This is a genomic window from Microbacterium festucae, assembly GCF_025421715.1.
Classification (GTDB): Bacteria; Actinomycetota; Actinomycetes; order Actinomycetales; family Microbacteriaceae; genus Microbacterium; species Microbacterium festucae.
In genome coordinates, this window is the sequence record NZ_JAOEFC010000002.1 from 682,661 (window position 1) to 903,830 (window position 221,170).

The window sequence follows — 221,170 nt, forward strand, 5'->3', positions numbered from 1 at the left end:
CCGCGGCAGGGCGAGCTGCCGGCGGCCTACCGCGACGCGAGCGAAGCCGAGCTCGACGCCCGCATCCGCGCGGCCAAGGCGGTCCTCGGCGACCGCGTCGTCGTGATGGGCCACCACTACCAGCGCGAAGAGATCATCGTCCACGCCGACCACACCGGCGACTCCTTCCAGCTGGCGGGCTTCGCGCAGCAGCATCCGGATGCCGAGGCGATCGTCTTCTGCGGCGTGCACTTCATGGCCGAGACCGCCGACCTGCTCTCGCGACCCGACCAGGCCGTCATCCTCCCCAACCTCGCCGCGGGCTGCTCCATGGCCGACATGGCATCCATCGACGAGGTCGAGGAGTGCTGGGAGCAGCTGGCCGACGTGTACGGCGACATGGATTCCGTCGACGCCGACGGCCTCGTACCCGTCATCCCCGTGACCTACATGAACTCGTCGGCGGCGATCAAGGGCTTCGTGGGGCGCCACGGCGGCATCGTGTGCACCTCCTCGAACGCGCGCACCGTGCTGGAGTGGGCGTTTGCGCGCGGCCGGCGGGTGCTGTTCTTCCCCGATCAGCACCTCGGGCGCAACACCGCCAAGGCGATGGGGGTGCCGCTCGCGCAGATGCCGATGTGGAACCCGCGCAAGCCCCTCGGCGGCTCCGACGAAGACCAGCTCGCCGACGCGCGCGTCATCCTGTGGCACGGGTTCTGCTCGGTGCACCGCCGCTTCACCGTCGACCAGATCGCCGCCGCGCGCGCAGAGCACCCGGGCGTGCGGGTGATCGTGCACCCCGAGTGCCCGATGGACGTCGTCGACGCCGCCGACGAGGCAGGATCGACCGACTACATCCGCAAGGCGATCGCCGCGGCGACCGAGCCGACCGTGTTCGCCGTGGGCACCGAGGTGAACCTCGTGCAGCGCCTGGCCGCCGAGCACCCGCAGCACACGATCTTCTGCCTCGACCCGGTCGTCTGCCCCTGCTCCACGATGTACCGCATCCACCCCGGCTACCTCGCCTGGGTGCTCGAGGGGCTCGTCGACGGCGAGGTGCGCAACCGCGTGACGGTGCCCGCCGACGTCGCCGACCCGGCCCGCGTCGCCCTCGAGCGGATGCTGGCGGCACGGCCATGACCACCCCGCACGTGGTGGTCGTCGGCTCCGGCATCGCCGGGCTCACCGCCGCGCACCATGCCGCCGCCGCGGGGGCGCGCGTGACGATCGTCACGAAGGCCGAGCTCGCCGAGTCGAACACGCGCTACGCGCAGGGCGGCATCGCGGCGGTCATGTTCGCCGACGACCGCGTCGACGACCACATCCACGACACCCTCGTGGCCGGCGCGGGCCTGGCCGACCCGGACGCCGTGCGTGTGCTGGCCGCCGAGGGGCCGGAGCTCATCCGCGAGCTCGTCGACGCCGGCGTCGCCTTCGACCGCGACGCCGCCGGCGACTTCGTGCAGGGCCTGGAGGCCGCCCACTCCTTCCCGCGGGTGCTGCATGCCGGCGGCGATGCGACCGGCGCGGTGATCGAGGCGGGGCTCGTCGCCCGCGCCCGCCGCGACGCCGCCGAGGTCGTCGAGCACGCCTTCCTCGTCGACCTGGTGATGGCGGGCGGCCGCTGCGTCGGCGTCGACCTGCTCGTCGCGGGAGCGCCCCGCCGCATCGCCGCGGACGCCGTGATCCTCGCCACCGGCGGCGCCGGGCAGCTCTACGCCCACACCACCAACCCGGCCATCGCCACCGGTGACGGAGTCGCGGCGGCGCTGCGGGCGGGAGCGACGGCATCCGATCTGGAGTTCGTGCAGTTCCACCCGACGGTGCTGGCCGTCGGCGCGGCGTTCCTCGTGTCCGAGGCCGTGCGCGGCGAGGGCGCCGTGCTTCGCGACGCGCACGGGGTGCGCTTCATGCCCGACGTGCACCCCGACGCCGAGCTCGCGCCCCGCGACGTCGTGGCCCGCACGATCGCCGAGGTCATGGCGCGGCAGGGCGGCAGCCCGGTGCTGCTGGACGCCACAGGCCTGCGCGAGACGCCCGCCGCGACGGCATCCTTCCTCGCCGCGCGCTTCCCGACGATCGACGCCGCCGTCCGCGCCCGCGGCCTCGACTGGGCCCGGCAGCCGGTGCCCGTCACCCCGGCCGCGCACTACGTGATGGGCGGCGTGGTCACCGACCTCGACGGCCGCACCGACGTGCCCGGACTCTTCGCCGCCGGAGAGGTCGCCCGCACCGGTGTGCACGGCGCCAACCGCCTGGCGTCGAACTCGCTGCTCGAGGGCGCCGTCTTCGGCGCCCGCGCCGGCCGCGCCGCCGCAGCCGCGCGCGGGCTCTCAGGCTCCGAGCGCCCCGCACGCGTCGCCCCTTCCGCCGAGCGTCCAGAACACGCGGCATCCGCGCCGTCGATGCCGCGCGTCTTGGACACTCGGCCGCCGTTCACGCGCGCGGCGCTGCAGGCGTTGATGTGGGAGTTCGTCGGGGTCGAGCGCGACGCGGCGGGGCTCGCGCACGCGGCGGCGGTGCTCGGCGCGTGGGGCGAGGCGCCCGGCGCGGGGGCCGAGGCGCTCGGCGCGTGGGCCGAGGCGCCCGGCGCGGGGGCGCCCGGCGCGTGGGCGGGGGCGCCCGGCGCGTGGGCGGGGGCGCCCGGCAGCGCCGAGACCGTCGCCGAACGCGAGGACGCGAACCTTCTGCAGGTCGCCCGGGCCGTGATCGCCGCCGCCCTCGCGCGCCCGGCATCGGTCGGTGCGCACCTCCGTCGCGACGCGCGCCGCGACCAAACTCCTCCAATCCACGCCGGGAATGCGCGATCTGCTGCGGCCACCGCGCCCGCGGGCACGAAATGGAGGAGTTTCGCGGGGGCTCCGCCCGCACGCACCCCGCAGCTCGTCCCGGCGGGGCGCCCCGCCGCCTCCCCCACCCCCAGAACCGAAGAGGTCGCCTGATGCTCAGCCGCAGCCACATCGAACGCGTCGTGCAGGCCGCTCTCGACGAAGACGCGCCCTGGGGCGACCTGACGAGTGCCTACCTGATCCCCGCGGATGCCGTCGCCACGGCCGACCTCGTCGCCCGTGAGCCCGGCGTCTTCAGCGGGGGCGAGGTGTTCGCCGCGGCGTTCACGCTCAGCGACCCGGCGATCCGCGTGAGCGTGCCCGTCGCCGAGGGCGCGGCGTTCGCGGTGGGCGATGTGCTGGCCACGGTCACCGGGCCCGCCCGGGGCGTGCTCACCGGCGAGCGGGTCGCGCTGAACTTCGCGCAGCGCATGTCGGGCATCGCCACGCTGACCTCGCGCTACGTCGAGCAGGTCGCCCACACCGGCGCCCGCATCGCCGACACCCGCAAGACCACGCCGGGCCTGCGCGCGTTCGAGCGGCACGCGGTGCGCTGCGGCGGCGGTCACAATCACCGCTTCTCGCTCTCGGATGCCGTGATGGCCAAGGACAATCACCTCGCGGTGCTGACGGCGGGCGGCGCCTCGCTGACACAGGCCCTGCAGGCCGCGATCGCACGGCTGCCGCACACGGCGCACCTCGAGGTCGAGGTCGACCGCCTCGACCAGATCGAGCCGGTGCTCGCGGCGGGCGTCGACACAATCATGCTCGACAACTTCGGCCTCGACCACCTGCGGGCCGGGGTGGAGCGGGTGGCCGGGCGCGCGCAGATCGAGGCGTCGGGCGGGGTCGACCTCGACACCGTGCGCGCGATCGCCGAGACCGGCGTCGACGTCATCTCGGTCGGCGCGCTGACCCATTCGGCGCCGTCGCTCGACCTCGGCCTGGACGTGCGCATCGAGGCGTGATGCTCTACCTCGACCACGCCGCCACGACCCCGGTGCGCCCCGAGGTACTGCAGGCGATGCTCCCCCACCTCACCGAGGGGTTCGGCAATCCGTCGAGCCACCACACCGTCGGCGAGCGGGCGGCGCAGGCCCTGGCCGACGCGCGCGCCCGGGTGGCGGCGGTGGTCGGCATGCGTGCGGGCGACATCGTGTTCACCTCGGGCGGCACCGAGGCCGACAACCTCGCCGTGAAGGGCATCGCCCTGGCGGCGGCGCTGCGCGCGGGCGCCCCGGCCCACGTGATCACCTCCCCCATCGAGCACGAGGCGATCCTCGCCTCATGCGACTTCCTCGAGCGGGTGCACGGGTTCGCCGTCACACGGGTGCCGGTCTCGGCGACGGGGCGGATCGATCCGGATGCCGTCGCCGCCGCGCTCCGACCCGAGACGGCTCTCGTGTCGATCGGCTACGCGAACAACGAGATCGGCACCGTGCAGGACGTCGCCGGGATCGCCGCGCGCGTGGGCCGGGTGCCCCTGCACCTGGATGCCGTGCAGGCGGCCGGCTGGCTGCCGCTGGCGGGCACCGGCGCCGCGGCCCTGTCGATCGCCGGCCACAAGATCGGCGCTCCGGCGGGAACGGGCGTGCTCGCGGTGCGCGGCCGCATCCCCCTCGAGCCCCTGCTGCACGGCGGCGGCCAGGAGCGGGGGCGCCGCAGCGGCACGGAGAGCGTCGCCGGTGCCGTGGCGTTAGCGACCGCGCTCGAACTGGCCGAGGCCGAGCGCGCCGCCGCGGCCGCGCGGGTCGGCGCGCAGACCGACGCGTTCATCGCGGCGGTGCTGTCGGCCCGCCCCGAGGCGCGCCTGACCGGCGATCCCGTGCACCGGCTGCCGGGGTCTGCGAGCTTCACGTTCGCCGGCACGAGCGGCGAGGCGGTGCTGCTCGAGCTCGAGCGGCGGGGCATCGTCTCGTCGAGCGGGTCGGCGTGCGCGGCGGGCGACACCGAGCCCTCGCACGTTCTGCTCGCGTGCGGCATCGCCCCCGAGGTGGCCCACACCGCGGTGCGCTTCACGTTCGCCCACGGCGCCCCCGCCTCCTCGATCGACCCGCTGGCACTGGCGGCGGCGGTGGGCGCCGCGGTGGCGGCAGTACGATCGGGCGAGTGAGCACGCCGGTCGTCACCGTCATCGTCCCGGGGCGCGATGTCGCCGACTTCGCCGCCGAGGCCCTTGCTTCCCTGCAGGCGCAGACGCTGACTCGGTGGCGGGCGATCCTCGTCGACGACGGCTCGGTCGATGCCACCGGAGAGGTCTTCGCCGCGGCATCCGCCGCCGACGACCGGTTCGAACTCGTGCGGCACGACGTGCCCCGCGGCCTCGGCGCGGCGCGCAACGTGGCCCTCGACCGGGTGACGACCCCGTTCGTCGCGTTCCTCGACGCCGACGACGTGATGACCCCGGCGGCCCTGTCGACGCTCGTCGGCGCGCTCACGGCATCCGGCAGCGACATCGTCGCCGGCGCCTACGTGCGGCTGCGACCGGATGCCGACGGCTACCGCCCCGGCATCGTGCAGCCGTGGGTGGCCGCGGCCACCGACCCGGCGCGCACCGGCACGACGCTGGCCGAGCACCCCGAGGTGTCGGGCAACATCGTCGCGTGGTCGAAGGTGAGCCGCATCGAGCTCTGGCGCCGCAACGATCTGCGCTTCCCCGAGGGCCGCCTCTACGAAGACCAGAGCGTCGCGCAGCGGCTCTATGTGCATGCCCGCGGCATCGACGTGGTGCCCGACGTCGTCGTGCACTGGCGCGAGCGCGCCGACGGCTCGTCGATCACCCAGCACCGAGACGCCCTGCCGGTGCTGCACGACTACCTCGAGGCCATGCGGGCGGGCATCGCGGTGCTCGACGCCGCCGGGCAGCGCCGCGCCGCGCAGGCGCGCGTGCGCCTGATCCTCGACATGGACGTGCCGCCGCTCGTGCGCATCGCCCAGACCCACCCGGATGCCGCGTACCGCCGCGCGCTCGGCGGCTTCGTGCGGGAGCTCGCCGAACGCGCCGAGGCCGACGGCCTCGCCCTCGACGGCGCCGTCGCCGACCTGCGCGCCGCGGCGCGCCTGTGGTGACGGCACCGGCGCCGTCGTCGGCGCCCGCCGTGGCACCCGCGGGGCCGGACGGCACGGCTTATGCTGACGGCATGAGCGACACGTCCGAGACGCCCCTGCCCGCGACCCCGACCGGCCCCGACCTCGAGGAGCTCCGCGAGGAGATCGACGAGCTCAAGGACCAGACCACGGAGGAGCTCGTCTCGCCCACCCCCGTCGACCTCGCCGACCGCGAGCCGCAGCCCGAGCCCACCGACGCGATCGGCTCGGAGGACTGGGGCGACAAGCGCTGACCCCCGCGGGCTGAGCGGCCCTCGAGCCGAGCAGCACGCCTGACCGCGCCCGCGCCGCAAAGCCGCACACCCGCGCCCGCGTCACCCCTGCTCGGCGCGCGCGTCGAACTCCTCGATGCGCGCCGCCGCGAGCTGCTCGATCGCCAGCTGGGCGTAGAGGCCGCCGCCCGCCAGCAGCTCGGCGTGGGTGCCCGACTCGACGATGCGGCCCGCTTCCACGACGTGGATGACGTCGGCGCCGACCACCGTCGACAGCCGGTGCGCGATCGACAGCGTCGTGCGCCCGCGCGCGGCGGCGTCGAGGGCGTCTTGCACCACCCGCTCCGACACGGTGTCGAGCGCGCTCGTGGCCTCGTCCAGCAGCAGCACCGGCGGGTCTTTCAGCAGCACGCGGGCGATGGCGATGCGCTGCTTCTCCCCGCCCGACAGCCGGTACCCGCGCTCCCCCACCACGGTGTCGTAGCCCAGCGCGAACGACGTGATCACGTGGTGGATGTTGGCCGCCGTGCAGGCCGCCTCGATCTCGGCATCCGTCGCGTCGGGTTTCGCATAGCGCAGGTTCTCGCGGATCGTCGCGTGGAACAGGTAGGTCTCCTGCGACACGATGCCCACGTGGTCGATGATCGACTCCTGGGTGAGTGCGCGCACGTCCGCCCCCGCGAACAGCACCTCGCCACCGGAGGCCTCGTACATGCGCGGCGCGAGGTAGAGCACCGTGGTCTTGCCGGCGCCCGACGGGCCGACGAAGGCGATGTGCTCGCCCGGCTCGGCCACGAACGAGACGCCGTCCAGCGACGGGCGGCTGTCGGGCGCGGCATCCGGGTAGCGGAAGACGACGTCGCGGAACTCGATGCGTCCCACCGGGCCCGGCGCCTGCGCCACGGTGACCGCACCCGGCTGGTCGGAGATCGCCGGCGTCAGGTCGAGGTACTCGAAGATGCGGGCGAAGATGGCCGCCGAGGTCTGCAGGTCGAGCGAGACGCGCAGCAGGCCCATGAGCGGCTGCAGCAACCGGGCCTGCACCGTGGTGAACGCGACGATGGTGCCGGCGGTGATCGTGTCGGTTCCCGCGCCGATGAGCCAGCCCGAAACCAGGTAGATGATGGCGGGGACGGATGCCATGATCACCTGCACCACGGCGAAGAAGCCCTGCCCGCTCATGGCCCGCTTGATCTGCAGGCTCACCTGGTTGCGGTTCTCATCCTGGTAGCGGGCCGATTCGGCGGCCTGCCGGTTGAACGACTTCGACAGCAGCACGCCCGACACGCTCAGGGTCTCCTGCGTGATGGAGGTGAGCTCCGACAGCGACTCCTGCGTCTGTCCCGCGATGCGGGCGCGCACCTGCCCCACCCGCCGCTGCACGAGCACGAGGATGGGCATGATCGCCACCGAGATGAGGGTCAGTCGCCAGTCGATGATGATCATCGCCACCAGCGCCGAGATGACGGTGACGGTGTTGCCGAGGATGCTGGTGAGCGTGTTGCTGAGCACGCCCGACACCGCGCCGACGTCGTTCTGCAGGCGCGACTGGATGACCCCGGTCTTGGTGCGGGTGAAGAAGGCCAGCTCCATCGCCTGCAGGTGCTCGAACAGGCGCACCCGCAGGTCGCCGGTGACGCTGTTGCCCACCGTCGAGGTGAGCCAGGTCTGCACGACGCCGACGGCGGCGGACAGCAGGTAGAGACCGATCGTGACGGCCACCAGCTGGGCCAGCAGGGTGAGGTCGGGGCCGCCGCCGGCCACCGGGAAGAGCGCCTCGTCGAAGATGCGCTGCACGATCAGCGGCGGCACGACGGCGATCGCGGCGCCGGCGACCACGAGGATGCCGGTGACGATGAGCCGCGCGAGATACGGGCGGAACAGGGCCACGACCCGCTGTCCGAGGTGCGGCACCTCGGGCGCCTCGGCGTTGAGCCGGCGCTGGGCCTTCTCGTCCACACCCCGGAAGCCGGGGCGTCCGCCCGGGTGCCCGCCGCCCCCGCCCGGCCCGCCCATGCTCATCGCAGGCCCGCCACGAGGTTGACGACGGCGGCGAGGATCACGGCGCCGAACAGGTAGCCCAGCAGCGTCTGGGCGACCACGACGCGGCGGATGGCGCCCGAGCGCACGTTGGTGTCGGACACCTGGTAGGCCAGCCCCAGCCCGATCGCGAAGTAGGCGAAATCGGAGTACATCGGAGGCTCCTCCTGGTTGAAGTCGATGCCGCCGGCGGCGGGGCCGTCGCCGTAGTACATGCGGGCGTAGTGCAGCAGGTAGTCGACCTGGATGAGCGCCCACGAGGCGACCACGGCGACCACCGCGACGCCCGCCAGCTCGAACGCGCGCGCCGGCGCGGCATCCCGCGACAGCACCAGCATGACGATGACGGCGGCCAGGCTCGCACTGCTGCCGGCCAGCGCGATCAGCCGGGCGACCGGGCGTGCGACGTCTTCGCGGGCGGCGTGCGCGCGGGTGCGCCCGGCATCCATCGGCCACACCACCAGCAGCACCCACGCGACGTTGACCGCGGCAAGCACCGCCCAGCCGGCCAGCACCGCCGGGGCCGCCCCGAGCAGCGGGGTGAGCACCACCGCGGCGACCACTCCGGCCGCGAGGGCGCACAGTCCGCGCAGGGCGACGCCGGAACCACGCAGAGTCACGGTCATCCGCAAATCGTGTCACGGATCGGGAATGCCGGGGTCGGGCGCACCGTTGCAGTCAGCGTTCGTCCCGGATCTCGGGTACGACTTCCCGCGCCTTCACGAGGAGTCCCCGGCTTGTCCACGACCACTACCGGCACCATCCGCACGCCCGCACCGACGGCCACCGTCGGCGCGAAGGAGAACCGCGTCATCTGGCTGCTGCTGGCGGCCGCCTTCGTCGCGATCCTCAACGAGACCACGATGGGCGTCGCGATCCCGCACCTCATCGGCGACCTCGGCATCACCGCCGTCGCCGCGCAGTGGCTCACCACCGCGTTCATGCTCACGATGGCCGTCGTCATCCCGACCACCGGCTTCCTGCTGCGCCGCTACACGACCCGGCAGATGTTCGCCACGGCCATGGGGCTGTTCTCGGTGGGCACGCTGATCGCGCTGGTCGCCCCCGGGTTCGAGGTGCTGCTCGTCGGCCGCGTCGTGCAGGCCTCCGGCACGGCGATCATGATGCCACTGCTGATGACGACGCTCATGACCGTCGTCCCGCCGCACCTGCGCGGGCGCATGATGGGCCGCGTCAGCGTGGTCATCTCCCTCGCCCCGGCCATCGGCCCCACCATGGCGGGGATCGTGCTCGACACCCTCAGCTGGCGGTGGATCTTCGCGATCGTGCTGCCCATCGCCGTCATCGCCCTCGCGGTGGGTGTGCGCTGGATCCAGAACCTCGGCGAGCAGACGCGCGCACCGCTGGACGTCATCTCGGTCATCCTCTCCGCGCTCGGCTTCGGCGGGCTCGTGTTCGGCCTCAGCCAGATCGGCGGAGGCGGCCACGGCGATGCCACGGCGGCCGCCGCCGCGGCATCCGACATGGCCACCGTCACCCTCGTCGTCTCGCTCGCGGTCGGCGTGGTGGGCCTCGGCCTGTTCGTGTGGCGCCAGATCGTGCTGCAGAAGGTCGACGACGCCCTGCTCGACCTGCGCATCTTCCGCTCGGGCAACTTCTCGCTGTCGGTGGCGCACTTCGCGGTCATGTCGCTCGCGTTCTTCGGCACGATCACCGCACTCCCCCTCTACATGCAGGGCACGCTCGGCATGTCGGCCACCGAGTCGGGCCTGGTCGTGCTGCCCGGGGCCCTGGCCATGGGCTTCCTCGGACCGGTGATCGGCCGCATCTACGACCGCTGGGGCACCCGCGTGCTGCTGCTGCCGGGCACGATCGTCGTGCTGGTGATCCTCTGGTGGTTCACCACCCTCACCGAGTCGACCCCGGTGTGGGCGCTGGTGGTCACCCAGACGCTGCTGTCGATCGGCCTGGCGATGTCGTTCACCCCGCTGTTCACGGCCTCGCTCGGCTCGCTCGAGCCGCGCTTCTACTCCTACGGCAGCGCGACGGTGTCCACCGTGCAGCAGGTGGCCGGTGCCGCCGGCATCGCCCTGCTCATCACGATCATGTCGTCGGTCAGCGCCTCCGCCGCAGCATCCGGAGCCTCCGAGGCCGCCGCCGGCGCCGCCGGCGCCCGCGCCGCGTTCCTGCTCGCCGCGATCATCGGCACCCCGCTGCTGATCAGCGCGTTCTTCATCCGCAAGCCCGCCGACGCCCCCGAGGGCGTCCCCGCCGGACACTGACCCCACCGCCCCCGCACAACCGCGGGAGCGAGAACACGACACGCCGAGCCCCGGCATCCGGGCTCGGCGTGTCGCGTGTGCGGTCATGCTGTTGTGCGGGCCACGACGGGCGGATGCCGTGGGCCGCGGTGCGGGCCGTTAGGCCAGGCCGGCGATCAGGGTCGGCAGGTCGGCGACCGAGTCGGCGATGGCGTCGTGGTCGGCCCCTTCCAGCGCGGCGCGCGGGGTGAGGCCGGTGAGCACGCCCACCGCGTAGGCGCCGGCGTTGCGGGCGGCCTGCAGGTCGACGACCGTGTCACCGGCCGCCAGCACCGTGCGCACATCGTGCACCCCCGTCGCCGCCATCGCCCGGTGGATCATGTACGGTGCCGGACGCCCGGCGGGCACATCGGAGGTCGTGACGACGGCATCCAGGTGCTGCGGCACCGTCCAGCCGACCGAGGCCAGCAGCGGCTCGACGACGTCATCCGAGAAGCCCGTCGTCAAGGCCACCTTCACGCCGTCGCCGCGCAGCCGTGCGATCGCCTCGGCGACGCCCGGGATGATCTGCGGCGGATGCGTGGCGTACGACTCGGCCAGCACGACGCGGAAGCGCTCGAACGCGGCCGCCACGGTGGCCTCATCGGGCTCGAGACCGCCCAGCCGCATGAGGGCGCTGATGGCGGTGACCTTGTCGGTGCCCATCCAGGTCTGCAGGTCTTCGGCGGCGACGCTCGCGCCGGTCTCCTCCACCGCGGTGCGCAGCGCGTCGTAGACCGCGCCGTGGTCGTCGATGGTCGTCCCGGCGATGTCGAGGGCGATGAGGTGGAACATGAGAGGACGATTCTTCGTGGTGGAGACGATCACAGGGTGCCGGTGGCGGTGTTCCAGGACTGGACGTACTCGTCGAGGTTCTCGGAGATGTCCATCCAGTCCGGGTAGAGCACCGTCACGCCCGACATGATCTCCGCGAGTGCATCAGCGGCCTCGCCGGTGGGGGTGATGTCGTCCCGGGCCGGGAACCCGCCGCCGGCGGTCGTGGCGAGCTCCTGCGCCTCGGGCGTGTACAGGTAGTCGAGCAGCTTCTTGGCGGCGTCCTCGTGCGGAGCGCCGGCCACCAGGCCCGCGTAGTACGGAACCGACAGCGTCGTGGGGGTGCCGTCGGTGCCCTCGAGGAAGAAGATGCCGAGGTTCGGCATCGCCCGCGACTGCGCGTAGTTCATCTGCACGTCGCCGTTGGCGATGAGCAGCTCGCCCTTGTCGACCTTCGCCGCCAGCTGACCGGTCGAATCCGACGGACCGACGTTGTTCACCTGCAGCTTCTCGAAGTACTCGGTGCTCTCCTGGTCACCGAGCACCTCACGCGCCAGCATCAGCATCGCGGTGCCGTCACCGGCGATACCCGGGGTCGAGTACTGCAGCAGGCCCTGGTAGGCGGGGTCGAGCAGGTCGTCCCAGGTGCGGGGAGCCTCGTCGAGCTCGGCGGTGTTGCGGATGAAGCCGATGTAGTTCGACAGCAGCGCGGTGTAGGCGCCGTCGGCATCCTTCGCGTCGGCCGGCACGGTCTGGCTCCCCTCGGGCACGTAGTCCACGAGCAGGCCGTCTTCGTCGGCGCTCTGGATGAACGGCGGCAGGGTGACGAGGATGTCGGCCTGGGTGTTCGACTTCTCTTGGGCCACGCGCTGCAGCACCTCGCCGGATCCGCCCTCCACGACCTGCACCTCGATGCCCGTCTCGGCGGTGAAGGCGGCGAAGACCTGCTGGTAGTACGACTCGTCACCGTCGTTGAGGCCGTCGGCGGTGTAGACGGTGACGGTCGACGAGGAGGCGCCGGAGGGTTCGGTCGCGTCGCTGGCGGTGGGGGCGCACCCGGCGGTGACCAGGGCGGCGACGGCGAGGACGCCGAGGGTTCCGGCGGTGCGGAGGGAGGGAGCGTGGGTCATGATCATCCGTTTCTGTGGATCGTTGTGAGATGGCGAGCAGGTGGTGCGGATGGTGCGGGCGGAGCGGAGGGAGAAGGTGCGGGGTCAGCGGTGCCGGCGCGTCAGCGTGGCGCGCTGCAGCACGAGGAGGCAGACGAGGGTGATGAGCATCAGCACGACGGCGAGGGCCGCGCCCTCGTAGAGGCGGATGCCGCGGCTGGTGAACGAGAAGATCTGCAGCGGCATGGTGCGCCAGGTGGGCGGGGCGACCATCATCGTCGCGGTGAGCTCCCCCATCGACATGGCGATGCACAGCGCCGCAGCCCCCGCCAGTGCGGGACGGAGGGCGGGGAGGGTCACGGTGCGCAGCACCCGCAGTCGCCCGGCGCCCAGGGCGGCCGCCGCCTCTTCGAACGACGGCTCGAGGCGGGTCACCGCGGCCGAGATCGGCTGGTAGGCCAGCGCGAGCACGAGCACCGTGTGTGCGATGAGCACGATCACCACGGTGCCGTTGACGGTGAACGGCGGCGCCGAGAACGCCATGAGCACGGCCAGACCGACCGCCACCGAGGGCACCGCGACCGGCAGCAGGAACAGGGTGTCCACGACCCGACGCATCCGCGGTGCCGAGCGCGTCGACAGCGCCGCGACGGTCGCGACGACCAGCGCGATCAGCGTCGAGACGCCGGCGGAGATGACGGAGGCGATGATCGCGCCGACCGTCGCGGACTCGGTGAACACGGCCTGGAAGTTGCCGAGCGTGATGCCGCTGGGCACGACGCCCGACCAGGAGGTGCTGAACGCGCCCATCACGAGGATCGCGAACGGCAGGGCGAACACCATCACGGCGATGACGGCGAGGATCGAGTGGACGACGAGTCGTCCCATCCGCGACCTAACGAGCATGGCGGGCACCTCCGATGGCGCGGGCGGCGACGCCGCGGTAGACGACGTACAGGGCGAGGGAGAGCACGATGTTCACGAGTGCGGCGATGGCGGCCACGTCGTAGTTGCCGCGGGCGATCGCCTGCCCGTAGACGAGGGTGGGGAGGGTCGTCACGCCCTTGGCGCCGGTGAACATCACGATGCCGAACTCGTTCATGGTGCGCATGAGGACGAGCGATCCCCCGGCCAGCAGTGCGGGGAGAACCTCCGGCAGGATGATGGTGCCGACGATGCGCCAGCCGCCCGCCCCGAGCGACTCGGCGACCTCCACGTGGGCGCGGTCCATCACCTGCAGCGCGGCGAGCACGGGCCGCACGACGAACGGGGTGAAGTAGGTGACTTCGGCGAGGATGACGCCCCACTGGGTCTCCAGCAGCCGCACCGGCCCGAGCGCCCCGCCGGAGACGGCATCCAGCGCGCCGTTGACGATGCCGACGTTGCCCCAGATGAACACGAGCGCCAGGGTGATGAGGAACGACGGGAACGACAGGTAGACGTCGAGGGCGCTGGTGAGCAGCGCGGAGCCTCGGAACGGCACGTAGCTGATGACGATCGCGACGAACGTTCCCAGCACGAGGGCGATCGCGGTGGAGATCGCCGCGATGCGCAGTGTCGTCCAGATCGTGTCGGTGAACACCGGGTTGGCGAACAGCACGCCCCACATGTCCACCGAGAAGCCGCCGTCCTCACCCTCGAACGCGTGCACGACGACCAGCAGCAGCGGGTAGACCACGAGCACGACCAGCAGGGTGATGGGGATCATCGCGACCACGGCCGCCAAGGGGCGACGCGGCGCCCGACGGCGGGCCGGCGGCGTCTGGGTCGCCTCCTCGAGCAGCGTCACGCGCGGGCCCCCGACACTTCCAGGGCGGCCGTCACCGGCTCGGCGGCGATCGCGGCCAGCTTCGCCTGCAGCGGTTCGGGCTCCTCGTAGCGCAGCAGGATCGCGTCGGCGGCGTCGAAGCCGACCCGCACCGACGATCCGAGGGCGGGAAGCTCGCGCAGCTCCAGAGACTCCACCGCGAACGGCACGCCGTTGACCGTGCCGGCGACCAGGTGGGTGGCGCCGCGCCACTGGATGTCGCCCACGACCATCGAGATGACGTTGTCGGCGCTCTCGCCCGGCTCGAGCAGTCGCACCCGGTGGGGGCGCACCGAGAAGTGCACGCGGAGCCCGGCGGGTTGCACGGTGGGGGCCACGGTGAGCACGCTGCCGGCGCCGCCCAGCAGCCGCACGCTCGTGCGCGACACGATCTCGGCGGCGAGCACGTTCGACGAGCCGAGGAAGCGCGCGGTGAACTCGAACTCGGGGTCGCGGTAGAGCTTCGCGGCGGAGCCGAACTCGACCAGGCGGGAGTTGGCCATCACGGCGATGCGGTCGGCGAGGGTGAGTGCCTCGTTCTGGCCGTGGGTGACGTAGAGCATCGACATGTCGGGCAGCTCACGGTGCAGTCGCGCCAGCTCGGCCATCATGTCCTGTCGCAGCTGCTGGTCGAGGGCGGAGAGCGGCTCGTCGAGCAGCAGCACCTCGGGCGACGGCGCGAGGGCCCGCGCGATCGCGACCCGCTGCTGCTGACCGCCCGAGAGCGAGCGCGGCATGCGGTCGGCGAACGCGCCCATCCCCACCATCTCGAGCGCCTCGTGCACGCGGCTGCGCAGCTGCGCCCGCGGGGTGCGCTGGATGCGCAGGCCGTAGGCCACGTTGTCGGCGACCGACATGTGCGGGAACAGCGCATAGCTCTGCACCACCATGCCCAGCCCTCGCCGTCGCGGCGGCAGGTGGGTCACGTCGCGGCCGCCGAGGAGGATCTGCCCCGACGCCACCGGAGCGAAACCGGCGACCGCGCGCAACGCCGTGGTCTTGCCCGCCCCGGAGGGGCCGAGCAGTGCGACGACCTCGCCGCGTTCGACGGTGAGCGAGAGGTCGTCGAGGATGACGGCGTCGCCGTTGCCGGTGATGGAGACGCCCCGGAACTCGATGCCGGGGGCGGATGCGGTTGCTCTCATGGTCTCTTCCTGCGGTCTTCCTGCGGTCGGGCGGTGGCGGGTCGGTGCGTCAGAGTGCGGGAACGCCCGCGAGCACCTGCGGGGCGATGCCGAGGGCGGTGGTCATGCCGATTCCCGTGGTCACCACGACCACCGTCACTCCCGGCATCGGGTCGTGGATGAGGAACTCGCGGCCGGGGGCGGTGGCGTAGACGCCCTGCCAACGTTCGACGACCTCGATCTGCGCGGCGCCGAACAGGCGGCGGGTCTGATCGATGACGAGGTCGAAGCCCGCTTCGCTCTGGAAGGGGATGTCGGCGATCCCCCGTTCGTGGGTGTCGCCGATCAGCAGGCTGCCGTCGCGCTGCGGGGTGAACATGAGGTTGAGGTCGTACTCGATGCCCTGCGGCAGCTCGCGGGCGAGCTGTGCGCGCAGCTCGTCCGCTGCGGGCATGGTGGCGAAGCCCGAGTAGCGCAGCAGCGACCACCCGGTGAACAGCGGCCGGGTCAGCGGGAAGGCGAGCCCCACGCGGGCGCGCAGCATGTGCAGTCGGCAGCGGGCGGTGCCGGTGGCGGTCGCAAGCTCCGGGAACAGCTCGTCGACGTCGTGGTTGACCGCGACGATCACGCGCTCGGCGCGGATCACGCCGCGGGAGGTGCCCACCCGGCCCGTCTCGATCAGGTGGGCGCTCGTACGCCAGTGCAGCTGCACGCCGCGGGCCTCGAGCCACGCCGCGATGGCACCCACCGCCTCGCGGGGGTCGACCTGCAGGTCGGCGGGGAGCACCGCGCCGGCCACGGCGCCGGTGACGGGAACTTCGGCGGCGGCGGTGGCGGCATCCCACAGGCGGATGCCGTCGTAGGCGGCGGCGTACTGCTCGAGGAGCGCCGCCTCGGGGGCGCTGCGGGCCACGACGGCTGTGCCCGACTCGCGCGCCCAGAAGCCGGCCGCCTCGCTCAGCTCGAGCCACCGCCGCCGGGCCTCTGCGGCGAACTCCGCGGCCTCGCCGCTCTGCGGAGTGACGCAAGCGTGCCCGAAGTTGCGCACCGAGGCGCCTGCGGCCGCCGAGCGCCGGTCGACGACGGCCACGCGCAGACCCTGTCGCCAGCCCTCGTAGGCATGTGCCAGTCCGACGATGCCGGCGCCGATCACGACGAGGTCGACGTCGGCCAGCAAGGGGCCGGATGCGAAGTCTGCAGTGCTGCTCATGTGCCCAGGTTCACACAGTCGGTCGTTACCTAGGTACCCACCTGCCACCTCTTAACGGAGCTGAAACATGTTGTATATCTACGTGTCGCTACATGAACGGGAGGTTTCTTCTGGCTCCGCAGAACAATGCGGCGATCGGCGCCCGCTAGTATTCCCAGGTGGCCGACATCCTGTACCGGCAGATAGCCGACGACCTGCGATCGCAGATCATCTCCGGCCGTCTCGCACCGGGCGACGACCTTCCGTCCGAAAGCGAGCTGGGCCAGCGCTGGAGCACCTCGCGCGGTCCCATCCGCAACGCGCTGGCGCTGCTGCGCGCCGAAGGCCTGGTCGAGACGCGCAAGGGCCGCCCGGGTCGCGTGCGCTCCCAGCAGGCCGGCCAGGCCGTGGACATGTACGTGCCCTTCACCACGTGGGCACGCGGGTTCGGCCGCACCCCGGGTGCCCACACCGAGCATCTCGCCCTGCGCCGCGCCGACCAGCGCCAGTCGCAGGCCCTCGGCGTCGAGGTCGACGCGATCGTCGTCGAGCTCGTGCGCCTGCGCCTGCTCGACGGCATCCCGGCGATGCTCGAGCGCACCACTTTCGTCGAGCACGTGGGCCGGCTGCTGTTCGCCGCCGATCTCGAATCGGGCTCGATCACCGAGTACCTCGCCGAGCGCGGGCACCGCTTCGCACGGGTCACGCACGAGATCGACGCCGTCGCCGCCGACGAACTCGACGCGCGGCTGCTGCGCGTGCCCCAGGACTCCCCCGTGCTCCGGCTGCAGCGCACCTCCTACGACGCGCAGGGCGCCCCGTTCGAGTTCTCCGACGATCGGTATCGCTCCGACGTGGTGCGCTTCACCGTCGAGGCGGGCGGGCGTCAATCCGATGGCTCGCACCTCATGCAGCCCGCCGTGCGCGACTAGCGCCCCGCACAACCGCGGGAGCGAGAACACGACACGCCGAGCCCCGGCATCCGGGCTCGGCGTGTCGCGTTGGCGGTCATGCTGTTGTGCGGCCACGACCGGCGGATGCCGTGGGCCGGTGCGCGGGCCGCGGGGCCGGCGTCAGTCGGTGCCGCTGGGCGGCGGGGCGCCGAGCGCGTCGACGGCGGCGAAGAACTCCGCCGGCACGTCGGCGGTGACGAGGCCGTCGAGGGCTGCGAGGCGTGCGGTGCTGGTGATGCCGACGACGGTCGCGTCGACGAGGGGGCTCGTGAGCGAGAAGTGCAGCGCCGCGGCGGCGAGGTCGACACCGTGCTCGTCGGCCAGGGCGCGCACCCGCTGCAGGTGGGCGGCGAAGTCGGCGGGCATCTCGCGATAGCCGTAGTTACCCGAGCCGTTCGCGAGGGTGCCGCCGCCGAAAGGCGCCGCGTTGATCACGGTCATGCCGAGCTCACGCGCCAGCGCGAAGGTCGCGTGCGCGCTGCGGTCGACGAGGGTGTAGCGGTTGTGCGAGAGCACCGCGTCGAAGGCGCCGGTCTGCACGTAGCCGTGCACCTGCGCCATCGTTCCCGAGGCGATGCCGATCGCGCCGATCACGCCGTCGTCGCGGGCGCGGATGAGCGCCTCGACGGCACCGCCGCGACCCATGGCCTCGTCGTGGGTGATCGTGTACGGATCGTGCAGGTGGTAGAGCGGCAGCCGGTCGACGCCGAGACGGGTCAGCGACTCGTCGAGCGAGCGCCGCACCCGGTCGCCGTCGAAGCGGCCCGACTCGTCGGCATCCGCCTTCGAGTACACCAGAGTGCCGGCGGGAAGGCCCCCCGCACGCCGGATGGCCTCGCCGAGGCGGGCCTCGCTGCGCCCGCCGGCGTAGGCGTTCGACGTGTCGACACCGCCGAGCGGCGAGTGGATCAGGGCGTCGGCGAGTTCGTCCGCGCCGTCGCGGGAACCGAGCGACGAAGCGCCCAGAAGGATCGGGGTCAGAGGGATGGCGTGCATGCCGACCACGCTAGCGGTCGGCGCCGCTCCCCCGGCCGGCGCGGGTCAGTCAGTGCTGCAGCAGCCGCCGCCGCAGCAGGAGGCACCCTCTTCGGCCACGACGATCAGGTTCTTCTCGTCGGCGATGGGCTGCAGCGTGGGCGTGGGCAGGTTCGAGGTAGCCATGCGCTCCATGCTAGACCGCCCCGGCCGCGCGAAGGCCGGGGAAATGCCGCCCGGGTGCCGCGCCGCTCACGCGGGGCGGTACGAGGCGACGACCGGGCAGTCGAACGGGTCGCGCGCGGCGAGTCCGACGCGGTTGAGGTAGGCGATGACGATGCCGTAGGAGCGCCACAGCGACGTCTCGGCGTAGGGCACCTTCAGCGTCTCGCACTGCTCGATGACGATGGCACGGGCCTTCGCCAGGTGCGGGCGGGGCATGTTCGGGAACAGGTGGTGCTCGATCTGGTAGTTGAGCCCGCCCATGAGCCAGGTCGCCCACCAGCCGCCGCGGATGTTGCGCGAGGTGCGCACCTGCTTGCTGAAGAAGTCGAGCTTGGCGCCCGGGGCGATCACCGGCATGCCCTTGTGGTTGGGCGCGAACGAGGCGCCCATGTACACGCCGAAGACGGCCAGCTGCACACCCAGGAAGGCGAAGGCCATCCCCAGCGGCAGGAAGACGAACACCGGCACGACGAAGATCGAGAAGCGCAGGGCGATGAGGCCGAGCTCGGTCCAGCGGCCCTTGACGGGCTCGCGGCTGAGCAGGTGGCGGATGCCGATGGCGTGGAGGTTCAGACCCTCCAGCGTCAGCAGAGGGAAGAACAGCCACCCCTGCTTGCGGGTGATCAGCCGCACCAGACCGCGCGAGCGCGCGGCATCCTCGTCGAGGAACGAGATCGTGTCGATCTCGATGTCGGGGTCTTTGCCGACGCGGTTGGGGTTGGCGTGGTGACGGGTGTGCTTGGTGGTCCACCACGAGTAGCTCATGCCGACGACGCCGTTGGCGAGCACCCGGGCGAGACGGTCGTTGGCCGGGCCCGAGGTGAGGATCTGGCGGTGCGCGGCCTCGTGACCGAGGAAGGCGACCTGCGTGAAGAGGATGCCGAGGGCGGCGGCGATCAGCAGCTGGAACCAGCTGTGGCCGAACAGCACGAACCCGGTGATGCAGCCGCCGAAGCCGAGGGCGACGACGGTGGCGACGAAAGTGTAGAACCAGGGGGTGCGTCGCAGCAGCCCCGTCTCACGCACGACGGCGGAGACATCGGTGAAAGCGCGTGTCAGCGGCGGGAACTCGTCGGTGCCGGCGTAGGTCTGCCGAACGGGGCCGAGACGGGCTTCGAGAAGTGTGGCGATGAGAGCACCTGCTCTGGGATCGGGACCGCGGAGGCCGTAAAGCCAAAGGCGGGTGCCGATCGCTAAGGCCCACACTACGCGCGGCCACATGGCCGTAGCGGTATGCGCCGATACTCCCAGCATGCCGTCAGCCGGGGGCCGCGAAACGCGACCCCCGGCTGACGAGGAAACTTCAGAGCGGGCGGATGTTCGCAGCCTGCATGCCCTTGGGGCCCTGCTCAGCGTCGAACTCGACCTTCTGGTTCTCGTTGAGTTCCTTGTAGCCGCTGCCGGTGATCGCGCTGAAGTGCGCGAACACGTCGGCAGAGCCGTCGTCGGGAGCGATGAAGCCGAAGCCCTTCTCGGAGTTGAACCATTTCACGGTGCCAGTGGCCATCGTGTCTTTCCTTCTGTTGTTCGGACCGCCGAAGCGGCCATGTGTGCCACGTCGACGTGTGCGACGTGGACGGTGCCTACCGGCGGTTGCCGGAAGTGTGAGGGGCGCGTGCGATGCGTCGACGGCGCCTTGCGCCGCATCGACGGTCGCGTGGCGGCCGAGCGGGGCGCCGAGTGCGCTGTGCGCTTCGAACGCTTCGCCGTCGCCGGCGACGAAGCCGGCGTACTCGCCGTCGACCGACGCGACGAAGACGTCGTGGTCGGCCTGTCGCCAGACGAGGGGCGCACTCGTGAGCAGTGCGGAGGGGAACATGGGAAACCTTTGAAGATGAGCGCTGCAGAACGCGCGCTCTGAGAATGGGGGCGCATCGAGCAAACCATCATCAACCCGCCTGCATCTCGTCGATGAGGCCGAGGATCGGGGACAAACCGGATCGAAGCACCAATGAATCACTGTATCACGAAAAGGGGGCACGATGTGCGCCGGTCGAGCGTAGGGTGCGCGTGTGACCTTCTATCTGATCTCCTTCCCCAGCCCTGCCATGCAGATCCCCGCGGGCGAGTTCGCCCAGGTGGTCGCCGACTCCCACGCCGTCATCGACGAGGCCAAGGCCGCGGGGGTCTTCGTCTTCGGCGGCGGCATCGCCGACGTGCCGCCCGTGATGGTCTCCGGTCACGGCATCGTCACCGAGGGCACCTACCCGCAGACCCGCGAGATCGAGGGCGGCTACACGATCCTCGACCTCCCCTCGCGCGATGCCGCGATCGACTGGGCGGCCAAGATCGCCGCCGCCTGCCGCTGTGCGCAGGAGCTGCGCGAGTTCCACCCCGACGCGGCATCCTGACCCTGGTCCTCCCGCGACGCCCAGGCGCACGGCGGGGTGTCAACCCCCGTTCGGTCGGCGCGCTGGGCACGTAGCCTCGGTGCTCCGAGCGCCTGTCCCCGCCGGACGGGCGGCACCGACACCCGGTGCGACGGGACGAGGAGAGGACTGCGAGATGAGCGACAACGACGACGACCAGCGCACCGGCACGGACAGCGGCCACGACGGCGGAACCCGCAAGCCCGGCGGCCTCGGCCCCGACGGCACGATCCCGCCGAGCGACGACGGCGTGGCCGCCGTACACACCGGCGTGGCCTCCACCTTCGAGCCCGAAGAAGACGAAGCGGCTCCCGGCGACGAGCAGGCTGGGGCGGACGGGCAGGGATGACGCGGCGCCGCGCGCGCCGACGACATCCCCCGACACCCGGCGCCCCCGCGGTCACCGTGTCGGTCGTCATCCCCGTGAAAGACGACGCCGTCGCCCTGCGCAGGTGTCTGCGTGCACTGCAGCTCCAGACGCGACAGCCCGATGAGGTGATCGTCGTCGACAATGCGTCGACGGATGCCTCGGCGGCGGTCGCCCACGACGCGGGCGCGGTGGTGACCTTCTGCGGGGCGCCCGGCATCCCCGCCGCCGCCGCGCACGGCTACGATCGCGCCGGCGGCGACCTCGTGCTGCGGCTCGACGCGGACTGCGTGCCGGCGGCCTCGTGGGCGGCGGAGGTGGTCGCTGCGTTCGAGCGTCGGCGCGACGTGTCGGCGTTCACGGGCGGCGCGCGCTTCATCGACGGGCCGCGCGCCCTCCGGCGGCCGCTGGCCGCCGCCTATCTCACCGCATACGCGGTGGCCGCCGCCCCCGCCCTCGGGCACCTGCCGCTGTTCGGCTCGAACCTCGCCTTCCGCCGCTCCGCCTGGACCGATGTGCGCCACCGGGCGCATCGGCACGACCCCGAACTCCACGACGACCTCGACCTGTCGTTCCACCTGGGCGAACGCCACCGCATCCGCTTCGCCCGCCACACGGCGATGGGCATGTCGATGCGGCCGTTCACCGACGCGCGCGGATTCGTCCGCCGCGTCGCCCGCGGCGCCCGCACGGTCACGGCGCACTGGCCGCAGGACTTCCCGCCCCTGCGCTGGACGCGGCTGCTGCTGCGGCGGGTGCTGGCGCGCCTCGCCGTCCCGACGCCGGCGCGGGTGCGCTCGTGAGCGCCCTGGTGGGCGCGGTGCCGCCCCCGCACCTGCACGTGATGACCTTCAACGTGCGACGCCCCTTGCCCGTGACGGCGCGGCCGGCCGACCGGTGGCGTCGCCGCGAGCCCGCGCTGCTGCGACTGCTCGCCACCGAGCGCCCGTCGCTGCTGGCTGCGCAGGAGGTGCTGCCCCTGCCGGCGCGGGCGATCGCCGCGGCGCTGGGGCCCGGCTATCGCAGGATCGGGCACGGCCGGCAGCCCGGGCCGCGGGGCGAGGGTACCCCCCTTTTCTACGACAGCGCACGGCTCGAGCTGCTCGAGGGCGCGCAGTGGGCGCTGTCGGATCATCCCGACCGGCCCGGATCGACGGGGTGGGGCAGCCCCACTCCCCGCGTCGCCGTCGAGGCGGTGCTGCGCGACCGGGCGACCGGCGCGGTGTTCCTCACGATCGGCACGCACCTCGATGTCTTCTCGGTCCGCGCGCGCCGCTTGTCGGCGGCCGCCATCGGCGCCCGGGTCGCGGCGCGCGCCCTGCCGACGATCGTGCTGGGCGATATGAACGCGGGGCCGCACTCGGCGCCGCTGTCGATCCTCACCGCGAGCGGGCTGGGCGACGCCTGGCTCGTCGCCGAGCGCCACCTCACGCCGGAGTGGGGCACGCTCGCCGGCTATCGCACCCCGCGCGCGCACGGCCGACGCATCGACGCCGTGCTGGTCAGCGGCGACATCGGTGTGGCGCGCATCGGCATCCACGGCACGCCCACCGACGGCGTCTGGCCGTCGGATCACCTGCCCGTGCAGGCCGTGCTGCGACTGCCCGGGGGCCGCGTGTGATCGAGAACTTCCTGCGACCGCCGCGCGGCTTCGTCGAGCTGCTCGCCGACGGCATCCGACTGGTGGGGCTGGTCAGCGTCATCGCCGCGACGATCTGGTGGCAGCCGACGGATGCCGGCATCCTCGCCCTCGCCCTGCCCGCGCTGCTGCTCCCCCGGTTCCTCGGCGTGCGCGCCGGCCTCGACGTCGTCTACGGCGTCGTCGTGCTGGCGGCGACGTGGAGCAACGTGATCGACCTCTACACGCGCGTGCCGTGGTGGGACGTGCCGATGCACGTGGCGGGCACCGGCGCCCTGACGCTCGTCGGCTACCTCGGCCTGGCACGGCTGGGTGCGGTGCCCCCGCCCCGCCGCCGCGGCGCTGCGCCGACCGGCGCGGATGACGGCAGGGCGCTGGGCCGGGTGCTCGTGGCCACCGCGATCGGGCTCGCCCTGAGCGCCCTGTGGGAGATGGTCGAGTGGCTCGGGTGGCGGTTCGTCTCCGACGAGATCTTCGTGGCCTATCAGGACACCATCGGCGACATGGCCGTGGGCGGTGTCGGCGCAGCCGCCACCGGGTGGATGCTCGCGACGATGCCGGTGCTGCGCAGCGACGCCCGCTGATGCCGGGAGGCCGCGTGCGGCGTTGCTACGTTGGGGGCAACGAGCGAGGAGGCTGTGCGTGGACGAGCGCGACCGTGACCTGATGCTGGCCGTCGGCCGATACCTGCGACGCGTGAACGAGGTGGCCGAGCAGGAGTCGCGGGCCACGCGCACGCCGCTGGGCGACCTGATCAGCGAACACCTCGGTGCCGATGCCGCCGACGTGGCCGTGGTGCACGAGCAGATTCTCGACCATCGCCTCGTCGATGCCGACATCGCCCTCGAAGTGCTCGCCGACGGCGGGCGATTGATCGGCGTCTCGGGCGGAGAGCAGCGCCACCAACAGGGCCTCACCGAGCTCATCAGCAATCCCTACGTGCGCTACACCCCGGGCCCCGTCGACTACGTCGAACGCGCCACCGGCCCCCAGGCGAACCGGCAGGTCGTCTCGCTCGGGCTGCGGCTGTTCCGCTTCGAGGGGGCGCCGCTGGCGGTCGCGCAGCGCGCCGCGATGCCCCACTACGGGCGTGAGACCGCGCTCGTCGAGGTGCTCGGCGCTGACGCCGCCGTCGTCACGCGGTTCCTCGACGCCCTGCGGGCCGCGATGATCGAGCACAGCGTGCTGCGCGGGCAGGTGCTGTCGTTCGAGCCCACCGAGTACGGCCGCGGCGCCGGCGCGACCTTCCTCCCCCGCCCCGCCGTCGATGAGGACGACATCGTGCTGCCCGCCGGCGTGCTCGAAGAGACGATCGAGCACGTGGTGTCGATCGGCACGCACCGCGACGAGCTCATCCGCGCCGGGCAGCACCTCAAGCGCGGCGTCCTGCTCTACGGCCCGCCCGGAACCGGCAAGACGCTCACAGTGCGCCACCTGCTCACCATCACGCCCGGCACCACCGCGATCGTGCTCACCGGCTCCAGCATCCGGTTCATCTCGGCCGCCGCCGAGATCGCCCGCACGTTCACACCCGCCATCGTCGTGCTCGAAGACATCGACCTGGTCGCGATGGAGCGTCACTCGTCGCCGCAGCCGCTGCTGTTCGAGGTGCTCGACGCGCTCGACGGCCTCGACGGCGACGCCGACGTCGCGTTCATCATGACGACCAACCGCGTCGAGGTGCTCGAACGCGCCCTCGCCGAGCGGCCCGGCCGTGTCGACCTCGCCGTCGAGGTGCCGCTGCCCGCGCTCGACGAACGCCGGCGCCTCTTCCGCCGGTATGCGCACGCCCTCGATCTGTCGGATGCTGCGCTCGATGCGGCTGCCGAGAAGGCCGACGGGGTGACGGGGTCGTTCGCCAAGGAGCTGATGCGGCGCACCGTGCTGCGCGCGAGCCGGCGCGGCGACGCCCCCGTCGACGACGATCTCGCCGCCGAGCTGGGCCGCCTGCTCAGCGCGCGCGAGCAGCTCACCCGATCGATGCTGGGGGCCGGCGGCGACGACCGGGTCCAGACGCCGCCCGAGCAGTACACCGCCGAGTTCGGGTGGATGGCGTAGGAGTCACTGCGGGCATCGTCTGCCGTGCTGTTGACGGCGCCCCACCGCATCCTTATCGTTGATCGATAACATCGTTTATCGTTAAGGACCCCATGTTCGCTGGACTCTTCGGTTGGCACGTGCTGATCCCCCTCGCCATCCTCGTCGTGCCGATCGTGCTGATCGTGATCTTCGTGCGCCGTGCGCGCCGTGCGCGCACCACCGGTGACACGTCGCCCGTCGTGAGCCTGACGCTGTCGCTCGCGGCCATCTGGGCGGCCGTCTCGCTCATCGGTGCGGCGATCGCATTCGTGGTCGCCCTCGCCGGCACCCCGACGATCACCATCCCCGTGAACCAGTACTGGCCCACCGTTCCCGGGCTCACCGTCGACAGCGGGCCAACCGCCTCGTACGTGTCGGGCGGCTTCACCCAGGCCGAGGTGACGGTCGAGGGACTCAGCCCTCAGACGCGGTGGACGTGGGCCGCCGGTCAGCTGCTGACCGGGCTCGTGCCCGTGGCGATCGCCGGCATGATCGCCGTGGCGTGCTTCCAGCTGCTGGCCGGACGTGCGTTCGCTCCGGCGGTGGCGCGGCTGTCGCTGGTCACCGGCATCGTGGTGGCCGTCGCCGGCTGCGCCGGCGAGCTGTTGTCGGGCATCGGCGGGTCGATGGCCGCGAACGAGCTGCTCAACGTCGTCTCGGCGCACGGCACCGTGATCCCGGGTATCGACGACCCGCTCTCGCTGCTGCCGACGACCTCGCTCGACTGGTCGCTGCCGTTGTGGCCGATCGCCGCGGGGCTCGCCTTCGCCGCCCTCGCGGCCATCTTCCGCTACGGGTCGGTGCTCCAGCGCGACACGCAGGGCCTGGTCTGACCCGGATGAGTCCCGCCGACGACGACGAGCCCACCGGCATCCACTGCCGACTCGACGAGCTGCTCGCCGAGCGAGGGATGACGCTCACCCGACTCTCCGAACTCGTCGGGGTGTCGATCGTGAACCTCTCGATCCTCAAGAACGACCGCGCCCGCGCGATCCGCTACTCGACCCTCTCGGCGATCTGCCGCGCGCTCGACTGCGAGGTCGGCGACCTGCTGGTGCGCGCCGACTGACCGCCGGTCGGTCAGCTGCTGCGCGGGAGCGCCTCGGCCCCCTCGCGCCGACCGCGCTCGTGCGCCTCGGCGACGAGACGCCGCACGTGGTCGCCGCGGCGGCGGCGCCCCTGCGCGATGCCGACCACGAGCAGCGCGATGCCGACCAGCACCAGCAGCTGCGGCCACGGCAGCGCCCAGACACCCGCCGCGTGCGTCACGCTGTCGAGGTCGCGCGTCGTTCCGTCGGGGAGCACGAGCGCCTGGTCGACGACCACCGGCAGTGTCTGCCACCCCAGCGGCCAGACGTCGGCGACGCGCATCTCGAACGTACGGGTGTCGCCGGGCAGCAGCTCGACGCTGCGGTCACCGGGCGCGTCGGCATCCGGGCTCTCGTCGGCGGCAGCCAGCGCGGGTCCGGCCCCGGCGACGTGCGGGGCGACCATGAGCCGCACGTTCCCGGTGTTACGGGCGATGAGGGTGACCACCGCCGAGCCGGGGCGCAGCGGATTCCACGACGTCTCGGCGACGGCGGCGCTCGACACGTCGAGGCCGGGTGCGACCTCGCCGGCGACCCGCACCATCACGCGGAAGCCCACCCTGCTCTCGACCGCGACTGCTGTCCCTCCCGCCGCACTCGACGACGGCACCGACACCGCGACGCCCGCGGCGTGGTCGCCAGGGGTGGCGCCCGCGGGAACGGTGATCGTGAAGGGCACGATCGCCGTCGCGCCGGGGTCGACCGTCACCGCGGGCGGGGCCGAGATCCACTGCCCCGCCCCCGTCGATGCCGTTCCGCCCGGAAGCATGCTGAAGCGCCCGGCATCCGTGAAGTAGCCGTCGGCGGCGTTCACCTCGAACGACACCGGCGCGTCACCCAGATTCGTGACGGCGAGGTGTTCGGTCGCCGACGCACCGGGGTCGAGCTCGCGTTCCACCCACCGGCGGCCGTCGGGCCCGGATGCGTCGGCGGGGCGCACCGCCCACACCACCGCTGCATCGGCACCGGGGTCGCCGGGCGCGGGCGCCGCCGCGGCGGGCGCCGCGCCGACGAGGGGTGTCAGCACCGCGAGCGCGAGGGCGACGGATGCGAAGACGATTCTGGTCACGAGGCAGACCTTTCCCGGGCACGTCCGTCGGGGCCCGGGGGGGTGGGGCCGGGCCCGCCGGCGGCGCTCATTCGAACAGCGACAGCGTGATGGTGCCGGAGTAGTCTCCCGGCGCCACATCGGCGGGGGTGCGCAGCGTGAGATCGGCGTTGACCGACCACTGCCCCTCCGAGGCGATGTCGCCCGACCGGTTGGTGAAGGCGAGCAGCTCCTGGTCGACGAGACCGAACGGGGCCGGGGCGTCGCCGTCGAGCACGGTCTGCACCGGCTCACCCTCGGCCACGAGGCCCGACTCGCCCCCGTCGATCAGGTGCGGCGCCCACCCGAGGTGGCCCGCGCCGATGGCGGGCTGCCCCGCGTCGCCGGTCAGGTCGGTGGCGGTGCCGAGCACGTACCACCCGGCGCCGGCGGGGATGTCCTCGGGCGCGCGCGTGTCGGCGACCGTGACCGTCGGCAGCGTTCCCGTGAACTGGCGCACGAGCTCATCCGACCCGTCCTCCGCGAGCGTCGCCGTCGTGCCGGCCACACTCATCGCGAGCACGCCCGGCTCCTCGATCTCGGCGATGGCCACCTGCACCTCGACCGCCTCATCCCCGTACTGCTCATCGGCGGCCGCGGCGCCGGCAACGCCGACGAGCACCGCCACACCCCCCGCTACGATCGCGCCCCGCACGATGCTCCCCATCGCCCGCATGTCGCTTCCTTTCGCTTGCGTCCCAGTCGTTGTCGGCCGACACCGGCGGCGTCGGGCGCGTTGAGCCTATTGAGTTGTCTAGCTTCATCGCGGGCGGTGAGCGAACCGTTCACCCAGTCGCCCCCAACCTGTCATCTCTCCTCTCCCGCGCGGTGCGCGCATCGATACCTACGCTGACGTTCGGGGCCGAGCTGACGGCATCCGACCGCGGCTTCTGACGCAGAAGTCACGCTCGAACGGCACATAGGCACCTACCTTTGACGACGCAGGACACCCACCGAGGAGAGACCGATGACACGCAGGACCGTTGACGAGCCCCGTTCGGGAGGGTTCTCGACCAGCCGACGAGGCTTTCTCGGAGGCGCTGCGACCGCCGCGGCGGCGGCACTGCTGGCCCAGCAGGCATCGCCGGCGATGGCCGCCGACGGCACGCCCCTGCGCGCGGCCGTGCTCGAGCACCGCGACCAGTGGACGGGCGGCACGGGCCTCGCGCAGCTGCTGACCAAGGCCGGCTTCACCGTCACCACGCTCGACACGACCAAGGATGCCGCAGCTCAAGACGCGCACGTCATCGCGTTCGGCGGCTTCACGAACAACGCGCCCGCCTACGGGCAGTACATCACCGCGCAGGCCCCCTCGCTGCAGGCGTTCGCCGCGGCGGGCGGGGTGATCCTCGATATGGCGCAGTCCGACCAGTTCCACTCGTCGGTCTCGTACCTGCCGGCGGGCATGACCGCCACCCGCAACGACTCCGACTACAACACGATCTATCCGGTCGCCACCGGGCACCCGCTGGTCTCGCACCTGCGGGTGGTCGACGGCAAGGTGTTCACCGGGCGTTCGACGCAGATCCAGGTGAGCTGGGAGTCGCTGCTGAGCTGGACCAACATGCGCGTGCTGCTGGCGTGCCAGAGCTCGGGACGGCCGCCGGCGATGCTCGAGGGCGCGCACGGCAAGGGTCGCATCGTGCTGACGAGCCTCACCATCGACAAGGTGTACAACGCCACCGGCGGCACGATCCAGCCCGCCGAGGCGGTGGCAGACAGCGAGATGTTCTTCACTGCGTTCGCCGCCTATGTGCGCATGGTGCAGGACGGCACCGCGCCCGAGGTTCCCGTAACGCTGCAGCCGGTGGCCGGGCCCCTGGTGGGCGACACCGGCACGACGCACTCGCGGGTGCTGGTGCGCCCCGGCAGCGACCTGCACCACCACACGACCTGGCGACTGGAGTACGGCGAGCAGGGCGGCATCCGTCGCGCCGTCACGGCCGACATCTCGCCGGCCAACGACCACACGGTGCTCTTCGACATCGCGGGGCTCACGGCGGCCACGGCCTACACGTACTCGATCGCCCCGGCGGGGGCCGCGGTGACGGGGCTCGACATCTCGGGCTCGTTCGCCACGGCGACCGAACCCGACGCGCCGACCACGCTCACGATGGGTTTCGGTTCGTGCGTGTGGACCGAGCAGAACCACATCTGGGACACCATCCGCGCCGAGGGATGCGACGCGTTCGTGATGATGGGCGACACGCCCTACATCGACAGCACCAACCTGCAGACCGCGCGCGACAAGCACCGGGCCTTCCTGCAGCAGGCGCAGGTGCGCGAGGTGACCCGGTCGATGCCGATCTGGGGCACGTGGGACGACCACGACTTCGGCGGCAACGACGTGCACGGCGACATGCCCGGCAAGCGCAACAACCGCACCGCGTTCGTCGACTACCGCGCCCACAATCGTTACGGACACACTGCCGACGGCGCGGCGCTGACCGACCGCACCCAGGCCGGCGAGGGCATCTACACGTCGTTCCGGCGCGGGCCGCTCGAGGTGTTCCTGCTCGACCCGCGGTGGTTCAGCCGCACCGAGGACAGCTGGGCGGATGCCACCCGGCGCACGGCCATCGGGCGGGTGCAGTGGGAGTGGCTGCAAGAGAAGCTGCTGGCCAGCACCGCCACGTTCAAGTGCATCGCCACCGGCATGATCTGGGACGACAAGATGAACGGCGAGTCCGACGACTGGGGCACCTACGCCCACGAGCGCGACGCGATCTACGACTTCGTGCAGCAGCACCGCATCGGCGGGGTGTTCGTGATGGGCGGCGACATCCACGTCTCGCGCGCCCTCAACTACGGACCGCGCGTCGGCTACGACCTGTGGCAGTTCATCGTGAGCCCCATGCACAGCTCGGTGATCCCGAGCCTCAACGTGGCCCACCCCGCGCTCGTGCACAGCGCAGTCGAGCCGCACGTGTTCCTCAAGCTCGAGATGGACACGACCGTCACCCCGGCCACCATGGTGGCCACGTGGATCAACCGCGACGGTGAGCGCATCTTCGAGGTGAAGACGGATGCCGACGCGCTCACACCCCAGCCGGTGCTGGTGCAGTTCCCGTCGGCGGCGACCGAGATCCTCGCCGGCGAGACGACCACCCTCACCACCAGCGTGCTCAACCAGTCGGGTGCCGAGCTCGACCGGGCCGACGTGACGCTGGAGGGGCCCGCCGGCTGGCAGGTGACCCCGGCGACGGCGACCGAGTTCACCGACCTGGGCGACGCCGAGAGCGCCGAGACCAACTGGGCGGTCGAGCCCCCGGTGGGCACGGCGGCGGGCGCCTACGTGCTCACCGCACGCTCGCGGTTCCGCCCCGCGGGCGACGTCGCGGAGGTGAGCCGCCAGGTGGTCGTCACCGTCATCCCGCCGGGGACCGTGCCGCGCTCCCGGGTGTCGGTCGCCGGATTCAGCAGCCAGCAGGCGGGCGACCTCGCCGCCCACGCGGTGGACGGCAACCCCGCCAGCATCTGGCACAGCCGCTACTCCCCCGACGCCGCGCCCTTCCCGCACTGGATCGCGCTCGACGTGGCATCCGAGCACGTGCTCGACGGCGTCGGATACCTGCCGCGCCCGACGGGCACCAACGGCGACATCAAGAACTACGAGATCTACGTGTCGTCGGATGGCGCGTCGTGGGGCGCCCCCGTCGCCACCGGAGCCTTCCCCGAGGGCAAGGCGCTCACCCGGGTCGACTTCGCGCCGGTGACCGGCCGCTACGTGAAGCTCGTGGCCCTCAGCTCGCAGAACGGGCTGCAGTTCGCCGCCGCCGGCGAAGTGACCCCCTACGGTCGCGCGGCGGGCGTCGACCGGCCGGCGGTGACGGTGGACGTGTCGCCGCGCGTGATGGCCGGCAAGGTGGTGCTCTCGGTGACGGTGACCAACACCGAGCAGGCACCCGTCGATGTGAAGATCACGACCGACTACGGCACCAAGACCTTCACCGGCGTGCTGCCGGGGCGGAGCGCCGTGCACGGCTTCGCGACCCGCAAGACGACCATCCCGGACGGGCTCGCGACGGTCGACGTCACCGGCCGCGTGGCGGGAGTCGTGGCGAAGAACACGGTGGGGGTCCTGTACCCGGGGGTGTGACCGCGGTCCCGCCGGCCCCGCCGCGGCTTCGGCCGTGTGCGGGGCGGTGGGGCGCCCGTGGGCCGCGCGTCAGCGGCCCGTCAGACGCGCGTCAGACGTTGAAGCGGAACTCCACGACGTCGCCGTCCTGCATCACGTAGTCCTTGCCCTCGAGGCGCGCCTTGCCCTTGGCGCGGGCCTCGGCGACCGAGCCGGTCTCGACCAGGTCGGCGAACGAGATGACCTCGGCCTTGATGAAGCCCTTCTCGAAGTCGGTGTGGATGACCCCCGCGGCCTGCGGCGCCTTCCACCCCTTCCCGATGGTCCACGCGCGCGACTCCTTGGGGCCGGCGGTGAGGTAGGTCTGCAGGCCCAGCGTGTCGAACCCGATGCGGGCGAGCTGGTCGAGGCCCGACTCGTCCTGACCCGTCGACGCCAGCAGCTCCGCGGCGTCTTCGGGGTCGAGGTCGATGAGCTCCGACTCGATCTTCGCGTCGAGGAACACCGCCTGCGCGGGCGCCACGAGGGCGGCCAGCTCCGCCTTGCGCGCGGCATCCGTCAGCACCGCCTCGTCGACGTTGAAGACGAAGATGAAGGGCTTGGCGGTCAGCAGACCGAGCTCCTTGATGGGCGCGAGGTCGATCTTCGAGGCCGACAGCAGGATGCCGCGCTCGAGGGCGTCCTTGGCGGCGGCTGCCGTCTCGAGCACCGACGGATCGAGCTTCTTGCCGCGCACCTCCTTCTCGAAGCGCGTGATCGCCTTCTCGAGGGTCTGCAGGTCGGCCAGCTGCAGCTCGGCGTTGATCGTCTCCATGTCGTTCTGCGGGTTCACCGCACCCTCGACGTGCACGACGTCGTCGTCGGCGAAGCCGCGCACGACCTGCGCGATGGCGTCGGCCTCTCGGATGTTCGCGAGGAACTGGTTGCCCAGCCCCTCTCCTTCACTGGCGCCGCGCACGATGCCGGCGATGTCGACGAACGACACCGCGGCGGGCAGGATCCGCTCGGAGTGGAAGATGTCGGCCAGCGTCTGCAGACGCGGGTCGGGAAGGTTCACCACACCCACGTTCGGCTCGATCGTCGCGAACGGGTAGTTCGCCGCGAGCACCTGGTTCTTGGTCAGGGCGTTGAAGAGGGTCGACTTGCCGACGTTCGGGAGTCCGACGATTCCGATGGTGAGAGCCACGGGATACCAGTCTACGTGGCGCGCCCCCTCGCGCCGACGGGCACCTGTCCCGCCGAGGCCGACGGGAAGAGTTTCGGCCGCCCTCGGCGCGTCCGACCGCCCGAGGTCGGACCCTCGCGCGAAAGTGGAGTCGTGCCCCTGGACTTCACCGCGATCGACTTCGAGACGGCGAACTCCTCCAGCGCCTCCGCCTGCGCCGTGGGACTCGCCCGCGTCCGCGACGGACGGGTGGTCGCCTCGCAGGGCTGGCTCATCCAGCCGCCTCCCGGCCACGACCGCTTCTTCGAGCTGAACGTCGGCATCCACGGCATCCAGGAAAGCGACGTCCTCGACGCGCTCGGGTGGAGCGCGCAGCTGCCCGAGCTCACCGCGTTCCTCGGCGACGACGTGCTCGTCGCCCACAACGCCGGCTTCGACATGCGGGTGCTGCGGGCGGCATGCGAGGCCACCGGCGACCTGTGCCCGCCCTACCGCTACGTGTGCAGCCTGCAGGTGGCGCGCAAGACCTACGACCTCGCCTCGTACCGGCTGCCGATCGCCGCCGCCGCGGCCGGGCACCTCGACTTCGCGCACCACGAGGCCACCGCCGACGCGCTGGCCTGCGCGCAGATCATGATCGACGCCGCCGCCCGCGCGGGCGCCACCGACATCGTCGAGCTCGCGATGCTGCTGGGGCTGCGCGTGCCGCAGATCCCCGCGCCGGTCGCCGCGCCGCTGGCCGCCACCGCCTGACGCCGCGCCGCGGCATCCGGGCGCGTCGCCGCGCCATGTCGGAGGCCCTCGGCATGCTGTTCACATGGATGCCGTCACCACCGCCAGCCTGGCCGTCGCCTTTCTGCTCGTCGGCCTGCTCGCCGGCTGGTTCGCCGGCTCTGCCCGCGCGGCCGCTCGCGCCGCCGACGCCCGCACGGGGCTGACCGCGCGCCTCGCCGCGGCTGAGGCCGGCGCCGATGCGCTCACCGCCCAGCTCGAGCAGCAGCGCGTGCTCACCCGCGAGCTCGGGGCCCAGGCGCGCGCCGACCAGATCGCCCAGCACGAGCGCGAACGGCGCGAGCAGCAGGTGCTGCGGGCCCTCGCGCCGGTGCACGAGTCGCTGCAGGCGATGCAGCAGAAGGTCGACGAGCTCGAGCGCGACCGGCACACCCAGTACGGGTCGCTGGCCGAGCAGCTGCGCCGCTCGCACGAGTCGGGTGAGGCCCTGCGCGCCACCACCGAGTCGCTGGCGGGGGCCCTGCGGTCCACGTCGGCGCGCGGGATGTGGGGCGAGACCCAGCTGCGCCGCATCGTCGAGTCGGCGGGGCTCACCCGCTACGTCGACTTCGAGACGCAGACGGCCATCTCATCGGATGCCGGGGCGGGCCGCCCCGACCTCATCGTGCGCCTCCCCGGCGACAAGGCCCTCGCGGTCGACGCGAAGGTGCCGCTGGATGCCTACCTCGAGGCCGCCGAGATCCCGCTCACCGCGCAGGGCGCCGAGGCCGCGCGCCGCCGCCACCTCCTCGACAAGCACGTCAAGGCCGTGCGCGCGCACGTGGACGCGCTCGCCAAGAAGGCCTACTGGGCGGGGCTGTCGTCGAGCCCCGAGTTCGTCGTCTGCTTCATCCCGAGCGAGTCGCTGCTGGCCGCCGCGCTCGAAGAAGACCCGGCGCTGCTCGACTACGCCTTCGGCCGCAGGGTGGCGCTGGCCTCCCCCGTCAACCTCTGGGCGGTGCTCAAGACCGTGGCCTACACCTGGACCCAGCAGGACGTCAGCGATGAGGCCCGGCGCCTGTTCGACCTGGGCAACGAGCTCTACCAGCGGCTGGGCACGCTCGCCTCGCACACCGACGACCTGCGGCGTGCGATCGAGCGCACCGTCGACAGCTACAACCGGTTCGCGGGAGCCCTGGAGTCGCGCGTTCTCGTCAGTGCGCGCAAGTTCCCCGGCATCGACGAGACCAAGCTCGACGCCACGGCCACCCCGGCCGCGATCGACAAGACGCCGCGACGGTTGACGGCGCCCGAGCTGACCGAGGCGCTGGTGACCGACGACGACCTGCGCGCCGACGTGGGCGAGCTGCGCGGGCGTCTCGAACCCTGACGGGCCGATCGACTCCCGCGCACGTGCGGCGTCAGAACGGGCGCGGCCTCAGAACGGGAAGAGGTTCAGCAGGCCGATGACGCCCACCGAGATGACGAGGAACGAGCCGATCATCCACCACGGGCTCATGCGGTGACCATCCGGCATCCGGCGTCGCAGCAGCACGTCGGGACGGCGCGCCGGGTCGATCGGGACGGTGATCTTGCCGGTGGCGGGACGGGCGCCGCCGGCGCCTTGCGATGCTGTGGACATAACTCCCCCGGGTCGTTGAACGGCGATCGTGTCGCCGGTGACACCGGGGCCTATTGTGCCAGAGCCCACCTGTGAGGCGCCCTCCCGACCCGCCGGGCGGCCCTCAACCGATGATCACAGCCACTTCGACGTGAGGTGCTCCGAGGTGATGCGCCGGAGCGTTCCCGAGGCGCCGCGCAGCACGACGCTCTCGGTGATGAGGTAGTCGGGGCCCATGCGGCGCACCCCGCCGACGAGCTCGCCGTTGGTGACGCCGGTGGCCACGAAGATCGTGTTCTTCCCCTTGACCAGGTCGTCGGCCTCGTAGACGTAGTCGTCGAGGCGGAGGCCGGCATCGACGCCCTTCTGCTTCTCGTCGTCGTCGCGGGGCCACAGGCGCCCCTGGATGTGCCCGCCGAGCGCCTTGATGGCGCACGCGGTGACGATGCCTTCCGGGCTGCCGCCGATGCCGATGCACATGTCGGTGCGGGCGTTGTAGCGGGCCGCGTTGATGCCGCCGGCGACGTCGCCGTCGCTCATGAGGCGGGTGCCGGCGCCGGCTTCGCGGATCTCCTCGATGAGCCGTGCGTGCCGCGGACGGTTCAGCACCGAGACGACCAGCTCGTCGACGGGCTTGTCGAGCGCCTTCGCGAGCCGGCGGATGTTCTCGCCGACGGGCAGGCGGATGTCGACGACGCCCACCCCGGCGGGGCCCGTGACGATCTTGTCCATGTAGAACACGCTCGACGCGTCGAGCATCGTGCCGCGGTCCGACACCGCGAGCACCGACAGGGCGTTGTTGCGTCCCTCGGCGGTGAGGGTCGTGCCGTCGATCGGGTCGACGGCGATGTCGCACTGCGGGCCGCGCCCGGTGCCGACGTGCTCGCCGTTGAACAGCATCGGCGCGTTGTCCTTCTCGCCCTCGCCGATCACGATCACGCCGTCGAACGCGACGGTCGACAGGAAGGCGCGCATCGCGTCGACGGCGGCGCCGTCGGCGAGCTCTTTCTGGCCGCGCCCGATGAACGGCACCGAGCGGATCGCGGCCGCCTCGGTCGCCCGCACCAGCTCGAGGGCGAGGTTGCGGTCGGGGTGGAGGGGGCTCATGTCGGCAGTCAGACTCACCATGCTCCCGAGACTACGGCGAACCCGGCAGGCATCCGCGGTTTTCTCGCGCGGCGCCGGCGAAGGAATCCGATTTCTTTCGGTGCGGGTAAGTCACCGCAGGATGCCGCGGCGCCGCGCCTCGGAGACGGCGGCGGTGCGCGAGCTGACGCCGAGCTTGGTGAAGATGTGCGCGAGGTGCGACTTGACCGTGGTCTCACTGACGAACAGGTCGGCCGCCGCCTCGGTGTTGGACCGGCCGGTGGCCACGAGGTCGAGCACCTCGATCTCGCGGGCGCTGAGGCTCGCCTGCGGGGCGCGCATGCGGTCGAGCAGTCGCGAGGCGATCACCGGGGCCAGCGCACTCTCCCCCGCCGCCGCCGCACGGACGGCCGCGATGAGCTCGTGGGGCGGGGCGTCCTTCAGCAGATAGCCGCTGGCGCCGGCCTCGACGGCGCCGAGGATGTCGGCATCCGAGTCGTAGTTCGTGAGGATCAGCACGTAGGGGGCGGCATCGAGCGCACGGATGCGCCGCGTCGCCTCGGCGCCGCCGATCACGGCACTGCCGAACTGCAGGTCCATCAGCACGACGTCGGGGTTCTCGCGGCGGGTGGCCGTGAGCGCGTCGTCGGGCGTGGCCGCCTCGGCCACCACCTCGATGTCCGGTTCCGGCGCGAACAGCGCGGCGATACCGGCCCGGACGATGGGGTGGTCGTCGGCGACGATGAGCCGGATCATACGAGCGCCACCGCCTCGAGGTCGATGCGCAGGGTCGTGCCGCGCCCCGGCGCGGAGACGACGGTCATCACCCCGCCGAGCTGGGCCACGCGCTCGCGTGCCGCCTGCAGGCCGAAGGAGTCCGACGTGTCGCGCGCCACCAGGGCATCCGGGTCGAAGCCGACGCCGTCGTCGCCGATGGTGAACTCCAGCCCCCCGTCGCCGACGGCGAGCGTGATCGTCGCCGTCGTCGCGTGGGCGTGCTGGATGACGTTCGCCACCGCCCCCTGCGCGATGCGCAGCAGGGCGGTCTGCACGTGCATCGGCAGATCCACGGCATCCGACACCCGCACGGCGACCTCCAGTCCCTGCGCCCGCCACTGCCCGCCCGCAAGGCGCCGCAGCGCCCCGCCGAGCCCGCGGTCTTCGAGGTCGGGCGGCGTCAGCTCGCGGATGAACCGCCGCGCGTCGGCGAGGTTCGCCGCGGCCGTCTCCCGAGCGAGGCGGATGTGCTCGATGCCCGGCCGGTCGGGGTCGGCGCGCTCGGCGGCGTGCAGCAGCATCTGGATGCTCGACAGCCCCTGCGCCACCGTGTCGTGGATCTCGCGGGCCAGCCGGGCGCGCTCGGCGAGCACACCCGACTCGTGCTCGGTCGCGGCGAGCCTGTCGCGGGTGGCGAGCAGCTCCTGCATGAGGGCCTCGCGCGCCTGCGCCTCGCGGGACAGCGCCTGGTATCCGAGCCCGATGAGAAGGGCGACCCCCGCCCCCACGACAGGTCCGACGACGCCGCCGACCGTCCAGCCGGCGTGCACGCCGAGCGCGACCACCGCGATCGCCGTGGCGACGACGATCGCGATCGGCCCGCCCACGCGGCCGAGCAGATGCAGATAGAGGAAGAAGAGCGGGAAGACGAGGTAGGCCGCGTCGGGGGTGAGCCAGACGAGCACGACCCACTCGAGGCTGAGCACCGCGAGCCACAGATACACCCACCCGTGACTCACCCGCCGGTCGCCGCCGGCGCCCTCTCGCCGCCCGCTCGCCCCGGGCACGGCGGCGCCCGCGCCGTAGGTGGCCAGCAGCAGCACCGCCACCACGATCACGGCGGCGCTCGACGGGGTCGGCACGATGATCGCGCGCACGATCACAAGGATCGTCAGGGCGACCAGCACCGCGTGCAGCCCGGTGCGCAGGCCCACGAAGACGGGCGTGAGCGGGGTGTGGGCCATGGCCTGAATCGTACGCGCCGAGGTGGCGCTGTCATCGTCCGAAAGGACGACTCGAGGCCCCTCCTCGCGGTCGCCCGCGGCCGTGCCCGCGGCCGATGTCGCGGGCGGCGCCGCGCGGAAGAGTGAAGAGGGTCACCACTGCGGTGACGGGAAAGGACATCCATGTTCGTCGCTGTGCGCGACCTGCGCTTCGCCCGAGGTCGCTTCATCCTCATCGGATCGGTCGTCGCGCTGATCACGGTTCTCGTCGGCTTCCTCAGCGGCCTCACCGGCGGCCTCGCCACGCAGAACGTGTCGGGTGTGCTGGCCCTGCCCGGCGACCGGCTGGTGTTCTCGGAGCCCACCACGGGCACCGGGGTGAGCTTCGCCGACTCGGCCCTCACCCCGGCGCAGGAATCGGCCTGGCAGGATGCCAGCGGCGTCACCGCGGTGCAGCCGATCGGCATCAGCCAGACCCGCGCCGAGGCCGGCGACACCCGCATCGCCATCGCGATCTTCGGGATGCAGCCGGGCGCCGACGCCGACGCGCCCGTCGCCGACGGCTCGCTGACGCTGTCCACCCCCGCGGCATCCGACCTCGGCGTCGGCCTCGGCGACACCGTGCGCATCGCGGGCACCGACTACACCGTGGCGGGGATCGCCGGCGACGACTGGTACAGCCACACTCCCGTTGTGCGGATGACCCTCGCCGACTGGCAGTCGTACTCGGCCGCCACCGGCTCGCCCGACGCGTTCGCCACGGTGCTCGCCGTCTCGGGCGCGCCCGACTGGGCCGGCGCCGACGATGCGGCGCAGACCGTCTCGCAGACCCCGCTCGGCTCACTCACCGCGCTCAGCGCCTTCCGCTCCGAGATCGGCTCGCTGCTGCTGATGGTCGCCCTGCTGTTCGGCATCTCGGGCCTCGTGATCGGCGCGTTCTTCACGGTGTGGACCATGCAGCGCAAGGGCGATGTCGCGGTGCTGAAGGCCCTCGGCGCGAGCACCCGCTCGCTTGTTCGCGACGCACTCGGGCAGGCGCTGATCGTCCTCGCCGCCGGCATCGGGGCGGGACTGGTCGTCGTCGTCGTCCTCGGCGCCCTCGCCGGCTCGGCGCTGCCCTTCCTGCTGAGCCCCCTCACCACCCTTCTGCCGGGCGCGATCATGGTCGCGCTGGGCCTGGCCGGAGCGGCCTTCGCGCTGCGCTCCGTCACCTCCGCCGACCCCCTCACCGCCCTCGGGAGCAACCGATGATCCGCCTCGAACACCTCACCCTCACCTTCCCCGACGGCGACCGTCGCCTGACGGCCGTCGACGACGTCTCGCTCACGGCGCATGCGGGCACCGTCACCGGCATCACCGGCCCGAGCGGCTCGGGCAAATCGAGCCTGCTCGCCGTGGCCGCCACCCTCATCCGCCCCGACGCGGGGCGCGTCATGATCGACGACACCGACGTGACCGCACTGTCGGCGACCGAGGCCGCCCGGCTCCGGCGCGACGAGATCGGCATCGTCTTCCAGCAGCCGAATCTGCTGCCCGCCCTGACCGCCCGCGAGCAGCTGAGCGTCATGAACGAACTCGGCGCGAAGGGCAGCCGCGGCCGGCGCCGCGCCACCGCCGCCCGCGCCGACGAACTGCTGGATGCCGTGGGGCTCGCCGGCCACGGCGACAAGCGCCCCCACCAGCTGTCGGGCGGGCAGCGTCAGCGCGTCAACATCGCCCGGGCCCTCATGAACGACCCCAGTGTGCTGCTGGTCGACGAGCCGACGAGTGCGCTCGACCAGGAACGCGGGGCCCGCATCATCGAGCTCATCCTCCGACTCACGGCCGAGCTCGACACCGCCACGCTTCTCGTGACCCACGACCTCGTCCACCTGCCGCGCATGCATGCCGTCGTCACCCTCGTCGACGGCGCCCTGTCCGAGCGCGCACTCGCGGCGGCCCCGGCGTGAGCAGACCGGCGAGCGGCGGCATCCGGTCGTTTTGCCCGGTGGCCGTCCCTCGCCGGCACAGCGCCCTTCGCTAGAGTGGCCGGTGGAGACATCCGCAGACCTGAGGAGTGGAAATGCCCGTCGCAACCCCTGAGCAGTACGCCGAGATGCTGGACAAGGCGAAGGCGGGCGGGTACGCGTTCCCCGCCATCAACGCCGCCAGCTCGCAGTCGATCAACTCGATCCTGCAGGGCCTCACCGAAGCCGGCTCGGACGGCATCATCCAGGTCACCACCGGTGGCGCCGACTATTTCGCCGGCCACACGGTCAAGGGCCGCGCCACCGGCGCCATCGCCTTCGCGAAGTTCGCCACCGAGGTCGCCAAGAACTACCCGATCACGGTCGCCCTCCACACCGACCACTGCCCCAAGCCCGCCCTCGACGACTTCGTGCTGCCGCTCATCGCGGCATCCGAGGAAGAGGTCAAGGCCGGCCGCAACCCGCTGTTCAACTCGCACATGTGGGACGGCTCGGCCGTGCCGCTCGACGAGAACATCGAGATCGCCAAGGAGCTCCTCCCCCGCATCAAGAACATCAACGCGATCCTCGAGGTCGAGATCGGTGTCGTCGGCGGCGAGGAGGACGGCGTCAAGCACGAGGGCTCGAACGAGGCGCTCTACACCACGACCGCCGACGTCTCGAAGTTCGTCGACGCCCTCGGCCTCGGTGAGAACGGCCGCTACATCGCCGCCCTCACCTTCGGCAACGTGCACGGCGTGTACAAGCCCGGCAACGTGAAGCTGCGCCCCGAGCTGCTCGGCGAGATCCAGGCCGGCATCGCCGAGAAGTTCGGCACCGACGCGAAGCCGCTCGACCTCGTCTTCCACGGCGGCAGCGGCTCGACCTCGGAAGAGATCGCGCTGGCCGTGAAGAACGGCGTCGTCAAGATGAACATCGACACCGACACCCAGTACGCCTTCACGCGTTCGGTCGCCGGCTTCATGTTCGCCAACTACGACGGCGTGCTGAAGGTCGACGGCGAGGTGGGCAACAAGAAGGCCTACGACCCGCGCGCCTGGGGCAAGGTCGCCGAGACCGCCATGGCCGCCCGCGTCGTCGAGGCGACGCAGCAGCTCGGCTCGACGGGCCACTCGATCAGCATCTGATCCGATACTCCCCGCGAACGCCCCGGCCCCGTGCCGGGGCGTTCGTGCGTCCGGCCCCGGGCCGCGCCGGCTCGGCTCGGGGCGGCCACCGGCGCATAATGCAGGCAGAATCGGGTCGGCGGGGAGCCGCAGGGCCTCCGGCCGCCGGATCTGCCTGAGTTATGCGACTTGGCCGCGTGTGTCGAGGTCGACACCCGACGGACGGCGAGGTCGCAGCGGCTCGCGCCGCGAGCCCGGAGGGGGCGACCCGCGCGGCGGCCACCGGCGCATAACTCAGGCGGAACCCGCCCCACGGGCCGCTGCGCGGCACCGGAGGGCGCAAACAGCCTGAGTTATGCGACCTGGCCCGTCCCGAGCGCAGCGAGTCCGGCGGGGGTCAGGCGGGGGCGCGGTAGACGTCGAGGATCGTCGGGGCGTCGTCGGCACGGTGGGTGACGACGATCTCGTCGCCGGCGGCGATACGGCCGGTCTGCACGACGCGCAGGTACGGTCCGAGGCGGCGGGCGTCGGAGAAGCGCCGCACCCATCCGCGCTGCTCGTCGCCCCCGACCCAGCGGGCGAAGGTCTGGCACGGGGTGCGGGGCATGGTGACCTCGACCTCGACGCGGTCGCCGATGCGCCACCGCTCGCCGATGCGGGCGGCGTTGACGTCGATGCCCTCGGTGCGCAGGTTCTCTCCGAAGAAGCCCGGCTGCAGGCTGCGGCCCAGCTCGCCCTCCCAGAAGCGGGCGTCTTCGTCGGCGTAGGCGTAGAGGGCCTTGTCGAGGCCGCCGTGGTGCTTGCGGTCGGCCTGCACGTCGGCGTAGACGCCGTAGGCGCCGACCTTCACGGCGCCGTCGACAGCGCGCTTGTCGATCGCGGTGATGCCGACGGTGCCGGCATCGGGCAGCAGCTGACGCACCGCGCACACGGCCAACAGGCGCGCCATCACCGGCCCATGATCCCGGCGACGAGGGCGGGGTCGCCCATGATCGGCACCGTGAGGCAGAGGCTCACGAGCAGGAACGACAGCACGGCGCCGACCAGCGGTATCCACCAGGCACGGTGGCCGCGCGAGATCACGCGCCAGCAGATGAGCGTGGTGAGCAGCCACCCGACGGCGAAGACGAACGCCGCGATGCGGCCCCAGAGCACGCCCTGGTCGTAGTTGGTGAACTCCGCGTCGATGCCCGCCATCTGCATCCAGGTGTCGGCGAAGCCGGCGACGTCGAGCAGCTGCGGAATGGTCGTGACGACGGTCCACAGGCCGTAGACGAGCAGCGCGATGGTGACGAAACGGTCGGTGCGGCGCACGGTGGCGGCGCGCACGGCAGGATCCACCGGAGCGCCCGGCACCCGCGGCGCACCCGCACCACCCGCACCACCCGCACCGCGTCCGCCGACCCCGCTCGGCGCGGTGGGCGGCGGGGCGCCGACCGGGACCGGCGCCGAGGTGACCACGGGCGCGGCCTCGGCCGCGGGCTCCGGTTCGGGCAGCGTGCCGCCGCCGCGCAGGATGCTCTCCCGCTGCTGCTCCGGCGTCGCGTACTCGCCGTACTGCGGCGCCGGGCGCGGCCCCGCACCGGACGTCGAAGCGGCCGCCGAACCCGAAGAAGTCCCGGGCTCCGCAGCCCCCGACCCCGCCGGCGTGCTCACGGGCGCCCGCTCACGCGGCCGCCGAGGGCGCGCTCGTCGCGGCGACCGCCGGCATCCTGACGCAGTTCCTTCGGCAACGAGAACATGAGGTCCTCCTCGGCGGTGCGCACCTGCTGCACGTCGGCGTAACCGGCGCCGGCGAGCTCGTCGAGCACCTCCTGCACGAGCACCTCGGGCACCGAGGCGCCGCTGGTGACACCGATGGTCGCCGCACCCGCGATCCACTCCTGCTGGATCTCGTGGGCGTAGTCGATGCGGTAGGCGCGCTCCGCGCCGTATTCGAGGGCGACCTCGACCAGGCGCACGCTGTTGGACGAGTTCGCCGAGCCCACGACGATCACCACGTCGGCGTCAGCGGCGACCTTCTTGATGGCGACCTGCCGGTTCTGCGTCGCGTAGCAGATGTCATCGGACGGCGGATCGTTGAGCTGGGGGAAGCGCTCGCGCAGCCGGCGCACCGTCTCCATGGTCTCGTCGACCGACAGGGTGGTCTGCGAGAGCCACACCACCTTCGAGGGGTCCTTCACCACGACGCGGTCGGCGTCGTCGGGCGAGTTGACCACTGTCACGTGGTCGGGAGCCTCACCGGCGGTGCCTTCGACCTCTTCGTGGCCGTCGTGCCCGATCAGCAGGATCTCGAAGTCATCGCGGGCGAAGCGCACCGCCTCGCGGTGCACCTTGGTCACCAGCGGGCAGGTCGCGTCGATCGCGTGCAGGCCGCGGTCGGATGCCGCGGTGACGACGGCCGGCGACACCCCGTGCGCGCTGAAGACGACGTGCGCGCCCTCGGGCACCTCGTCGACCTCGTCGACGAAGATCGCTCCGGCACGCTCGAGTTCGGTGACGACGTGGATGTTGTGCACGATCTGCTTGCGCACGTAGACGGGGGCGCCGTAGCGCTCGAGCGCCTTCTCGACCGCGATGACGGCCCGGTCGACGCCGGCGCAGTAGCCCCGGGGGGCTGCCAGCAGCACGCGCTTGGGTCCCGAGACCGGGATATCCTGTAGCCGCCCGCGCGGCCCCGGAACATGGGGCACGGGAAGACGGACGGCGGTTGCACTCACGCCTCGAGTCTACGAGCACGGCCTGGATGCGGGCCGGAAGGGACGCATGACTTCGTTCGAGCCTGCACCGGGCCAGACGCCGCCGCCGGATGCCGTGCACCCGCGCGACTCGTCGCCGGAGGCCCCCACCTCGGTGTCCCGTCTGAACGAGACGATCCGCGATTTCATCCAGCGCTGGAACAGCGTGTGGGTCGACGGCGAGATCACCGCGTGGAACCTGCGCGGCGGTCACGTGTTCGGACGCCTGAAAGACGCGGACGGCGCCGCCTCGCTGAGCTTCAAGCTGTGGGCCTCGACGCTGCAGCGCCTGCCCGAGCCGCTCAAGGTCGGCGACCGCGTGGTCGCGTGCATCAAGGCCGACTTCTTCGTCAAGACCGGCGAGTTCTCGTTCACGGCATCCGCCATGCGCCCCACCGGCATCGGCGACCAGCTGGAGCGCCTGGAGCGCCTGCGGGCGACGCTGCGCGCCGAGGGGCTGTTCGACGCGTCGCGCAAGAAGCCGATCCCGTTCCTGCCGCACGTGGTGGGCCTCATCACCGGTGAGCGCAGCGACGCCGAGAAGGATGTGCACCGCAACGCCGAGCTGCGCTGGCCCGAGGTGCGCTTCCGCACCGTGCACGCGGCCGTGCAGGGTGAGCGCTGCGTGCCCGAGACGCTCGCGGCGCTGGCCGCCCTCGACGCCGACCCCGAGGTCGACGTCATCGTCATCGCCCGCGGCGGCGGCGACCCGCAGACCCTCCTGGGCTTCTCGGACGAGCGGCTCGTGCGCGCGGTGGCCGCCGCGACCACGCCGATCGTCTCGGCCATCGGTCATGAGAACGACCACCCGCTGCTCGACGACGTGGCCGACCTGCGCGCGTCGACCCCGACCGATGCCGCCAAGAAGGTCGTGCCCGACGTGGCCGAACAGCGCGCCCTCGTGCAGCAGCTGCGCAGCCGTGCCCGCACCCGCATGACCCAGCGCGTGTCGACCGAGCTGCACCACCTCGAGCAGGTGCGCTCGCGCCCGGTGCTGCGCGACCCGGAGTCGCTGCTGACCGGCCGTGCCCAAGAGGTCTGGACCCTCGCCTCGCGCGGCCGCGAGGTGATGACCCGCCGCCTGGATGCCGCGGGCCGCACCACCGCCGAGCTGCGGGCCTCGCTGCGTGCGCTCTCCCCCGGCGCGACCCTCGCCCGCGGCTACGCGATCGCCCACATCGGCGACGGCGTGATCGTGCGCGACGCCGCCCAGGCACCCGCCGGCACCCCGCTCACGGTGACCGTGGCCCGCGGCTCGATCGCCGCTCTTTCGGAGGGGGAGGTCGCGGAAGCCGAGTGAGCGCCGCACCTAGGATGGATGACATGACCAGCGACGCCGATCCCGACGTCCAGACCCTGTCGTTCGAGCAGGCCCGCGACGAGCTGATGCGCGTCGTCGCCGAACTCGAGCAGGGCGCACCGACCCTCGAGCACTCGCTCGAGCTGTGGACGCGCGGCGAGGCCCTCGCGGCCCGCTGCGAGCAGTGGCTGCTCGGCGCCAAGCGCCGCCTCGACGACGCGCGCCCCGGCGCCGCGGAGGCGTGATGTCCGCCAAGGAACCCCGCATCGTCGCCGAGCTCGGCCGCCCCGAGACCCCCGACGAGACCGCGGCGCGCAAGGCCGAGTCGTCGCGGGTGCACCGCGCGAGCCAGAACACGCGCAACCTCATCGCCGCCCTGCTGGTGACCGTCGCCGTCGTCGCCGTCATCTACTTCGGCGTCCCCCGCGGCACCCCGCCCGAGCCCGAGCCCGTCGACGTGTCATCCTCGGCCGCCGCCGCGGAGGACTCGCTCGGCCGCACCGTGATCGTCCCCGAGGCGCCGGCCGAGTGGCGGGCCAACTCTGCCCGCGTCGAAGACGGCGTGTGGCGGGTCGTATACGCCCCGGCATCCGGATTCGTGCGCATCGCGCAGGGCTTCGACGAGGCCGACACCTGGGTCAGCGGCGAGCTCGGCGGCCTCGCGCCCACCGACTCGACCACGATCGACGGCATCACGTGGGACGTCTACGACATGACCCGCTCGTCGCGCGACGACAACCTCACCTACGCCCTGGCCACGACCGCCGGCGATGACACCGTGCTCATCTACGGCGACCTGACCGCCGAGACCGCCGAGAAGGCAGCCACCGGTCTGACCGACCAGATCCGAGCCCTGCAGGAGGAGCAGCAATGACCGACACCCTGACGCCGCAGCAGGTCTGGGACGAGATGCGCGCCGGCAACGAGCGCTTCATCACCGGAGCCCCGCAGCACCCGCACCAGGACGTCGACCGTCGCCACGAGCTCGCCTCCGGACAGACCCCGCACACCGCGCTGTTCGGCTGCGCCGATTCGCGTCTGGCGGCCGAGATCATCTTCGACCAGGGCCTGGGCGACCTGTTCGTCGTGCGCAACGCCGGGCAGGTCAACTCCGACTCGGTCGTGGGCAGCCTCGAGTACGCCGTCGCCGTGCTGGGCGTGCCGCTGATCGTCGTGCTCGGTCACGACGCCTGCGGCGCCGTCGCCGCGGCGATCGACTCGACCTCGCTCGACGCGCCCACCCTGCCCCCGCACATCTGGCACCAGATCGCCCCGATCGTGCCCGCCGTGCGCCGCGTGCTGCGCGCCACCCCCGGCGCCACCGCCGAAGACGTCGACGCCGAGCGCGTCGGCCGCGAGCACCTGCGCGACACCGTCGCCGAGCTCGTGCACTCGTCGGAGGTCATCAGCCAGGCCATCGCCGAAGGCCGGCTGGCCATCGTCGGCGCGAACTACCGACTCGCCGAGGGCGCCGCGGTGCCCGACGTGGTCGTCGGCGACGTGACCCTCTGAACTCCGGCGCGCTGACGCACCGGCATCCGCACCCCCACCCATCACGAGGAAACAAGGACGTGACCCTATGACCGACGCCGAATACCGCATCGAGCACGACACGATGGGCGAGGTGCGCGTTCCGAAGGACGCGCTGTACGCCGCGCAGACCCAGCGCGCCGTCGAGAACTTCCCGATCTCGGGCTCGGGGCTGGAGTCGACGCAGATAGCCGCCCTCGCGCGCATCAAGAAGGCCGCCGCGCTGGCCAACAAGCAGCTCGGCACCCTCGACGGCGCCATCGCGGATGCCATCGCCGCCGCCGCCGATGACGTGATCACCGGCGCCTACGACGCGCACTTCCCGGTCGACACCTACCAGACCGGCTCGGGCACCAGCTCGAACATGAACATGAACGAGGTGCTCGCCGCCCTCGCCACGCGCAAGCTGGGCGCGCCGGTGCACCCCAACGACCACGTCAACGCGTCGCAGTCGTCGAACGACGTGTTCCCGACGTCGGTGCACATCGCCGTCACCCAGGCGCTCATCGACGACCTCATCCCCGCCCTCGACCACCTGGCCGTCGCCCTCGAGGCCAAAGCCGAGCTGTGGAAGGACGCGGTCAAGTCGGGTCGCACGCACCTCATGGATGCCACGCCCGTCACCCTCGGCCAGGAGTTCGGCGGCTACGCGCGCCAGATCCGCCTCGGCGTCGAGCGCGTGCAGGCCGTGCTCCCCCGCGTCGGCGAGGTGCCGCTGGGCGGCACGGCCGTCGGCACCGGCATCAACACCCCGCTCGGCTTCCCGCAGAAGGTCATCGAGATCCTGCAGGCCGAGACCGAGCTGCCGATCACCGAGGCCAAGGACCACTTCGAGGCCCAGGCCAACCGCGACGGTCTCGTCGAGACGTCGGGGGCACTGCGCACCATCGCCGTCTCCCTCACCAAGATCAACAACGACATCCGCTGGATGGGATCGGGACCCAACACGGGGCTCGGCGAACTGCACATTCCCGACCTGCAGCCGGGCTCGTCGATCATGCCGGGCAAGGTCAACCCGGTCGTGCCCGAAGCGACCCTCATGGTCTGCGCACGCGTGATCGGCAACGACGCGACCGTCGCATGGGCCGGCGCCTCGGGCTCGTTCGAGCTCAACGTCGCCATCCCGGTGATGGGCACGGCCCTGCTCGAGTCGATCCGCCTCCTCTCCAACGCGATGCGGGTGCTCGCCGACAAGACGATCGACGGCCTCGAGGCCAACCTCGAGCGCACCGCCGCCTACGCCGGCATGTCGCCGTCGATCGTGACGCCGCTGAACAAGCTGATCGGCTACGAGGCGGCCGCCAAGATCGCCAAGCACTCGGTCGCCAAGGGCATCACGGTGCGCGAGGCGGTCATCGATCTGGGCTACATCGAGCGAGGCGAGCTGACCGAGCAGCAGCTCGACGAGAAACTCGATCTCCTGTCGATGACCCACGCGGGTTGATAATCGGAGCGTGAACCGCTCGTCGCCGTCCCGATCGCGCCGCGCCCGCACCCTGGCGCTGCTCGTCGCGGTCGCGGCGATCGGGTTCGCCGTGGCGGCGCTCGGCGTGCTGCTGGTGCACGTGCTCACCGACCAGCCGCTGCCCTGGGTGGCGGTCGTCGTCTACGCGGTGGTCGCGGTCGTCACGGTGGCCGTGATCGCCGTCGCGGGGTGGGCGGTGCTGCCGCCGGATCCCATGGAGGGGCTCCCCGCCGACTCGGCCGAGACCGCGTTCGATGTGCAGCGGCGCCTGCTCGACGACGTGCGGCACGAGCTGAAGACCCCGATCACGATCGTGCGCGGACACCTCGAGGTCATGGACCCCCACGACCCCGAAGACGCCGCCGCGATCCGTGACATCGGCCTGGCCGAGCTCGACCGCATGACGCGGCTCATCGGCGACATCGACCTGCTCGCCGCCGTCGAGACCGACAAGTTCAGCTTCGCCGAGGTCGACCTGGCCGGCCTCACCCAGCGGGTCGGCGAGCTCGTCGCCGTCATCCCCGGGCACGAGTGGAGCATCGAGCACACCGCGGATGCCGTTGTGCGCGGCGACGCGGACCGCCTGCTGCAGGCGTGGCTCCAGCTCGCCGACAACGCCGCCAAGTACACCCCCGCCGGTTCCCCCATCCAGCTCGGCAGCGCCGTGCACGCCGCGGGCGCGCAGCTGTGGGTGCGCGATCACGGTCCCGGCATCCCTCCCGCCATGCGCCACCGCATCTTCCGTCGCTTCGACCGCGGCGCCGGCAAGCGCACCGTGGGCGGCTCGGGGCTGGGGCTGGCGATCGTCGACACCATCGCCAAAGCCCACCGCGGGCACTGCGCCATCGGCGACACCCCGGGAGGCGGGGCCACGTTCACCATTGAGATCCCCATCGGCACGCGCGCGGAGCTTCCCTCCCCGGTGCGCGCCGGCGACGTGCTGTTGCAGCGAGAGGCCACCGGATGACCCGCATACTCGTCGTCGACGACGAACCCCACATCGTCTCCCTCGTCACCCGAGGACTCCACTCCGAGGGCTACGAGACCGCGGTCGCCGAAGACGGCGCCGAGGCCCTCGAGCGCGGTCTGGAAGACGACATCGACCTGATCGTGCTCGATGTGGGACTGCCCAGCATGGACGGCTTCGAGGTGCTGCGCACTTTGCGCGCCCGCGGCAGCGCGGTGCCGGTGATCATGCTCACCGCCCGCAGCGGCACCACCGACACCATCGAGGGCCTCGACGCCGGCGCGAGCGACTACATGCCCAAGCCGTTCGCCGTCGCCGAGCTCCTCGCCCGGGTGCGCTCGCGGCTGCGCGAGCGGGGCGCCGCGCCGGTCACCCTCACCCGCGGACCGGTCAGCCTCGACGTGCTCGGGCGCCGCGCCAGCGTCGACGGCCGCGACGTCGACCTCTCGGCCCGTGAGTTCGCCCTCGCCGAGCAGTTCCTCCGCCACCCCGGACAGGTGCTCACCCGCGACGTGCTCCTCAGCCGCGTGTGGGGCCTCGACTTCGACCCCGGCTCCAACGTCGTCGACGTCTACGTGCGCTACCTGCGCGCCAAGCTCGGCGCCGACAACATCACCACCGTCCGGGGCGAGGGCTACCGCTGGGAGTAGGCGGGGCCGGGCGACGGCGTTTGAGGGTCTGCCTCTCGGTCCGTGTGGCGCTCGCGGGTGCCGGGCTGGCGGTATCTGGGGGTCGGTCGCCTGGGTCGTGTGATCGTCGCGGGCGCCGGCGGGCGGCATCCGGGGGTCCGAGCCTTGGTCGTGTGATCGTCGCGGGCGCCGGCGGGCGGCATCCGGGGGTCCGAGCCTTGGTCGTGTGATCGCCGCGGGCGTTGGCGGGCGGCATCCGGGGGTCGGCAGCTCAGTCGTGCGACGCGCGGGGGCGCCGGCGGGCGGCATCCGGGGGTCTGCCGCCGACTCTCAAAGCACCGCGGGCGGATGGCGAGTCCCGCAATCGGCGGGTGGGACGGCTGGTCTCCCGCACTTCGGGGGACCCCAGCGCGCACCATGTCCCGCAAACCGCGGGTGCGGCGCGCAATACCCGCAGATAGCGGGACGCGCTCGGCGGTGGCGTCCCATATTCGGCGAGTTCCGACTCCCGCACCCGCCAGGTGCGGGACATGGTCCCGGGCCCGTCCCGCGAACGGCGGATGCCATCGCTCGGGCATCACCCGGAGCCCGCGCGCACATTCCGTAACGCACCTCGCGACCGTGTTCCGCAATCGGCGACTCTTGGCCGCGGCATCCGCAGACTGCGGGACGCATCCCGCCAGCAGGTCCCGCAATCTGCGGGTGCGGAGACTCCCACCCGCACTCTGCGCGACGCGCCCCGACACCACGTCCCGCATTCGGCGGGTGCAGGCTCCCACACCCGCACATCGCGGGACATGCTCCGGAGGCAGGTCGCGCAATCAGCAAGCAAGAGACCCCACTCACACATCACGGGACGCGCCCCGAAGCCGGGTCCCATAACTGGCCAGTACGGAGCCTCCCCCGCACACATTGCGGGACGCACCCCGAGTGCAGGTCTCGCATTCAGCGGGTGCAAGACCCACCACCCACACATCACGGGACACCACCCGAGTGCAGGTCTCGCATTCAGCGGGTCCACACCCCACCACCCACGCATCGCGGGACGCACCCCCACCGCACGTCCCGCAACCACCGGGCGCCCGCCCCACCACCCGCACACTGCGGGACACGGCACGAGCCCGCGTCACACGACGCGCGCGGATGCCGTCGGCCGCACACCGCGCACGCCCGCGCGGCGGGGACACCGACCACCGGCATCCCCGCCGCGCAAGCAACCCCAAGCGCGCCCCGACTAGCTGAGTTCGCCGGCCTCCAGGAGTTCGGTGACGAGGGCGGCGATGGCCGAGCGCTCCGAGCGCTGGAGGGTCACGTGGCCGAAGAGGCCGTGCCCCTTCAGCGTCTCGATCACCGAGGCGACGCCGTCGTGGCGGCCGACGCGCAGGTTGTCGCGCTGGCCGACGTCGTGGGTGAGCACGACGCGCGAGTTCTGTCCCATGCGGCTGAGCACCGTGAGCAGCACGTTGCGCTCCAGCGACTGCGCCTCGTCGACGATCACGAAGGCGTCGTGCAGCGAACGTCCGCGGATGTGGGTGAGCGGCAGCACCTCGAGCATGCCGCGGGCGACGACCTCTTCGAGGACGTTGCCCGAGACCACCGATCCGAGGGTGTCGAAGACCGCCTGGCCCCAGGGGCCCATCTTCTCGGACTGGTCACCGGGAAGGTAGCCGAGCTCCTGCCCGCCGACGGCGAACAGTGGGCGGAAGACGATGATCTTCTTCTGCTGCTGTCGTTCGAGCACCGCTTCCAGTCCCGCGCACAGGGCGAGGGCCGACTTGCCGGTGCCCGCGCGTCCGCCCAGCGACACGATGCCCACCTCGGGGTCGAGCAGCAGGTCGATGGCGATGCGCTGCTCGGCGGAGCGTCCGTGCAGGCCGAACACGTCGCGGTCGCCGCGCACGAGGCGGTACGCGCCGTCGCCGGTGACCCGGCCGAGCGCCGAGCCCCGCTCGGAGTGGATGACCAGCCCGGTGTTGACCGGCAGTCCGCGCACGGGCTCGCCGGTGGCGACCTCGCTCTCGTACAGGTCGCTGATCTCGTCGCCCGACACGTGGATATCGGCGATGCCGGTCCAGCCGCTGTCGACGGCCTGCTCGGCGAGGTACTCCTCCGCCGGGATGCCGAGGGAGGCTGCCTTCACGCGCATGGGCAGGTCCTTGGAGACGACCGTCACCTCCTGGCCCTCCTGGGCCAGGTGCATCGCGACCGACAGGATGCGGGTGTCGTTGTCGCCCAGCCGCATGCCGGCCGGCAGCACGCTCGGGTCGGTGTTGGTGAGTTCGACGCGCAGGGTACCGCCCTCCCCCACCGGGACGGGGAAGTCGAGGCGACCGTGCTCGACGCGGAGCTCGTCGAGGTGGCGCAGGGCCTGGCGGGCGAAGTAGCCGATCTCCGGGTCGTGACGCTTCCCCTCGAGCTCGGTGATCACCACCACGGGGACGACGACCGAGTGCTCGGCGAACCGGAAGAACGCCCGCGGATCGCTCAGCAGGACCGAGGTGTCCAGCACGTAGGTGCGGAGGTCCTGGTCGAGGTGCTGCAGATCCGCGGCGGCCTGGCCGTCCGCTCCGACGTGACGCTGGTGCTGTGCTGCTCGTGTGGTCACAACCCACTCCCGCCCCGGGTGGGAACCCACCCGGCAGTCTCGAGTCGACCGTGGGCCACGAGTCAGTGGACGGCCGACTCGACCGGGCGCTTTGCCCGATGGGGCCAAGCTACGACTCCGGGGCGTCGGCATTCGCAATCGACACGCCGCGAGACGTGTCGGACGCGTTAACTCTCGATGACCCCGCGGGGCTCGTCGGCCGGTCCCGTCTCGATGATGGTCGGGCCGTCACCGGCCGCACCGCCGTCGAAGATCGATCCGCCGTCGAAGATCGAGGCGCCGTCGCCGGTGGCCTCCACCGCACCGACCGGCTCGCCCAGGGCCCGGGCGCCGGCCGCCTCGGCGAGGGCGTCGCCCAGCAGGTGCAGGGTGTCGGCGGCGGTGCCCGCGTGCGCGCTCAGGCGGATGACGCCGCCGCGCGCGGTGGCGGTGACGCCGTGGTTGGCCAGGGCCGCGGCGATCACGCCGGCATCCTGCGCCGACGGCAGCAGCGAGACGATGCCGGCGTGGGCATCGCGCGGGGTCAGCACCGGCACGTCGTACCGGTCGGCGAGGGCGAAGATGTGGCGGGCGCGGTCGGCTACCTCGGCCGCGACGGCGGGCACACCCACGTCGCGCAGCTCCTGCAGCGACGAGGCCAGGCGCGCGACGGCCAGGGTGTCTTCACCGGTGACGACGAACGCCTCGGCGCCGGGGTGGGCGGGGCCCACGCCGGTGGATCCCGGCTCGGCCAGGGCGCCGCGGAAGCCCGACAGCACGGGGCGCAGCCGCTCGCGCGCGGCGGCCGAGAAGCGGGCGAAGCCGGTGCCGCGGCCCGACCGCAGCCACTTGTAGCCGTTGCCGCAGACGACATCGGCCGCGTCGTAGTCGGCGTCGACGACGCCGAAGCCCTGCACGGCGTCGACGATGAGCAGGCGGTCGCCGATGACGTCGCGGATCGCGCCGAGGTCGGCGAGGTAGCCGGTGCGGTAGTCGACGAGGCTCAGCGCGACGGCGGTCGTCTCGTCGGTGAGCTGGTCGCGGACGGCATCCGGGGTCACGAAGCCGAGCCCGTCGGCGGTCTCGAGTTGGCACACCCGCATGGTGCCCAACGCCTCTTGCGCCCGGTGGGCGGCCACGGTGAGGGCGGGGAACTCCAGCGGCGAGAGCAGCAGCTCGCCGCTGAGGCCGTAGACGGCCTGCATCAGCCCGTAGGTGGTGGACGGCTGGAAGGTGACCTCGTCGGTCGGGCAGTCCAGCAGCTCGGCGAGCAGCCCGCGGGCCTCGTCGCTGTGGCCGGCGACCAGGTCGATGCCCGATCCGCGGCCCGAACCCAGAAGCTCGGCGTCGGCGTGCACCTCGTCGCGCACCGCCGGGGAGAGCGGACCGAAGGCCGCCCAGTCGAGATAGCCGGGTTCGGCGTCGAATGAATCGAGGTACGACTCCAGTGCGCTCACGTACTCCATTGTCTCACGCGCCTCGGCAGCAGCCTCCGGCGATACCTCCGTCGAAAACCCCGGGCGCCGCGCGGCGGGTCAGCTGCCGTAGCGCCGGTCGCGCGTGGCGTAGTCGCGGATCGCCCGCAGGAAGTCGACCTCGCGCAGGTCGGGTCCGAGCGCCTCGACGAAGTAGAACTCGCTGTGCGCCGACTGCCAGAGCAGGAAGTCGCTGAGCCGCTGCTCGCCCGAGGTGCGGATGACGAGGTCGGGGTCGGCCTGTCCGCCGGTGTAGAGGTGCTCGCCGATCTGCTCGGGGGTGAGGCTGGCGGCGAGGTCTTCGAGCGAATTCCCCTGCCCCTGATGCTGGGCGATGATGCTGCGCACGGCGTCGACGATCTCGCCGCGGCCGCCGTAGCCGACAGCCAGGTTCACGTGCAGCCCGGTGTTGCCGGCGGTGCGCTCCTCGGCGGTGCGCAGCACGCGGGCGAGCTCCGGCGGAAGCAGTTCGGCGCGGCCGACGTGCTTCACCCGCCAGCCCGGCTCGTGCGACAGAGCCTCGGCCAGCTCGGCGATGATCTCGATGAGGTCGGCGAGCTCTTCGCTGTCGCGCTTGGTGAGGTTGTCGGTGGACAGCAGATACAGCGACACCACGGCGATGCCGAGCTCGTCGCACCACCGCAGGAACTCGCGCATCTTGGCCGCGCCGGCGCGGTGTCCCTCGGCCACCGACGGGTACCCCGCCTGCCGGGCCCAGCGGCGGTTGCCGTCGATCATCATGGCCACGTGGTGCGGCACGGTCTCGGGCGTCAGGCGCCTCTTGAGCCGCGAACTGTAGAGACGATAGAGAACGCCCCTGCCTTCGGCGGATCCGCGCGCTGTCACTCCCCTACGCTATCGCGCCGCCCGCTCACGCGTATGTGTGCGGGCGCATACCCGAGCGCCTAGGCTCGTCCCGTGACCCCTGCTGCGGCCGATGACGGCGCCGAGATGCCCCAGCTCCCCCTCCTGGATGCGGCGGCCGTCAGCGCCCATGTGGAGCTGCGCCCGAGCTGGCGAGGCTGGATCCACGCGGGCACCTTCCCCGTGGCGATCGCCGCCGGTGTGGTGCTCATCGCGCTGGCCTACGACTCGGCTCCCGCCAAGTGGGCCTGCGCCGTGTTCATGGCCACATCGCTGCTGCTGTTCGGCAACTCGGCGCTCTACCACCGGTTCGACTGGGGTCCCAAGACCAAAGCGGTGCTCAAGCGCATCGACCACGCCAACATCCTGCTGCTGATCGCCGGGACCTACACGCCCATCGCGGTGCTGGCCCTGCCGCCCGGCAAGGGCGCGCTGCTGCTGACCCTCGTGTGGAGCGGGGCGCTGCTGGGCATCCTCTTCCGCGTCTTCTGGATCCACGCGCCGCGCTGGCTCTACGTCGCGCTCTACCTGCTGCTGGGGTGGGCGGCGGTCATGTACATGGGCGATCTGCTGGTGGCCAACCTCGCCATGATGATCCTGGTGATCGTCGGCGGGCTGCTCTACACCGGCGGCGCCGTGGTCTACGCGCTCAAGCGCCCCAACCCGTGGCCCGGCCACTTCGGCTTCCACGAGATCTTCCACGTCTGCACGGTGCTCGCCTTCCTCTGCCACTGGACGGCGTGCCTGCTGATCGCCCTCGAGCCGCTCAGCCCTTCGCTGGGGGTGCCTGCGTAGGAGGCTCGTCGGCGGGGCGCTGCGGGGCCTCGGCCTCGGCCGCTGCGGCGGCCTGCTCTTCGGCATCCAGCTCTTCGACGATGTCGGCGCGGTACCCGGCGCGGCGGATGCGACGGAGCATGTCGACCAGCAGGAACACCACGACGACGGCGAGGAACGCGATGCCGACGAAACCGATGAAGCCGGGACTCACCACCTGCGGATCGACCGTCATCGACGGCGTCGGAAGCGGTGTCGCGTCGGCGAGCAGCCACATCGGCAGATGCATGATTCCCCGTTCTGCGCGCGAGCGCATAGCCTGGAGTTCCAGCCTATGTCCTCCCCCACAACGCCCATGACCTCGCCCACCGCCCAGCAGCGCCTCGACGACCGCTACGGTCGCACCCGGCGCCGCCGCCTGCCGTGGGTGGTGTTCATCGCCGTCGTCGTGGGCCTCGTGGGCTGGTACGGCTGGTCGACGATCACCACGTCGATGGACACGCTCGACACGGATGCCACCGGCTACGAGGTGATCGAGGGGCAGCGCAGCGTGGTCGTGAACTTCCAGACCACCGGGCGCGCCGACGTGCCGATCGCCTGCGCGCTGGAAGCGCAGGACGTCGAGCACGGCGTCGTCGGCTGGCGCATCGTGCAGTACGAGCCGGCACCTGCGACGACGCGCAGCTTCAGCGAGACGATCCCCACCACCGCCGAGGCCACCACGGGTTTGGTGACCTCCTGCTGGATCCCGTAGGCTGACCGACACACATCCGCGCCCCGGCACGTCGCCGGGGCGTTCGGTTTAGCCCCCGGCATCCGCAGCCCCCGGCGCGGCCCTGCCCGGCAGAGACACCCCAGGAGACGACGTGTCCGACCGCACTGACACCTTCCTCACCCAGGAGGCGTACGACCGCCTCGCCAACGAGCTCGAGCACCTGTCCACGACGGGGCGCGAAGAGATCGCTAAGCGCATCGAGGCCGCCCGCGAAGAGGGCGACCTGAAGGAGAACGGCGGCTACCACGCCGCCAAGGACGAGCAGGGCAAGCAGGAGGCGCGCATCCGCACGCTGCAGGCGCTGCTGAAGGACGCCAAGGTGGGCGAAGCGCCCGAGTCGGACGGCACCGTGCTCTCGGGCACCGTCGTGACGGCCATCGTCGCCGGCGGCGAAGAGGTCTTCCTGCTCGGCAACCGCGAGATCGCGGCCAACTCCGAGCTCGACGTCTACAGCGAGGCCTCGCCCCTGGGCGCGGCCATCCTGGGCCTCGCCGAGGGTGCGAAGACGTCGTACACCGCCCCCAACGGCCGCGAGATCAGCGTCGAGATCGTGAAGGTCGAGACCTACGCGGGCCAGTGACCCGCGCCGCGCCGCGCGCTGCCGGGGTCAGTCCTCGAGCAGCCGCGGCGCGAAACCGGCCCGGTCGAGGGCGTCGATCACGAGCCGACGGTGGTCTTCGCCGCGCGTCTCGACACTCAGCTGCAGGATGACCTCGCTGATCTGCAGGCCCTGGCCGTGCCGGGTGTGCAGCACCTCGATGACGTTGGCGCCCACCGAGGCGAGCAGCTCCGACACGCGCGCCAGCTGACCGGGACGGTCGGGCAACGGGATCTGCAGGGTCATGTAGCGACCGGATGCCGCGAGCCCGTGCGACACGACGCGCTGCAGCAGCAGAGGGTCGATGTTCCCGCCCGACAGCACCGACACGGTCGGGCCGCTGGCACGCACCTTGCCGGCGAGGATCGCGGCGACCCCGACGGCACCGGCCGGCTCCACCACCTGCTTGGCACGCTCGAGCAGCACCAGCAGGGCGCGGGCGATGTCGTCGTCGCTGACGGTGACGACCTCGTCGACCAGCTCGCTGATCACCTCGAAGGGGAAATCGCCGGGTCGGGCCACCGCGATGCCGTCGGCGATCGTCGGAGTGGTCGGCACGGTGAGCGGCGCGTGGGCGGCGAGGGAGGCCGGGTAGGCGGCGGAGTTCTCGGCCTGCACGCCGATGACGCGCACGGTGCGCCCCGCCGCGGCGGCGCGGGCCTTGACGGCCGCGGCGATGCCGGCGATGAGCCCGCCCCCGCCGATGCCGACGATGACGGTGTCGAGGTCGGGAACGGCGTCCCAGAGCTCGAGGCCGAGCGTCCCCTGTCCGATGACGATGTCGCGGTGGTCGAACGGATGGATGAGCACGGCGCCGGTGCGCTCGGCGAACTCGGCCGCCAGTCGCAGCGGCGTCTCGACGGTGGCGCCCTCGAGGATGACCTCGGCACCGTAGCCGCGGGTGGCGAGGAGCTTGGGCACCGGCACGCCGAGCGGCATGAAGATCGTCGCCGCGATCCCCAGCTTCTGCGCGGCCAGGGCCACGCCCTGCGCGTGGTTGCCGGCGGAAGCGGCGACCACGCCGCGGGCGCGCTCCTCGGCGCTGAGGCGCGAGAGGCGATAGGCGGCGCCGCGGATCTTGAACGAGCCGGTGCGCTGCAGGTTCTCGAACTTGAGGTGCACGGGGGCGCCCAGCACGTCGCTGAGGTGCTCGGACACGTCGAACGGCGTCTTGGTGATGACGGCGTCGAGGAAGGCGGCGGCGTCTTCGAACTCCGCCAGGGTGGGTATGCTCACGCGGGGCTCCTCCGGGTGCGGGGCACCGTGCTCCAGATCAGGTCTTCGGGTTCGGGTCTGTCGCCGGTCTTCCACTGCCGCCGGGACAGGTAGACCGCGACGACGTTGATGAACGCGGCCAGCGGCACGGCGAACAGCGCGCCGGGGATGCCGGCGATCATCGCGCCGCCGGCGACGACGAGCACGACCGCCAGGGGATGCACCTTGACCGCCGAGCCCATGAGCAGGGGCTGGAGCACGTGGCCCTCCAGCTGCTGCACGGCGAGCACGGCCACGAGCATCCACAGCGCGATCCACGGCCCGTTGTAGACGAGGGCGAGGAAGACCGCGAGGGCTCCGGTGACGACGGCGCCCACGAACGGGATGAACGCGCCGAGGAACACCAGGACGGCGACGGGGATGGCCAGCGGCACACCCAGGAAGAACGCGGCGGCGCCGATGCCGATCGCGTCGATGGTGGCCACGAGCAGCTGCGTGCGCGCGTAGTTGATGACGGTGACCCAGCCGGCGCGGCCCGCCCCGTCGACGGCGGCCCGGGCGTCGGACGGGAACAGCCGCACCACCCAGCGCCAGATGCCGCCGCCGTCGGCGAGGGTGCACAGCAGGATGAAGACGGTCAGCAGGGTGCCGGTGGCGACGTGGCCGACGGTGGAGCCGATGGCGAGGGCGCCCGACAGCAGCAGCTCGACCTGCTGCTGCGCGAAGCTCCATGCCTGCTCGAGCATGTCGTCGATCTGGACGGCCGTGAGGTGGAGCGGGCCGTCGATAAGGTACTGCCGGAACTGCTCGATGGCGGCGCCGGTGCGGTCGCGCACCGACCCCCACTGGCGGGTGATCTGCCAGATCGCGAGGTAGAGCAGGCCGCCGACCACGGCGATCGTGCCGAAGAGGCTGAGCACGATCCCCAGCCACCGCGGCACCCGGTGGCGCAGGAGGAAGGTGAACCCCGGCCACAGCAGCGCGGTCAGCAGCAGCGCGACGAGGAAGGGGATGACGAGGAGCTTCAGCTGGATGACGATCCAGATCGCCACGCCGATGGCGGCGGCGATGACCACGAACCGCCACGCGTAGGCGGTGGCCACCCGCAGCCCGTGCGGCAGCGACTGACCGATCTCGGTGGAGACGGTCTTGCTGCGCAGGGCGTCGAGGAACGTGCCGCGCGGCCGCTGGTCGTTGCCGCTCATGCGTGCCGCCTCAGAACTGGATGCGCGGCGGCTCGGAGATGGCCGCGCCGTCGACGACCTCGAAGAACTCGCGCTCGGTGAAACCGAGGCGGCGGGCGAAGAGGTTGTTGGGGAACACCTTGATCTTGGTGTTCAGCTCGCGCACGCCGCCGTTGTAGAAGCGACGCGATGCCTGGATCTTGTCCTCGGTGTCGACGATCGACTGCTGCAGCTGCAGGAAGTTCTGGCTGGCCTGCAGCTGCGGGTAGGCCTCGGCCACCGCGAACAGCGACCGCAGCGCCTGCTGCATGTGCCCTTCGGCAACACCGGCGTCGGCGGGCGAACCGGCGGCGAGCGTCTCGGCACGCGCACGGGTGACGTTCTCGAAGACGGCCTTCTCGTGGGCCGCGTAGCCCTTGACCGTCTCGATGAGGTTCGGCAGCAGGTCGGCACGGCGCTTGAGCTGCACCGTGATGTCGCTCCACGCCTCCTCGACCCGCACATTCAGTGCGACCAGCGAGTTGTACGTCGCCCACAGGTAGACGCCCACGGCGACGATGAGGGCGACGACGAGCAGGATGGGGATCAGCAACTGCCATTCCATGGGTTCTCCTCGAGATCCTGCCCATCCTATCGGCGTCGCCGGGATGCTCCCGGGCCCCGGCGGTCACTCCCAGCCGATGCCCATCGACCGGCGCCGCCGCGGCGGCCGGCGCTCAGTCGCCGAGCACCCGACCGAGGTACGGATTGCGGAAGACCCGCTGCGGGTCGAGCCGGTCGCGCAGCGCCACGAAGTCGTCGAAGTGCGGGTAGCGGGGCCGCAGCGCATCGGCATCCAGGGTGTGCATCTTGCCCCAGTGCGGACGCCCCTCGTGGGCGAGCATCACCTCTTCCACCGCGGCGAAGTAGACGTGCGGATCGGCGCGCCAGTAGCGGTGCACGGCGATGTAGCCGGTCGCGCGGCCGTGGGCGGTCGACATCCACAGGTCGTCGCCGGCTGCCATGCGCACCTCGACGGGGAACTCGATGCGCCAGTCGTGCTCGTCGATGACGCGCTGCATGTCGCGGAAGGCATCCGCGAGTCGCTCGACGGGCACCGCGTACTCCATCTCGCGGAAGCGCACGCCGCGGCTGGTGGCGAACACGCGGTGCGACGCGTCGGAGAACGTGCGGTCGCCCCACACCTTCGCCGACAGCCGGTTGACGGTCGGCACCAGCGGCGGCACCGCGCGGCCCAGGCTGCAGACGGCCTGGTGCACGCCGTTGCCGATGACCACGTCGTCGACGAGTCGGCGACCGGGCGAGAGCGGCGCGGTCGCGGCATCCGCCGGCAGCCGCGCGTTGGTCTTGGTGAGGGCGACGTCGGTGTGGGGGAACCAGTAGAACTCGAAGTGGTCGGCGGCGGCCGCGCGCGCGGGCAGGTCGCCGATGATCTCGTCGAGCGGCTCGGGGCGCTCCAGCGCCGAAAGCACGAAGGCGGGCACGCACTGCAGGGTGACCTCGACGAGGATGCCGAGCGCGCCGAGCCCGACGGCCACCGCCGGCAGCAGCTCGGGGTTCTCGTCGGCGCAGATGCGCAGCAGCTCGCCATCGGCGGTGACCAGCACCGCACCGACGAGCTGGGTGGCGATGCCGCCGAAGCGCTCCCCCGTGCCGTGCGTGCCGGTGGACACGGCGCCCGAGATCGACTGCCGGTCGATGTCGCCGAGGTTCTGCATCGCGAGGCCGTAGGGGGCCAGGAGCGCCGGGATGCGGTGCAGGCGCGTGCCGGCGAGCAGCCGCACCTGCGCCCGCTCGCGGTCGACCGCGATGAGGCCGGACAGGTCGGCGAGCTCGAGCAGCACGCCCGGCGCCACCGCGATGCCGGTGAAGCTGTGCCCGGCTCCGACGGCCTTCACCGCGAGGCCGCGGGCCGCCGCGGCGCGCACCGACCGGCGCACCGCCTCGATGGTCGCGGGGTACTCCACCCGCTGCGGGCGCACCTGCTCGGTGCGGGCCCAGTTCTGCCAGGTGCCGCCGATGCGGGTCACAGGAAGCTCTTCCCTTCGCCGCGGTAGGTGGCGCTCTCGCCCACGAGCCGGTCGCCGCTGGTGAGGTGATACCGGTCGACGCGCTCGGCGAGCTCGCCGCTCTTGGCGTGCCGGAACCACACCCGGTCGCCGATCGACAGGGCACGCGCTGCGTCGCCCTGCAGCGGGGTCTGCACCTCGCCGGCGCCCTCACGGGCGAGGGTGTGCAGGCCCGCGGGCCACACCGGCGCGGGTTGGCGCGAGGCCACGGGCGGGCCCGAGGCGATCCAGCCGCCGCCGAGCACCGTGACGATGTCGGGTGTCGGGCGGCGCACGACCTCGAGGGCGAACGCGGCCGCGGGGGCCGGTGAGAAGGCGCGGTACCCGTCGAACAGGTGCCCGGCCAGCAGACCGCTGCCGGCGGTGGTCTCGGTGACCGCGTCGTCGGCGGAGGTGTATTCGAGCGAGCCGGTGCCGCCGCCGTTGACGAACTCCAGTTCGGCGACCTCGCGCAGCGCGGCGACGATGGCGCCGCGCCGCTCGCGCAGCTCGTCACCCGACTTGCGCTGCATCCAGCGCACGACGGCGTCGCCGGAGCCGGTGTCGTCGGGCTGGCCGGCGATCTGGGCCTCGTACATCATGAGTCCCACCAGCGCGAAGCCGGGCCGCGCGGCGATCGCGCGCCCGAGGGCGGCGACCTCGGCGGCGTCGTGCACGGGCGAGCGCCGCACGCCCAGGTGGCCGAGCACCGGGGCCCGCCACGACGCGTCGGCGTCGATGGCGACGCGGATGCGGGGGCGCGAGGCCGCGGGCGCGACGGCGTCGACGAGGTCGAGCTGGGCCAGGTCGTCGACCATGAGCGTGATGCGCTCGGCCGCCCGCGGATCGGCGGCCAGGGCGGCCAGGGCGGCGCGGTCGGCGGTCGGATAGCCGAGCACGATGTCGTCGTGGGTCTCGGCGAGCCACAGCGCCTCGGGCAGGGTGAAGGCGAGGATCCCGCGGTAGCCGGGCAGGGCGAGGGCGGCGTCGAGCACCTCGCGCACCCGGATCGACTTGCTGGCCACCCGGATGGGCACGCCGCCCGAGCGCACGACGAGGTCGAGCGCGTTGTGGCGCAGGGCGTCGACGTCGATCGTGGCCACCGGACCCGACAGGCCCGCGATGGCGGCGGTGCGCTCCCGCCAGGAGGCGGCGGGCGACGGATCGGCGGCGCGCGCGGGGGCCGGGGCGGCGAGCAGGTCGATGCTCATGGGCACACTCCTTCGGGACGGAGGCGGGGTCTTCAGCCTAGGGCCGCGGGGGCGCGGAATGACACCGCGTCGCACGGCGTGTGCGACGCGAGTTCAGCGCGGTCAGGAGCGGCCGGTGACGCGGCCGTCGTGCAGTTCGACGACGCGGTCGGCGCGCTGCACGACGAGCGGGTCGTGGGTGGCGACGACGGCGGCCAGTCCCTCGCCGTGCACGAGGTCGCCGACCAGGTCGATGACGGCGGCGGCGGTGCGCGAGTCGAGCTGCGCGGTGGGCTCGTCGGCGATGAGCACGCGGGGGCGGCCGACGATGGCGCGGGCGATCCCGACGCGCTGCTGCTGCCCGCCCGACAGCTCGCCCGGGCGCTGGGCGGCGTGGTCGGCCAGGCCCACCAGCCGCAGGGCGTCGGCCACGCGGGCATCGCGCTCGGCCGCCGGGGTGCCGGCGATCCGCAGCGGCAGCTCCACGTTCTCGGCGGCGGAGAGGATGGGGATGAGCCCGAACGACTGGAACACGAAGCCGAGCCGCTCGCGCCGCAGCGCCGCCAGCGCATCCTCCCCCTGCGCGGTCGCGTCGATGTCGTCGAACCACACCGTGCCGGTGGTGGGCCGGTCGAGCCCGCCGAGCAGGTTAAGCAGCGTCGTCTTGCCGGCGCCCGACGCACCGCGCACGACCACCAGCTCCCCCTCCGACACCTCGATGTCGACGTCGGTGCAGGCGTGCACCTCGCCCGCGCCCGACGCGTAGACCCGTCCGAGTCCGACGCCGCGCAGTGCCGCGCTCACGAGGCATCCTCGCTCTCACCGGTCGCGACCCCGGGCGCATCGGCTCCGCGGCCGGGGCGCACCTGCACGTGGTCGGGTTCGAGCGAGAGGCGCACCCGGTCGCGCAGGTCGAGGGCGGCGACGAACTCGTCGGGCAGCTGCAGGCGGCCGACGCGATCGAGCACCGCGTACTCCTCGGCCACGTGCTGCTCGGCGCCGTGCTCGTCGGTGCGGGTGGAGCGCAGCACCTCGGTGGAGGTGCGGCCGTCGCGGATCTGCACGGTGCGGGCGACGTGCTCCGAGACGCCGGGGTCGTGCGTGACGATGAGGGTCGTCACCCCCAGCTCGCGGTTGACGCCCCGCAGCGCCTCCAGCACGTGCGCGCTCGTCGTGTCGTCGAGCTCACCGGTGGGCTCGTCGGCCAGCAGCACGCGCGGGGCGTTGGCGATGGCGACCGCGATGGCGGTGCGCTGCTGCTCACCGCCCGACATCTCGCCGGGCGTGCGCTCGGCGCAGTGCCCCACCTCGAGCAGGTCGAGGAGCTCCCGCACCCTCGTGCGGCGTGCCGCGGTGCCGCTGACGGTGCCGGCGACGGCCAGCGCGGCGGCGACGTTCTCGGCGGCCGAGAGGTAGGGCAGCAGGTTGCGGGAGGTCTGCTGCCAGACGAAGCCGACGCTGTGGCGGCGGAACGAGACCCGCTCCTTCTCCTTCATGGTGAGCAGGTCGTGGCCGGCGACCCACGCCACCCCGGCGGTGGGCCGGTCGAGGCTCGACAGGATCGACAGCAGCGTCGACTTGCCCGAGCCCGAGGCGCCGACGACGGCGACGAGCTCGCCGGGGTCGATGCGCAGGTTCAGCCCCTGCAGCGCCTGCACCTCGACGTCGGGACCGCTTCCGGTCACGACGCGGAAGATCCGCACCAAGTCGGTGCAGAGGATGTCGGCGTCGGGTGAGGTCACAGCCATGGTCCTATCCTTCCTCCACGGTGCGCAGCGCCCCGGCGGCGCGCACCCGACGGGAGACGAGCAGCGACAGCGCCGTGCTCACCGCCGCCATCAGAACGAAGCCGCCGAGGGTGAGCGCGACCACGAGCGGGTCGATGCGGTAGGCGGGCGCGAGCGACGAGCCGGTGAAGGCCCGCAGGTCGACGGCCGCCATCATCACCAGGGGCACCAGGGCACCGAACACGGTGCCGGTCACCAGCGCCGCCAGCACCGGGGGTCCCACCTCCCACAGCGCCAGCCGGCCCGCGGAGCGGCGCGGAGCCCCCAGGATGCGCAGCAGCGCCGCAGTGCGGGCACGCGGGCCCGCCGCGAGCGTCAGCGTCATCGCCAGGGCCAGCGCGCCGAGCACCGCGGCCAGGGCCGTCGAGGCCAGCAGCACCGTGCGCACGCCCTGAGCAGCGGGCCCCTCGGCGAGCCGCTCGCGCACGGCATCGGCGGTGTCGATGCGCACGGTGTCGCCGAGCAGGTCGCGCAGCTGCGCCGTGACAGCGGCGGGATCGGCGTCGTCGTCGACGCGCACGAGCAGCACACGGTCGCTCGGGTCGCGCCCGAGGATCCCGTCGGCGACGGACTGGTCGACGAGCACCCAGTCGGCGCGGGCGCCGATGGGCACGGGCCCGCGCGTGATGCCCGCCACCGTCACGTCGACGCCCTCGAGGCGCAGATCGGCTTCGCCGTCGACGGTGTCGGCGACCGCGCCCGAGACGATGATGGCGGCGGGGTCCGAGCCTGCGACGGTGCCCTCCGGCGGCAGCAGGCCCGGGCCGTCGCCCTGCACGTCGCGCAGGACCGCGCCGTCGACGACGAACACCGAGGTCGCGCTGCGCACCCCGCTCACGTCGAGGGTCGCCGGCACCAGCCCCGAGACGCCGGCGGCGGCGGCCACGCCGGGCACGGACCGCACCTCGTCGAGCTGCGTCGGCGAGAACGACGCCCCGGTGACGCGCAGGTCGGCGCCCACCTCGGCGCGCGCCGCCTCGGCGGTGCCGAACTGCAGCACCGACAGCAGCACGCCGGCGGTGACGGCCACCGAGACGCCGACGGTGAGGGCGAGCACGGGGGTGAGTCCGATGGCGGGCTCGCGCAGGGCGCGCGCGGCGCCGAGGAACGTGTCGAGACCGGATGCCGCGCGGCCGCGGCGCCAGATCGCCCGCAGCGGCAGCGGGTACAGCCGCAGGGTGAGCAGGCACGCCGTGAGGGCCACGAGCAGCGGGGTCGCCGCCAGCAACAGGTCGACGCCGCCGCTGTAGCCGCGGACGAACAGCAGCGCGACGGCCACGGCGGTGACCACGCACAGGGCGACCTCGGCGATCACCCGCGCTCTGCCGGCAGCCCGTCCGAGGTCGGCCCGGGGGCGTCGCTCGGCCGCGCCCGGCGCGAGGAGGACGAGGATCACAAGCGGGGCCACCGCGAGCAGCACCACCGGCACCAGGCCCGCCGCCAGCGCTGCGGCCGTCGGCATCCCGCCCGCCCACACCGCCCCCAGCACCAGGCCCGCGATGCCGCCGAGCACGGCCGGCACCACCCCGACGATCACCGCTTCCACCGCCAGCAGTCCGCGCAGTTGCCCGAGCGACGCTCCACGCGCCGACAGCAGGCGCAGCGCGGGGCGACGGCTCTCGAGCACGAGCCGGCAGCCGAGCACGAGCACGGCGGCGGCAACGCCCACGGGGCCCGACACGAGCATCGCCAGCAGCGCGGTGGTGGCCGCCTGCTGGGCCAGGGCGACGTCGATCGGGCCGGTGATGTCGGCTTCGAAACGCACCCCGAGGATGCCGTACCCGGAGGAGGAGGTGCCGACGGTGTGCGACACGGCGGTCAGTTCGCGCAGACCCGCGGCCACGGCGGCCGCGTCGGCGGCGGTGATGGCGCCGGCATCGAGGGGGTACCAGGCGTCGGTCAACTGCGTGCTCGAGCGGGAGGCCAGCACCAGTGAGTCGGGGTGCGCGAACGCCGTCGCGATCACCCCGCGCGGGCGGTTGCCGTCGTCGTCGATCTGCGGCGTGAGCACCGACGGCACGTGCTGCCAGTAGTCGTCGTCGGGGTCGGCGGCGACGAACGTTCCGGTGAGCACGTAGGTGACCGCCCCGCCTATGCCGGGACCCGGCGACCAGGTCTCACCGACCGCCCATCCGAACTCCTGCGCCGACTTCTCCGACAGCGCGACCTCGACGAGCACGGGGTCCTCGTAGAAGCCCGTCCAGTCGCTGATCGCAGCGAGGGGCTCGGGGGCCCGACCGGCCGTGAAGCGGACCTGCTCGTCGTAACCCGGCGCGAAGGCCAGCGACATCTTGCGCGTGCCGAAAGCGGGCTCGACGCCGGTGCGGGTGATCGCCTGCGGGTCGCCCAGCAGCTCGGGAACGCCCGCGGCGGCATCGTCGCGGATGCCCTCGAGCGTGCTGAGGAACCGGGGCCACGAGTCATCGAGAGCGTCCGACAGCTGCGGCATCCCGGTCGAGGTCGACAGCACGTCGCGCTCGGTGGCGGGAAGGCCCGCGAGCCGGTCACGCAGCGACGCGTCCGCCAGCACGCCGAGGGCGAGCGGCGCCAGCGCGCCGATGAGCGAGAGCACCGCCACGAGCGCCGCGACGACGGCCACCGCGCCCGTGCGCGAACGCAGGTGATGGGCCACGAGGGCACGGGTCGACACGCGCACGCTCATCGGGCCTCCTCCCCCACGGTCGCCGCGGCGGCGCCTCGCCGCACGGCTGCACCCGCCGCCACCGCGACGACGGCCAGTGCCAGCGCGAGGGCGACCAGCGCGATCAGCAGCGTGGCCGCGTCGACGACGGGCGTGGCGGTGTCGGGCAGGATGCCGGGGGTCACCGCGACCACCAGAGCCGGCACGACGACGACAGCCGCCGCGAGCCCGGCAGCGGCGCCCACCACGAGGGCCGCGCCGAACAGCGACGTGAGCTCGGCGACCCGCATCCGCGCCTGACGGCGCGCCGTCACCCCGAGGGCGCGCAGCACGCCGAGGTCGCGGCGGCGCGCGAGGGCGAGGGTCTGCACGATCGCGATCGCGGCGATGAGGGTGAGCAGCACCGCACCCGCGGTGGCCACCCCCCACGCGGGCACGAGGGCGCCGACGACCTGAGCCGTGACGCCGGGCGTGCCGGTCGCGACGGGACGGTCGCCCAGGGCCTCGCTGAGGGCGGGTGCGGCGCCGGCGGGGCCGTCGGCCCACACCGAGGTCGCCGGCACGATGGTGGTGTCGCGCTGCAGCTGCGATGCGAGCAGCGCATCGAGCGCGGTGGCGACGGCGAGCGGCTGCGACGCGCCGGGGACGGCCTCGACGACGCCGGTGACGATGACCGCGCCGCGCCGCCCGGTGCCCTCGTAACGGAACTCGAACACGTCGCCGACGCCGATGCCCAGGCGTGCGGCCAGGGCGCGGGAGATCTGTCCGCCGACGGGGGCCGGATCGGATGCGGCGGTGTCGGGCACGCCGAGCCACAGCACGGCGGCGTCGCCGTCGGCGCCGCCGAGCGCCGCGGCACCGGAGACCGGCAGCGCTGCCCCTCCCCCCGCGTCGACGCTCACGAGCGAGACGTCGACCGCGCGTGAGACGACGCCGGGCACAAGCTCGGCGGTCACCGCGAGCAGGCGCCACGGGGCGGCGCCGCGCGGCAGCGGCGTGTCGGTGGTCATGACGGCGGTGCCGGTGGTGTCGGTGCCGGTGGCGGCGACCGGTGCTTGGGCGGTGACGGTCACCGCGGCGCCGGTGGCATCCAGCAGCACGAGGCCCAGGCGCACCTCGGCGAGCACCGGCAAGGCGCCGGCCGGGGCGGCGAGGGAGAGGGCGACGCGGATGCCGGTGGCGTCGGCACCGAGGTCGAGCGGGGCCGCGCGCAGCCCGGTGGCGGCAGGGGCGGCGGGGGCGGCAGGATCGGCAGGGTCGGAGGGGACGGACCCGGTCGCGACCAGCTCGGCGTCGGTCTGCCCGATCTCGGTCTGCGCGATGAGGGCCGGTCGTGCGCGGGTGATGTCGGGCACCGCGGCGGCGTCGGCCACCTCGGCCGGACGCGCCGACTGCGGGGGCAGGTCCACGCGCAGGTCGGCGCCCGTGCGCAGGGCGGCCGACGTGGTCGCGGCGCTCTGCCAGGTCTGGGCGTACACGGCGGCGAAGGCGATCTGCGCCGAGGCGGCCGCCACCAGTAGCACCGCCACCGCGGTCACCGTGAGGCGGCGGGCGACCTGGCGGGCCGGGAACGAGGGGGTCAGGCCGGGCCGGCGCCCGGCGAGACGGGCGATGAGTGCGGTCAGCGCGCCGCACACCGCGAGCGAGACGAGAGCCGCCGCGGCGAGCACCACGGCGGGGGCGACCGCGACGATCGGGTCGCCGGCGCCGGGCCGGGCCGACGGCAGCTGCCAGGCGACGAGCCCCGCGCCGGCGAGCACCGCGAGCACGCTCACGGCGGCGGTGGCCCGCACGCCGCGCGTTGCCGCGTCGGCGCGGGCCGACAGGCGCAGCGCCACGAGGAAGATGAGGGCCAGCACGATCGCGACCGCCGGCGCCACGGGCCACAGCGCCAGGGCATCGCCGGCGCCGGCGCCCACGAGGGGCGCCGCGGCGAGGGCCACCGGCACGCCCACGACCAGTCCGGCGAGCGCGATGAGCGCCGCCTCGACGGCATCCGCGGCCCACGCCTGGCGGGAGGAGCGGCCGCGGGCGCGGAGCGTGGCGGTCTCGTGCTCGCGCTGCACGGCGAGCAGGCGTGCGAGCTGGGCGACGGCGGTGCCGGCGACCAGGGCGATCAGCAGGCCCAGCGCGGGCGCGGCCGCCGTCAGCGCGGCGACGCCGGCCCCGATGCGCGCGTCGAGTTCGTCGGCGTCGATGCCCGGCGGGGCGGGGACTCCCGCGGTGGCCACCCCCCGCGCGAGGACCGCGGCGACGAGGATCGCGGTCGCGATGGCGACGGCGACGGTGGCCGCCGCGCCGCCGAGAAGACCTGCCCGCACCCGGGAGTGCCGCCACGAGAGGGCTACGACGCTCACCGAGGGCATCGGGCGGTCGGGCATGCGCTGATCCTCCGCGCGGACTCGTCGGGCGGGCGCCGTGCCCGTCACGCCAGCATAGGGGCCGCACGCGCACACGCCCGCGAGCCGCGGCAGCAGGACGGGGCGCCGGCCGGTCGTGGCGGGGCGCCGGCCGGTCGTGGCGGGGCGTCGCTCGCCCCCCCTTGACGAAGCACTTGCATTTTGCAAGTATCGCGACATGAGCCTCTTCATCACCTGCCCGGTCGAGAGCGTCGAACGCGCGACCGCCTTCTACACCTCACTCGGCTGGACCCTCAACGCGGAGATGTCCGATCACAACGTGTCGTGCTTCGCGATCGCCCCCGAGCAGTACGTCATGCTCGGCAGCCGCGAGATGTACGCGAGCGTCGGCGGCGTCGAAGACCTGATCGGCGGCCCCGACACCCCCTCCAAGGTCACCGTCTCGTTCGACCTCGGCAGCCGCGAGGCCGTCGACGACCTCGTCGCGCGCGCCGCCGCCGCCGGAGGGCGCGTCGGCGACACCGACGATTACCCGTTCATGTACCAGCGGCAGTTCGACGACCCCGACGGCTACCACTACTCGCCGTTCTGGATGAAGCCGGACGACGAACCGGTCGCGTGAGCGACCTCTCCGCAGCTCTCGACGTGGTCGGTGCGCGGTGGGCGCTGCTCATCGTGGAGCGCCTGCTCGAGGGGCCGCAGCGCTACGGCGACCTGCAGCGCGATCTCGGCGTGCCGACGAACATGCTCGCCACCCGCCTGCGCGAACTGGAGGCGGCCGGTGTGCTCACCCGCCTGCCCCTCCGCCACAACACCCGCGCCTACGCGCTGACAGACCGCGGCCTGGCCCTGCGCGAGACGATCGACGCCCTCGCGCGCTGGGGCGGGGAAGGCTAGGGGCGGGCGCCGTCCCCCACCGCATCCAGTCGCCGCAGGCGCAGGCGCGCCATGTCGTGTGCGCGCGGTCCGGCACCGAGCCCGCGCTGGGCGATGTGCAGCACGAGGCGGGTGGCAGTGACCACCGGCAGCCACGAGCGGCGCACGCCGAGCAGGCGACGGTACTCCCGCGGGATGGTCGCCACAGCCCCTTCGAACAGGATGCGGTAGCCGAAGCGCAGCGCGCCCTCGACCGGCACTCGCCGTAGGAACCGCACGACGTCGTCGACCCGCTCGCCCCCGCGCAGCGTGCCGTCCACGAGCAGTCGGTGCATGCGCTCGTGCAGGTCGGCCTCCGTGACCGGCGGTGCGGCGACGCCCATGAGTCGCCCGGCGGTCGCCCAGTCCGCCACATACGCGTCGGGGCCGCCGGGAATCGCGCCGCCCCAACGTTCGTGGGCGGTGAGGAAGGCGTCGGTGAACGCGAGGTGCACCCATTCGACGAGATCCGCGTCATCAGCGCTGTACCGGCGCGTGGTGCCACCGGCATCCGCGTATTCGCCCTGCACCGTGGCGTGGAACCGGCCGACGCGGCCGAGCTCGGCGTCGACCTGCTCCTGGGAGCCGAACGTGAGCGAGATGACCCAGCGCACGGTTCCCGACAGCCGCCCGAGGGGATCCTCACGGTAGCGCGACCAGTCGTGCACGCCTGCCATGGCGCCGGGGTGCAGCGCCTGCAGCAGCAGCGCACGGACGCCGGCGACGAGCGTGGGGACGCCGGCGTGAACCGTCCAGGCCGCGCCGTCTTCGGCGAACAGGCCTCGGTCGTCTCCCCGCTCGAGGCGCAGCACCCACGGCGGGGTGCCGTTCGGATCGCCCGAGAGCGGCACCAGCAGGCGCGCGCGAAGACCTCGTCGACCTCGCTGCACGCTCACGACTCCATCCTCCCCCGGCCCACCGACACACGATGCGGGCGGGGCGCCGAATCCCATCGACGCCCCGCCCGCATCACGGACGCGGTCCGGTCAGTACTTGGCCGACTGCCCGCCGTCGATCGGGATGACCGCAGCATTGACGTACGAGGAGTCGTCAGCCAGCAGGAACGCCACCACCGCGGCGATCTCGGGAGCCTCGCCGTAGCGCTTGGTGGGATTGGCCTGGATGAACTGCTCGGCCGCCTGGCGCGGGTTGTCGGGGTCGAGCTGCTTCATCGAGTTCTCGACCATCGGCGTCCAGATGGCACCCGGAGCCACGGCGTTCACGCGCACACCGAACTCGCCGTACTCCACGGCGGAGTTGCGGGTGAGGCCCACGACGCCGTGCTTGGCGGCGGCATAGCCCGACTGGTTGCCGACACCGCGGATGCCGCCGACGCTGGCCGTGTTGACCACCGATCCCCCGCCCTGCTCGCGCATGACCTTCAGGACCTTCTCGAGTCCGAGGAAGACGCCGCGCAGGTTGATCGAGACGACGCGGTCGAACTCCGCCGCAGTGAAGTTCTCGGTGAGGTTCTGTCGCCCCTCGATGCCGGCGTTGTTGAAGAAGCCGTCGATGCGACCGAACTTCGCGACGGTCTCGTCGACATAGCTCTGGGTCTCGTCGTCGCTCGACACGTCGGCCGTGATGGTCAGCACCTCGGCATCGGCCGCGGCCTCACGCACGGCATCCGCCGTTGCGGCCAGCCCCTCTTCCGAGACGTCTACGAGCGAGAGCTTCGCGCCCTCCGATGCCAGTCGCACCGCCGACGCTCGCCCCAGCCCGGAGCCTGCGCCCGTGATGAGGATGGTGCGGTCGGTGAATCGGTCGGTCATGTTCCTTGCCTTTCGTACCGAGGCGCGTCACATGTGAGTACGCGCCTCATCATCTGTTCATCGACGACAACGATCTGCGCCCGTGCGGCATTCCGTCGCACGGCCCGGTCGTGCGTGCCGGATGCCGTGCGGCGCCGCGCACGCGCTGTGGACAACTCGCCGGAGTGTCGTAGGTATGTTCTAGTCTTCTGGCATGGACGAGAACCTGCTCAGCGGCATCGCGACAGCGCTCGACGCGCTCGCGGCGGCCGGTGGGCGGCGGGCGCCGGAGGCGCTGTCGCCTGGTGAGCTGATCGCGGTGAACCAGGCGTTCGGCGCCCTCAAGCGCCATGTCGAGGCCGCGTTCGCCCCGGTGGCCGCCGAGATCGCGCGGCAGTCGCGCGTCGAGCTCGGCAAGGACTCCCTCGCCAAGAAGCAGGGCTTTCGCTCCCCTGTGGCACTCATCCAAGCCACCACCGGGTCGAGCGTCGGCGATGCGGTGAAGCTCGTGCAGGTCGGCGAGGCGACGGCGCCCCGCCTGTCGCTCACGGGAGAGAAGCTGCCGGCCAAGCACCCGCACGTCGCCGCCGCGACGCGGGCGGGCACCCTCAGCGTCACGGCCGCCTCGGGCATCGTCAGCATGCTCGACCGCATCGCCCTGCGCGTCGAGATCGGGCGGCTGCAGGCGGCCGAGCGCCAGCTCGTCGCGATGGCGCCCGGGCTGCGCGCCGACGAGCTCGCCCGGCTGCTCGCCCGGGCCGAGGCCACGCTCGACCCCGACGGACTCGAGCCGCGGCACGAGCAGGCACGGGCAGAGCGTTCGCTCGAGATCCACGAGCGCGACGGGCGGCTGCGCATCACGGGAGAACTCGACATCGAGACCGGCGCTCCCATCAAGACCGTCATCGACGCGATGGTCACCCACGCCCTCCGCGCCAACCACGAGGCCGACGACGCCACCCGCGACCAGCGCACCCCACGTCAGATGCGCGCCGACGCCCTGGCCGCGATCTGCCGGCACGCGATCGGATGCGATGAGCTGCCGACCGGCCCCTCGACGACCGTCATCGTGCGGATGACCCTCGACGAGCTGCAGACCGGCACCGGCGCCGCCGTCATCGACGGCATCGACCAGCCGCTGCCCGCCGCAGCCGCGCGGCGGCTCGCGTGCGACCTGCAGGTGATCCCCTGGGTGATGGGCGGCGACAGCGAGATCCTCGACTGGGGGCGCGACAAGCGGGGCTACACCCGGGCGCAGAAGCTCGCCCTGGCCATGCGCGACGGCGGGTGCGCGTGCTGCGCGGCCCCGGTCGCCTGGACCGAGGTGCACCACATCGACTGGTGGAGCCGCGGCGGCCCAACCGACCTCTCCAACGGCATCCTGCTGTGCACGGCATGCCACCACCGCATCCACGACGACGGCTGGCAGATCCGCATAGACGGCGTCGGAGTCGACGCCATGGTGTGGTTCATCCCGCCACCCTGGATAGACCGCGCGCAGACCCCGCGCCCCGGCGGGCGACGCAGGTACACGCTCACCGCGTAGAGCGCCGGTGGAGAGCGCCGACGAACGGCTCAGCCGTACCCCCGGTGGGACTCGAACCCACACTGAAGCGAATTTGAATCAGATCTGGCGAACCCTGCGTAAGCGGTGCCCATTTAACCCTGACCGGGTCTTTACCGCTACTCATTAGCCCGTGAGCCGCCGGCTTGCCCCGCTGTCAGAATGCTGTCAATGCGTCCGGCGGAGGGTACGAAGGCGCGCACTGCTGTCATGCCGCTGTCAACGACGCTTGTGAACACGCCCAGATCGTAGCTTGAGGCCGACTCGCTTTCGGAAGGCATGTGTCGTCGCAGTCACAGGCGCGGCGTGCTCACCGGGCCTGCCTCGGGCACCTGACCAAGTCGGCCGGTCGAGCGACTGTTCTATGGGGATCTGATCGAGTCAGTTCGGTGGGGACTGGCCCGCGGGGATCCGGACGATAACGCTGGACAGAAAAGGTGAATCGCTCGCCGAGCTCGATGCACGACGCGACAGCACTGCGCGCGACGTTCTCAATTAGCGCATCGCCCCCGAAAGGCACCAACTGGCGCGGTTAGCATCTCGACATGGTAGTGACACGGCGTGACTCAAACGACGAAACCATTCAGCGTCATCAGGATCCCGATGGACTACATATCGCCTGGCGCGACCGTACAACCAGCGAGACATACGGAGCCATCCTCCGCGGTGAGGCCGCGACCGAGGCGCTGGTCGCTGAGGGTATTGACCCGGATGAGTTCTGGCCGGAGGTCAACCGCCCGTAGTCGCCTGCGAGCACCTGCGATCGCGCGGACGAGGCTTAGGCGTTCCCGAAGCCAAGTGTGGAGTGTGACAGCCCGTCGAGCTCGGCAACGACAAGGCATAGGCGACTCGCCCGCGGACCAAGGCAAGTGTGACCGCAGCGCGCCGCCGCCGATCCACCGGAGGTTGTCCCGTAGCCACCGGCGGGAACATAGGGTCGATTACTGCCCACACCTCATCGGAGACCACATCGCGAAGCACGGTTACAACGCTCGCCCATAGCAGCCTCAGAATGGGTCCAGCGGCGCCCCCTAGTCGTAGTCCTGGAGGCGCACCGCGAAACGCCTGATCGACGCGGGACTCCAGCGCCGAGGCTTCACCGTCTAGTCCGCGCCGACGGTTGGCGTGGCGCGTGATTCGCACTTGACGATCCGACACACTCGGAGGATGAACGAACGCATGACCGTGACCCTTCTCAACAGTCCTACCGGCGTCACGGAGACCGACGTGGAGGTCGTCGCCGAGGGGACGCCCGCATACGTATGGCACAGCCCATTCAAAGCGGAGACGTTCCACCTTGAAGGGGCGACGCTGAACACCGGACGCCCCGTCTACGCGTTCGTCGGTTTCCACGAATCGACGATCCCGCTCCCGGGATATCCGGGCGCGTGACCGGCGCTCTCCCGCCGCCCGCCGGAATCGACACGGTACGGAAGGCGATCGCGGACCTCGACCGTCTCTGGGATCGCGCCGTCGGCACCTCCGGCGCACCCTTCAGGCCCGACCTTGATCTTCGTCGCGCGATCGGCGTCCATACCCACGCGCACAACGCCGTGCAGCTCGCGCGGGCCCTTCTTGTCCTGGACGCGGGCGACGCCCAATTTGCTTTGGTCCCGACCGTCCGCGCGATCTTCGAGATGGGGGTTACCGCCGCCTGGCTTCTCCTCACCCCCGGTTCCGGTGACTCTCTCGTGAAGCGAGGAGTCGCCCAACGGAAGGTCGCTCAGACCGAGCTGATCGCCTACGGAGTCGACGCGACGGAGGCCCTCGACAGTTCGGTCGCCGCCCTCGCCGAGTTGGAGGACGTGCCCGGCGGAAACTTCCGGTCGACATGTCTGGCACTCGCCGACGGTCCAGGCCTCTACCTCACGTATCGCGCCCTCTCGACGGAGTCCCACGCCGGTCTTGGGATCGCCGACGCCTACTTCGTCGAAACGACCGAACACGAACTCGGAATCGCGTTCAAGCCCGACGCGGTGATCGAACCGAGAGACGCCTATCTCGGGATCGCCGCCGCCATGCTGTTCCTCGCCGTCAACGCCGACGAAACCGCCCGCGCCAAACCTCACCACTCGACCCAGCTCCGGAAGATCGCGAATCGACTAGGGGTTTCAACGGAAGTTGTCCGCGCCGACGGAACTACCCTCGGCCCACGTCCGGCCCGGTAGCACCCCACGACGCGACCGCCGCGCCCCCTGGACCGAGACTCCGTAGCCAGCCGCCGTGCGCGCGGTGGAGGGCGAGGGCGAGGGTCAAGCCGTAGCCGATCACCTCGCCGCGCACCTCGGTCCGGTACCGGATCCCGTCCGAGGTGCGGACAATTGTCACGACCGCGTAGGGCGTCGACTCGTACTGAGCCGTCAGAGTCCAGGTTCCAGGCGGCGCCTCGACGGCGGACAGGAAGGGGTGCCACGTAGGAGAAGTCATGCGGGGCCGGGTTCCTTCCTCCGGCCTGAGGATGCCGACGCTACGCCACGCCGCCGACATGCGTAATCCGCACGCAGCCGCTGGATAGTGTCCTCGGCATGGGAGTTTTCGACTCGGCAGACGTGAAGGCGCGGAAGCGAAAAGAACGGTACTCGATGCAAGCGCAGGAGCGCTGGGACGCCGGAGACCGCTACTTCGCACCATCAATGGTTAATCCCGGTCTCCCCGACATGGGTGGCGGGAGTGTCATGAACAACACAGTCTGGGTCGAGGCGCTCGAAGCGATCGAGTCCGTCGGCTGGGTCCTTCACACTTGGTCGACCGCGGTCGTCCGCCCCGCGTTGGGGCCGACCAGCATCCCGGCGTCGATCGCACAGCCCTTATTCGTCCGCCACGCCGTAGAACGCCGCGACTGAGTCTGCGACGCCCTCACTCGCCTACGCTCGGTTTATTAACCGCCTAGTTCGGGCGCGCCGCATTCTCGAACGGGCTCCCCAGCCCGCATCCAGGGCAGATGAACGCGCCGCCGCGGTTCCCATGAGGACATCATCCACGGCGACCGAGCCCGGGCGCCGTCGCCGAGAACTTCGTCGGAGATCGTGGCTCTATGGTCGTTGCTTTTGTAAGCCGACTGGCGTAAGTGACTTCGCGATGCCACTCATGATCGATAAGGGCCCCGGTCCGCACTTACTGAACGACCGTTGCGGACACCAACTGCAGGAAGCCGCCGCTCGTGTCGCCATTGATCGTCTTCTTAACGTTCTCGACAACCATCTGCACTCGGGTGCCGTCGGTCCATCCGGCAGCGTCCGCCTGATCGGCTAGGTACACCTGAAGGTCGTTCGCGCCGCCAGAGCCGAGAGGTTGACCGCGTAGTCGCCGGTCACCGTGGTCATCCAGTACTGGCTTCCAATGAGCTCGCCTGTGAATCGGAACCGCTCCCCGATCTGGATCCCACCCAGGTCAGCGGAGTTCAGCCGGTTCAGCAGGTCATCAACCGTCGCGTCCGTGACGCTGGCGGTGTCGGTCGGCGCCGACTCGGAAGGTGTCGGCGACGGCGTTGCGTCGTCGGTGGGCTCATCGCCGCCGCACTCGCGGTCGACGACTAGGCGTGGGTTCGCCACATCCTTGCCGGCAGCGGGCTCCTGCTCGCAGACCATCCAATTGGAGTCGTTGACGACACCGAACAGGCCGCCGCCGACGACCTCAACGTCGCCCCCGAACCCGGCGCGCTCGATGTCGCTCTTCGCGACATCCAGCTGCTTGCCGACAACATCTGGCATGGCGGACGGCTCCCCCGAACCGCACGCGCTCAACGCGAGCACCATCACGCCGGCAAAGGCTGCGGTCTGCACAGCACGGAACATCTTCAATCCGAACCTCCCCAGGTCAATCTGGTTCAGCATATGGCGCCCGGCGTTAGCAACCTCGTTTTGAAGACGAGCGCGCCGCTGAGCCAGTCGTCGCCCGGCGCAAGCGCACCTCGGGAATGTCTCCACGCGATGAGAATGGACAATCCACATGGAGCCTGGAGGTCTAACGCGACGCGGACCCTGTAGCGCACCACCGCCGTCGCGCCGTTTGCATAGCTTTCGACTGCACCTACCCAAATCCACCTATCTCGAAACGAATACGATCGGGGTCGATCTCCTCTCGAAGAATCCGCCCCTCTACTTCTTCGTACTCGGGGCCCAGCTCGCTGGCGGAACATGGATGATTGCTAGCAGGACGCTGCTTTGCCGGGAGCAGCGAACCAGTGTCGTCGAGCTCGATGCCATAGGGAAACTCAGCTCCGTACCCACGTCAGACTGTAAGCAGGTCCGCCTCACCGGAGGCACATCTCAATGGAAGATTCCGCGGAGTCCATCGGCCGTCGTGTAATGCCAAACCGGACTTCTGACGTCATCTCCCCCTCGTCAAAGGCACCGATACCTCGGGGCTGACCCACAAGACTCCGACCTCACCACCGTCAATTATCAGTAGTGCCTCAAGATATAGGCCCAGGCCGAGTCGAGTGGTTCACCGGTGAGTGGCAGCTTGTACCTGCGGAACAGTTGGCGAAGCTGCCGGCGGATCTCCTTCTTGGACGCATCCTTCGACGTCCAGTTCGGGTGCACGGCCTGCTTCACGAGGGCGTCCACTTCGGCGACGACTTGGGAGACGAGGGCGGTCATCCCTTCCGGGCGATGCGCTTCGAAGATGCGCGTGAGCATGCCGACGTTCGGGTCGGGCAGGTCAGCAAGGACGGTGCCGTCGTCCTCCGCTTCGGTGGTCTTCAGGTCGGCTTGAGTAGATAGAGCAGGCGTGCCTTGTCAGCCCGGAACCGCGGGCTGTCGTCGCCCCAGACCTCGAGGGCTGCCCAGACCGCACGAAACCCATCTGCTGTGAGCGCGTGCACGTCTCTCGAGCGTGGCAGGTCCCTTGCCGAAATCGCACCCGTCGCGGGGTTGGTCGGGATGGCCTCATGGATGGCGGCGGTCCGGAGAATCGCCCGAAGCGTCGCGTGCGTCTCGGTAGCCGCCGCGTTGCCGTGCTCTTGACGCGTGCGGAGGACTTCCCGACGCACCCAGCCCAAAGTCACCTTCTTGAGTGGCATCGCGCCGACACCGCCCTCGCGATTGATGACGGCGCGGCCGTCGCGCTCACCACGCCCGTCCGTAACATTGAGCGCACGGTTGCGGTACCCCGCGAGACTCGCCTCGGAGACTGTCGACTCGCTGAGCCAGACGGCTGCCGCATCCCTTATCGTGGAGTGCTTCGTGAGCGAGTGCCCCGAGGCAACGGTGGTCGCCTTCCACTCTCGTCGCAAAGCCTTCTTGGCCTCCTTCTCAGTGTCGCCCGTCGCGTAGACGGTGCGCTTAAACCCGGCGAGGTCCCGACCGTTCGCCTGCGCAGTCCATCTTTCGCCGCGCATCCGCAGAGTGATGGTGCCCAGCTCGCCCGGTGCGATGCGGACGCTCATCGAGCGTTCTCACGGGTGCGCATCCAGGCCACGATGTCATCCATCCGATACCGGACGCCCTTGGTGGCGGTGAGCCGTACGTAGCCCGGGCCGATGCCGCGGGCGCGCCAACCCTCCAGTGTGCGTGCGGAGACATCGAGGTAGACAGCGACGACGGCGGGAGTGAGGAGTCCGACTGTGAGCGGCGATGAATTAGTGCGGGTCATGGAGGCCCTATGCACCGGCCTCGGAACATTGTCCCGGCCGTAAGCCGAGGCCAACTGTCGCGTTGCCGCTACCGATTCGTCACCAACCGGAGCGCGCGTTGGCGAAAAGCGCCAGGGATGAGCGCTTTTGGGCCGCACCACTGTCACACCGCTGTCAAACGCGGCACTCGCTAAGGGACTACGGGCTGGAAAACCGCATGATTGTGTACCCCCGGTGGGACTCGAACCCACACTGAAGCGATTTTAAGTCGCCTGCCTCTGCCATTGGGCTACGGGGGCGTGCGCCCAGGCTAACCCGCGCACGGGCGCAGCCGGGAACGCACGAACCCCCACCCGGGCAAACGGATGGGGGTTCGCGATGCAGTCGTCAGGCCTCGGTCGCCGCCGCGGCGCGGGCCTTCTCGGCGGGCGCCGGAGCACCGGCATCCGGAGCCGTCGTCGTGTCGGCGCTCTTGCCGGCCTTCTCGGCGGCCACCGACTTCGGGTCGATCGCCGGCGCGGCGGGCGCCGCCTCGGGGGCTGCCGGACGCGGACGCGCGGCGAACTCCTCGAAGACGTAGCGCGGGTTCTGCACCGCCTGCAGCGACACGTTGTCGCGGCTCAGCCAGAAGTTGTGCCACCAGTCGCCGATCACGCGCCACTTGCGCTCCCACGACGGCATCGCCAGGCCGTGGTAGCCGCGGTGCGCGACCCAGGCGACGAAGCCCTTGAGCGCGATCTTGCCCGACTGGAAGACACCGTTGTAGAGGCCGAGACCGGCCACCGCACCGAGGTTGTGGTGCACGTACTCGCGGGGCAGCTCGTCGCGCAGCACGGCGACGAGGTTCTTCGCGAGCAGCTTGGCCTGACGCACGGCGTGCTGGGCGTTGGGCACGCAGTACCCGCCGACACCGGCACCGGTCAGGTCGGGAACGGCCGACACGTCACCGGCGGCCCAGGCGCCCTCGACGACCTCTTCGGCCGAGCCGACGCGCAGGTCGGGGCGGGTGCGGATGCGGCCGCGCTCTTCGACGGGCAGGTCGCTGCCGCGCACCACGGTGGGGTTGGCCATGACACCGGCGGTCCACACGATGAGGTCGGTGGGGATGGTCTCCCCCGTCGACAGCTCGACGTTGCCGTCGACGGCGCCCTTGACCTGCGTGTCGAGGTGCACGTAGGCACCGCGCTTGGCGAGGCTCTTCAGCACCCACTCGCTCGTCTTCAGCGACACCTCGGGCATGATGCGCCCCATCGCCTCGATGAGGTGGAAGTGGGTGTCGTCGAAGGTGAGCTGCGGGTAGTCCTTCAGCAGCGACGAGGCCATCGCGCGCATCTCGGCGAACACCTCGATGCCGGCGAAGCCACCGCCGACGACGACGACCGTCAGCAGGCGGTCGCGCTCGGGGCCGGCCGGCAGGTTGGCGGCGCGGTCGAAGTTGGTGAGGATGCGGTCGCGGATGGCGACGGCCTCTTCGATGGTCTTCAGTCCGATCGCGTTCTCGGCGATGCCGGGGATCGGGAAGGTGCGGGAGACGGCGCCGGCGGTGACGACGATCTGGTCGTAGCTCTCCTGCCACGGGCCGCCGTCGGTGGGGGTGATCGTCGCGGTGCGCGAGGCGTGGTCGATGCCGGTGACCTTGGCGGTGACGACCTTGGTGCGCTTGAGGTGGCGACGCAGACCCACGATCGCGTGGCGCGCTTCGATCTCACCGGCGGCGACCTCGGGCAGGAACGGCTGGTAGGTCATGTAGGGCAGCGGGTCGACGATCGTGACCTCGGCCTCGCCCTTGCGCAGGTGCTTCTCGAGCTTCCAGGCGGTGTAGAAACCGGCGTAGCCACCGCCGACGATGAGGATCTTGGGCACGGCCGTGCCGGTCGCGGTGTCAGTCACAGGGGAGGAGCTCCTTGATTCAACGACTCGACGCGCGGGGTGCGCGCGTCGATCTGATACGCCGGGCAGCTGCGGTGACGCCGAGCGCAATCATTATAGCCGCCACCGTGCCGCCCACGAGCGGCACCGTTCCGTAGATAAGGGTGTCGCGGGTCGGCAGCAGGGGCGACTGCGGCTTGGTGGGCGGTGCCGCGTCGGGCAGCTGCGGGATGACCACGGGCGTCGCGGTCGGCTGCGGAGCCGACGGCGCCTGGGCCCGGCGGTAGAGCCGCACCCAGTCCTCCAGGCTTCCCATCGGATTGGCCGACACGCTCGACACCGAGCCGTTCACGGCCGCCGCGGCATCGATCAGTCCGTAGCCGTAGAGCGGCCCCGGCACCGCCGTCTGGCCGGGCGCCGGCCGGGCGGTGCGGATGATGCGGTTGATGACGTTCGCGGCATCCAGCTCGGGATGGGCCGAGCGCACGAGGGCGGCGATGCCCGCCACGAGCGGCGCGGCACCGCTGGTTCCCTCCCAGATCACCAGCTGGCCGTCGGCCGACACGCCGAGCAGCTCTTCGCTGGGCGCGCTGACGCCGATGGTGATGCCCTGCGTCGACGCCTCGACGCTGGCCTGCCCGCTGCGGTCGACGCCGGCGACGGTGAGCACGCCGGGGATGGTGGCGGGAGCTCCCACCTCGTCGGTGCCACTCCCCTTGTTGCCGGCGGCGACGACCACCACGACGTCGTGCTGGTAGGCGTAGAGGAACGCGTCGTCCCAGCTGGAGTCCCATGTGAGCGTGTTGGTGGTGAACGACAGGTTGATGACGTCGGCGCCGTTGTCGACCGCCCAGCGCATGGCCTGCGCCACCTGCTCGACGAACGGCACGGATGCCGCGGCGCCGAACCCGATCGACGCCGACAGCAGGCTCGCCTCGGGCGCGACGCCGATCATGCCGGTGTCGGCGCCGGTGCCGCGCGAGGCGGCGAGGGATGCCACCCAGCTGCCGTGGTTGGAGTCCACCGCGCCGACGGGCTTGCGGCCGTCGGAAGACCCGGTGCCGGAGAAGTCCTTGCCGCCCACGACGGCGCCGTTGAACTCGACCGGCCCGCGGGCGATGCCGGTGTCGATGACGGCGATGGTGGCGCCGGCTCCGCGGGTGGTCTGCCACGCGGTGCGCACCCCGTAGTCGTCGAGCCAGTACTCGGCGGCGCGCGCCGGGTCGGGCGGGGTGACCTCGTGCGGGACGACGTCGACCGGCGCGGCGACCGCCGCCGGCGCCGACAGCGCCGTGACGAGCAGCACCGTCACGCCGGCGACGATGGCCGAGACGCGGGCACCCGCCCGCCTCATACGCTCTCCCGCGGCTGCGCGCACGTGCAGCGCTCGGGCGACCAGGTGCCGCGGGCCAGGGCGAGGTCGCCGATGGGGTTCACGCCGGGACCGGCGGCCAGGGCGTGGCCGGCCAGCGCGTGCAGGCACTTGACGCGGGTGGGCATGCCCCCGGCCGAGACGCCGTCGATCTCGTCGACCTGCCCGTAGACGGCGCGGTCGGCGAGGTAGCTGCGGTGGGCCGCCTGGTAGGCGGCGGCGATGTCGTCGTCTTCGTCGAGGAGGGCCGCCAGCTCCGGCATCACGTGACCGGCCTCGAGCGCCGACATGGCGGCGGTGGCCCCGGGGTGGGTCAGGTAGTAGAACGTCGGGAACGGGGTGCCGTCGGGCAGCCGCGGCTCGGTGGCCACGACCGTCGGGTTGCCGCACACGCAGCGCGCGGCGATGCCGATGACACCGCGCATGGGGCGACCGAGCTGGTCGCGCATGACGGCGAGGTCGTCGTCGGTGGCGGGGGTGAGGCTGACCGTGGACACCACACCAGGGTACCGGGCACGCCTGGCGGACTGCTGGAGCCGGTCAGCCGCCGTCGGTGGCGGTGCGGGCCAGGCCCGCTGCGGTGAGCGAGCGCACGAACTGCGACATCCAGTCGTTGCGGGTCTCTTCGACCTCGTCGCTGACCGCCGTCTGCTCGGGCGGCACGGCCGAGGCGGGCAGGTCGTCGTCGACGAGGTAGACCACCTCGCCGGGGCGCACGTAGTACAGCCGCTCACGGGCCTGCGAGGTGACGTAGGCGGGGTCGGCCCAGCGGTCGCGCTGCGCCTCGAGGCGGGCGACGTCGTCGGTGCTGACGGCCACCGACTGCTCGAGCGCGGCGATCTGCTGGCGCTGCCCCAGGTAGGTGCCGAAGGTGGGCACCAGCACGAAGGCGGCCAGCACCACCAGGCCGAGCATGATGCCGGTGAACGCGGTGAAGCGCAGTCCGCCGACCCAGTCGCGCACGTCGACGCGCGCCTCACGGGCCTCGCGACGGGGCGCGGTGGAACGGGAAAGGGGACCCGTCGATCTCGGCACGGGTCCCCTTCCTGTCAGGCGTCGGTGCGCCGTCAGCCCTGGTAGCGGGGGAAGGCCTTGCGACCGATGAATTCCGCCGCGTCACCGAGCTCTTCTTCGATGCGCAGAAGCTGATTGTACTTCGCGACACGCTCGCTGCGAGCGGGCGCGCCGCTCTTGATCTGGCCCGAGTTGACCGCGACGACGAGGTCGGCGATGGTCGTGTCCTCGGTCTCGCCGGAGCGGTGCGAGAACATCGTGGTGTAGCCCGAGCGGTGCGCGAGCTCGACGGCGTCGAGGGTCTCGGACAGCGTGCCGATCTGGTTCACCTTGACCAGCAGCGAGTTGGCGACGCCGAGCTCGATGCCCTTGGCCAGGCGGGCGGGGTTGGTGACGAACAGGTCGTCGCCGACCAGCTGCACCTTCTTGCCGATCTTGTCGGTGAGGGCCTTCCACGCGTCCCAGTCGTCCTCGGCGAGGGCGTCCTCGATGGTGACGATCGGGAAGTCGTTGACGAGGTTCGCGAAGTAGTCGGTGAGCTGCTCGGCCGACCACGGCTTGCCCTCGACGGTGTACACGCCGTCCTTGAAGAACTCGGTCGCGGCGACGTCCAGGCCCACGGCGACGTCCTTGCCGGGGGTGAAGCCGGCCTTCTCGATCGCCTTGACGAGGAAGTCGAGGCCCTCGCGGTTGCTGGGCAGGTCGGGGGCGAAGCCGCCCTCGTCGCCGAGGCCGGTGGCGTAGCCCGCGGCCTTCAGCTCGCCCTTGAGCACGTGGTACACCTCGGTGCCCCAGCGCAGCGACTCGGAGAACGACTCGGCACCCAGCGGCGCGAGGAAGAACTCCTGGAAGTCGATGCCGTTGTCGGCGTGCTCGCCACCGTTGATCACGTTGAACAGCGGCACGGGCAGCACGTGCGCGTTGGGTCCGCCGAGGTAGCGGAACAGCGGCAGGTCGGCCGCGTCGGCGGCGGCCTTGGCCACGGCCAGCGAGACGCCGAGGATGGCGTTGGCACCGCAGCGCGACTTGTTGTCGGTGCCGTCGGTGGAGATGAGGATGTCGTCGATGAGACGCTGCTCGCCCGGGTCGATGCCCTCGATGGCGGGGCCGAGCTCGTCGATGACGGCGTCGACGGCCTTCAGCACGCCCTTGCCGCTGTAGCGCGACTTGTCGCCGTCACGCAGTTCGTATGCCTCGAACGCGCCGGTCGATGCGCCGGAGGGGACTGCTGCTCGCTGGACGATGCCGTCGTCGAGCAGCACCTCCACCTCGACGGTCGGGTTGCCGCGCGAGTCGAGGATCTCGCGTGCGCCTACTGCCTCGATAAGTGCCACTGGGGACTCCTTGCTTGGTGGAGGTTGGTTCAGGGAACATCGTCGGTCCGTCTTCGAGCATAGTGACCGGGCCCTCCCGCCCGCAGGGTCGTGACCAGATCAAACAGCCCCGTCAGACCACGAGCGCCACGGCGATGCCGTCCCACCCCTTGGCATCCAGCGTCTGCAGCGCAGTCGCCTCGAAGCGGGGGTCGGATGCCAGCAGCTCCAGGGCCCGACGGGTCCCCTCCACCTGCGCGGAGGTGTCGCCCGGGTCTGCCACGCGGCCGGCGCGACCCACGTTGTCGACGACGACCACGGTGCCGGGGTGTCCGAGTCGGGCCGCCCAGTCGAGGTAGAGCGCGCCCGACTCCTTGTCGGCGTCGATGAAGACGAGGTCGAACGGCTCCTCCCCCGCCAGGGTCGGCAGCACGTGCTCGCCCCGGCCCACGCGGATGTCGACGAGGGCCCCCACGCCGGCGCGGTCGATGCTGGCGCGGGCGACGGCCGCGTTGGCGGGCTCGGCCTCGATCGTGACCACACGGCCGCCCTCCGGCAGCGCGCGGGCGAGCCAGATGGTCGAGTAGCCGCCGAGCGTGCCGATCTCGAGCACTCGGCGCGCACCGGCGATGCGGGCCAGCAGGTGCAGGAACTTGCCGTTGACCGGCGCGACCTCGATGGCGGGCATCCCGGCGTCGGCCTGGTCGCGCACGGCCTGGTCGAGTCCGGGCTCGGCGCCCACGAGGGTGTCGGTGAAGTAGCGATCGAGTGCGCGCCAGCCGTCGGGCGTCGGATCGCTCACGAGCGCACCCCCTCGACGATCGCCCGGATGCGTCGCTCCCGCGTCTCGGCGCGCTTGGCCTCGGCGACCGAGCGCGCGCGCTCTTTGCGCTGCGAGGGCGGGAGGGCGTCGAAGGCCGCGCGCAGCCCCGGCTCCGCCGCGAGGGCGGCGGCGAGGTCTTCGGGCACCTCCACGACACGCTCGGCGGTGTCGAGAGCGACTTCGACGTCCACGGTGTCGCCGACATCGACTCCGAGCTCTGCGCGTGCGGCCTTCGACAGGCCGATCACGTTGCGCCCGTCCATGACGCCCAGGCGCAGCCGCGCGCGGCGATCGCCGATCGTGACGGTGACGGCGGCGCGCTTGCCCCCGCCCAGCTCGGCGACCTCGTCGTCGGTGAGTTCGATGGCCGCGGCGGGCCCGAACGGTGTCAGCTCCGTGCGCAGTTGCAGGCTCATGCCCCGATCATGCCGTGGGCGGCGGGGTGGGCGCACCCCCCTCGGGCGCGTTGGCGATACCGGACAAACGTGGCCCGCGTGCGCCGCGAGGTCTACATCCGCGAGAAGCGCCGGGTCAGCGGCGCCGCGCTCTGACGCCCCCCGCTCACCGGGCGGCGAGCGCGGTGAGCGCCGCCGGCACCAGGGCCTCGGCGGTGCGCCGATAGCCCACCGCGCTGGGGTGGAACCGGTCGATCGAGAACATCTCGTCGGGCTGGGCCAGGAAGAACGGGCCCACCGTGCGCCGCAGCGACACCGGGTGGGCCCCGTGGGCCAGGGCGACCTCGGTCTGCACGGCGGCCAGCCGCCGCGACAGCCGCGAGACCAGGGCGCGCAGGGGCTGCGGCACGGCGCGGAGGGCCCCGAGGTCGGGGCAGGTCCCCACCACCACCGCCGCCCCGCCCCGCCGCAGCCGTGCGATGGCGTCGGCCAGCTGTGCCGCCGAGCGCGCGGGAGGGATGCGGTGGGTGACGTCGTTGCCGCCGACGACGATGACCGCGAGCTCGGGCGCGTAGTCGCGGGGCAGAGCGTCGAGCTGCCCGGCCAGCGCCGAGGTCTCCGAGCCCACCACCGCCGCCGTCCGCAGCCTCACGGGCCGTCCGAGTCGGCGGGCGAGACCTTTGGCCACACGCGCACCGAGGGTCTCTTTGCGGTGCGCCGCGCCCAGGCCCGCAGCGATCGAGTCGCCCAGCACCAGCAGGTCGATCGGCTCACCGGAGAGCCGGGGACGCCACACCCGGTCGGCGACCAGCGCCTCCTCGCCCAGCGGCTTGCCGATGCGGCGCCGGGCGATGCGCGCCTGGTGGCGCAGCGCCGCGCCCGACAGCGCGACGGCCCCGCCGGCCGCGGCGAGCGCCGCGGTGGCCGTCAGCAGGCCCCGGCGCGAGCGCACGGGGCCGCGTGTCGTCGTGCCCACCCCTCGATCGCACACGGCCCGCGTGAACGGCGGGTGAATCCGGGCGCCGGTCTCAGCCCAGCGGCTTGATCTCCAGCGCATCGGCGGGCGTCCCGGCCGACAGGAGCGCGAACGCCGTGTAGCCGTCGGCACCGGCGCGCTCGAGCAGCGCCTTGAGGTTCTTGGTGCGCTGCTCCAGCCGCACCCGCGCCCCACCGGCGATGAGCGCGGTCTTCACGGCGACAAGCTCCGCGACCGGCACGTCGCGGTCGTGCACGAGCACGATCGCCGTCGCCCCGGCATCCTCGTGGGCGGCGACGAGGTCGACGATGCGCTCGAAGCCGATCGAGAAGCCGACGGCGGGCACCTGCTGACCCAGGAAGCGGCCGATCATGCCGTCGTAGCGGCCGCCGCCGCCGAGCGAGTAGTCGACGCTCGGGTGGGCCAGCTCGAAGATCGTGCCGGTGTAGTACCCCATGCCGCGCACCAGGAAGGGGTCGAACACCAGCGGCACCTCTCCCCCGCCGCGGGCGGCGGCCACCGCGTCGCCGATGCCGACGAGGTGGGCGATGAGCTCGGGGTCGATGCCCTCGGGCAGCGCCTTGCGGATCTGCGCGTCGCCGAACGGCAGGTACTCGCGGGTCTGCGGGCGACGCAGGAACGCCTCGAACGCGGCGACGGCGGGGGCACTGGCCCCCCGGGCGGTGAGTTCGGCGACGACGCCGTCGGGTCCGACCTTGTCGAGCTTGTCGATGGTGATGAGCACCCCGGGGCGCTCGTCTGCGGTGAACCCGAACGCGTCGAGCATGCCGTCGAGCACACGGCGGTCGTTGATGCGGATCGAGCCGCCCTCCAGCCCCAGCGCGTCGAGGGTGTCGAGGCTGGCGACCACCAGCTCGGCCTCGGCGCGGGCGGTGGCGTCGCCGATGATGTCGATGTCGCACTGCACGAACTGGCGGTAGCGCCCCTTCTGCGGACGCTCCGCCCGCCACACCGGTGCGATCTGGATCGAACGGAACACGGTGGGCAGCTCGGCGCGGTGGCTGGCGTAGAAGCGCGCCAGCGGCACGGTGAGGTCGTAGCGCAGGCCGAGGTCGGACAGGTCTGCCGGGGTCTCGGCGGCGGCGCGGATGCCGTCGGCGTCGAGACCGCGCTTGAGCACCGCGAAGGCCAGCTTCTCGTTGTCGCCGCCGATGCCGGCGTGCAGCCGGTCGTAGTCCTCGACGACGGGGGTCTCGATCTCGTCGAACCCGTGCGCCCGGTAGCGCTCGCGGATGACGGCGAGCACACGCTCGCGGCGGGCCTTGTCGGCGGGGAGGAAGTCGCGCATGCCGCGCGGCGGGTTCACGGTGGGCACCGCACCATTGTTCCAGGTCCGCCTCCCCGGTCGTGGCCGCCGCCTCTCCCCGGCGGGCGTCACCGTCCGGCGGCGCGCCCCTCGGCATCCCGCACGTCGCCCTCGAGCGTGCGCAACCGTCCGCGCAGCGCCCGCTCGGCGTCCCAGCCCTGCGCCCGGGCGGTGGCCACCAGCGCCAGCAGCGCGTCGCCGAGGTCCTCCTCCGAGGCGAGCTCGCCGGCGGCCGTCGGCGACACCGGCGGAAGGGCGGGCACCTGCGCGGCGCGCGAGAGCAGCTTCTGCGCGAGGGCGAGGGAGGGCATGTGCGGCGAGACGCCGTCGAGCACGCTCGTGCGGGTGCGCTTCTCTGCCGCCTTGGCCGCGTTCCAGTGCACCAGCACCTCGGCGGGCGTGCGGGCGACGGCGCCCGCGAACACGTGCGGATGCCGGCGCACCATCTTCTCGACCAGGGCGGATGCCACGTCGTCGATGTCGAACGGGTCGTCGGGGTCGCCCGCGGCGATCTCGGCGTGGAAGAGCACCTGCCACAGCAGGTCGCCGAGCTCTTCGCGCAGGTCGGCCCGGGAGCCCACCTCGACGGCGTCGATCAGCTCGGCCGACTCCTCCACCAGGTAGGGCACCAGGGCGGCATGGTCGATCTGCTGCGACCACACGCAGCGCTCCCGCACCGCGCGCATCGTCTCGGCCGCCGCGCGCAGCGGATCGGTCAGGTCGGGGTGTTCGCCGCGGTCGTCGCCGCGAGGCGCCGGTGATGCCATGCCCGCCACGATACGAGAATCCCCGACAGCACGAGCGCGACGACCGATCCGGCGAGCACGCCGAGGGTCGCCTGGTCGCGGATGCCGGGCGCGCCGTCGAAGGCGAGCTCGCTGAGCAGCAGCGAGACGGTGAATCCGATGCCCCCCAGCGCCCCGGCGGCGAGCAGGTCGCCGAGCGCCAGCGCGGGGGCGGCGCCGCGCGGACCGACCCGCTGCGAGATCCACCCCGCGACGGTGATGCCGACGATCTTCCCCAGCGGGAGGGCGACCAGCACACCCCAGAACGCGGGCGAGAGTTCGCCGGCGCCCACCTGCGGGATCACCACGAGGGCCGCCGAGAACGCGAACAGCGGCAGCACGAGCCCGTTCACCCACGGTTCCAGCGCGTGTCGGGTGCGCAGGGCCGGGCTCTGCGGCATCACGAGTCCGAGGGCGACACCGGCGATCGTCGCGTGCACCCCCGACTCGTGCACGAAGAACCAGGTGGCGGCGGCCACGACGATCAGCAGGCCCACGACCACGGGGCGGCCCCGCGTGTCGAGCAGGCCGGTGAGGAAACGGAAGACGATGAGGCAGACCAGCGCGACTCCCAGCATCCCCAGTTGCACGTCGTCGGTGAACAGCACCGCGATCAGCACGATGCCCACGATGTCGTCGAGGATCGCCAGCGCGAGCAGGAAGATGCGCAGCCCCGACGGCAGGCCGCGGCCGAAGACGGCCAGCACGCCCAGCGCGAAGGCGATGTCGGTGGCGGTGGGGATGGGCCAGCCCGACGCGGCATCCGACCCGCCGGTGACGACCAGGTACACCGCGATCGGCACGAGCACACCGCCGGCGGCGGCGATCGCCGGCTGCAGGGCCTTGCGCGGCGAGTTCAGTTCGCCGTTGGTGAGCTCGAACTGCAGCTCGACGGCGACGACGAAGAAGAACACCGCCAGCAGGCCGTCCTTGATCCAGTGACCGACCGACAGTTCGATCAGGCCCGGCACGCCCACGACGGTGTGCTGCAGGTCGGCGGCCTGCGGGCCGAGGGCGGAGTTGGCGACGATCAGCCCCGCGGCGGCGGCGGCCAGCAGCACGAAAGCGGGGAAACGGTCGGAGCGGAGCAGCTTCATGTGCGCCTTTCGGGTACACGGCACAGGACTGCCGACCAGACTTCCCGGCTCACCGGGGCTCACCTTACCGCGTGTTACCGCGTGACGAAGCGGTAACAACGGGCCGGTAGCGTGGAGGGATGCGTGAAATGACCCCCACCGAGGCGATCGACCTCGTCGGTCGCGGCGAGGCCGAGCAGGAGCTGCCCGAGCGGATGCGCGCCGATGTGCGCCTGCTCGGCTCGCTGCTGGGCCGCGTGCTGCGCGAGAGCGGCTCCCCCGGCCTGTACGACGACGTCGAGCGGCTGCGCCAGGCCACCATCGCCGCCTACACGTTCGAGTCGGTCGAGGCCTTCGAGCGCGCCGAGCAGATCGCCGAGTCGTTCTCGGTGCAGCGCGCCGACGAGGTCGCCCGCGCCTTCACCGTGTACTTCCACCTCGTGAACCTCGCCGAGGAGTACCAGCGCGTGCGCGTGCTGCGCGAGCGCGACGGGCGCCCCGAGAAGGAGGACGTCACCGATTCGGTGGCCGCCGCCTTCGTGAGCCTGGCCGCCGAGGTGGGAGACGACACCGCCCTGGCGCGCCTGCAGGCGATGCGCTTCCACCCGGTGTTCACCGCCCACCCCACCGAGGCACGGCGCCGGGCCGTGTCATCGAGCATCCGTCGCCTGGCGCGCCTGCTCTCCGAGCACGACGAGGCCCTGCGCGGCGGCGCCGACGAACGCCGCGCCGAGCGCCGCATGATCGAGGAGATCGACACGCTGTGGCGCACCGCGCCGCTGCGCGCCGAGAAGCCCACCCCCGTCGACGAGGTGCGCGCCATCATGGCCGTCTTCGACGAGACGCTCTACACCGCCGTGCCCCACGTGTACCGCCGGGTCGACGACGCACTCCAGGGCCCCGCCGCCGGCGGCCGCGCCCCCGTCGTCAAGCCCTTCGTGCGCCTGGGCACCTGGGTCGGCGGCGACCGCGACGGCAACCCGTTCGTGACCGCGTCGATCACCAAGAAGGCCGCCGCCATCGGCGCCGAGCACATCCTGCTGGGGCTCGAGCACTCGGCCGAGCGCATCGCCCGCGGCCTCACCCTCTCGGGCGAGACCACCCCGCCCAACGAGCACACGCGCGCCCTCATCGTGCGCCTGGCCGCCGCCGACGAGGACGGCGCCGCCGATGCCGCCAAGCGCGCCGCCGGCGAGCCGCACAAGCACGCGCTGCTGCTCATCGCCCGACGCGTCTCGGCGACCCGCAAGCGCGACGCCGACCTGGCCTACCTCGACCCCGAGCATCTGCTGGCCGACCTGCGCACCGTGCAGACCTCGCTGGCCGAGGCCGGCGCCGCGCGCCAGGCCTACGGCCACCTGCAGCAGCTCATCTGGCAGGTCGAGACCTTCGGGTTCCACCTCGCCGAGCTCGAGGTGCGACAGCACTCCGCGGTGCACGCGAAGGTGCTCGACGAGATCGCGTCCGGCGAGCCGCTCAGCACGCAGGCCGAAGAGGTGCTCGAGGTCTTCCGCACCATCGCGCAGATCCAGAAGCGCTACGGCCCGCGCGCCGCGGGGCGCTACATCGTCTCGTTCACGCAGTCGGCCGGCGACCTCGCCGCCGTGCACACCCTCGCCCGGCACGCCGTCGGCGCCGGCGGCACCCTGCCGGTGCTCGACGTCATCCCGCTGTTCGAGACGTTCGCCGACCTGCAGGCGGCCCCGGCGATCATGGCCGAGATCGTCGACCACCCCGCCTTCGCGCAGCGCCTGGCCGAGACCGACCGCCGCCTGGAGGTCATGCTCGGCTACTCCGACTCCTCGAAGGACGTCGGACCGGTCGCCGCCAACCTCGCCCTCTACGAGGCGCAGGCGCTCATCGCCGCCTGGGCGCAGGAGTCGGGCATCGAGCTCACCCTCTTCCACGGCCGCGGCGGCGCCCTCGGGCGCGGCGGCGGACCGGCCAACTCGGCCATCCTCGCCCAGCCGCCGCACTCGGTCGACGGCCGCTTCAAGCTCACCGAGCAGGGCGAGGTGATCTTCGCCCGCTACGGCGATCCCGCCATCGCGATGCGCCACATCGACCAGGTCGCCGCCGCCGTGCTGCTGGCCTCGGCGCCGTCGATCGAGAAGCGCAACCGCGCCGCGGCCGACCGCTACGCCGATGTCGCCGCCACGATGGACTCCGCCAGCCGCGAGCGCTTCTTCTCGCTCGTGAAGGCCCCCGGCTTCGCCGCCTGGTTCGCGACGGTCACCCCGATGGAGGAGATCGGCCTGCTGGCCCTCGGCTCGCGCCCCGCGCGCCGCGGCCTGTCGGTGGAGTCGCTCGAAGACCTCCGCGCCATCCCGTGGGTGTTCGCGTGGTCGCAGGCGCGCATCAACCTCGCCGGCTGGTTCGGACTGGGCAGCGCTCTGGATGCCGTCGGCGACGTCGACCTGCTCCGCAGCGCCTACGAGCAGTGGCCGCTGCTGCGCACCGTGATCGACAACGTCGGCATGAGCCTGGCCAAGGCCGACCCCCGCATCGCACGGCGCTACCTCGACCTGGGCGACCGCGACGACCTGGCCGCGCTCGTCATGGACGAGCTGATGCTCACCCGCGAGTGGGTGGTGCGCATCACCGGCGGCGAGGAGCTGCTGTCCAACAAGCCGGTGCTCCAGCGCGCGGTCAAGATGCGCGACCCGTACGTCGACGCCCTGTCGCTGCTGCAGCTGCGCGCGCTGCGGGCGCTGCGCACCGCCGACGAGGGCGACGACCTCACCGGCTGGCAGCGACTGCTGCTGCTGAGTGTGTCGGGCGTCGCCGCCGGTCTGCAGAACACCGGCTGATCGGCATCCGCTTCGTCCGGCGCGCCCCGTCTCTCGCTGCGAGAGGCGGGGTGCGCCCGTTTCAGTCGACGCGGCGGTCGTGGGCGTGGCGGGCGAGCGAGGCCGTGTAGCGCTCGGTGAGCTGCACCATGAGATCGGGGGTGTCACGGTCGAGGCCGAACACGTATCCCGGGAAGTCGAGCTCCTGCTGCAGCTCCCAGATGCGCTCGTGCCGGTCGGGCGAGAGGATCTCGGCGGGGTCGCCCACCGCGATCCACCCGATCGGCACGACGCTGCCGGCGGGCAGCACGGTGCGCAGGTGCACGACCGCGTTGATGCGCACCTCGCTGCGCTCGCCGATGCGCGCGCCGTTGAAGACACGGGTGCCGGTGGCCAGGAACACCTCGTCGGCGATGACGGCACCGGCCACCGACGTCATCGGCCCGACCAGCACGTGCGAGCCGATGTGCACGGGGTGCACGGAGCTTGCCCGCACGAGCGCGTTCTCCATGACCACGACGTTCTCCCCCAGCGTGATGGGGCCGCCCTCGGCGGTGATGACCGCCCCGTGCAGCACCTGGCAGCCGTCGCCGATCGTGACGTCGCCGGAGATGACGGCGGTGGGGGCGATGACCGCCCCCGGGTGGATGCGGGGCGCTGCCCCGAGATGCTCGAACTGCATGGTGGCCTCCTGCCGCCACAGTAGTTGCGGCCTCCGAGCCGCGTCGAGGGCGGGGGCGCGGTTAGAGTGGGACCCCGTGACTGACGACCGCGCCACGGCCTCCCCCACGAAAGTCTCGACCCTCACCCTGTCGACCTTCGTCGTGGGGTCGATGGTGGGCGCCGGGGTCTTCTCCCTTCCCGGCACGTTCGCCGAACAGACCGGCGTCGCGGGCTCGGCCATCGCGTGGGCCGTGGCCGGCGGCGGGATGCTGATGCTCGCGCTCGTGTTCCATCAGCTGGCCCAGCGCCGCCCGCAGCTGGACGCCGGCGTCTATTCGTATGCGCGCGCCGGCTTCGGCCGTTACCTCGGCTTCCTCTCCGCCTTCGGCTACTGGGCCAGCGCCTGCGCGGGGAACGTCTTCTACTGGGTGTTCATCATGTCGACCCTCGGCGCGGTGATCCCCGGGCTCGGCGAGGGCAACACGCCGCTGGCGGTCGCGCTGTCGTCGGCCGGACTGTGGGTGTTCTTCCTGCTCATCCGCCGCGGCACGCGTGAGGCGGCGGCGGTCAACCGCATCGTCAGCGTCGCCAAGGTGCTGCCGATCGTGGTGTTCATCGCGCTGTGCCTGTTCGCCTTCGACCCGGCCGTGTTCGCCGCGAACCTCTCGGGCGGGGCCGACCTGCCGCTGTTCGACCAGGTGCGCGGCACACTGCTGGTGACCGTGTTCGCCTTCATCGGGGTCGAGGGCGCGAGCGCCTACTCCCGCCACGCGCGCCGTCGCCAGGACGTGGGCCGGGCGACCGTGCTCGGGTTCCTCAGCGTGCTCGCGATCTTCATGTCGGTGACGATCGTGTCGTTCGGCATCCTGCCGCGCGAGCAGATCGCCGCACTGCAGCAGCCGTCGATGGCGGGCGTGCTCGAAGCGGTCGTGGGGCCCTGGGGCGCCGGGTTCATCGGAGCGGCGCTCATCGTGGCGGTGCTGGGCGCCTACCTGTCGTGGACGCTCATGGCCGCCGAGGTGCTGCTGGTCGCCGCCCGCGACGGCGACCTGCCACCGGTGTTCGCCCGCACCAACGCCAAGGACGTGCCGGTGGGCGCCCTCACGATGTCGACGGTGCTCGTGCAGGTGCTGATGATCGTCGTGCTGTTCTCCTCCGACGCGTTCGATGTCGCCCTGAACCTCACCAGCGCCCTGGCCCTCATCCCCTACTTCCTCACCGCCGCCTTCGGGCTGCGGGTCGCCTTCGCCGACCGTCGCGGGCCCGGGACGGTGGGCTTGTGGGTGGTGGCGGCGCTGGCGACGGTGTACACCGCGTTCCTGCTCTACGCCGCGGGCGGGCAGTACGTGCTCATCGCGCTGCTCATCCTCGTGCCCGGGACGATCCTGTTCGCCCTCGCCCGTCGGCGGCAGGGTCAGCGGGTGTTCACCCCGTGGGAGTGGGTGGTGTTCGCGCTCGCCTTCGCCGGCGCCGTGGTGGCGATCGTGTTCATCGCCACCGGCGTCATCACCGTCTGAGCTCAGCCCTTCGCCACGGCATCCGTCGCGGCGGCACCCTTCTCGGCATCCTTCTCGGCATCCGGGGCGACCGGCAGCGGGAAGATCTGGTCGAGCAGCTGCGCCGTCCACGTCATGAGGTCGCCGTCGGTGAGCGGCTCGCCGCCGGCGGTCGGCAGCGGCACGATCATCGCGTCGCCCCCGGCGAGAACCTTCGCCTTGGGGTGCAGGCGCTGCAGGCGCACCCGCAGCGAGTCGGGCAGCTTCGCCGGCGCGATGCGCAGGTTCGGGCCCATCGCGACGACATCCGACAGCTGCGAGCGGGCGGCACGGCGGCGCAGGCGCGCAATGGCGAACAGCCCATCGACCTCGCGCGGCGGCTCGCCGTAGCGGTCGCGCAGCTCGTCGACGACGAGATCGATGGCGTCGTCCTTCGCGGTGGCCGAGGCGGCCGCCGAGAGCTTCTGGTAGGCCTCCAGGCGCAGCCGCTCGCTGTCGATGTACGACTCGGGGATGCGGGCGTCGACGGGCAGCTCCAGCCGCAGTTCGGTGGCGCCCTCGACGTCATCGCCGCGGAAGGTCGCCACAGCCTCGCCGATCATGCGCAGGTACAGGTCGAAGCCGACCCCGGCGATGTGTCCGGCCTGCTCGGCGCCCAGCAGGTTGCCGGCGCCGCGCAGCTCGAGGTCTTTCAGCGCCACCTGCATGCCCGAACCGAGGTCGTTGTTGACGGCGATGGTCTCGAGGCGGTCGGCGGCCGTCTCGCTCAGCGGCTTCATCTCGTCGTAGAGGAAGTAGGCGTAGGCGCGCTCACGGCCGCGGCCGACGCGTCCGCGCAGCTGGTGCAGCTGGCTGAGCCCGTACTTGTCGGCACGGTCGATGAGGATCGTGTTGGCGTTGGAGATGTCGAGGCCGGTCTCGATGATGGTCGTCGACACGAGCACGTCGGCGCGGCGCTCCCAGAAGTCGTCGACGACCTGCTCGAGCGCGTGCTCGCCCATCTGGCCGTGCGCGACGACGATGCGCGCTTCGGGCACGAGCTCGGCCAGCTGGGCGGCGACCCGCTGGATCGACTGCACCCGGTTGTGCACGTAGAAGACCTGGCCCTCGCGCAGCAGCTCACGGCGGATGGCGGCGGCGATCTGCTTGTCGTTGCGCGGACCGACGTACGACAGGATCGGGTGGCGGTCTTCCGGAGGGGTCTGCAGGGTCGACATCTCGCGGATGCCGGTGACCGCCATCTCCAGCGTGCGCGGGATGGGCGTCGCGCTCATCGCCAGGATGTCGACGTTGGTCTTGAGCTTCTTCAGGGCGTCCTTGTGCTCGACGCCGAAGCGCTGCTCCTCGTCGATAATCATCAGACCGAGGTCTTTGAACAGCACCTTCTCGGTGAGGATGCGGTGGGTGCCGATGACCATGTCGACGGTGCCGTCGGTGATGCCGGCGAGCGTGTCGCGGGCCTCTTTGTCGCTCTGGAAGCGCGACAGCGGGCGCACCTTCACGGGGAAGCCGGCGAAGCGCTCCTGGAAGGTCTCGAGGTGCTGCTTGACGAGCAGCGTCGTCGGCACGAGCATCGCGACCTGCTTGCCGTCCTGGATCGCCTTGAAGGCGGCGCGCACGGCCACCTCGGTCTTGCCGAAGCCGACGTCGCCCGACAGCAGGCGGTCCATCGGGATCGGACGCTCCATGTCGGCCTTGATCTCGTCGATCGTCTGCAGCTGGTCGACGGTCTCGGCGAACGGGAACGCCTCCTCCAGCTCACGCTGCCAGGGCGTGTCGGGCCCGAACGCGTGGCCCTTGGCCGCCATGCGCGCCGAGTAGAGCTTCACGAGCTCGACGGCGATGTCGCGCACGGCCTTGCGGGCCCGGCCCTTCGCCGCGGCCCAGTCGCTGCCGCCCATCTTCGACAGGACTGGGGCTTCGCCGCCGACGTACTTCGAGAGCAGGTCGAGCTGGTCGGTGGGCACGTACAGCTTGTCGCCGGGGTGCCCGCGCTTGGACGGCGCGTATTCGAGCACGAGGTATTCGCGCGTGCTCTTGACCGCCTTGCGGCCGCCCGATGAGACCTCGCGCTGCACCAGCTCGACGAACCGCCCGATGCCGTGGGTGGAGTGCACGACGTGGTCGCCGGCCTTCAGCTGCAGCGGGTCGACGACGTTGCGGCGCCGCGAGGCGAGCTTCTTGACGATGCGGGAGTCGGCGCCGATGGTGCGCCCGTAGAACTCGCTCTCGGTGAAGACGGCCAGGCGGGCCTCGGCCGACTGGAAGCCGGCCTCGAGGCGGGCGAGCACGGCGATGGCCACCCCCGGCTCAGGGGGCCCCGACAGCTGGGAGTCGGTGCGCGCGGCGATGCCGCGGTCGGCCAGCACGTCGCGCGCGCGGTCGACGAGTCCGGTGCCGGAGGCGGCGATGACCACCCGCCAGCCGTCGGCGACGAGGGCGCCGATGTGGGCCGTGGCCCCGTCGACGTTGCCCTGGAACGAGGGCACCGCGGTGCCCGGCATCCGCACGATGCCGCTGAGGTCGGCGACCGGGACGAGGCCTTCGGCTTCGGCGTCGGCGGCGCCGGAGTCGAAGCCGCTGAGCGTCCACCACACGCCGCCGCGCTCGTGCACGGCCTCGCGCAGCTGCGGCAGGGTGAGGAAGTCGCCCGCGCCGAGATCGACAGGGCTCGCGGCGCCGGCCGTGGCGGCGTTCCACGCCGCCTCGAGGAACTCGCGGTTGGTCTCGCCCAGGGTCAGCGCGCGGGTCACCGAGCGCTCGGGGTCGACGACGGCGGTCGCGGTGCCGGCGGGCAGATAGTCCACGAGCGGCACGACCGAGGTGAGGGCCGGCAGCAGCGACTCCATGCCCTCGACGGGGATGCCCTGACTCATCTTCTCGAGCATGCCGACCAGGCCCGGGTAGCTCTCGTGCAGCCCCGCGGCGCGCTCGCGCACATCGGGGGTGAGAAGCAGCTCGCGGGCGGGGATGAGGGTGGTCGTTCCCACCTCGCCCGGCAGCGACCGCTGGTCGGCGACCGAGAACGCGCGGATCTGGTCGATCTCATCGCCGAAGAACTCGACGCGCACCGGGTGGTCGGCCGTCGGCGGGAAGACGTCGAGGATGCCGCCGCGCACCGCGAACTCGCCGCGTCGCGACACCATGTCGACACGGTGGTAGGCCAGTTCGATCAGGCGTCGCACGACCGCGTCGAGCTCCTGGCCGCGCGCACCGACCGTGAGCTCGATGGCGCCGGCATCCGTCAGGCCGTCGGCGACGGGCTGCAGCGCGCTGCGCACCGAGGCGGTGACCACGAGCGGCACGGTGCCGTCCCACGCGGCGATGGTGCGCAGCACCTCGAGGCGGCGCCCGACGGTCTCGGCGGAGGGGCTCAACCGCTCGTGCGGAAGCGTCTCCCACGCGGGGAAATGCAGCACGCGCACCCCGGGCAGCAGGCTCTCGAGGGCGGCCCCGAGCGCTTCGGCCCGGCGGCCGATGGGCGCGATGGCCAGCAGCGCGGCGGGGCGCCCCGCGGCGCGACGCCGCTCGAGCAAGCCCGCCAGCAGCGGCGCATCGAGGCCCGCGACGGCGGAGAAGTCGGCATCTGCGACGGCGGAATCCAGCGCCGCCGCCACCTCATCGGCCTGTTCGAGGGCGCGCACGATCCCGGAAACTGTCACCCGACAAGCCTAGGCCCGGCCAGGGACATCGGCGGCTCGGTGGTGTGGGGGGGGTGCGGGGTGGCGGGTGCGGCCGGGGCCGGTTCGAGGCGCGATCTAGGATGGCGGCATGACCGACCCGCAGCAGCCGCCCCTCCCCGACGAAACCCGCGCGGGTGCGGGTGCGGGTGCGGGTTCGGGTTCGGCGGGTGCGGGTTCGGGTTCGGCGGGTGCGGGTTCGGGTTCGGCGGGTGCGGGTGCGGGTGTTCCGGCGCCCGGGACTGCGGCATCCGGACCTCTGGCGCCCGGGACTGCGGCATCCGGACCTGCGGCGCCGGGGTTCACCGCCCCGGCATCCGGGTTCACCGCCCCGGCCGGCTACGCTCCCCCGCCGGGAGTGCTGCCCGCCGCCGGATTCGGCCGCCCGCCCGTCGCCGCGCGCACGCGCACGCTCGGAGTGGTCGCCCTGGTGCTCGCCGTGGTCGCCACGGTCGGCGCGACGATCGTCGGCGCGATCGCCGGGTTCCAGATCCGCGCGGGCGCCGATCTCGACCCGCTGATGAACGGATCGGCGGATCTCGCCGCCCTCAGCCCGGTGCGCGCGTGGGTGCTCACCGGCGAACTCGCCTTCTGGATCGGCACCGCCCTCGGCGTGCTCGGCCTCGTCCTCGGCGTCATCGCCATCGCCACGCGCCGCGGCATCGGATGGGGCATCGGCGCCGTCGTCGCCGCCGCCCTCGGCCCCGTGCTGTTCTTCGCCCTGCTCACCGTCGCCCTGTCCGCCGCGGCATAGCGCGACGCCGCGGGGCCATCGGCGCCGGGGCGTCGATGGACGGCATCCGCCCGCTGTTGCCGGGCATGTGACCACGGCATCCGCCCGCTGTTGCCGGGGATGTGCCCACGGCATCCGCCCGCCCCATGTCCCGCTTTTGGTGGGTCCCCGCGGTCTGCACCCGCCATTCGTGGGACGCGCCGCGAAGCAAGGTCCCGCAAACAGCGGCTACCGGGTCTCCCAGCCACCATTCGCGGAACAAGTCCCGAAGGCAGGTCCCGCGAACTGCGGATCCCGAGATCCACACCCACCATTCGCGGGACGCGCCCCCAAGACAGGTCCCGCAAACTGCGGATGCCGAGTGCTGTCTATGTGCCGCGTGATCTGCGGGTTCCCCAGCCTCACCCGCAGACCGCGGGACGCGCGCCACGGGCAGGTCACGCAAACTGCGGATGCCGGGGCTTCGACCCGCCATTACGGGGACACGACCCGCCGCCCTGTCCCACTACCTGCGGGTCACCGGTCTCCGCACCCACAGATTGCGGGACATGCCCGCGTGTGGAGGCCACCAGCGGCGCATGCGGCGTCGTGAGCAGAGCATCCTCCCGATCGAGTACCCGGGCTCTCACCCGCCAGCCCCGGGACGCCCACCACGGTCCGGTCCCGCATTCTGCGGGTTCAGCCCTCGCAACCCGCCGATCCAGGGACATGCCCCTTGCACGCGTCCCGCAAACCGCGGATGCCGGGGCTCCTACCCGCCAGACCCGGGACGCGCCCCAGGGTGAGGTCCCGCAAACTGCGGGTGCCAGCCCGCGTACCCGCCAGCTGCGGGACACCCCGCCAGCCCGCGTCCCGCACACTGCGGCCCCGGGCGAAGCCCCCTCACGCCCGCGGGGCGTGGTGCTTCTGCTGGGCGGCGAGGAGGCCCTCGCCGACGAGGAGCTCGACGGCGTCGGCGGCGTCGCCGATGAGGAGCGGGAGCTGGGTGCGCTCGGTGGCGCCGAAGGGGTCGAGCACCCAGTCGGCGGGGTCCTGCCGTCCGGGCGGGCGGCCGATGCCGACGCGCACGCGCGGGAAGTCGGCGGTGCCGAGCGCCTTGGCGATATCGCGCACGCCGTTGTGACCGCCGTGACCGCCGCCGGTCTTGAGCTTGATCGTGTCGAACGGGATGTCGAGCTCGTCGTGCACGACGACCACGCGCTCGGCGGGGATGTCGTAGAACTTCGCGAGCCCGGCGACCGGACCGCCCGAGACGTTCATGAACGAGTTGGGCTTGGCGAGCACCAGCTTCGGCCCGCCGGGGCGCAGCCAGCTCTCGGCGACGCGGGCGTTGGCCTTGTGCGCGCGCAGCGTCTCGCGTCGACGGGCGGCGAGCTCGTCGACGACCATCTGCCCGATGTTGTGCCGGGTCGCCTCGTAGCGCGGCCCCGGGTTGCCGAGCCCGATGACGAGCCACGTGTCTGCCATGGGATTCCCTTCCCCAACCGAACAGAGCCCGCCACCGCGATGATCGGCGGTGACGGGCTCCGGATGTGCCGGTGAGTGTTACTCGGCGGCCTCTTCGGACTGCTCCTCGGCGACGGCCTCGTCGGCCTCTTCGATGGCGTCGGCCTCGGCGGCGCTGGAGGGCACCGCGATGGCGACGATCAGCGTCTCGGGGTCGGCGATGAGCGACGCGCCCTTGGGGAGCTTGAGGTCGGCGGCGGTGACGTGCGTGCCGTCCTCGAGGCCCTCGACGTCGACCTCGACGTTCTGGGGGATGTGGGTGGCCTCGACCTCGAGCGCGACCGAGGTGGCGTCGAGGTTCGCGATGGTGCCGGGGGCGGGCTCGCCGACGACGACGACGGGCACGTCGACCTGGATCTTCTCGCCCTTCTTCACCACGAGCAGGTCGATGTGCTCGATGATCTGGTGCACCGGGTCCTTCTGGACGTCCTTGACCAGCGTCAGCTGCTGCTTGCCGGCGACCTCGAGCTCGAGCACCGCGTTGGCGCGGCGGATGAGAAGCGAAACCTGGTGGCCCGGCAGCGCGACGTGCACCGGGTCGGTGCCGTGGCCGTAGATGACGGCGGGGATCTGGCCGGCGGCGCGCAGGCGGCGGGCGTAGCCCTTGCCGAAGTTCTCGCGGACCTCGGCGGTGACCTTGGTGTCGGTCTCGGTCGACATGATGATTCTCCTTCGGGCACGGTGGCCCTTGATGTGGGGTCTGTGGATTCGACTCGAACGCACGCGCGTGAGGAGGCCACGTGAACGGAGCCACAAGGCGATCACCGCGTCGATCACGGATGCCGCCGGAGCACATCCCTCGCCGAAGTCGTCCTCAGTCTACCAGCGCCGCCGCTACGATGAGGACGAAGCCCCACCCGCACGGAGGAGACCCATGGACTACGGCTGGATGTCGCACGCGCTGCTGTGGCTGATCGGACTCATGTCGGCCTGCGCCGCCCTCGGTGCGGTCGGCGCGCTCGTCGCGCTGGGACGCTCGAACTACCGCCGCGATTGACCGGCTTCCCGCGGCTGCAACAGGGCCGCGATGCGCGAGACGACCGACTCCAGGTCGGCGTCGTTGGCCACGCGCACGCCCACCTCGTCGGTGGCCAGCGGCTCCAGCAGCGACAGCTGTGAGGACAGCAGGCTGGGCGGCATGAAGTGCTCGCGCCGTCGCATCCGGGTGCGCAGCTGCGCTTCGGCGACGACCAGCTCGACGAAGATGACGCCTCCCACCCCGGCGCGGATGCTGTCGCGGTAGCGCCGACGCAGCGCCGAGCACGCCACGACCATCGAGGTCTCGCGGGCGAGGGTGGCGGCCACGGCGGCCAGCCACGGCGCACGGTCGTCGTCGGTGAGCGGCGTGCCGGCCGACATCTTGGCGACGTTGGCGCGCGGATGCAGGTCGTCGCCGTCGACGAACGGCGACCGCAGCCGGGCGGCGAGGGCGGCCCCCACCAGAGACTTCCCCGATCCACTGGGCCCCATGACGACGATGCGCATGACGGCATCCTGCCACGGCGCACCCGTCACACCCCGACACGCACGCCGGGCCGCCGCTAGGCTGGAGGCGACCCCATCGCAGACAGTCCAGGAGTTCTTTCATGCCCGAATCCGGATCCGTGCAGCCCACCGCGAACATCGGCGTCGTCGGATTGGCGGTGATGGGCTCGAACCTGGCCCGCAACCTCGCCAGCCGCGAAGGGAACACGGTCGCGGTGTTCAACCGCAGCCGTTCCAAGACCGACGAACTCGTCGCCACGCACCCCGAGGCCGAGTTCGTGCCGGCGTTCTCGTACGAGGAGTTCGCCGCGTCGCTGCAGACCCCCCGCACGGCGATCATCATGGTCAAGGCCGGATTCCCCACGGATGCCGTCATCGACGAGCTCATGAACGTGTTCGAGCCCGGTGACATCATCATCGACGGCGGCAACAGCCTGTTCACCGACACGATCCGCCGCGAGAAGGCCGTGCGCGAGCGCGGCTTCAACTTCGTCGGCATGGGCGTCTCGGGTGGCGAGGAGGGCGCACTGCTCGGCCCGTCGCTGATGCCCGGCGGCCCCGACGAGGCGTGGGTCACCCTCGGTCCGATCCTGAAGTCGATCGCCGCGGTCGCCGAGGGCGAGCCCTGCGTCACCCACATCGGGCACGACGGCGCCGGCCACTTCGTGAAGATGGTGCACAACGGCATCGAGTACGCCGACATGCAGCTCATCGCCGAGGCCTACGACCTCATCCGTCGCGGCACGGGCAAGTCCCCCGCCGAGATCGCCGACATCTTCGCCGAGTGGAACCGCGGCGAGCTGGAGAGCTACCTGATCGAGATCACCGCAGAGGTGCTGCGTCAGACGGATGCCGACACCGGCAAGCCGCTGGTCGACGTCATCCTCGACTCGGCCGGCGCCAAGGGCACCGGCGCGTGGACGGTGCAGACCGCCCTCGACCTGGGTGTGCCCGTGTCGGGCATCGCCGAAGCCACCTTCGCGCGGTCGCTGTCGAGCCACCGCGAGCAGCGCGCCGTGTCGGGCGCCCTCCCCGGCCCGTCCGACGACAGCTTCACCGTCGACGACGCCGACGCGTTCATCGAGCAGGTGCGCCTGGCGCTGTACGCGTCGAAGATCGTCGCCTACTCGCAGGGCTTCGACGAGATCCGCGCCGGTGCCGCCCAGTACGGCTGGAACATCGACCTGGGCGCCGTGTCGAAGATCTGGCGCGGCGGCTGCATCATCCGTGCCCAGTTCCTCAACCGCATCGCCGACGCCTACGCCGCCGAGCCCGAGCTGCCGGTGCTGCTGACCGCGCCGTACTTCGTCGAGGCGCTCGGCCGGGCGCAGGACTCGTGGCGCCAGATCGTGCAGACCTCTGCCGGTGCCGGCATCCCCGCCCCCGCCTTCAGCTCGTCGCTGGCCTACTACGACGGTCTGCGTGCCGAACGTCTGCCGGCCGCGCTCATCCAGGGGCAGCGCGACTTCTTCGGTGCGCACACCTACAAGCGCATCGACAAGGACGGCACCTTCCACACGCTGTGGTCGGGCGACCGCACCGAGATCGAGGCCGAAGACACGCATTGAGCGCATCCGGTCCACCGATCCGTGGCCGCGCCGGGCGCCTCGCGCTCGCCGCGGCCACGGTCGTCTATCTGGTGCTGCTGGCCTCGCAGACCCTCGGCCCGCAGCCCGAGGCCGCCGGCGGCGTGCTGAGCGCCCTGACCGCCCTGATGGCCACGTCCTCGGTGACGGCGTGGATCACCTACCCGGTGCTCGAGTTCGTCGCGAACATCGTGCTGTTCGTGCCGCTGGGCGTGCTGTGGGTGGGGTGGGCGGGGCGGCGCCGCTGGTGGTGGGCCGCCGCGGCCGGACTGCTCGTGAGCGCCGCCATCGAGGCCACGCAGGGCCTTCTCCTGCCCGACCGGTTCGCCGACGTGCGCGACCTCGTCTCCAACACGCTGGGCGCACTGCTGGGCGCGGCCGCTGTCGCTGCGGTCACGCGCCCTCGCCTGCGACGCTGACAGCCGCGCGCGCCGACCCCGGCGGGGAGGTCGACGCGCGCGGAGCGGTCAGCGGGTGATGTCGCGGATGCTGCCCCGGTCCAGGCGCAGGCGCCGACGCGCCCGCCGGGCGACGGCGGAGTCGTGGGTGACCACCACGAGGGTGAGTCCCTCCGCGCCCAGCTGCTCGAGCACCCCGAGGATCTCGTCGCGCATGTGCTCGTCGAGGTTCCCGGTGGGCTCGTCGGCCAGCAGCACGCGGGGCCGCTTGGCGATCGCGCGGGCGATCGCCACCCGCTGCTGCTGACCGCCCGACAGCTCGCCCGGCCGGTGGTCGGCGCGGTCGGCGAGCCCCACCCGCTCCAGCGCGTCCCGCACCCGCTCGGCGCGCTCGGTCGCTTCCAGGCCCGCCGGCTCGAGTCCCATGTCGACGTTCTCGGCGGCGGTGAGCGTGGGGATCAGGTTGAACCCCTGGAACACGAACCCGATCTCGGTGGCCCGCACCCGCTCGAGCTGGCCGGCCGACGCGGTCGCCAGGTCGGTGTCGCCGATGACGACGTGCCCGGCGGTGGGGCGCTCGAGCGCGCCGAGCAGCTGCAGCAGCGTCGACTTGCCGCCGCCGGTCGGCCCCTGGATCGTGACGAAATCGCCCTGGGCGATCTCGACGTCGATGCCGGTGAGCGCCTTCACGATGCGCCCCTTCTGCTGATAGGTCTTCACCACCCCCGTGAGCCGGTAGGCGGCGGGGGCGGGCGCCGCAACGGCATCCGCGGTGGCGGGGTCGACGACGGTCACGGGGTTCTCCTTCGGGGTGCGGCGTGGGGTCGGTGCCGGGGTAGAGGTAGAGGTAGAGGTAGAGGTAGAGGTCGAGGTCGGGTCGGGGGTGGGGATGCCGCCGCTCATGCGACCGCTCGCAGGGCCTCGGCGGGGCTGAGGCGCGACGCGCGCCAGCCTCCGAACGCGCCCGCGACCAGTCCGGCGGCGACGGCGAGCACGAGCGCGACGACGATGATCCACAGCGACAGCGGCGCCTGCAGCACGATGTCGGCCGCGGTCTGCCCGATCGCGCCGAAGCCGCCACCGCCCGGGCCGCCCTGTCCCCCGGGCCCGCCCTGGCCGACCTGGTCGGTCATCGCTGCGGCCGGCGCGGACGAGATCGTCGGGGCGACGAGGTTGATCACCCCCACGGCGATCACGCCGACGATCACGCCGAGCACGCCGCCGATGAGCGCCTGCACGACCGACTCGCCGGCGACCTGACCGACCACCCGGCGGTTCGACCAGCCGATGGCCTTCAGCGTTCCCAGCTCGCGGGTGCGGCGCGAGATGCCCGAGATGGTGAACAGCACCGCGAGGGCCACGGCCACGGCCAGCACCAGCACCGACAGCCAGGTGCCGAGGCTCGTGATGAGCGAGCCCGCGCTGGCGAGCGACCCCGACACGGTCGCGGCGAGGTCGGACTGCGAGCTCACGGTCGCCTCGGGAAGGGCCGCCTCGAGATCGTCCTGCACGGCGGCGATGGCATCCGACGACGACGCCTGCACGTACACGGTCGACACCACGTCGCCGGCGCCGGAGATGTCTTGGGCGACGTCGAGCGGGAGGTACACGTTGGCTGCGGTGTCGGCATCCGACGAGGTGGACGCGACGATGCCGATGACCTCGACGTCCTCGCCGCCGACGTCGATCGTGTCACCGACGGCGACCTCGGCGCCGGCCGCATACGAGGCGTCGAGAACGGCGACGAAGGCGCCCGCGTCGCTCGCCTGCAGCGCACGGCCGTCGGTCACCTCGACCGCCGACAGGGGCCCGACCGCGCTCTCAGCGGGATCGACGCCGAGCACCGTGAACGAGTCGACGTCGAACGAGCCGCCGCCGAAGCCCTGCCCGCCGCCGTCCGGCGGGGTGCCGGGCATGGCTCCCTCGCCCTCGGTGGTGGTGCCGTCGGTGGTGCCGGTGTCGTCGGGGCGCTGGGGCAGCTCGCCGTCGAAGGTGGTGTTGGTGAGGGCCAGCGCACCGGATGCCGCCGCAACGCCGTCGACGCCGGTCACGGTGTCGACGGTCGAGGCCTCGAGCGTGCCGCGCCGGACGTCGGTCATCAGCCGGGACTGGCTGATCGTGGTGGTGCCGTCGTCGGAGGTCTCGCCGCCGTCCTGGTCGAACTCGAACTGCGGTCCCCCGCCCTGCCCGGGCTCGGCCTGCGCACCCGTCACGGTGAGGTCGGTGCCGACGCCGTACACGGACGCCAGCGCCTCGGACTGCGCGTCGCGCACCCCCGCCGACAGTGCGTTGACGACGATGACGAGCGCGATCGCGATGGCGAGCCCCGCCGCGACGATCACCGTCTGCTTCTTGCGCCCCGACAGCTCTCGGCGCAGATATGTCCAGTACATGGGTTCGTGGGTCTCCTTCTCGGGCGCATCCGGCGCCGCATCGAGAGGGACGCTACGAAGCGATCCGATGCGGGAGCGAAGACCCGGTTGTGCGCCGGTTATGAGACGGGCCGGCGGGGCGGCGGCGCAGCGATCGGCCGGTGGTCGGGGCGGTTCACAGGCGCGCGCCGCCTTCCCCATAGGCGACGCATAGGAAACTGCGCAGAATAGGAACCATGGCCAGCCCCGCTCCCCTGCATCGCCCCGACGGCACCCCCCTCCGCGTCCTCGTGGTGGACGACGAGCAGATGCTCACCGACCTGCTGTCGATGGCGCTGCGCATGGAGGGCTGGGAGGTGCGCACCGCGGGGTCGGGCTTCGAAGCGCTCAGCGTCACGCGCGACTTCGACCCCGACGCGCTCGTGCTCGACATCATGATGCCCGACCTCGACGGGATGGCCGTGCTGCAGCGGCTGCGCCAGACCGGCAACGACGTGCCGGTGCTCTTCCTCACCGCGAAGGATGCCGTCGCCGACCGCGTTGCCGGACTCACTGCCGGGGGCGACGACTACGTCACCAAGCCGTTCAGCCTCGAAGAGGTCGTCGCGCGACTGCGGGGACTCATGCGGCGCGCGGGCACGGCGACCGCCGGCGGCGCCGACCCCATTCTGCGGGTGGGCGAGCTGACCCTCAACGAGGACTCCCACGAGGTGGAGCGCGCCGGCGACGAGATCGAGCTCACGGCCACCGAGTTCGAGCTGCTGCGCTTCCTCATGCGCAACCAGCGGCGCGTGGTCTCGAAGGCGCAGATCCTCGACCGCGTCTGGAACTACGACTTCGGCGGGCGCTCGAGCGTCGTGGAGCTCTACATCTCCTACCTGCGCAAGAAGATCGATGCCGGCCGCGACCCGCTCATCCACACCGTGCGGGGCGTCGGCTACATGATCAAAGCGCCGCAGTGATGGCGGGCACCGCCATCTCTCCCCCGCGCCGCGGGCACCGCTGGAGCCTGCAGACCCGGCTGATGACCGCGATCATCGGCATGGTCGCGCTCATCCTGGCGGGCGCCGCCTTCGCCACGAGCGCCATCCTCGGCGGCATCCTGCAGCAAGACCTCGACAACTCGGTGCGCGAGTCGACCTCGCAGGCCGCCAAAGAGCTCACCGACCCGTTCCCGCCGTCGCCGGTCACGCCCTCGGCGACCCAGGTGCTCAACCTCACCCGCACCGAGCCGGGCTTCCTCTTCGTCTTCCGCGGCGACCAGGGACTCGACGGCGCCTACGTCGACGCGCAGGGCTCGGTGCACGCCCTCACCGACGACCAGCTCGACCAGCTCGGCGCGCTCACGACCCAGCAGCCGTTCCTCACCGTGCCGATCGAGGGACTGGGCACCTACCGCCTGGGCATCGGCACGATGAGCAACGGCGCACCCGTCGCCGGCGGCCTGCCCCTCACCCAGGTCAACGCGACGATCACCCAGATCATCTCGACGACGCTGATGGTCACCCTCGTGGGCCTCGTCGCCCTCGCCGGGGCCATCGCGCTCATCGTGCGCCGCTCGCTGCGGCCGCTGCGCGCCGTCGCCGACACCGCGACGCGCGTGGCATCCCTCCCCCTGTCCGAGGGCGAGGTCTCCATCACCGAGCGGGTGCCCGACGACGACACCGACGAGCACACCGAGATCGGCCGGGTCGGGCTCGCTCTGAACACCCTGCTCGACCACGTCGACACGTCGCTGAGCGAACGTCAGCGCAACGAGGAGCGCATGCGCGCGTTCGTCGCCGACGCCAGCCACGAGCTGCGCACCCCGCTCGCCTCGATCCGCGGGTATTCCGAGCTGTCGCTGCGCGGCATCCACCAGCAGCGCGAGCGGGAGGGCGTCGACGCGCCCGCCGACCTGCTCACCCAGACCACCGAAGCCTCGCTGGAGCGCATCCAGGCGCAGTCGCTGCGGATGACGCGGCTCGTCGAAGACCTGCTGCTGCTGGCGCGCCTCGACGAGGGCACCGAGCTCGTCTACGGCGCCGTCGACCTCACCCGCATCGCCGTCGACGCCGTCGCCGACGCGCAGGCCCTCGGCACCGACCACGCCTGGACGCTCGACGTGGGCGATGACCCCGTCATCGTCGCCGGCGACGCGGGACGCCTGCAGCAGGTCGCGGTGAACCTGCTCGCCAACGCGCGCGTGCACACCCCCGCGGGCACCCACGTGACCGCCACCGTGACCACCGAAGACGGCACCGCCGTGCTGCGCGTGCACGACGACGGCCCGGGCATCGATCCGGCGGTCACCGACGTGCTGTTCGAACGCTTCGCGCGCGCCGACGCCTCGCGCGCCCGCAAGACCGGCGGCACCGGCCTCGGCCTGTCGATCGTGAAGGCCATCGTCACCGCGCACCACGGCACCATCGAGGTCGACAGCGCCCCCGGGTCCACCACCTTCACCGTGCGCCTCCCCGCCCGCCCCGCCGCCCCTGGCGAGTGAGGTGGGGTGGGGTGTTGTGCCCCTGTCTCCCGCTGGGCATTCGGGGTCTCGAGCGACCACCTCACCCGGGCTGAGCCGGTCGGTGGCGACCCCGAGCTGCGGCGGGGCATCGACGCCGCGGGCTTCCTCACCAGCCGCGCCGGAAGGGACGGCATCCACAGATCGGGTGAGGTGATCGCCGCGGGCGCGCGGGGGCGCGCACGATGAGCGGATGCCGACGCCACCGCATCCCCTCGCACCGGGGTTGGGCGACGCATTCACCGTCGCGCAGGCGCTCGCCGTAGGCCACACCGCGAGCCGGCTGCGGGCGCGCGATCTCGACAAGCCGTACCGCGGCGCGCGGCGCGTCGTCACCCCGCCCGCCCCGGCCGCGCCCCATGACGCCCCGCTCGCGCGCGACCGCGCCGAACGCGAGCGGGTGGTGCGCGCGGCGCGCGCCTATCGACCGGTCATGCCGCCGGGCGCCGTCTTCGTCGGGCGCACGGCGGCGGTGCTGTGGGGCCTGCCGTGTGCGCACGGCGACGAGCTGCACGTGGGGGTGTTCGCGCCCCGGCACGGGGTGCGGCGTCCCGGCATCCGGGGCGTCAAGCTCTCGCCGCGCCTCGTGGGCACGTGCACGCTCGAGCGGATGCCGGTGGCCGACCCGGCATCGACCTGGGCGATGCTGGGAGCCGAGCTGTCGGTGCGCCAGCTCATCGTGCTGGGCGACGCCGTCGTGCGCATCCCGCGCGACCAGCGGGGCCACCCGCAGCCCGCGCAGCAGTTGTGCACCGTCGCGGGGCTGCGCGCGGCGGCCGAGGCCCCGCGGCGCCGGCACCGCGACCGGCTCAGCACCGCACTGGACGGCATCCGCGTCGGGGCGATGTCGCCGCTGGAGACCGACTTCCGCCTCGTCACCGTCGCCGCGGGGCTGCCGGAGCCCGATCTCGACGTCGAGATCCGCGACGAGCGGGGCTACCTCATCGGCATCGCGGATGCCGTCTACCCTCGCGAGCGCGTGATCGTCGAGGTCGAGGGCGACCACCATCGCGTGAGCCGCACGCAGTGGCAGCGCGACATCGAGAAGCACGCGGCCTACGGCGCCGCGGGCTGGCGGGTGGTGCGCCTGACCTCCGCGCACATCAGCGGACCGCATCCGCTCGCCCCCGCCCTCCTGCGCGCCGCCCTCGGCGCCTGATCCAGCCCTGGTTCGGGGTCGCATGCGACCACCTCACGCGCCCCGGGCCCGTCGCACGGGACCCCGAATCACTTGGGGGTGGGCAGGGAGGGACCTGGCCCACACGATTCGGGGTCGCATCAGACCACCTCACGCGCGCCGGGCCCGTCGCACGGGACCCCGATTCGCGCGGTAGTGCTCAGGACCACCTGCCTCGCACGATTCGGGGTCGCATCAGACCACCTCACGCGGCCCGGGCCCGTCGCACGCGACCCCGAATCACTCAGTAGGGCGCGGGGAGCCCTGGCCCAGGCCATTCGGGGTCGCATCAGACCACCTCACGAGGCCCGAGCTCGTCGCACGGGACCCCGAATCACTTAGTGGGGCGCGGGGAGCCCCCGGCCCACGCGGATCGGGGTCGCATCAGACCACCTCACGCCCCCGGAGCCCGTCGCACGGGACCCCGAATCGCCGGGCCCCACGCCGCTCAGTAGCCCGAGAAGGCGTCGGTGGTGAGCGAGCGGGCCTTCTCGAGGGCGGGGGCGAGGTCGGCGATGAGTCCGGGCGGGCCCGAGATGTAGGCGTGCCGCGAGGCGATGTCGGGCACGACCTGCAGCAGGCCCTCGGCGTCCAGCCGCACGCCCTGGGCCCACTGCCATCCGCGGGGCAGGGCGGCGGGAGCGTTGCGGGTGAAGACGATGACCGGGATGCCGGCGGCTTCGAGGTCGTCGCGGAAGGCGAGCTCCTCGGCGTCTCCCGCGACGTAGATGAAGACCACGTCGCGCTCCTGCCCGGCCAGGCGCAGGTGCCGCAGCTGCGAGACGAACGGCGTCACGCCGATGCCGGCGGCGACCATGAGCACGGGGGCGCCCGGCGAGGCGGGGAGCACGAAGTCGCCCCATACTCCCGTCACCGACAGCCGCTGGCCGGGCTCGACCAGCGCGAGCGCCTTCTTGTAGCTGGACTGCGACCCCTCGCGCAGCGCGATCTTCACGACCGGCAGCTCTTCGGGGGCCGACACGATGCTGAACTCGCGGCGGGTGCCGCGGGCGTCGGGGTGCGGGTGGGGCACCTCGAGCTCGAGGTACTGACCGGCCGTGAAGCGGAAGCCGCGCTCGGCGCGGAAGACGAGCTCGCGCACCGTCGGGGTGAGCACCAGCCGGTCGTCGAAGCGCAGGCGCACGGCGGTGCGCACGGTGAACGCGAAGGCGACGAGGTTGCCGATCAGCAGGGCGCGCTCCTGGCCGAGGCTGACCGCACCCAGGTCGATCGGCCAGCCGGCGAGCACGCCGACGACCGCGGCGACCGTGAACTGCTGCCACCGGCGGGGCGGCAGGGTCAGCGGCTCCGAGAGCATGAAGGCGCCGAGGAACAGGAACGGCGACGACCACAGGATCTGCCAGAACACCATGCCCGAGTCCAGCTCGATGCCGGCCCCCTGCGCCTGCACCGAGGTGCGCACGAACGACACGGCCACGGCGATCACGAGGAACACCGCGATCACCCGCACCTTCTCGGTGCGCATCAGCACGATCAGGCCGGTGATGATCACCGGTGCCGCCAGCGCGGGCGCGCCCACCCACCAGGCCGAGTAGCCGAGGTCGGGCAGCCAGATGCCGAGGATCGTCACGGCGGCGGCGCCCACGGCGGCGGGGTTGAAGATGTGACGCCCCTGCCAGGCGAGCAGATACTTCGACGCCGAGGCGATCACCCCGCCCAGCGCCGCACCCAGCAGACCGCCGAGCTCGACGGTGGGGCGCAGCACGAACAGCAGGATCAGCACCGTGATGAGGCTCGACTCCCAGCGCCACTGCCGACCCAGGATGCGGTGGGCGACGGCATCCGTCGCCGCACACGCGGCTGCGAGCACCGCCCCCGTGGCGATGATTTCGAGCGGCGTCGGCGTCACGAGGCCCGCCAGCGACAGCAGCAGCGCCACCACCGCCAGCGCGGCCAGCGCGAACACCACGAGCCGGTACATCGAGAAGCGGCCGAGCACCGCATAGACGCGGTTCCACACCGCAGTGAGAGCAGTCATCACCCCTCCACGCTAGTTGCGCACGAACAGGTCGGCGTCGCACCCGGGCGACCAGTCGACGCGGCCGTCGGTGGTCATGCGCACCCACGCGACGTTCCAGCGGGCCGCCAGCTCGGGGCCGCCGTCGAAGAAGAGCGCGGTGGCCACGGCATCCGCGGTCATCGCATCGGCCGCACGTGCCCACGTCGCCGCGATGGTGCGCACCGGCTCGCCCGTGCGCGCATCGAGCACGTGGTGCAGCCCGTCGCCCCAGGCCCGGCGGTCGATCGCCGACGCGCACAGGGCGCCGCCGGCGACCTCCCACACCCCGATGGCGCGGGCGTGGTCGAACGGATGCTGCAGCGCGATGCGCTCCGCCGCATCAGGCTCCGCACCCCCGCGCACGGCGATGTCGCCACCGGCATCCACGACGATCCCGCCGGGGACGGCGGCGGCGAGCACCGCGAGCACGCGGTCGACGAGGCGTCCCTTGCCGAGCGCGCCGACGTCGATGACGGCCGGGGCTGACAGGGCGAGCCCGTCGTCCCAGGTGAGCAGCTGCCGCCAACGCTCAGGAGCGGGCTCGGCGCCGCGGTCGACGAGGCTGTAGCCGGCGTCGTAGCCGCGACGGGCGAGCGCTGCCCCGACGAGCGGGTTGACGGCGCCCGCGGTGCCCTCGGACAGGGCGACGTACGCCTCGAGCATCGGCTCGGCGTCAGGCGGCAGCGGCGCGCGGCCGCCGCCCGCCAGGGCCGACACGACCGAGTCGGACCGGAAGCGCGACCAGGTCGCGTCGAACGCGTCGATCTCGGCGGTGACGGCAGCGACGACGCCGGCGGGAAGCGGCGCGGATGTCTGCACCTGCCACCGGGTGCCGATCGCGTCGAACTCCCAGCGGGCGCTCACCTCAGGCGGCCGCCTCGGACTTGATCTCGTCGAGCGCGGCGTTGAAGCCGCCGCTGGTCAGCGACGAGCCGGCCACGCGCGAGACCGAGATGTCGTCGAGGTTCTTGCCCACGACCTCGTCGGAGATGCCGCCGATGAACTGGCTCTGGTACTGCTCCGACTCGCGCTTGGTGGGGTCGCCGGTCACCTCGACGTCGGTGACGACGTCACCGGCGAGGGTGATGGTCACGCTGATCGTCTCGACCGATTCGGGGGTCTGGTACGAGCCCTCGGCGGTGTAGGTGCCGTCGGTGTAGGCGCCGCCGGTGGTGCCGGCTTCGGCTGACCCGGTCGACGGGGTCTCGGCGGCGGGGGTCTCGGCGAGGGTGGTGTCGGCGGGTGCGGCGGTGCCTCCGGCGGCGCAGCCGGCGAAGGCGGCGATGCCGATTACGGATGCCGCGGCGACGCCGGCGCGGACGGGACGGGGTACGGCGTGGGTGCGGATCATGACGGTCCTCCTGTTGTCGTGCCCACCCGGAGCGGGGGCTGAGACCACGCTAACCCGCCGGAAGAGGGCGACTTCTCGGGAGAACCTATGCGTTCACATTGAATCCGGCGACCCGGCGCGACGCCGGACGGCTTTGATCGCCTCGACGACGAGGAAGATCGCCACCGACAGCCCCACCGGCAGCAGCCAGTCCTGCGCGGCCAGCGGACGCGAGTCGAACAGCGTGTTCATGAACGGCACGTACGTGTAGACGAGCTGCAGCACGAGCAGCGCGCCGATCGACCACCAGATCACCCGGTTGCCGCGCAGCACGTCGAGGGTGAGGCTCGAGCGCGACTGGAATCGGCAGTTCAGCAGGAACGCGGTCTGGCCGAGGGCGAGCATGGCGACCGCCTCGGTGCGGGCGTAGTCGACGTCGTGACCGGCGGCCACCACTCCCCCGAACACGCCCAGGGTCGCCCCGCCGATCAGCACCGAGACGATGAGCACGTAGCCCAGCTCCCGCAGCGAGATGATCGAGCCGCCGGTGCGGCGCGGCGGGCGCTGCATGATGCCCGGCTCGGCGGGCTCGTAGGCCAGGGCCAGCGACAGGGTGACGGCGGTGACCATGTTGACCCACAGCACCTGCACCGGGGTGAGCGGCAGGGTGAGGCCGAACACGATCGCCACGAGGATCACCAGCGACTGGGCGCCGTTGGTGGGCAGCAGGAAGACCACCGACTTGCGCAGGTTGTCGTAGATGCGGCGTCCCTCGCGGATGGCGCTGCGGATGGTGGCGAAGTTGTCGTCGGCCAGGACGATCTCGGCGGCCTCCTTGGTGGCCTCGGTGCCCTTGATGCCCATCGCGACCCCGACGTCGGCGCGGGTGAGCGCCGGGGCGTCGTTCACGCCGTCGCCGGTCATGGCGACGACCTCGTCGTGGGCCTGCAGGGCGCGCACGATGCGGATCTTGTGCTCGGGGCTCGTGCGGGCGTACACGTCGACCTGCTGCACGTGGGTCTTCAGCTGCTCCTGGCTCATCGCCTCGAGCTCGGCCCCGGTGAGCACCCGTGGGTCGGCGCCGACGATGCCCATCTCCCGGGCGATCGCCACGGCCGTGCCGGCGTGGTCGCCGGTGATCATCTTCACCCGGATGCCGGCGGTGTGGCAGTCGGCGATCGCCTCGATGGCCTCGGGGCGGGGCGGGTCGACGATGCCCCACAGCCCGAGGAACTCGAGGTCGACGAGGTCGGCCTCGTCGACGGTGTCGGCGCGGGTGGGCTTGCGGGCCGCGGCGAGCACCCGCAGGCCCTCGGCGCTCAGCTCGTCGATCGCCGCCTCCCAGAAGGCACGGTCGACGGGTTCGGCCCCGGCGGCGCCGCGCTGGGTGAGGGCGCGCTCGAGCAGCCGGTCGGGTGCGCCCTTGACGAGGATCGCCCGCGAGCCGTCGCCGGCCTCGTCGAGGGTCGCCATGAACTTGTTCGCCGAGTCGAAGGGCACGACCCCGATGCGGGTGGCCGCCTGCCCGGCGGCGCCGCCCTTCATCGCGACGACCTTCAGCGCGCCCTCGGTGGGCTCGCCCACGAGCATCCAGCGCCCCGTGCCGGGCTCGGTCACGATGTCGGCGTCGTTGCAGAGGTCGGCCACGGCCAGCAGGGCTGCCACGTCGCCGCCGCCGGTGGGGCTGATGGCGCCGGCGGGGTCGTAGCCGAGGCCCTCGACCTCGTAGCGGGCGACCGGGGTCACCAGGCGCCGCACGGTCATCTCGTTCTTGGTGAGGGTGCCGGTCTTGTCGGAGCAGACGGTCGTGACCGAGCCGAGGGTCTCGACGGCGGTGAGCTTGCGGGTGATGGCCCGGCGCTTGGCCATCTGCTGCACGCCGATGGCGAGCGTGATCGTCACCAGGGCGGGAAGGCCCTCGGGGATGGCGGCGACGGCGAAGCCGATGGTCGCCGAGATCAGGTCGGCGAACGGCATCCCGTGCAGGTAGCGCCCGACCAGCAGCATCACCAGCGCCATCCCGAGGATCACGAGGGTGAGCACCTTGCCGAACGCGTCGAGCTGCCGCGTCAGCGGGGTCTGCAGGCCGCCGGCGTCGCCGACGAGGGTCTGGATGCGGCCGATCTCGGTGCGCGCGCCGGTGGCGGTGACGATGCCCACCGCCTGCCCCGCCGACACGATCGTGCCCGAGAACGCCATCGAGGTGCGGTCGCCGACGCCGGCATCCGCGGCCACGGCGGCGACCTGCTTGGACGAGGGCACCGATTCGCCGGTGAGCGCCGCCTCGTCGATGCGCAGCTGGTGGGCATCGATCAGCCGCACGTCGGCGGGCACCTTGTCGCCGGGCATGAGGCGCACGCGGTCGCCGGGCACGAGGTCGGCGGCCGGGATGGTCGCCCACGCGCCGCCGCGACGCGCGTGCGCGTCGGAGGAGAGCATCCCGCGGATGCCGGCGAGGGCCTTCTCGGCCCGCCCCTCCTGCACGTAGCCGATGACGGCGTTGATGATCGTCACCGAGATGATCACCCAGAAGTCGAGCCAGTCGGCCATCACCGCTTTGATGACGGCGCTGGCGAGGAGGATGAAGATGAGGGTGTCGTTGAAGTGCGACAGGAAGCGCAGCCACGCGGGGGTGCGCTTCGCCTCGGGGAGCAGATTGGGTCCGACGGCGGCGAGCCGCGAGGCGGCCTCGTCCTCGGTCAGTCCGTCGGCGCCGACGCGCAGGGCGTCTGCGACCTCGTCGGCCGGGCGCGCGAACGGCCGCTCGAGTTCGAGGGGGACGTCGGTGGGGGGCGCAGACGCAGACATGCCCCGATCGTAGCGATCGGGGCATGTGCGCGTGGCCGTCGCCGGCCGGGGAAGCACGCGGGTCAGTCGACCTCGTCGGGGTGCGCGCTGACCCGGCCCGAGCCGTCGCCCGGGTCGAGGGCGTCGATCGCCGACATCTCGGCATCCGTCAGCGTGACGTCGAAGATGTCGAGGTTCTCCTCGAGGCGCTCGCGGCGCACCGACTTGGGGAAGATGATGTTGCCGTGCTGCAGGTGCCAGGCGAGCACGATCTGCGCGGGGGTCTTGTCGTGCGCGGTGGCCGCGGCGGCCACCGGCTCGGCGCCGAACAGGTCGTACTTGCCCTGGCCGAGCGGGCCCCAGGCCTCGATGCGGATGCCCTGCGCGGCGGCGAAGTCGGTGACCTCGCGCTGCTGGTAGGCGGGGTGCAGCTCGATCTGGTCGACGGCCGGCACCACGCCGGTGGCCGAGATGATGCGTTCGAGGTGCGGCACGAGGAAGTTCGAGACGCCGATCGAACGGGTGAGGCCGCGCTCGCGGATGCCGATGAGCTTCTCCCACGCGTGGAGGAAGTTGTCGGCCTTCGGGGTGGGCCAGTGCACGAGGTAGAGGTCGACCTGGTCGAGGCCGAGCTTGCCGAGGCTCTCGGCGATGGCCGCGTCGGGCTCGTCGCCGTCGTGGCGGTCGTTCCAGAGCTTGGTGGTCACGAACAGGTCGCCGCGGGCGATGCCCGAGGCGGCGATCGCCGCGCCGACGCCCTCTTCGTTGCCGTAGATGGCGGCGGTGTCGATGTGGCGGTAGCCGACCTCGAGCGCCTCCTCGACGGCGCGCTGGGTGTCTGCCGGCGGCACCTTGAACACGCCGTAGCCGAGCTGCGGGATCTGGATGCCGTCGTTCAGGGAGATGGTGGGGATGTCAGCCATCCCCCCAGCCTAGGCCTGGTGCACGCCGCGCGGCCCGGGGTTGCGGGCCGGCGATCGGGGCGTGAAAGACCGGGTTCCGGGGTCGCCAGGTGCGGGCTCAGCAGCATCCAGGTGGTGGGTGGAGACCCCGAACTTCTGGATGCCACGCGCACAGCCCTCACAGCAGAGCCCCACAGGGAATCGGGGTCGCCGACCACCGGCTCAGCAGCAGCCGAGGGGCAGGTGGCGACCCGGGAAGCTCGGGTCAGGCGGCGCCGTCGAACATGCTGGTGACCGAGCCGTCCTCGAAGACCTCGTGGATGGCACGGGCCAGCAGGGGCGCGATCGGCAGCACCGTGAGGCCGGGGAAGCGCTTGTCGGCGGGCAGCGGGATCGTGTCGGTGACGACGACCTCGTCGATGGCCGCATCCTGCAGGCGCTCGACGGCCGGGTCGCTGAACACGGCGTGCGTGGCGGCCACGATGACCCGCTCGGCGCCGCTGGCCTTGAGCGCCTGGGCGGCCTTGACGATGGTGCCGCCGGTGTCGATCATGTCGTCGACGAGCAGGCACACGCGGCCGTCGACGTGACCGACGATCTCGTTGACGGTGACCTGGTTGGCGACGTTCGGGTCGCGGCGCTTGTGGATGATCGCCAGCGGCGCGCCCAGGCTGTCCGACCACTGGTCGGCCACGCGCACGCGGCCGGTGTCGGGCGACACGACGGTGAGCTTGGCACGGTCGTCGGGCGACAGCGTGTCCTGGAAGTGCTGCAGCAGCACCGGCTTGGCGAACAGGTGGTCGACGGGGCCGTCGAAGAAGCCCTGGATCTGCGCGGCGTGCAGGTCGACGCTCATGACGCGGTCGGCGCCGGCGGTCTTGAACAGGTCGGCGACCAGGCGGGCGCTGATCGGCTCGCGACCGCGGCCCTTCTTGTCCTGCCGGGAGTACGGGTAGTACGGGGCCACCACGGTGATGCGCTTGGCCGAGGCGCGCTTGGCGGCGTCGAGCATGATGAGCATCTCCATCATCCACTCGTTGACCGGGGGGCCGAACGACTGGATGAGGAAGATGTCACCGCCGCGCACCGAGATCTCGAACCGGGTGAGGATCTCCCCCGACGCGAAGGTGCGGTGCTCGGTGGGTGCCAGCTCGGTGCCGAGCTCGTGGGCGACCGCCGCGGCGAGCTCGGGGTGGGAGCTGCCGGCGGCCACGATCAGCCGCTTCTTGGTCTTGACGACGAGGCCGGGGGCGACGCTGTCGTGCTCGTGGTCAGCCTTCTTCTTGCGACCCATCGTCCGCTTTCTGTCCGGACCGCACCCGTGCCGCGGCTTCCGCCGCCGCCGTGCCCGGTCGGTTCTTCTCGACCCACCCCTCGACATTGCGCTGAGGGGCGACGCTGAGGGCGAGCGCACCGGCCGGGACATCCTTGCGGATGACCGCACCGGCACCCGTCTTGGCGCCATCTCCGATCCTAACCGGCGCGACGAAGACGTTGTGCGAGCCGGAGTGCACCTCGTCGCCGATCTCGGTGCGGTGCTTGGCGACGTCGTCGTAGTTCGCGGTGATCGCCCCGGCGCCGAGGTTCACGCCGCGACCGATCGTGGTGTCGCCGATGTAGGAGAGGTGGGGCACCTTGCTGCCCTCGCCGATCTGCGCGTTCTTCGTCTCGACGAACGTGCCGATCTTGCCGCCGGCGGCCAGGTCGGTGCCCGGGCGCAGGTAGGCGAAGGGGCCGACGGTGGCCCCCGCGCCGATGACGGCGAGGGTGGCGTCGGTGCGGCGCACGGTCGCACCCTCCCCCACCTCGCAGTCCACGAGCGACGTGTCGGGGCCGATGATCGCGCCGGTGTCGACGACGGTGGCCCGCAGGATGTGGGTGTTGGGGAGCACGGTGACGTCGGGGGCCAGGCGCGCGGTCACGTCGATCCATGTGGTCGCCGGATCCTGGATGCTGGCGCCGGCCAGCTGCCAGCGGCGCACGGTGCGCTGGTTGAGCAGGCGGCCCGCCTCGGCCAGCTGGGCGCGGTCGTTGACCCCCAGGGTCACCGTGATGTCGGCGGCGACGGATGCCGCGACGGTGAGCGCGTCGGCACGCAGCAGGCCGACGACGTCGGTGAGGTACTTCTCGCCCTGCGCGTTGTCGGTGCCGATGCGGGCCAGGCGCTCGCGCAGCGGCGCCGCCTGGAACACGTAGACGCCCGCGTTGATCTCGGTGACGGCGGCCTCGGCGGCGGTGGCGTCCTTCTGCTCGACGATGCGCGAGACGGTGCCGTCGGACTCGCGCAGCACGCGGCCGTAGCCGGTGGGGTCGTCGACCACCGCGCTCAGCAGGCTCGCGGCGGCACGGGCGGTGCGGTGGGAGGCGATGAGGCCCGTCAGGGTGTCGGCATCCAGCAGCGGCACATCGCCGCTGAGCACCAGCACGTCGCCGTCGAAGCCCGCGAGCCGGTCGAGGGCGACCTCGACGGCGCGACCGGTGCCGGGGATCTCGTCCTGGTCGACGACGACCACCTCGGGCGAGACGCCGAGCACGGCGTCGGCGACCTGGTCGCGCTCGTGGCGCACGACGACGAGCACGTGGGCGGGGCCCAGGTCGCGCGCCGTGTCGAGCACGTGCCCGACCAGCGGACGCCCGCCGATGCGGTGCAGCACCTTGGGCAGCGCCGACTTCATGCGGGTGCCGGCTCCGGCGGCGAGGATGACGACGGCCAGCGAGGTGTCCGAGGCGTCGGGGCGCACGTGCGTGTTCTCTGACATGCTCCGCCGCCAGGACTCGAACCTGAACCTCACAGCTCCAAAGGCTGTCGTGCTGCCATTACACCACGGCGGACCGCACGCCCGGACGGGTCCGCACGCGCCCGTCCAGTCTGCCACGACGGGGGTGCGCGGACCGGCCGCTGGTGGCGGGGCGTCGGAGGTTCGGGCCGCTCCGACGCCCCGCCGGCTTCACTTCGTGACGGCGACGATGAGGGGCGCGCTGGTGGTCGCCCCCGCCGCGTTCACGAATTCGACCCGGTAGACGTGCGAGCCCTTGGCAAGGCCCGTCACCGGCAGCACGGCGCGCTGCGCCTGCGGGGTGCGCGGCGTGAGCGCGCCCTCGGCCACGAGCGCGCCGTCCTGGTAGAAGCGGTACGCGGTGGCGTTCGTGCCCCACCACATGTCGGCGGTGACGGTGAAGGTGCCGTCGCGGTCGCCGTTGTCGTGGCTGAGCACGGGCGCTCCCGGGTTGGCGGCGGTCACCGTGACGGTGAGGGGCGTCAGCGCCGTCTCGCCCCGGGTGTTGGCCAGCACCGCGGTGTAGCGGTAGGTGCCGTTGACCTTGCCGGTGACGGGCACCGTCACGTGCTGCGCCTTCGACCCGTCGTAGGTCAGCGGCGTGGTGGCGATGAGCACGCCGTTCTCGTAGAGCCGCAGCGACGAGGCGTTCTGCCCCCACCACAGGTTCATGCGCACGTTGTAGGCGCCGTCGTGCAGCCCGGTGTCCCACCCGTTGTCGTGGGAGAGCACCCCGGCGGCGGGCGCCGCGGTGGCCGCGTCGGCGCCGACGGCCACCAGGCCCGCGGTCGCCTCGGCGAGGGCGGCGGTGGCGGCCTCGACCTGGGATGCCGCCGGCCAGTCGGCCGCGACGATCACCCGTGCCCGTTCGACGGCGCGCACCACGCGCTCGTACGACCACGCGGTGTAGGCGGCGGGGTCGAGCCCTGCGGCGGCGTCGGCGGCCGCGGCCAGCGCGTCGGTGGAGACGCGGTCGCCGGCGCGGACGAGGGTGAACGCGTCGAGCGTGCCCCACGCCCCGGCGGCCAGGCGCCCGGCCACCGCGACGGTGAGCGCGCCGTCGGCGCCGACCGTGAACACCGGGGTCGTGCCGGTGCTCCATGCGCGCCAGCCGTCGAGCCCCAGCGCGGCGCTGACCGCACCGGTGGAGGTGGTCGCGACGACGGCGAGGCTGTCGCCGGCGGCCTCGCCGTCGCCCTGCGCGGTCGCGGCCAGGGTGTAGGTGCCGGGGGTGACGCCGGTGAGGCGCTGGGTCACCTGGAAGGCGTAGGCGGCGTCCGACCAGAAGCTCACCGCGCGGGCACCGGCGGCCGCGTCGGCGGTGGCGCCGATGGAGGCGCCGGTGCCGGTGACCTGCCACATCGTGGTGTCGGCGTCTTCGAACCCGGGGTTGACGATCCACTGCCGCGCCGTGACGGTGACCGTCGCGCTGGCGGCCAGGCCTGCCGCGGTGGTGCCGGGGATCGGGTAGGTGCCGGGGCCGGCGATGTCGCCGACGGCGGCCGACCAGGTGACCTGCTGGGTGTCGACCGCGCCGTTCCAGCGCCGCACCGACACGGTGTCGGGCAGCACGACACGCTCCCCCTCGGCCACGGTGAGGCTCACCGGCACGACCGTCGGCGCAGGCTCGGGGCCGACCGGTTCGAGGGCGGCCAGGGCCGCCTGCACCCGGGCGAGGGCACCGGCGACGACGTCGGCCGCGGGGGCCGACGAGGCGAGCACGACGTCGGCGATCTCGAGGGCGGCATCGAGGCCTTCCAGCGAGGCGGGGGTCACCGCGGCGCGGTCGAGGCCGCGGGCGGTGGCGACGGCATCCTGCAGCGCCGTCGTGTCGGCGCCGGTGATCGCGCGGGTGAGCACGAGATCGTCGAGCGTGCCCCACGCCCCGGCGGGGAGCGTCGCGGTGACCGTCACGGTCGCCGAGCCGCCGGTGCCGACGGTGATCGCGTCGGTGGTGGGCACCGACCAGTTGCGCCAGCCGGTGAGGGCGAACGGCGCCGATGCGCGCTGGTCGCCCGAGGTCACCGTGAGCTGCACGGTGCCGGCGTCGCCCTCGCCGTCGCCCTGCAGCGCGCCGGATGCGGTGTAGCGGCCGGCGGCGAGCCCGGTGACGGTCTGGCTGAGCGTGTAGGTGTAGGCCGCGCCGGAGTAGAAGTGCGCCGACCGCGTGCCGGTGCGCGGGTCGTCGGTGGCGCGCAGGGTGAGCGCGGCGCCGGTGCGGGACCACATCGAGACGTCGGCGGTCTCGAACGATGCGTTGCGCAGCAGGTTCACGGCGGCGACGGTGACCGTCACGGTGGTGGCGTGCCCGGATGCCGTCACGCCGGCGATGCGGTAGGTGCCCGGCCCCGAGATGTAGTCGCCCGCCTCCGACCAGGTGACCGCCTCGTCGGCGGTGGTGTCGTCGTTGTAGGTGACGGCCACGGTGGCGGGCAGTGCCACCGGGTCGCCCGCGGTGACGGTGAGCGTCGGCTGGGCGACGGAGACGACCTCGCGCGGCGCGACGGCGCCGGTGCGGGCAAAGGAGAAGACGTTCAGCGATTCGAGGGGCGTGCCGTCGAAGGCGAACAGGGCCTGGTTGTCCCAGGCGGAGCCGCCGTACCAGTGGCCGGCGTCTTCGGGGTCGTATTCGGCCGAGAAGCTCGAGGCCCATCCCGAGCCGTCGCGCTCCCACAGCACCTTGTTCTGCTCGAGCCGGCTGGGCGGTCCCACCGGCAGCCAGGCCGGCTCCCAGTAGAAGACGCCGATGCCCCCGGCATCCGCGGTGGCCTGGATGACGTCGCGCACCGCGGTGGCCTGACCCTGCACGCTCACCGGGTACTGCGTGGCCTCGGCGGGCAGGTCGATCGTGTTGCCGTGGCCGTCGCCGTCGTCGAAGGTGTGGGCCCAGCTGGTCTCGGCGACCATGACGTCTTTGCCGTACGACTCCCGCACGTTCTTCAGCACGCTGGTGAGGTTGCCGAGGCTGCCGTGCCAGTAGGGGTAGTACGACGAGGCGAACACGTCGTAGTCGACGCCGTAGGTCTGCAGGTTCGCGGCGTAGCCGGCGTAGCGGCCCGAGGTCTCGGGGTTGGTGAAGTGCACCGCGACCTGCGCCTCGGGGAAGACGGCGCGCACGGCCGCCGACCCGGCGCTGAAGATCTGCGCCATGTTCGCCCAGCCGGTGACCCCGGCGACGGCGTTGTTGGTCTCGTTGCCGACCTGCACCATCTCGACGTCGACGCCGGCGGCGGCGAACCGCCCCAGCGCGTCGGCGGTGTAGGCCTGCACGGCCTGCGCCTTGGCGGGCACGTCCAGCGCCGCCCACGCCTTGGGCGCCTTCTGCTTGGCGGGGTCTGCCCAGAAGTCGGAGTAGTGGAAGTCGACGAGCACGCCCAGGCCTGCGGCGGTGGCGCGCTGACCGATCTCGACGGCGCGGTCGACATCGACGTCGCCGCCGCCGTAGCCGTTGCCCGCCGCGTCGTAGGGGTCGTTCCACACGCGCACCCGCACGTCGGTGATGCCGTGGGCGGCGAGCACGTCGAACAGGTCGGCGGCGGCGCCGCTGTCGTCGCGGAAGACGACGCCCGACTCCTCGAGCGAGAGCACCGACGACACGTCGACGCCGTTGATGAAGTCGGCCGGCAGGTTCTCGACCTTCTTGACGACGATGCCGGCCTCGACGGGTCCGTCCGCGGCGGCCGCGGGTGCGGCGACGCCCGTGACGGCCAGGGCGACACCGGTGAGGATGCCGGCCGCGCGGGCGGCGAGCGATCGGGGTACGGATGACATGACGCGTGATCTCCTTCGATCAGTGGAGCGCGGGCCCGATCGCGCGAGGTGCAGACGGTGGATGCTGTGACCGGTCACAGACCGGTGTCACGATTGTGACCGGTGACAGGCGGCGCGCGGAACCCGCGGCCGGGAGCCGTTACCCAACCGTTACCGCCGCTCCCCCGCCCCGCGGACCCGCCACAATGGAGCCATGACCGCCGAGCATGACGAAGTCGATCGCATCGTCGAAGCGTGGGGCACGCAGCGACCGGATCTCGACTTCTCCCCGCTCGAGGTGCTCTCCCGCGTCGACCGCCTCTCGCGCCACCTCGACCGCGCCCGACGCGAGGCGTTCCGCCGCAGCGACCTCGAGGCGTGGGAGTGGGACGTGCTCTCGGCACTGCGTCGCGCGGGCGAGCCCTATCAGCTCAGCCCGAAGCAGCTGCTGCAGCAGACCCTCGTTTCCAGCGGCACCATGACCAACCGCATCGACCGGCTCGTCGGACGCCGCCTGGTGCGCCGCGAGTCCGACCCCGCCGACGGGCGCAGCGTGCTGGTCACCCTCACCACCGACGGCCGCATCCGCGTGGATGCCGCCATCACCCGCCTGGTCGACGCCGAGGCGATCCTGCTGTCGACGCTGTCGCGCTCCGACCGCGACCGCCTCGCCGCCCTGCTGCGCAAGCTGAGCCTCGGCTTCGACGCCTGACGGCGGGGCGGGGCGGGGCTTCGGGCCGGGCCTTCGGGGTCGCGGGCGGCGCGGCGGCTGTCGGGTCAGGCTTCGAGCTGCTCGCCGAGTTCGAGCCAGCGCAGCTCGAGGGCGTCGCGCTCGGCCTCGAGCTCGCCGATCTCGCGCATGCGCTCGCCGAGGCCCTGGTAGTCGGCCTGGTCGTGGTCGGCCAGCGCCACCCGGTCGGCGTCGATGCGCCGGGTGAGCTTCTCCAGGCGCCGGTCCAGCGCGGTGAGCTCCTTCTCGGCGGCGCGGCGGTCGGCCCCCACCAGCGCGGGCGTCGCGGGCGCGGCGGCCGAGGCCGCGGCATCCGATGCCGGTGACGACGCGGCGCCGCGGGCGGCGGCATCCGCTCGCCCCACCCCGGCGGCGCGCAGCCGCAGGTACTCGTCGATGCCGCCGGGCAGGTGCCGGAGGTGCCCGTCGAGCACGGCGTACTGGTTGTCGGTCACGCGCTCCATGAAGTAGCGGTCGTGGCTGACCACCAGCAGCGTGCCCGCCCACGCGTCGAGGAGATCCTCGATGGCGGCGAGCATGTCGGTGTCGAGGTCGTTGGTGGGCTCGTCGAGGATGAGCACGTTGGGCTGGTCGAGGAGGATCAGCAGGAGCTGCAGTCGGCGCTGCTGACCGCCGGAAAGGTCTTTCACGGGGGTCGACAGCTGCGCCGACGAGAAGCCCATGCGCTCCAGCAGCTGGCCGGGGGTGAGCTCGGTCGCCTTCGACCCGGTGCCGAACTCGTAGGTGGTGCGCAGGCGCCCGACGACCACCCGCACCGGCTCGTGGAGGTGCGGGTCGAGCTCGTCCATGCGCTGGGTGAGGGTCGCGACCTTCACCGTCTTGCCGCGCTTGACCCGGCCCGAGGTGGGGGTGACGGTGCCGGCGACCAGGCCCAGCAGGGTGGACTTGCCGGCGCCGTTGACGCCCAGGATGCCGGTGCGCTCCCCCGGCGCGATGCGCCACTCGACGCCCCGCAGCACCTGCTTGTCGTCGTAGGCGACGCCGGCGTCGAGCAGGTCGACGACGTCTTTGCCCAGGCGCGAGACGGCGAGCGACTGCAGCTGCACCTTGTCGCGGATCTCGGGCTCGTCGGCGATGAGCACATTGGCCGCGTCGATGCGGAACTTGGGCTTGGCCGTGCGCGCGGGCGCGCCGCGGCGCAGCCACGCGAGCTCTTTGCGGGCGAGGTTCTGACGTCGCTGCTCGATGACCGCCGCCTGCCGGTCGCGCTCGACGCGCTGCAGGATGTAGGCGGCGTATCCCCCCTCGAAGGGCTCGACGATGCGGTCGTGCACCTCCCACGTGGCGGTGCACACCTCGTCGAGGAACCAGCGGTCGTGGGTGACGACCAGCAGCGCCCCCGAGGAGGCCGCCCAGCGGCGCTTGAGGTGCGCGGCGAGCCACGCGATCGCCTCGACGTCGAGGTGGTTGGTCGGCTCGTCGAGGGCGAGCACATCCCAGTCGCCCACCAGCAGGCGCGCCAGGGCGACGCGGCGGCGCTGACCTCCCGAGAGCGCCTCGAGCGCGCCGTGCCAGTCGAGGTCGCCGACCAGGCCCGCGATCACATCGCGCACCTGCGGGTCCCCGGCCCACTCGTGCTCGGGCCGGTCGCCCACCACCGCCTCGGCCACCGTGAGGTCGTCGGCGAGCACATCGGCCTGGTCGAGCATGCCGACCGTCACCCCGCCGCGGAACGTCACCCGCCCGGCATCCGGCTCGCGCCGCCCCGCGAGCATCGCGAGCAGGCTCGACTTGCCGTCGCCGTTGCGACCGACGATCCCGATGCGGTCGCCCTCGTCGACGCCGAGCGAGACGCGGTCGAAGACGACCTTGGTCGGGTATTCCAGGTGGAGCGCCTCGGCGCCGAGCAGATGAGCCATCGCCTTCCAGGCTAGGTGGTCGCGGCGGGGGGCGGGTGCCGGGGGGGTGGGTGGGGTGGGTGGGGTGGGTGGGGTGGGTGGGGTGTGTGGGGGGTCTGGTGCGCGGAGTGCGGGACTTGGTGCGTGAGCGGGTCCCGCAAACGGTGGGTGTTGGCGCGGGCACCCGCAGGATGCGGGACATGGCGTTGACCGGGGTCCCGGAAACCGCGAGTTGCGGCGGCTGCACCCGCAGGATGCAGGACCTGGTGTGGGCGCGAGTCCCGGAAACCGTGGGTTGCGGCGGCTGCACCCGCAGGATGCGGGACCTGGATGCGAAGGAGGTCCCGCGGACGGTGGCTTGCGGGGGCTGCACCCGCAGGATGCGGGACCTGGTGTGGGCGCGAGTCCCGGAAACCGTGGGTTGCGGCGGCTGCACCCGCAGGATGCGGGACCTGGATGCTAAGGAGCTCCCGCGGACGGTGGCTTGCGGGGGCTGCACCCGCAGGATGCAGGACGCCGTCGCCGAGGAGGTCACGCATACGGCGGCTCGCCGGTCGGCATCCGCAGATCACGGAACGGCGCGGAGTGCGTCCCGCAGATGGCGGGTCGCCAGGAGCCGCACCTGCCGATTGTGGGACATGGTTGCCAGTGAGGTCACACGAACGGCGGGCTCTGGCGCTCACACCCGCCGATTGTGGGACATGGATGCCAGTGAGGCCACACGAAGGGCGGGCTCTGGCGCTCACACCCGCCGGTTGCGGGACAGGGATCGAGAGCGGGTCCCGCAACCGGTGGGTTGCGGGCGGCATCCGCTGAATGCGTGACCCGGATGCCGTGACATCCCGCAAACGGGGCGTCGCGGCGCGCACACCCCACCGATCGCGGGACGCGGGCTCGGGATGGGTCTCCCAATCCGCGAGCTGCCGAACCCACACCCGCACACAACGGGACACGGGTGCCGGCGCGGTCACACATTCGGCGGGTCACCCCACCCGCCCCGCCGCACCCCGCCCCGCCGCACCCCGCCCGACCCCGCCGCACCGCGGCCCGGGGCTCAGTACCAGAAGCTCAGGCGCGGGGCGGCGGGGGCGGCGAACAGGCGCGCGAGGCGCTCGGGGTCGTCGGCCTGCAGCCGGCCGGCGCGGGCCAGCGTCACCGGCGAGACGCCGCCGAGCAGGAGCGCCGACAGCTCCGCGACGCCGAGACGCACCGACGGGATGCCGGGCGGCGGGGCGTCGACGGCGTCGACCTCGGCGCGGCCGTCGTCGTCGACGGTGAGCACGAACGCGCCGCCGGCGATGTCGAGCGGGTCGTCGACCTCGAGGGCGACGGCGTCGGCGACGTCGTAGCGGCGGGCGGCGAGGGCGGCGGGAACATCCAGCACCCGCAGGTACTGGTGGTCGCGCACGGTGATCTTCGCGGCGCGCTGGTCGGAGATCATCCACCACAGCGGCTCGTCGACCGCCAGCTCGCCGGCGCGGATCGTGCCGATGAGGTCCATCGAGAGGAAGAAGCGCCACAGCGCCGCGTAGGCGTCGTCGGTCGCGGCGAGCAGCATCGAGATGTCGACCGTGGATGCCGCGTAGTCGTCGTGGTTCTCAGAGACGCTGTAGACGGCGAGGCCGTCGATGTCGTCGCCCTCGGCCGACCGGTACTGCACGACGCGCAGCCGCTCGGGCTTGTCGGCGTCGGGGCGGGTGCCGAAGGCGCGGTCCCAATGGCCGCCGGGCATGTCGATCTCGCCGGGCGAGGCCAGACGGGTGCGCTCGTGCAGGCCGGGGGCCAGGGCGCGGCCGGTCTCGCGGGAGACGAAGTCGATGCGCCCCGCGGGGGTGGGGCCGATCCACCGGGCGCGGCGCACCGCGATCTCCCAGTGGGCGGCGGCGGCCGCCGGCGCGAAGCCGAACCGGCCGTAGATGCCCGACTCGCTGACGGTGAGGGCGGCCAGCGGGAAGCCCTGACTGACGGCGGTGCGCAGCTCCCCCGCCATGACCGCGCTCAGCAGCCCGCGGCGGCGATGGGTGGGGGCGACGGTGACCGAACTGATCGCGCACGCGGGCACGGTGCCGCCGGGCACGGTGAGCTGCGACTCCCACGAGGCGAAGGTCGCCACCGGGAGCGCGGGCTCGGCGCCGGCGGCGTCGTACACGCCGATCTTGCGGCGGTAGGCGGTGCGGTCGAAGAAGGCCTCGCGCTGCGTGTCGTTGCGCTCGCTGTCGAGGAACCCGCGACCGACGGCATCCAGCCACGGGTCGGTCTCGGCGCGCACGGCGTCGTCGACGCGGCGCACCTCGAGGCCCTGCCCGGTGATCGCGGCGGTGAGCTGCTCGTCGAGCGGCGCGCTGTGGAAGCCGGCGATGCCGGCGTTCTCGCTCTGGGACACGGTGTCCTCCAAGGGTGAGGGGTGGAACGGGGAGGGAAGAGGTCAGTCGACAGAGACGATGCGGGTGCCCGCGACCGCGCCATGGACGGCCAGGGCGGCGCGTCCGCGGTCGGCGAAGGCGGCGACCAGGCCGTCGGCGGCGGCCGCATCGGCGCACAGCAGCGCCACGGTGGGTCCGGAGCCCGAGACGATGCCGGCCAGCGCGCCGAGCGACACGCCCTCGTCGATGAGCGCGCCCAGCTCGGGGCGGCGGCGCACCGCCGCCACCTGCAGGTCGTTGGAGACGACGTCGGCCAGCGCGACGGCATCCGACCGGCGCAGCGCCTGCAGCACGCGCGGGTCGACCGACGGGATGCGACGGACCGGGCCGATGTCGGCGGCGGCGCGCAGGTCGTCGAGCGTGCCGTAGATCTCGGGGGTCGACAGGCCCTCGCCGCTGGGCACGAGCACCCAGTCGAGCCGGCCGCGCACCAGGGCCGGGGCGAGCTCGTCGCCGCGTCCGGTTCCCACGGCGGTGCCGCCCAGCAGCGCGAACGGCACGTCGGCCCCCAGCTGCGCGCCGAGCTCCTGCAGCTGTGCCGCGGTGAGCCCCCCGCCCAGCAGCTCGTTGACGGCCACCAGGGCGGCCGCGGCGTCGGCGGAGCCCCCGCCCATGCCGCCGGCGACCGGAACGCCCTTGTGCACGTCGAGGTGCACGCCGCCGTCCCAGCCGATCTCGGTGGCGAGCAGCCGCGCGGCCCGCACGGCCAGGTTGGTGTCATCCAGCGGCACGCCGTCGACGTCGACGTCACCGGTGACGGTGATCGTGAAGTCGTCGGATGCCGTGGCCCACACGTCTTCGTGGAGCGAGACGGCCTGATAGACCGAGGCCACCTTGTGGTAGCCGTCGGGCTCGACCGGGCCGACCTCGAAGAAGACGTTGATCTTGCCGGGCGCACGTGCGTGCACCCGGCGGGGAGGCTGCGAGGCCAGCGTCACTCGGCGTCCGAACCGGCCCAGTGGTCGCCGCCGGCGGCATCCACGAGCGCGTCGATCTGCTCGAGCTCTTCGATGTCGAGCGCGGGACCCTCGAGCGCCTTCAGGTTCTCGTCGAGCTGCGCCGGGCGGGAGGCGCCGATGAGCGCCGATGTGACGACCTCGTCGCGCAGCACCCACTGCAGCGCCAGCTGCGCCAGGGTCTGGCCGCGCTCCTTGGCGATCACGTCGAGGCCCCGCAGCATGGTGAGGCCCTTCTCGCTCACTCGCCGCGCGGGCACCGACCAGCGCTGCTGGGCGCGGTCGGCCTCGCCCCCGCCGAGGTACTTGTCGGTGAGCAGGCCCTGGGCGAGCGGGACGAACGCGATCGCCCCCATCCCCTCGCCGCGCAGCACGCCGGTGAGGCCGTCTTCGATCCAGCGGTCGAGCATCGAGTACGACGGCTGGTGGATGACCAGCGGCGTGCCGAGGTCGCGGGCGATGGCGTTGGCGCGGGCGGTCTGCTCGGCGGAGTACGACGAGATGCCGACGTACAGCGCCTTGCCCTGCCGCACCAGCGTGTCGAGCGCGCCGATCGTCTCTTCCAGCGGGGTGACCGGGTCGAAGCGGTGCGAGTAGAAGATGTCGACGTAGTCGACGTTCATGCGGGTGAGCGACTGCTCGGCGCTGGCGAGCAGGTACTTGCGCGAGCCCCACTGCCCGTAGGGGCCCTCCCACATGTCGTAGCCGGCCTTCGACGACAGGATGAGCTCGTCGCGGTAGGGCGCGAAGTCCTCGCGCATCATGCGACCGAAGTTCGTCTCGGCCGAGCCGTAGGGCGGGCCGTAGTTGTTGGCCAGGTCGAAGTGGGTGATGCCCCGGTCGAAGGCGTGGCGCAGCAGCGCGCGCTGGTTGTCGAAGGGGATGTTGTCGCCGAAGTTCCACCACAGCCCCAGCGAGATCGCGGGCAGGTAGAGACCGCTGGTGCCGGTCTGGCGGTAGGAGCCCCCGACGTACCGGTCGGCGGAGGCGGCGTAGGGGCGGTGGAGGTCGCCACCGCGGGAAGGGGAGATGCGCTCGTCGGTCACGTGTCCAGGCTAGCGAGCACCGGCGACGTGCGGGCCCCGATCAGCCGCGCGCGGCGGCGATCCGCGCGAAGTCGTCGATCGTGAGCTGTTCGGCGCGGGTGGTCGGGTCGACCCCGGCGGCGGTGAGCAGCTCGGAGGCGACGGCCGACGAGCCGCCGAGCACCTCCGACAGCGACTGGCGCAGCATCTTGCGGCGCTGCCCGAACGCGGCGTCGACGATCTGGAACACCGCGCGGCGCTGCGCGTCGGTGCCGCGGGGCACGGCATCCCGCTCGAACGCCACCAGCACGCTGTCGACGTTGGGCACGGGCCAGAACACCTGGCGCGACACGGTGCCGGCCAGCCGCCACGCGCCGTACCAGGCCGCCTTCACGCTGGGAGCCCCGTAGATCTTCGACCCGGGACCGGCCGCCAGACGCTCGCCGACCTCGGCCTGCACCATGACCACCCCGCGCTCGAGACCCTCGAAGGTCTCGAGGAAGTGCAGCAGCACCGGCACGCTCACGTTGTAGGGCAGGTTCGCCACGAGCACGTTCGGCGCGCCCGGCAGCTCGGTGACCCGCAGCGCGTCGGCGTCGACGACGGTGAGGGCCTCGGCGGGGACACCGTGCGCGGCGGCGGTGGCCGGCAGCCGCTCGGCGAGGCGGTGGTCGATCTCGACGGCGGTCACCGGCGCGCCGGTCTCGAGGATCGCGAGGGTGAGCGATCCGAGGCCCGGACCGATCTCCACCACGCGGTCGGCTGCGCTCACGCGGGCGACGTGGACGATCTTTCGCACCGTGTTGGCGTCGACGACGAAGTTCTGACCGAGCTTCTTGGTCGGGGTCACGTCGAGGTCGGCGGCGAGCGCGCGGATCTCGGCGGCTCCGAGCAGGGTCACGGTCATGCGCTCCAGCCTACTGAGCGCCGCTGCGCAGCCCCGCCGCACCGCCACGCAGCCCCGCCGCACCGCTCCCCCACCCGCCCCTCCCGCACCCCGGCCGACCGAGCCACGGCATCCAGCGGATCGTCACACGCTGTTCACACCGGCGGAATGCGGTCGTCGTGCGGGAAGGCGCATGCTGAGACCTCACAGCGTCAACGTCGCCGCGGAACGAAATCGACAGCCATTCCGGGGGGAAACATGGCCAGATCGACTGAGTCCGGCGTGGGGCGGACCAGACCAGACCGAGGGACCGAGCGCAGCCCGAGTCCCGTGATGATCCTGTTGGTGCTGATCGCGACGATCGGCATCCTCGCGTACGCGGGGTTCCTGCTGGACCCCGCCCACCGCGGCGACTGGCTGCCGTACTCGATGGTCATCGTCGCCGAGACGATCCTCGTGGCCCAGGCGCTGCTGGCGATGTGGACGATCCTGTCGGCGGGCACCGACCCGCGCGACTTCGCCTACCACGATGCGGCGGCGCGCCTGCTGCCGCTGGTCACCGACGGCGACGACACGATGCACCTGCGGGCACGTCCCGTGCTCGTCGACGTGTTCGTCACCGTCTACGGCGAGGAGATCGAGACGGTGCGCCGCACGGTGCGCGCTGCCGTCGGCATGCGCGGCGCGCACCGCACCTGGGTGCTCGACGACGGGCGGTCGGATGCCGTGAAGCTCATGGCATCCGAGGAGGGCGCCTGGTACCTGCGCCGGCTGAGCTCGCACGGGGCGAAGGCCGGCAACATCAACCACGCGCTGTCGATCGCGAAAGGTGAGTACTTCGTCATCCTCGACGCCGACTTCGTGCCCAAGCCGCACATGCTCGTGGAGATGCTGCCGGTGTTCGTGCACGAGCACGTGGCGTTCGTGCAGACCCCGCAGGCCTACGGCAACCTGCACACCGTGGTCGCCCGCGGCGCCGCCTACATGCAGACGGTGTTCTACCGGTTCATCCAGCCGGGTCGCAACCGCTTCAACGCCGCCTTCTGCGTGGGCACCAACGTCATGTTCCGTCGCACCGCCATCGACGACATCGGCGGCATGTGCACCGACTCGAAGTCGGAGGACGTGTGGACCTCGCTGCACCTGCACGAGCGCGGCTGGCGCTCGGTGTTCCTGCCCGACGTGCTCGCCGTGGGCGAGGCGCCCGAGACCATCGAGGCCTACAGCAAGCAGCAGCTGCGCTGGGCGACCGGCGGGTTCGAGATCCTGCTGCAGCACAACCCGCTGTCGCCGCGGCGGCAGCTGACCACCGATCAGCGCATCCAGTACCTGGTGACGGCGACGTTCTACCTCACCGGCATCTGCCCGCTGCTGCTGCTGCTCGTGCCGCCGCTGGAGATCTACTTCGACCTGCGGCCGATGACCCTCGACGTCACGGTGTTCACGTGGCTGCTGTACTACGCGGGGTTCTACGTCATGCAGATCGTGCTGGCCTGGTTCGCGGTGGGCTCGTTCCGCTGGGAGACGCTCACCCTCGCGTCGGTGTCGTTCCCCATCTACGCCAAGGCGCTGTGGAACGTGATGACCGGGAAGGATGTCGGCTGGCACGTCACCGGGTCGGCGTCGCGGCGCTCGCCGTTCGAGTTCATCATCCCGCAGGTGCTGTTCTTCCTGTTCCTCGCCCTCACCACCGTCGTGGGGGTGTGGCGCGACGTCGGCATCGGCGAGGTGACCCTGGCGACCATGTGGAACGCGACCAACACGGTGATCCTGGGCGCGTTCGTGGTGACCGCCGCCCGCGAGGCGCACGTGCTCGCCCACCCGCGCGCCGTGCCGGTCGCCGCCGCGCCGGTCGCGCCGGCCGCGCCGATCACGATCGTGGCCCGGCCGGTGCGGGAGCCGGAGCCGGCGACCGTGGCGATCGCGGTGGCCGCCGCAGCCCCGGCGGCACGTCGCCGCCGCACGCAGCTCACCGAGACGGGAGTGCGCTCATGACGTGGCGGTCGCGGATGCGGCTGTTCGTCGGGCTCGTCGCGACGCTCGCGGTGGTGGCCGCCTGCACGCTGCTGTTCACGCAGCGGCAGAACTCGGTGCGCAGCGACAGCGCCGCCATCGTCGCCCAGGAGTACCCGGTGGGCACCGACTACGGCGGCATCGTGACGGCGCAGTTCGCCCACGAGGGCGATGCCGTCACCGCCGGCGAGGTGCTCTTCGAGGTGCACAGTCCGCAGCTGCAGCGGGACGTCGCGCTCGGCGTCGTGGCAGGCGGGGCGGATGCCGCGGCGGGGACGACCGCGGTGACGGCGAGCGTCGACGGCATCCTCGCCGACATCCGGGTGCCGCAGGGCGGGTTCGCGCAGGCGGGGAGCGAGCTGGCGACCATCTCGCGTGACGCGTCGCTGAGTGTGGAGGGCGAGTTCGTGCTCACCCCGCGCGACTACGCGCGGATCACGGCGGGCACGACCGCCGAGATCGAGCTGCCCAACCGCTCGGTGCTGACCGGGCGGGTCACCACGATCGACGTCGCCACCGTCGACGGGCAGGCCGCCGCGACGGTCGCCCTCGACAGCGACGCGCTGGCGGTGGCCACGGCCGACTGGCTGTTCCAGCCCGGCACCCCCGTGGCCGTGACGCTGCGGCTGCGCGACGAGGGCCCGTTCGCCGGGGTGCACGAGGCGATCGCCGACCTGCTCGGGAAGATCGGACTGTGACCCGGCGGCGGTGGGCGGCGGTGGCAGTCGTGGTGGCGGCCGCGCTGACGGGGTGCGCGCCGCAGGCGGTCGCGATCACTCCCCCGACCGCCCCGCCCGCCGTCGGCGAGGCAGCGGTCGCCGTGCCCGACCTGGCCGACCTCCCGGTCGAGCCGATCGCGGCGCCGCCGGCCCTGCGGGTGGCGACGGACGTGATCCCGCCCACGAACCGCTGGTACTCGGGGCTGGCGTTCGCGGCCGACGACGTGCCGGTCTACCCCTTCCCGCTGGCCGTGCTGCCCACCGACACCGGACTCACGATGGGCGTGCCGCCGGTGCGCGCCGGGGAGGCGACCGTCGGCGCGGCCTTCGCCGGCGGCCTGGCCGTCGACCTCGGCGGTCGGGCGCCGCTCGCGCGCGAGATCGTGCGCGCCGACGAGGTGTCGGTGACGCTCGAGTACCGCGACGACGACGGCGCGGTGGCCCGCGTGACCCTGGCCGAGGGGTCGCCGCTCGTGTCGGTCGTGGCCGCCCGGCCGGCCACGCTCACGCTGCCCGTCGCACCGCGCGCGGTCGGGGATGCCGCCGTGGTCGAGACCACGGTCGACGGCGCGGCCGCCGCGTTCCTGGTCGCCGCCCCCGCCGGCGCGGTGCAGGGCGCCGCGGTGACCCTCGCTGCCGGTGAGGCCGTGCAGCTGGCGGCACTGCCGAACGGCGCGGATGCCGCGGCGTGGGCCGACGCGGTGGGCGCACCGGTGACGGGGGTGTCGACCACCGCGGCCGTCGGCGCGGAGGCGACGACCACGCTGCGCTACGACGGCACCGACACGACGGTGCTCGTGCCCTTCCCCGGCGCGACCGCCGGCGGGGCGGATGAGGCCACGTGCGATCTCGGCGGCTACGAGACGCCGTACGGCCCGGTGGCGGCGTGCGCGGCCACGACGCTCACCCGCACCGTGCCGGTGCTCACCCCGACCTCCCGCTACCCGCTCGACGGCCTGGGCGCTGATGCGCGCGGCGCCCTCGCCGCCCAGGTGGCCACCGACCTCGACAGCACCGCGCCGCTGCCGGCCGACACCTACTTCGGCGGCAAGGCGCTGGCGCGCCTGGCGGCCCTGCACGAGGTGGCCGCCGCCCTCGGCGACGACGCGCTCGCCGCGCGGATCGCCGACCGGCTCGCCGCGGAGCTCGATCCCTGGCTCGACGTCGACGGCTGCCGGCAGCGCTCCGAACGCTGCTTCGTGTACGACGATCGGCTGCGACTGGTCGTCGGCAAGACCGTCTCGTTCGGCTCGGAGGAGGGCAACGACCACCACTTCCACTACGGCTACTTCCTCTCCGCCGCCGCGGTGCTCGCCACCGCCCGCCCCGACCTCGTCGAGCGGATGCGCCCCGTGATGACGGTGCTGGCCGCCGACATCGTCACGGGCGCCGCCGACGGGGCGCTGCCGGCGCTGCGCACCTTCGACCCGTACCGCGGCCACTCGTGGGCGTCGGGGTTCTCGCCCTTCGCCGACGGCAACAACCAGGAATCCAGCTCCGAGGCGGTCGCCGCCTGGAACGGGGTCGCGCTGTGGGCCGCAGCCGCCGGCGACACGGCGCTGGCCGCCCGTGCGACGTGGCTGCTGTCGACCGAGGCCGATGCGGCGCGGCGCCTGTGGCTCGAACCCGACGCCCTGCCCGCCCCGTACGCGCACGGCATCGTCTCGCTCACCTGGAGCGCCAAGCGCGACTACGCCACCTGGTTCAGCCCCGAGCCCTCGGCGATCCTCGGCATCCAGCTGCTGCCGCTGGGCCCGGTGAGTCTGCAGTACCTCGGCGACGATCCGCAGCGCGTCGCCGCCACCGTCGCCGAGGCCGGCGACGCGGCCTTCACCGGTCCGCTCGGCGACTATGTGAACGGGTACGCCGCCCTCGCCGGGCCCGCCGCGCTCGCCGACGCCGAAGCGCGCCTGGCCGCCCGCACCGAGGTCGACGACGGCTGGTCGCCGGCCCTCGCCCGGGCGTGGCTGGCCGCCGTCGCCCTGCGCGGCGGGTGAGAGCCGCGCCTCAGCCGGCGGCGGCCGCCGCGGCGGCGGGGAGCGCCGCGAACACCTCGTCGAGCACGGCCGCGTCGTGCGCGGCGGTGACGAACCAGGCCTCGTAGGCCGACGGCGGCAGCGAGACCCCGGCGTCGAGCATCGCGTGGAAGAAGCGGCGGTACGCCTCGGCATCCTGCCGCTGCGCGGTGGCGTAGTCGGGCACGCCGCCGGTGACGGCCTCGCCGAAGAAGACGCTGAACAGGGTGCCCGCGCGCTGCACGACGTGGGGCACGCCCGCCGCGCGCAGCGCCGCGCCGACCGCGGCCGAGAGCGCGTCGGATGCCGTCGCCAGACGCGCGTAGACGTCGGCGTCGGCGCAGCGCAGCGTCGCCAGGCCCGCGGCGACGGCCACCGGGTTCCCGCTGAGGGTGCCGGCCTGGTAGACCGGCCCGGTCGGGGCGAGCAGGTCCATGACATCGGCGCGACCGCCCACCGCGGCCACCGGCATCCCGCCGCCGATGACCTTGCCGAAGGTGACGAGGTCGGCCACGACGGGCTCGCCCGCGTCGCGCAGCACCTGCGCGTAACCGCCTTCGGCGGCGCGGAAGCCGGTGAGCACCTCGTCGCTGATCAGCAGCGCCCCCTCACGGCGGCACACCTCCGCCAGCAGCGCCGAGAACCCGGGCGCCGGCGGCACGACCCCCATGTTGGCGGCGGCGGCCTCGGTGATGACGGCGGCGATGCGGCCCGGGTGGGCGGCGAAGACCGCTTCGAGGGCGGCGGTGTCGTTGTAGGGGACGACGAGGGTCTGCGCGGCGATCGCCTCGGGCACCCCCGCAGATCCCGGCAGCGCGAACGTCGCCAGGCCCGAGCCGGCCGCGGCCAGCAGCCCGTCGGAGTGGCCGTGGTAGTGCCCGGCGAACTTCACGAGCAGGTCGCGGCCGGTGGCGCCGCGCGCCAGGCGGATGGCGGTCATCGTGGCCTCGGTGCCGGTGGAGACCAGGCGCACCTTCTCCACGCCGGGCACGCGCGCGGCGATGAGCTCGGCCAGCTCGGCCTCGGCCGGCGTCGGCGCGCCGAACGAGAGCCCGCGGCGGGCGGCGGCGACGACCGCCTCGACCACCTCGGGGTGGGCGTGGCCGAGCAGGGCCGGGCCCCAGCTGGCGACGAGGTCGACATAGCGGCGCCCGTCGGCGTCGACGACGTGGGCGCCGGCGGCCGACGTGATGAACCGGGGCGTGCCGCCCACCGAGCCGTAGGCGCGCACGGGCGAGTCGACCCCTCCGGGGATCACGGCCTGCGCGCGGGCGAAGAGGCGGTCGTTGGCACTGGTCATGCGAGGCTCCTGCCGTCGTTCAGCCACCCGGCGACCTCGATCGCCCAGTAGGTGAGGATCGCTTCGGCCCCGGCCCGGCGGATGCCCACGAGGCTCTCGCCGATGGCGCGCTCACGGTCGATGAGCCCCGCCGCCGCGGCGGTCTCGATGAGGGCGTACTCCCCCGACACCTGGTAGGCCCACACCGGCACGGTGGCCGCGTCGGCCACGCGGGCCAGCACGTCGAGGTAGGGCCCGGCGGGCTTGACCATGACGACGTCGGCGCCCTCGTCGATGTCGGCGAGGGCCTCGGCCACCCCCTCCCGCCCGTTGGCGGGATCGAGCTGGTAGGTGCGCCGGTCGCCCTGCAGGGTCGACTCGACGGCGTCGCGGAAGGGGCCGTAGAACGCCGAGGCGTACTTGGCGGAGTAGGCGAGGATCACCACGTCGCTGCGACCGGCGGCATCCAGCGCCTGCCGGCAGGCGGCCACCTGGCCGTCCATCATGCCCGACAGGCCCAGCACATCGGCGCCGGCGGCGGCCTGGGCCACCGCCATCCGCGCGTACACCTCGAGGGTGGCGTCGTTGTCGACGCTGCCGTCGGCGGCGAGCACACCGCAGTGGCCGTGGTCGGTGAACTCGTCCAGGCACAGGTCGGCCTGCACGGTGAGGCGACCGGCGGCGGCGGTGACGGCGACCGCGATGGCGCGGTTGAGGATGCCGTCCGGGTCGACGGCGCCCGAGCCGACGGCATCCCGGGTGGCGGGCACCCCGAACAGCATGATGCCGCCCAGGCCCGCCGCGGCGGCCTGTTCGACGACGGCGGGGAGGGCCTCGAGCGGATGCTGCGAGACTCCGGGCATGCTCGCGATGGGCTGCGCGGCGTCGATCCCCTCTTTCACGAAGACGGGCAGCACCAGCTCGCTCGGGTGCAGGTGATGCTCGGCGGCGAGACGGCGCAGCGCCGGGGTGGCGCGCAGCCGCCGCAGGCGGCGGGTGGGGAACGAGGTCATCGGAGGTCCTCCGGGTGGGGCGTGGAGCCGGGGTGACGGTCGGTGTCGTCGAGTTCGGCGACGAGGGCGTCGATCGACTGGGTCGCCGCGGTGTATCCCACGGTATAGCCGAGGGCGGTGGCGTCGGCGGTGGTGCCGGGGCCGATCGAGGCGATGAGGGTGCCGGCGGGCAGGCCCGGCACCTGACGGCGCAGCTCGCGCCCCACGCTGAGCGAGGTGAGCAGCACGACGTCGATGTCGCCGGCGGCGAGCGCGTGCTGCACGGCGGGGTCGAGGTCGACCCCCACGGTGCGGTAGCCGATGCAGACGTCGACGGCGAAGCCGCGCATCTCGAGCTCGTCGCTGATGTGGGCGGTGGCGAGGTCGGAGCGCAGCACGAGGCAGCGGCCCGTCGTGGCGGGGCTGCGTCCGGTGCGCCACTGCGCGATGAGGGCCGCGGCCGACGAGGTGCCCACCGGCACGAACGAGACCTCTCCCCCGGCGTCGGCGACGGCGCGGGCGGTGGCCCGGCCGACGGCGGCCACCTGGGTGCGGGCGGGCAGGCGGATGCCGGCGGCGACGAGCTGCTCGACGGCGGCGGCGCTGGTGACGAACAGCCATGCGTAGGCGCCGTCGGCGAGCGCGGCGAACGCACGGTCGCGGGCGGCGAGGTCGCGGGGCGGGGCGGAGGCGATGAGCGGGGCGACGACGCCCTCGGCGCCGCGGCGGGCGAGGTCGGCGGCCACGCGCGCGCCCCAGTCGCCGCCGCGCGGGATCAGTACCCGGGCGCCGTGCAGCCGGCCGGTCGGCCCGCTCACACCGTCGTCCCGGCGAGGTCGGCGAGCTCTCCCGCGCCGCGCTCGAGCAGTTCGTCGACGATCGCGGCGGCGAGCTGTTCGCGCCCGGTCACCGCCCCGCCGCGCGGCACGGTGCGCTCCACGCGCACGCTGCGTGCGCCGTCGAGCGCGTACACCTCGGCCACGGCGTGCACATCGTCGCCGGAGATGCGGGCGGCGATGCCGACGGGCGCGGCGCAGCCCGCTTCCAGCAGTCGCAGCACGGCGCGCTCCAGGAGGCTCGTGGCCTCGGCGTCGGCGTCGGTGATGCGGGACACGAGTGCGATGGTCGCCGCGTCGTCGGTGCGCACCTCGACCGCCAGCGCCCCCTGCCCGGCCGACGAGGGCCAGGCCTCGTCGTCGAAGGTGTCGGTGACGGCGCCGGTGCGACCGATGCGGGTGAGCCCGGCGCGCGCCAGCACGATCGCGTCGTACTCGCCGTCGGCGACCTTGCGCAGCCGCGTGTCGACGTTGCCGCGGATGCCGCGCACCTGCAGGTCGGGGCGGCGGTGCAGCAGCTGGGCCACCCGCCGCGGCGACCCCGATCCGACGACCGCGCCGGGGGGCAGGGCGTCGAGGGTGAGCCCGTCGCGGGCGCACAGCACGTCGCCCTGCGGCGCGCGCGGCGGCACCGCGGCGATCACCAGACCCGGCACCGGGGCGGTGGGCAGGTCTTTCATCGAGTGCACGACGAGGTCGCACTCGCCGCGCAGCAGCGCCTCGCGCAGCGCCGCGACGAACACGCCGGTGCCGCCGAGCTGGGTGAGCGGCCCGGTGAGCACGTCACCGGCGGTGGTGATGGGGACGAGCTCCACCTCGCGGCCGGTGGCGGCGCGCAGCGCATCGGCCACGTGGCCCGACTGGGTCGTGGCCAGCAGGCTCGCGCGCGTGCCGAGCCGCAGCGGCGCGGTGGCGTCGGTCACGGGGCGATCCCTGCCAGCGCCGGCTGGAAGCCGAGACGCTTGTTCTCGCAGCATCCGGGTCTGCAGACGTCGTACCACGGCCCGAGGTCGGTCAGGTGCGGGCGGTCGGCGGCGGCGTCGCCGCGCAGCCGCTCCTCGACGAGGTCGACCAGGCCCGCCACATAGGCGGGGTGCGTGCCGGGGGTCGCGGTGCGCAGCGCCACCAGTCCCAGCTCGCCGGCGGTCTCGAGCGCCTCGGTGTCGAGGTCCCAGAGCACCTCCATGTGGTCGCTGACGAACCCGAGCGGCACGATCAGCACCGCCGTGCGGCCCCGGCCGGGCAGCTCCTGCAGCGCGTCGTTGATGTCGGGCTCGAGCCACGGCACCTGCGGCGGGCCGGAACGGCTCTGGTAGACCAGCTGCCACGGCAGGTCGCGCCCCAGCTGGGCGATGATCTGCTCGGCGACGGCGGTGTGCTGGGCGACGTAGGCGCCGCCGGGCCCGAACCCGCGCTCGGCGGGACCCGACCGGTCGGCGTCGGAGGTGGGGATCGAGTGGGTGGAGAAGAGCACCTCGACGTCGTTCTCGAGGTCGGTGATGCCGCGGGCCTCGAGCTCGGCGATCGCGGTGCGCAGCCCGTCGACGAACGGCGTCACGAAGCCGGGGTGGTCGAAGAACTGCCGCACCTTGTCGACCTCGACAAGGCCCGTCAGCCCGGTCGCCTCGACGGCGTCGGCGAGGTCTTCGCGGTACTGCCGGCACGACGAGTAGGAGCTGTAGGCGCTCGTGGCGATCGCGAGCAGTCGGGTGCGCCCGGCGTCGTGCGCGTCCTGCAGCGCGTCGGCGACGTAGGGCATCCAGTTGCGGTTGCCCCAGTGCACCGGCAGGTCGAGGCCGCGCGCGGCCAGCTCGGCCGTCAGCGCCGCCTTCAGCTCGCGGTTGTGCTCGTTGATGGGCGAGACGCCGCCGAAGTGCCGGTAGTGGTGGGCGACCTCTTCGAGCCGCTCGTCGGGGATGCCGCGGCCGGCGGTGACATTGCGCAGGAACGGGATGACGTCGTCCTGGCCCTCGGGTCCGCCGAAGCCGAGCAGCAGGATGCCGTCGTAGGCGACCGGCTCGGTGGCGTGCGGCTCGCCGGCGCAGGTGGCGGCAGTGGCGGCCGGCACCCGGCATCCGTCGCCGCAGACCGGCGCCGCGGTGGCGCGCGGGGGCTTCGGGCGGAAGCCGGTGTCGATGTTCTCGGCCATCAGGCCAGCACCTCCTCGAGATCGGCCACGCTGACGCGACGGCCGGTGTAGAACGGCACCTCTTCGCGCACGTGGCGGCGGGCGCCGGTGGCGCGCAGGTCGCGCATCATGTCGACGAGGTGGATCGGGTCGTCGCTCTCGAGCGGCAGCAGCCACTCGTAGTCGCTGAGCCCGAAGGTCGACACGGTGTTGGCCACCACGTCGGTGAACTTCGCGCCCTTGCGGCCGTGCTCGGCGAGCATGCCCGAGCGCTCGTCGTCGGGCAGCAGGTACCACTCGTAGCTGCGCACGAACGGGTACAGGCACAGCCACTGGCGGGCGTGCTCGCCGCGAAGGTAGCCGGGCACGTGCCGCTTGTTGAACTCGGCCTCGCGGTGCACGCCCATGGCGCTCCACTCGCACGCGAACGCGCTGAGCACGGGGGTGCGCCGCAGCTGCCGCAGCGCGCGCTGCAGCGCCGCGGGGTCTTCGCCGTGCAGCCACACCATCAGGTCGGCGTCGCCGCGCATGCCGGTGACGTCGTACAGGCCCCGCAGGGTCACCTCCGCCTCCGGCAGCGCGTCGATCGCGCGCTGCAGCTCGGCGCGCGCGGCGGCGCGCGGCGCGACGCGGGGGCGCGGGCCGGTGAGGATCGCGAAGAGCGTGTAGCCGACGAGGTTCTCGGCGGCGGTGTCGTGCTCGCGGGTCATGGGCGTGCTCCGATCGTGGGGGTCAGCGAACTGGTCAGGGTGGCCGCCAGCGCCCGCGCGTGCGGGACGACCGAGGCCAGGCCCGTGCCGGCGACGGCGGCGCCGGCGACGTGGATGCCGCGGGCGGCGAGTGCGGCGAGGCGGTCGGGGGCGGCCGGGGCGACGGCGACGGCGTCGTCCCAGACCGCGGCGGCGGTGGCGACGACATCGGCGGCGGTGAGGGGGACGCCGGTGAGCAGGGCGATCTCGGCGGCGAGCTGCGCGGGGGTGTCGAGGCCGGGGGCGGCGGCATCGCGCGCCGACAGCCGCACGAGGTGCCCGCTGTCGCCGCGCGCCCACGCCCACTTGGCGCTCACGTGCGTGAGGGCCTTGGCCGCCGACGGCACGTCGGGCGCGACGATCACGCCGGTGCCGACGGGGTGGGCATCCAGCGCCGCGCTGCGCACGAGCGCGGCGATCACGCGCACCGGCGCCGACGGGGGTGCAGTCTCGCCGCCCAGCAGCGTCACGGCCGCGCGCGACCCGGTCGACACGACGACGTGGCGGGCGCGCAGCTCGCCGCCGCTCCACACGACGGTCGCGTCGCCGTCGCCGTCGGTGCGGATGCCGTGCACCGCGGCGCCGGTGTGCACGCGGGCGCCGTGCGCCTCGGCGGCGGCTCGCAGCGCCGCCGGCAGGCGCCACATGCCGCCCGCGATGCCGGCGACGGCCGACCCGGTCTGGGTGGCGGCGGCCACGGTGTCGGCAGCGGTCAGCAGCGACCCGGTGCGCTGCACCTCGCGCCACATCGTCGGATGCAGCCGCGACAGACGCGCGCTCGCGGCGGGCAGGGAGTAGACGCTGCGGCACAGCGGGTCGACGAGGCGCCGGGTGAGCTCGGGGCCGCACCGCGCGGTCACGAGGTCGGCGAGGCTCGGCTCGGGGTCGGTACCGCCGGCATCCCACGCGGGCAGGTCGCGTTCGGCGGCGGCGCGGGCGGCCGCGGCGGAGCCGAGGATGCGCACCACGTCCTCTGCCTGCGGATCGGCGGGGATGCCGAGCACGGTGCGGCGCGGCAGCGGCGCGCGCACGATGCCGTCGGGGGTCTGCGCGGCCAGGTGCGCGCCGCCGGGCTCGGGGGCGACGATCTCGAGGTCGAGGGCGGCGTCGGCGATGAGGTCGGCGACCCCGGTGGTGCGGGTCGCGAACGACTCGGCGCCGAGGTCGAACGCGCGCCCGGCCAGCTCGCCGCGTCGCAGCAGCCCGCCGACCTCGTCACCGGACTCCAGCAGCACCACCCGGCCGCCGGCGCGCGCCACGCCGTGGGCGACCACGAGCCCCGCCACGCCGCCGCCGATCACGACGACGTCGACGTCGGGCGCGGCGGTGACGGGCATGTCGCCGGCTGCGCTCATCCCGCCCGCCAGGCGTGCACGGTGCGCACGACGGCGCCGATCGCATCGGGGTCGGCGTCCATGGGCACGCCGTGGCCGAGGTTGAAGATGTGGGCGCGCGCGGCCGTGCCGGCTCGCAGCACCTCTTCGACGGCGGCGGTGCGGGTGGCCTCGGGGGCGAACAGGAACGCGGGGTCGAGGTTGCCCTGCACGGTCACGTCGCGGCCGATGCGGCGCACCGCCTCGTCCAGCGGCACGCGGTGGTCGACGCCGACGCCCTCGACGTCGGTGTCGGCCATGTCGGCCAGCAGCTCGCCGGTGCCGACGCCGAAGTGGATGAAGCCGAAGCGGTCGACGCCCTCGGGCACGGCGGCGCGGCGGGCGGCGGCCAGGGTGGCGCGGGAGGCGGGCAGCACCTGCGCGCGGTAGACGTCGGGGGCGAGCGAGCCCACCCACGAGTCGAAGAGCTGACCGACGCTGGCCCCGGCCTCCAGCTGCAGGGCGAGGAAGGTGCCGGCGACCTCGGCCAGCCACGCGGTGAGGTCGGCCCAGGCGGCGGGGTCTTCGAGCATGAGCCGGCGCGCGGCGAGGTGGTCCTTGGACGGTCCGCCCTCGACGAGGTAGGCGGCCAGGGTGAACGGGGCGCCCGCGAAGCCGATGAGCGGCAGCGGCTCGCCGCGGCGCTCACCCTCTTCGGCGAGCATCACGGTGGTGCGGGCCACGGCGTCGGCCACCGCGTCGCCGCGCTCGAAGATGCGCGCCGGGTCGACGGCGACCGCGGCGGAGATGTCGGCGGCGGTGCGCAGCGGGTGGGCGAAGACCGGACCGCGCCCGGGGGCGATCTCGACGTCGATGCCCATGAGGTGCAGCGGCACGATGATGTCGCTGAAGAACACGGCCGCATCCACCCCGTGGCGGCGCACCGGCTGCATCGTGATCTCCGATGCCATCGCCGGGTCGAGGCAGGCCTCGAGCATCGTGCCCGAGGTGCGCAGCGCCCGGTACTCGGGCAGCGACCGGCCCGCCTGCCGCATGAACCACACCGGGGTCACCTCGGGGCGCTCGCCGTGCAGGGCGCGCACCAGGCGCGACCGGCCGGTGTCGTGGGCGATGAGGGGATGCGCGGATGCCGAGATGACGGGCTCCTCTGGTCGGGACAGCGGGCGGAACGGGAACAGGGACGCACGGTCGATGACGGGATCGCACCGGGAGTTAATCGTTATACTAATCGCATCCGCGCTCGGCGCCCGCGCCCCGCACCCCGACCCCCTGCATCCGAAGGTCCCGCATCGTGCTCGTCTGCCTCACCGCCCACCAGCGCACGACGCCGCTCGAGTCGCTCGAGCGGCTGTCGCTGATCGGCGACGGGATCGCACCGCAGCTCAAGGCCGCCCACGACGGCATCCGCGGTGCGGTGGTGGTGTCCACGTGCAACCGGTTCGAGGCCTACTTCGATCTCGTCGACGGCTCGCCGGTGCCGGCGATGGATGCCGCGATGCAGCAGGTCGCCGACCTCGCCGGGCTGCCGTTTCGCACCGTGCGCGACACCGTCGACTTCGCACAGGGCAACCGCGTCGCGCGGCACCTGTTCGCCGTGGCCGCCGGGCTCGACTCGGTCGCCGTCGGCGAAGACGAGATCGCCGGGCAGGTGCGCCGCGCCCTCGAGGCCGCCCGCAAGGACGGCCTGACCACCGCGCCCCTCGAGCACCTCTTCCAGCGCGCCACCGAGACCAGCCGCGCCGTGAAGAACGCCACCCGACTGGGCGAGTCGGGCCGGTCGCTGGTGCGCCTGGCCGTCGAGCTGGCGGGCTCGCGGGTCGAGGACTGGGCGACGGTGCGCGTGCTCATGGTCGGATCGGGCCGCTACGCCGCAGCCTCGCTCGCGGCGCTGCGGGCTGTGGGCGCCCAGGACATCCGCGTGCACTCGCGCTCGGGCCGGCGCCGCTTCGCCGACCGCGAGCACCTCATCACCGTCGCCGCCGAGGACTACGCCGAAGAGGCCGCCTTCGCCGACGTGGTCGTCACGTGCACCTCCACGACATCCGAGTACGCCCTCACCGCCGAAGGCCACGGCGCCGCACGCTCGGGGGTGACCGCCCCGCAGGTGATCATCGACCTCGGCATGCCGCGCAACGTCGACCCCGGGGTGCGGGCCCTGCCCGGCATCGAGCTGCTCGACCTCGAGACCATCCGCGTGCACGCCCCCATCGACGAGTTCGCCACGCTCGACCAGGCGCACGAGATCGTCGGCGCCGCCGCCCGGCGCCACGCCATGGCGCGGCGCGTGCACGAGGTGGCCCCCGCCGTGGTCGACCTGCGCGCCCACGTGGTGAAGCTGCTGGCCGACGAGGTCGCCCGCCACGACTCCCCCGAGATCGAGGCGGCGCTGCGTCACTTCTCCGGTGTGCTGCTGCACGGCCTCATCGCCCGCGGTCACACCCTCGCCGCCGGCGGCGACGGGGCGGCATGGGCGGATGCCGTGCGCACGGTGCTCCCCGCCGACGAGGCCGCCGACGACGCCGCCCACGAGGCCGAGACCGGCACCGACGGGACCGCCCGGTGAGCCGGGTCACGCTGCGCGAGGTCGCCGAGCGGGCGGGCGTGTCGACGGCGGCGACCAGCCAGGCCCTCAACGGGCGCGGCAACCTCCGCCCCGAGACGCGGGAGCGCATCAAGGCCATCGCCGTCGAGCTCGGCTACATCCCCAACAAGCACGCCGCGGCCCTGCGCAGCGGCCGCACCATGTCGGTCGGCTTCGTGATGGCCGACAGCACCACCGGCGACGGGCGCCGGGCGCTGCAGCGCGCCCATCAGCTCAACGCCCTGGTGCGCGCCTGCGCCGCGCACGGGTTCACCGTCACGGTGCTGCCCGACAGCCGGCCCGACCTGCTGCCCGGCGCCGAGATCGACGTGCTCTACTTCCCCGACCCGGCCGACGACCGCAGCGTGCTGCGTGCGGCCGCGGCCCGCGGCATCCCGGTCGTGGCCAACGACCTCTACATCGCCGGGGCGTCGGGTCTGAGCGTGCGCACCGGCTACGACGCCGCGGTGCGCGCGGGCCTGGCCCACCTCGAGGCCACCGGCGCCGAGCGCATCGGCTTCCTCGTCGACGAGAGCGAGGTGCCCCGCGACCAGATCGGCGAGAGCGCCTACCTCGCGTGGTGCGCCGTGCGCGGGCGCACGCCGCTGGTGGCCCGCGTCGACGCCGGCCGTCGGCGCCTGGCCCGTGAGGTGCGCGACCTGCTCGAGCGCGGCGCCGACGCGATCTTCGCCTTCTGCGAGGAGGGGCCCGAGATCTACCTGCAGCTCGAGGTCACCCAGGCCGTGATCCCGCGCGACCTGCAGCTGATCGCGCTGTGCACCAACGACTGCGCCCTCAACACGCGCCTGGGCGTCACCCACGTGTGCGTGCACCCCGACCTCGCCGCGCAGGCGATGTTCGACGCGCTCGGCGGCGTGGTCGCCGGTGACGGCCCGCAGGTCATCGACCTGCCCTGGGAGCTCGTCGCCGGCTCCAGCACCCGCTCGCCGGCGGTGGTGGCCGCTCAGTCCTCGAAGGTGCCGTAGACCTCGAGCGTGTTCGCGGCCACCCGGGCGGCGAACTCGTCGACGTCGACCCCGAGCTCGGCGGCCAGGAAGCGCAGCGTCACCGGGATGAGGTAGGGGGCGTTGGGCCTTCCCCGGTGCGGCACCGGGGTGAGAAACGGCGCGTCGGTCTCGACCAGGATGCGCTCCGGCGGGGTGACGGCGAGGGCGTCGCGCAGGTTCTGCGCGTTCTTGAACGTGACGTTGCCGGCGAAGCTCAGCCAGTAGCCGCGGTCGGCGGCGATCTTCGCCATCTCGGCATCGCCCGAGAAGCAGTGGAACACGGTGCGCTCGGGCGCGCCCACCCGGGCGAGGGTCTCCAGCACGGCGTCGTGCGCGTCGCGGTCGTGGATCTGTATCGCGATGCCGTGCGTCTTGGCCAGCGCGATGTGCGCCTCGAAGCTCTCGAACTGCGCGGGGCGCCCGTCGTCGTCGGTGCGGAAGAAGTCGAGGCCGGTCTCGCCGATCGCCCGCACGCGCGGCTGCGCGGCGAGCTCGTCGATGACGGCGATGGCCTCGTCGAGGCGTCCCGCCGCGGCGTACAGCGGCGCCTCGTTGGGGTGGATCGCCACGGCCGCCAGCACCCGCGGGTGCGCCGTGGCCGCCCATGCCGACCAGCGGCTCGAGTCGATGTCGCCGCCGGCCTGCACGACGCCGGCGACCCCGACCGCGAGGGCGCGGTCGAGCTGCTCGTCGAGCGAGAGGCCCACGCCGTCCTCGATCTCGAGGTGCGCGTGGTTGTCGTACACCGGCACCGCCAGCGGTTCGGGCGCGGCGGGGTAGGTCACATCGCGCGTGCCCTTCTCCCGCGTGCGCACGTAGGCCGAGGGGTCGGCGCCGCCGTCCGGGTAGGGCACCGGAGGGTGGGTCATCGGGTCAGGCCTGCTCGACGCGCGGGAACAGCGGCGAGAGCCCGTTCACGTTCGTGCCGGGGCGCAGCACCCCCCACGCTCCCGCCTCGCGCAGCGGCTGGTCCTGCAGACGCCCGAGCGACTCGGCGGCGCCGAGGGCGACCCAGAGCTTCTCGGTGGCCACCGGCATGACCGGCGACAGCAGCACCGTGAGGGCGCGCAGGCCCTCTGCGGCGGTGTAGAGCACGGTGCCCAGGCGCTCGCGCTGGGCGTCGTCCTTGGCCAGCGCCCACGGCTCGTTGACGGTGATGTAGCCGTTGAGCTCGTCGACGATGCGCCAGATCGCGCCGATCGCCTCGTCGATGCGGAAGCGCTCCATCTCGGCATCCGCGTCGGCGGCGGCCTGGGCGACCACGGTCTGCACGGCACGGTCGACATCGGTGAGCTCGTGACCGGCGGGCGGCACGATGCCCTCGAAGTAGCGCTCGATCATCGCGATCGTGCGCGAGGCGAGGTTGCCGAAGCCGTTGGCGAGCTCGGCCTGGTAGCGGGCCGAGAGGTCCTCCCAGGAGAACGAGCCGTCCTGGCCGAACGCGATCGCCGACAGGAAGTAGAAGCGGTAGGCATCCGAGCCGAACACGTCGGTGATCTCGTTGGGGGCGATGCCGGTGAGCTTCGACTTCGACATCTTCTCGCCGCCGACCAGCAGCCAGCCGTGCGCGAACACGCCCCGGGGCACGTCGAGCCCGGCGGCCATCAGCATGGCGGGCCAGATGACGGCGTGGAAGCGCAGGATGTCCTTGCCGACCACGTGGTAGGCCGGCCACCGGCGCGCGAACTGCTCGGGGTCGGTGCCGTAGCCCACCGCGGTGGCGTAGTTCAGCAGCGCGTCGACCCACACGTAGATGACGTGCGAGTCGTCCCACGGCACGCGGATGCCCCAGTCGAACGCGGAACGCGAGATCGAGAGGTCTTTCAGACCCGACTTCACGAACGAGACGACCTCGTTGCGCGCCGAGTCGGGGCGCACGAAATCGGGCACGGTCTTGTAGAGCTCGAGCAGGCGATCGCCGAACTCGCTCAGCTTGAAGAAGTAGTTCTTCTCCTGCAGCAGCTCCAGCGGCTTGGAGTGGATCGCGCAGACCTTGAGGCCCTCGAACGCGCCGGTGCCGTCGACGATCTCGGCTTCGGGCTTGAACTCCTCGCAGCCCACGCAGTAGAGCGCCTCGTACTCGCCGGCGTAGATGTAGCCGCGGTCGAACAGGGCCTGCACGAACTGCTGCACGCGCTCCTCGTGGCGGGCCTGCGTGGTGCGGATGAAGTCGTCGTTGGCCACCCCGAGGGTGTCCAGCAGCGGGAACCACGACTGGGTGACGAGCTTGTCCACCCACTCCTGCGGGGTCACACCGTTGGCGGCGGCGGCGCGCAGCATCTTCTGCCCGTGCTCGTCGGTGCCGGTGAGCATCCAGGTGTCATCGCCCGCCTGGCGGTGCCAGCGCGCGAGCGTGTCGACCGCGACCGACGTGTAGCCGTGCCCGATGTGGGGCAGGTCACTCGGGTAGTAGATCGGGGTCGTGATGTAGAAGGAACGGCCGTTGCTCACCCGATGATTCTAGGCGGGGCATGCGCCGCCGCCGCGCGTGTGACGGCGCGGCCGCCGCGTCACGCCGTTTCGCGCACGACGAGGCTCGTCGGCAGCACGACGGGCTCGCGCGGGGTGCCGCCGATGACGTCGAGCAGCATGTCGACCATCTCGTGGCTGATCTGCGACCAGGGCTGGCGCACGGTCGTCAGCGGCGGGTCGTGGGTCTCCGCGAGCCCCGAGTCGTCGAAGCCGGCGACGGCGACATCGCCGGGCACCGACTTGCCCGCCTTGCGCAGGGCGGTGATGGCGCCGACGGCGATGACATCGGATGCCGCGAAGACGGCGTCGATGTCGGGGGCGCGCTCGAGCAGGCGCATCATCGCCTCTTCACCGGCGACGGCCTCGTAGCGCACCTGCTCGACGAGATCGGGGTCGAACCGCTCCCCCATCTCGCCCCGGAAGCCGACGAGCCGGAACCGGCCGCCGGGGGTGTCGTCGGGGCCGGTGATGACCCCGATGCGACGGTGCCCCTGGTCGAGCAGGTAGCGGGTCATCATGGCCGCCGAGGCGGCTTCATCGACCGACACGTTCGGCACGCTCGCCCCGCGCCCGAGCGGGATGCCGGTGCAGACGGTGGGCACCCCGGCGGCCACGAGCGAGGCCAGCAGCGAGTCGGACTCGTGCGAGGAGACCAGCAGCACGCCGTCGACGTGCCCGGCGCGCACGTACCGCTCGATCTCGGCCTGCTCCTTCGCGCCGTCGGCGATGAGGAGGACGAGGGTCATGGAGCGGGAGGCGAGGGCCTCGGTGGCCCCGCGCAGCAGCAGTGCGAACGTCGGGTCGGAGAAGAGCAGGTGCTGCGGCTCGGTGAGCAGGAAGGCGAGGGAGTTGGAGCGCCCCGTCGCGAGGCTGCGCGCCGCGTGGTTGGCGGTGTAGCCGGTGGAGCTGATGGCCGCCTCGACGGCGGTGCGCGCCTCGGGCGAGACCCAGTGCCCGCCGTTGATGACCCTCGAGACCGTGCCGTACGACACGCCGGCGACGGCCGCGACGTCGCGGATCGTCGGTTTGCGTGTGCTGTCGATGGAACCCACGCGCCGACTCTACCCCCGCCGGGGCAGCCGCTTCACGTCCTGATACTGTGGTCTGACCACATACCCTGTAACCGATCACAGTTGGGTAACACCGCGTGACAACATCGCGACCCCCGGTTACGATTCAGGAAGTCACTGTGACCGGTTACAGCCGACCGGTCCCCGACGAAGACGACGCCCGACACGACGATGAAGACGAGCACGATGACGACGCAGCACTGGCCCTCCCTCCCCGGCATCGCCTACGGCGGTGACTACACCCCGGAGCAGTGGTCGCCCGAGACCTGGCGCGAAGACGTCACCCTCATGCGCGAGGCCGGCGTCAACATGGTCAGCATCGGCATCTTCGCGTGGGGCCTCATCGAGGTGCGCGAGGGCGAGTTCGACTTCACCTGGCTCGACGAGGTCGTCGACCTCCTGCACGCGAACGGCATCGCCGTCGACATGGGCACGCCCACCGCCTCGCCGCCGGCCTGGTTCTTCGCGAACCACCCCGACGCCCGCGCCGTCACCCGCGACGGCGTCGCCCTCGGCTTCGGCGCCCGCGGCATGGCCTCGCACTCCGCCCCCGCCTACCGCCAGGCCGCGGTGCGCATCGCCACCGAGCTCGCCCGTCGCTACGGCGACCACCCCGCCGTCGTGCTGTGGCACGTACACAACGAGTACGGCGTGCCGGTGGGCGAGGACTACTCCCCGCACGCCGTGCGCGAGTGGCGCCTGTGGCTGCAGCAGCGCTACGGCAGCCTCGACGGCCTCAACCGCGCCTGGGGCACCGCGTTCTGGGGTCAGCACTACGGCGACTGGGAGCACGTCGGCGCCCCCGCCGCCGCCGCCAGCGTCGTCAACCCCGCCCAGCGCCTCGACTTCGCCCGCTTCACCGACCACCAGCTGCGCCAGTGCTTCATCGCCGAGCGCGACGCGATCCGCGCGCACAGCGACCGGCCGATCACCACCAACTTCATGGCCAACCAGCACGGCGGCTGCGACCTGTGGAAGTGGGCGGCCGAGGTCGACGTCGTCTCCGACGACCACTACCTGTGGGCCGCCGACGAAGAGGGCGAGATCGGCCTGGCGATCGCCGCCGACCTCTCCCGCTCGGTGGGCGGCGGCGCCCCGTGGATCCTCATGGAGCACTCCACCTCGGCGGTGAACTGGCAGCCCCGCAACATCGCCAAGCGCGCCGGCGAGATGGCCCGCAACTCCCTGTCGCACCTCGGGCGCGGCGCCGACGGCATCCTCTTCTTCCAGTGGCGCGCCTCGCGTTCGGGAGCCGAGAAGTTCCACTCGGCGATGCTCCCCCACGCCGGCACGACCTCCCGGGTGTTCCGCGAGGTCGTCGACCTCGGCGCCAAGCTCGGCGCGCTCGACGAGGTGCGCGGCTCGCGCGTGCACGCCGACGTGGCGATCCTGTGGGACTTCGAGTCGTTCTGGGCACAGGACCTCGAGTGGCGCCCCTCCGAAGACGTCGACCACGACGAGCGCATCCGCGCGTTCTACGAGAAGCTGTGGCGCGACGGCATCACCGTCGACTTCGCCCTTCCCGGCCACGACCTCTCCGGCTACAAGCTGGTGCTCGCCCCCGCGCAGTACGCGCTGAGCGCCGCGGATGCCGCGAACCTCGGCCGCTACGTCGACGGCGGCGGCACGCTCGTCGTCTCCTTCTTCTCCGGCGTCGTCGACGAGAACGACGCGGTGCACCCGGGCGGGTTCGCCGCCCCGCTGCAGCCGGCCCTCGGCCTGCGCGTGGAGGAGCACCTGCCGCTGCGCGAGGGCGACCGCCACGAGGTCTCCTTCGACGGCATCCGTCTCACCGCCGACGTGTGGCAGGAAGACCTCGTGCTCGCCGGCGCCGACGTGCGCGGCACCTACCTCGGCGGACCCGCCGAGGGGCGCCCCGCCATCACCCGTCACGCCCACGGCGCGGGCGCGGGCTGGTACATCAGCACGCGACCGGATGCCGACGGCCTCGCGGCCATCCTCGACGAGGTGTATGCCGACGCCGGCATCCGCCCCGCCGGTCACCCGAGCGGCCTCGAGGTCGTCGTGCGCCGCGGCGCGGACGCCGACTTCACCGTCGCGATCAACCACACCAGCGAGACCGTTTCGTTGCAGATTTCGGGGACGGACCTGCTGACACAGGCCGTCGCCGAGGGCACGCTAGAGGTGGCCGGGGGCGACGTCGCCGTCGTCCGCACGCCACACGCAGCCCAGGACCTCGATCAGCCCTGATCGAGGCCATCCCGCGACCAGGAAAGACCCTGATCGCACCGCACTGAGATCCCACCAAGGAAGGAAAATCCCATGCGCAAGATGGGCATCGGCATCGCCGCCCTGGCGACGACCACCCTGCTGCTGGCGGGCTGCTCCGGCAGCTCGACTCCGGCCGAGAGCGACAGCGCTCCCGACGCCAGCGGCGTCACCCTCACCATCTGGACCGACGAGAACCGCAAGCCGGCGATCGAGGCGGCGGCGAAGACGTTCGAGGAGGAGACCGGCGGCAAGATCGAGCTGGTCCAGAAGAACTTCGAGGACATCCGCAACGACTTCACCAACCAGGTGCCCACCGGCGAGGGCCCCGACATCACGATCGGCGCGCACGACTGGCTGGGCAGCCTCGTCGAGGCCGGCGTCGTGTCGACTCTCGACCTCGGCGACGTGGCGGACAGCTTCTCGCAGGTCTCGCGCGACGCGTTCACCTACGACGGCCAGCTCTACGCGCTGCCCTACTCGCAGGAGACCATCGCCCTCATCCAGAACACCGACCTCGTCGGCGAAGACGCCCCCGCCACGTGGGACGACGCCATCGCCGCGGGCCGGGCTGCGGGTGTCGAGCGCCCCATCGTGATCAACACCGCCGGCCAGACCGGTGACGCCTACACGATGTACGGCTTCCAGACCTCGTTCGGCGCCCCGGTGTTCGTGCAGGACTCGTCGGGCGGCTACACCTCCGAGGTCGGCATGGGCGGCGAGGCCGGCAACGCGTTCGCGCAGTGGCTGGGCGCCAACGGCGAGACCGGCACCGGCGACATCTCCACCACCGTCGACTACGACATCAACAACGAGCTGTTCGCGTCCGGCAAGGCCGCCTACACCGTGCAGGGCCCGTGGGCCGTCGAGGCGCTCACCGCGCAGGGCGTGAACATCAAGGTCAACCCCATCCCCTCGGCCGGCGGCGAGACCGCGGCACCGTTCGTGGGCGTGCAGGGCTTCTACATCAGCTCGCAGAGCAAGAACGCCCTCGTCGCACAGGAGTTCCTGACCAACTACCTCGCCACCTACGACGCCCAGAAGGCGCTGTACGAGGCCGACCCGCGCATCCCCGCGTGGACCGAGCTGGCCGACGAGGTCTCCTCCGACCCGGTCATCGCCGGTTTCGTCGCCTCCTCGGAGAACGGCGTCCCGATGCCGAACATCCCCGAGATGGGCTCGGTCTGGGACCTGTGGAACGCCGCGCAGGTGCAGATCATCAAGGGCGCCGACCCGGTCGGCACCTGGGACAAGATGGTCACCGACCTGCAGGCCACACTCGGCTGATCCCCTCCCGAGGGCGGGGGGCCTCTCCCCCGCCCTCGGGCTCACCGCTTCCCTCGAAGGAGATGCACATGTCGGTACCGCAGGGCACCGTCTCGGACACCGCGCCGGCCACCCCGGCGCTGTCCCCCCGCGGCAGCGAGCCGCACGGCCGCCGCTGGCGCGGCCTGGGTTGGGGCTTCCTCGTGAAGCTCGCCATCATGGGCGTGGTCAACGCCTTCGGCCTCATGGGCATCTTCGCGGCGGCGCAGGCGCAGTCGTGGCTGATCCTCTCGGTCGCCGTCCTCCTGCTCGTCATCGCCGACGTCGTCTACTTCACCAAGCGCGCCCTGCCGCTGAAGTACCTGCTGCCGGGCCTCGCCTTCCTCCTGATCTTCCAGGTCTTCATCTTCGGCTACACCGCCTACATCTCCTTCACCAACTACGGCGCCGGTCACGTCGGCTCGCAGGAGCAGGCCGTGCAGGCCGCCCTCGCCCAGGGCGAGCGGCGGGTCGACGGCGCTGCCACCTACCCGCTCGCGATCGTCGAACGCGGCGGTGAGCTCGGCTTCGCCATCAACGACGACGGCGACATCAAGGCCGGCTCCCCCGACGAGCCCCTCTCCACCGTCGCCGAGGGCGCGTCCTCGGGCGCCCCCACCGAGGTGCCCGGCTGGACGATCGTCTCTCGCAACGAGCTGCTGAGCGACCAGGCCCTGCAGGCAGAGGTCGTGGAGCTGCGCGTGCCGGTCTCCGACGACCCCAACGACGGCTCGATCCGCACCCGCGACGGCTCCACCGGTTCGGTGTACCTGTCGACGATGGAGTGGGATGCCGACGCGCAGACCATCACCGACACCGCCACCGGCACCGTCTACCACGCCTCCGACAGCGGCAGCTTCGTCGCCGACGACGGCACGGCCCTGCCCACCGGCTGGGTCGTCAACGTCGGCTTCGACAACTTCCTGCGCCTGTTCACCGACCCGGCGATGTTCCAGCCGCTGGCCATGGTGACCCTGTGGACCTTCGCGTGGGCGCTGCTGTCGGTGATCGTGCCGTTCGCGCTCGGCCTGCTGTTCGCGCTCATCTTCAACGACGACCGCCTCAAGGGCCGCAAGATCCTGCGGACGCTGTTCATCCTCCCCTACGCGTTCCCGGCGTTCATGTCGGCGCTGCTGTTCCGCGGCATGTTCAACGCCGAGTTCGGCGTGATCAACGAGCTGTTCTTCGGCGGCGCGAACATCGACTGGCTCGGCGACCCGTGGCTGGCCCGGTTCGCGGTGCTGTTCGTGAACATCTGGCTCACCTACCCGTACTACTTCCTGGTGTGCACGGGCGCCCTGCAGGCCCTGCCCGCCGACACGCTGGAGGCGGCCTCGATCGACGGTGCCGGCAAGACCCGCCAGCTGCGCTCGATCATCCTGCCCCTGGTGCTGGTGGCCACCGCGCCGCTGCTGATCTCGTCGTTCGCGTTCAGCTTCAACAACTTCACCGTCATCTACATGTTCAACAACGGCGGGCCGGCGATCCCGGGCGCACCGTACGCCCTGGGCTCCACCGACATCCTGATCTCCGCGATCTGGGACATCTCCGGAGTGGCGGGGGGCCGAGCCGATTACGGTCTGGCCAGCGCCCTGTCGATCCTCGTGTTCATCGTGGTCGGGGTCATCTCCGCCATCGCCTTCCGTCAGACCAAGAAGCTCGAGGAGTACCAGTGATGTCCGCTCCCGCACAGACCGCGCCGAAGATCGCCCTCGACGCCTCGCGCCGCAAGGCCGTCCGCAAGCGCTGGGCGCTCGATGTCGGCTGGAAGTACCTGCTGGCGCTGGTCATCCTCTTCTACGCGATCTTCCCGCTCGTGTACGTGGTGTCGGCCTCGCTCAACCCCAACGGGTCGCTGGCCGCCTCGAACAACCTGTTCTCGGCGTTCGACTTCGCCAACTACGCGGCCCTGGCCGGCACCCGCTACTGGACCTGGTACGCCAACACGCTCATCGTCGGCGGCGGTGCCGCCATCGGCGCCGTGCTCATGGGCGCCGCCGCGGCCTACGCCTTCTCGCGCTTCCGCTTCAAGGGGCGCCGCGCGGGGCTCACGTCGCTGCTGATCATCCAGATGTTCCCGCAGGCGCTGGCGTTCGTCGCGATCTTCCTCATGCTGCTCGCCCTCGGCGAGGTGTTCCCGGCGCTGGGGCTCAACTCGAAGATCGCGCTGATCTGCGTCTACCTCGGCGGCGCGCTGGGTGTGAACACGTTCCTCATGTACGGGTTCTTCAACACCATCCCGCAGGAGCTCGACGAGTCGGCCAAGATCGACGGCGCCACCCACGCGCAGATCTTCTGGCGCATCATCATGCCGCTGGTGACCCCGATCCTGGCCGTGGTGGGGCTGCTCGCCTTCATCGCCTCGTTCGGCGACTACATCGTCTCGAAGATCGTGCTGGTCTCCGAAGACAACTGGACCCTCGCCGTCGGCATGTTCCAGTGGGTCTCCAACCAGCTCTCCAGCAACTGGGGGCTGTTCGCCGCCGGCGCGATCCTCGCCTCGATCCCGGTGCTCGTGCTCTTCCTGACGCTGCAGCGCTACATCATCGGGGGTCTGACCGCCGGCTCCGTCAAGGGCTGAGCTCACGCCGCCCCACCGCCCGTCTCCGACACCCGTCGGCGGCGGGCGGTGTCGTGTGCGGGCGAGGCGGGTCAGCCGCGGGCGGCGAGGGCGGCCTGGTAGAGGTCGCGTGCCGAGTGCCCGGTCTGGGCCGACACCTCGCCGGCGGCATCCTTCAGCCGGATGCCGGTGGCGACGAGGCGCTGCACCTCGGCGAGGGCGTCGTCGGGCGAGACGACCCGCGCCGCCCCTCCCCCGACGACCACGACGATCTCGCCGCGCACGCCGTCGGCGGCCCACGCGGCGAGGTCGGAGAGCGCACCGCGGCGCACCTCCTCGTGGAGCTTCGTCAGCTCGCGGCACACCGCCGCCGGCCGGTCGGCGCCGAACGCGTCGGCCATGGCGGTGAGGGTGTCGGCGATGCGCGAGGGCGCCTCGAAGAACACCATCGTGCGCGGTTCGGATGCCAGGGCCCGCAGCGCCGCCCGGCGGTCGCCGGGCTTGCGGGGCAGGAAACCCTCGAACGTGAAGCGGTCGGTGGGAAGCCCCGACAGGGCCAGCGCGGTGACCGGCGCGCTCGGCCCCGGGATGACGGTGACCTGCACGTCGGCGGCCGCCGCGGCGGCGACCACGCCGTAGCCGGGGTCGCTGACGGTGGGCATGCCGGCGTCGCTGAGCACGAGCACGTCCTCGTCGCGGGCGCGGGCCACCAGGTCGCCGGCGCGCTGCTTCTCGTTGTGGTCGTGCAGGGCGATCAGCTGCGGCCGGTTGGCCACGCCCAGCGCCTGCAGCAGCCGCTGGGTGGTGCGGGTGTCTTCGGCGGCGATCACCGAGGCCTCCTCCAGCGCCCGCACGAGACGGGGCGAGGCGTCGCCGAGGTTTCCGATCGGCGTCGCAGCGAGGATGATCACCGCCCCAGCATAGGCGCGCCGTGCCGGGGCCCGACGTGCCGACGGGGCCGGCCGGCAATAGGCTGTCAGCCGTGACGACGACCGTGGAGCCGCTGCTGCCGAGCGTGCGCCCCTCGTTCTCGGATCGCTGGCGGGCACGGGTGCGTGCCGACCCGGCGCGCCTGCGGCTGTGGGGCTGGCTCGCCCCGACCCTGGTGACCCTGGTGGCGGCGGTGCTGCGGCTGTGGAACCTCGGTCAGCCGCACTCCCTCGTCTTCGACGAGACCTACTACGTCAAGGACGCCTGGAGCCAGTGGCAGCTCGGCTACGCCGCCACCTGGCCCGACGGCGCCGACGCGCAGTTCGCCGCCGGCGAGACCGACCTGTTCGGCACCGACGGCAGCTTCGTCGTGCACCCGCCGCTGGGCAAGTACCTCATCGGCCTGGGCATGGCCCTCTTCGGCGCCGACTCGTCGTTCGGCTGGCGCATCGCCGCCGCCCTGGCCGGCACCGCCACCGTGCTGGTGCTCTACCTGCTGGCGCGCAGCATGACCGGCTCGATCGTCTTCGCCGCGACCGCCTCGGGGCTGCTGGCCATCGACGGCCTCGGCATCGTGATGAGCCGGGTGTCGCTGCTGGACATCTTCCTCACCCTGTTCACGGTGCTCGCGTTCTGGTTCGTCGTTCTCGACCGCCGCGGCCATCTCGACCGCCTGGCCGCCGGCATCGCGGCCCGCCGGGCGGGGGATGCCGCCGACGGGCCCGCCCCGAAGATCGCGTGGGGCCCGGTGCTGTGGAACCGGCCGTGGGTGATCGCCGCCGGCGCCGCCGCGGGCGCCGCCACCGCCGTGAAGTGGTCGGGCGTGTGGGTGCTGGCCGCCCTCGGCCTCTACCTCGTCGTCACCGACGCCCTGGCCCGTCGCCGGGGCGGCGTCTGGTACTGGCCGATGGATGCCGTGCGCCAGGGCCTCGCATCGTTCGTGCTGCTGGTGCCGGTGGCCCTGCTGGTGTACCTCGGCTCGTGGGCCGGCTGGCTCGCCTCGGACGGCGGCTACGGCCGTCACACGCTCGACGATCAGCCCGCGACGGGGCTGTTCGCGTGGGTGCCGCTGCCGCTGCAGAACCTCTGGAAGTACCACGAGACGATCTACGGCTCGATGACCGGCATGACCACCCCGCACAGCTACGCGTCGCCGGCGTGGCAGTGGCCGCTGCTGATGCGCCCCACCTCGATGTACGCCAACGTCACCGCCGATGGTCAGGGCGGCTGCACCGGCGGCGCCAACGGCTGCCTGGAAGTGCTCTACAGCATGCCCAACCCGCTGCTGTGGTACGCCTCGGTGGTCGCCGCGATCTACCTCGTCGCCCGCTTCGTGATCGCCCGCGACTGGCGTCACGCGCTGGTGCTGGTGGGCATCGCGGCCACGTGGCTGCCGTGGCTGCTGTTCCCCGAGCGCACGGTGTTCCAGTTCTACACGATCGCCATCTGGCCCTTCCTGCTGCTGGCGCTCACCTTCGCACTGCGCGACATTGTCGGTGGCGGCGGCGTCGAGACCGCCCGGCGGCTGGCGGGGCAGCGCGTGGTGCTCGTCTTCCTCGGCGTGGCGGTGCTGCTGTCGGCGTTCTGGTTCCCGCTGTGGTCGGGGATGCAGGTGCCGTACGACTTCTACCGCCTCCACAACTGGATGCAGGGCTGGGTCTGACGGACGTGGGGCCCGGCTCACTCTAGGCTTATGCCGTGTTCAGCTACCGCGCGTCTGGGGCGGCGATGGAGACCGGGTTCGCCCTGGTGACCGATCGCTTCCTCGCTGTCGCGCGGGCAGACGCCGAGAGCACCGCCCTGCTGTGGGCGGCGCTGTCGGACACCGACGCCCCGCTCGACGCGCTGCGCGCGCGTCTGACGCAGATCACCACCGACCTCGCCGTGGTCGAGCTGGTCGACCCCGCCACCCGCGCGGTGCGCATCGCGCTGCACGGCGATGTCGGCGTGGAGGTCGCCACCGCGACCGGCAGCGCGCCGGTGCGCGCCGTCGACCGCTCGTCGTGGCATCCGCACGACACCGCCGGGGTGCGCGCCCTCACCCTGCGCGTGGGCGCCGACACCGGCACCGGACCCTGGCTGCCGCTCGGCCGCGGCGTGGCCCCGGCCGCGCGACTGGCCTGGGGCACCCCGCTGCCCGACACCGCCGCCACCCCGGCAGCTCCCGGTGCCGCCGTGCCGGACGCCCTCGTGCCGGACGCCGTCGACGCGGTCGACGACACCCTGCTGGTGGCCCGCCCGCAGCAGCGGCCGGTGACCGCCTGGCTGCGCCTGGGAGATGACCGCGTGCTCGACCTCGACCTGCCGCTCGTGCTCGGCCGCTCCCCGCAGCCGGCCGACCACCCCGGGGCGCGCCTCGTGCGCCTGGCCTCGCCGCTGCGCGAGATCTCGGCCGCCCACCTCGAGGTGCGCCGCGACGGCGACGGCCTCGTGGCCACCGACCTCGACTCCACCAATGGCACCGTCGTGCGCGCCGCCGACGGCTCGACCCGGCTGCTGCGTCACGGCACCTCGGCCCACCTCGCCCCCGGCACCGTGCTCGAACTCGGCGACGGCGTCGTCGCGCTCGTCGAGGCGGGGAGCTGATCGTGGCCGGCCGACTTCCCTCCACCCCGCCGGTGCTCGGCGGGTTCACCTACGTGCGCCCCCTCGGCACCGGCGGCTTCGCCGACGTGTTCCTGTTCGAGCAGAACCTCCCCCGCCGCCCCGTCGCGGTGAAGGTGCTGCTGCGCGACATCGTCGACGAGGGCCTGCTGCGCATGTTCAACGCCGAGGCCGACGTCATGGCCCGGCTGAGCTCGCACCCCAGCATCCTCACCATCTACGAAGCGAGCATCTCGGCCGACGGCCGGCCGTACCTCGTGATGGAGTTCTGCCCCACCTCCCTCACCACCCGCTACCGCCGCGAGGTGATCCCGGTGGCCGAGGTGCTGCAGATCGGCGTGAAGGTCTCGTCGGCGCTCGAGACGGCGCACCGGTCGGGCCTGCTGCACCGCGACATCAAGCCATCGAACATCCTCATCACCGCCTTCGGCGCCCCCGTGCTCAGCGACTTCGGCATCGCCGCCGCCGTGGGCGGCCGGGAGGGCGCCGACGAGGTGTTCGCCATGTCGGTGCCGTGGTCGGCCCCCGAGATCGTCGACGAGAAGGTGTCGGGCTCGATCGCCGCCGAGGTGTGGGGGCTCGGGGCGACGATCTACTCGCTGCTGGCCGGGCACAGCCCGTTCGAGCGTCAGGGCAGCGGGCAGAACACCCGCGAGGCGCTGAAGGGCCGCATCCGCCGCGCCACCTACACCCCCACCGGTCGCGCCGACGTGCCGCCGCAGCTGGAGGCGGTGCTCGCCCGCGCCATGAGCAAAGACCCCGCGGCCCGCCAGGCCTCGGCTGCCGAGTTCGCCCGCGACCTGCAGGCCGCCCAGCTGGCGCTGGGTCTGCCCGCCACCGCCATCGAGGTCGCCCACGACGAGTGGGCCACCGCGGGCGCGGTCATCGACTTCGCCGACGACCGTCAGCGCGGGCCGGTGCGCCCGAGCGTCGACTACGCCTCGAAGCGGCCGCGCCGCACCGTCACCCCCACCCGCCGCGCGCCCGACGACGGCACCGTGCTGGCCGGCTCCGAGCCGGCGCCGCGCAGCCGCCTGCCGCTGGTGCTCTCGCTCGTCGCGGGCTCGGTCGTCGCGCTCGGCGCCGCCGCCGTGGCCGCCGTGATGCTGTGGGGCGGCGGCTGATGGCGGCGCCCCAGCCCGAGGCGCGCCGGCGTCCGCGGGTCAGCACGATCATCGGCGCCGGAGCGGTCGCCGTCACCGCGGCGCTCGTGGTCACCCTCGCCGTGGTCTGGCCCGGCTTCGACGCGCGGCAGACGCCCGTCGACGACGGCACCGTGTGGGCCGTGCAGACCGGCGCCGCCGACGGCTACGCGCGGGTGAACCTGGAGCTCGGCGAACTCGACACCGTCAAGACCGCCGAGAACGCCAGTGCCCTGGCGCAGACCTCCGACCGCGTCTTCGTCTTCAGCGACGGCGACACGCAGTTCGCCGACGTCGACCTGACGGCGCCCATCGACCTGCTCGCCACCACCGAAGACGCCTACACGCGCACCCCGGCCGGCACCCAGGACGTCGCCTCCGGCGGCGACCTCCTCGTCTTCCGCACCGATCTCGGAGCGGTCTACGCCGCCACCCTCTCGGGCGGCGGCGACGCGATCGCCATCGACCCGTACGCCGACGCGCAGGTCGAGCCCGGTCAGGAGCGGCCCCGCTTCGCCGCCGACGCCGTCGCCGTCTCCCCCACCGGCATCCTGTTCGCCTACTCGGCGGCCGAGGCGCGCATCATCCGCGCCGACGCCCGCACCGGCCGCATCCTCGGCGACGACCCGGTCGCATCGGCGCCCGCTGCCGTGCAGCTGAGCAGCGTCGCCGACCGCTGGATCCTCCTCGACGAGACCACCGGCGACCTGCGGGTGCGCGGGCGCGACGAGCCCATCCCCACCGCCGCCCAGGCCGGGGCCCGGCTGCAGCGCTCGGCGGCCGAGGCCGGCCCCGCCTACCTCGCCGACACCGACGGCCTCGTGCGCATCGACCTGGATGCCGGCGGCGCCGAGCGCGTCGTCGACGAGAACCTCGGCACCCCCGCCGCACCGACCCCGTTCCTCGGCTCGGTGCACGCCGCGTGGCTGCGCGAGGGCGCCGGCGGCGGATCGCTGTGGTCGAGCGAGGACGGCGTGGTGCGCGGCCTCGACTACGGCGCCGGCGTGCTCGGCGATCAGATCACCCCCGAGTTCGTCGGCAACGCCACCCGCATCGCCCTCAACGAGCAGACCTCCGGGTGGGTGTGGACGGTGCCCGACGGGGCGATCATCCCGTCATCGCAGCAGTGGGATCTGCAGGAGCAGTCGGAGTCGTCGCAGGAGCAGGACACCGTCTCGGAGCGCGTGATCGACCCGAAGCCCCCGGTCGCCGTCGACGACGCGTTCGGCGTGCGCGCGGGCGCGGCCACCCTGCTGCCGGTGCTGCTCAACGACCACGACCCCAACGAGGACGTGCTGAGCATCGACCCGGCCTCAGTGACCGGTCTAGACCCCGCCTTCGGCACCGTCGGCTTCGCCGGCGCCGAGCAGCAGCTGGCGGTGCAGGTGGCCCCGGGCGCCACCGGCTCGGCCACCTTCTCGTACCGCGTCACCGACGGCACCACCAGCGACGGACTGTACTCGGCGCCGGCCACCGTCACCCTCACCGTCGCGGCATCCGACCAGAACAGCCCGCCGGTGTGGTGCGGCGTGGAGGGCTGCCTCGCCGAGCCGCCGCGGCCCACGGTCGAGCCCGGCGGCACCGTCACCGTCGACGCCCTGCAGGGCTGGGTCGACCCCGAGGGCGACCCGATCTACCTCGTCGACGCGGTCGGCCCCGGCGAGGGCAGCGTCGCCGCCCAGCCCGACGGCACCGTCACCTTCCAGCACGGCGACCCCAACGCCACGGCCGAGTTCGAGGCGCCGATCGCCCTCACCGTCGCCGACGCGCGCGGCGCGACCGCCCAGACCACCCTCACCGTCTCGGTGACCGCGGCACCCGAGTTCACCGCCGGCAGCTTCGCGGTGGTCGGGGTGGCCGGCTCCCCCGTCGAGGTCGACGTGGCCCCGCACGTCACCGGCGCCTCCGGCCCGCCGCAGCTGACCAAGACCGCCGTCCTCGACGAGGCCGGCGCCACCGTCACCCCCAACGCCACCGGCCTCACGATGGAGGTCGGCGCCGCCGCGCCGGGCTCGTACCTGGTGCAGTACACGGTGCGCGACGCGCGCGGCGAGGCGACGGGTCTGGTGCGGGTGACCATGCGCGACCCGGCCACCGCGGTCATCTCCACCCCGCCGCTGACCGCATTCGTCCGGCCCAGCGAAGACGCCGCCGTCGACGTGTTCGGACCGGTGGTGAACCCCGCGGGCCTCGTGCTGCTGCTGAGCGACCTGCGCCCCGAGAGCGACCCGCGGGCCTCGCTGTCGGTCGACCTCGTCGGGCAGAGCATCATCCGGGTCAGCGGCTCCACCGACTCCGGCGAGCCGGGCACGCTCGGCGTCGTGCGCTACACGCTCTCCGACGGGTCGGGCAGCGCCGCCGCCACCGCCGAGGGCGAGCTGACGGTCATCCTGCTCCCCGCCCCCACGGCATCCCGCCCCATCGCCGTCGACGACGCCGTCACGGTGCGCGCGGGAGCCCAGATCGACATCCCCGCGCTGCGCAACGACAGCGCACCGGCGGCGGCGCTGGTGGCGCTGGACCCGTCGCAGATCGTCAACGAGTCGGGTGCCGGCCTGGCCTTCGCGTCGGGTCGCACCGTGCGCTATCTCGCCCCCGACGAGCCGGGCACCTACGCCATCGGCTACCGCATCTTCCGGCTCGGCTTCCCCGAGGCCACCGACGACGCGCGCATCATCGTCACCGTCGTGGGCGACGAGTCCAACCGTCCGCCGCTGCCGGGCATCCTCGAGGGGCGCGTGCTCAGCGGCGAGGCGGTGCGCATCCCGTTCGACGCGTTCGCCGCCGACCCCGACGGGGATGCCGTCACCCTCGACCGCATCGTCGACCAGCCCCGCGAGGGCACCGCCGCCATCTCCGCCGAGGGCGACGCGATCATCTACACGAGCCGCGAGGGCTTCAGCGGGCAGGACGCCTTCACGTACCAGGTGCGCGACGCCGAGGGCGCCACCGGCACCGCGCAGGTGCGGGTGGGCGTGCTGGCCGCCGAGTCCGACCCCAGCCCGGTGACCTTCAGCGACTACCTGCAGCTGCAGGCCGGCAGCACCAGCCAGGCCGTGGTGCGCCCCGCCGACAACGACATCGACCCCGCCGGCGGTGAGCTGACGCTCGTGTCGGTGGCCCCCAACGCGGTGCCCGACACCGACGAGTACGCGCAGCTGCAGGCGATGCTCGGCGAGGTCGACGACGGCCAGGTCACCATCCGCGCCGGCGACGTGCCCGGCACCTACGCGTTCACCTACACCGTCACCAACGACGCCCGCGACACCTCGATCGGCATGATCGTCGTCAAGGTCGTGCGCGACCGGGTGGCCGACTACCCGGTCGTCTCCGACACCACCCTCACCATCGAGACCCGCGACGCGTTCGCCGACGGGGTCGACGTGCTCGACGGCAAGGTGGCCTGGAACACCGGCGACGTGTCGGGGCTCACCCTGTCGCTGTGGGGATCGCATCCCGGCATCCGGGTGTCGGGATGGGAGATCTCGGGCGCCGTGCCCGAAGAGTCGCTGCTCATCCCGTTCCAGGTCAGCGGCACCTCCTTCGACGGCCAGGCCGTCACCTCCTACGGGTTCCTGCGGGTGCCCGGCGACCGCGACGTGCGTCTGAGCCTGCGCGCCGACGCCAGCCGGATCGACGTGCTCGAGAACCAGTCGGCCGACCTCGACATGGCCGCCGCGGTCGCCGTGCCCGCGGGCGCGTCGCTCGTGGTCGACGCCGACGGCGTGCGCGCCGGCGGCGGCCGCCCCGCGGGCACCTGCACGGTCGTGTCGGGCACGACCATCCGCTACACCGCCGGGGCCGGCGCCCCCTGGACCGACACCTGCATCGTGCCGGTGCGCCTCGACATCCAGGACGCGCCCACCTTCCTCACGGTGCGCGTCGACGTCGAGGCCGAACAACCCGAGCCGGTGCTGCGCAGCGCTTCGCTGACGGTGAGCCCGGGGTCCTCCGCCACCTACAACCTGCAGGACATGGTCGGCTGGGCGGGCAAGGAGGACTACTCGAGCCTGCAATACGACCTCGCCTACCGCGGCGACCAGTTCACGGTGACCCGCGACGGCCAGAACGTCACCGTCACCGCCGCCGACGCCGCCCGCCCCGGCCGCGAGGAGGCGGCCGTGCTGGCCCTGCCGAGCCACCCCTCGGCGCGTCCCGCGGCCCTGAACCTCGTCGTCGGCCCCGCCCCGTCGCTGCTGCCCAAGGGCGGCTCGACGGCGCAGACCTGCTCGCAGGCCGGCGGCAACACCTCGTGCACCATCACCGTCATCGGCGCCGCCGGCGAGGTCAACCCGCTGCCGGGCACCCCGCTGACCCTGGTGTCGGTCACCGACCCGGTCGCCTGCCCCGGGGTGTCGTTCCGCCTCGCCGGCCCCGGCGTCGTGCGCGCCTCGTGGGGCGCCGAGACTCCGGGCGCCGCCGACTGCACCGGCGCGTTCACCGTCGCCGACGCGCAGGGCCGGCAGTCCAGCGGCGACCGCGACGGCCGCGTCACCCTCGACCTGCAGGGCCTGCCCGCCGCCCCCACCCGCGTCGACTGGACCGGCTACACCAGCACCGGCGTGACGCTGCGCGTCATCGGCGGGTCGCCGTCGTACCCGTCGATCGACGGCTACCGCATCACCGCATCCGGCCGCGTCGTGGCCACCTGCGACGCGTCGGGCGCGTGCCCGGCCATCAGCGCGCCCGCCGGCGAGCGCATCACCTACCAGGCCCGCTCGTTCAACGCGGTCGGCGAATCGCGCACCGCCGTCGAGGTCACCGCCTGGTCGTACGCCTCCCCCGCCGCCCCCACGTCGGGCACGTTCGAGCCGACGCCCAACGGCACCACCGGCGGCGTGGCGACGATCACCGTCAGCGGCATCGACACGTCCACCGGCTTCATCCGCCTGGCCGGCGGCTCCGGGGGCGAGGTGACCCTGCCGGTGCGCGGCGACACGGTGGTCTTCCGCGATTACGTGATCGGCTCCAACGCGCCCACCACCCTCACCGCCACCCCGCTCACCCGCTTCGACCTGCCCTCGGTGCCCGGCGGCTCGCAAGAGGGCTCGGCGCTCTCCTTCCGCGCCAACGGCATCGGGGCGCCCGGCCTCGGGCTCGAGGTCACCGCCTCGCGCAGCAGCGAAGACGGCTCGGTCACCGCCACGGCCACCGTCACCGCCAACGGCGTGGGCGAGCGCATCCTCGTCGGGTTCACCGACGGGGCGATCTGCCGCCCGTCGGATGCCGTCGCCGCCGGCGGCGGCACCGCGTCGGCCACCTTCCCCGCACCGCTGTGGCAGGAGAAGCAGGTGAAGGCGTGCGCCGTCACCGAGTACAAGGGCCGCGGCTTCGGCGTCACCGAGCAGACCGGCGCGGCGACCCCGGTCGCCACCGTCGCCACCCCGCGCGGCGATGCCACCTACACCGTGCGCGCCGATGCCCGCGGCAGCGACGGCGGCCGCACGTTCGAGTGGACCCGGGTCGACGCGCCGACGCTGTCGGCCACCCGCCCCTTCACCGTGCGCTACTCGGGCGCCGGCATCCAGACCGGCGACTTCGGGCAGCTGTTCCGCCTCGGCGCCTCGCCCGGGCCGATCACCGCGGCCGCCTGCCACCCGCTGTTCGGCTGCAGCGACGAGATCGCCGTCACCCCCACCGGCGCCGCCTACACCGCCGCGGTCACCTTCCCCGCGCAGTGCCGCAGCGAAGACGCCGCAGCGCCCCGCCCGACGGTGAGCGCCAACCCGAGCGACTACGCGCTGACGACCACGTCGGTGAAGGATGCCGACGGCGTCGTCACCTGGACGTACGAGCTGCGCTGGCAGGGCCAGCTGACGGGCCTCAACGCCCTCGTCGGCGGCGATGCCTACGTGCTCGAGTGCGCGCCCCCGCCGCCCCCGCCCGCAGAGCCGGATCCGGAGCCGGAGCCGCCGGCTCCGCCGACGACCCCCTGACGCCCCTCCGCGCACACCGCCCCGCCGACTCCCCCCGTCGCCCCTCGAGAGGACCCCGATGACCGTCACCCCCGAGCAGACCGCCTGGTTCCAGGAGACCTTCGCCAAGCTCGTCGACAACGTCGAGCAGGTCGTGCTGGGCAAGCGCCACGTCGTCGAGCTCGCCTTCACCGCGATGCTCTCCGAAGGCCACCTGCTGCTGGAAGACGTGCCCGGCACCGGAAAGACCTCGCTCGCCCGGGCGATGGGCCAGTCGGTGCAGGGCACGAGCACCCGCATCCAGTTCACGCCCGACCTGCTGCCGGGCGATGTCACCGGCATCACCGTGTACGACCAGCGCGGCGGCACGTTCGAGTTCCACCAGGGACCGGTGTTCGCCAACATCGTGCTGGCCGACGAGATCAACCGCGCCTCCCCCAAGACGCAGTCGGCGCTGCTGGAGGTCATGGAGGAGGGCCAGGTCACCGTCGACGGCGTCACCCGCCGGGTCGGTGTGCCCTTCCTGGTGGTCGCGACGCAGAACCCCGTCGAGCAGGCCGGCACCTACCGCCTGCCCGAGGCGCAGCTCGACCGCTTCCTCATGAAGACGACGCTCGGCTACCCCGACCACGCCGCGACCGTGCGCATCCTCGAAGGCACCGCCACCGCCCGCCGCGAGGTCACCCCGGTGATCACCCCGCAGGGCGTGGTGGGGATGGCCGACATCGCCCGCGACGTCTACCTCAACCCCCTCGTGCTCGACTACATCGCCCGCATCGTGGAGGCCACGCGCCTGGCCACCCAGGTGCGCCTGGGGGTGAGCGTGCGCGGCGCGCTCGCGCTCACCAAGGCCGCCAAGACCTGGGCGGTCGCCCACGGCCGCGGCTATGTGACCCCCGACGATGTGAAGGCCCTCGCCGAGCCGGTGCTCGCCCACCGCCTCATCCTCGACCCCGAGGCGGAGTTCGACGGCGTCACCGCGGGCGCGGTGATCGGTCAGGTCATGCTCGACACCGCGCCGCCGAGCCAGCGAGAGGGCGACTGACGCCCCGATGAGCCCCGACACCGAGCTGCGCTTCACCCGCACCACCGGCCACACCGGTGCCGCGGGTGTCACGCGCACCCGCTACGCCACCTCCAGCACCTCCACGGCGCTGGCGGTGCAGGGCATCCGCTCCTGGCGGCGGGTGCGGGCGGGCGCCGTGGCGGCGTGGTCGGCGGTGCGGCACACCCTCACCCCCGCCGGCTGGCTGCTGGTGGCCGGGGTCGCGTTCGGGCTCGGGCTGGGGCTCGCCTTCGGGTGGCTCGAGTTCGTCGCCGGCGGCGTCATCGCCGCGGTGCTGCTGCTGCTGTCGGTGCCGTTCCTGTTCAGTGCCCGCTCCTACGACGTCGACCTCACCCTCGGCCACGACCGTGTGGTGGCCGGCACCCAGGTGGCGGGCATCCTCAGCGTCGTCAACATCGGTCGCGGCATCACCCTGCCCGGCCGCATCGACATCCCGGTGGGCGAGGGCCTGGTCGACGTGTACGTGCCGATGCTGCGCCACGACCACCGCCACGAAGAGCAGGTCGTCGTCCCCACCCACCGGCGGGGCGTCATCCAGGTGGGGCCGGCGCGCACGGTGCGCGGCGACCCGCTCGGCATCCTCCGCCGCGAGGCGGCGTGGGAAGACGTGCACACCCTCTACGTGCACCCGGTCACCACCCCGCTGCTGTCGACGAGCGCCGGATTCATCCGCGACCTCGAGGGCAGCGCGTCGCGCACCGTCGTCGACGCCGACATCTCGTTCCACGCCATCCGCGCCTACGTGCCCGGCGACGCGCAGCGACAGGTGCACTGGAAGTCGACCGCCAAGACCGGCACCCTCATGGTGCGCCAGTACGAGGAGACCCGGCGCTCGCGCATGGTGATCGCCCTGGCCACCGCCGAGCACGAGTACGCCACCGAAGAGGAGTTCGAGCTGGCCGTCAGCACCGCCGCCTCGATCGGCGTGCGCGGCATCCGCGACGGGCGCGACGTCGATGTCGTCACCGGCGGCATCGTGCCCGAGTTCGTGCGCACGAACGTGCGCACCATCCGCGAGCTCACCACCATCAGCGCCCGCACCCTGCTCGACGACCTGTCGGGCGTGGAGACCGGGCCCCGGGTGAGCCCGCTGGGAGATGTCACGTCGCTGGCCGCAGAGACCCACCCCGACGCCTCGATCGCGTTCCTGGTGTGCGGCTCGACCCAGACCGCGCGCGCCATCCAGGCCGCCGCGCTGGCCTTCCCCTCCGACGTCGGGGTCTGCGCCATCGTCTGCAACCCCGAGGCAGAGCCCGCCATGCGGCGCCTGGGCTCGATGACGGTGCTGTCGGTGGGACTGCTCGACGACGTGCGCCAGCTGCTCTCGCGGGGAGCTCAGACGTGAGCGGGGCGGGATCATGACCGGTCCGCTGCCCGTGCGCCGGCGCTCGCGACGCGCCGAACGCCTCTCGCCGCGCTTCCTCATCGTGGGCGCGCTGCTGCTGGACGCCCTGTTCCTCGTGGGCGCGCTGGCGGTGTGGCCGCTGCACCGCGACCCCGCCCTGCTGATCGCGATCGGCGTCGCCCTGGTGCTGGCCCACCTCATCGCGCTGGCCGGCCTGCGCTGGTCGTGGAACGGCTGGTGGCTGGCGCTGGTCACCTTCGCGGCCTACGTCGTGGTGGGAGTGCCGGTGGCGGCGCCCACCATGCTCGGCAGCATGCCGCAGCTGGTGGCGGCGCTGCGGGCGGTCGTGACCGCACCGGTCACGGGGTGGAAGGATCTCCTCACCCTCGAGCTCCCCCTCGGCGCCTACCAGGCCACCCTCGCCCCCACCTTCCTGCTGTTCCTCGCCGTTCCCGTCGCGGCCCTGTCGCTGGCCTGGCGCGCGCGACGGCTGTGGGTGCTCGCGCCCCTCGTCGGTCTGCTGCTTCCCGCCTACGGCGTGCTGTTCGGGGCGGGCACGCTGCGGGCGGCGCTGCGGATCGAGGGCACCGTGCTCCCCGGCCTCGCGGAGCTGCTGGTGGGCGCCGGGTCGATCCTCCTCGCCCTCGCCTTCCTGGTGTGGCGCACCGTCGACGAGCGCCGCCGCGCCGTGCGGGCGGCCGAGGCCGCCACCGGCATCCGCACCACCGGTCGCAGCTCGTCGGCCCTCGCGGCCCGCTCCGGCATCGCGATCGGCATGATCCTCGCCGCGGTGGCGGTGTCGGCGGTGGTGGCGCCGTGGGCCCTGGCCGACCAGCCCCGCCAGGTGCTGCGCACCGCCGTCGACCCGCGCCTCACCCTCGACCGCGAGCTCAGCCCCCTCACCCAGTACCGTGCGTTCTTCACCGACGACCGCTTCGACGAGGTGCTCTTCGAGGTGCAGACCGATGCCGACGTCGACCGGGTGCGCCTGGCGACGATGTCGTTCTACGACGGCCAGGTCGCCCGCGTCACCGACCCGACCGCCCCCGGCTCCGACCAGACCACCGCGTTCGTGCGCGTGCCCTCGCGGCTTCCCGCCCCCATCGGCGGCGAACCGGTGTCGGCGCGCGTCGAGATCGCCGGCTACCGGGGCGTGTGGGTGCCCACCGTGGGCGCTCTCACCGGCATCGACTTCGGCGGTGCCGACGCCGCCGCCCGCGCCGACGGCTTCTTCTACAACGCGGCCACCCGCACCGGGGTGGAGCTCTCGGGCGGGGGGCTCGGCACCGGCGTCTCGTACGTGCAGCAGGGGGCGACGGATGCCACCGGCACGGGCCTGGCCGATCTGACCCCGGGCCGGGAGGCGCCGCAGCTGCCCGCCGAGGTGGTGCCGGCGAGCCTCGTCGAGTGGATGGCCGCGCAGAACGCCGCCACCGGCGGCGCGGGCCTGGCCCAGCTGGTGGAGACGCTGCGCGCGCGCGGGTTCCTCAGTCACTCCCTCACCGCCGACGGCGCCGCCGACTGGCGCGCCGCGCTCGGTGGCGCCGGCTTCGAACCCAGTCGCGCCGGGCACTCCACCGGCCGCATCGACGACATGTTCACGGCGCTCCTGCAGCGGCAGAACGACGTGGGCGGCGACGACGACGCGCTGCTGGTGGCCGCCGTCGGCGACGACGAGCAGTTCGCCGTGGCCACCGCGATGATCGCCGACCAGCTGGGTTTCGCCGCCCGCATCGTGCTGGGCGCACGTCTGACCGCCGGCGACGACGCGGCGATCCCGGCCTGCGTCGACGGCCTCTGCCGCGGCGGCAACATGACCGCCTGGGTCGAGGTGCAAGACGCCGACGGCTCGTGGACGGCGGTGGACGTCACCCCGCAGCACACCGACAGCGTGGCCCCCGAAGACCTGCAGCACCGCGACCCCGAGGTGCCCACCGAGGTGCGCCCCGACCACGCCGACACGGTGCTGCCGGGCGAGGCCAACCCCGCCGATGCCGGTCCGCGCGATGCGCCCGAGACGGCCGACCAAGTCGACCTGTCGGCGCTGTGGGCGGCGCTGCGCGGCGGCGGCATCGCGGTGCTGGCCCTCGTGATCGTGCTCGGTCCGTTCCTGCTCGTGCTGCTGCTGAAGGCCCTGCGTCGCCGCGGGCGTCGCGGCGCCGGCGACGTCGTCGAGCGGATGACCGGCGGCTGGGACGAGTTCGTCGACACCGCCGTCGACCACGGCCGCACCCCGCCCGCCCATCACACCCGGCAGGAGCTGGCCGCCCTCTACGGCGACGGCGCCCACAGCGGCGCGGCGACCCTCGCGACCCTCGCCGACCGCTCGGTGTTCGACGTCGCGCCGCCGCCGGCGGCCGAGGCCGACCGCTTCTGGGAGATCGTCGACGCCGAGCGCACCCGGTTCGCCGCGGCGACCACCCGGTGGGGGCGCCTGCGCGCCCGGCTGTCGCTGCGCTCGCTCTGGCGGCGCGGGCCGCGCCGACCGCGGCCGCCCGCCCCGCCCCGCCCCGCCGCGCCCCCCGCCCCGTCAGAAGGAGGACCCCGATGATCCCCCCCGTCACCACCGTCCTGCTGCTGGGTGCGTCGGTCGTCGTCGGCCTCGCGCTGTACGTCTGGACGGCGCTGGCGCTGTCGGCCCTGTTCGCCAAGGCGGGCGTCTCGCGCGGCCAGGCCTGGGTGCCGGTGCTCAACGTCTGGGTGCTGTTCGTGCTCGCGGGGCTGCCGGGGTGGTGGGCGATCGCGATCGCCGCGCTGGTGATCGTCGGCGGCGTGGCCACGGCGATCCTCGGCACGACGCTGGCGGCAGCGGCCGTCGACGCCTCCTTCGGGGGCGACGTCGCCGGCGCGCAGAGCGCCGCCACCGTGGCCACGCTCGTGCCCGCGCTCATCTGGCTCGTGCTGCTGATCCCCGTCGTCGTCCTCCACGTGCGCATGCTGCTCGGCATCGGCCGCCGCCTCGGCTTCGGCGCGGGGTACGCGGTGCTCGGCGTGGTGCTGTTCCCGGTGTGGGCGAGCCTGGCCGGGTGGGGGTCGGCGCGCTGGGACGAGCCGGCGCCCGCCGCGCCCGAACCCACGACCGAGGCGGAGGCCGCGCTTCCGGCACTGGCGCCCTTCACCCCCGGGGCCGCGCCGGTCGCCGGGATGCCGGCGGCGACGTTCGCCCCCGCACCGCCCGCCCCCGCGCCGGCGCCCCTTCCCGGCCCCGAGCCCGAGCCGGTCGCCGCACCGCCCGCCACCGGAGCGTGGGCACCGGCCGCCGCCTCCCCCGCCACCGCCGCCGCCGCCGGCGACGACGTCGACGAGCGCACCGCGATCGCCCCGCCCCGGGCCGCCTGGCGGCTCGAAGTGCCGGGGGCCGTCGTGCCGCTCGTGGCCGACGCGGTCGTGCTCGGCCGCAACCCCGCCGCCCCCGCCGGCGTCGACGGGGCGCAGCTGGTGCCCATCGACGACGCCACCCGCACCGTCTCCAAGACGCACGCGCTGCTGCGCCGCACCGGCGCGGGGTGGACGCTGGTCGACCTCGGCTCGACCAACGGCGTCTTCCTCCCCGGCGAGCGCGAGGTGACCGCCCCCACGCCGGTCACCGGCGCCTTCTTCCTGGGCGACGCCGCCCTCGCCCTGGTGGGGCCCTCGTGACGGCCGCCCTGCAGGTGACCGTCGGCAGCCACACCGACGCGGGGCTGCGCCGCGCCGTCAACGAGGATTCGGTGCTCGCCCGGCATCCGGTGTTCGTCGTCGCCGACGGCATGGGCGGTCACGACGCCGGCGACCGCGCCAGCGCCGCCGTCGTCGCCGCCTTCGCTCCGCTCGTGGGCCGCGAGGTCACCGCGCACGAGGTGGCCGCCACCGTGCAGGCCGCCCACGCCGCCGTCGCCGAGATCGCCGCCACCACCCGCCGCGGCGCCGGATCGACGCTCACCGGTGTCGTGGCCGTGCACCATGACGGGCTGCTGCGCTGGCTGGTCGTCAACATCGGCGACTCGCGCGTGTACCGCCTGCTCGACCACCGGCTCGAGCAGCTGACGGTCGACCACTCCGTCGCGCAGGAGATGGTGGATGCCGGCACTCTCGCCCGCGAGGACATGTCGACGTTCTCGGGGCGCAACGTCATCACCCGCGCGGTCGGCGAGGAGCGCAGCGCCGCCGACTTCTGGCTGCTGCCGGTGACCACCGGCGAGCGGCTGCTGGTGTGCTCGGACGGGCTGACCACCGAGCTCACCGACGAGGCGCTGCGCGCCGGGCTCACCCTGGGCGGCACCGCCGAGCAGACCGCGCGCGCCCTGGTGGCGCAGGCGGTGGCCGCGGGCGGCCGCGACAACATCACGGTCATCGTCATCGACGTGACCGCCGGCGGGGCCAACACCTCGTTCGACGAGGTGACCGGCGGCCTGTCGTCGGCCGAGTCGTCGACGGTCGAGGTGGCCACCGTGCAGTCCGCGAGACGGAGGGCCCGATGAGCACACCCGACGACACCGGCGAGACCACGGGCGACACCACCGACGAGACCACCGACGAGACGGTCGTCGTGCGGCGCGGACCGGAGCCCGACGACGCCACCGTTCTCGCCCGGCGACGGCCGCAGCCCGCACCGGAGCCCGTGCCCGACGACGCCACCGTTCTCGCCCGGCGCCGGCCGGAGCCCGCATCCGCGCCGGAGCCCGAGCCCGCACCCGAGCCCGAGCCCGACGACGCCACCGTTCTCGCCCGGCGGCGGCCGGAGCCCGCGCCGGCGGCAGAGCCCGCACCCGACGACGCGACCGTCGTGGTGCGGCGCGCCCCCGAGGATGCCACCGTCGTCGCGCCCCGACGCGGGGCCCCCGCCGCCGACCCGGCGCCCGCGGTCGAGCACGCCCCCGCGCCGCGCACCGACCCGCCGCCCACCCAGCCGCTGCAGGTCGTCGCCGCCCGGCCGCCCCTGCCGGGCGCCGCGACCGATCCGCCCACCCGCGGCGACGAGGTGCGCCGCGCCTACCGGCCCGGTGCCGACGGCATCGACCAGCGCGCCTACGGGGTGCGCAGCACCGCCGCGCCCCCGCCCGCGGCGGTGCACCGGCCCGCGCCGCAGACCTCCGCGCCGGCACCGGCGCCCGCCCCGCGACGCCGACGGCGCGGGCCCGTGACCGCGATCGCCGCGACAGCGCTGGTGCTGGTGGCCGCCGGCATCCTGCTGGTCGCGCTCGTGACAGGATGAGGAGCACCATGGACGGGCACGAGATCGGGATCGAGTTCTGCGGCGAGTGGTTCCACCCCGCGCGGGACGAGGAATACACCATCGGCCGCGACGCCGACCTCGTCGTCGACGAGAACCCCTACCTGCACCGCCGGCTGCTCTCGCTCGGCTTCGAGGGCGGCATGTGGTGGCTCGCCAACGTCGGGCAGTCGATCTCGGTGAGCCTGTCCACCGCCGACGGGGTCTACCAGGCCGTCCTCGGCCCCGGGGCGCGCGTGCCGCTGGTGTTCCCGCGGCTGGTGGTGCTGTTCACCGCAGGGCCCTACACATACGAGCTCAGCGTGCACAGCCCGCAGGCCGCCTTCCACTCCGCGCCCCTCGTCGCCGACGCCTCCGACCCCACCCAGATCACCATCGGCAACGTGTCGCTCACCCCCACGCAGCGGCTGCTGGTCATCGCGCTGTGCGAGCCGATGCTGCGCGACGGCATCGTCGGGCAGAGCCAGATCCCCTCGTCGGCGCAGGCCGCGGCGCGCCTGGGCTGGCCGCTGACCACGTTCAACCGCAAGCTCGACGCCGTCTGCGACAAGCTCGACCGCGAAGGCGTGACGGGCCTGCGCGGCGGTGCCGGACGCCTGGCCACCAACCGCCGCGCGCGGCTGGTCGAGCACGCGATCCTCTCGCGCCTGGTGACCCCGCAAGACCTCGGGGCCCTCGACGAAGCGGTCGCCGCCGCCCGCGCCTGAGCCTGCCCGCCCCCACCGTCCGCCGATCTAGGATGGAAGGCTATGCCCGCGCCCGTCATCTCCTACCCGCCCGAGCTGCCCGTCAGCGCCGCCCGGGATGAGATCGCCCGCGCCATCGCCGACCACCAGGTGGTCATCGTCGCCGGAGCCACCGGTTCGGGCAAGACCACGCAGCTGCCGAAGATCTGCCTCGAGCTCGGCCGCACCGCCATCGCGCACACCCAGCCGCGCCGCATCGCCGCGCGCACCATCTCGGAGCGCATCGCCCACGAGATGCAGGTGCCGCTGGGCGCCGAGGTCGGCTACAAGGTGCGCTTCACCGACCAGGTCTCCGCCGAGACCCAGGTGACGCTGCTCACCGACGGCATCCTGCTCAACGAGATCCACCGCGACCGCCTGCTGCGCCGCTACGACACGATCATCGTCGACGAGGCGCACGAGCGCTCCCTCAACATCGACTTCCTGCTGGGCTACCTCACCCGCATCCTGCCCCAGCGCCCCGACCTCAAGGTCATCATCACCTCCGCCACCATCGACCCCGAGAGCTTCGCGCGGCACTTCGCGGATGCCGGCGGCACACCCGCCCCCATCGTCGAGGTGTCGGGGCGCACCTACCCGGTCGAGATCCGCTACCGCCCGCCGGTGGCCGAGGGCGAAGACGCCGACAAGGACGACGAGGTCGACGCCCTGCTCGGGGCCCTGCGCGAGCTCGACCGCGAGGCCGACGGCGACGTGCTGGTCTTCCTCCCCGGCGAGGCCGAGATCCGCGACGCCGCGGATGCCGTGCGCGGCATGTACCGCTCGCACCCCCGCCCCACCGAGGTGCTGCCGCTGTTCGGGAGGCTTTCGGCAGCCGAGCAGCACCGCGTGTTCGAGCCGTCGCAGGTGCCCGGGGTGCGGCGGCGCATCATTCTGGCCACCAACGTCGCCGAGACGAGCCTCACCGTCCCCGGCATCCGCTACGTCGTCGATGCCGGCACGGCGCGCATCTCGCGCTACAGCGTGCGCTCCAAGATCCAGCGCCTGCCCATCGAGGCCATCTCGCAGGCCTCGGCGCAGCAGCGCTCGGGCCGCGCGGGGCGCACCTCGCCCGGCATCGCGGTGCGGCTCTACTCCGAAGAGGACTTCGCGTCGCGGCCGGAGTACACCGAGCCCGAGATCCTGCGCACCTCGCTCGCCTCGGTGATCCTGCAGATGCTCGCCCTGGGCTTCGGCGACATCTCCGAGTTCCCCTTCCTCACCGGTCCCGACTCCCGCGGCGTCAAGGCGGCCCTCGAGCTCCTGCTCGAGCTGCGCGCCGTCGACCGCGCCTCGGGGTCGCCGCGGCTCACCCCCCTCGGCCGCGAGATCGCCCGTCTCCCCATCGACCCGCGGTTCGCGCGCATGCTGCTCGAGGCCCGCGAACGGGGCGTCACCCGCGACGTGCTGGCCATCGTCGCGGGCCTGTCGATCCAAGACGTGCGCGAGCGCCCCGAGGAGCGCCGCGAGGAGGCCGACCGGCTGCACGCCCGCTTCACCGACCCCACCAGCGACTTCCTCACGCTGCTGAACCTGTGGAACCACCTCGACGAGCAGCAGCGCGAGCTCGGTTCGAGCGCGTTCCGGCGACTGTGCCGCTCGGAGCACCTCAACTACGTGCGCGTGCGGGAATGGTTCGACGTGCACCGGCAGCTGCGTCAGCTCACCCGCGCCCCCCGCGGCGGCGAGCGGCGCCCCGCCGACGAGGCATCCGCCGCCGGCGTCGCCGATCCTGATGCCGTGCATCGCGCGATCCTCTCGGGCCTGCTCTCCCACATCGGCGTGCTCGACACCCGCAGCGTCAGCGGCGCGGGGTCGAACCAGAAGGGCCAGAGCGGCAAAGACACCAAGCGCAAGCCGCTGCCGGTCTACCGCGGCGCGCGGGGCGCGTCGTTCGCGGTGTTCCCGGGGTCGGCGCTGCGCAAGGCGACCCCGGATGCCGTCATGGCCGCCGAGCTCGTCGAGACCTCGCGGCTGTTCGCCCGCACCGTCGCGGTCATCGACCCGGCATGGGCCGAAGACCTCGCCGGCGACCTCGCCCACCGCTCCCTCTCCGACCCGCACTGGTCGAAGGATGCCGGGGCGGCGGTGGCCGCTGAGAAGGTCACCCTCTTCGGCGTCGAGATCGTACCCCGGCGCCGCGTGCAGTTGGCGCGCATCGACCGGCCGCTGGCGCGCGAACTGTTCCTGCGCCACGCGCTCGTCGACGGCGAGTGGAACACGCACCACCTCGACAAGCGCCTCACCGCCTTCGAGCGGCGCAACCTCGAGCTGCGCCGCCGGCTCGAGCGGGTGGAGGAGCGCGAGCGGCGCCGCGACATCCTCGTCGGCGACGAGGCCGTCTACGCCTTCTACGAGGCGCGGCTGCCCGCCGACGTGTTCGATGTGCGCTCGTTCGAGTCGTGGTGGCAGGATGCCTCGCGGCGCACCCCGAAGCTGCTCGACATGACCGAGGCCGACCTCGTCGACGAGGCATCGCGCTCGGACGAGCGCGCCTTCCCCGCGCGGTGGCTGCAGGGCGACCAGGTGCTCTCCCTGGCCTACCGGTTCGAGCCCGGTGCCGCCGACGACGGCGTGAGCGTCGTCGTGCCGCTCGTGCTGCTGGCGCAGCTGCGTCCCGACGGGTTCGACTGGCAGGTGCCCGGCATGCGCGACGAGCTCATCGCCGCCCTGTTGCGCGCGCTCCCCAAGGCCATCCGCCGCCACGTCGTGCCGGCGGCCGACTGGGCGGCCACCCTCAGCGCGGAACTGGCCGGCGAGGGCCCCGAGTCGCACGACGGCCTGCCGCCGCGCACGCTGCGCGCCGCCCTGGCGGCCCGCATCCAGCGGGTGGCCAATCAGCCCGTCACCGCCGACGACTTCGACCTCGACCGGGTGCCCGGCCACCTCACCGTCTCGTTCCGCGCCGTCGACCAGCGCGGCCGGGCGCTCGGCTCGTCGCGCGACCTCGCCGACCTGCAGCGTCGGCTCGCCGGGCGCGCCCGCGAGAGCGTCGCCCGCTCCCTGCAGGCCCCGGCCCCCGCCGGGCGCGCCCGCCCGGCCGCGGGCGCCGTCGCCGCGGCATCCGGCATCCCCGCCGCCGGTGCGGCGGGCGTCACCGAGCGCACCGGCCTCACCACCTGGGACGTCGGGGTGCTCCCCGAGGTCGTCGACACCAAGGTCGCCGGCGGTGTCGTCCGCGGCTACCCGGCGCTGGTCGACGAGGGCGCCACCGTGGCGCTGCGCATCGAGGCCACCCCCGAGGGCGCCGCGCGCCTGACCCGCGCGGGCGTGCGCCGCCTGGTGCTGCTGTCGAGTCCCACCCCCGCCCCCTACGTGCTCGAGCACCTCACCGCGCCCGAGAAGCTGGCCCTCGCCGCCTCGCCGTACCCGTCGGCGAAGGCCCTCATCGAAGACGCGCGCGTCGCGGTGGCCGACGCCGTGATCGCCCGCACCGCGCCCGAGGTGCGTACGCCCGAGCAGTTCGCCGCCGTACAGGGCGCGTTCGCGGGCGCCGTGGTCGACGAGCTGTTCCAGGCCGTGTCGCTGACCTCCCGCATCCTCACCCTGCACCGCCAGGTCGACAAGGCCGTGCGGGGCCAGAACTCCATGACCCTGCTGTCGGCGCTCGGCGACGTGAAGGGCCAGCTCGCCGGTCTCGTGCACGACCGGTTCGTCTCGCGCACGGGCCTTGCCCGCCTCGCGCACCTCCCCCGCTATCTGCAGGGCGCGCTCGAGCGCGTCGAGGGGCTCGCCGACAACCCCGGTCGCGACCGGCAGCGGCAGAGCGAGTTCGAGCGCGCGGCGACGCTGTACGCCGAGGCGGGCGGCACCATCCCCGTCGACCCGGCTGCCGCGGCCGCGCTCGTGCACGCCCGCTGGCTGCTCGAGGAGTACCGGGTGAGCCTGTTCGCCCAGCGCCTGGGCACCGCCGAGCCGGTGTCGCTGCAGCGCATCACCAAGGCCCTGTCCCAGAAACCGAACGGAGCATGATGACCATCGCCATCACCCACACCGCCTTCGGCGGCCCCGAGGTTCTCACCCCCACCGAGGTCGCCCTGCCGCCGCTGGGCGCCACCGACGTGGCCGTGCGCATCGAGGCGGCCGGGGTCAACCCGGTCGACCACAAGCTGCGCTCGGGGCAGCGCGCCTCCGACCCGATCACCACGCCGCGCCACGTCGGCAACGACGGCGCCGGTGTCGTCACCGCCGTCGGCCCCGACGTCACCGGCTTCCGGGTGGGCGACCGCGTCGTCATCACCGGCGCCCTCGGCACCTACGCGTCCGAGCTCGTCGTCTCGCAGGAGGCGCTGTTCCCCCGCCCGCCGCAGGTCTCCGCCGCCGAGGGCGCCGCGCTGGGCATCCCGATCGGCACCGCCTACCAGACCGTCCGCTCCCTGGCCGTCGGTCCCGAGGACACCGTGCTCGTCCACGCCGGCTCGGGCGCGGTCGGCCAGGCTGTCATCCAGTTCGCCGTGCTCGCCGGTGCACGGGTGCTCGCCACCACCAGCGACCGCCGTGCCGACCGGGTGCGCGCCCTCGGGGCCGAGCCCGTCTCGTACGCGCCGGGTATCGCCGACCGCGTGCGCGCCGCGGCCCCCGACGGGGTCACCGTCGCCATCGACCTCGCCGGCACCGACGAGGCCCTCGACAGCTCGGTCGAGCTCGTCGCCGACCGCCGCCGCATCGCGACCCTGGTGCGCGGCGCCGACGCCGATGCCCTCGGCATCCAGGCGTTCCGCGGCGGCAGCCCGCGCCCGCTCACCGCGCGAGAAGAGGCGTGGCGCCGCGAGTCGATCCCGGTCGCCCTGCACCTGCTCGCCGTCGGCGCCTTCTCGGTCGAGCTCGGGCCCGCCCTGCCGCTGGCAGAGGCCGCCGAGGCGCACCGCGTCGTCGAGGCCGGTGTCGACGGCAAGGTCGTGCTCGTCCCCTGACCGCCCCGTACACGCAGAAACGGCCCCGTCCCAGCGGACGGGGCCGTTTCTGCAGCCGGACTCAGTTGCCCGAGCGGCGCTTGTTGTAGACGTCGAACGCGACGGCCAGCAGCAGCACGAGACCCTTGACGGCCTGCTGCCACTCGATGCCGATGCCCATGATCGACATGCCGTTGTTGAGCACACCGATGATGAGACCACCGATGATGGCGCCGCCGATGGTGCCGACACCGCCCTGCACCGCCGCACCGCCGATGAAGGCCGCCGAGATGGCCTCGAGCTCGAAGCCGTCACCGGCCTTGGGCCCTGCCAGGTTCAGACGGGCCGTGAAGATGAGGCCTGCCAGCGCGGCGAGCACGCCCATGTTCACGAACAGCCAGAAGTCCACACGGCGCGTCTTGATGCCCGACAGCTCGGCGGCGTGACGGTTGCCGCCGATCGCGTAGATGTGGCGGCCGAAGACGGTGCGGTTCATCACGATGCCGTAGATGAGCACCAGCGCGGCCAGGATGATGAGGGTCACCGGGATGCCCTTGTACGAGGCCAGCGCCCAGGTGAACCAGCCGATGACGGCGGCCACGAGCACCAGCTTGATGACGAACCAGACCACCGGGTCGACGACCTGGTCGTACTTCTGGCGGCCGCGGCGGGTGCGCACCTGCTGCACGACGAGCGCGACGATGGCGACCGCGCCGATCAGCAGCGTGAACACGTCCGGATCGGATTCACCGAAGATGCCGGTGAGGAAGCCGTTGCCCAGCGCACGGTACTCGGTGGGGAACGAGCCGATGTTGGCGTTGCCGAGCACGACCAGCGCGAGCCCGCGGAAGATCAGCATGCCCGCCAATGTCACGATGAACGCGGGTATGCCGACGTAGGCGACCCAGAAGCCCTGCCAGGCGCCCACCAGCGCTCCGATGAGCAGCGACAGGATGATCGAGAGCCACCACGGCATCCCCATCTTCACGGCGAACACGCCCGAGACGGCACCGATGAAGGCGGCGACCGAGCCGACCGACAGGTCGATGTGGCCGGCGATGATGATCATCACCATGCCGATGGCGAGCACGAGGATGTACCCGTTCTGCACGATGAGGTTCGAGATGTTCTGCGGCCGCAGCAGGATGCCGTTGGTGAGGATCGTGAACAGGGTCACCACCGCGATCAGCGCGATGAAGATGCCGTTCTTGCCGAGGTCCGACAGGACCGTGGTCAGCCACCTCGTGAAGGCGTTCTCCGGGGGGTTGATCCGCGCGCCCGCGGCGACGTCGTTCGGGAGATTGTCGTTGGACATGGTCGTGTTCTCCTGAGCCCCGTCAGCGGGGCTTCTCCATGGTCATGAGCTTGAGGACGGATTCGGGGGTGGCCTGCTCGATCGGCATCTCACCGGTGATGCGTCCCTCCGAGAGGGCGTACACGCGGTCCGAGATGCCGAGCAGCTCGGGCAGCTCGGAGGAGATCACGATGATCCCCTTCCCGGCCGCGGCGAGCTTGTTGATGATCGTGTAGATCTCGTACTTCGCACCCACGTCGATGCCGCGGGTGGGTTCGTCGAGGATCAGCACCTCGGGATCGGAGTAGATCCACTTCGACAGCACGACCTTCTGCTGGTTGCCGCCGGAGAGCTTGCCGGTGGGCACCAGCACGCTGGGCGCCTTGATGTTCATCGAGGTGCGGAACCCGTTGGCGACCTTGAACTCCTCGTTGTCGTCGACGAGTCCGGCCTTCTCGAGCTTGCGCAGCGAGGCCATCGAGATGTTGCGCTTGATGTCCTCGATGAGGTTCAGGCCGTAGGTCTTGCGATCCTCGGTGGCGTAGGCCAGACCGTTGTCGATCGCCTCCGACACCGAACGGGTCTTGATCTCCTTGCCGCGCAGGTAGACCTTGCCCGAGATGCGGGTGCCGTAGGAGTGCCCGAACAGGCTCATCGCGAACTCGGTGCGCCCCGCGCCCATGAGCCCGGCGATGCCGACGATCTCGCCCGCCCGCACCGTGATCGACACGTTGTCGACGACGACACGGCTCGGGTCCTGCGGGTGGTGGGCGGTCCAGTCCTCCACGCGCAGCAGCTCTTCGCCGATGTGGGGCTCGTGGTCGGGGTAGCGGTGCTCGAGGTCGCGACCCACCATGTCCTTGATGATGCGGTCCTCGGTCACATCGGCCTTGGCGATCGTCTCGATCGTCTTGCCGTCGCGGATGATCGTGACGGTGTCGGCGACCTTCTTGATCTCGTTGAGCTTGTGGCTGATGATGATCGACGTGATCCCCTCGGCGCGGAGGTTCAGGATCAGGTCGAGCAGGTGATCGGAGTCCTCGTCGTTCAGGGCGGCGGTCGGCTCGTCGAGGATGAGGAGCTTGACCTCCTTCGACAGCGCCTTGGCGATCTCGACGAGCTGCTGCTTGCCGACGCCGATCTGGTTGACCTTGGTGGTGGGGTTCTCCCGCAGACCCACGCGCCGCAGCAGCTGCGCGGCCTCGTGGTTGGTCTGGTTCCAGTCGATCAGCCCGCCCGGACCCTTGCGCTCGTTGTTGAGGAAGATGTTCTCGGCGATCGACAGGTAGGGGCTCAGCGCCAGCTCCTGGTGGATGATCACGATGCCGCGGGCTTCGCTGTCGCGCAGGTTCTTGAACTCGACGACATCGCCGACGAAGTGGATCTCGCCGTCGTACGAGCCGTGGGGGTAGACGCCGGACAGCACCTTCATGAGGGTGGACTTGCCGGCGCCGTTCTCGCCGCAGATGGCGTGGATCTCGCCACGCTCGACGGCGAAGTTGACGTTGGAGAGGGCCTTCACGCCCGGGAACGTCTTGGTGATGCCGCGCATCTCGAGGATGGTCTCGCTCACGGTTTCCGACTTCCTTAGGGGATGGATGGGTGGTGCTGGTGGCGGGCGGGCCCGCCACCAGCACCGTGGTGAGAGGTGTGGCCTGCTTAGAGGCCGAGCTCCTCAGCCGTCCAGTAGCCGGTGTCGACCAGCGCGGACTCGACGTTGTCCCTCACGACCGGGACCGGGGCCAGCAGGTACGACGGGACGACCTTGACGTCGTTGTCGTACGTGGTGGTGTCGTTGGTCTCCGGCTCTTCGCCGTTGAGCACCGAGACGGCCATGCCGGCGGCGACCTTCGCGAGCTCACGCGTGTCCTTGAAGATCGTCGCGTACTGCTCGCCCGACAGGATCGCCTTGACCGAGTCGACCTCGGCGTCCTGGCCCGAGATGATCGGCCACTCGTCGCCGACGCTGTAACCGGCGTCGGTGAGGGCGCCGATGATGCCGCGCGAGATGCCGTCGTAGGGCGAGAGCACCGCGTTGACCTTCGAGCCGTCCGAGTAGTTCGCCGTGATCAGGTTCTCCATACGGCTCTGGGCCTCTTCGCCGTCCCAGCGCAGCGTCGCCGCCTGCTCGATGTCGGTCTGGCCCGACTTCACGACGAGCGTGCCGTCGTCGATGAAGGGCTGGAACACGTCCATCGCGCCGTTGAAGAAGAAGAACGCGTTGTTGTCGTCCAGCGAGCCGGCGAACAGCTCGATGTTGAACGGGCCGGCCGGAGCGTCCGGCAGCGGGTTGCCCTCGAGGTCGGTCAGACCGAGGCCGTTGAGCACGGTCCAGGCCTGCTGGTTGCCGACGAGCTCGTTGTCGAACGTGGCGTAGTAGTCCACGTTCTCGGTGCCCTTGATGAGGCGGTCGTAGGCGATCACCGGGATGTCGCTGTCGGCGGCGGTCTGCAGCACCTCGGAGAGCGTGGTGCCGTCGATCGAGGCGACGATGAGCGCCTCGGCCCCCTTCGTGATCATGTTCTCGATCTGCGAGACCTGCGTGGGGATGTCGTCCTCTGCGTACTGCAGGTCGACGGTGTAGCCCTGGTCCTCGAGAGCCTTCTTGACGGCGTCGCCGTCCTGGATCCAGCGCTCCGACGACTTGGTCGGCATGGCCACGCCGATGAGGCCGCCGTCGCCGCCGCCCTCGCCGCCGCTGCCGCTGTCTCCCGAGCCCGAGCAGCCGGTGAGCATGAGCGCGCCGACGGCGAACGCCGCGATGGCGATCTTCTTGATCTTCACTGTGGTTCCTTTCCAGTGGACTTCACTGTCTTGGTGTGGTGTTGAGTTGTCCTCGATGGTGCGAGTGTGACCGCTTGATCCGCGCGCGAAGCGCGGGTCACCGGCGGTCGTCGGTGGTCTGGCCGTAGACGTTCTGGTACCGGTTGTAGAGGGCGTCGATCGCTTCCTGCGGGATCGGGACGAGCTCGCCGCCCTGCCGGGCGAGGTGGACGGTGCGCGCGACGTCTTCGAGCATCACCGCGGCCTTCACGGCATCCTTCGCCGTCGCCCCGATCGTGAACGGCCCGTGGCTGCGCATCAACACCGCCCGCGACCGGTGCCCGGTCAACGTGTCCACGATGCCCCGACCGATCGAATCGTCGCCGATGATCGCGAACGGCCCCACCGGGATCGGACCCCCGAACTCATCGGCCATCGCCGTGATCACACACGGGATCTCCTCCCCCCGCGCCGCCCACGCCACCGCATAATCCGAGTGCGTGTGCACGACCCCGCCGACCTCCGGCATGTTCCGGTACACATACGCGTGCGCCGCGGTGTCCGACGACGGCGACCGGTCACTGCCGGGCGTTCCCGCCACGACATTCCCGTCGAGATCGCACAGGATCATGTTCTCCGGCGCGAGATCGTCATACGACACACCCGACGGCTTGATCACGAACAGATCCGCATCCGGCACCCGGCCCGACACGTTCCCCCCGGTCCACACCACCAGCCCGTACCGCACCAACTCCGCATGCAACCCCGCCACCTCGGCCCGCGTCCGCGCAATCGCAACCTCGGTCTTCACACCCGCGACATAGGCGTCGGTGCGATCGGCGGCGGTGCTCATGCGGTGGACTCCTTCGTCCGACGTATCGTTCGATGCCGCGAGGTGCGGTGTCGTGTGACAGTCGATGTGACCGTTCACATTGCGAAACTATAGACCCACGGTCGACCGGGCTGTCAACTCCCGGCGTGTCCCGGTTGATATCGGGTTGGTAACGGGCCCTCAGCGGATGCCGACGGGCGCCGACGAGCTGCGCACGCGCAGCTCCGGCAGGATCACCGCCGCGGTCTGCTCCCCCGAGGCGGAGCCCAGCAGCAGATCCACGCACCGGCGGCCCAGTTCGGCGAAGTCCTGACGCACCGTGGTCAGCGGGGGCCAGAAGTGGGCGGCCTCGGGGATGTCGTCGAACCCCACGATGCTCACGTCGCGCGGACAGTCCAGGCCCTCGGCGCGCACCGCGTGCATGAGCCCCAGCGCCATCTGGTCGTTCGACGAGAAGATCGCCGTGAAGTCGCGCACCCGCAGCATCTCGCGCCCCGCGTAGTAGCCGAACTCCGCCGTCCAGTCCCCCAGGATCGGCGCCGTCGTGGGGATGTCCCAGGCGCTCATCTCGTCGAGGAAGCCGCGCATGCGCGCCTCCGCCTCGATCCAGTCCTGCGGGCCGGCGAGGTGGTAGATGTTCCGGTGCCCCAGCTCGATGAGGTGCCGCGTGGCCAGGCGGGCACCGGCGATCTGGTCGACCGAGAGCGTGTGATCGGGGTCGAGGTCGGTGGACTGCAGGGTCACGTAGGGCAGGTCGGGCTTCTGCGCAATGAGGGCGCGGATCACCCGCGACTGGGGCGCGATGACGACGAGTCCCTCGATCCCCTGGGCCATGAGGTGCGACAGCCCGTCGGGGATCGACGAGGGGTCCGTGGGGTCGATGTTGGCCGTCGACGCCCAGTAGCCGCGGGCCCGCGCAGCGGCCTCGATCGCCGCGATCGACGAGGCGGGGCCGTACTGCGTGGCCGACGCGGCGAGGATGCCGATGGTGTGCGAGCGGCTGGTGACCAGGGCCCGCGCCGCGCGGTTCGGGCTGTACGACAGGTCGGACATCACCGCCCGCACCCGCTCGCGCGTCTCGGGCCGGATGCTCGGATGGTCGTTGAGCACGCGCGACACCGTCTGATGCGACACCCCGGCGAGCCGGGCCACATCGCGGATGCTGGGCCGGCGCCCCTGGGCCTCGTCGCTCATGGTGTCTCTCCGTCACCCGATGTGCACGGTCACATCAGTCGTGCCCATTATGACCCGACAGGCCCCGGATATCGAGGAATTCCCGTGTGACAGTCACACGCGAGGCGCGGACTCCTGTGACAACGGCCCGCTTTGTCACATCGCGGGTCGCCGGCGGCCCGCGCATAGGATGCGGTCATGGACGACCTGTCGCGGCATCTGCCGCTGTCGCAGCGCTCCGGCGTCGACGAGTCGGGCGCCACCGCCGACCGCCGTGCCGACATCGCCCGGGTGCGCGAGCGCCACGCCGAGCTGGTCGCCGGAGCGCAGCCGGAGCGCTCGGTGGAGTCGGAGCGGGCGGTGCAGGAGTCGGCGCGCGCGGCGCAGCCGGAGCGGGCGGCGCAGCCGGAGCGGGCGGTGCAGGCGGAGCGGGCGGCGCAGCTGCGGGCCGAAGCCGACGGCATCCGCCGGGGACCGCGCCGCCCGATGCGCGATCTGGTGGCCGCGGTGCGCGAGCTCGCCGCCGACGCCGGCGACGCGCCGCTCGGGCTGCCCGCGCACATCACCGGCGCCGTCGCGCTCTACCAGGTCGGCCGGGCGCCGTTCCAGCGCCGTGCGGTCGTGAAGGGCCACACGCTGCGCGCGAGCGATGCCGGCTGGGAGTTCGGTCGCGGTCCGGTGCTCGAGGGCACCGCCGACGACATCGTGCGGTTCCTGCTCGGCCTCGGCGACGAGCCGCCGCGCCCGGTCAGCTCGCGGTGATCAGCGCCCGGTAGAACCCGATCCCCCGCAGCCACACCGCCACGCGGATGCGTTCGTTGTGCGAGTGCAGGGCGTCGCGCTCGGCGCGGGTGAGGTGGAACGGCGTGAACCGGTAGACGTGGTCGCTGATGGCGGTGAACCAGCGGCTGTCGCTGGCGCCCAGCTGGATGTACGGGGCGGTGATGATCTGGGCGCCGCCGGGAGCGGGCAGCGCCGCGGCCACCGCCGTCGCCAGGCGGCGCCACGGCTCGCCGCGCCAGGGCGACACCGGCGACGGGTCCGACCCGTGCCGCACCTCGACCTCCACGGCGGGATCGGCGACGATCCGGCGGATGCGCGCGGCGGCCGAGGCGACGGTGTCGCCGGTGAGCAGCCGGATGTTCACCGAGGCGCGCGCCGTGGTCGCCAGCACGTTCTCGCCGGGGGCGCCGGCGAGCTCGGTGACGACGGCGGTCGTGCGCACGAGGGCGTTCATCTCGGCGCCCAGGCGGGGGAAGACCCGGGCCAGCAGCGGTCCGGTGAGCCCGAGGTTGCCGAACACCCATCGGTAGGGCGGGTCGGCGTGCGGGGCGACGGTGGCGAACAGGGCCCGCACCGGCGGGGCGATGCGCACCGGGAACGGGCGACGGTGGATGCGCGAGATCGCCCGGGCCAGCCGCGCGGTGGCGGGGAAGGCGGGCGGCGTGGAGGCGTGACCGCCGTTCTCGCGCGCCGTCAGCAGCACGGTCATCACGCCGCGCTCGGCGACGCCGACCATCGCGGTGGGCGCGTGCACGCCGGGCACGGCCCCTTCCACGACCGCGCCGCCTTCGTCGAGCACGAGGCCGGGGCGGACGCCCCGCGCGGTGAGGGCGGCCACGATCGCGCGCGCTCCCCCACCGGCGGTCTCCTCGTTGTGGCCGAACGACAGATAGACGTCGCGCGCCGGGGTGTACCCGTCGGCGACAAGCTGCTCGACCGCCTCCAGGATCGCCACGAGCGCGCCCTTATCGTCGATGGCGCCGCGGGCGTGGATCGCCGCCTCCGCACCGTCGCCGACGATCTCGGCGTCGAAGGGGCCGTGCTCCCACTCGTCCGACACGACCGGCACGACGTCCAGGTGCGCCATCAGCACCAGCGGGTCCGCCGCGTCGGCGCCGGCCCACCGGTACAGCAGCGAGTGCCCGTCGACGATCTCGCGCTCCAGGGCCGCGTGCGTGCGGGGGTACAGGCGCGGCAGCGCCGCGACGAACGCGTCGAACGGCCCCTCATCGATCAGTGTCTCGTCGGCGTGCGAGACGGTCGGGATGCGCAGCAGCTCCCGGAACCGTTCGACCGCCGCAGCATCCCGCTCATCCACCCCCCGAGCATATTGCCGCCCGCCCCGCCCCTCACCCCCGCGAAACTCCTCCAATCCGCCCGCCGCACGCCTCGCGAGCCCCACAAACCCCCGATTCCGCGACGATCTGGAGGAGTTTCGCGACCCGCGGCCCACCACCCCGCCCCGCACCGCGCCCCACAACCCCGGCTCGCACCCCGCGCTCACGCCCGCACCCCGCCCCCGGGGCCCTCGCCCGCACCCCGGCCGCGCCCCCACCTCTCCCTCGCGAAACTCCTCCCATCCGCACGCCGCACGCCCCTCCAGCCCCGCAAACCCCCGATTCCACGACGATCTGGAGGAGTTTCGCGTCCCGCACCCCGCGAACCCGCCCCCGCGCGCGAACTGCCACGCCGCCGCGCGGCGCCGGGCCGACCGCCCGTAGGCTCGGGGGCATGACCGGACTCAGCTCAGACCCCGCTCACTCCGCCGCCGCGCCCGGCCTCCGCTGGGGGATCCTCGCCACGGGCGGCATCGCCCATGCCTTCACCTCCGACCTTCGCACCGCCGGCCGCCAGATCACCGCGGTCGGCTCCCGCCGCCCCGAGGCGGCCGCCGCCTTCGCGCAGCAGTACGGCATCGGCCACGCGCACGGGTCGTACGAAGACCTCGTCGCCGACCCCGATGTCGACATCATCTACATCGCGACGCCGCACCCGTCCCACGCCGAGAACGCCCTGCTCGCGCTGGATGCCGGCAAGCACGTGCTCGTCGAGAAGCCGTTCACCCTCACCGCAGCCGAGGCGCAGCGCGTCGCCGACCGCGCCGCCGAGCGCGGCCTGCTCGCCATGGAGGCGATGTGGACGCGCTACCTGCCGCACATGGTGCGCATCCGCGAGATCATCGCCACCGGCACGCTGGGCGAGGTGCGCGCGGTGTTCGCCGACCACACCCAGAAGATCTCCGCCGACCCGGCGCACCGCCTCAACGCCCTCGAGCTCGGCGGCGGCTCGCTGCTCGACCTCGGCATCTACCCGGTGTCGTTCGCCTGCGACGTGCTGGGCGTGCCGGATGCCGTCACCTCGGCCGCCCGTCTCGGCGAGACCGGCGCCGACGCCGAGGTCGCGACGATCGCGACCCACCCGGGCGGCGCCCTGTCGACGTCGATCTCGACCTCGCGCGCCGCCGGCCCCAACCGGGCGACCGTGCTCGGCACCGATGCGCGCATCGAGATCAACGCCACCTGGTACTGCCCGACGTCGTTCCGGGTGGTCACCGCCGACGGCACCGTGCTCGAGGAGTACGCCTCGGCGATCGAGGGCCGGGGCATGCAGTTCCAGGCGCTCTACGCCGAGAAGCTCATCGCCGCGGGCCGCACCGACAGCGACCTGCTGCCGATCGCCGAGAGCGTGGCCATCATGCGGCTGCTCGACGAGGTGCGGGCGCAGATCGGGGTCGTCTACCCCGGCGAATAGCCGTCAGCGTCGCGTGGACCACAGCGCCCACGCGACGAGCACGGGCTGGAACAGCAGCCGCACGTACCGCGCGCGGTCGTCGTCGAGGCCGAAGCCGGCGCGCTTGCCGGTGGCCTGGGCGATGTTGCCGGGGAAGATCGCGATGAAGAAGGCCGCCAGGATCGCCCCGATCCGCCGGCGCTCCTTGGGCAGCACGACCAGCGCCGCCCCGAGCATGATCTCCACGGCGCCGGATGCCACGACGACGCCGTCCTTGTCGATGGGGACGACCTCGGTGACGAGGTCGGGCACCTGCGCCTGGAACTCCTTGCGGGCCCAGAACAGGTGACTCAGTCCCGCGAACACCATGCCGGCGGCGAGCAGCCATCTCGCGAACGTTCTCATCGTCCGAGTATGTCCTGCCCGCCGCCGTGCGTCGATGCCGGCTCAGGCGGCGAAGGGGATGGAGCCCACGAGCACGCCGACGGCGAGCATCGCCAGCGACACGATCGTCGCGCGCCACAGCACCTTCTTGTGGTGGTCGCCGAGGTTGACGTTGGCCAGCGACACGAGCAGCAGGATGGCCGGCACGAGCGGGCTCTGCAGGTGCACGGGCTGGCCGGTGATCGAGGCGCGCGCCATCTCGACGGGGGCGATCCCGAAGTGCGAGGCGCTCTCGGCGAGCACCGGCAGGATGCCGAAGTAGAAGGCGTCGTTGGACATGAAGAACGTGAACGGGATCGACAGCACCCCGGTGATCACGGCGAGGTAGGGGCCGAGAGATGCCGGGATGACCGAGGTGATCCATGCCGCCATGGCATCCACCATGCCGGTGCCGCCGAGCACGCCCACGAGCACGCCGGCGGCGAGCACCATCGACACGACCCCGACGATCGAGGGGGCGTGGGCGACGATCTCGTCGCTCTGCTGCTTGAGCTTGGGGAAGTTGACCAGCAGCGCCACGGCCGCGCCGACCATGAAGACGTAGGCGAGCGGGAACAGGTCGAGCACGAGCAGCACCATGACCGCGGCCGTCAGGGCCAGGTTGAACCAGATGAGGCGGGGGCGCAGCGTCGCGCGGTTGGGGTCGAGCATGGTGTCGGCCATCGCGGTGTCGGCGGGGTCGACGGCCGCGGCGGCGACGGCTCCCCGGCCGCCGCGCACGGTGACGATGTTGCCGGTGCGCAGCGTTGCGGCGGCGCCCGGCTTGGTCTCGGCCCCGCGGAACAGGCGGGGCGCGTCGAGGCGCCCGCCGCCGCCGGCGGCACCGGCCGACTCGATGCGGCTGAGGTCGACGACGCCGGCGAGGCGGCGGCGCTCCGACAGTCCCAGGAACCAGGCGAAGGCCAGCGCGATGACGATGCCGGTCGCCAGCGACGGCAGCATCGGCACGAACACGTCGGTGGGCTGGAGGCCGAGGGCGGTGGCGGCGCGCACGGTGGGGCCGCCCCAGGGCACGATGTTGAGCGTGCCGTTCATGAGCCCGGCGACACAGGTGAGCACGACGGGGCTCATGCCCAGCCGCAGGTAGATCGGCAGCATCGCCGACGTCGTGATGATGAAGGTGGTCGACCCGTCGCCGTCGAGCGAGACCGCGCCGGCCAGCAGCGCCGTGCCGAGGACGACCTTGGCGGGGTCATCGCCCAGCAGCCGCGTGATGAAGCGGATGAGCGGGTCGAACAGGCCGACGTCGATCATGATGCCGAAGTACATGATCGCGAACATCAGCAGTGCCGCGGTGGGCGCCATGGAGCCGATCGCGTCGATGATCATCTCACCGAGCCCGAGTCCGGCCCCCGCGAACAGGCCGAACACGGTGGGCACGAGGATGAGGGCGACCATCGGGGTGAGGCGGCGGGTCATGATGAGCGCCATGAAGGCGAGCACCATCGTGAACCCGAGCACGACGAGCACGCCGTCGGAGGGCGTGAACGCCAGGTCGTAGCCCTCGTCGGCTGCTGCCGCTGCGAGGACGGCGGGGATCGGTGACATCTCGACTCCTTCGTCTGTGTCCACGTGGACCCGTGGAGGGGATGCGGAGACTCTAGGCACCGGCGGCGGCGCGCGGCGGGTATCTCGCATTGCGGGACGTTCTGCGCGTACCGTGAGTTGAGCGCATTCTGCTCACCGCGCCGAAGGGATCGCATGCGCTTCACCACCCGCGTGCTGCTGCTGCAGCTGGCGACCGTCGCCGGCGTGGTCGTGGTGTGCACGGTGGTCTTCCTGTTGCTGGGCGTGCAGCAGCTGCGCGCTGAGGCCGAGAGCTCGGCGCTGAACATCGCCCGCACGATCGCCGAAGACCCGCAGGTGCGCGCCGAGGTGACCGCCGTCTCCGCCCTGCCCGGCGACCCGACCGCCGCCGCCCTCGAAGACGGCCCGCTGCAGGCGTATGCCGGCGCGGTCACCGCACGCACCGGCACCCTGTTCGTCGTGATCGCCGACGACCGCGGCATCCGCCTCGCCCATCCGGATGCGGGCCTGCTCGGCCGGCCGGTCAGCACCGACTTCACCGAGGTGCTCGCCGGCAACGAGGTGGTCACGTGGGAGCGGGGCACCCTGGGCGTGTCGGCGCGCGCGAAGGTGCCGATCCTGCCGCCGGGCGGCGGTGTGCCGGTGGGCGAGGTGAGCGTCGGCTTCGAGCCGGCGAGCGTCTTCGACGACCTGCCCGCCCTCATCGCCGGCATCGCGGCGGCGGCGGTGGGCGCGCTGGCGCTCGGCGTGCTCGCCGCGCTCGTGCTGCGGCGCCGATTCGAGCGGCTGACCCTGGGCCTGCAGCCCGAAGAGCTCGTCGCCCTCGTGCAGACCCAGGCCGCCGTGCTCGACGGCGTCGGCGACGGCGTGGTCGCATTGAGCGGTGACGGCGTGGTGCGGGTGTGCAACGACGATGCCGCGCGGCTGCTGGGCATCCCGGATGCCGTGGGCACACCGTTCGCGCAGCTCGGGCTGCCCGCCGAGATCGTCGCCGCCGTCGCTGAGGGCACCGCCCGCGACGGCGTGGTGGTGGGCTCCCACGTGGTCTACGTCGACGCGCAGCCGGTGTCGCATCAGGGGCGCCGGCTCGGGAGCGTGCTCATCGTGCGCGACCGCACCGACCTGCTGGCCCTCAGCGAGCGCCTCGAGTCGGTGCGCGCGCTGTCGGGGGCGCTGCGGGTGCAGCGGCACGAGTTCGCCAACCGGCTGCACGCCGCGGCGGGGCTGCTGGATGCCGGTCGTCACGCCGAGGCGCGGGCGTTCCTGGCCGGGCAGCTGGAGCGCGGGCCGGTCGATCTCGCGGTGGCGGGCATCGAGCTGGTCACCGATCCGGTGCTGCAGTCGCTCGTGGGCGCGAAGGCGATCGAGGCGGCCGAGCGCGGTGTGGCGCTGCGGGTGGGTCCCGACACGCTGCTGCTGCGTCCGCTCGCCGAGGTCGAAGACGTCGCGGCGGTGCTCGGCAACCTCGTCGACAACGCCGTCTCGGCCGCCGTCGCCGCCGCCGAGCCGTGCTGGGTCGAGGTGTCGTTCTTCGGCGACGGGACCGATCTCGTGCTCACCGTCGCCGACTCCGGCGCCGGCGTCGCCACCGGCGCCGCGCCGTTCGAGCGCCGCGCCCAGCCCGACGACGACCGCCTGCACGGTCTCGGCGTCGGCCTGCCGCTCTCGCGCGATCTCGCCCGCCGCCGCGGCGGCGACCTCTGGATCGCCGATCCCGGCGGCACCGCTCCCGGCGGCGCCGATCCCGACGGTCCCCAACCCGGCGGCACCGATCCCAACGGCCCGGATGCCGACGGCCCGGGCACCGGCGCCGTGTTCGCCGCCCGGTTGCCCGGCGTGCTGCGCGCCCCCACCACGCCCGAGGAGTCCTCCCCATGACCGCACCCGTTCTCGTCCTCGTGATCGACGACGACTTCCGCGTCGCCGGGCTGCACCGCGACATCGTCGCCGAGCGCCCCGGCTACCGCGCCCTGGAGCCGGCCCGCACCCTGCACGAGGCAGCGGCGGCCATCCGCGACCACCGCCCCGATCTGCTGCTGATCGACGCCTACCTCCCCGACGGCGACGGCATCTCCTTCCTCGCCGCCGCCGACGTCGACGGGTTCGTGCTGTCGGCGGCGACCGAGGCGGCCGCCGTGCGCCGGGCGCTGCGCGCGGGTGCGCTGGGCTATCTGACCAAGCCGTTCGAGCGCCGCGCGCTGGTCGACCTGCTCGACCGGTACCTGCGCTACCGCAACCTGCTCTCCGGCGGCACACTCGGCCAGGCCGACATCGACCGCGCGCTGGCGGTGCTGCACGGCGGCGGCGAGGGCGCATCGCTGTCGCGAGGCGCCACCGAGCAGCTGATCCTCGCCGCCCTCGGCGACGGCGAGGCCTCGGCCAGCGAGATCGCCGAGCGCGCCGGCATCTCGCGGGCCACCGCGCAGCGCCACCTGTCGGCGCTGGCGACCCGCGGCGGCATCCAGGTGCGCCTGCAGTACGGCACGACCGGGCGCCCCGAGCACCGCTACGCCGCACGGTGAACGCGCTCGATAGGCTGGCAGGGTGAGCGATGCGGCACCTGTCCACCGGATGCCGGACGGCACGGTCAAACAGGTGGGACCCCTCACCGGCACATCGGTGTGGACCGTTCCGGGCCGGGCTCACCGGCCGCTGGCCCCTCCCCGCGAGCAGGTGCGGGAGCTCGTCCCGGGCGACGAGCGCCGACTGTGCGCGTTCTGCGTCGACCGCTACCTCGAGACCACTCCCGAGAAGGCACGGCTGATCGGCCCCGACTTCGACGAGGTGCGCCGCGTGCCGGCATCCGCGCTGTTCGCGCAGGACGCGCAGTTCCGCCGCTTCGCGAACCTCTTCGAGATCGTCTCGGCCGAGTACTGGCGCGAGAACCACGGCTTCCGTCAGCCGGCGGCGGTGTTCGAGTGGGCGCAGGACTATCTCACCGACCCCGTCGGCCTCGAGCACATCACCGCGCTGGCCGCCATCCGCGCCCGCGCCTCGGGCACCGAGACCTCGCTCGAAGAAGCGGCGCTCGACCTGCTCGGAGGCTCGCACGACGTGATCGTCGCCCGCCGTCACGTCGTCGACGGCGCCACCCACGACGACCAGCTCGTCTCGTCGGGCGAGCTCACCCCCGATGAGCATGCCGCCTACGTCGCCTTCACGGTGCGCTCGCTGGCCGAGATCGAAGCCGCGCAGCCGCACGCGGCCTACGTGGCCGTGTTCCAGAACTGGCTGCGCCCGGCGGGCGCCTCGTTCGAGCATCTGCACAAGCAGCTCGTGGCGATCGACGAGCACGGCCCGCAGGTCGACCGCGAGCTGCGCATGCTCGCCGCCGACCGCGGGCTCTACCAGCACCGCATCGCCGACGTGGCCGTCGAGCAGCGACTGCTGGTGGCCGCCACCGACGGCGCCGTCGCCTTCGCCGGCATCGGGCATCGCTATCCGTCGTTCGAGGTGTACTCGACCGCGGCCGAGAACCTGCCGCACGAGCACTCCGAGCGCGGCGTGCGCGCCGTCTCCGACCTCGTCCACGCGCTGCACGCGGCCACCGGGGTGCACGTGCCCACCAACGAGGAGTGGCACTACCGTCCGCGGCGTGCGCCGTGGCCGATGCCGTGGCGCGTGCTCGTCAAGTGGCGCATCTCCACGCCGGCCGGCTTCGAGGGCGGCACCAAGGTGTACGTCAACACGATCGACCCGTGGGAGCTGCGCCGGCGGGCAGTGGTCGAGCTCGAGCGGCTGCGCGGCGAGGGACGCCTGGCCCCCGGCATCCGCATCGGCGATGAGTGCGTCGCCGCCGACGCCCACCTGCGCTACGCCGACGAGGCGCTGTGAGCTTCGCGTTCGAGCGCCTGCGGCGCCGCCCCGACATCGAGGCCCCCGACCTGGTGGCCGTCGACGCCGCCGACCGGCTGATCCTCGACGAGTCGGCCGCGGTGCGTGCCGGGCTCGGCGCGGGCGAGCTGGTCGTCATCGGCGATGCCTACGGGGCGCTCACCCTCGCCGCCGTGCACGAGGGCGCCACCGATGTGCGCGTGCATCAGGATGCCGTCACCGGCGAGCTGGCCCTAGCCGCCAACGCCGTCGCGGCGGGTGGTGCGGGAGCGTTCCGCTCGCTCCCGCTCACCGCCGAGCTCGTGCGCGGTGCGCGCGTGGTGCTGCTGCGACTGCCGCGGAGCCTGGACGCCCTGGCCGACATCGCCGATCTGATCGCCGCCCACGCCCACCCGGATGTGGTCGTGGTGGCCGGTGGCCGCGTCAAGCACATGACGCTGTCGATGAACGAGGTGCTGCGCGCCCGTTTCGACCGCCTCGACGTCTCGCACGCCCGGCAGAAGTCCCGGGTGCTCACCGCCCGCGCTCCCCGTGCCGACGCGCGCGACCCGCAGCCGCGCCGCGCCGTGGTGGACGGGCTGACCGTCGTCGCGTACGGCGGCGTGTTCGCCGGCGCGCGCCTCGACGTCGGCACGCGCCTGCTGCTGCGCACCCTGCCCGAGGAGCTTCCCGGCGGCACGCCCGACGACCCGTGGATCGATTTCGCCTGCGGCACCGGAATCGTCGCGACGAGCCTGGCGCTCGGGCATCCCGACGCCGCCGTGCACGCCAGCGACACCTCGGCCGCCGCCGTCGCCTCGGCGCGGGCCACCGTCGCCGCCAACGGCGTCGGTGCGCGGGTGAGCGTCGTGCAGGACGACCTGCTCACGACCCGGCTGGATGCCAGTGCGTCGTTCATCGCGCTGAACCCGCCGTTCCACAGCGGCGCCGCCGTGACCGACCGCCTCGCGCCGCGGCTGTTCGCCGACGCCGGGCGGGTGCTGCGCCCCGGGGGCGAGCTGTGGTGCGTGTGGAACTCGCCGCTGGAGTACCGCCCGGTGCTGGAGCGGCTGGTGGGGCCGACCCGTCAGGTGACGCGCAACCCCAAGTTCACCGTCACCGTCTCCCTGGCCCGCTGACCGCACGGGTCGCCCACAGCGCCCAGGCCACCAGCACAGGCTGGAGGAACAGCCGCACCAGGCGCTTGGTGTCGGTGTCGAGGCCCGGCGCCGAACGGCCCGTGCGCCACTGGTGCACGTTGCCGGGGAAGACCGCCACGAAGAAGGCGGCCACGGCGGCTCCCACGCGCACGCGCTCGCGGGGCAGGGCGACGAGGGCGGCGGCCAGGGCGATCTCCGCGGCGCCCGAGACCACGACGATCGTGTCTTTGTCGGTGCGCAGCAGCCGCGTGGCCCAATCGGGCACGGTGATGCGGAATCCGCGGCGCAGGGTGGTGAGGTGGGCGAGGCCGGCGGCGGCGAGGAGCCCGGCCAGAAGCCAGCGTGCGACGGTGCGGAGCATCCCCTCACCCTAACGCCGTGGCGGCGCGGGTCAGCCGCGTCCGCCGGGAGGGCCCACCAGCAGCAGCACCACGTAGAGGGCGACCAGCGCCACCGCCAGCGCACCGAACAGCAGCCACGGGCGGCGCAGCAGCCACGCGAGCGGCCGGTCGTACCAGCGACGGTCGGGCGCTGCCGGGTCGGGCGCGATGCGCCACTCCCCCTCCAGCAGCCCGCGCCGCTGCACCCACATCTCGACCGGGATGGTCGCATAGGGCACGATCGCGGCGGCGAGCGCGGCCACGCTCGGTCCCGGACGCCAGCGGTTGTTCAGCATCACGAGCACGACGGTGGCGCCGTAGGAGAGGAAGACGAACCCGTGCACCGCGCCGCCGATGGTGACCGCGAGGTCCCAGCCCAGGGTGGCGCGCAGCACGAGGCCGCCCAGCAGCAGGGTCCACGACACCGCCTCGGCGAAGGCGAGCGTGCGGAACAGCGGACGAGGTCGACGAAGCATACCTTCAGCCTATCTGAAGGATCTCGGACCCCGTGTCAGACGATGCCGGCGCGGATGCCGTCGAGCGAGGCCGCGACCTTGGGCAGGCGCTGGGTGAGAGCGCCGTCGAGCTGGGCGAGGCGATCGCGCGCCTCGGTGAGCACCCGGGCGCCCTTGGGCGTGACGTTGAGATCGGATGCCGCGCCGGCGTGGGCCGTCGCATCCTGCACGAGCCCCTCGTCGACGAGCGTCTTGACCGCCGTGTGCGCGGACTGCACCGTGATGTGGGAACGGCGGGCCAGCTCGGAGAACGAGATCCCGGGCTCGGCGTAGATGTGGCCGAGCAGACCGAACTTGCGGGTGGAGATGCCGAGGTCGCGCAGCACGGCGGCCAACTGCGCCTCCCACATCGCCGACACCGCGAGCAGCGCGATCACCGGACTGAAGCGCGGGCTCTCCTGACTCATGGGCACCATGCTATCGACCCGTTCCGGATGTCCGCGGCCGGGCGTACCGTGAAATGACGACCGAGAGGACTGTGCCATGGACTGGAAGATCGAGCTCATCTTCGTGCCGGTGACCGACGTCGACCGCGCGAAGGAGTTCTACACGCGCATCGGCTTCCACGCCGACCACGACGCCACCCCCTACCCCGGCGTGCGCTTCGTGCAGCTGACCCCGCCGGGCTCCGCCTGCTCGATCGCGATCGGCACGGGCCTGGGGTCGGGGGTCGAACCGGGCGGCCTCGATGTCATCCAGGTCGTCGTGGCCGACGCCGACGCCGCGCTCGCGCAGTTGCGTGAGGTCGGTGTCGACGCGCAGGGCGTCGACGAGCAGGACTGGGGCCGGTTCGTCACCTTCACCGACCCCGACGGCAACTCCTGGACCCTGCAGCAGCTGCCGGCGCGCGACTGACCGCACGCCGACCCGCGTCAGAGTCTCCTCCGCTCAGGGGGCGGGGGCGAGCGTGGCCGCGTCGATGACGAAGCGGTAGCGCACGTCGGAGGCGAGCACGCGCTCGTAGGCCTCGTTGATCTGCTCCGCTGAGATGAGTTCCACGGCGGGGGCGATGTCGTGCGCGGCGCAGAAGTCGAGCATCTCCTGCGTCTCGGCGATCGAGCCGATGCTGGAGCCGGCGAACGAGCGCCGGTTGCCGAACAGCGTGAACACGTGCAGGGGCAGCGCCTCGGGCGGTGCGCCCACGTTGACCATGGTGCCGTCCAGGCGCAGCAGGCGCAGGTAGGCGTCGAGGTCGAGCGGAGCGCTGACGGTGTTGATGATGAGGTCGAAGGAGTTGCGCAGCTGCTTCAGCACCGACGGGTCGGCGGTGGCGAGATGGCGGGTGGCGCCGAAGGCGAGGCTGTCGGCCTCCTTCGACGTCGTCTGCGAGAGCACGGTCACCTCGGCCCCCAGCGCGGCGGCGATCTTCACGGCCATGTGGCCGAGGCCGCCCATGCCGACGACGGCGACCTTCGTGCCGGGGCCGGCCTTCCAGTGGGCCAGCGGCGAGTAGGTGGTGATGCCGGCGCACAGCAGCGGCGCGGCGGCCTCGTAGGGGATCGACTCGGGCACGCGCAGCACGAAGTCGGTGTCGACGACGATGTGCGTCGAGTAGCCGCCCTGGGTGATCGACCCGTCGCGGTCCACCGCCGCGTAGGTGCCGGTGTTGCCCTTCAGGCAGTAGTTCTCCATGCCGGCGAGGCAGTTCTCGCACTCGCGGCACGAGCCCACCATGCAGCCCACCCCCACGCGGTCGCCGACGGCGCGCGCGGTGACCTCGTCGCCCACCTCGACGACTTCGCCGACGATCTCGTGACCCACCACCTGCGGGTAGGTGATCGGGCCCCAGTCGCCGCGAACGGTGTGGATGTCGGAGTGGCAGATCCCGGCGTAGCGGATCTCGATGAGCACGTCCCGGGGCCCCACGGGGCGTCGCTCGATCGTGACGGGGACGAGCGGCTCGGTGGCCGACGGGGCGGCGTAGGCGTGGACGGTGCGCGCGGCGGTGTGCATCCGTCCAGCGTATCCGCCGCACACGCGGCGGGGCCGTTCGGAGCAGACCGTATCGCTGGGACCGGCTGACCCCTAGAGTGTGGCCATGGGCGAGGGCCGCACGGCTTCTCACGCCGCGGCATCCGGTCCGCGAGCGTCGCGGGACGAGGGGATGTCCTCGTTCGCGCGCCGCCGCGCCGCCGGCCGCGACGCCCGCGCGCAGCTGCCGAGATCGGCCCACGCCGACGCGCCGCCCGCGGCGGGTCGTCATGACCCGGTGGCGTTGCTCGAGGAGCAGGCCGCGACGCGCGTCCCCGATCTCGTGCCGGTGCGTCACGCGCGCATGTCGGTCTCGCCGTTCACCTTCTATCGCGGCGCCGCGCTGCTGATGGCGGCCGATCTCGCGCGGCTGCCGCACAGCGGGATCACCGTGCAGCTGTGCGGCGACGCGCACCTCACCAACTTCGGCATGTTCGGCACGCCCGAGCGGCGGCTCGTCTTCGACATCAACGACTTCGACGAGACGCTGCCCGGCCCCTTCGAGTGGGACGTGAAGCGCCTGGCCGCGAGCTTCGCCGTCGCCGGGCGCCACCGCGGCTTCTCCGAGGACGAGACCCGCGCTGCGGTGACCGCCAGCGTGCGCGGGTACCGCGAGGCCATGCGCGCGGCGGCCGCGGCGACCGTGCTCGACGCTTGGTACGACCATCGCGACGCTGGGCAGGTGCGACGCTGGCTGCGCGACGAGCGTCGCGCCGGACGTGCGGGCTCTCGCGAGCTCGACCGCCTCGACGCGGCCATCGCCAAGGCGAGGTCCCGCGACCGGATGAAGGCGTTCGGCAAGCTCGTGCGGCTGGTCGACGGACGCCTGCGCATCGTGGCCGACCCGCCGCTGCTCGTCCCCGTCGAAGACCTCACCGGCGGCGCCGACGAGACCGAGCTGATGCGGCGACTTCTCGACGAGTACCGCGTGACGCTCCCCCACCTCCGGCATCCGCTGTCGGAGTACACCTACCGCCACATGGCCCACAAGGTGGTCGGGGTCGGCAGCGTCGGCACCCGGGCGTGGGTGATCCTCCTCAGCGGGCGCGACGACCGCGACCCGCTGCTGCTGCAGGCCAAGCAGGCCCAGGCATCGGTGCTCGAGCGGTTCCTCGGGCCCAGCGAGTACCCGAGCCACGGCGAGCGGGTGGTGCGCGGGCAGCGCCTGATGCAGACCGCGAGCGACATCTTCCTCGGCTGGCAGCAGGTGACGAGCTTCGACGGCGTGAAACGCGACTTCTACGTGCGCCAATTGCACGACTGGAAGGGCGGCCTCGACCCCGAAGTGATGACCCCGCGCGGGGCGGCGCTGTACGCGAAGATCTGCGGCGAGACCCTCGCCCGTGCGCACGCCCGGTCGGGCGACCGGGTGCAGATCGCCGGCTACCTCGGCGCAGGCACCGTCTTCGACGACGCCGTGACCGCGTTCGCCGAGGCGTACGCCGACCAGAACGCGCAGGACTACCGCGCGTTCACCGACGCGATCGCCTCGGGGCGACTCGCCGTGTCGGAGCGCGCGTGATCCGCGCCGCCGGCACCGCCACGACCACGACCACCACCGGGGAGGCCTCATGAAGAAGTGGGCGGTCGTCATCGTGCTCGGGTTCGCGCAGTTCGTCATGGTGCTCGACGGCACCGTGATGAACGTGTCGATCTCCACGGTCGTCGTCGATCTCGACACCACGGTGGCCGCGATGCAGGCGGCGATCACTTTTTACACCCTCACGATGGCCGCGTTCATGCTGCTGGGGGCCAAGCTCGGCGACGTGTGGGGGCGGCGGCGGGCGTTCGTGATCGGGTCGGCCGTCTACGCGGTCGGGTCGCTGATCACGGCGCTGAGTCCCGACATCCGCGTGCTGTTCCTGGGCTGGTCGGTGATCGAAGGGCTCGGGGCGGTGCTGGTGATCCCCGCGATCGCCGCGCTCATCGCCGACAATTACACCGGGCGCGACCGGGTGACCGCGTATGCCGTCATCGGAGCGGTCTCCGGGGCCGCCGTGGCGGCGGGTCCGCTCATCGGCGGCTATGTGACCACTTACTTCGACTGGCGCTACGTGTTCGTCGGCGAGGTGGTGATCATGATCGGCGTGGTCGCCTGCGCGCGCCTGATCGCCGACACCACCGCCCGGCAGACGGCCCGCATCGATCTCCTCAGCGTCGTGGTCTCCGCCGTCGGGCTCGTGTGCGTGGTGCTCGGGATGCTGCAGAGCAAGACCTGGGGGTGGATCCTGCCGCTGTACCCGCCCGAGGTGGCCGGGGTCACGATCGCCCCGTTCGGCATCTCCCCCACCGCCTGGCTGCTCGCCCTCGGCGGCGTGCTGATCCACCTCTTCTTCCGCCGGCAGCGCGCGCTGGTGCGCCGGGGGCGTGCCCCCCTCGTGCACGTCGAGGTGTTCAGCATCCGCCGGCTGCGCAGCGGCCTGTCGGTGCTCGGCGCGCAGTACGCGGTGACGGCGGGCCTGTTCTTCATGGTGCCGGTCTACCTGCAGATGACGCTGGGGCTCGATGCGCTGGAGACCGGCGTGAAGATCTTCCCGCTGTCGGTGTCGCTCATCCTCTTCTCCATCGTGGGCACCCGGCTGGCGTCGATCTGGTCGCCCCGGCGGATCGTGCGCGGCGGGCAGCTGCTGCTGGTGGTCAGCGCCGTCCTGCTGCTCTCGGCGGTCACCGTGGATCTGCGCAGCGTGCTGTTCGGCGTCGGAATGTTCCTCGCCGGCAGCGCCCTGGGCCTGCTGGCCTCGCAGCTCGGCAACGTCAACATGTCGAGCGTCGGCGAAGACCGAACCAGCGAGGTGGGCGGCCTGCAGGGCGTCTTCCAGAACCTGGGATCGTCGCTCGGCACCGCCCTCATCGGGTCGATCCTCATCGGGTCGCTCGCCACCTCGTTCGCCGGCGGCGTGGCCGCCTCGCAGCTGCCCGACGACGTGCGCGCGGTGGTCAGCGAGCAGACCGAGGGCGGAGTCACCATCATCCCCGCCGCCGATGTGACCGCCATCGCCGAGCAGGCCGGTCTCGACACCGACGACGCCGACACCCTCGCGACGATCTACCGCGACTCCCAGCTCTCGGCACTGCGCGTCTCGCTGTTCGGCCTCATCGCCATCGCCCTGGCCTCGCTGCTGTTCTCCCGCGGCATCCCCGCCGACGCCCCCGTGCGACGCAAGGCGACGACCGCCTAGGGGTCGCTGTGGCAGCCCCGCCGTAGACACGGCGATCGCCGGCGCCCCGCGGGGCGTCGCGGCGTAGCGTCTGCCGCATGAGAGACGACATGCCCCGGCCCGAGCGGGCGGTCGAGCGCCGCGCGCTCCTGCGCGCGTCGGCCTGGGCTGTTCCCGTCATCGTGCTGACCACCGCGACACCGGCGGCTGCGGCGAACTCGCCGCAGGGCTCCTACTCGTTCTCCGCCGCATCCGGACTGTCGGCGGACGGCACCCGAGTGGAGCTCACGGTCACCCTGACGACGACAAGGCCGCTGGCCACGCAGGCGGTCGTGACGCTGTCGCCCGGCACGGGCGAGACGGCATCATGGGGCGATGCGTCCGGATGGTCGCACGGTCGCAGCCCGTCCGGCGACACCTTCACCTCACTGGTCAGCACGTCGTCGCAGGCCTTCACCGGGTCCGTGTCCGTCGCCGCTCTGAACGCGGCGCCGGTGACGTTGGTGGCCACACTGAACGACAGCCGCCTGCAGGGTCGCGCATTGCTGCTGCGGGTCAACCCCGACGGCACCTTGACGTGAGCGCCCGGCATACGGATCTGCGCACGTGAGACAGCACGAGGCCCCCGGCGGATGCTCGTGGGAGCACCGACCGGGGGCCTTGTCGCCGGATCAGGCGGGACTCAGAAGTCCCAGTCCTCGTCTTCGGTGGCTTCGGCCTTGCCGATGACGTAGCTGGATCCGGATCCCGAGAAGAAGTCGTGGTTCTCGTCGGCGTTCGGCGAGAGCGCGGACAGGATCGCCGGGTTCACGTTGGTGACCGTCGCCGGGAACATCGCCTCGTAGCCGAGGTTCATCAGCGCCTTGTTGGCGTTGTAGTGCAGGAACTTCTTGACGTCCTCGGTCAGGCCGACGGCGTCGTAGAGATCCTGCGTGTACTGCACCTCGTTGTCGTAGAGCTCGTAGAGGAGCGAGAACGTGTAGTCCTTGACCTCGTCGCGCTCGGCCTGCGAGATGCGCTCGAGCCCCTTCTGGAACTTGTAGCCGATGTAGTAGCCGTGCACGGCCTCGTCACGGATGATGAGGCGGATGATGTCGGCCGTGTTGGTGAGCTTGGCCTTGGCCGACCAGTGCAGCGGCAGGTAGAAGCCCGAATAGAACAGGAACGACTCGAGCAGGGTCGATGCGACCTTGCGCTTGAGGGGCTCGTCGCCACGGTAGTAGTTCATGACGATCTGCGCCTTCTTCTGCAGATTCGGGTTCTCCACCGACCAGCGGAACGCGTCGTCGATCTCGGGCGTGGAGGCCAGCGTCGAGAAGATCGACGAGTAGCTCTTCGCGTGCACCGACTCCATGAACGCGATGTTCGTGTAGACGGCCTCCTCGTGCGGGGTGATCGCGTCGGGGATGAGCGAGACGGCGCCGACCGTGCCCTGGATGGTGTCCAGGAGCGTGAGGCCGGTGAACACGCGCATCGTGAGGGTCTGCTCGTCGGGGGTGAGCGTGTTCCACGACTGGATGTCGTTGGACAGCGGCACCTTCTCGGGGAGCCAGAAGTTGTTCACGAGACGGTTCCAGACCTCGAGGTCCTTGTCGTCCTGGATGCGGTTCCAGTTGATCGCCTGCACGTGGTCGACGAGCTTCAGCGGTTCGTGGGGAGTCATGTCAGTTCCTAGATTCGGGTCTGTGAGCGAGCGAAGCGAGACGATGCGCGGCTCAGAGCATGCAGCTGACGCACTCGGCCATGTCCGTGCCCTCGAGGGCCATCTGACGCAGGCGGATGTAGTAGATCGTCTTGATCCCCTTCTTCCACGCGTAGATCTGCGCCCGGTTGATGTCACGGGTGGTGGCGGTGTCTTTGAAGAACAGCGTCAGCGACAGGCCCTGGTCGACGTGCTGCGTGGCCGCGGCGTAGGTGTCGATGACCTTCTCGTAGCCGATCTCGTACGCGTCCTCGTAGTACTCGAGGTTGTCGTTGGTCATGAACGGCGCCGGGTAGTAGACGCGACCGAGCTTGCCTTCCTTGCGGATCTCGATCTTCGAGGCGATGGGGTGGATCGAGCTCGTCGAGTTGTTGATGTACGAGATCGAGCCGGTCGGGGGCACCGCCTGCAGGTTCTGGTTGTAGATGCCGTGCGCCTGCACCGACGCCTTCAGCTCGCGCCAGTCGTCCTGCGTGGGCACGTGGATGCCGGCGAACATCTCGGCGACCTTCTCGGTCTCGGGCTGCCAGACCTGATCGATGTACTTGTCGAAGAACTCCCCCGAGGCGTACGTCGAGTCGGCGAAGCCCTCGAAGGCGCTGCCGCGCTCGATGGCGATCTTGTTCGAGGCCTGCAGGGCGTGGAACAGCACCGTGTAGAAGTAGATGTTCGTGAAGTCCAGGCCCTCTTCCGAGCCGTAGTGCACGTGCTCGCGGGCGAGGTAGCCGTGCAGGTTCATCTGCCCGAGGCCGATCGCGTGCGACCGGTCGTTGCCGTCCTCGATGGAGCGCACCGAACGGATGTGGCTCTGGTTGCTGACCGCGGTGAGGCCGCGGATGGCCGCCTCGACGGTGCCGGCGAGGTTCTTGCCGTCCATCGCCAGGGCGATGTTCATCGAGCCGAGGTTGCAGGAGATGTCCTTGCCGACCTGGTCGTACGAGAGGTCCTCGTTGTAGGTCGTCGGGGTGTTGACCTGCAGGATCTCGGAGCACAGGTTCGACATGTTGATGCGGCCCTTGATCGGGTTGGCCTTGTTCACCGTGTCTTCGAACATGATGTACGGGTAGCCCGACTCGAACTGGATCTCGGCGAGCGTCTGGAAGAACTCGCGCGCGTTGATCTTCGTCTTCTTGATGCGCGCGTCGTCGACCATCTCGCGGTACTTCTCGGTGACGGAGATGTCGCCGAAGGGCACGCCGTAGACCTTCTCGACGTCGTAGGGCGAGAACAGGTACATGTCCTCGCCGTTGCGGGCGAGCTCGAAGGTGATGTCGGGGATGACCACACCCAGCGACAGCGTCTTGATGCGGATCTTCTCGTCGGCGTTCTCGCGCTTGGTGTCGAGGAACTTGAGGATGTCGGGGTGGTGCGCCGAGAGGTACACCGCGCCCGCGCCCTGACGCGCGCCGAGCTGGTTGGCGTAGGAGAAGCTGTCTTCGAGCAGCTTCATGACGGGGATGATGCCGCTGGACTGGTTCTCGATCTGCTTGATCGGGGCGCCGGCCTCGCGGATGTTCGACAGCAGCAGCGCCACGCCGCCACCGCGCTTGGACAGCTGCAGGGCGGAGTTGATGCCACGGGCGATCGACTCCATGTTGTCTTCGATGCGCAGCAGGAAGCAGGAGACGAGCTCGCCGCGCTGCGCTTTGCCGGTGTTGAGGAACGTCGGGGTCGCGGGCTGGAAACGGCCCGAGATGATCTCGTCGACGAGCTGCTCGGCGAGCTTCTGGTCGCCGTCGGCCAGCCCGAGGGCGGTCATGACGACGCGGTCTTCGAAGCGCTCGAGGTAGCGCTTGCCGTCGAAGGTCTTCAGCGTGTAGCTCGTGTAGTACTTGAACGCGCCGAGGAACGTCTCGAAGCGGAACTTCGCGTCGTACGCCCGGTCGTTGAGGGACTGGATGAACTCGAACGGGTACTTGTCGAGCACCGCGCCTTCGTAGTACTGCTTCTCGACGAGGTAGTCCAGGCGCTCCTTGAGCGAGTGGAAGAACACCGTGTTCTGGTTCACGTGCTGCAGGAAGTACTCCCGGGCAGCGCGGCGGTCGGCGTCGAACTGGATCTTGCCGTCGGCACCGTACAGGTTGAGCATCGCGTTGAGGGCGTGGTAGTCCAGCCCCTCGAAACGCTCGTCGGTCTTGAAGGTCGTCTGAGTCACTGCAGCTTCCACCATCGTTCCAATCCGTCGCTCACGCGATCGACATCGTCCTGCGTGCCGAACAGTTCCAGCTTGTACAGGTGCGGCACGAGGCACTTGCGGCTGATGATGTCTCCGGCGGCGCAATAGGACGCCCCGAAGTTGGTGTTGCCGGCGGAGACGACTCCGCGGATGAGGTTCCGGTTGCGCTCGTCGTTGAGGAACCGGATGACCTGCTTGGGCACCGCCCCCTTCTCCTCACCGCGCCCCTGACCGCCCCCGTAGGTGGGGGTGACGAGCACGAACGGCTCGTCCACCACGAGGGGGTGGTCAGCGGGATGCAGCGGGATGCGGAGGGCGGGGAGCCCGAGTTTTTCGATGAAGCGCGCCGTGTTGCCCGACACGCTGGAGAAGTAGACGAGCAACGGCGCTCGCGTAGCGATCGCCGTGCTCATCATCACGCGAGACGCGAAGCGAGCTCGTCGATCTTGTCGGGACGGAAGCCCGACCAGTGGTCCTCGTCGGTGACGACGACCGGTGCCTGCAGGTACCCGAGCGACTTGACGCGCTCGAGGGCTGCCGGGTCTTCGGAGAGGTCGAGAACCTCGTACTCGATGCCCTTCGAATCCAGCGCGCGGTACGTCGCGTTGCACTGAACGCACGACGGCTTGGTGTAGACCGTGATCGCCATGTCGACCTGTTTCTCCCTCAAAGTTCCCGATGTGTCCCGGCAGCATCGTGCCGGGAGTCCAATACTACATATGGGTACGGACGTTGGACAGCACCACAAGGGGTAGTAGTTACATCAATGTAGTTTTCCGCCGTCCTCCACAGATACAACACAGGTTGTCCACCGTTTCATCCACAGTTGCGACGTCTTCTCCCCGGCCGGAAAAGTCCAGGATCGCGGGCGTTTCGACGGGACCGCACCCGCGTCCTCCACAGAAGCGACGTTACGAGGGGCCTCCGACATCAGGATTCCTGTGGACAGTGCGCTCCGGCGTGTCGTGCGCGTCCGACGGCCCGGTAACGTTGAGGGGTGGCGGGATATCGTGAGCTCCTGCGCGCTCCGGGTGTCGCGCGCATCATCGCGGCACAGTTGACAGCCCGCTTCCCCAACGGCATGACCAGCCTCGCGCTGCTGCTGCACGTGGAACGCACCACCGGCTCGTACGCGGCGGCGGGCATCGTGCTGGCGGCGACCTCCATCGGGCAGGCCATCGCGGGGCCCGTGACCAGCCGCTGGATGGGCGTCTGGGGCATCCGCCGGGTGCTGACGGCCACCACCGCGGTGTGCGCCGCGGCGATCCTGGTGATGGCCCTCGTGCCGATGCATCTGGCCGGCTACGTCGTGCTCGGCTTCATCGCGGGCATGTCCACCCCGCCGGTGCAGTCGGCGGTGCGCACGATCTACCCCAAGCTCGTCACCTCGCGGCAGCTGACCCCGCTGTTCTCGCTGGATGCCAGCCTCCAGGAGATCATCTGGATCCTCGCCCCCGTGGTGATCACCATCGTCGCCACCCAGGCCGGCACCGTGCCCGGTCTCCTGCTCATCGTGGCGATCCTCGTCGGCGGCGGCGCGTGGTTCATCCTCTCCCCCGAGGTCGGCCGCGTGCGCATCCCGCGCAGCCGGCGGCCGCTCGGCCGGGTGCTGGCCAAGCCCACCGTGCTGCTGGCCACCGTCATCGGCTTCCTGCTCATCGGCGCGTGCTCGGCCGTCGAAGCCGCGGTCGTGGCCAACTTCGGCCACGGGGGCCTCGAGGCCGGTCTCGTGCTGGCGATCTTCTCGGTCGGCTCGCTCGCCGGCGGCCTGGCGTTCGGCCACATCCCGATGGGCCCCTGGGCGATGGCGCGGCGCCTGGCGGTGCTGGCGGTGGGCCTCAGCCTCACCGTCTTCTCCCTCAGCTTCTGGTGGCTCGGCGTGTCGCTGGTGATCGCCGGCATCGGCATCGCCCCGGCCCTCGCGGTGATGTTCGCGATGACCTCGGCCTCGGTGAAGTTCAGCGAGACCGCCGAGGCCTACGGCTGGATCGGCACCGGCCAGCTCATCGGCGCTGCGGCGGGGTCGGCGGTGGCCGGGTTCCTCATCGACGGCGTCGGACCCATCGGCGCCTTCTGGGCGGGCGCCGGCTTCGCGCTCGTGGGCACGGTGGTGGCGATCACGTGCGTCCGCGGCTTCCCCGATCTGCGCCACCGCGACCCGAGCCCGCTGCCCGACACCGAGCCGGTCCCCGTCATCACCTGAGCCCTCCTGAGCACTCGGCGACCGCAGAGACCTCACGCGCGTCACCGGCGCGCGTCACCGGCGGCGTCACCGACGGCATCCGCGTCCTACGCTGGTCGGGTGCCCGCACCCGTCACCCTCCCCCGTCTGTCCTGGGGCGTGCCCCACGCCCGCCGGCGCGCGTTGCTGATCCACGGTCTCGGCTCCAGCGGCGCCCTGATGTGGCGCTTCGGCACGGCGCTGGCCGATGCCGGCTGGTGTGCGGTCGCCGTCGACCTGCGCGGGCACGGCCGCGCCCCGCGGGCACTGGATTACTCCATCGCCGCCTACGCCGCCGACGTGCGCCACACCGGCGCCGACGACGACGCGCCCTGGGATCTCGTGATCGGCCACTCCCTCGGCGGTGCCGCCGCCACCGTGGCCGCCGCCGACGCCCCCGCCTGGACCCGCCGGCTGGTGCTCGTCGACCCCGCCATCCACCTCGCCGCGCGCGACCGCACGATCGTCGCCAACAGCCAGCAGCGCGCCTTCGCCGACACGTCGGTGGCGGCGGTGCGCGCCGAGCATCCCGCGTGGCATCCGCACGACATCGAGCTGAAGGGCCTCGCCGCCCAGCAGGCCAGCCCGTGGGCGGTCGCGGAGACGAGCGCGCAGAACACGCCGTGGGATGTGCGCGAGGCGGTCACCCGGCTCACCGTGCCCACCCACGTCATCGGCAGCGACCCCGCGGTGTACTCGATCTTCACCGGCGACCTCGCCGCCGAGGTGCGCCGACATCCGCTGGTCACCATGTCGGTGGTCGCCGGCGCCGGCCACTCGCCGCATCGCGACGCGCCCGACGAGACGATGCGCCAGCTGCTGGCCGTGCTCGACTGAGCCCGGCGCGGAGTCAGGCCACGCGCCGCAGCACCGCCAGCAGCGCCAGCCCGTAGGCGTCTTCGGGCTGCGGGTGCTCGGTGGTGATGCGCTCCCCCGCGAACTCGATCTCGACGCGGTGGGTGTCGGTCAGGCGCGTGAGCGACCGGAAGGCGCTGCGCAGCAGTTCGCGCAGCTGGTCTTCGCGCGGCAGCCACAGGGCGTCTTCGAGCGCGACCGAATCCAGCGCCCACTCGGTGGTCCCGTTGAAGGCGAGGATCGTGCCGGTCGGGTAGGTGCGGGCCTCGATGGTCATCTCGCTCACCGTGAACACGTCGGCGTCGAACTCGGGCTCGTCGAGCTGGAAGCGATCGCCGGATGCCGGATGCCAGACGAGTCCGGCCGCACGCAGGTCGAGCGCCAGGTCGGTGGAGATCATCCCTCCATCATGGGCCCGGATCGACCGGCCACCGGCCGCCGGCGGCGATCGCGCGGGACAATGGAGGGGTGACCGCCTTCGATCCCGCCGCGTTCCTGCCCGACGACCTGCTCGAGACCATCCGCTCGCGCGCCGCGGGAGTCGACCGCGACAACGTCTTCCCCGTCGACGACCTCGCCGATCTGACCGCCGCCGGCTATCTCGGCATCCTCGTGCCCGCCGAGCTCGGCGGCGCGGGGCTGAGCCTGGCCGAGGCGGCCGTGCTGCAGCAGCGGCTGGCCACGGCCGCGCCCGCCACGGCGCTGGCGATCAACATGCACCTCGTGTGGACGGGGGTGGCCAAGGTCATGGGCGAGCGCGGCATCGACACGCTCCGCTTCGTGCAGGAGGGGGCGGTGGCCGGCGAGGTCTTCGCATTCGGCATCAGCGAGGCGGGCAACGACCTCGTGCTGTTCGGCAGCGACACCGTCGCCGAGCCCCAGCCCGACGGCTCGTACACCTTCACCGGCCGCAAGATCTTCACCTCGCTCGGCCCGGTGTGGACTCAGCTGGGCCTGCACGGCCTCGACACCACCAGCCCCGACGCCCCGCAGCTGGTCTACGCGTTCGTGCCGCGCACGGATGCCGTGATCACGCGCGACGACTGGGACACCGTCGGCATGCGCGGCACCCAGAGCCGCACCACCGAGCTGCACGGCGCGCACGCGCCGGCAGGCCGAGTGGTGCGCCGTGTGGCGCCGGGCCCGAACCCCGACCCGATCGTGTTCGGCATCTTCAGCGTGTTCGAGCTGCTGCTGGCCGCCGTCTACACCGGTGTCGCGCGCCGGGCGCTGGATGTGGCGGTGGAGACGGCGCGCGCCCGCACCTCGAAGAAGACCGGCGCCCCCTACAGCCACGACCCCGACATCCGCTGGCGCGTGGCCGAGATGGCCCTCGCCTACGACGCGCTGCCGCCGCAGATCGAGGCGCTCGCGCACGACGTCGACGCGGGCACCGACCACGGCGGGCTGTGGTTCGCCAAGCTCAGCGGCGTGAAGCACCGCGCGGTCACCACCGCCAAGCAGGTCGTCGACGAGGCGATGCTCGTGGGCGGCGGATCGTCGTACTTCAGCGGTCACGAGCTGGGCAGGCTCTACCGCGATGTGCTGGCGGGGCTGTTCCACCCGTCCGACCCCGAGTCGGCGCACGCCACCGTCGCCTCGGCGTGGCTGGGTTCGGTCGGCTGACCCGCCCCGCGGCCGGCTCAGCGCGTCTCGACGTCGTACGCCTTCAGCAGTTCGGCCACCGCCAGCTCGCGCTGGTCGCCACCCTCGGCGAACATGTGGGCGACGTGGGTGCGCAGGTGGTTCTCGATGAGCAGCTTGTCGAGGGAGGCCAGGGCCTTCTGGATCGCGCGGGACTGGGCGATGATGTCCATGCAGTAGTCCTCGTTCTCGATCATCCGGGCGAGGCCGCGCACCTGGCCCTCGAGGATAGACGTGCGGTGCAGAGCGCGCTTGCGGATGTCTTCGATCACGCCGTCAGGATACGCCGCGTGGAAGGATGAACCGCATGCCCCGCACCCCCACCGCTCTGCTGAGCCCCGCCGATCGCGAACGACGGCGCGCCCTGCGGGTGATGAAGGGGGTCGCGCTGGGCGCCCTCGGCGTGATGGCGGTGCTGTTCGTCGTGGCGTTCACCCTGCAGGAGCAGTACCCGTGGCTCGGGTACGTGCGCGCCGCGGCCGAGGGCGGCATGGTCGGCGCGCTGGCCGACTGGTTCGCGGTGACGGCGCTGTTCCGGCATCCGCTCGGCATCCCGATCCCGCACACCGCGATCATCCCGCGCCGGAAGGACGAGATCGGCCGCACCCTGGGCGAGTTCGTCGAGACGAACTTCCTCGACGCCGATGTGGTGCGCGCCAAGCTCGACTCGGCGGCGATCGCCCAGACCGCCGGGGCGTGGCTGCGCGAGCCCGACCATGCCGAGTCGTTGGCGCGCGAGGCGGCGACCATGGGCGCGGGCGTGCTGCGCGCCCTCAGCGACGACGAGGTGCAGGACCTCATCAGCGACCTCGCCCGCGAGCACCTGCTCGACCCGCCGTGGGCGCAGGCGGTCGGCGGCTGGCTCGAGCGCATCGTCGCCGCCGACGCCCACCGGGGCGCCATCGATCTCGGCATCGACAGCATCGCCACCTGGCTGGGCGGCAACCGCGACGCGTTCATCGGCCTCGTCTCGCGGCGGCTGCCATCGTGGGTGCCGTCGGTGGCGATGCGCCTCGTCGACGACACGGTCTATCACGAGGCCGTGAAGTTCGTCGCGGCCGTGCAGGCCGACCCCGCCCACCCCGCCCGGGCTGCGATCGACGCCTATCTGGGGCGCCTGGCCGGCAATCTGCAGCACGACCCGGCCACCATCGCCCGGCTCGAGGATGCCAAGAGCTCGGTGTTCGACAGCCCGCGGGTGCGCGAGCTGGCCGCCCAGGCGTGGCACACCGCCAAGGCGGGGCTGCTGGCCGCGCTCGACGACGCGCAGTCGCCGCTGCGGCGCCGGCTGACCGCGGCGCTGACCGAGGTCGGCGACCGCCTCACCACCGACCCGGCCCTGCAGCGACGGGTCGATGACCGCGTCACCGATGCCGCCGTGTTCTTCGTCACGCGCTACCGGCACGAGGCGGCCTCGCTCATCTCCGACACCGTCGCGAAGTGGGATCCCGACGAGACCACCGAGAAGATCGAGCTTATGGTGGGCCGCGACCTGCAGTACATCCGCCTGAACGGTACGATCGTCGGCGCCCTGGCGGGCCTTGCGATCTTCGCGGTCGCCCATGCCTTCCTGGGGTGAGCGGGTAGCCTGAGACCGTGACGGAGGACGCCGACGAGCTGCTGTTCACCTACGGCACCCTGCAGTTCGCCGAGGTGCAGCTCGACACGTTCGGCCGCATCCTCGCCGGCGAGGCCGACCAGCTTCCCGGCTACACCATCGACTACGTCGAGATCGAAGACCAGCGCGTCGTCGATGTGTCGGGGCTGTCGGTTCATCCCGTGCTGCGCCACACCGGCTCCGCCGTCGACAAGGTCGTCGGCCGCGTGCTGCACCTCACCGCCGCCGAGCTGGATGCCGCCGACGAGTACGAAGTGGCGCTCTACCGCCGCGTGTCGGTGACCCTCGCCAGCGGCCGCACCGCCTGGGTGTACGTCGGCTGATGCCCGCCTCCCCCACCCTCTCCCACGACGAGCTCTGGCCGCGCGCCGGCGACTGGCCCGCGGCGCACGCGAACGCCGGGGCGGATGCCGTGCTGCTCGGGCTGCCCGCGTGGCGCACCTCGCTCTCGCCCACCGGCGCCCACGCCACCCCCGCCGCCGTGCGGGAGGCCCTCCGCCGCTACAGCCCGACGCTGATCGGCCCGCCGCCGATCGACCTCGACGTCGTGCTGCGCATCACCGACGCCGGCGACGTCGACGAGCCCGACGGCCCCGAGGGCGAAGCCCGCACCCGGGCGCGCGTGCGGGAGCTCGCGGCGGCCGCGCGACTGGTGATCGCCCTCGGCGGCGACAACTCGGTCACCTACCCCGTCGCACAGGGCGCCGGCGTGCGCGGCCTCATCACCCTCGATGCGCACTTCGACCTGCGCGACGGCGTGTCGAACGGGTCGCCGGTGCGCCGACTCGTCGCCGACGGTCTCGACCCGACCCGCATCGTGCAGCTCGGCATCGCCGACTTCGCCAACTCGGTCGCCTACGCCCGGCGGGCCGCCGATCTCGGCATCACGGTGGTCACCCTCGACGAACTGCGGGGGCAGGGCATGGCGGCGGCGATGGACCGCGCCCTGCGCATCGCCGGCGCCGACGGCGGCGCCGTGCACCTCGACATCGACGTGGACGTCTGCGACCGCTCCGCGGTGCCGGCGTGCCCCGCCGCCGTGCCGGGCGGCCTCAGCGCCGCAGAGCTGCGCGCCCTCGTGCGCCGGGCCGCGCGCGACGAGCGCGTGGTGAGCGCCGACATCGTCGAGGTCGACGCCACCGCCGACGCGGCCGACGGGCGCACGGTGCGCCTGGCCGCGCTGTGCGTGCTCGAGCTTCTCGCGGGGCTGGCCTCCCGCCCCTCCCCTGCGGCAGCGTCGCCGTCTTCGCCTGTCACCCTCGAGGAGAACGCATGACGACGCTGATCCTGATCCGCCACGCCAAGAGCGACTGGGGCGACGCTCGCCTCGACGACCACGACCGTCCCCTCAACGACCGCGGCCTGCGCGATGCCCCCGTGCTCGCGCAGCGCCTGGCCGCCACCGGGGTGCGCCCCGGTGTGCTGCTGTCGTCGACCGCGCTGCGCGCCCGCACGACGGCGGAGTTCTTCGGCGCGGCGCTGGGGCTCACCCCGCAGCTGCGCGACGAGCTCTACGGCGCGCCGGCACGCACCCTGCGCGCGGCTGCGGCTGCCGCCGGCACGCAGGCGGGCGCGGAGGGCGTGGTCGTCGTCGCGCACGACCCGGGCATGACGGTGCTCGCCGATGACCTCTCGGGCGGCGGCATCGGCCACATGACCACCTGCGCCGTGGCCACCTTCCGCTGGGACACCGACGACTGGGAGGTCGCCGCGGCGACCGATCCGGCATCGTGGGACTTCGACTCGCCCCGCTGAGCCGCCCGCGACCCTGCCGTCAGAGCGGGATGCCGTCGCGGTAGACGCGGTGAATGAGCGGCACCCCCGGGCGATAGGCCAGGTGCACCCGCGAGGGCGCGTCGACCACGACGATGTCGGCCCGGGCGCCGACGCCGAGATGACCGACGTCGTCGCGGCGCAGGGCGCGCGCGCCGCCGGCGGTGGCCGCCCACACCGCTTCTGCCGGGGTCAGTCCCATCTCCCGCACGGCGAGGGCGATCATCAGCGGCATCGAACTCGTGAAGCTCGACCCCGGATTGCAGTCGCTGGCGAGGGCGACGGTCACCCCGGCATCCCACAGCCGCCTCGCCGACGGGTAGGGCTGCCGCGTCGAGAACTCGACCCCCGGCAGCAGCGTCGCCACGACGTCCGAGCCCGCCAGCGCGGCCACGTCCTCGTCGCTCAGGTGGGTGCAGTGGTCGACGGATGCCGCCCCCACCTCGACCGCGAGTCGCACGCCGTCGCCGGCGCCCAGCTGGTTGCCGTGCACCCGCGCCTGCAGGCCCGCCGCGCGTCCCGCGGCGAGGATGCGCCGCCCCTCTTCGGCGGTGAATGCCCCCCGCTCGCAGAACACGTCGATCCAGCGGACGTGCTCCCGCGCCGCCGTCAGCATCGGCCCGCACACGAGGTCGACGTAGCCCTCGCGGTCGTCCGCGTACTCGGGCGGGACGACGTGCGCGCCGAGGAACGTGACCTCGCCGGTCACCTCGGCGGCCAGCCGCGCGAGCCGTGCCTCGCCGGCGACGGTGAGGTCGTAGCCCGTCTTCACCTCGAAGGTCGTCGTCCCCTGCGCGGCCAGCTCCGCCACCAGCCGGGCGGTGCCGGCGCGCAGGAGATCGTCGGCGGCGGCCCGCGTGGCCCCGACCGTGCGCAGGATGCCGCCGGCGGCATACGGGGTGCCCGTCATGCGCGCGGCGAACTCGTCGGCCCGGTCGCCGGCGAACACGAGGTGCGTGTGACTGTCGACGAACCCCGGGATCACCGCGCGCCCACCCACGTCGACGCGCGTCGCCCCCGCCGGGGCCTCGGCCTCGGGCCCCGACCAGACGACCCGGCCCGCGTCGATGAGCAGCGCGGCATCGACCACGGTGCCGCACGGATCACCGGCGCGGGCCACGTTGGTCGTCAGCTCGGCGATGCCGGTGAGCAGGGTGGCCGTCATGCGCGCGGCACCATCGGCAGCGTCAGGCCGCGCTCGCGCGCCACCTCGAGGGCGCGCTCGTAACCGGCATCCGCGTGCCGCATCACCCCGGTTCCCGGGTCGTTGACCAGCACGCGCGCGAGCTTCTCGGCGGCCAGCGCCGTGCCGTCGGCCACGGTCACCTGCCCGGCGTGCAGCGACCGGCCGATGCCGACGCCACCGCCGTGGTGCAGCGACACCCACGACGCCCCCGACGCGGTGTTGAGCAGGGCGTTCAGCAGCGGCCAGTCGGCGATCGCATCCGACCCGTCGGCCATTGCCTCGGTCTCCCTGTAGGGCGAGGCCACCGACCCGGCGTCGAGATGGTCGCGCCCGATGACGATGGGTCCGGCCAGCTCGCCCGAGGCGACCATCTCGTTGAACGCCAGGCCCGCCAGGTGCCGCTCCTGGTAGCCGAGCCAGCAGATGCGCGCCGGCAGCCCCTCGAACTGCACGCGCTCCCCCGCCTGCTGCAGCCAGCGGTGCAGGGCGGCGTCGTGCGGGAACAGCCGCGCCACCGCCCGGTCGGTCTTGGCGATGTCGTCGGGATCTCCCGACAGGGCCACCCACCGGAACGGGCCCTTGCCCTCGGCGAAGAGCGGGCGGATGTAGGCGGGCACGAAGCCGGGGAACGCGAACGCGCGGTCGTAGCCGCCGAGCTCGGCCTCGCGGCGGATCGAGTTGCCGTAGTCGAACACGGCGGCACCGGCATCCTGGAAGCCGACCATCGCCGCCACGTGCTGTGCCATCGATGCCCGCGCCCGGTCGGTGTAGCTGTCGGCGTCGGCGGCGGCGGCCTGCGGGGCCTCGGCCACCGCGACGCCGACGGGAACGTAGGCGAGGGGGTCGTGCGCGCTGGTCTGATCGGTGACGATGTCGATGGGCACGCCGCGGGAGAGGAGCGCCGGGAAGACCTCCGCAGCGTTGCCCACCAACCCCACCGACAGCGCGCGGCCCTCGGTCTTGGCGGCCAGGGCCCGGGCGACGGCGGTGTCGAGGTCGGCCGTGTACTCGTCGAGGTAGCCGCGTTCCACCCGCCGTGCGAGCCGCGACTCGTCGACGTCGACGATCAGCACCGCGCCGCCGTTCATGGTGACCGCCAGCGGCTGCGCGCCGCCCATGCCGCCGCACCCGGCGGTGAGGGTGAGCGTTCCCGCCAGCGAGTCGCGGCCGAGCGAGCGGGCCACCGCCGCGAACGTCTCGTAGGTGCCCTGCAGGATGCCCTGGGTGCCGATGTAGATCCACGATCCCGCGGTCATCTGGCCGTACATCGTGAGCCCGAGGTGCTCGAGGCGACGGAACTCGGGCCACGTGGCCCAGTCGCCGACGAGGTTCGAGTTGGCGATCAGCACCCGCGGCGCCCACTCGTGGGTGCGGAAGACGCCCACCGGCTTCCCCGACTGCACGAGCAGCGTCTCGTCGGGCTCGAGGTCGTCGAGGGTGCGCACGATCGCGTCGTAGGCCTCCCACGAGCGCGCCGCGCGGCCGGTGCCGCCGTAGACGACGAGGTCTTCGGGGTGCTCGGCGACGTCGGGGTCGAGGTTGTTCATCAGCATGCGCTTGGCAGCCTCGGCGCCCCAGCTCTTCGCGGTGCGTTCGGCGCCGCGTGCGGCCCGGATCGTGCGTGTCATGTGTCTGCTCCTTCGCTGACGGGGGCCAGGGTGCGCGCGACGGCACCCGAGAGCACGAGCGCGGTGACGGCGGCGAGGTCGGGCGCGACGAACCGGTCGGGCCCGGGGCCGGCGGCCACGGTGCGCACGAGCGCACGCGCCGCGTCCGTGCCCGGCGCCGGGGTCAGCGGCGCGCGCAGGTCGAGGGCGCGCGCGGCGGTCACCAGCTCGATGGCGAGCACCCGGGCCAGGCCGTCGATGCCGCGGCGCAGCTTGCGCGCCGCCGACCACCCCATCGAGACGTGGTCCTCCTGCATCGCCGACGACGGGATCGAATCGACGGATGCCGGCACGGCCAGGCGCTTGAGCTCGGAGACGATGCCGGCTGCCGCGTACTGGGCGATCATGAGCCCCGAATCCACGCCGACCTCGTCGGCGAGGAAAGGGGGCAGCCCGTGGCTGCGGGTGCGGTCGAGGGCGCGATCGGTGCGCCGCTCCGAGAGGGAGGCGACGTCGGCGACCGCGATGGCGAGGAAGTCGAGCACGTAGCCCACCGGCGCCCCGTGGAAGTTCCCGTTCGACTCGACGCGGCCGTCGCCGGTGAGCACCGGGTTGTCGACGACGGCGGCGAGCTCACGCCCGGCCACGAGGGCGGCGTGGGATGCCGTGTCGCGCGCGGCCCCGTGCACCTGCGGCGTGCACCGCAGCGAGTACGCATCCTGCACGCGGGTGCAGACGGCCGGGTCGCGGTGGCTGGCCATGATGTCCGACCCTGCCAGCAGCCGTCGCAGGTTCGCGGCCGACGCGCCCTGCCCCACGTGGGGGCGCAGCGCCATCAGGTCGGCGGCGAAGACGGCATCCGTCCCCAGCTGCGACTCGATCGACATCGCCGCGGCGACGTCGGCGGTGGTCCACAGTGCGTCGAGGTCGTACAGCGCCAGACACAGCATGCCCAGCATGCCGTCGGTGCCGTTGATGAGGGCCAGGCCCTCCTTCTCCTCCAGCACGAGCGGCACGATGCCCGTAGCCGCGAGGGCGTCGGCGGCGTCTGCGGCCTCGCCGTCGCGCCCGCGCACCGTGCCTTCGCCGAGCGTGGCGAGGGCCACATGCGACAGCGGGGCGAGGTCGCCCGAGCAGCCGAGCGAGCCGTACTCGTGCACCACGGGGGTGATGCCGGCGTTGAGCAGCGCGGCATAGGTCTCCACGACCACGGGGCGCACACCGGTGTGGCCGGAGGCCAGAGTCTGCAGGCGCAGCAGCATGAGGGCGCGCACCACCTCGCGCTCGACCTCGGCGCCGGTACCGGCGGCGTGCGAGCGGATGAGGCTCGCCTGCAGCTGACGACGGCGCTCCGGCGCGATGAACGTCGTCGCCAGCGCCCCGAAGCCCGTCGAGATGCCGTAGTGCGGTGCGGGGTCGTCGGCCAGGTGCTCCACGAGCGCCCGGCCGCGGGCCACGCGCTCGAGTGCGTCGGCCGCGATCGCCACGGGTGCCTCCTGCCGCGCCACGGCGACGACTTCGGCGACGGTGAGCGGGCGCGCGCCCACGGTGATGGTGTCCATCCTCCGATTCCAGTGCGTCCCCTCCCCCGGCGCGAGGGCTTCGTGGCATCCTGTGTCTGTGATCCCAGACATTCCCGTCGCCGCCTCCGCCCAGGTGCCCGCGGCCGACCAGACGCTGCGGATCCTCACGTTCCTCGCGCGGCAGCGCGGACCGGTGCCGGCCCGCACCATCGCCGAGCAGCTCGCCGTCCCCCGCTCGAGCGTCTACCACCTGCTCGCGGCGATGGCCGCCCATGGCTTCGTCGTGCACCTCGAGGGCGAGAAGCGCTGGGGTCTGGGCACTGCCGCCTTCGAGCTGGCCGGCGGGTTCTCGCGGCAGCAGCCGCTGACCCGGCTCGGCCGTGCGCTGGTGGCGGGCCTCGCCGATCGCACCGGTGAGAGCGCGCACCTGGCGGTCATGACCGGCCGCGACGTGCTCTACCTCGTCGAGGAGCGTGCGCCCCGCCGCCCCGCCCTCGTCACCGACGTGGGCGTGCGCCTGCCTTCGCACCTCACCGCCACCGGCCGCGCGATGCTGGCGGCGCTGCCGCGCGAGCAGGTGCGGGCGCTCTACCCGGATGCCGGGGCGTTCGCCGACCGCACCGGGCGGGGCCCCGCCCGGCCGGGAGAGCTGCGCGAGCTGCTGCGCCGGGTGCGTGCCGACGGCTTCGCCACCGAAGACGGCGAGGTCTCGATCGGCTTCCGCTCGGTGGGGGTGGCCGTCACCGATCACGCGGGGTGGCCGGCTGCCGCGTTCGCGGTGACCTGGCCCGAGGGCTCCCCTCGCGATGTCCGCGAGATCGCGGGGCTGCTCGCCGAGGCCGCGACCGAGCTCGCCCGCCGCATCCGCTGACACGGTGTGGGGCGCAGGCTCCGCGCCGGTGATCGACTGCGGGCTCAGTCCACCTTGCCGACGGTGCCGCCGGTGAGCGCCACGAGCTCGTCGAAGGTCAGCGGGAAGACCGTGTGTGGGGTGCCGCCGGCCGCCCAGATCTCAAGGTAGCCGGCCAGATCCTCATCGACGATCGTCGTGAGAGGCACCGGATGCCCCGTCGGGGCGACCCCGCCGATCACCTGCCCCGTGGCCGCGCGCACCTGTTCGGGCGTCGCCCGCCGGATGGGTCCCCGACCGAGCCGCTCGGCCAGCGCCACGGTGTCGACCCGGTGCGCGCCGCTGGTCATCACCAGCAGCGCCTCGTCGTCCGACCAGAACACGAGGCTGTTGGCGATCGCGCCGACCTCGACGCCGACCGCCTCGGCGGCGAGCACCGCGGTGGCTGCGGAGTCGGGCAGCACCACGATGTCACCCGCGATGCCGGCGGCACGCAGCGCATCGTGCACGAGCTGGGAACGAGGAGGCAGATCGATGGCCATCCCCACAGCCTAGGGATCGCACGCACGCGATCCGTCGCGTTAACGAGAGAAAGCCACCCCAGCACTGGGGTGGCTTTCTCACAGAAGAAGTCCGGCGGTGTCCTACTCTCCCACAGGGTCCCCCCTGCAGTACCATCGGCGCTGTGAGGCTTAGCTTCCGGGTTCGGAATGTAACCGGGCGTTTCCCTCACGCTATGGCCGCCGAAACACT

General features: G+C 72.5%; 194 protein-coding genes, 2 tRNA genes and 1 rRNA gene (1 of these 197 only partly in view). 89 read left to right on the forward strand and 108 right to left on the reverse strand.

The window, feature by feature from the left end; genetic code table 11:
• From nadA to N3K63_RS09385, 6 genes are all read left to right on the forward strand, one after another.
• Positions 1-1,119: the 3' portion of a quinolinate synthase NadA gene (gene nadA / locus N3K63_RS09360; RefSeq protein WP_261579876.1), read on the forward strand. Its footprint begins 207 nt before the window's first position; 1,119 of the gene's 1,326 nt are visible here — the last part of the coding sequence; its start codon lies beyond the left edge, outside the window; it ends in the stop codon at positions 1,117-1,119.
• The gene (nadB, locus tag N3K63_RS09365) at positions 1,116-2,921 is read left to right on the forward strand and encodes an L-aspartate oxidase (RefSeq protein WP_261579877.1); all 1,806 of its coding nucleotides are present in this window, start codon (positions 1,116-1,118) and stop codon (positions 2,919-2,921) included. The genes nadA and nadB overlap by 4 nt, the downstream gene beginning before the upstream one ends.
• Complete coding sequence (gene nadC, locus N3K63_RS09370) at positions 2,921-3,775, forward strand: carboxylating nicotinate-nucleotide diphosphorylase (RefSeq protein WP_261579878.1); 855 nt, start codon at positions 2,921-2,923, stop codon at positions 3,773-3,775. Before nadB ends, nadC begins: the two co-directional genes overlap by 1 nt.
• Positions 3,775-4,920, forward strand: coding sequence for a cysteine desulfurase family protein (locus N3K63_RS09375; RefSeq protein ID WP_261579879.1), 1,146 nt, complete (start codon positions 3,775-3,777; stop codon positions 4,918-4,920). Before nadC ends, N3K63_RS09375 begins: the two co-directional genes overlap by 1 nt.
• Complete coding sequence (locus tag N3K63_RS09380; protein WP_261579880.1) at positions 4,917-5,876, forward strand: glycosyltransferase family 2 protein; 960 nt, start codon at positions 4,917-4,919, stop codon at positions 5,874-5,876. The genes N3K63_RS09375 and N3K63_RS09380 overlap by 4 nt, the downstream gene beginning before the upstream one ends.
• Positions 5,877-5,947: 71 nt before the next feature.
• Positions 5,948-6,148 (forward strand): hypothetical protein, encoded by a 201-nt coding sequence (locus tag N3K63_RS09385; protein ID WP_261579881.1) that lies wholly within the window; start codon positions 5,948-5,950, stop codon positions 6,146-6,148.
• A gap of 81 nt (positions 6,149-6,229) precedes the next feature.
• On the opposite strand, the gene N3K63_RS09390 is transcribed toward N3K63_RS09385, so the two are convergent.
• Positions 6,230-8,143 (reverse strand): ABC transporter ATP-binding protein, encoded by a 1,914-nt coding sequence (locus N3K63_RS09390; protein WP_261580082.1) that lies wholly within the window; start codon positions 8,141-8,143, stop codon positions 6,230-6,232.
• 2 nt (positions 8,144-8,145) lie between these two features.
• The gene (locus N3K63_RS09395) at positions 8,146-8,793 is read right to left on the reverse strand and encodes a DUF1345 domain-containing protein (RefSeq protein ID WP_261579882.1); all 648 of its coding nucleotides are present in this window, start codon (positions 8,791-8,793) and stop codon (positions 8,146-8,148) included.
• A 111-nt stretch (positions 8,794-8,904) separates the two neighbouring features.
• Between N3K63_RS09395 and N3K63_RS09400 the strand changes: the two genes are divergently transcribed.
• Positions 8,905-10,410 carry a DHA2 family efflux MFS transporter permease subunit gene (locus tag N3K63_RS09400; protein ID WP_261579883.1) on the forward strand — a complete coding sequence of 502 codons (1,506 nt, stop codon included), beginning with the start codon at positions 8,905-8,907 and terminating at the stop codon, positions 10,408-10,410.
• Positions 10,411-10,548: 138 nt separating this feature from the next.
• Here the strand turns inward: N3K63_RS09400 and N3K63_RS09405 are convergent, their stop codons facing one another.
• From N3K63_RS09405 to N3K63_RS09430, 6 genes are all read right to left on the reverse strand, one after another.
• Positions 10,549-11,223 (reverse strand): phosphonatase-like hydrolase, encoded by a 675-nt coding sequence (locus N3K63_RS09405; protein ID WP_261579884.1) that lies wholly within the window; start codon positions 11,221-11,223, stop codon positions 10,549-10,551.
• Positions 11,224-11,252: 29 nt separating this feature from the next.
• Positions 11,253-12,332 (reverse strand): 2-aminoethylphosphonate ABC transporter substrate-binding protein, encoded by a 1,080-nt coding sequence (locus N3K63_RS09410; protein ID WP_261579885.1) that lies wholly within the window; start codon positions 12,330-12,332, stop codon positions 11,253-11,255.
• A gap of 84 nt (positions 12,333-12,416) precedes the next feature.
• Positions 12,417-13,217, reverse strand: a complete 801-nt coding sequence (locus N3K63_RS09415) for an ABC transporter permease (RefSeq protein ID WP_261579886.1) — start codon at positions 13,215-13,217, stop codon at positions 12,417-12,419.
• On the reverse strand, positions 13,207-14,100 hold the full coding sequence (locus N3K63_RS09420) for a 2-aminoethylphosphonate ABC transporter permease subunit (protein ID WP_261579887.1): 894 nt from the start codon (positions 14,098-14,100) through the stop codon (positions 13,207-13,209). The genes N3K63_RS09415 and N3K63_RS09420 overlap by 11 nt, the downstream gene beginning before the upstream one ends.
• Positions 14,097-15,263, reverse strand: coding sequence for an ABC transporter ATP-binding protein (locus N3K63_RS09425; protein ID WP_261579888.1), 1,167 nt, complete (start codon positions 15,261-15,263; stop codon positions 14,097-14,099). Before N3K63_RS09425 ends, N3K63_RS09420 begins: the two co-directional genes overlap by 4 nt.
• A gap of 49 nt (positions 15,264-15,312) precedes the next feature.
• On the reverse strand, positions 15,313-16,452 hold the full coding sequence (locus N3K63_RS09430) for a TIGR03364 family FAD-dependent oxidoreductase (protein WP_261579889.1): 1,140 nt from the start codon (positions 16,450-16,452) through the stop codon (positions 15,313-15,315).
• A 158-nt stretch (positions 16,453-16,610) separates the two neighbouring features.
• Between N3K63_RS09430 and N3K63_RS09435 the strand changes: the two genes are divergently transcribed.
• Positions 16,611-17,363, forward strand: a complete 753-nt coding sequence (locus N3K63_RS09435; RefSeq protein WP_261579890.1) for a GntR family transcriptional regulator — start codon at positions 16,611-16,613, stop codon at positions 17,361-17,363.
• 141 nt (positions 17,364-17,504) lie between these two features.
• Here N3K63_RS09435 and N3K63_RS09440 read toward each other — a convergent pair whose 3' ends face one another.
• The 3 genes from N3K63_RS09440 to N3K63_RS09450 all read right to left on the reverse strand — a co-directional run bounded on the left by N3K63_RS09440 (position 17,505) and on the right by N3K63_RS09450 (position 20,091).
• On the reverse strand, positions 17,505-18,380 hold the full coding sequence (locus N3K63_RS09440) for an aldo/keto reductase (protein ID WP_261579891.1): 876 nt from the start codon (positions 18,378-18,380) through the stop codon (positions 17,505-17,507).
• Positions 18,381-18,611: 231 nt separating this feature from the next.
• Positions 18,612-19,715 carry a fatty acid desaturase family protein gene (locus N3K63_RS09445; RefSeq protein WP_261580083.1) on the reverse strand — a complete coding sequence of 368 codons (1,104 nt, stop codon included), beginning with the start codon at positions 19,713-19,715 and terminating at the stop codon, positions 18,612-18,614.
• A 172-nt stretch (positions 19,716-19,887) separates the two neighbouring features.
• A complete protein-coding gene (locus N3K63_RS09450; RefSeq protein ID WP_261579892.1) occupies positions 19,888-20,091 on the reverse strand; it encodes a cold-shock protein in 204 nt (67 codons plus the stop codon).
• A gap of 108 nt (positions 20,092-20,199) precedes the next feature.
• On the opposite strand from N3K63_RS09450, the gene N3K63_RS09455 reads away from it, so the two are divergent.
• From N3K63_RS09455 to N3K63_RS09495, 9 genes are all read left to right on the forward strand, one after another.
• Entirely contained in the window at positions 20,200-20,445 is a 246-nt protein-coding gene (locus N3K63_RS09455) for a hypothetical protein (RefSeq protein ID WP_261579893.1), read from the forward strand.
• Positions 20,446-20,596: 151 nt separating this feature from the next.
• Entirely contained in the window at positions 20,597-20,935 is a 339-nt protein-coding gene (locus N3K63_RS09460) for a YciI family protein (protein ID WP_261579894.1), read from the forward strand.
• Positions 20,936-21,089: 154 nt separating this feature from the next.
• Positions 21,090-21,302: a hypothetical protein gene (locus N3K63_RS09465; protein WP_261579895.1), complete on the forward strand. Its 213-nt coding sequence runs from the start codon at positions 21,090-21,092 to the stop codon at positions 21,300-21,302.
• Positions 21,299-22,123 carry a glycosyltransferase family 2 protein gene (locus N3K63_RS09470; protein WP_261579896.1) on the forward strand — a complete coding sequence of 275 codons (825 nt, stop codon included), beginning with the start codon at positions 21,299-21,301 and terminating at the stop codon, positions 22,121-22,123. Before N3K63_RS09465 ends, N3K63_RS09470 begins: the two co-directional genes overlap by 4 nt.
• Positions 22,120-22,941 (forward strand): endonuclease/exonuclease/phosphatase family protein, encoded by an 822-nt coding sequence (locus N3K63_RS09475; protein WP_261579897.1) that lies wholly within the window; start codon positions 22,120-22,122, stop codon positions 22,939-22,941. The genes N3K63_RS09470 and N3K63_RS09475 overlap by 4 nt, the downstream gene beginning before the upstream one ends.
• Complete coding sequence (locus N3K63_RS09480) at positions 22,938-23,543, forward strand: hypothetical protein (RefSeq protein WP_261579898.1); 606 nt, start codon at positions 22,938-22,940, stop codon at positions 23,541-23,543. Before N3K63_RS09475 ends, N3K63_RS09480 begins: the two co-directional genes overlap by 4 nt.
• Before the next feature lie 58 nt (positions 23,544-23,601).
• Positions 23,602-25,017: an AAA family ATPase gene (locus N3K63_RS09485; protein WP_261579899.1), complete on the forward strand. Its 1,416-nt coding sequence runs from the start codon at positions 23,602-23,604 to the stop codon at positions 25,015-25,017.
• A 92-nt stretch (positions 25,018-25,109) separates the two neighbouring features.
• Entirely contained in the window at positions 25,110-25,871 is a 762-nt protein-coding gene (locus tag N3K63_RS09490; protein WP_261579900.1) for a hypothetical protein, read from the forward strand.
• A gap of 5 nt (positions 25,872-25,876) precedes the next feature.
• Positions 25,877-26,107 carry a helix-turn-helix domain-containing protein gene (locus N3K63_RS09495; RefSeq protein WP_261579901.1) on the forward strand — a complete coding sequence of 77 codons (231 nt, stop codon included), beginning with the start codon at positions 25,877-25,879 and terminating at the stop codon, positions 26,105-26,107.
• Between the two features lie 11 nt (positions 26,108-26,118).
• On the opposite strand, the gene N3K63_RS09500 is transcribed toward N3K63_RS09495, so the two are convergent.
• Positions 26,119-27,195: a DUF916 domain-containing protein gene (locus N3K63_RS09500; RefSeq protein ID WP_261579902.1), complete on the reverse strand. Its 1,077-nt coding sequence runs from the start codon at positions 27,193-27,195 to the stop codon at positions 26,119-26,121.
• A 67-nt stretch (positions 27,196-27,262) separates the two neighbouring features.
• The gene (locus tag N3K63_RS09505; RefSeq protein ID WP_261579903.1) at positions 27,263-27,889 is read right to left on the reverse strand and encodes a hypothetical protein; all 627 of its coding nucleotides are present in this window, start codon (positions 27,887-27,889) and stop codon (positions 27,263-27,265) included.
• Positions 27,890-28,180: 291 nt separating this feature from the next.
• Between N3K63_RS09505 and N3K63_RS09510 the strand changes: the two genes are divergently transcribed.
• A complete protein-coding gene (locus tag N3K63_RS09510) occupies positions 28,181-31,312 on the forward strand; it encodes an alkaline phosphatase D family protein (protein WP_261579904.1) in 3,132 nt (1,043 codons plus the stop codon).
• A gap of 91 nt (positions 31,313-31,403) precedes the next feature.
• Here the strand turns inward: N3K63_RS09510 and ychF are convergent, their stop codons facing one another.
• A complete protein-coding gene (gene ychF / locus N3K63_RS09515; protein WP_261579905.1) occupies positions 31,404-32,477 on the reverse strand; it encodes a redox-regulated ATPase YchF in 1,074 nt (357 codons plus the stop codon).
• A 132-nt stretch (positions 32,478-32,609) separates the two neighbouring features.
• Here ychF and N3K63_RS09520 point away from each other — a divergent pair, with 132 nt between their 5' ends.
• Both N3K63_RS09520 and N3K63_RS09525 read left to right on the forward strand, forming a co-directional pair.
• Complete coding sequence (locus N3K63_RS09520; protein WP_261579906.1) at positions 32,610-33,209, forward strand: exonuclease domain-containing protein; 600 nt, start codon at positions 32,610-32,612, stop codon at positions 33,207-33,209.
• Positions 33,210-33,273: 64 nt separating this feature from the next.
• Positions 33,274-34,557 carry a DNA recombination protein RmuC gene (locus N3K63_RS09525; RefSeq protein ID WP_261579907.1) on the forward strand — a complete coding sequence of 428 codons (1,284 nt, stop codon included), beginning with the start codon at positions 33,274-33,276 and terminating at the stop codon, positions 34,555-34,557.
• Positions 34,558-34,605: 48 nt separating this feature from the next.
• On the opposite strand, the gene N3K63_RS09530 is transcribed toward N3K63_RS09525, so the two are convergent.
• The 4 genes from N3K63_RS09530 to N3K63_RS09545 form a co-directional block, all read right to left on the reverse strand.
• Positions 34,606-34,809, reverse strand: coding sequence for a UDP-N-acetylmuramyl pentapeptide phosphotransferase (locus tag N3K63_RS09530; protein ID WP_261579908.1), 204 nt, complete (start codon positions 34,807-34,809; stop codon positions 34,606-34,608).
• Between the two features lie 114 nt (positions 34,810-34,923).
• The gene (gene glpX, locus N3K63_RS09535) at positions 34,924-35,916 is read right to left on the reverse strand and encodes a class II fructose-bisphosphatase (RefSeq protein ID WP_261579909.1); all 993 of its coding nucleotides are present in this window, start codon (positions 35,914-35,916) and stop codon (positions 34,924-34,926) included.
• A gap of 90 nt (positions 35,917-36,006) precedes the next feature.
• Positions 36,007-36,630: a response regulator transcription factor gene (locus tag N3K63_RS09540; RefSeq protein WP_261579910.1), complete on the reverse strand. Its 624-nt coding sequence runs from the start codon at positions 36,628-36,630 to the stop codon at positions 36,007-36,009.
• Positions 36,627-37,835 carry a sensor histidine kinase gene (locus tag N3K63_RS09545; RefSeq protein ID WP_261579911.1) on the reverse strand — a complete coding sequence of 403 codons (1,209 nt, stop codon included), beginning with the start codon at positions 37,833-37,835 and terminating at the stop codon, positions 36,627-36,629. Before N3K63_RS09545 ends, N3K63_RS09540 begins: the two co-directional genes overlap by 4 nt.
• Positions 37,836-37,997: 162 nt before the next feature.
• Here N3K63_RS09545 and N3K63_RS09550 point away from each other — a divergent pair, with 162 nt between their 5' ends.
• The 3 genes from N3K63_RS09550 to fbaA all read left to right on the forward strand — a co-directional run bounded on the left by N3K63_RS09550 (position 37,998) and on the right by fbaA (position 40,908).
• A complete protein-coding gene (locus tag N3K63_RS09550) occupies positions 37,998-39,065 on the forward strand; it encodes an ABC transporter permease (protein ID WP_261579912.1) in 1,068 nt (355 codons plus the stop codon).
• A complete protein-coding gene (locus N3K63_RS09555) occupies positions 39,062-39,763 on the forward strand; it encodes an ABC transporter ATP-binding protein (RefSeq protein ID WP_261579913.1) in 702 nt (233 codons plus the stop codon). The genes N3K63_RS09550 and N3K63_RS09555 overlap by 4 nt, the downstream gene beginning before the upstream one ends.
• Before the next feature lie 113 nt (positions 39,764-39,876).
• Entirely contained in the window at positions 39,877-40,908 is a 1,032-nt protein-coding gene (gene fbaA, locus N3K63_RS09560; RefSeq protein ID WP_261579914.1) for a class II fructose-bisphosphate aldolase, read from the forward strand.
• 376 nt (positions 40,909-41,284) lie between these two features.
• On the opposite strand, the gene N3K63_RS09565 is transcribed toward fbaA, so the two are convergent.
• The 3 genes from N3K63_RS09565 to N3K63_RS09575 are packed head-to-tail and all read right to left on the reverse strand — an operon-like array spanning position 41,285 to position 43,580.
• On the reverse strand, positions 41,285-41,836 hold the full coding sequence (locus N3K63_RS09565; RefSeq protein ID WP_261579915.1) for an MOSC domain-containing protein: 552 nt from the start codon (positions 41,834-41,836) through the stop codon (positions 41,285-41,287).
• Entirely contained in the window at positions 41,836-42,543 is a 708-nt protein-coding gene (locus N3K63_RS09570) for a DUF6264 family protein (RefSeq protein WP_261579916.1), read from the reverse strand. The genes N3K63_RS09565 and N3K63_RS09570 overlap by 1 nt, the downstream gene beginning before the upstream one ends.
• Positions 42,540-43,580, reverse strand: a complete 1,041-nt coding sequence (locus N3K63_RS09575) for a 4-hydroxy-3-methylbut-2-enyl diphosphate reductase (RefSeq protein WP_315943088.1) — start codon at positions 43,578-43,580, stop codon at positions 42,540-42,542. Before N3K63_RS09575 ends, N3K63_RS09570 begins: the two co-directional genes overlap by 4 nt.
• Before the next feature lie 73 nt (positions 43,581-43,653).
• Between N3K63_RS09575 and xseA the strand changes: the two genes are divergently transcribed.
• The 7 genes from xseA to N3K63_RS09610 all read left to right on the forward strand — a co-directional run bounded on the left by xseA (position 43,654) and on the right by N3K63_RS09610 (position 49,537).
• Positions 43,654-44,925, forward strand: coding sequence for an exodeoxyribonuclease VII large subunit (gene xseA, locus N3K63_RS09580; RefSeq protein ID WP_261579918.1), 1,272 nt, complete (start codon positions 43,654-43,656; stop codon positions 44,923-44,925).
• 23 nt (positions 44,926-44,948) lie between these two features.
• Positions 44,949-45,170 (forward strand): exodeoxyribonuclease VII small subunit, encoded by a 222-nt coding sequence (locus N3K63_RS09585; RefSeq protein WP_261579919.1) that lies wholly within the window; start codon positions 44,949-44,951, stop codon positions 45,168-45,170.
• Entirely contained in the window at positions 45,170-45,799 is a 630-nt protein-coding gene (locus N3K63_RS09590; protein ID WP_261579920.1) for a DUF4245 domain-containing protein, read from the forward strand. The genes N3K63_RS09585 and N3K63_RS09590 overlap by 1 nt, the downstream gene beginning before the upstream one ends.
• On the forward strand, positions 45,796-46,437 hold the full coding sequence (locus N3K63_RS09595) for a carbonic anhydrase (protein ID WP_261579921.1): 642 nt from the start codon (positions 45,796-45,798) through the stop codon (positions 46,435-46,437). The genes N3K63_RS09590 and N3K63_RS09595 overlap by 4 nt, the downstream gene beginning before the upstream one ends.
• A gap of 67 nt (positions 46,438-46,504) precedes the next feature.
• Positions 46,505-47,899: a class II fumarate hydratase gene (locus tag N3K63_RS09600; protein ID WP_261579922.1), complete on the forward strand. Its 1,395-nt coding sequence runs from the start codon at positions 46,505-46,507 to the stop codon at positions 47,897-47,899.
• Between the two features lie 10 nt (positions 47,900-47,909).
• The gene (locus N3K63_RS09605; protein ID WP_261579923.1) at positions 47,910-48,887 is read left to right on the forward strand and encodes a sensor histidine kinase; all 978 of its coding nucleotides are present in this window, start codon (positions 47,910-47,912) and stop codon (positions 48,885-48,887) included.
• Positions 48,884-49,537 carry a response regulator transcription factor gene (locus N3K63_RS09610; protein ID WP_261579924.1) on the forward strand — a complete coding sequence of 218 codons (654 nt, stop codon included), beginning with the start codon at positions 48,884-48,886 and terminating at the stop codon, positions 49,535-49,537. The genes N3K63_RS09605 and N3K63_RS09610 overlap by 4 nt, the downstream gene beginning before the upstream one ends.
• Positions 49,538-50,750: 1,213 nt before the next feature.
• Here the strand turns inward: N3K63_RS09610 and N3K63_RS09615 are convergent.
• The 3 genes from N3K63_RS09615 to N3K63_RS09625 all read right to left on the reverse strand — a co-directional run bounded on the left by N3K63_RS09615 (position 50,751) and on the right by N3K63_RS09625 (position 54,421).
• Positions 50,751-52,121 carry a PhoH family protein gene (locus tag N3K63_RS09615; protein WP_390895143.1) on the reverse strand — a complete coding sequence of 457 codons (1,371 nt, stop codon included), beginning with the start codon at positions 52,119-52,121 and terminating at the stop codon, positions 50,751-50,753.
• A 167-nt stretch (positions 52,122-52,288) separates the two neighbouring features.
• A complete protein-coding gene (locus N3K63_RS09620) occupies positions 52,289-53,557 on the reverse strand; it encodes an aminotransferase class V-fold PLP-dependent enzyme (RefSeq protein ID WP_390895145.1) in 1,269 nt (422 codons plus the stop codon).
• A gap of 78 nt (positions 53,558-53,635) precedes the next feature.
• Positions 53,636-54,421, reverse strand: coding sequence for an isoprenyl transferase (locus N3K63_RS09625; RefSeq protein ID WP_261579926.1), 786 nt, complete (start codon positions 54,419-54,421; stop codon positions 53,636-53,638).
• A 105-nt stretch (positions 54,422-54,526) separates the two neighbouring features.
• Between N3K63_RS09625 and trhA the strand changes: the two genes are divergently transcribed.
• The gene (gene trhA / locus N3K63_RS09630) at positions 54,527-55,234 is read left to right on the forward strand and encodes a PAQR family membrane homeostasis protein TrhA (RefSeq protein ID WP_261580085.1); all 708 of its coding nucleotides are present in this window, start codon (positions 54,527-54,529) and stop codon (positions 55,232-55,234) included.
• Here the strand turns inward: trhA and N3K63_RS09635 are convergent.
• Positions 55,206-55,502: a hypothetical protein gene (locus tag N3K63_RS09635; RefSeq protein ID WP_261579927.1), complete on the reverse strand. Its 297-nt coding sequence runs from the start codon at positions 55,500-55,502 to the stop codon at positions 55,206-55,208. The genes trhA and N3K63_RS09635 overlap by 29 nt on opposite strands.
• 45 nt (positions 55,503-55,547) lie before the next feature.
• Between N3K63_RS09635 and N3K63_RS09640 the strand changes: the two genes are divergently transcribed.
• Positions 55,548-55,967 carry a DUF4307 domain-containing protein gene (locus N3K63_RS09640; RefSeq protein ID WP_261579928.1) on the forward strand — a complete coding sequence of 140 codons (420 nt, stop codon included), beginning with the start codon at positions 55,548-55,550 and terminating at the stop codon, positions 55,965-55,967.
• A gap of 112 nt (positions 55,968-56,079) precedes the next feature.
• Positions 56,080-56,568: a transcription elongation factor GreA gene (gene greA / locus N3K63_RS09645; protein ID WP_261579929.1), complete on the forward strand. Its 489-nt coding sequence runs from the start codon at positions 56,080-56,082 to the stop codon at positions 56,566-56,568.
• Positions 56,569-56,595: 27 nt separating this feature from the next.
• Here greA and ilvA read toward each other — a convergent pair whose 3' ends face one another.
• From ilvA to N3K63_RS09690, 9 genes are all read right to left on the reverse strand, one after another.
• Positions 56,596-57,822, reverse strand: coding sequence for a threonine ammonia-lyase (ilvA, locus tag N3K63_RS09650; protein ID WP_261579930.1), 1,227 nt, complete (start codon positions 57,820-57,822; stop codon positions 56,596-56,598).
• Positions 57,819-59,006 (reverse strand): AI-2E family transporter, encoded by a 1,188-nt coding sequence (locus N3K63_RS09655; protein ID WP_261579931.1) that lies wholly within the window; start codon positions 59,004-59,006, stop codon positions 57,819-57,821. Before N3K63_RS09655 ends, ilvA begins: the two co-directional genes overlap by 4 nt.
• A 10-nt stretch (positions 59,007-59,016) precedes the next feature.
• Positions 59,017-59,589 carry a LemA family protein gene (locus N3K63_RS09660; protein ID WP_261579932.1) on the reverse strand — a complete coding sequence of 191 codons (573 nt, stop codon included), beginning with the start codon at positions 59,587-59,589 and terminating at the stop codon, positions 59,017-59,019.
• Between the two features lie 112 nt (positions 59,590-59,701).
• The gene (locus N3K63_RS09665) at positions 59,702-61,015 is read right to left on the reverse strand and encodes a D-arabinono-1,4-lactone oxidase (RefSeq protein ID WP_261579933.1); all 1,314 of its coding nucleotides are present in this window, start codon (positions 61,013-61,015) and stop codon (positions 59,702-59,704) included.
• Complete coding sequence (locus N3K63_RS09670; RefSeq protein WP_261579934.1) at positions 61,012-62,244, reverse strand: alanine racemase; 1,233 nt, start codon at positions 62,242-62,244, stop codon at positions 61,012-61,014. Before N3K63_RS09670 ends, N3K63_RS09665 begins: the two co-directional genes overlap by 4 nt.
• A 102-nt stretch (positions 62,245-62,346) precedes the next feature.
• The gene (locus N3K63_RS09675) at positions 62,347-63,027 is read right to left on the reverse strand and encodes an ABC transporter ATP-binding protein (protein ID WP_261579935.1); all 681 of its coding nucleotides are present in this window, start codon (positions 63,025-63,027) and stop codon (positions 62,347-62,349) included.
• Positions 63,024-63,971, reverse strand: coding sequence for an ABC transporter ATP-binding protein (locus N3K63_RS09680; RefSeq protein WP_261579936.1), 948 nt, complete (start codon positions 63,969-63,971; stop codon positions 63,024-63,026). The genes N3K63_RS09675 and N3K63_RS09680 overlap by 4 nt, the downstream gene beginning before the upstream one ends.
• 4 nt (positions 63,972-63,975) lie before the next feature.
• Complete coding sequence (locus tag N3K63_RS09685; protein ID WP_261579937.1) at positions 63,976-66,672, reverse strand: FtsX-like permease family protein; 2,697 nt, start codon at positions 66,670-66,672, stop codon at positions 63,976-63,978.
• Positions 66,669-69,032 carry an FtsX-like permease family protein gene (locus N3K63_RS09690; protein ID WP_261579938.1) on the reverse strand — a complete coding sequence of 788 codons (2,364 nt, stop codon included), beginning with the start codon at positions 69,030-69,032 and terminating at the stop codon, positions 66,669-66,671. The genes N3K63_RS09685 and N3K63_RS09690 overlap by 4 nt, the downstream gene beginning before the upstream one ends.
• A gap of 196 nt (positions 69,033-69,228) precedes the next feature.
• Here N3K63_RS09690 and N3K63_RS09695 point away from each other — a divergent pair, with 196 nt between their 5' ends.
• Positions 69,229-69,633 (forward strand): VOC family protein, encoded by a 405-nt coding sequence (locus N3K63_RS09695; RefSeq protein WP_261579939.1) that lies wholly within the window; start codon positions 69,229-69,231, stop codon positions 69,631-69,633.
• Positions 69,630-69,908, forward strand: coding sequence for a winged helix-turn-helix transcriptional regulator (locus N3K63_RS09700; protein ID WP_261579941.1), 279 nt, complete (start codon positions 69,630-69,632; stop codon positions 69,906-69,908). The genes N3K63_RS09695 and N3K63_RS09700 overlap by 4 nt, the downstream gene beginning before the upstream one ends.
• On the opposite strand, the gene N3K63_RS09705 is transcribed toward N3K63_RS09700, so the two are convergent.
• Both N3K63_RS09705 and N3K63_RS09710 read right to left on the reverse strand, forming a co-directional pair.
• Positions 69,905-70,822 carry an oxygenase MpaB family protein gene (locus tag N3K63_RS09705; protein ID WP_261579942.1) on the reverse strand — a complete coding sequence of 306 codons (918 nt, stop codon included), beginning with the start codon at positions 70,820-70,822 and terminating at the stop codon, positions 69,905-69,907. The two genes, N3K63_RS09700 and N3K63_RS09705, sit on opposite strands and share 4 nt — an antisense overlap.
• 90 nt (positions 70,823-70,912) lie before the next feature.
• Positions 70,913-71,698 carry a glucose 1-dehydrogenase gene (locus tag N3K63_RS09710; protein WP_261579943.1) on the reverse strand — a complete coding sequence of 262 codons (786 nt, stop codon included), beginning with the start codon at positions 71,696-71,698 and terminating at the stop codon, positions 70,913-70,915.
• 193 nt (positions 71,699-71,891) lie between these two features.
• Here N3K63_RS09710 and N3K63_RS09715 point away from each other — a divergent pair, with 193 nt between their 5' ends.
• From N3K63_RS09715 to N3K63_RS09730, 4 genes are all read left to right on the forward strand, one after another.
• On the forward strand, positions 71,892-73,223 hold the full coding sequence (locus N3K63_RS09715) for an HNH endonuclease signature motif containing protein (RefSeq protein WP_261579944.1): 1,332 nt from the start codon (positions 71,892-71,894) through the stop codon (positions 73,221-73,223).
• 1,185 nt (positions 73,224-74,408) lie between these two features.
• Positions 74,409-74,633, forward strand: coding sequence for a hypothetical protein (locus tag N3K63_RS09720; RefSeq protein WP_261579945.1), 225 nt, complete (start codon positions 74,409-74,411; stop codon positions 74,631-74,633).
• Positions 74,630-75,409: a hypothetical protein gene (locus N3K63_RS09725; protein ID WP_261579946.1), complete on the forward strand. Its 780-nt coding sequence runs from the start codon at positions 74,630-74,632 to the stop codon at positions 75,407-75,409. The genes N3K63_RS09720 and N3K63_RS09725 overlap by 4 nt, the downstream gene beginning before the upstream one ends.
• 357 nt (positions 75,410-75,766) lie before the next feature.
• A complete protein-coding gene (locus N3K63_RS09730; protein ID WP_261579947.1) occupies positions 75,767-76,084 on the forward strand; it encodes a hypothetical protein in 318 nt (105 codons plus the stop codon).
• 405 nt (positions 76,085-76,489) lie between these two features.
• Here N3K63_RS09730 and N3K63_RS09735 read toward each other — a convergent pair whose 3' ends face one another.
• The 16 genes from N3K63_RS09735 to nhaA all read right to left on the reverse strand — a co-directional run bounded on the left by N3K63_RS09735 (position 76,490) and on the right by nhaA (position 89,787).
• The gene (locus N3K63_RS09735) at positions 76,490-77,074 is read right to left on the reverse strand and encodes a PASTA domain-containing protein (RefSeq protein ID WP_261579948.1); all 585 of its coding nucleotides are present in this window, start codon (positions 77,072-77,074) and stop codon (positions 76,490-76,492) included.
• A gap of 570 nt (positions 77,075-77,644) precedes the next feature.
• On the reverse strand, positions 77,645-77,881 hold the full coding sequence (locus N3K63_RS09740) for a hypothetical protein (protein ID WP_261579949.1): 237 nt from the start codon (positions 77,879-77,881) through the stop codon (positions 77,645-77,647).
• A 62-nt stretch (positions 77,882-77,943) separates the two neighbouring features.
• Positions 77,944-78,630 carry a hypothetical protein gene (locus N3K63_RS09745; RefSeq protein ID WP_261579950.1) on the reverse strand — a complete coding sequence of 229 codons (687 nt, stop codon included), beginning with the start codon at positions 78,628-78,630 and terminating at the stop codon, positions 77,944-77,946.
• The gene (locus tag N3K63_RS15225) at positions 78,627-78,836 is read right to left on the reverse strand and encodes a helix-turn-helix transcriptional regulator (protein ID WP_390895146.1); all 210 of its coding nucleotides are present in this window, start codon (positions 78,834-78,836) and stop codon (positions 78,627-78,629) included. The genes N3K63_RS09745 and N3K63_RS15225 overlap by 4 nt, the downstream gene beginning before the upstream one ends.
• A gap of 206 nt (positions 78,837-79,042) precedes the next feature.
• Positions 79,043-79,115 (reverse strand) — tRNA-Leu (locus N3K63_RS09750).
• Positions 79,116-79,203: 88 nt separating this feature from the next.
• A complete protein-coding gene (locus N3K63_RS09755) occupies positions 79,204-80,679 on the reverse strand; it encodes an NAD(P)/FAD-dependent oxidoreductase (RefSeq protein ID WP_261580086.1) in 1,476 nt (491 codons plus the stop codon).
• A 46-nt stretch (positions 80,680-80,725) separates the two neighbouring features.
• Positions 80,726-82,039: a S8 family serine peptidase gene (locus N3K63_RS09760; RefSeq protein WP_261579951.1), complete on the reverse strand. Its 1,314-nt coding sequence runs from the start codon at positions 82,037-82,039 to the stop codon at positions 80,726-80,728.
• Positions 82,036-82,506 carry a DUF501 domain-containing protein gene (locus tag N3K63_RS09765; protein WP_261580087.1) on the reverse strand — a complete coding sequence of 157 codons (471 nt, stop codon included), beginning with the start codon at positions 82,504-82,506 and terminating at the stop codon, positions 82,036-82,038. Before N3K63_RS09765 ends, N3K63_RS09760 begins: the two co-directional genes overlap by 4 nt.
• 91 nt (positions 82,507-82,597) lie before the next feature.
• Positions 82,598-83,092, reverse strand: coding sequence for an FtsB family cell division protein (locus N3K63_RS09770; protein ID WP_261579952.1), 495 nt, complete (start codon positions 83,090-83,092; stop codon positions 82,598-82,600).
• Positions 83,093-83,124: 32 nt separating this feature from the next.
• A complete protein-coding gene (gene eno / locus N3K63_RS09775; protein WP_261579953.1) occupies positions 83,125-84,405 on the reverse strand; it encodes a phosphopyruvate hydratase in 1,281 nt (426 codons plus the stop codon).
• A 112-nt stretch (positions 84,406-84,517) separates the two neighbouring features.
• A complete protein-coding gene (locus N3K63_RS09780; RefSeq protein ID WP_261579954.1) occupies positions 84,518-85,186 on the reverse strand; it encodes an O-methyltransferase in 669 nt (222 codons plus the stop codon).
• The gene (locus tag N3K63_RS09785) at positions 85,183-85,623 is read right to left on the reverse strand and encodes a YdeI/OmpD-associated family protein (RefSeq protein ID WP_261579955.1); all 441 of its coding nucleotides are present in this window, start codon (positions 85,621-85,623) and stop codon (positions 85,183-85,185) included. Before N3K63_RS09785 ends, N3K63_RS09780 begins: the two co-directional genes overlap by 4 nt.
• A gap of 145 nt (positions 85,624-85,768) precedes the next feature.
• Entirely contained in the window at positions 85,769-86,578 is an 810-nt protein-coding gene (locus N3K63_RS09790) for an SGNH/GDSL hydrolase family protein (RefSeq protein WP_390895147.1), read from the reverse strand.
• Between the two features lie 52 nt (positions 86,579-86,630).
• Positions 86,631-87,887: a histidine--tRNA ligase gene (gene hisS, locus N3K63_RS09795; protein ID WP_261580089.1), complete on the reverse strand. Its 1,257-nt coding sequence runs from the start codon at positions 87,885-87,887 to the stop codon at positions 86,631-86,633.
• Between the two features lie 86 nt (positions 87,888-87,973).
• On the reverse strand, positions 87,974-88,672 hold the full coding sequence (locus tag N3K63_RS09800; RefSeq protein ID WP_261579956.1) for a MazG nucleotide pyrophosphohydrolase domain-containing protein: 699 nt from the start codon (positions 88,670-88,672) through the stop codon (positions 87,974-87,976).
• Entirely contained in the window at positions 88,621-89,787 is a 1,167-nt protein-coding gene (gene nhaA / locus N3K63_RS09805; RefSeq protein WP_261579957.1) for a Na+/H+ antiporter NhaA, read from the reverse strand. Before nhaA ends, N3K63_RS09800 begins: the two co-directional genes overlap by 52 nt.
• 119 nt (positions 89,788-89,906) lie before the next feature.
• Here nhaA and N3K63_RS09810 point away from each other — a divergent pair, with 119 nt between their 5' ends.
• A complete protein-coding gene (locus N3K63_RS09810; protein WP_261579958.1) occupies positions 89,907-92,576 on the forward strand; it encodes a phosphoenolpyruvate carboxylase in 2,670 nt (889 codons plus the stop codon).
• Between the two features lie 61 nt (positions 92,577-92,637).
• Here the strand turns inward: N3K63_RS09810 and N3K63_RS09815 are convergent, their stop codons facing one another.
• Entirely contained in the window at positions 92,638-93,237 is a 600-nt protein-coding gene (locus N3K63_RS09815; protein ID WP_261579959.1) for a gamma carbonic anhydrase family protein, read from the reverse strand.
• 76 nt (positions 93,238-93,313) lie between these two features.
• Between N3K63_RS09815 and N3K63_RS09820 the strand changes: the two genes are divergently transcribed.
• The gene (locus N3K63_RS09820; protein WP_261579960.1) at positions 93,314-94,735 is read left to right on the forward strand and encodes a basic amino acid/polyamine antiporter; all 1,422 of its coding nucleotides are present in this window, start codon (positions 93,314-93,316) and stop codon (positions 94,733-94,735) included.
• A gap of 2 nt (positions 94,736-94,737) precedes the next feature.
• On the opposite strand, the gene mfd is transcribed toward N3K63_RS09820, so the two are convergent.
• Complete coding sequence (gene mfd, locus N3K63_RS09825; RefSeq protein WP_261579961.1) at positions 94,738-98,376, reverse strand: transcription-repair coupling factor; 3,639 nt, start codon at positions 98,374-98,376, stop codon at positions 94,738-94,740.
• Positions 98,377-98,485: 109 nt separating this feature from the next.
• Between mfd and N3K63_RS09830 the strand changes: the two genes are divergently transcribed.
• Positions 98,486-99,148: a hypothetical protein gene (locus tag N3K63_RS09830; protein ID WP_261579962.1), complete on the forward strand. Its 663-nt coding sequence runs from the start codon at positions 98,486-98,488 to the stop codon at positions 99,146-99,148.
• Between the two features lie 861 nt (positions 99,149-100,009).
• Here N3K63_RS09830 and pth read toward each other — a convergent pair.
• Positions 100,010-100,594, reverse strand: a complete 585-nt coding sequence (gene pth, locus N3K63_RS09835; protein WP_261579963.1) for an aminoacyl-tRNA hydrolase — start codon at positions 100,592-100,594, stop codon at positions 100,010-100,012.
• A gap of 78 nt (positions 100,595-100,672) precedes the next feature.
• Positions 100,673-101,293 carry a 50S ribosomal protein L25/general stress protein Ctc gene (locus tag N3K63_RS09840; RefSeq protein ID WP_261579964.1) on the reverse strand — a complete coding sequence of 207 codons (621 nt, stop codon included), beginning with the start codon at positions 101,291-101,293 and terminating at the stop codon, positions 100,673-100,675.
• A gap of 214 nt (positions 101,294-101,507) precedes the next feature.
• Between N3K63_RS09840 and N3K63_RS09845 the strand changes: the two genes are divergently transcribed.
• Positions 101,508-101,630: a hypothetical protein gene (locus N3K63_RS09845; RefSeq protein WP_261579965.1), complete on the forward strand. Its 123-nt coding sequence runs from the start codon at positions 101,508-101,510 to the stop codon at positions 101,628-101,630.
• Here the strand turns inward: N3K63_RS09845 and N3K63_RS09850 are convergent.
• On the reverse strand, positions 101,615-102,118 hold the full coding sequence (locus N3K63_RS09850; RefSeq protein WP_261579966.1) for a gluconokinase: 504 nt from the start codon (positions 102,116-102,118) through the stop codon (positions 101,615-101,617). The genes N3K63_RS09845 and N3K63_RS09850 overlap by 16 nt on opposite strands.
• 101 nt (positions 102,119-102,219) lie before the next feature.
• Between N3K63_RS09850 and gndA the strand changes: the two genes are divergently transcribed.
• Complete coding sequence (gene gndA, locus N3K63_RS09855) at positions 102,220-103,686, forward strand: NADP-dependent phosphogluconate dehydrogenase (protein WP_261579967.1); 1,467 nt, start codon at positions 102,220-102,222, stop codon at positions 103,684-103,686.
• Complete coding sequence (locus N3K63_RS09860; RefSeq protein WP_261579968.1) at positions 103,683-104,123, forward strand: VanZ family protein; 441 nt, start codon at positions 103,683-103,685, stop codon at positions 104,121-104,123. The genes gndA and N3K63_RS09860 overlap by 4 nt, the downstream gene beginning before the upstream one ends.
• A gap of 48 nt (positions 104,124-104,171) precedes the next feature.
• Here the strand turns inward: N3K63_RS09860 and N3K63_RS09865 are convergent, their stop codons facing one another.
• Both N3K63_RS09865 and N3K63_RS09870 read right to left on the reverse strand, forming a co-directional pair.
• Entirely contained in the window at positions 104,172-104,897 is a 726-nt protein-coding gene (locus tag N3K63_RS09865; RefSeq protein WP_261579969.1) for an ABC transporter ATP-binding protein, read from the reverse strand.
• A 104-nt stretch (positions 104,898-105,001) separates the two neighbouring features.
• Complete coding sequence (locus N3K63_RS09870) at positions 105,002-106,495, reverse strand: ABC transporter permease (RefSeq protein ID WP_261579970.1); 1,494 nt, start codon at positions 106,493-106,495, stop codon at positions 105,002-105,004.
• A 215-nt stretch (positions 106,496-106,710) separates the two neighbouring features.
• On the opposite strand from N3K63_RS09870, the gene N3K63_RS09875 reads away from it, so the two are divergent.
• From N3K63_RS09875 to N3K63_RS09885, 3 genes are all read left to right on the forward strand, one after another.
• On the forward strand, positions 106,711-107,436 hold the full coding sequence (locus N3K63_RS09875; RefSeq protein WP_261579971.1) for a response regulator transcription factor: 726 nt from the start codon (positions 106,711-106,713) through the stop codon (positions 107,434-107,436).
• Complete coding sequence (locus N3K63_RS09880; RefSeq protein WP_261579972.1) at positions 107,436-108,959, forward strand: sensor histidine kinase; 1,524 nt, start codon at positions 107,436-107,438, stop codon at positions 108,957-108,959. Before N3K63_RS09875 ends, N3K63_RS09880 begins: the two co-directional genes overlap by 1 nt.
• Positions 108,960-109,170: 211 nt before the next feature.
• Positions 109,171-110,136, forward strand: coding sequence for an endonuclease domain-containing protein (locus tag N3K63_RS09885; RefSeq protein WP_261579973.1), 966 nt, complete (start codon positions 109,171-109,173; stop codon positions 110,134-110,136).
• A gap of 466 nt (positions 110,137-110,602) precedes the next feature.
• On the opposite strand, the gene N3K63_RS09890 is transcribed toward N3K63_RS09885, so the two are convergent.
• From N3K63_RS09890 to N3K63_RS15190, 9 genes are all read right to left on the reverse strand, one after another.
• Positions 110,603-112,153: an FAD-dependent oxidoreductase gene (locus N3K63_RS09890; protein WP_261579974.1), complete on the reverse strand. Its 1,551-nt coding sequence runs from the start codon at positions 112,151-112,153 to the stop codon at positions 110,603-110,605.
• Positions 112,154-112,165: 12 nt separating this feature from the next.
• Positions 112,166-113,038, reverse strand: coding sequence for an FAD:protein FMN transferase (locus N3K63_RS09895; protein WP_261579975.1), 873 nt, complete (start codon positions 113,036-113,038; stop codon positions 112,166-112,168).
• A 1-nt stretch (position 113,039) separates the two neighbouring features.
• Positions 113,040-113,525 carry an FMN-binding protein gene (locus tag N3K63_RS09900; RefSeq protein WP_261579976.1) on the reverse strand — a complete coding sequence of 162 codons (486 nt, stop codon included), beginning with the start codon at positions 113,523-113,525 and terminating at the stop codon, positions 113,040-113,042.
• 93 nt (positions 113,526-113,618) lie between these two features.
• Complete coding sequence (locus N3K63_RS09905) at positions 113,619-116,312, reverse strand: HAD-IC family P-type ATPase (protein ID WP_261579977.1); 2,694 nt, start codon at positions 116,310-116,312, stop codon at positions 113,619-113,621.
• A 62-nt stretch (positions 116,313-116,374) separates the two neighbouring features.
• A complete protein-coding gene (locus N3K63_RS09910) occupies positions 116,375-117,214 on the reverse strand; it encodes an aldo/keto reductase (RefSeq protein WP_261579978.1) in 840 nt (279 codons plus the stop codon).
• A gap of 244 nt (positions 117,215-117,458) precedes the next feature.
• A complete protein-coding gene (locus N3K63_RS09915) occupies positions 117,459-118,487 on the reverse strand; it encodes a ribose-phosphate diphosphokinase (protein ID WP_261579979.1) in 1,029 nt (342 codons plus the stop codon).
• Positions 118,465-119,952: a bifunctional UDP-N-acetylglucosamine diphosphorylase/glucosamine-1-phosphate N-acetyltransferase GlmU gene (glmU, locus tag N3K63_RS09920; protein ID WP_261579980.1), complete on the reverse strand. Its 1,488-nt coding sequence runs from the start codon at positions 119,950-119,952 to the stop codon at positions 118,465-118,467. Before glmU ends, N3K63_RS09915 begins: the two co-directional genes overlap by 23 nt.
• 1 nt (position 119,953) lies before the next feature.
• Positions 119,954-120,025, reverse strand: a tRNA-Gln gene (locus N3K63_RS09925).
• Positions 120,026-120,141: 116 nt separating this feature from the next.
• Positions 120,142-123,741, reverse strand: a complete 3,600-nt coding sequence (locus tag N3K63_RS15190; RefSeq protein WP_315943087.1) for a glycosyl hydrolase 53 family protein — start codon at positions 123,739-123,741, stop codon at positions 120,142-120,144.
• Between the two features lie 193 nt (positions 123,742-123,934).
• Between N3K63_RS15190 and N3K63_RS09940 the strand changes: the two genes are divergently transcribed.
• Positions 123,935-124,432 carry a MarR family winged helix-turn-helix transcriptional regulator gene (locus tag N3K63_RS09940; RefSeq protein ID WP_261579981.1) on the forward strand — a complete coding sequence of 166 codons (498 nt, stop codon included), beginning with the start codon at positions 123,935-123,937 and terminating at the stop codon, positions 124,430-124,432.
• A gap of 65 nt (positions 124,433-124,497) precedes the next feature.
• Here N3K63_RS09940 and N3K63_RS09945 read toward each other — a convergent pair whose 3' ends face one another.
• The 5 genes from N3K63_RS09945 to rsmA all read right to left on the reverse strand — a co-directional run bounded on the left by N3K63_RS09945 (position 124,498) and on the right by rsmA (position 131,620).
• Entirely contained in the window at positions 124,498-126,330 is a 1,833-nt protein-coding gene (locus N3K63_RS09945) for an ABC-F family ATP-binding cassette domain-containing protein (protein WP_261579982.1), read from the reverse strand.
• Positions 126,331-127,363: 1,033 nt separating this feature from the next.
• Complete coding sequence (locus N3K63_RS09950) at positions 127,364-128,692, reverse strand: GNAT family N-acetyltransferase (RefSeq protein WP_261579983.1); 1,329 nt, start codon at positions 128,690-128,692, stop codon at positions 127,364-127,366.
• Between the two features lie 42 nt (positions 128,693-128,734).
• Complete coding sequence (locus N3K63_RS09955; RefSeq protein WP_261579984.1) at positions 128,735-129,670, reverse strand: 4-(cytidine 5'-diphospho)-2-C-methyl-D-erythritol kinase; 936 nt, start codon at positions 129,668-129,670, stop codon at positions 128,735-128,737.
• Positions 129,667-130,734: an aldo/keto reductase gene (locus N3K63_RS09960; RefSeq protein WP_261579985.1), complete on the reverse strand. Its 1,068-nt coding sequence runs from the start codon at positions 130,732-130,734 to the stop codon at positions 129,667-129,669. The genes N3K63_RS09955 and N3K63_RS09960 overlap by 4 nt, the downstream gene beginning before the upstream one ends.
• Before the next feature lie 40 nt (positions 130,735-130,774).
• Entirely contained in the window at positions 130,775-131,620 is an 846-nt protein-coding gene (gene rsmA, locus N3K63_RS09965; RefSeq protein WP_261579986.1) for a 16S rRNA (adenine(1518)-N(6)/adenine(1519)-N(6))-dimethyltransferase RsmA, read from the reverse strand.
• A gap of 312 nt (positions 131,621-131,932) precedes the next feature.
• Here rsmA and N3K63_RS09970 point away from each other — a divergent pair, with 312 nt between their 5' ends.
• Genes N3K63_RS09970 through N3K63_RS09980 form a run of 3 tightly spaced genes read left to right on the forward strand, consistent with a single transcriptional unit; the run spans position 131,933 to position 136,328 of the window.
• Complete coding sequence (locus tag N3K63_RS09970; RefSeq protein WP_261579987.1) at positions 131,933-133,594, forward strand: glycosyltransferase family 2 protein; 1,662 nt, start codon at positions 131,933-131,935, stop codon at positions 133,592-133,594.
• A complete protein-coding gene (locus tag N3K63_RS09975) occupies positions 133,591-134,310 on the forward strand; it encodes an HlyD family secretion protein (protein WP_261579988.1) in 720 nt (239 codons plus the stop codon). Before N3K63_RS09970 ends, N3K63_RS09975 begins: the two co-directional genes overlap by 4 nt.
• Complete coding sequence (locus tag N3K63_RS09980) at positions 134,307-136,328, forward strand: glycosyl hydrolase (protein WP_261579989.1); 2,022 nt, start codon at positions 134,307-134,309, stop codon at positions 136,326-136,328. Before N3K63_RS09975 ends, N3K63_RS09980 begins: the two co-directional genes overlap by 4 nt.
• 10 nt (positions 136,329-136,338) lie before the next feature.
• Here N3K63_RS09980 and hemL read toward each other — a convergent pair whose 3' ends face one another.
• Genes hemL through hemE form a run of 8 tightly spaced genes read right to left on the reverse strand, consistent with a single transcriptional unit; the run spans position 136,339 to position 144,746 of the window.
• On the reverse strand, positions 136,339-137,646 hold the full coding sequence (gene hemL, locus N3K63_RS09985) for a glutamate-1-semialdehyde 2,1-aminomutase (protein ID WP_261579990.1): 1,308 nt from the start codon (positions 137,644-137,646) through the stop codon (positions 136,339-136,341).
• Positions 137,643-138,638, reverse strand: a complete 996-nt coding sequence (gene hemB / locus N3K63_RS09990; RefSeq protein WP_261579991.1) for a porphobilinogen synthase — start codon at positions 138,636-138,638, stop codon at positions 137,643-137,645. The genes hemL and hemB overlap by 4 nt, the downstream gene beginning before the upstream one ends.
• Positions 138,635-139,435, reverse strand: a complete 801-nt coding sequence (locus tag N3K63_RS09995) for a uroporphyrinogen-III synthase (protein ID WP_261579992.1) — start codon at positions 139,433-139,435, stop codon at positions 138,635-138,637. The genes hemB and N3K63_RS09995 overlap by 4 nt, the downstream gene beginning before the upstream one ends.
• The gene (hemC, locus tag N3K63_RS10000) at positions 139,432-140,376 is read right to left on the reverse strand and encodes a hydroxymethylbilane synthase (protein WP_261579993.1); all 945 of its coding nucleotides are present in this window, start codon (positions 140,374-140,376) and stop codon (positions 139,432-139,434) included. The genes N3K63_RS09995 and hemC overlap by 4 nt, the downstream gene beginning before the upstream one ends.
• Positions 140,373-141,602, reverse strand: coding sequence for a ferrochelatase (locus tag N3K63_RS10005; RefSeq protein WP_390895150.1), 1,230 nt, complete (start codon positions 141,600-141,602; stop codon positions 140,373-140,375). Before N3K63_RS10005 ends, hemC begins: the two co-directional genes overlap by 4 nt.
• Positions 141,602-142,291 (reverse strand): hydrogen peroxide-dependent heme synthase, encoded by a 690-nt coding sequence (hemQ, locus tag N3K63_RS10010; RefSeq protein ID WP_261579994.1) that lies wholly within the window; start codon positions 142,289-142,291, stop codon positions 141,602-141,604. The genes N3K63_RS10005 and hemQ overlap by 1 nt, the downstream gene beginning before the upstream one ends.
• On the reverse strand, positions 142,288-143,685 hold the full coding sequence (locus N3K63_RS10015) for a protoporphyrinogen/coproporphyrinogen oxidase (protein ID WP_261579995.1): 1,398 nt from the start codon (positions 143,683-143,685) through the stop codon (positions 142,288-142,290). Before N3K63_RS10015 ends, hemQ begins: the two co-directional genes overlap by 4 nt.
• Positions 143,682-144,746 (reverse strand): uroporphyrinogen decarboxylase, encoded by a 1,065-nt coding sequence (hemE, locus tag N3K63_RS10020; protein WP_390895151.1) that lies wholly within the window; start codon positions 144,744-144,746, stop codon positions 143,682-143,684. Before hemE ends, N3K63_RS10015 begins: the two co-directional genes overlap by 4 nt.
• 209 nt (positions 144,747-144,955) lie before the next feature.
• Between hemE and N3K63_RS10025 the strand changes: the two genes are divergently transcribed.
• Together N3K63_RS10025 and N3K63_RS10030 are read left to right on the forward strand one after the other, a co-directional pair.
• The gene (locus N3K63_RS10025; protein WP_261579996.1) at positions 144,956-146,227 is read left to right on the forward strand and encodes a glutamyl-tRNA reductase; all 1,272 of its coding nucleotides are present in this window, start codon (positions 144,956-144,958) and stop codon (positions 146,225-146,227) included.
• On the forward strand, positions 146,224-147,231 hold the full coding sequence (locus tag N3K63_RS10030; RefSeq protein ID WP_261579997.1) for a LacI family DNA-binding transcriptional regulator: 1,008 nt from the start codon (positions 146,224-146,226) through the stop codon (positions 147,229-147,231). Before N3K63_RS10025 ends, N3K63_RS10030 begins: the two co-directional genes overlap by 4 nt.
• Here N3K63_RS10030 and N3K63_RS10035 read toward each other — a convergent pair.
• From N3K63_RS10035 to N3K63_RS10045, 3 genes are read right to left on the reverse strand one after another with little or no spacing between them, the layout of a single operon-like run.
• Positions 147,210-148,121 carry a TatD family hydrolase gene (locus tag N3K63_RS10035; RefSeq protein ID WP_261579998.1) on the reverse strand — a complete coding sequence of 304 codons (912 nt, stop codon included), beginning with the start codon at positions 148,119-148,121 and terminating at the stop codon, positions 147,210-147,212. The genes N3K63_RS10030 and N3K63_RS10035 overlap by 22 nt on opposite strands.
• A gap of 4 nt (positions 148,122-148,125) precedes the next feature.
• Positions 148,126-149,703, reverse strand: coding sequence for a methionine--tRNA ligase (metG, locus tag N3K63_RS10040; protein WP_261579999.1), 1,578 nt, complete (start codon positions 149,701-149,703; stop codon positions 148,126-148,128).
• A gap of 59 nt (positions 149,704-149,762) precedes the next feature.
• A complete protein-coding gene (locus N3K63_RS10045; RefSeq protein ID WP_261580000.1) occupies positions 149,763-150,776 on the reverse strand; it encodes a LacI family DNA-binding transcriptional regulator in 1,014 nt (337 codons plus the stop codon).
• Positions 150,777-150,980: 204 nt separating this feature from the next.
• Between N3K63_RS10045 and N3K63_RS10050 the strand changes: the two genes are divergently transcribed.
• The 4 genes from N3K63_RS10050 to N3K63_RS10065 all read left to right on the forward strand — a co-directional run bounded on the left by N3K63_RS10050 (position 150,981) and on the right by N3K63_RS10065 (position 156,909).
• On the forward strand, positions 150,981-153,005 hold the full coding sequence (locus N3K63_RS10050) for a beta-galactosidase (RefSeq protein ID WP_261580001.1): 2,025 nt from the start codon (positions 150,981-150,983) through the stop codon (positions 153,003-153,005).
• 72 nt (positions 153,006-153,077) lie between these two features.
• Complete coding sequence (locus N3K63_RS10055; RefSeq protein ID WP_261580002.1) at positions 153,078-154,310, forward strand: sugar ABC transporter substrate-binding protein; 1,233 nt, start codon at positions 153,078-153,080, stop codon at positions 154,308-154,310.
• A gap of 68 nt (positions 154,311-154,378) precedes the next feature.
• Positions 154,379-156,004 carry an ABC transporter permease subunit gene (locus N3K63_RS10060; protein ID WP_261580003.1) on the forward strand — a complete coding sequence of 542 codons (1,626 nt, stop codon included), beginning with the start codon at positions 154,379-154,381 and terminating at the stop codon, positions 156,002-156,004.
• Positions 156,004-156,909 (forward strand): sugar ABC transporter permease, encoded by a 906-nt coding sequence (locus tag N3K63_RS10065; RefSeq protein ID WP_261580004.1) that lies wholly within the window; start codon positions 156,004-156,006, stop codon positions 156,907-156,909. The genes N3K63_RS10060 and N3K63_RS10065 overlap by 1 nt, the downstream gene beginning before the upstream one ends.
• Positions 156,910-156,980: 71 nt before the next feature.
• Here N3K63_RS10065 and rsmI read toward each other — a convergent pair whose 3' ends face one another.
• Positions 156,981-157,799 (reverse strand): 16S rRNA (cytidine(1402)-2'-O)-methyltransferase, encoded by an 819-nt coding sequence (rsmI, locus tag N3K63_RS10070; RefSeq protein WP_261580005.1) that lies wholly within the window; start codon positions 157,797-157,799, stop codon positions 156,981-156,983.
• 71 nt (positions 157,800-157,870) lie between these two features.
• On the opposite strand from rsmI, the gene N3K63_RS10075 reads away from it, so the two are divergent.
• The 13 genes from N3K63_RS10075 to N3K63_RS10135 are packed head-to-tail and all read left to right on the forward strand — an operon-like array spanning position 157,871 to position 180,740.
• Positions 157,871-159,481 (forward strand): dolichyl-phosphate-mannose--protein mannosyltransferase, encoded by a 1,611-nt coding sequence (locus N3K63_RS10075; protein ID WP_261580006.1) that lies wholly within the window; start codon positions 157,871-157,873, stop codon positions 159,479-159,481.
• Positions 159,482-159,516: 35 nt separating this feature from the next.
• Complete coding sequence (locus tag N3K63_RS10080) at positions 159,517-160,404, forward strand: FHA domain-containing protein (RefSeq protein WP_261580007.1); 888 nt, start codon at positions 159,517-159,519, stop codon at positions 160,402-160,404.
• Between the two features lie 2 nt (positions 160,405-160,406).
• The gene (locus N3K63_RS10085; protein ID WP_261580008.1) at positions 160,407-161,546 is read left to right on the forward strand and encodes a serine/threonine-protein kinase; all 1,140 of its coding nucleotides are present in this window, start codon (positions 160,407-160,409) and stop codon (positions 161,544-161,546) included.
• Positions 161,546-167,500: an Ig-like domain-containing protein gene (locus N3K63_RS10090; RefSeq protein WP_261580009.1), complete on the forward strand. Its 5,955-nt coding sequence runs from the start codon at positions 161,546-161,548 to the stop codon at positions 167,498-167,500. Before N3K63_RS10085 ends, N3K63_RS10090 begins: the two co-directional genes overlap by 1 nt.
• A gap of 58 nt (positions 167,501-167,558) precedes the next feature.
• Positions 167,559-168,524: an AAA family ATPase gene (locus tag N3K63_RS10095; RefSeq protein WP_261580010.1), complete on the forward strand. Its 966-nt coding sequence runs from the start codon at positions 167,559-167,561 to the stop codon at positions 168,522-168,524.
• Between the two features lie 7 nt (positions 168,525-168,531).
• Positions 168,532-169,890 (forward strand): DUF58 domain-containing protein, encoded by a 1,359-nt coding sequence (locus N3K63_RS10100; RefSeq protein WP_261580011.1) that lies wholly within the window; start codon positions 168,532-168,534, stop codon positions 169,888-169,890.
• A 13-nt stretch (positions 169,891-169,903) separates the two neighbouring features.
• Positions 169,904-172,441, forward strand: coding sequence for a transglutaminase-like domain-containing protein (locus N3K63_RS10105; RefSeq protein ID WP_261580012.1), 2,538 nt, complete (start codon positions 169,904-169,906; stop codon positions 172,439-172,441).
• Positions 172,438-173,529, forward strand: coding sequence for an FHA domain-containing protein (locus N3K63_RS10110; RefSeq protein WP_261580013.1), 1,092 nt, complete (start codon positions 172,438-172,440; stop codon positions 173,527-173,529). The genes N3K63_RS10105 and N3K63_RS10110 overlap by 4 nt, the downstream gene beginning before the upstream one ends.
• Positions 173,526-174,350 (forward strand): PP2C family protein-serine/threonine phosphatase, encoded by an 825-nt coding sequence (locus tag N3K63_RS10115; protein WP_261580014.1) that lies wholly within the window; start codon positions 173,526-173,528, stop codon positions 174,348-174,350. Before N3K63_RS10110 ends, N3K63_RS10115 begins: the two co-directional genes overlap by 4 nt.
• On the forward strand, positions 174,347-175,084 hold the full coding sequence (locus tag N3K63_RS10120) for a hypothetical protein (RefSeq protein ID WP_261580015.1): 738 nt from the start codon (positions 174,347-174,349) through the stop codon (positions 175,082-175,084). The genes N3K63_RS10115 and N3K63_RS10120 overlap by 4 nt, the downstream gene beginning before the upstream one ends.
• 8 nt (positions 175,085-175,092) lie before the next feature.
• On the forward strand, positions 175,093-175,809 hold the full coding sequence (locus tag N3K63_RS10125) for a hypothetical protein (RefSeq protein ID WP_261580016.1): 717 nt from the start codon (positions 175,093-175,095) through the stop codon (positions 175,807-175,809).
• 42 nt (positions 175,810-175,851) lie between these two features.
• Positions 175,852-179,799 carry an ATP-dependent RNA helicase HrpA gene (gene hrpA, locus N3K63_RS10130; RefSeq protein WP_261580017.1) on the forward strand — a complete coding sequence of 1,316 codons (3,948 nt, stop codon included), beginning with the start codon at positions 175,852-175,854 and terminating at the stop codon, positions 179,797-179,799.
• Complete coding sequence (locus tag N3K63_RS10135; RefSeq protein WP_261580018.1) at positions 179,799-180,740, forward strand: quinone oxidoreductase family protein; 942 nt, start codon at positions 179,799-179,801, stop codon at positions 180,738-180,740. Before hrpA ends, N3K63_RS10135 begins: the two co-directional genes overlap by 1 nt.
• 61 nt (positions 180,741-180,801) lie before the next feature.
• Here the strand turns inward: N3K63_RS10135 and mmsB are convergent, their stop codons facing one another.
• The 5 genes from mmsB to N3K63_RS10160 all read right to left on the reverse strand — a co-directional run bounded on the left by mmsB (position 180,802) and on the right by N3K63_RS10160 (position 186,802).
• Positions 180,802-182,034: a multiple monosaccharide ABC transporter permease gene (gene mmsB, locus N3K63_RS10140; protein ID WP_261580019.1), complete on the reverse strand. Its 1,233-nt coding sequence runs from the start codon at positions 182,032-182,034 to the stop codon at positions 180,802-180,804.
• 22 nt (positions 182,035-182,056) lie between these two features.
• Entirely contained in the window at positions 182,057-183,586 is a 1,530-nt protein-coding gene (gene mmsA / locus N3K63_RS10145) for a multiple monosaccharide ABC transporter ATP-binding protein (RefSeq protein WP_261580020.1), read from the reverse strand.
• A gap of 86 nt (positions 183,587-183,672) precedes the next feature.
• A complete protein-coding gene (gene chvE / locus N3K63_RS10150; RefSeq protein ID WP_390895157.1) occupies positions 183,673-184,749 on the reverse strand; it encodes a multiple monosaccharide ABC transporter substrate-binding protein in 1,077 nt (358 codons plus the stop codon).
• A 145-nt stretch (positions 184,750-184,894) separates the two neighbouring features.
• Positions 184,895-185,629, reverse strand: coding sequence for an L-ribulose-5-phosphate 4-epimerase (locus N3K63_RS10155; protein WP_261580022.1), 735 nt, complete (start codon positions 185,627-185,629; stop codon positions 184,895-184,897).
• A 159-nt stretch (positions 185,630-185,788) separates the two neighbouring features.
• The gene (locus N3K63_RS10160; protein ID WP_261580023.1) at positions 185,789-186,802 is read right to left on the reverse strand and encodes a LacI family DNA-binding transcriptional regulator; all 1,014 of its coding nucleotides are present in this window, start codon (positions 186,800-186,802) and stop codon (positions 185,789-185,791) included.
• 177 nt (positions 186,803-186,979) lie between these two features.
• Here N3K63_RS10160 and N3K63_RS10165 point away from each other — a divergent pair, with 177 nt between their 5' ends.
• On the forward strand, positions 186,980-187,543 hold the full coding sequence (locus tag N3K63_RS10165) for a hypothetical protein (protein WP_261580024.1): 564 nt from the start codon (positions 186,980-186,982) through the stop codon (positions 187,541-187,543).
• Here the strand turns inward: N3K63_RS10165 and N3K63_RS10170 are convergent.
• Positions 187,530-188,882, reverse strand: coding sequence for a M20/M25/M40 family metallo-hydrolase (locus tag N3K63_RS10170; RefSeq protein ID WP_261580025.1), 1,353 nt, complete (start codon positions 188,880-188,882; stop codon positions 187,530-187,532). The two genes, N3K63_RS10165 and N3K63_RS10170, sit on opposite strands and share 14 nt — an antisense overlap.
• A 413-nt stretch (positions 188,883-189,295) precedes the next feature.
• Between N3K63_RS10170 and N3K63_RS10175 the strand changes: the two genes are divergently transcribed.
• Entirely contained in the window at positions 189,296-190,315 is a 1,020-nt protein-coding gene (locus N3K63_RS10175; protein ID WP_261580026.1) for a Gfo/Idh/MocA family protein, read from the forward strand.
• A gap of 3 nt (positions 190,316-190,318) precedes the next feature.
• Here the strand turns inward: N3K63_RS10175 and N3K63_RS10180 are convergent, their stop codons facing one another.
• Together N3K63_RS10180 and N3K63_RS10185 are read right to left on the reverse strand one after the other, a co-directional pair.
• Positions 190,319-190,699 carry a DoxX family protein gene (locus N3K63_RS10180; protein ID WP_261580027.1) on the reverse strand — a complete coding sequence of 127 codons (381 nt, stop codon included), beginning with the start codon at positions 190,697-190,699 and terminating at the stop codon, positions 190,319-190,321.
• A 42-nt stretch (positions 190,700-190,741) separates the two neighbouring features.
• Complete coding sequence (locus N3K63_RS10185) at positions 190,742-192,286, reverse strand: CitMHS family transporter (protein WP_261580028.1); 1,545 nt, start codon at positions 192,284-192,286, stop codon at positions 190,742-190,744.
• Between the two features lie 153 nt (positions 192,287-192,439).
• Between N3K63_RS10185 and N3K63_RS10190 the strand changes: the two genes are divergently transcribed.
• The 4 genes from N3K63_RS10190 to N3K63_RS10205 are packed head-to-tail and all read left to right on the forward strand — an operon-like array spanning position 192,440 to position 197,217.
• On the forward strand, positions 192,440-194,143 hold the full coding sequence (locus tag N3K63_RS10190; RefSeq protein ID WP_261580029.1) for a sensor histidine kinase: 1,704 nt from the start codon (positions 192,440-192,442) through the stop codon (positions 194,141-194,143).
• Positions 194,140-194,787 (forward strand): response regulator, encoded by a 648-nt coding sequence (locus N3K63_RS10195; RefSeq protein ID WP_261580030.1) that lies wholly within the window; start codon positions 194,140-194,142, stop codon positions 194,785-194,787. Before N3K63_RS10190 ends, N3K63_RS10195 begins: the two co-directional genes overlap by 4 nt.
• Before the next feature lie 22 nt (positions 194,788-194,809).
• Positions 194,810-196,099 (forward strand): DUF4921 family protein, encoded by a 1,290-nt coding sequence (locus tag N3K63_RS10200; RefSeq protein WP_261580031.1) that lies wholly within the window; start codon positions 194,810-194,812, stop codon positions 196,097-196,099.
• Positions 196,096-197,217 (forward strand): class I SAM-dependent methyltransferase, encoded by a 1,122-nt coding sequence (locus tag N3K63_RS10205; protein ID WP_261580032.1) that lies wholly within the window; start codon positions 196,096-196,098, stop codon positions 197,215-197,217. Before N3K63_RS10200 ends, N3K63_RS10205 begins: the two co-directional genes overlap by 4 nt.
• Here N3K63_RS10205 and N3K63_RS10210 read toward each other — a convergent pair.
• Genes N3K63_RS10210 through N3K63_RS10220 form a run of 3 tightly spaced genes read right to left on the reverse strand, consistent with a single transcriptional unit; the run spans position 197,195 to position 198,540 of the window.
• A complete protein-coding gene (locus tag N3K63_RS10210; RefSeq protein WP_261580033.1) occupies positions 197,195-197,599 on the reverse strand; it encodes a hypothetical protein in 405 nt (134 codons plus the stop codon). The two genes, N3K63_RS10205 and N3K63_RS10210, sit on opposite strands and share 23 nt — an antisense overlap.
• Positions 197,600-197,629: 30 nt before the next feature.
• Positions 197,630-198,094, reverse strand: coding sequence for a DUF3817 domain-containing protein (locus N3K63_RS10215; protein WP_261580034.1), 465 nt, complete (start codon positions 198,092-198,094; stop codon positions 197,630-197,632).
• Between the two features lie 35 nt (positions 198,095-198,129).
• Positions 198,130-198,540, reverse strand: coding sequence for a MarR family winged helix-turn-helix transcriptional regulator (locus N3K63_RS10220; protein WP_261580035.1), 411 nt, complete (start codon positions 198,538-198,540; stop codon positions 198,130-198,132).
• 76 nt (positions 198,541-198,616) lie between these two features.
• On the opposite strand from N3K63_RS10220, the gene N3K63_RS10225 reads away from it, so the two are divergent.
• Positions 198,617-198,988, forward strand: coding sequence for a VOC family protein (locus N3K63_RS10225; RefSeq protein ID WP_261580036.1), 372 nt, complete (start codon positions 198,617-198,619; stop codon positions 198,986-198,988).
• 33 nt (positions 198,989-199,021) lie between these two features.
• Here the strand turns inward: N3K63_RS10225 and N3K63_RS10230 are convergent, their stop codons facing one another.
• Complete coding sequence (locus N3K63_RS10230; RefSeq protein ID WP_261580037.1) at positions 199,022-200,086, reverse strand: NAD(P)-dependent alcohol dehydrogenase; 1,065 nt, start codon at positions 200,084-200,086, stop codon at positions 199,022-199,024.
• A gap of 85 nt (positions 200,087-200,171) precedes the next feature.
• On the opposite strand from N3K63_RS10230, the gene N3K63_RS10235 reads away from it, so the two are divergent.
• From N3K63_RS10235 to N3K63_RS10245, 3 genes are all read left to right on the forward strand, one after another.
• A complete protein-coding gene (locus N3K63_RS10235) occupies positions 200,172-201,626 on the forward strand; it encodes a DUF2252 domain-containing protein (RefSeq protein WP_261580038.1) in 1,455 nt (484 codons plus the stop codon).
• A 49-nt stretch (positions 201,627-201,675) separates the two neighbouring features.
• Positions 201,676-203,283: an MFS transporter gene (locus N3K63_RS10240; RefSeq protein ID WP_261580039.1), complete on the forward strand. Its 1,608-nt coding sequence runs from the start codon at positions 201,676-201,678 to the stop codon at positions 203,281-203,283.
• Positions 203,284-203,360: 77 nt separating this feature from the next.
• Positions 203,361-203,843, forward strand: a complete 483-nt coding sequence (locus N3K63_RS10245) for a hypothetical protein (RefSeq protein WP_261580040.1) — start codon at positions 203,361-203,363, stop codon at positions 203,841-203,843.
• 101 nt (positions 203,844-203,944) lie between these two features.
• Here the strand turns inward: N3K63_RS10245 and nrdF are convergent, their stop codons facing one another.
• From nrdF to nrdH, 4 genes are read right to left on the reverse strand one after another with little or no spacing between them, the layout of a single operon-like run.
• The gene (gene nrdF / locus N3K63_RS10250) at positions 203,945-204,925 is read right to left on the reverse strand and encodes a class 1b ribonucleoside-diphosphate reductase subunit beta (RefSeq protein WP_261580041.1); all 981 of its coding nucleotides are present in this window, start codon (positions 204,923-204,925) and stop codon (positions 203,945-203,947) included.
• A 52-nt stretch (positions 204,926-204,977) separates the two neighbouring features.
• Positions 204,978-207,134, reverse strand: coding sequence for a class 1b ribonucleoside-diphosphate reductase subunit alpha (nrdE, locus tag N3K63_RS10255; protein ID WP_261580042.1), 2,157 nt, complete (start codon positions 207,132-207,134; stop codon positions 204,978-204,980).
• A complete protein-coding gene (gene nrdI, locus N3K63_RS10260; protein WP_261580043.1) occupies positions 207,116-207,553 on the reverse strand; it encodes a class Ib ribonucleoside-diphosphate reductase assembly flavoprotein NrdI in 438 nt (145 codons plus the stop codon). Before nrdI ends, nrdE begins: the two co-directional genes overlap by 19 nt.
• Before the next feature lie 2 nt (positions 207,554-207,555).
• Positions 207,556-207,789, reverse strand: a complete 234-nt coding sequence (gene nrdH, locus N3K63_RS10265; RefSeq protein ID WP_076690203.1) for a glutaredoxin-like protein NrdH — start codon at positions 207,787-207,789, stop codon at positions 207,556-207,558.
• 348 nt (positions 207,790-208,137) lie between these two features.
• Here nrdH and N3K63_RS10270 point away from each other — a divergent pair, with 348 nt between their 5' ends.
• Both N3K63_RS10270 and N3K63_RS10275 read left to right on the forward strand, forming a co-directional pair.
• Positions 208,138-209,343 (forward strand): MFS transporter, encoded by a 1,206-nt coding sequence (locus N3K63_RS10270; RefSeq protein WP_261580044.1) that lies wholly within the window; start codon positions 208,138-208,140, stop codon positions 209,341-209,343.
• A gap of 99 nt (positions 209,344-209,442) precedes the next feature.
• Positions 209,443-210,198, forward strand: a complete 756-nt coding sequence (locus tag N3K63_RS10275; protein WP_261580045.1) for an alpha/beta fold hydrolase — start codon at positions 209,443-209,445, stop codon at positions 210,196-210,198.
• Between the two features lie 13 nt (positions 210,199-210,211).
• Here the strand turns inward: N3K63_RS10275 and N3K63_RS10280 are convergent, their stop codons facing one another.
• A complete protein-coding gene (locus N3K63_RS10280; protein ID WP_261580046.1) occupies positions 210,212-210,616 on the reverse strand; it encodes a pilus assembly protein CpaE in 405 nt (134 codons plus the stop codon).
• A gap of 68 nt (positions 210,617-210,684) precedes the next feature.
• Here N3K63_RS10280 and N3K63_RS10285 point away from each other — a divergent pair, with 68 nt between their 5' ends.
• A complete protein-coding gene (locus N3K63_RS10285; RefSeq protein WP_261580047.1) occupies positions 210,685-211,842 on the forward strand; it encodes an acyl-CoA dehydrogenase family protein in 1,158 nt (385 codons plus the stop codon).
• 17 nt (positions 211,843-211,859) lie between these two features.
• On the opposite strand, the gene N3K63_RS10290 is transcribed toward N3K63_RS10285, so the two are convergent.
• On the reverse strand, positions 211,860-212,132 hold the full coding sequence (locus N3K63_RS10290) for a metal-sensitive transcriptional regulator (RefSeq protein WP_261580048.1): 273 nt from the start codon (positions 212,130-212,132) through the stop codon (positions 211,860-211,862).
• Between the two features lie 35 nt (positions 212,133-212,167).
• Here N3K63_RS10290 and N3K63_RS10295 point away from each other — a divergent pair, with 35 nt between their 5' ends.
• Genes N3K63_RS10295 through N3K63_RS10310 form a run of 4 tightly spaced genes read left to right on the forward strand, consistent with a single transcriptional unit; the run spans position 212,168 to position 215,233 of the window.
• Positions 212,168-213,439, forward strand: coding sequence for a DUF445 domain-containing protein (locus N3K63_RS10295; RefSeq protein WP_261580049.1), 1,272 nt, complete (start codon positions 212,168-212,170; stop codon positions 213,437-213,439).
• Between the two features lie 17 nt (positions 213,440-213,456).
• Entirely contained in the window at positions 213,457-213,801 is a 345-nt protein-coding gene (locus N3K63_RS10300) for a gamma-glutamylcyclotransferase family protein (RefSeq protein WP_261580050.1), read from the forward strand.
• The gene (locus N3K63_RS10305) at positions 213,801-214,754 is read left to right on the forward strand and encodes an arginase family protein (RefSeq protein ID WP_261580051.1); all 954 of its coding nucleotides are present in this window, start codon (positions 213,801-213,803) and stop codon (positions 214,752-214,754) included. The genes N3K63_RS10300 and N3K63_RS10305 overlap by 1 nt, the downstream gene beginning before the upstream one ends.
• Positions 214,751-215,233 (forward strand): SixA phosphatase family protein, encoded by a 483-nt coding sequence (locus N3K63_RS10310; protein WP_261580052.1) that lies wholly within the window; start codon positions 214,751-214,753, stop codon positions 215,231-215,233. The genes N3K63_RS10305 and N3K63_RS10310 overlap by 4 nt, the downstream gene beginning before the upstream one ends.
• 19 nt (positions 215,234-215,252) lie before the next feature.
• Here the strand turns inward: N3K63_RS10310 and hutI are convergent, their stop codons facing one another.
• Genes hutI through hutH form a run of 3 tightly spaced genes read right to left on the reverse strand, consistent with a single transcriptional unit; the run spans position 215,253 to position 219,606 of the window.
• On the reverse strand, positions 215,253-216,416 hold the full coding sequence (hutI, locus tag N3K63_RS10315) for an imidazolonepropionase (protein ID WP_261580053.1): 1,164 nt from the start codon (positions 216,414-216,416) through the stop codon (positions 215,253-215,255).
• Positions 216,413-218,065: a urocanate hydratase gene (hutU, locus tag N3K63_RS10320; RefSeq protein WP_261580054.1), complete on the reverse strand. Its 1,653-nt coding sequence runs from the start codon at positions 218,063-218,065 to the stop codon at positions 216,413-216,415. Before hutU ends, hutI begins: the two co-directional genes overlap by 4 nt.
• Complete coding sequence (gene hutH / locus N3K63_RS10325; protein WP_261580055.1) at positions 218,062-219,606, reverse strand: histidine ammonia-lyase; 1,545 nt, start codon at positions 219,604-219,606, stop codon at positions 218,062-218,064. The genes hutU and hutH overlap by 4 nt, the downstream gene beginning before the upstream one ends.
• Before the next feature lie 52 nt (positions 219,607-219,658).
• On the opposite strand from hutH, the gene N3K63_RS10330 reads away from it, so the two are divergent.
• The gene (locus tag N3K63_RS10330) at positions 219,659-220,438 is read left to right on the forward strand and encodes an IclR family transcriptional regulator (RefSeq protein ID WP_390895154.1); all 780 of its coding nucleotides are present in this window, start codon (positions 219,659-219,661) and stop codon (positions 220,436-220,438) included.
• 44 nt (positions 220,439-220,482) lie between these two features.
• On the opposite strand, the gene N3K63_RS10335 is transcribed toward N3K63_RS10330, so the two are convergent.
• The gene (locus N3K63_RS10335; protein ID WP_261580056.1) at positions 220,483-220,959 is read right to left on the reverse strand and encodes a YbaK/EbsC family protein; all 477 of its coding nucleotides are present in this window, start codon (positions 220,957-220,959) and stop codon (positions 220,483-220,485) included.
• Between the two features lie 89 nt (positions 220,960-221,048).
• A 5S ribosomal RNA gene (gene rrf, locus N3K63_RS10340) occupies positions 221,049-221,165 on the reverse strand.
• Positions 221,166-221,170 lie beyond the last annotated feature (5 nt).

Bases quoted from the DNA above. Each gene is read 5' to 3' on its own strand.
- nadB (WP_261579877.1), top strand. From the start codon at position 1,116: ATGACCACCCCGCACGTGGTGGTCGTCGGCTCCGGCATCGCCGGGCTC.
- nadC (WP_261579878.1), top strand. From the start codon at position 2,921: ATGCTCAGCCGCAGCCACATCGAACGCGTCGTGCAGGCCGCTCTCGAC.
- N3K63_RS09375 (WP_261579879.1), top strand. From the start codon at position 3,775: ATGCTCTACCTCGACCACGCCGCCACGACCCCGGTGCGCCCCGAGGTA.
- N3K63_RS09385 (WP_261579881.1), top strand. From the start codon at position 5,948: ATGAGCGACACGTCCGAGACGCCCCTGCCCGCGACCCCGACCGGCCCC.
- N3K63_RS09390 (WP_261580082.1), bottom strand. From the start codon at position 8,143: ATGGGCGGGCCGGGCGGGGGCGGCGGGCACCCGGGCGGACGCCCCGGC.
- N3K63_RS09395 (WP_261579882.1), bottom strand. From the start codon at position 8,793: ATGACCGTGACTCTGCGTGGTTCCGGCGTCGCCCTGCGCGGACTGTGC.
- N3K63_RS09405 (WP_261579884.1), bottom strand. From the start codon at position 11,223: ATGTTCCACCTCATCGCCCTCGACATCGCCGGGACGACCATCGACGAC.
- N3K63_RS09410 (WP_261579885.1), bottom strand. From the start codon at position 12,332: ATGACCCACGCTCCCTCCCTCCGCACCGCCGGAACCCTCGGCGTCCTC.
- N3K63_RS09415 (WP_261579886.1), bottom strand. From the start codon at position 13,217: ATGCTCGTTAGGTCGCGGATGGGACGACTCGTCGTCCACTCGATCCTC.
- N3K63_RS09425 (WP_261579888.1), bottom strand. From the start codon at position 15,263: ATGAGAGCAACCGCATCCGCCCCCGGCATCGAGTTCCGGGGCGTCTCC.
- N3K63_RS09430 (WP_261579889.1), bottom strand. From the start codon at position 16,452: ATGAGCAGCACTGCAGACTTCGCATCCGGCCCCTTGCTGGCCGACGTC.
- N3K63_RS09440 (WP_261579891.1), bottom strand. From the start codon at position 18,380: ATGCACGCCATCCCTCTGACCCCGATCCTTCTGGGCGCTTCGTCGCTC.
- N3K63_RS09450 (WP_261579892.1), bottom strand. From the start codon at position 20,091: ATGGCCACTGGCACCGTGAAATGGTTCAACTCCGAGAAGGGCTTCGGC.
- N3K63_RS09465 (WP_261579895.1), top strand. From the start codon at position 21,090: ATGAGCGACAACGACGACGACCAGCGCACCGGCACGGACAGCGGCCAC.
- N3K63_RS09470 (WP_261579896.1), top strand. From the start codon at position 21,299: ATGACGCGGCGCCGCGCGCGCCGACGACATCCCCCGACACCCGGCGCC.
- N3K63_RS09490 (WP_261579900.1), top strand. From the start codon at position 25,110: ATGTTCGCTGGACTCTTCGGTTGGCACGTGCTGATCCCCCTCGCCATC.
- N3K63_RS09495 (WP_261579901.1), top strand. From the start codon at position 25,877: ATGAGTCCCGCCGACGACGACGAGCCCACCGGCATCCACTGCCGACTC.
- N3K63_RS09505 (WP_261579903.1), bottom strand. From the start codon at position 27,889: ATGCGGGCGATGGGGAGCATCGTGCGGGGCGCGATCGTAGCGGGGGGT.
- N3K63_RS09510 (WP_261579904.1), top strand. From the start codon at position 28,181: ATGACACGCAGGACCGTTGACGAGCCCCGTTCGGGAGGGTTCTCGACC.
- N3K63_RS09525 (WP_261579907.1), top strand. From the start codon at position 33,274: ATGGATGCCGTCACCACCGCCAGCCTGGCCGTCGCCTTTCTGCTCGTC.
- N3K63_RS09530 (WP_261579908.1), bottom strand. From the start codon at position 34,809: ATGTCCACAGCATCGCAAGGCGCCGGCGGCGCCCGTCCCGCCACCGGC.
- glpX (WP_261579909.1), bottom strand. From the start codon at position 35,916: ATGGTGAGTCTGACTGCCGACATGAGCCCCCTCCACCCCGACCGCAAC.
- N3K63_RS09540 (WP_261579910.1), bottom strand. From the start codon at position 36,630: ATGATCCGGCTCATCGTCGCCGACGACCACCCCATCGTCCGGGCCGGT.
- N3K63_RS09545 (WP_261579911.1), bottom strand. From the start codon at position 37,835: ATGGCCCACACCCCGCTCACGCCCGTCTTCGTGGGCCTGCGCACCGGG.
- N3K63_RS09550 (WP_261579912.1), top strand. From the start codon at position 37,998: ATGTTCGTCGCTGTGCGCGACCTGCGCTTCGCCCGAGGTCGCTTCATC.
- N3K63_RS09555 (WP_261579913.1), top strand. From the start codon at position 39,062: ATGATCCGCCTCGAACACCTCACCCTCACCTTCCCCGACGGCGACCGT.
- fbaA (WP_261579914.1), top strand. From the start codon at position 39,877: ATGCCCGTCGCAACCCCTGAGCAGTACGCCGAGATGCTGGACAAGGCG.
- N3K63_RS09565 (WP_261579915.1), bottom strand. From the start codon at position 41,836: ATGGCGCGCCTGTTGGCCGTGTGCGCGGTGCGTCAGCTGCTGCCCGAT.
- xseA (WP_261579918.1), top strand. From the start codon at position 43,654: ATGACTTCGTTCGAGCCTGCACCGGGCCAGACGCCGCCGCCGGATGCC.
- N3K63_RS09585 (WP_261579919.1), top strand. From the start codon at position 44,949: ATGACCAGCGACGCCGATCCCGACGTCCAGACCCTGTCGTTCGAGCAG.
- N3K63_RS09590 (WP_261579920.1), top strand. From the start codon at position 45,170: ATGTCCGCCAAGGAACCCCGCATCGTCGCCGAGCTCGGCCGCCCCGAG.
- N3K63_RS09595 (WP_261579921.1), top strand. From the start codon at position 45,796: ATGACCGACACCCTGACGCCGCAGCAGGTCTGGGACGAGATGCGCGCC.
- N3K63_RS09600 (WP_261579922.1), top strand. From the start codon at position 46,505: ATGACCGACGCCGAATACCGCATCGAGCACGACACGATGGGCGAGGTG.
- N3K63_RS09610 (WP_261579924.1), top strand. From the start codon at position 48,884: ATGACCCGCATACTCGTCGTCGACGACGAACCCCACATCGTCTCCCTC.
- trhA (WP_261580085.1), top strand. From the start codon at position 54,527: ATGCCCCAGCTCCCCCTCCTGGATGCGGCGGCCGTCAGCGCCCATGTG.
- N3K63_RS09635 (WP_261579927.1), bottom strand. From the start codon at position 55,502: ATGCATCTGCCGATGTGGCTGCTCGCCGACGCGACACCGCTTCCGACG.
- N3K63_RS09640 (WP_261579928.1), top strand. From the start codon at position 55,548: ATGTCCTCCCCCACAACGCCCATGACCTCGCCCACCGCCCAGCAGCGC.
- N3K63_RS09655 (WP_261579931.1), bottom strand. From the start codon at position 59,006: ATGAGCGGCAACGACCAGCGGCCGCGCGGCACGTTCCTCGACGCCCTG.
- N3K63_RS09660 (WP_261579932.1), bottom strand. From the start codon at position 59,589: ATGGAATGGCAGTTGCTGATCCCCATCCTGCTCGTCGTCGCCCTCATC.
- N3K63_RS09670 (WP_261579934.1), bottom strand. From the start codon at position 62,244: ATGAGCATCGACCTGCTCGCCGCCCCGGCCCCCGCGCGCGCCGCCGAT.
- N3K63_RS09680 (WP_261579936.1), bottom strand. From the start codon at position 63,971: ATGGCTGTGACCTCACCCGACGCCGACATCCTCTGCACCGACTTGGTG.
- N3K63_RS09685 (WP_261579937.1), bottom strand. From the start codon at position 66,672: ATGAGCGTGCGCGTGTCGACCCGTGCCCTCGTGGCCCATCACCTGCGT.
- N3K63_RS09690 (WP_261579938.1), bottom strand. From the start codon at position 69,032: ATGCCCGACCGCCCGATGCCCTCGGTGAGCGTCGTAGCCCTCTCGTGG.
- N3K63_RS09695 (WP_261579939.1), top strand. From the start codon at position 69,229: ATGAGCCTCTTCATCACCTGCCCGGTCGAGAGCGTCGAACGCGCGACC.
- N3K63_RS09710 (WP_261579943.1), bottom strand. From the start codon at position 71,698: ATGACCGACCGATTCACCGACCGCACCATCCTCATCACGGGCGCAGGC.
- N3K63_RS09715 (WP_261579944.1), top strand. From the start codon at position 71,892: ATGGACGAGAACCTGCTCAGCGGCATCGCGACAGCGCTCGACGCGCTC.
- N3K63_RS09720 (WP_261579945.1), top strand. From the start codon at position 74,409: ATGAACGAACGCATGACCGTGACCCTTCTCAACAGTCCTACCGGCGTC.
- N3K63_RS09730 (WP_261579947.1), top strand. From the start codon at position 75,767: ATGGGAGTTTTCGACTCGGCAGACGTGAAGGCGCGGAAGCGAAAAGAA.
- N3K63_RS09735 (WP_261579948.1), bottom strand. From the start codon at position 77,074: ATGCTGAACCAGATTGACCTGGGGAGGTTCGGATTGAAGATGTTCCGT.
- N3K63_RS09740 (WP_261579949.1), bottom strand. From the start codon at position 77,881: ATGCTCACGCGCATCTTCGAAGCGCATCGCCCGGAAGGGATGACCGCC.
- N3K63_RS09745 (WP_261579950.1), bottom strand. From the start codon at position 78,630: ATGAGCGTCCGCATCGCACCGGGCGAGCTGGGCACCATCACTCTGCGG.
- N3K63_RS15225 (WP_390895146.1), bottom strand. From the start codon at position 78,836: ATGACCCGCACTAATTCATCGCCGCTCACAGTCGGACTCCTCACTCCC.
- N3K63_RS09760 (WP_261579951.1), bottom strand. From the start codon at position 82,039: ATGAGGCGGGCGGGTGCCCGCGTCTCGGCCATCGTCGCCGGCGTGACG.
- N3K63_RS09765 (WP_261580087.1), bottom strand. From the start codon at position 82,506: ATGCGCGACCAGCTCGGTCGCCCCATGCGCGGTGTCATCGGCATCGCC.
- N3K63_RS09785 (WP_261579955.1), bottom strand. From the start codon at position 85,623: ATGAGCCTGCAACTGCGCACGGAGCTGACACCGTTCGGGCCCGCCGCG.
- hisS (WP_261580089.1), bottom strand. From the start codon at position 87,887: ATGCGCGACTTCCTCCCCGCCGACAAGGCCCGCCGCGAGCGTGTGCTC.
- N3K63_RS09800 (WP_261579956.1), bottom strand. From the start codon at position 88,672: ATGGCATCACCGGCGCCTCGCGGCGACGACCGCGGCGAACACCCCGAC.
- nhaA (WP_261579957.1), bottom strand. From the start codon at position 89,787: ATGAAGCTGCTCCGCTCCGACCGTTTCCCCGCTTTCGTGCTGCTGGCC.
- N3K63_RS09810 (WP_261579958.1), top strand. From the start codon at position 89,907: ATGCGTGAAATGACCCCCACCGAGGCGATCGACCTCGTCGGTCGCGGC.
- N3K63_RS09815 (WP_261579959.1), bottom strand. From the start codon at position 93,237: ATGCAGTTCGAGCATCTCGGGGCAGCGCCCCGCATCCACCCGGGGGCG.
- N3K63_RS09830 (WP_261579962.1), top strand. From the start codon at position 98,486: ATGACCGACCCGCAGCAGCCGCCCCTCCCCGACGAAACCCGCGCGGGT.
- pth (WP_261579963.1), bottom strand. From the start codon at position 100,594: ATGGCAGACACGTGGCTCGTCATCGGGCTCGGCAACCCGGGGCCGCGC.
- N3K63_RS09840 (WP_261579964.1), bottom strand. From the start codon at position 101,293: ATGTCGACCGAGACCGACACCAAGGTCACCGCCGAGGTCCGCGAGAAC.
- N3K63_RS09845 (WP_261579965.1), top strand. From the start codon at position 101,508: ATGGACTACGGCTGGATGTCGCACGCGCTGCTGTGGCTGATCGGACTC.
- N3K63_RS09850 (WP_261579966.1), bottom strand. From the start codon at position 102,118: ATGCGCATCGTCGTCATGGGGCCCAGTGGATCGGGGAAGTCTCTGGTG.
- gndA (WP_261579967.1), top strand. From the start codon at position 102,220: ATGCCCGAATCCGGATCCGTGCAGCCCACCGCGAACATCGGCGTCGTC.
- N3K63_RS09870 (WP_261579970.1), bottom strand. From the start codon at position 106,495: ATGTACTGGACATATCTGCGCCGAGAGCTGTCGGGGCGCAAGAAGCAG.
- N3K63_RS09875 (WP_261579971.1), top strand. From the start codon at position 106,711: ATGGCCAGCCCCGCTCCCCTGCATCGCCCCGACGGCACCCCCCTCCGC.
- N3K63_RS09880 (WP_261579972.1), top strand. From the start codon at position 107,436: ATGGCGGGCACCGCCATCTCTCCCCCGCGCCGCGGGCACCGCTGGAGC.
- N3K63_RS09885 (WP_261579973.1), top strand. From the start codon at position 109,171: ATGCCGACGCCACCGCATCCCCTCGCACCGGGGTTGGGCGACGCATTC.
- N3K63_RS09890 (WP_261579974.1), bottom strand. From the start codon at position 112,153: ATGACTGCTCTCACTGCGGTGTGGAACCGCGTCTATGCGGTGCTCGGC.
- N3K63_RS09900 (WP_261579976.1), bottom strand. From the start codon at position 113,525: ATGATCCGCACCCACGCCGTACCCCGTCCCGTCCGCGCCGGCGTCGCC.
- N3K63_RS09905 (WP_261579977.1), bottom strand. From the start codon at position 116,312: ATGTCTGCGTCTGCGCCCCCCACCGACGTCCCCCTCGAACTCGAGCGG.
- N3K63_RS09910 (WP_261579978.1), bottom strand. From the start codon at position 117,214: ATGGCTGACATCCCCACCATCTCCCTGAACGACGGCATCCAGATCCCG.
- N3K63_RS09915 (WP_261579979.1), bottom strand. From the start codon at position 118,487: ATGGGTCGCAAGAAGAAGGCTGACCACGAGCACGACAGCGTCGCCCCC.
- glmU (WP_261579980.1), bottom strand. From the start codon at position 119,952: ATGTCAGAGAACACGCACGTGCGCCCCGACGCCTCGGACACCTCGCTG.
- N3K63_RS15190 (WP_315943087.1), bottom strand. From the start codon at position 123,741: ATGTCATCCGTACCCCGATCGCTCGCCGCCCGCGCGGCCGGCATCCTC.
- N3K63_RS09940 (WP_261579981.1), top strand. From the start codon at position 123,935: ATGACCGCCGAGCATGACGAAGTCGATCGCATCGTCGAAGCGTGGGGC.
- N3K63_RS09945 (WP_261579982.1), bottom strand. From the start codon at position 126,330: ATGGCTCATCTGCTCGGCGCCGAGGCGCTCCACCTGGAATACCCGACC.
- rsmA (WP_261579986.1), bottom strand. From the start codon at position 131,620: ATGACCGTGACCCTGCTCGGAGCCGCCGAGATCCGCGCGCTCGCCGCC.
- N3K63_RS09970 (WP_261579987.1), top strand. From the start codon at position 131,933: ATGATCCTGTTGGTGCTGATCGCGACGATCGGCATCCTCGCGTACGCG.
- N3K63_RS09975 (WP_261579988.1), top strand. From the start codon at position 133,591: ATGACGTGGCGGTCGCGGATGCGGCTGTTCGTCGGGCTCGTCGCGACG.
- hemL (WP_261579990.1), bottom strand. From the start codon at position 137,646: ATGACCAGTGCCAACGACCGCCTCTTCGCCCGCGCGCAGGCCGTGATC.
- hemB (WP_261579991.1), bottom strand. From the start codon at position 138,638: ATGACCTCGTTCCCCACCCGCCGCCTGCGGCGGCTGCGCGCCACCCCG.
- N3K63_RS10005 (WP_390895150.1), bottom strand. From the start codon at position 141,602: ATGGCCGAGAACATCGACACCGGCTTCCGCCCGAAGCCCCCGCGCGCC.
- hemQ (WP_261579994.1), bottom strand. From the start codon at position 142,291: ATGACCCGCGAGCACGACACCGCCGCCGAGAACCTCGTCGGCTACACG.
- N3K63_RS10015 (WP_261579995.1), bottom strand. From the start codon at position 143,685: ATGAGCGCAGCCGGCGACATGCCCGTCACCGCCGCGCCCGACGTCGAC.
- N3K63_RS10035 (WP_261579998.1), bottom strand. From the start codon at position 148,121: ATGACCCACCCTCCGGTGCCCTACCCGGACGGCGGCGCCGACCCCTCG.
- N3K63_RS10050 (WP_261580001.1), top strand. From the start codon at position 150,981: ATGACGACGCAGCACTGGCCCTCCCTCCCCGGCATCGCCTACGGCGGT.
- N3K63_RS10055 (WP_261580002.1), top strand. From the start codon at position 153,078: ATGCGCAAGATGGGCATCGGCATCGCCGCCCTGGCGACGACCACCCTG.
- N3K63_RS10060 (WP_261580003.1), top strand. From the start codon at position 154,379: ATGTCGGTACCGCAGGGCACCGTCTCGGACACCGCGCCGGCCACCCCG.
- N3K63_RS10065 (WP_261580004.1), top strand. From the start codon at position 156,004: ATGTCCGCTCCCGCACAGACCGCGCCGAAGATCGCCCTCGACGCCTCG.
- N3K63_RS10090 (WP_261580009.1), top strand. From the start codon at position 161,546: ATGGCGGCGCCCCAGCCCGAGGCGCGCCGGCGTCCGCGGGTCAGCACG.
- N3K63_RS10095 (WP_261580010.1), top strand. From the start codon at position 167,559: ATGACCGTCACCCCCGAGCAGACCGCCTGGTTCCAGGAGACCTTCGCC.
- N3K63_RS10100 (WP_261580011.1), top strand. From the start codon at position 168,532: ATGAGCCCCGACACCGAGCTGCGCTTCACCCGCACCACCGGCCACACC.
- N3K63_RS10105 (WP_261580012.1), top strand. From the start codon at position 169,904: ATGACCGGTCCGCTGCCCGTGCGCCGGCGCTCGCGACGCGCCGAACGC.
- N3K63_RS10110 (WP_261580013.1), top strand. From the start codon at position 172,438: ATGATCCCCCCCGTCACCACCGTCCTGCTGCTGGGTGCGTCGGTCGTC.
- N3K63_RS10120 (WP_261580015.1), top strand. From the start codon at position 174,347: ATGAGCACACCCGACGACACCGGCGAGACCACGGGCGACACCACCGAC.
- N3K63_RS10125 (WP_261580016.1), top strand. From the start codon at position 175,093: ATGGACGGGCACGAGATCGGGATCGAGTTCTGCGGCGAGTGGTTCCAC.
- hrpA (WP_261580017.1), top strand. From the start codon at position 175,852: ATGCCCGCGCCCGTCATCTCCTACCCGCCCGAGCTGCCCGTCAGCGCC.
- N3K63_RS10135 (WP_261580018.1), top strand. From the start codon at position 179,799: ATGACCATCGCCATCACCCACACCGCCTTCGGCGGCCCCGAGGTTCTC.
- mmsB (WP_261580019.1), bottom strand. From the start codon at position 182,034: ATGTCCAACGACAATCTCCCGAACGACGTCGCCGCGGGCGCGCGGATC.
- chvE (WP_390895157.1), bottom strand. From the start codon at position 184,749: ATGCTCACCGGCTGCTCGGGCTCGGGAGACAGCGGCAGCGGCGGCGAG.
- N3K63_RS10155 (WP_261580022.1), bottom strand. From the start codon at position 185,629: ATGAGCACCGCCGCCGATCGCACCGACGCCTATGTCGCGGGTGTGAAG.
- N3K63_RS10160 (WP_261580023.1), bottom strand. From the start codon at position 186,802: ATGAGCGACGAGGCCCAGGGGCGCCGGCCCAGCATCCGCGATGTGGCC.
- N3K63_RS10165 (WP_261580024.1), top strand. From the start codon at position 186,980: ATGGACGACCTGTCGCGGCATCTGCCGCTGTCGCAGCGCTCCGGCGTC.
- N3K63_RS10175 (WP_261580026.1), top strand. From the start codon at position 189,296: ATGACCGGACTCAGCTCAGACCCCGCTCACTCCGCCGCCGCGCCCGGC.
- N3K63_RS10180 (WP_261580027.1), bottom strand. From the start codon at position 190,699: ATGAGAACGTTCGCGAGATGGCTGCTCGCCGCCGGCATGGTGTTCGCG.
- N3K63_RS10185 (WP_261580028.1), bottom strand. From the start codon at position 192,286: ATGTCACCGATCCCCGCCGTCCTCGCAGCGGCAGCAGCCGACGAGGGC.
- N3K63_RS10190 (WP_261580029.1), top strand. From the start codon at position 192,440: ATGCGCTTCACCACCCGCGTGCTGCTGCTGCAGCTGGCGACCGTCGCC.
- N3K63_RS10195 (WP_261580030.1), top strand. From the start codon at position 194,140: ATGACCGCACCCGTTCTCGTCCTCGTGATCGACGACGACTTCCGCGTC.
- N3K63_RS10210 (WP_261580033.1), bottom strand. From the start codon at position 197,599: ATGCTCCGCACCGTCGCACGCTGGCTTCTGGCCGGGCTCCTCGCCGCC.
- N3K63_RS10215 (WP_261580034.1), bottom strand. From the start codon at position 198,094: ATGCTTCGTCGACCTCGTCCGCTGTTCCGCACGCTCGCCTTCGCCGAG.
- N3K63_RS10220 (WP_261580035.1), bottom strand. From the start codon at position 198,540: ATGAGTCAGGAGAGCCCGCGCTTCAGTCCGGTGATCGCGCTGCTCGCG.
- N3K63_RS10225 (WP_261580036.1), top strand. From the start codon at position 198,617: ATGGACTGGAAGATCGAGCTCATCTTCGTGCCGGTGACCGACGTCGAC.
- N3K63_RS10230 (WP_261580037.1), bottom strand. From the start codon at position 200,086: ATGCACACCGCCGCGCGCACCGTCCACGCCTACGCCGCCCCGTCGGCC.
- N3K63_RS10235 (WP_261580038.1), top strand. From the start codon at position 200,172: ATGGGCGAGGGCCGCACGGCTTCTCACGCCGCGGCATCCGGTCCGCGA.
- N3K63_RS10240 (WP_261580039.1), top strand. From the start codon at position 201,676: ATGAAGAAGTGGGCGGTCGTCATCGTGCTCGGGTTCGCGCAGTTCGTC.
- N3K63_RS10245 (WP_261580040.1), top strand. From the start codon at position 203,361: ATGAGAGACGACATGCCCCGGCCCGAGCGGGCGGTCGAGCGCCGCGCG.
- nrdF (WP_261580041.1), bottom strand. From the start codon at position 204,925: ATGACTCCCCACGAACCGCTGAAGCTCGTCGACCACGTGCAGGCGATC.
- nrdE (WP_261580042.1), bottom strand. From the start codon at position 207,134: ATGGTGGAAGCTGCAGTGACTCAGACGACCTTCAAGACCGACGAGCGT.
- nrdI (WP_261580043.1), bottom strand. From the start codon at position 207,553: ATGAGCACGGCGATCGCTACGCGAGCGCCGTTGCTCGTCTACTTCTCC.
- nrdH (WP_076690203.1), bottom strand. From the start codon at position 207,789: ATGGCGATCACGGTCTACACCAAGCCGTCGTGCGTTCAGTGCAACGCG.
- N3K63_RS10280 (WP_261580046.1), bottom strand. From the start codon at position 210,616: ATGATCTCCACCGACCTGGCGCTCGACCTGCGTGCGGCCGGACTCGTC.
- N3K63_RS10295 (WP_261580049.1), top strand. From the start codon at position 212,168: ATGCCCCGCACCCCCACCGCTCTGCTGAGCCCCGCCGATCGCGAACGA.
- N3K63_RS10305 (WP_261580051.1), top strand. From the start codon at position 213,801: ATGCCCGCCTCCCCCACCCTCTCCCACGACGAGCTCTGGCCGCGCGCC.
- N3K63_RS10310 (WP_261580052.1), top strand. From the start codon at position 214,751: ATGACGACGCTGATCCTGATCCGCCACGCCAAGAGCGACTGGGGCGAC.
- hutI (WP_261580053.1), bottom strand. From the start codon at position 216,416: ATGACGGCCACCCTGCTCACCGGCATCGCCGAGCTGACGACCAACGTG.
- hutU (WP_261580054.1), bottom strand. From the start codon at position 218,065: ATGACACGCACGATCCGGGCCGCACGCGGCGCCGAACGCACCGCGAAG.
- hutH (WP_261580055.1), bottom strand. From the start codon at position 219,606: ATGGACACCATCACCGTGGGCGCGCGCCCGCTCACCGTCGCCGAAGTC.
- N3K63_RS10335 (WP_261580056.1), bottom strand. From the start codon at position 220,959: ATGGCCATCGATCTGCCTCCTCGTTCCCAGCTCGTGCACGATGCGCTG.